Annotated in this window: 154 protein-coding genes, 1 tRNA gene and 1 pseudogene; 89 read left to right on the top strand and 67 right to left on the bottom strand. The window is 66.4% G+C overall.

Annotated elements, in window-relative coordinates; genetic code table 11:
* The first annotated feature begins 365 nt into the window (after nt 1–365).
* Nucleotides 366–1313 carry a DUF3047 domain-containing protein gene (locus AB4061_RS12235; protein ID WP_441634020.1) on the top strand — a complete coding sequence of 316 codons (948 nt, stop codon included), beginning with the start codon at nt 366–368 and terminating at the stop codon, nt 1311–1313.
* Nucleotides 1314–1320: 7 nt separating this feature from the next.
* Here AB4061_RS12235 and AB4061_RS12230 read toward each other — a convergent pair whose 3' ends face one another.
* Both AB4061_RS12230 and AB4061_RS12225 read right to left on the bottom strand, forming a co-directional pair.
* Nucleotides 1321–2514, bottom strand: coding sequence for a M20 aminoacylase family protein (locus AB4061_RS12230; protein ID WP_441634019.1), 1194 nt, complete (start codon nt 2512–2514; stop codon nt 1321–1323).
* On the bottom strand, nt 2511–2792 hold the full coding sequence (locus AB4061_RS12225; RefSeq protein ID WP_441634017.1) for a hypothetical protein: 282 nt from the start codon (nt 2790–2792) through the stop codon (nt 2511–2513). Before AB4061_RS12225 ends, AB4061_RS12230 begins: the two co-directional genes overlap by 4 nt.
* A 31-nt stretch (nt 2793–2823) precedes the next feature.
* On the opposite strand from AB4061_RS12225, the gene AB4061_RS12220 reads away from it, so the two are divergent.
* The 5 genes from AB4061_RS12220 (at nt 2824) to AB4061_RS12200 (ending at nt 8643) form a co-directional block, all read left to right on the top strand.
* Nucleotides 2824–4410, top strand: coding sequence for an ABC transporter substrate-binding protein (locus tag AB4061_RS12220; RefSeq protein WP_441634015.1), 1587 nt, complete (start codon nt 2824–2826; stop codon nt 4408–4410).
* A gap of 249 nt (nt 4411–4659) precedes the next feature.
* Complete coding sequence (locus AB4061_RS12215) at nt 4660–5637, top strand: ABC transporter permease (RefSeq protein WP_441634013.1); 978 nt, start codon at nt 4660–4662, stop codon at nt 5635–5637.
* 4 nt (nt 5638–5641) lie between these two features.
* Nucleotides 5642–6562 carry an ABC transporter permease gene (locus AB4061_RS12210; protein ID WP_441634011.1) on the top strand — a complete coding sequence of 307 codons (921 nt, stop codon included), beginning with the start codon at nt 5642–5644 and terminating at the stop codon, nt 6560–6562.
* Between the two features lie 21 nt (nt 6563–6583).
* Complete coding sequence (locus tag AB4061_RS12205; RefSeq protein WP_441634009.1) at nt 6584–7582, top strand: ABC transporter ATP-binding protein; 999 nt, start codon at nt 6584–6586, stop codon at nt 7580–7582.
* Nucleotides 7579–8643 (top strand): ABC transporter ATP-binding protein, encoded by a 1065-nt coding sequence (locus AB4061_RS12200; RefSeq protein WP_441634007.1) that lies wholly within the window; start codon nt 7579–7581, stop codon nt 8641–8643. Before AB4061_RS12205 ends, AB4061_RS12200 begins: the two co-directional genes overlap by 4 nt.
* A gap of 54 nt (nt 8644–8697) precedes the next feature.
* Here the strand turns inward: AB4061_RS12200 and AB4061_RS12195 are convergent, their stop codons facing one another.
* Nucleotides 8698–9867 (bottom strand): ABC transporter substrate-binding protein, encoded by a 1170-nt coding sequence (locus AB4061_RS12195; RefSeq protein ID WP_441634005.1) that lies wholly within the window; start codon nt 9865–9867, stop codon nt 8698–8700.
* A gap of 314 nt (nt 9868–10181) precedes the next feature.
* On the opposite strand from AB4061_RS12195, the gene AB4061_RS12190 reads away from it, so the two are divergent.
* Nucleotides 10182–12290, top strand: coding sequence for a molybdopterin-containing oxidoreductase family protein (locus AB4061_RS12190; RefSeq protein WP_441634003.1), 2109 nt, complete (start codon nt 10182–10184; stop codon nt 12288–12290).
* A gap of 5 nt (nt 12291–12295) precedes the next feature.
* A complete protein-coding gene (locus AB4061_RS12185; protein ID WP_441634001.1) occupies nt 12296–13489 on the top strand; it encodes an aminopeptidase in 1194 nt (397 codons plus the stop codon).
* A gap of 8 nt (nt 13490–13497) precedes the next feature.
* On the opposite strand, the gene AB4061_RS12180 is transcribed toward AB4061_RS12185, so the two are convergent.
* From AB4061_RS12180 to AB4061_RS12170, 3 genes are read right to left on the bottom strand one after another with little or no spacing between them, the layout of a single operon-like run.
* Nucleotides 13498–14841, bottom strand: a complete 1344-nt coding sequence (locus AB4061_RS12180; protein ID WP_441633999.1) for a branched-chain amino acid ABC transporter substrate-binding protein — start codon at nt 14839–14841, stop codon at nt 13498–13500.
* A 20-nt stretch (nt 14842–14861) separates the two neighbouring features.
* Nucleotides 14862–18191, bottom strand: coding sequence for a carboxyl transferase domain-containing protein (locus tag AB4061_RS12175; RefSeq protein WP_441633997.1), 3330 nt, complete (start codon nt 18189–18191; stop codon nt 14862–14864).
* 51 nt (nt 18192–18242) lie between these two features.
* Nucleotides 18243–19973, bottom strand: coding sequence for an AMP-binding protein (locus AB4061_RS12170; RefSeq protein WP_441633995.1), 1731 nt, complete (start codon nt 19971–19973; stop codon nt 18243–18245).
* A gap of 217 nt (nt 19974–20190) precedes the next feature.
* Between AB4061_RS12170 and AB4061_RS12165 the strand changes: the two genes are divergently transcribed.
* Nucleotides 20191–20856, top strand: a complete 666-nt coding sequence (locus tag AB4061_RS12165) for a TetR/AcrR family transcriptional regulator (protein ID WP_441633993.1) — start codon at nt 20191–20193, stop codon at nt 20854–20856.
* A gap of 198 nt (nt 20857–21054) precedes the next feature.
* Nucleotides 21055–22737: pseudogene (locus AB4061_RS12160) on the top strand (long-chain fatty acid--CoA ligase).
* An 82-nt stretch (nt 22738–22819) separates the two neighbouring features.
* Here AB4061_RS12160 and AB4061_RS12155 read toward each other — a convergent pair.
* The 4 genes from AB4061_RS12155 to AB4061_RS12140 all read right to left on the bottom strand — a co-directional run bounded on the left by AB4061_RS12155 (nt 22820) and on the right by AB4061_RS12140 (nt 26207).
* Entirely contained in the window at nt 22820–23272 is a 453-nt protein-coding gene (locus AB4061_RS12155) for a hypothetical protein (RefSeq protein WP_441633991.1), read from the bottom strand.
* The gene (locus AB4061_RS12150; protein WP_441633989.1) at nt 23269–23787 is read right to left on the bottom strand and encodes a MarR family winged helix-turn-helix transcriptional regulator; all 519 of its coding nucleotides are present in this window, start codon (nt 23785–23787) and stop codon (nt 23269–23271) included. The genes AB4061_RS12155 and AB4061_RS12150 overlap by 4 nt, the downstream gene beginning before the upstream one ends.
* Nucleotides 23788–23855: 68 nt before the next feature.
* Nucleotides 23856–24872 (bottom strand): Bug family tripartite tricarboxylate transporter substrate binding protein, encoded by a 1017-nt coding sequence (locus AB4061_RS12145; RefSeq protein ID WP_441633987.1) that lies wholly within the window; start codon nt 24870–24872, stop codon nt 23856–23858.
* 207 nt (nt 24873–25079) lie between these two features.
* On the bottom strand, nt 25080–26207 hold the full coding sequence (locus AB4061_RS12140; protein WP_441633985.1) for a porin: 1128 nt from the start codon (nt 26205–26207) through the stop codon (nt 25080–25082).
* Nucleotides 26208–26536: 329 nt separating this feature from the next.
* Between AB4061_RS12140 and coq7 the strand changes: the two genes are divergently transcribed.
* The 18 genes from coq7 to lpxC all read left to right on the top strand — a co-directional run bounded on the left by coq7 (nt 26537) and on the right by lpxC (nt 47464).
* Entirely contained in the window at nt 26537–27160 is a 624-nt protein-coding gene (gene coq7 / locus AB4061_RS12135; protein ID WP_174423057.1) for a 2-polyprenyl-3-methyl-6-methoxy-1,4-benzoquinone monooxygenase, read from the top strand.
* Nucleotides 27161–27609: 449 nt separating this feature from the next.
* The gene (mraZ, locus tag AB4061_RS12130; RefSeq protein ID WP_150986800.1) at nt 27610–28038 is read left to right on the top strand and encodes a division/cell wall cluster transcriptional repressor MraZ; all 429 of its coding nucleotides are present in this window, start codon (nt 27610–27612) and stop codon (nt 28036–28038) included.
* 7 nt (nt 28039–28045) lie between these two features.
* Nucleotides 28046–29059 (top strand): 16S rRNA (cytosine(1402)-N(4))-methyltransferase RsmH, encoded by a 1014-nt coding sequence (rsmH, locus tag AB4061_RS12125; RefSeq protein WP_441633983.1) that lies wholly within the window; start codon nt 28046–28048, stop codon nt 29057–29059.
* The gene (ftsL, locus tag AB4061_RS12120; protein WP_441633981.1) at nt 29056–29379 is read left to right on the top strand and encodes a cell division protein FtsL; all 324 of its coding nucleotides are present in this window, start codon (nt 29056–29058) and stop codon (nt 29377–29379) included. Before rsmH ends, ftsL begins: the two co-directional genes overlap by 4 nt.
* Nucleotides 29376–31175 carry a peptidoglycan D,D-transpeptidase FtsI family protein gene (locus tag AB4061_RS12115; RefSeq protein ID WP_441633979.1) on the top strand — a complete coding sequence of 600 codons (1800 nt, stop codon included), beginning with the start codon at nt 29376–29378 and terminating at the stop codon, nt 31173–31175. The genes ftsL and AB4061_RS12115 overlap by 4 nt, the downstream gene beginning before the upstream one ends.
* Entirely contained in the window at nt 31172–32719 is a 1548-nt protein-coding gene (locus AB4061_RS12110) for a UDP-N-acetylmuramoyl-L-alanyl-D-glutamate--2,6-diaminopimelate ligase (protein WP_441633977.1), read from the top strand. The genes AB4061_RS12115 and AB4061_RS12110 overlap by 4 nt, the downstream gene beginning before the upstream one ends.
* Nucleotides 32716–34131, top strand: coding sequence for a UDP-N-acetylmuramoyl-tripeptide--D-alanyl-D-alanine ligase (locus tag AB4061_RS12105; RefSeq protein ID WP_441633975.1), 1416 nt, complete (start codon nt 32716–32718; stop codon nt 34129–34131). Before AB4061_RS12110 ends, AB4061_RS12105 begins: the two co-directional genes overlap by 4 nt.
* A 79-nt stretch (nt 34132–34210) precedes the next feature.
* The gene (gene mraY, locus AB4061_RS12100) at nt 34211–35380 is read left to right on the top strand and encodes a phospho-N-acetylmuramoyl-pentapeptide-transferase (protein ID WP_017227540.1); all 1170 of its coding nucleotides are present in this window, start codon (nt 34211–34213) and stop codon (nt 35378–35380) included.
* 50 nt (nt 35381–35430) lie between these two features.
* Nucleotides 35431–36957, top strand: coding sequence for a UDP-N-acetylmuramoyl-L-alanine--D-glutamate ligase (gene murD, locus AB4061_RS12095; RefSeq protein ID WP_441633972.1), 1527 nt, complete (start codon nt 35431–35433; stop codon nt 36955–36957).
* The gene (ftsW, locus tag AB4061_RS12090) at nt 36954–38195 is read left to right on the top strand and encodes a putative lipid II flippase FtsW (protein WP_441633971.1); all 1242 of its coding nucleotides are present in this window, start codon (nt 36954–36956) and stop codon (nt 38193–38195) included. Before murD ends, ftsW begins: the two co-directional genes overlap by 4 nt.
* Before the next feature lie 124 nt (nt 38196–38319).
* Nucleotides 38320–39390 carry an undecaprenyldiphospho-muramoylpentapeptide beta-N-acetylglucosaminyltransferase gene (gene murG / locus AB4061_RS12085; RefSeq protein ID WP_441633969.1) on the top strand — a complete coding sequence of 357 codons (1071 nt, stop codon included), beginning with the start codon at nt 38320–38322 and terminating at the stop codon, nt 39388–39390.
* A 12-nt stretch (nt 39391–39402) separates the two neighbouring features.
* Nucleotides 39403–40842, top strand: coding sequence for a UDP-N-acetylmuramate--L-alanine ligase (gene murC, locus AB4061_RS12080; protein WP_441633967.1), 1440 nt, complete (start codon nt 39403–39405; stop codon nt 40840–40842).
* Nucleotides 40839–41822, top strand: a complete 984-nt coding sequence (locus tag AB4061_RS12075; RefSeq protein ID WP_441633965.1) for a D-alanine--D-alanine ligase — start codon at nt 40839–40841, stop codon at nt 41820–41822. The genes murC and AB4061_RS12075 overlap by 4 nt, the downstream gene beginning before the upstream one ends.
* A gap of 57 nt (nt 41823–41879) precedes the next feature.
* A complete protein-coding gene (locus AB4061_RS12070; protein WP_441633963.1) occupies nt 41880–42782 on the top strand; it encodes a cell division protein FtsQ/DivIB in 903 nt (300 codons plus the stop codon).
* Complete coding sequence (gene ftsA / locus AB4061_RS12065; protein ID WP_441633961.1) at nt 42779–44011, top strand: cell division protein FtsA; 1233 nt, start codon at nt 42779–42781, stop codon at nt 44009–44011. Before AB4061_RS12070 ends, ftsA begins: the two co-directional genes overlap by 4 nt.
* A gap of 164 nt (nt 44012–44175) precedes the next feature.
* Complete coding sequence (gene ftsZ / locus AB4061_RS12060; protein ID WP_006162527.1) at nt 44176–45375, top strand: cell division protein FtsZ; 1200 nt, start codon at nt 44176–44178, stop codon at nt 45373–45375.
* Nucleotides 45376–45866: 491 nt separating this feature from the next.
* A complete protein-coding gene (locus AB4061_RS12055) occupies nt 45867–46373 on the top strand; it encodes a peroxiredoxin (protein ID WP_441633959.1) in 507 nt (168 codons plus the stop codon).
* Nucleotides 46374–46546: 173 nt separating this feature from the next.
* Entirely contained in the window at nt 46547–47464 is a 918-nt protein-coding gene (gene lpxC, locus AB4061_RS12050) for a UDP-3-O-acyl-N-acetylglucosamine deacetylase (protein ID WP_441633957.1), read from the top strand.
* Nucleotides 47465–47577: 113 nt separating this feature from the next.
* Here the strand turns inward: lpxC and AB4061_RS12045 are convergent, their stop codons facing one another.
* Nucleotides 47578–48090 (bottom strand): DciA family protein, encoded by a 513-nt coding sequence (locus AB4061_RS12045; RefSeq protein WP_150986814.1) that lies wholly within the window; start codon nt 48088–48090, stop codon nt 47578–47580.
* A 90-nt stretch (nt 48091–48180) separates the two neighbouring features.
* On the opposite strand from AB4061_RS12045, the gene AB4061_RS12040 reads away from it, so the two are divergent.
* The 5 genes from AB4061_RS12040 to AB4061_RS12020 all read left to right on the top strand — a co-directional run bounded on the left by AB4061_RS12040 (nt 48181) and on the right by AB4061_RS12020 (nt 54980).
* Entirely contained in the window at nt 48181–49116 is a 936-nt protein-coding gene (locus AB4061_RS12040; protein WP_441633955.1) for a M23 family metallopeptidase, read from the top strand.
* Nucleotides 49117–49386: 270 nt separating this feature from the next.
* Nucleotides 49387–52170, top strand: coding sequence for a preprotein translocase subunit SecA (gene secA, locus AB4061_RS12035; protein ID WP_441633953.1), 2784 nt, complete (start codon nt 49387–49389; stop codon nt 52168–52170).
* Between the two features lie 131 nt (nt 52171–52301).
* Nucleotides 52302–53531 carry a bifunctional glutamate N-acetyltransferase/amino-acid acetyltransferase ArgJ gene (gene argJ / locus AB4061_RS12030; protein ID WP_441633951.1) on the top strand — a complete coding sequence of 410 codons (1230 nt, stop codon included), beginning with the start codon at nt 52302–52304 and terminating at the stop codon, nt 53529–53531.
* Nucleotides 53532–53637: 106 nt separating this feature from the next.
* Nucleotides 53638–54540, top strand: coding sequence for an ATP-binding protein (locus AB4061_RS12025; RefSeq protein ID WP_441633949.1), 903 nt, complete (start codon nt 53638–53640; stop codon nt 54538–54540).
* The gene (locus AB4061_RS12020) at nt 54537–54980 is read left to right on the top strand and encodes an NUDIX domain-containing protein (RefSeq protein ID WP_441633947.1); all 444 of its coding nucleotides are present in this window, start codon (nt 54537–54539) and stop codon (nt 54978–54980) included. The genes AB4061_RS12025 and AB4061_RS12020 overlap by 4 nt, the downstream gene beginning before the upstream one ends.
* Nucleotides 54981–55031: 51 nt before the next feature.
* Here AB4061_RS12020 and AB4061_RS12015 read toward each other — a convergent pair whose 3' ends face one another.
* The 8 genes from AB4061_RS12015 to ispB form a co-directional block, all read right to left on the bottom strand.
* Nucleotides 55032–55217: a DNA gyrase inhibitor YacG gene (locus AB4061_RS12015; protein WP_441633945.1), complete on the bottom strand. Its 186-nt coding sequence runs from the start codon at nt 55215–55217 to the stop codon at nt 55032–55034.
* Between the two features lie 4 nt (nt 55218–55221).
* The gene (gene zapD, locus AB4061_RS12010) at nt 55222–55980 is read right to left on the bottom strand and encodes a cell division protein ZapD (protein ID WP_441633943.1); all 759 of its coding nucleotides are present in this window, start codon (nt 55978–55980) and stop codon (nt 55222–55224) included.
* Between the two features lie 258 nt (nt 55981–56238).
* Entirely contained in the window at nt 56239–56865 is a 627-nt protein-coding gene (gene coaE, locus AB4061_RS12005) for a dephospho-CoA kinase (RefSeq protein ID WP_441633941.1), read from the bottom strand.
* Nucleotides 56866–56932: 67 nt separating this feature from the next.
* Nucleotides 56933–57850 carry a prepilin peptidase gene (locus AB4061_RS12000; protein ID WP_441633939.1) on the bottom strand — a complete coding sequence of 306 codons (918 nt, stop codon included), beginning with the start codon at nt 57848–57850 and terminating at the stop codon, nt 56933–56935.
* Between the two features lie 3 nt (nt 57851–57853).
* On the bottom strand, nt 57854–59119 hold the full coding sequence (locus AB4061_RS11995) for a type II secretion system F family protein (RefSeq protein ID WP_441633937.1): 1266 nt from the start codon (nt 59117–59119) through the stop codon (nt 57854–57856).
* Between the two features lie 30 nt (nt 59120–59149).
* Entirely contained in the window at nt 59150–60904 is a 1755-nt protein-coding gene (gene pilB / locus AB4061_RS11990) for a type IV-A pilus assembly ATPase PilB (protein ID WP_441633935.1), read from the bottom strand.
* Nucleotides 60905–61147: 243 nt separating this feature from the next.
* Nucleotides 61148–61224 (bottom strand) — tRNA-Pro (locus AB4061_RS11985).
* A gap of 111 nt (nt 61225–61335) precedes the next feature.
* The gene (gene ispB / locus AB4061_RS11980) at nt 61336–62265 is read right to left on the bottom strand and encodes an octaprenyl diphosphate synthase (protein ID WP_441634028.1); all 930 of its coding nucleotides are present in this window, start codon (nt 62263–62265) and stop codon (nt 61336–61338) included.
* 572 nt (nt 62266–62837) lie between these two features.
* On the opposite strand from ispB, the gene rplU reads away from it, so the two are divergent.
* The 5 genes from rplU (at nt 62838) to proB (ending at nt 65888) form a co-directional block, all read left to right on the top strand.
* Entirely contained in the window at nt 62838–63149 is a 312-nt protein-coding gene (rplU, locus tag AB4061_RS11975; RefSeq protein WP_006162510.1) for a 50S ribosomal protein L21, read from the top strand.
* Nucleotides 63150–63219: 70 nt separating this feature from the next.
* Entirely contained in the window at nt 63220–63480 is a 261-nt protein-coding gene (rpmA, locus tag AB4061_RS11970) for a 50S ribosomal protein L27 (protein ID WP_006162509.1), read from the top strand.
* 16 nt (nt 63481–63496) lie between these two features.
* Nucleotides 63497–63658, top strand: coding sequence for a hypothetical protein (locus AB4061_RS11965; RefSeq protein WP_441633933.1), 162 nt, complete (start codon nt 63497–63499; stop codon nt 63656–63658).
* Entirely contained in the window at nt 63630–64730 is a 1101-nt protein-coding gene (obgE, locus tag AB4061_RS11960; protein ID WP_441633931.1) for a GTPase ObgE, read from the top strand. Before AB4061_RS11965 ends, obgE begins: the two co-directional genes overlap by 29 nt.
* Before the next feature lie 39 nt (nt 64731–64769).
* Nucleotides 64770–65888: a glutamate 5-kinase gene (proB, locus tag AB4061_RS11955; protein ID WP_441633929.1), complete on the top strand. Its 1119-nt coding sequence runs from the start codon at nt 64770–64772 to the stop codon at nt 65886–65888.
* 97 nt (nt 65889–65985) lie between these two features.
* Here proB and AB4061_RS11950 read toward each other — a convergent pair whose 3' ends face one another.
* On the bottom strand, nt 65986–66615 hold the full coding sequence (locus AB4061_RS11950) for a CNP1-like family protein (RefSeq protein ID WP_441633927.1): 630 nt from the start codon (nt 66613–66615) through the stop codon (nt 65986–65988).
* A complete protein-coding gene (locus AB4061_RS11945) occupies nt 66608–67270 on the bottom strand; it encodes an RNA pyrophosphohydrolase (protein ID WP_043349734.1) in 663 nt (220 codons plus the stop codon). Before AB4061_RS11945 ends, AB4061_RS11950 begins: the two co-directional genes overlap by 8 nt.
* Nucleotides 67271–67454: 184 nt before the next feature.
* Between AB4061_RS11945 and AB4061_RS11940 the strand changes: the two genes are divergently transcribed.
* From AB4061_RS11940 to AB4061_RS11915, 6 genes are all read left to right on the top strand, one after another.
* Nucleotides 67455–69176 carry a proline--tRNA ligase gene (locus tag AB4061_RS11940; protein WP_441633925.1) on the top strand — a complete coding sequence of 574 codons (1722 nt, stop codon included), beginning with the start codon at nt 67455–67457 and terminating at the stop codon, nt 69174–69176.
* A gap of 5 nt (nt 69177–69181) precedes the next feature.
* Nucleotides 69182–69946 (top strand): transglycosylase SLT domain-containing protein, encoded by a 765-nt coding sequence (locus tag AB4061_RS11935; RefSeq protein WP_441633923.1) that lies wholly within the window; start codon nt 69182–69184, stop codon nt 69944–69946.
* Nucleotides 69943–70914: a 2OG-Fe(II) oxygenase gene (locus tag AB4061_RS11930; protein WP_441633921.1), complete on the top strand. Its 972-nt coding sequence runs from the start codon at nt 69943–69945 to the stop codon at nt 70912–70914. Before AB4061_RS11935 ends, AB4061_RS11930 begins: the two co-directional genes overlap by 4 nt.
* Nucleotides 70914–71753, top strand: a complete 840-nt coding sequence (locus AB4061_RS11925) for a helix-turn-helix domain-containing protein (RefSeq protein WP_441633919.1) — start codon at nt 70914–70916, stop codon at nt 71751–71753. Before AB4061_RS11930 ends, AB4061_RS11925 begins: the two co-directional genes overlap by 1 nt.
* A 100-nt stretch (nt 71754–71853) precedes the next feature.
* Nucleotides 71854–72540: a LysE family translocator gene (locus AB4061_RS11920; RefSeq protein ID WP_441633917.1), complete on the top strand. Its 687-nt coding sequence runs from the start codon at nt 71854–71856 to the stop codon at nt 72538–72540.
* Nucleotides 72541–72665: 125 nt separating this feature from the next.
* Complete coding sequence (locus AB4061_RS11915) at nt 72666–73286, top strand: LysE family translocator (RefSeq protein ID WP_441633915.1); 621 nt, start codon at nt 72666–72668, stop codon at nt 73284–73286.
* Nucleotides 73287–73306: 20 nt separating this feature from the next.
* On the opposite strand, the gene AB4061_RS11910 is transcribed toward AB4061_RS11915, so the two are convergent.
* Complete coding sequence (locus tag AB4061_RS11910; protein ID WP_017224402.1) at nt 73307–73849, bottom strand: hypoxanthine-guanine phosphoribosyltransferase; 543 nt, start codon at nt 73847–73849, stop codon at nt 73307–73309.
* A gap of 78 nt (nt 73850–73927) precedes the next feature.
* Nucleotides 73928–75322 (bottom strand): signal recognition particle protein, encoded by a 1395-nt coding sequence (gene ffh, locus AB4061_RS11905; RefSeq protein WP_441633913.1) that lies wholly within the window; start codon nt 75320–75322, stop codon nt 73928–73930.
* 103 nt (nt 75323–75425) lie between these two features.
* Here ffh and AB4061_RS11900 point away from each other — a divergent pair, with 103 nt between their 5' ends.
* The 8 genes from AB4061_RS11900 (at nt 75426) to AB4061_RS11865 (ending at nt 86537) form a co-directional block, all read left to right on the top strand.
* On the top strand, nt 75426–76361 hold the full coding sequence (locus AB4061_RS11900; RefSeq protein WP_441633911.1) for a cytochrome C assembly family protein: 936 nt from the start codon (nt 75426–75428) through the stop codon (nt 76359–76361).
* 7 nt (nt 76362–76368) lie between these two features.
* Entirely contained in the window at nt 76369–76650 is a 282-nt protein-coding gene (locus tag AB4061_RS11895) for a PP0621 family protein (protein WP_441633909.1), read from the top strand.
* Entirely contained in the window at nt 76647–78740 is a 2094-nt protein-coding gene (locus AB4061_RS11890; protein WP_441633907.1) for a sensor histidine kinase, read from the top strand. Before AB4061_RS11895 ends, AB4061_RS11890 begins: the two co-directional genes overlap by 4 nt.
* 119 nt (nt 78741–78859) lie before the next feature.
* Nucleotides 78860–80515: a sigma-54-dependent transcriptional regulator gene (locus tag AB4061_RS11885; RefSeq protein ID WP_441633905.1), complete on the top strand. Its 1656-nt coding sequence runs from the start codon at nt 78860–78862 to the stop codon at nt 80513–80515.
* The gene (gene ampD / locus AB4061_RS11880; protein ID WP_441633903.1) at nt 80508–81128 is read left to right on the top strand and encodes a 1,6-anhydro-N-acetylmuramyl-L-alanine amidase AmpD; all 621 of its coding nucleotides are present in this window, start codon (nt 80508–80510) and stop codon (nt 81126–81128) included. The genes AB4061_RS11885 and ampD overlap by 8 nt, the downstream gene beginning before the upstream one ends.
* Before the next feature lie 502 nt (nt 81129–81630).
* A complete protein-coding gene (locus AB4061_RS11875) occupies nt 81631–84573 on the top strand; it encodes a ribonucleoside-diphosphate reductase subunit alpha (RefSeq protein ID WP_441633901.1) in 2943 nt (980 codons plus the stop codon).
* Nucleotides 84574–84671: 98 nt separating this feature from the next.
* Entirely contained in the window at nt 84672–85874 is a 1203-nt protein-coding gene (locus tag AB4061_RS11870; protein WP_150986839.1) for a ribonucleotide-diphosphate reductase subunit beta, read from the top strand.
* 150 nt (nt 85875–86024) lie between these two features.
* The gene (locus AB4061_RS11865; protein ID WP_441633899.1) at nt 86025–86537 is read left to right on the top strand and encodes a hypothetical protein; all 513 of its coding nucleotides are present in this window, start codon (nt 86025–86027) and stop codon (nt 86535–86537) included.
* 33 nt (nt 86538–86570) lie between these two features.
* On the opposite strand, the gene AB4061_RS11860 is transcribed toward AB4061_RS11865, so the two are convergent.
* Together AB4061_RS11860 and AB4061_RS11855 are read right to left on the bottom strand one after the other, a co-directional pair.
* The gene (locus tag AB4061_RS11860) at nt 86571–86897 is read right to left on the bottom strand and encodes a thioredoxin family protein (RefSeq protein ID WP_441633897.1); all 327 of its coding nucleotides are present in this window, start codon (nt 86895–86897) and stop codon (nt 86571–86573) included.
* A 74-nt stretch (nt 86898–86971) separates the two neighbouring features.
* A complete protein-coding gene (locus AB4061_RS11855) occupies nt 86972–87895 on the bottom strand; it encodes a DMT family transporter (RefSeq protein WP_441633895.1) in 924 nt (307 codons plus the stop codon).
* Nucleotides 87896–88019: 124 nt separating this feature from the next.
* Between AB4061_RS11855 and AB4061_RS11850 the strand changes: the two genes are divergently transcribed.
* Entirely contained in the window at nt 88020–88940 is a 921-nt protein-coding gene (locus tag AB4061_RS11850; RefSeq protein ID WP_441633893.1) for a LysR family transcriptional regulator, read from the top strand.
* Between the two features lie 8 nt (nt 88941–88948).
* Here AB4061_RS11850 and AB4061_RS11845 read toward each other — a convergent pair whose 3' ends face one another.
* Nucleotides 88949–89794, bottom strand: a complete 846-nt coding sequence (locus AB4061_RS11845; protein ID WP_441633891.1) for a DUF6597 domain-containing transcriptional factor — start codon at nt 89792–89794, stop codon at nt 88949–88951.
* A 106-nt stretch (nt 89795–89900) separates the two neighbouring features.
* Between AB4061_RS11845 and AB4061_RS11840 the strand changes: the two genes are divergently transcribed.
* Nucleotides 89901–90257, top strand: coding sequence for a GFA family protein (locus AB4061_RS11840; protein WP_441633889.1), 357 nt, complete (start codon nt 89901–89903; stop codon nt 90255–90257).
* Nucleotides 90258–90325: 68 nt separating this feature from the next.
* On the top strand, nt 90326–90952 hold the full coding sequence (locus tag AB4061_RS11835) for a glutathione S-transferase family protein (protein ID WP_441633887.1): 627 nt from the start codon (nt 90326–90328) through the stop codon (nt 90950–90952).
* A gap of 13 nt (nt 90953–90965) precedes the next feature.
* Here AB4061_RS11835 and AB4061_RS11830 read toward each other — a convergent pair whose 3' ends face one another.
* Both AB4061_RS11830 and AB4061_RS11825 read right to left on the bottom strand, forming a co-directional pair.
* Complete coding sequence (locus AB4061_RS11830; protein WP_441633885.1) at nt 90966–93314, bottom strand: cytochrome P450/oxidoreductase; 2349 nt, start codon at nt 93312–93314, stop codon at nt 90966–90968.
* A gap of 51 nt (nt 93315–93365) precedes the next feature.
* Nucleotides 93366–94349 (bottom strand): Bug family tripartite tricarboxylate transporter substrate binding protein, encoded by a 984-nt coding sequence (locus AB4061_RS11825; RefSeq protein ID WP_441633883.1) that lies wholly within the window; start codon nt 94347–94349, stop codon nt 93366–93368.
* A gap of 238 nt (nt 94350–94587) precedes the next feature.
* On the opposite strand from AB4061_RS11825, the gene AB4061_RS11820 reads away from it, so the two are divergent.
* On the top strand, nt 94588–95403 hold the full coding sequence (locus tag AB4061_RS11820; protein WP_441633881.1) for an IclR family transcriptional regulator: 816 nt from the start codon (nt 94588–94590) through the stop codon (nt 95401–95403).
* 42 nt (nt 95404–95445) lie between these two features.
* Here AB4061_RS11820 and AB4061_RS11815 read toward each other — a convergent pair whose 3' ends face one another.
* The gene (locus tag AB4061_RS11815) at nt 95446–96345 is read right to left on the bottom strand and encodes a recombination-associated protein RdgC (protein ID WP_043349676.1); all 900 of its coding nucleotides are present in this window, start codon (nt 96343–96345) and stop codon (nt 95446–95448) included.
* Between the two features lie 183 nt (nt 96346–96528).
* Nucleotides 96529–97107, bottom strand: coding sequence for a BPSL1445 family SYLF domain-containing lipoprotein (locus AB4061_RS11810; RefSeq protein WP_441633879.1), 579 nt, complete (start codon nt 97105–97107; stop codon nt 96529–96531).
* Nucleotides 97108–97416: 309 nt separating this feature from the next.
* Between AB4061_RS11810 and AB4061_RS11805 the strand changes: the two genes are divergently transcribed.
* Both AB4061_RS11805 and AB4061_RS11800 read left to right on the top strand, forming a co-directional pair.
* A complete protein-coding gene (locus tag AB4061_RS11805) occupies nt 97417–97815 on the top strand; it encodes a hypothetical protein (RefSeq protein ID WP_441633877.1) in 399 nt (132 codons plus the stop codon).
* A gap of 162 nt (nt 97816–97977) precedes the next feature.
* Nucleotides 97978–98226: a DUF6388 family protein gene (locus AB4061_RS11800; protein WP_441633875.1), complete on the top strand. Its 249-nt coding sequence runs from the start codon at nt 97978–97980 to the stop codon at nt 98224–98226.
* A 5-nt stretch (nt 98227–98231) separates the two neighbouring features.
* Here AB4061_RS11800 and AB4061_RS11795 read toward each other — a convergent pair whose 3' ends face one another.
* From AB4061_RS11795 to AB4061_RS11775, 5 genes are all read right to left on the bottom strand, one after another.
* Nucleotides 98232–99860: a DHA2 family efflux MFS transporter permease subunit gene (locus AB4061_RS11795; protein ID WP_441633873.1), complete on the bottom strand. Its 1629-nt coding sequence runs from the start codon at nt 99858–99860 to the stop codon at nt 98232–98234.
* Between the two features lie 25 nt (nt 99861–99885).
* Nucleotides 99886–101307 carry an FAD-containing oxidoreductase gene (locus AB4061_RS11790; RefSeq protein WP_441633871.1) on the bottom strand — a complete coding sequence of 474 codons (1422 nt, stop codon included), beginning with the start codon at nt 101305–101307 and terminating at the stop codon, nt 99886–99888.
* A 26-nt stretch (nt 101308–101333) separates the two neighbouring features.
* The gene (locus AB4061_RS11785; protein WP_441633869.1) at nt 101334–102167 is read right to left on the bottom strand and encodes an aldo/keto reductase; all 834 of its coding nucleotides are present in this window, start codon (nt 102165–102167) and stop codon (nt 101334–101336) included.
* 132 nt (nt 102168–102299) lie between these two features.
* Nucleotides 102300–103691 (bottom strand): GntP family permease, encoded by a 1392-nt coding sequence (locus tag AB4061_RS11780; RefSeq protein WP_441633867.1) that lies wholly within the window; start codon nt 103689–103691, stop codon nt 102300–102302.
* Between the two features lie 145 nt (nt 103692–103836).
* Nucleotides 103837–104229, bottom strand: coding sequence for a tautomerase family protein (locus tag AB4061_RS11775; RefSeq protein WP_441633865.1), 393 nt, complete (start codon nt 104227–104229; stop codon nt 103837–103839).
* 168 nt (nt 104230–104397) lie between these two features.
* Between AB4061_RS11775 and AB4061_RS11770 the strand changes: the two genes are divergently transcribed.
* Nucleotides 104398–105288 (top strand): LysR family transcriptional regulator, encoded by an 891-nt coding sequence (locus tag AB4061_RS11770; RefSeq protein ID WP_441633863.1) that lies wholly within the window; start codon nt 104398–104400, stop codon nt 105286–105288.
* A 36-nt stretch (nt 105289–105324) separates the two neighbouring features.
* Here AB4061_RS11770 and AB4061_RS11765 read toward each other — a convergent pair whose 3' ends face one another.
* From AB4061_RS11765 to AB4061_RS11735, 7 genes are all read right to left on the bottom strand, one after another.
* Nucleotides 105325–106011, bottom strand: a complete 687-nt coding sequence (locus AB4061_RS11765) for a Fe2+-dependent dioxygenase (protein ID WP_150986891.1) — start codon at nt 106009–106011, stop codon at nt 105325–105327.
* A 90-nt stretch (nt 106012–106101) separates the two neighbouring features.
* A complete protein-coding gene (locus tag AB4061_RS11760; protein ID WP_441633861.1) occupies nt 106102–108339 on the bottom strand; it encodes a TonB-dependent receptor in 2238 nt (745 codons plus the stop codon).
* A gap of 352 nt (nt 108340–108691) precedes the next feature.
* Nucleotides 108692–109675, bottom strand: coding sequence for a Bug family tripartite tricarboxylate transporter substrate binding protein (locus AB4061_RS11755; protein WP_441633859.1), 984 nt, complete (start codon nt 109673–109675; stop codon nt 108692–108694).
* A 115-nt stretch (nt 109676–109790) separates the two neighbouring features.
* Nucleotides 109791–110693 (bottom strand): LysR substrate-binding domain-containing protein, encoded by a 903-nt coding sequence (locus AB4061_RS11750; RefSeq protein ID WP_441633857.1) that lies wholly within the window; start codon nt 110691–110693, stop codon nt 109791–109793.
* A 98-nt stretch (nt 110694–110791) separates the two neighbouring features.
* Nucleotides 110792–112024 (bottom strand): amidohydrolase family protein, encoded by a 1233-nt coding sequence (locus AB4061_RS11745; RefSeq protein ID WP_441633855.1) that lies wholly within the window; start codon nt 112022–112024, stop codon nt 110792–110794.
* Nucleotides 112025–112038: 14 nt separating this feature from the next.
* A complete protein-coding gene (locus AB4061_RS11740) occupies nt 112039–113373 on the bottom strand; it encodes an MFS transporter (RefSeq protein ID WP_441633853.1) in 1335 nt (444 codons plus the stop codon).
* A gap of 345 nt (nt 113374–113718) precedes the next feature.
* Entirely contained in the window at nt 113719–114201 is a 483-nt protein-coding gene (locus tag AB4061_RS11735) for a DUF2147 domain-containing protein (protein WP_441633851.1), read from the bottom strand.
* A 1745-nt stretch (nt 114202–115946) separates the two neighbouring features.
* Here AB4061_RS11735 and AB4061_RS11730 point away from each other — a divergent pair.
* Complete coding sequence (locus AB4061_RS11730; RefSeq protein ID WP_183032596.1) at nt 115947–116546, top strand: histone H1-like DNA-binding protein; 600 nt, start codon at nt 115947–115949, stop codon at nt 116544–116546.
* A gap of 409 nt (nt 116547–116955) precedes the next feature.
* Here the strand turns inward: AB4061_RS11730 and AB4061_RS11725 are convergent, their stop codons facing one another.
* The 10 genes from AB4061_RS11725 to AB4061_RS11680 all read right to left on the bottom strand — a co-directional run bounded on the left by AB4061_RS11725 (nt 116956) and on the right by AB4061_RS11680 (nt 125850).
* Nucleotides 116956–117423 carry a hypothetical protein gene (locus tag AB4061_RS11725; protein WP_441633849.1) on the bottom strand — a complete coding sequence of 156 codons (468 nt, stop codon included), beginning with the start codon at nt 117421–117423 and terminating at the stop codon, nt 116956–116958.
* 22 nt (nt 117424–117445) lie between these two features.
* Complete coding sequence (locus AB4061_RS11720) at nt 117446–118393, bottom strand: carbohydrate kinase family protein (RefSeq protein ID WP_441633847.1); 948 nt, start codon at nt 118391–118393, stop codon at nt 117446–117448.
* A 115-nt stretch (nt 118394–118508) separates the two neighbouring features.
* Nucleotides 118509–119009: a thiol peroxidase gene (gene tpx / locus AB4061_RS11715; protein ID WP_043349617.1), complete on the bottom strand. Its 501-nt coding sequence runs from the start codon at nt 119007–119009 to the stop codon at nt 118509–118511.
* A gap of 71 nt (nt 119010–119080) precedes the next feature.
* Nucleotides 119081–120637, bottom strand: coding sequence for a DUF3426 domain-containing protein (locus AB4061_RS11710; protein ID WP_441633845.1), 1557 nt, complete (start codon nt 120635–120637; stop codon nt 119081–119083).
* A gap of 9 nt (nt 120638–120646) precedes the next feature.
* Nucleotides 120647–121561 (bottom strand): 50S ribosomal protein L11 methyltransferase, encoded by a 915-nt coding sequence (prmA, locus tag AB4061_RS11705; RefSeq protein ID WP_441633843.1) that lies wholly within the window; start codon nt 121559–121561, stop codon nt 120647–120649.
* A gap of 43 nt (nt 121562–121604) precedes the next feature.
* A complete protein-coding gene (accC, locus tag AB4061_RS11700) occupies nt 121605–122972 on the bottom strand; it encodes an acetyl-CoA carboxylase biotin carboxylase subunit (protein ID WP_043349611.1) in 1368 nt (455 codons plus the stop codon).
* Nucleotides 122973–123155: 183 nt separating this feature from the next.
* Complete coding sequence (gene accB, locus AB4061_RS11695; RefSeq protein ID WP_441633840.1) at nt 123156–123614, bottom strand: acetyl-CoA carboxylase biotin carboxyl carrier protein; 459 nt, start codon at nt 123612–123614, stop codon at nt 123156–123158.
* Between the two features lie 159 nt (nt 123615–123773).
* On the bottom strand, nt 123774–124268 hold the full coding sequence (aroQ, locus tag AB4061_RS11690; RefSeq protein WP_441633838.1) for a type II 3-dehydroquinate dehydratase: 495 nt from the start codon (nt 124266–124268) through the stop codon (nt 123774–123776).
* Between the two features lie 206 nt (nt 124269–124474).
* On the bottom strand, nt 124475–125023 hold the full coding sequence (locus AB4061_RS11685) for a TlpA family protein disulfide reductase (protein ID WP_441634026.1): 549 nt from the start codon (nt 125021–125023) through the stop codon (nt 124475–124477).
* A gap of 113 nt (nt 125024–125136) precedes the next feature.
* Nucleotides 125137–125850 carry a UDP-N-acetylmuramate--alanine ligase gene (locus AB4061_RS11680; protein WP_441633836.1) on the bottom strand — a complete coding sequence of 238 codons (714 nt, stop codon included), beginning with the start codon at nt 125848–125850 and terminating at the stop codon, nt 125137–125139.
* A gap of 229 nt (nt 125851–126079) precedes the next feature.
* On the opposite strand from AB4061_RS11680, the gene mpl reads away from it, so the two are divergent.
* The 8 genes from mpl (at nt 126080) to mtgA (ending at nt 134617) form a co-directional block, all read left to right on the top strand.
* Nucleotides 126080–127477, top strand: a complete 1398-nt coding sequence (gene mpl, locus AB4061_RS11675; RefSeq protein WP_441633834.1) for a UDP-N-acetylmuramate:L-alanyl-gamma-D-glutamyl-meso-diaminopimelate ligase — start codon at nt 126080–126082, stop codon at nt 127475–127477.
* Between the two features lie 12 nt (nt 127478–127489).
* Nucleotides 127490–128128: a YqiA/YcfP family alpha/beta fold hydrolase gene (locus tag AB4061_RS11670; RefSeq protein WP_441633832.1), complete on the top strand. Its 639-nt coding sequence runs from the start codon at nt 127490–127492 to the stop codon at nt 128126–128128.
* A 7-nt stretch (nt 128129–128135) separates the two neighbouring features.
* On the top strand, nt 128136–128777 hold the full coding sequence (locus tag AB4061_RS11665) for a chorismate--pyruvate lyase family protein (protein WP_441633830.1): 642 nt from the start codon (nt 128136–128138) through the stop codon (nt 128775–128777).
* A gap of 28 nt (nt 128778–128805) precedes the next feature.
* On the top strand, nt 128806–129546 hold the full coding sequence (gene fabG, locus AB4061_RS11660) for a 3-oxoacyl-ACP reductase FabG (protein WP_441633828.1): 741 nt from the start codon (nt 128806–128808) through the stop codon (nt 129544–129546).
* A 183-nt stretch (nt 129547–129729) separates the two neighbouring features.
* Nucleotides 129730–131898 carry a ribonuclease catalytic domain-containing protein gene (locus AB4061_RS11655; RefSeq protein ID WP_441633826.1) on the top strand — a complete coding sequence of 723 codons (2169 nt, stop codon included), beginning with the start codon at nt 129730–129732 and terminating at the stop codon, nt 131896–131898.
* Between the two features lie 162 nt (nt 131899–132060).
* Nucleotides 132061–132930, top strand: coding sequence for an energy transducer TonB (locus AB4061_RS11650; protein ID WP_441633824.1), 870 nt, complete (start codon nt 132061–132063; stop codon nt 132928–132930).
* 17 nt (nt 132931–132947) lie between these two features.
* Nucleotides 132948–133823 carry a shikimate dehydrogenase gene (gene aroE, locus AB4061_RS11645; protein WP_441633822.1) on the top strand — a complete coding sequence of 292 codons (876 nt, stop codon included), beginning with the start codon at nt 132948–132950 and terminating at the stop codon, nt 133821–133823.
* A gap of 92 nt (nt 133824–133915) precedes the next feature.
* On the top strand, nt 133916–134617 hold the full coding sequence (gene mtgA, locus AB4061_RS11640) for a monofunctional biosynthetic peptidoglycan transglycosylase (RefSeq protein WP_441634024.1): 702 nt from the start codon (nt 133916–133918) through the stop codon (nt 134615–134617).
* Between the two features lie 38 nt (nt 134618–134655).
* Here mtgA and corA read toward each other — a convergent pair whose 3' ends face one another.
* A complete protein-coding gene (corA, locus tag AB4061_RS11635; protein WP_043349592.1) occupies nt 134656–135618 on the bottom strand; it encodes a magnesium/cobalt transporter CorA in 963 nt (320 codons plus the stop codon).
* Nucleotides 135619–136118: 500 nt separating this feature from the next.
* Nucleotides 136119–136256, bottom strand: coding sequence for a hypothetical protein (locus AB4061_RS11630; RefSeq protein ID WP_441633820.1), 138 nt, complete (start codon nt 136254–136256; stop codon nt 136119–136121).
* Between the two features lie 187 nt (nt 136257–136443).
* On the opposite strand from AB4061_RS11630, the gene pyrF reads away from it, so the two are divergent.
* A complete protein-coding gene (pyrF, locus tag AB4061_RS11625; RefSeq protein WP_441633818.1) occupies nt 136444–137262 on the top strand; it encodes an orotidine-5'-phosphate decarboxylase in 819 nt (272 codons plus the stop codon).
* Nucleotides 137263–137310: 48 nt separating this feature from the next.
* Here the strand turns inward: pyrF and AB4061_RS11620 are convergent, their stop codons facing one another.
* From AB4061_RS11620 to thiL, 3 genes are all read right to left on the bottom strand, one after another.
* Nucleotides 137311–137808, bottom strand: coding sequence for a CinA family protein (locus tag AB4061_RS11620; RefSeq protein WP_441633816.1), 498 nt, complete (start codon nt 137806–137808; stop codon nt 137311–137313).
* Between the two features lie 39 nt (nt 137809–137847).
* The gene (locus AB4061_RS11615; protein WP_441633814.1) at nt 137848–138414 is read right to left on the bottom strand and encodes a phosphatidylglycerophosphatase A family protein; all 567 of its coding nucleotides are present in this window, start codon (nt 138412–138414) and stop codon (nt 137848–137850) included.
* 105 nt (nt 138415–138519) lie between these two features.
* A complete protein-coding gene (gene thiL, locus AB4061_RS11610) occupies nt 138520–139500 on the bottom strand; it encodes a thiamine-phosphate kinase (RefSeq protein ID WP_441633812.1) in 981 nt (326 codons plus the stop codon).
* A 274-nt stretch (nt 139501–139774) separates the two neighbouring features.
* Here thiL and AB4061_RS11605 point away from each other — a divergent pair, with 274 nt between their 5' ends.
* From AB4061_RS11605 to AB4061_RS11595, 3 genes are all read left to right on the top strand, one after another.
* Nucleotides 139775–142099 carry an NADP-dependent malic enzyme gene (locus AB4061_RS11605; protein WP_441633810.1) on the top strand — a complete coding sequence of 775 codons (2325 nt, stop codon included), beginning with the start codon at nt 139775–139777 and terminating at the stop codon, nt 142097–142099.
* Nucleotides 142100–142506: 407 nt separating this feature from the next.
* Nucleotides 142507–142863, top strand: a complete 357-nt coding sequence (locus tag AB4061_RS11600) for a ribonuclease (protein ID WP_318230911.1) — start codon at nt 142507–142509, stop codon at nt 142861–142863.
* Complete coding sequence (locus AB4061_RS11595; RefSeq protein WP_441633808.1) at nt 142860–143459, top strand: barstar family protein; 600 nt, start codon at nt 142860–142862, stop codon at nt 143457–143459. Before AB4061_RS11600 ends, AB4061_RS11595 begins: the two co-directional genes overlap by 4 nt.
* A gap of 82 nt (nt 143460–143541) precedes the next feature.
* On the opposite strand, the gene AB4061_RS11590 is transcribed toward AB4061_RS11595, so the two are convergent.
* The 4 genes from AB4061_RS11590 to AB4061_RS11575 all read right to left on the bottom strand — a co-directional run bounded on the left by AB4061_RS11590 (nt 143542) and on the right by AB4061_RS11575 (nt 146292).
* Complete coding sequence (locus AB4061_RS11590; protein WP_441633806.1) at nt 143542–144132, bottom strand: YidB family protein; 591 nt, start codon at nt 144130–144132, stop codon at nt 143542–143544.
* A 52-nt stretch (nt 144133–144184) separates the two neighbouring features.
* Nucleotides 144185–144943 carry a 16S rRNA (uracil(1498)-N(3))-methyltransferase gene (locus AB4061_RS11585; RefSeq protein WP_441633804.1) on the bottom strand — a complete coding sequence of 253 codons (759 nt, stop codon included), beginning with the start codon at nt 144941–144943 and terminating at the stop codon, nt 144185–144187.
* Nucleotides 144943–145383: a VOC family protein gene (locus AB4061_RS11580; protein ID WP_441633802.1), complete on the bottom strand. Its 441-nt coding sequence runs from the start codon at nt 145381–145383 to the stop codon at nt 144943–144945. The genes AB4061_RS11585 and AB4061_RS11580 overlap by 1 nt, the downstream gene beginning before the upstream one ends.
* 72 nt (nt 145384–145455) lie before the next feature.
* Nucleotides 145456–146292, bottom strand: coding sequence for a spermidine synthase (locus AB4061_RS11575; protein WP_441633800.1), 837 nt, complete (start codon nt 146290–146292; stop codon nt 145456–145458).
* 130 nt (nt 146293–146422) lie between these two features.
* On the opposite strand from AB4061_RS11575, the gene tkt reads away from it, so the two are divergent.
* The 3 genes from tkt to AB4061_RS11560 all read left to right on the top strand — a co-directional run bounded on the left by tkt (nt 146423) and on the right by AB4061_RS11560 (nt 150828).
* Nucleotides 146423–148459, top strand: coding sequence for a transketolase (gene tkt / locus AB4061_RS11570; protein WP_441633798.1), 2037 nt, complete (start codon nt 146423–146425; stop codon nt 148457–148459).
* Nucleotides 148460–148556: 97 nt separating this feature from the next.
* Complete coding sequence (gap, locus tag AB4061_RS11565) at nt 148557–149555, top strand: type I glyceraldehyde-3-phosphate dehydrogenase (RefSeq protein ID WP_043349563.1); 999 nt, start codon at nt 148557–148559, stop codon at nt 149553–149555.
* A 283-nt stretch (nt 149556–149838) separates the two neighbouring features.
* Entirely contained in the window at nt 149839–150828 is a 990-nt protein-coding gene (locus AB4061_RS11560; RefSeq protein WP_441633796.1) for a LysR family transcriptional regulator, read from the top strand.
* 71 nt (nt 150829–150899) lie between these two features.
* On the opposite strand, the gene fur is transcribed toward AB4061_RS11560, so the two are convergent.
* Nucleotides 150900–151331 (bottom strand): ferric iron uptake transcriptional regulator, encoded by a 432-nt coding sequence (gene fur, locus AB4061_RS11555; RefSeq protein WP_441633794.1) that lies wholly within the window; start codon nt 151329–151331, stop codon nt 150900–150902.
* 199 nt (nt 151332–151530) lie between these two features.
* Between fur and AB4061_RS11550 the strand changes: the two genes are divergently transcribed.
* From AB4061_RS11550 to AB4061_RS11510, 9 genes are all read left to right on the top strand, one after another.
* On the top strand, nt 151531–152136 hold the full coding sequence (locus AB4061_RS11550) for an outer membrane protein assembly factor BamE (RefSeq protein ID WP_441633792.1): 606 nt from the start codon (nt 151531–151533) through the stop codon (nt 152134–152136).
* Between the two features lie 63 nt (nt 152137–152199).
* Entirely contained in the window at nt 152200–152997 is a 798-nt protein-coding gene (gene dapB, locus AB4061_RS11545) for a 4-hydroxy-tetrahydrodipicolinate reductase (protein ID WP_441633790.1), read from the top strand.
* 147 nt (nt 152998–153144) lie between these two features.
* Entirely contained in the window at nt 153145–155781 is a 2637-nt protein-coding gene (leuS, locus tag AB4061_RS11540; protein WP_441633788.1) for a leucine--tRNA ligase, read from the top strand.
* A 48-nt stretch (nt 155782–155829) separates the two neighbouring features.
* Entirely contained in the window at nt 155830–156351 is a 522-nt protein-coding gene (locus tag AB4061_RS11535) for an LPS-assembly lipoprotein LptE (RefSeq protein ID WP_052494686.1), read from the top strand.
* Between the two features lie 65 nt (nt 156352–156416).
* Nucleotides 156417–157457 (top strand): DNA polymerase III subunit delta, encoded by a 1041-nt coding sequence (gene holA / locus AB4061_RS11530; RefSeq protein WP_441633785.1) that lies wholly within the window; start codon nt 156417–156419, stop codon nt 157455–157457.
* A 109-nt stretch (nt 157458–157566) separates the two neighbouring features.
* The gene (locus AB4061_RS11525; RefSeq protein WP_416049671.1) at nt 157567–158847 is read left to right on the top strand and encodes a glutamate-5-semialdehyde dehydrogenase; all 1281 of its coding nucleotides are present in this window, start codon (nt 157567–157569) and stop codon (nt 158845–158847) included.
* A gap of 101 nt (nt 158848–158948) precedes the next feature.
* Nucleotides 158949–159371, top strand: a complete 423-nt coding sequence (locus AB4061_RS11520; RefSeq protein WP_150985938.1) for a CopD family protein — start codon at nt 158949–158951, stop codon at nt 159369–159371.
* 142 nt (nt 159372–159513) lie between these two features.
* Entirely contained in the window at nt 159514–160119 is a 606-nt protein-coding gene (locus AB4061_RS11515; protein WP_441634022.1) for a 2-hydroxychromene-2-carboxylate isomerase, read from the top strand.
* A gap of 81 nt (nt 160120–160200) precedes the next feature.
* A complete protein-coding gene (locus AB4061_RS11510; protein ID WP_150985939.1) occupies nt 160201–161475 on the top strand; it encodes a THUMP domain-containing class I SAM-dependent RNA methyltransferase in 1275 nt (424 codons plus the stop codon).
* Between the two features lie 43 nt (nt 161476–161518).
* On the opposite strand, the gene AB4061_RS11505 is transcribed toward AB4061_RS11510, so the two are convergent.
* The 5 genes from AB4061_RS11505 to AB4061_RS11485 all read right to left on the bottom strand — a co-directional run bounded on the left by AB4061_RS11505 (nt 161519) and on the right by AB4061_RS11485 (nt 166577).
* Nucleotides 161519–162565, bottom strand: a complete 1047-nt coding sequence (locus tag AB4061_RS11505; RefSeq protein ID WP_043349537.1) for a response regulator — start codon at nt 162563–162565, stop codon at nt 161519–161521.
* A 294-nt stretch (nt 162566–162859) separates the two neighbouring features.
* Nucleotides 162860–164314, bottom strand: a complete 1455-nt coding sequence (locus AB4061_RS11500) for an NAD(P)(+) transhydrogenase (Re/Si-specific) subunit beta (protein ID WP_441633782.1) — start codon at nt 164312–164314, stop codon at nt 162860–162862.
* A 2-nt stretch (nt 164315–164316) separates the two neighbouring features.
* On the bottom strand, nt 164317–164649 hold the full coding sequence (locus AB4061_RS11495) for an NAD(P) transhydrogenase subunit alpha (RefSeq protein WP_045240719.1): 333 nt from the start codon (nt 164647–164649) through the stop codon (nt 164317–164319).
* 230 nt (nt 164650–164879) lie between these two features.
* Nucleotides 164880–165242 (bottom strand): aspartate 1-decarboxylase, encoded by a 363-nt coding sequence (gene panD / locus AB4061_RS11490; RefSeq protein ID WP_006157598.1) that lies wholly within the window; start codon nt 165240–165242, stop codon nt 164880–164882.
* 213 nt (nt 165243–165455) lie between these two features.
* Entirely contained in the window at nt 165456–166577 is a 1122-nt protein-coding gene (locus tag AB4061_RS11485) for a Re/Si-specific NAD(P)(+) transhydrogenase subunit alpha (protein ID WP_150985941.1), read from the bottom strand.
* Between the two features lie 540 nt (nt 166578–167117).
* Between AB4061_RS11485 and AB4061_RS11480 the strand changes: the two genes are divergently transcribed.
* The 5 genes from AB4061_RS11480 (at nt 167118) to mnmA (ending at nt 171068) form a co-directional block, all read left to right on the top strand.
* Nucleotides 167118–167921 carry a TorF family putative porin gene (locus AB4061_RS11480; protein WP_441633779.1) on the top strand — a complete coding sequence of 268 codons (804 nt, stop codon included), beginning with the start codon at nt 167118–167120 and terminating at the stop codon, nt 167919–167921.
* Nucleotides 167922–168047: 126 nt separating this feature from the next.
* Nucleotides 168048–168446 carry a hypothetical protein gene (locus AB4061_RS11475; RefSeq protein ID WP_441633777.1) on the top strand — a complete coding sequence of 133 codons (399 nt, stop codon included), beginning with the start codon at nt 168048–168050 and terminating at the stop codon, nt 168444–168446.
* Nucleotides 168433–169362, top strand: a complete 930-nt coding sequence (gene dapA, locus AB4061_RS11470; protein ID WP_441633775.1) for a 4-hydroxy-tetrahydrodipicolinate synthase — start codon at nt 168433–168435, stop codon at nt 169360–169362. Before AB4061_RS11475 ends, dapA begins: the two co-directional genes overlap by 14 nt.
* 105 nt (nt 169363–169467) lie before the next feature.
* Entirely contained in the window at nt 169468–169971 is a 504-nt protein-coding gene (locus tag AB4061_RS11465) for an NUDIX hydrolase (RefSeq protein WP_441633773.1), read from the top strand.
* Nucleotides 169968–171068: a tRNA 2-thiouridine(34) synthase MnmA gene (gene mnmA / locus AB4061_RS11460; protein WP_441633771.1), complete on the top strand. Its 1101-nt coding sequence runs from the start codon at nt 169968–169970 to the stop codon at nt 171066–171068. The genes AB4061_RS11465 and mnmA overlap by 4 nt, the downstream gene beginning before the upstream one ends.
* Nucleotides 171069–171267: the final 199 nt, after the last annotated feature.

The following is a 171267-nucleotide window of genomic DNA, read 5'->3' as shown; positions in this document are numbered from 1 at the left end:
TTCCCATCCCGAACAGGACCGTGAAACGACTCCACGCCGATGATAGTGCGGATACCCGTGTGAAAGTAGGTAATCGCCAGGCTCTCCCTTGAAACCCCCCAGTACGAAAGTACTGGGGGGTTTTGCTTTTGTGGCTGCGGTTTGTGGCTGCGGTTTTGCGCTGCCGCCACACCCGGCATCCCCGCGTCAGGGTACCGGAGCCTTCCTTCCCCCATATCCTTCTGTTACCGTTTGCCTCAAGCCCCGGCTTGGCCCGGCGTGACGCAATTCGATGCATTGACGCAGTTCGAAAGATTGAAAAAAAGTCCGGGCCGGTGCGTGCCAGCAGGCGCGACCAGGTGGTGGCATCCAGGTTTGGGGGATGAATGGCGGCCAGATTTTGCCTGTTGGCGCTGACCAGCGTGGTAGGTGCGCTTGTTTTGACGGGTTGCAGCACACTCGGAACGGCGTCCACGCCCCCGCTGTCGGGGCCGGGCGCCATGGCTGCGCTCTCGTCGAACGACTGCAGCAGCTTTGCCGCGCACATTGAGCAGTTCAGGTTAGCCGAACCGGCGCAGATGCCGGTGTCCACCGAGAGCGTGACAGCGGGCCTGATCGCAACGAGCCAGGATTCAGCGGAAGCCGATCATGCCAGTGGGCCCAGCGAGCCGGAAGAGCACCCCACGCTGAAGCACCTGCCCTTGTTCTCCGCGACGCCAAGCGGGCTTAGCAAGCCGGCAGGCTGGCAGCCCTGGACCGTCAATCGCAACAAAATTCCCACGCGATATACCCTGACAGAAGTCGAGCAACGCATGGTGTTGCATGCCGAAGCTGACAGTTCGGCATCCGGCCTGTACGTACCACTGGTCGGGCGCGAGCCGGGCATGCTGAACTGGACATGGAAGACGCGCGACGTTATCCGTAGCGCTGACAACTCACTGGCCCCGCGCGAAGACTCGCCGCTGCGCATCTTCGTCGCCTTCGATGGCGACAAAGGCAGCCTCTCCCTAAAGGATCAGTTGATGTACGAAATGGCGCGGCTGACAACCGGGCGCGACATGCCCTATGCCACGCTGATGTACATCTGGGGCGGGCGCAAGCCTGAAGGATCCGTGGTGTCGAATCCGCACACCGAACGTGTGCGGATGATCGTGGTCGACTCCGGTACCCGGCATACCGGCGAATGGCGTTGCCACCGGCGCGACCTGCGCGCCGACTATCGCAAGGCCTTCGGGGCCGATCCCGGCAAGGTGGTGGCGATCGGCCTCATGACCGATACCGACAACACCAGGAGCCGCGCCGAAAGCTGGTACGGCGACATCGCGCTGGACTGACGCGCACTCAAGCCGGCGCGAGCCACTTCTCCGCCAGCTTCACGAAGAAGGTCGAGCCGACCGGTAGGATTTCGTCGTTGAAGTCGTAGCTGGGGTTGTGCAGCATGCAGGGACCAAGGCCGTGGCCGGCTTCGCGGTGCACCCCTTCGCCATTGCCGATGAACAGGTAGCAACCGGGCTTTTCCAGCAACATGAAGGAGAAGTCCTCGGCGCCCATGGTCGGCTCGATCTTGCCGTCGACATTGCCCGCGCCCACCAGCTCGCTCGCCACTTCGACGGCGAACGCGGTTTCTGCTGCGCTGTTGACGGTGGGCGGATAGTTGCGGTGAAACTCGAATTCCACGGTGCAATCGAAGGCGCTCGCAACCGCCTTGGAGACTTCTTCCATGCGGCGCTCGATCAGGTCCAGCACCGGCAGCGTGAAGGTGCGCACGGTGCCACCGATCCAGACCTGGTCCGGCACGATATTGGTGGCATCGCCACCATGGAACTGCGTGACCGAGATCACGGCAGCATCGATCGGGCGCTTGTTGCGGGTAATGATGCCCTGCAGCGCGGACACGATCTGCGCCCCTGTGAAAACCGGGTCGTTGCCGTTGTGCGGCAACGCAGCATGCGCGCCCTTGCCGCGCACGACAATGCGGAATTCATTGCTCGACGCCATCAGCGGGCCGGCGGTGGTGCCGAAGCTGCCGGCCGGCATGCCGGGCCAGTTGTGCATGCCAAACACGGCATCGCACGGGAAGCGCTCGAACAGGCCATCCTTGATCATCTCGCGCGCGCCGCCTCCGCCTTCCTCGGCCGGCTGGAAGATCAGGTTGATGGTGCCATCGAAATTCCGGTGCTCGGCCAGATAGCGTGCCGCACCCAGCAGCATCGCGGTGTGGCCGTCATGGCCGCAGGCATGCATGCGCCCGTCATGCTGAGAGCGGTGGCCGAAGGTGTTGGCCTCCTGCAGCGGCAGGGCATCCATGTCGGCGCGAAGGCCGATGCTGCGCTTGCCGCTGCCATTGCGAATCACGCCGACCAGGCCAGTGGTGCCAAGGCCGCGATGGACCTCGATGCCCCAGGCAGCGAGGTTCTGCGCCACCACGTCGGAAGTTCGTTCCTCCTTGAAGCAAAGCTCCGGATGGGCATGGATGTCGCGTCGGATGCTGCGGATTTCAGGCTGCGCCTGAAGAATTTCGGGGATGAGTGTCATGATGCCAGTTGAGGGCGATGGATACCCCGATCATACGACGCCTTGGTCCAAAGCGCCAAAACAGGCGCCCGGCACGACACTTCCGCCACTTTCACCAGCGCTCCCGCGCGCATCACCGCCAACCAGCGCGGGGGTTTCCCCGCATTGCCCCGCATGGTGCAGTGCTGGAACAGTTCATGCTTGATGTGCTTGCCTGGCAACGTTGTCGCTTGTTGCGTACGTAGCCGCACCAAAATGCGGCGCTTGGCCCGTTTGCCTGCGCTGCCCTTAGTAGTCATTTGCTACATTTCTTCCCTGGAGAATTGCGCGATGTCCCTTCGCACATGCAAGAAGGCATTCGGTGCCATGGTGGTAACCGCGGCCATGAGCTTCGGTTTTGCCAGCCAGGCCCACGCGGTTGATTTCAAGCTGGCCATGAGCTCGCCTCCGACCTCGATGGATCCGCACTTTTACAACCTGTTCTCCAACATCAACGTCTCCGAGCACATGTTCGAGTGCCTGGTGAAGATGGATGCGGACAGCAAGATCATTCCTGGCCTTGCCGAGTCCTGGAAGCTGGTGAACAACCTGACCTGGGAGTTCAAGATCCGCAAGGGCGTGAAGTTCCACGACGGCTCGGAGCTCACCACCGACGATATCGTCTGGTCACTTGAGCGTCCGTCCACCATCCAGAACAGCCCGGGCAAGTTCGACGTCTACACCAAGGCGATCATCAACAAGAAGGTGATCGACAAGTACACCATCCAGCTCACCACCAACACGCCGTACCCGCTGATGCTGAACGACCTGACGTCGATCTTCATCGTGCAGAAGAAGGCCACGCAGGGCCTGACCTCGGACGACTTCGCGCAAGGCAAGGGCATGATCGGCACCGGCCCCTTCAAGTTCGTCAGCTACGCGCGCGACGACCGGGTCGAACTGATGAAGAACCCCGACTACTGGGGCCCCAAGCCCGCCTGGGACAAGGTGACGCTGCGCTTCATCCCGAACCCGGCCACCCGCATGGCGGCGTTGCTGTCCGGGGACGTGCAGGCCATCGAGAACGTGCCGACGCCGGACCTGCCGCAGGTGCGCAAGGATCCGAAGCTGTCCTTCTTCTCCAAGATCTCGCACCGCGTGATCTACCTGTACACCGATGACAAGAAAGACAAGTCGCCTTTTGTCACCACCAAGGAAGGCGCGCCGATGGACAAGAATCCGCTGAAGGATGCGCGCGTGCGCAATGCCATCAGCATGGCCATCAACCGCCAGGGCATCGAGGACCGCCTGATGGAAGGCCTCGCCGAGCCGACCAACAACCTGGTGCCGCCCACGCTGTTCGGCTACAACCCGAACCTGAAGACGGTCAAGTACGACCCGGAAGGCGCCAAGAAGCTGCTGGCCGAGGCGGGCTATCCGAACGGTTTCGGCATTACGCTGCACACGCCGAACAACCGCTACGTCAACGACGAGAAGATCGCCCAGACCATCGCGCAGAACCTGACCCGCATCGGCATTGCGACCAAGGTAGAGGGGATGCCGATGGCAACCTATTCTTCCAAGGGTATCAAGCACGAATTCTCGTTCGGCTTGCTGGGCTGGGGCGCGCAAACCGGCGAAGTGAGCTCGCCGCTGCGCGCGCTGCTGGCGTGCGAGGATCCGAAGAAGGGCTTTGGCACGACCAATTGGGGCGAGTACTGCAATCCCAAGATGGACGTAGTGCTGGAAAAGGCGCTGGCCACCGTGGATGACGGCGAGCGTTCCAAGCTGCTGCAGGAAGCTACCGCGATTGCCATCAACGATGGCGGTATCATCCCGATCCACCAGCAGGTGACCACCTGGGCCACCCAGAAGGGCATCACATATGTGCCGCGTACCGACGAACGGACGTACGCGCACAATTTCAAGCCGCAGTGAAGCGAAGGCCTAAGCAGTCTAAGCAGTAGAGGTTAGAGGTGAGGCCGGGGAGCGCGACCACAACGCCGCGCCCCCCGGGCACTAGATCATCTGCAGGTAAAAGCGGGAAGCGTCCGCGGTCTGGGTGGCCGCTTCCCGGCGAATCATCCCCGGACGGTAGCCGGGCCTAGCCACGAGCCGACTGCCGGTGCAGCCAGGCGGCGCCCACAGGCGCCGTGGCCTGTCATCGGCGAAGGAAAGCTTCCGAACATGCTGGTTTTCATTATTCGGCGCCTGATGCAGAGCGTAGTCGTGCTCTTCGTCATGTCGCTATTGGTTTTCCTGGGCGTCTTTGCCATCGGCAACCCGGTCGATATCCTGATCAATCCTCAGGCCGACCAGGAGGACATCAAGCGCACCATCGCGGCGCTCGGGCTCGACAAGCCCCTCTGGGAACAATACTGGATCTTCCTGCGCAACGCGCTGCACGGGGACCTCGGCACCTCGTTCGCGCACGGCACGCCCGCGCTCAAGCTGATCTTCGAGCGCATGCCGGCCACCATGGAGCTGGCCGTGTGCGCCATCCTGCTGGCCGTGCTGCTCGGCATCCCGCTCGGGCTATGGGCGGGCCTGCGTCCCGGCGGCGTGGCCGGCAAGACCATCATGGGCGTTTCCATCCTCGGCTTCTCGCTGCCCACCTTCTGGGTCGGGCTGATGCTGATCATGGTGTTCGCGGTGCAACTGGGCTGGCTGCCGTCCAACGGGCGCGGTGAAACCACCTCGTTGCTCGGCATCCCCGTCAGCTTCATGACGGCGGATGGCCTGCGCCACCTGCTGCTGCCGGCGGTGACGCTGTCGCTGCTCAATATCGCCATGGTGATCCGTCTCACGCGGGCGGGCACGCAGGAAGCGATGCTGATGGACTACGTCAAGTTCGCGCGGGCCAAGGGCCTGTCCAATACCCGCATCGTCGGCGTGCACGTGCTCAAGAACATCATGATTCCGATCGTCACGGTGATCGCGCTGCAGTTCGGCTCGATCATCGCCTTCGCCATCGTGACCGAATCGATCTTCGCCTGGCCCGGCATGGGCAAGCTGATCATCGATTCCATCCAGTTGCTCGACCGGCCGGTTATCGTGGCCTACCTGATGGTGATCGTGACGCTGTTCATCCTGATCAACCTGCTGGTGGACATCATCTACAGCGTGCTCGATCCGCGCGTGCGTATCGCCGACAACAAGGGCTGAGCTCATGACAACCGCAACCGAAACCACCGCGGCCCCGCCGCCGCTAGCCGAGCAGACCCCGCTGCGGCGCTTCGCCAGCCAGTTTTTCTCGAGCAAGATCGCCGTGACCGGCCTGACCTTGCTGATCATCATCCTGCTGATCGCGCTGTTGGCGCCCTGGCTGTCGCCGCAGAACCCGTATGACCTCGCTACGCTCGATGTGCTCGATGCGCGCATGGCCCCGGGCGAGCAGTCCGGCAGTGGCATGACCTTCCTGCTTGGCTCGGACGAGCAGGGCCGCGACATTCTGTCGGCCGTGATGTACGGCCTGCGCATCAGCATCGGCGTGGGCGTGGTCAGCACCGTGATCGCGCTGCTGCTGGGCGCCACGCTCGGCCTGATCGCCGGTTTCCTCGGCGGCCGCGTCGAGGCCATCATCATGCGCGTGGCCGACCTGCAGCTGTCGTTCCCGCCCATCCTGCTGGCGCTGATCCTGCTGGCATTCCTGCGGCCCGGCATCGGCAATATCGTGATCGCGCTGGTGGCGGTGCAGTGGGCTTACTACGCCCGCACCACCCGCAGCGCGGCGCTGGTGGAGCGGCGCAAGGAATATATCGAGGCCGCCACCTGCCTGGGCCTGCCGCCGGGGCGGATCATGTTCCGCCACCTGCTGCCCAACTGCCTGCCGCCGCTGATCGTGATCGCGGCGCTGCAGGTGGCATCCGCCATCACGTTGGAGGCAACGTTGTCCTTCCTCGGCCTGGGCGTGCCCATTACCGAGCCATCGCTGGGCTCGCTGATCGCCAACGGACAGCAATACATGTTGTCCGGCAAGTACTGGATCAGCTTCTTTCCGGGCATTGCGCTGGTGGTCACCATCGTGGCCATGAACCTGGTCGCCGACCAGCTTCGCGATGTACTCAATCCGCGCCTGCAAACGCAGTAACGCAGCACGACAGGAGCGAATATGAGCAAACCGACCCTAGTGGTGGAAGGCCTCAAAACCCAGTTTTCCACGCGCGGCGGTGTCGCGCGCGCAGTCGACGATGTCTCGTTCTCGGTTGGCCGCGGCGAGATCATGGGCCTGGTGGGTGAGTCCGGATCGGGCAAGTCGATGACCGGCTACTCGATCATGGGCCTGATCGATCCGCCCGGCAAAGTGGTGGATGGCCGCATCGAGCTGACCAGCCGCGACGGCGTCACGCGCGACCTGCGCAACCTCACGCCAGCGCAGATGCGCGATGTGCGCGGCAACCGCATCGCGATGATCTTCCAGGATCCGATGATGACGCTGAACCCGGTCCTGCGCATCGACACGCAGATGATCGAGGCCGTGCTGGCGCATGAGAAGGTCGACAAGGCGGTGGCGCGCGAGCGCTCCCGCAATGCGCTGGCACGCGTCGGGATTCCTTCGCCGGACGAGCGCCTGCGCGCCTATCCCCATCAGTTCTCGGGCGGCATGCGCCAGCGCGTGGCGATTGCCATCGCGCTGCTGAACAAGCCCGACCTGATCATCGCCGACGAGCCCACCACCGCGCTGGACGTAACCATCCAGGGCCAGATCCTGTACGAGATGCAGAAGCTGTGCCGCGAGTCCGGCACCGCGCTGATCTGGATCACCCACGACCTGTCCGTGGTGGCCGGCCTGGCCGATACCGTGTGCGTGATGTACGCAGGCAAGATCGTCGAAGCCGGCGATGTGCGCCAGGTGCTGGAGCGACCCGAGCATCCCTATACGCACGGCCTGATCAGCTCCGCGCCGTCGCGCAACCCGCGTGGCGCGCCGCTGCGGCAGATTCCCGGCATGACGCCGTCGTTGCTGAACCTGCCGGCCGGCTGCGCTTTCCGCGAGCGCTGCGCCTACGCCACCGATGTGTGCAAGACCACGCCGCCACTCGACACCGCGGCAGACGGGCGCCGCCTGCGCTGCTTTCATCCGGTTCTCTCCCAGCAGGAGGCCGCATGAGCGCCGCCGTTGTTGATCCCGCCCTCGCCGCCATGACGACTGATCCCAGCGCCGAACCCACGCCCAACGCGCCCATCCTCGAGTTGCAAGGCGTGTCCAAGCGCTTCGTCAAATCGCTCGACGCCGCAGCCAGGATCGCCAACCTCTTCGGCGCAGGGGCGAAGGAAGAGGTGGTGCATGCGGTCGACCGGGTCGACCTGTCCATTCGCGCGGGCGAGGTGGTGGGCCTCGTCGGCGAGTCTGGCTGTGGCAAGTCCACGCTGGGCCGCATGGCGGTGGGCCTGCATTCGCTGACCGAAGGCTCCCGCCTGTGGCGGGGCGTTGACCTGGACCGCCTGCCGCCGGAAAAGAAGCGCGAGAAGCAGCTGGCGATCCAGATGATCTTCCAGGATCCCTATGCATCGCTGAATCCGCGCCTGCGCGTGATGGATATCGTTGGCGAGGCGCCGGTCGTGCACGGCATGGTGCTGGCCAGCGAGCAGAAGCGCTACGTGGAAGACATGCTGGTGCGCGTGGGGATGGATCCCACCGTGCTGCGCCGCTTTCCGCACCAGTTCTCGGGCGGGCAGCGCGCGCGCATCGGCATTGCGCGGGCGCTGGCGGTCAAGCCGGAATTCCTTGTGTGCGATGAGTCGGTGGCGGCGCTGGATGTCTCGATCCAGGCGCAGGTGCTGAATCTCTTCATGCGCCTGCGACAGGACTTGAACCTGACCTACCTGTTCATCAGCCATGACCTGGGCGTGGTCAAGCACATCAGCGACCGGGTGGTGATCATGTACCTGGGGCGGGTGGTGGAGTCGGCGCCGGCGGAAGATGTCTTCGCCAGCCCCAACCATCCCTACACGCAGGCGCTGCTGGCCGAGGCCCCGAAGCTGGAGGTGGGCAAGAAGACCTTCGTGGCGATCAAAGGCGAGATTCCCTCGCCGCTGAACCCGCCACCGGGTTGCCATTTTCATCCGCGCTGCCCGCATGCGATGCCGCGTTGCCGGGAGGAGCAGCCGCTGTTGAAGGAAATCGCGCCGATGCGGTTTTCGGCTTGCCACCTGAACGACATGGCGTAGGTGCGCTCAGCATCTGGCCCGTCTCATGCGTGCGCGAGACGGGCCATGTGCCCATCAGCGGATGACCTGCCCCCGCGAGTTGATGATGGTCATCTCGACAAATTTCGAGCCAACGTGGCTGTCCGGGCTGAAGTTGATGATGTAGCCGCCGAGGTCGACGTTTCTCATGCTTTCCAGCGCGGTGATCAGCTTTTCGCGGGTGAGGTCCTTGCCGGCGCGGCGCGTGCCTTCGACAAAGGCCTTGGCGGCGATGAAGCCTTCGATGCTGGCGTAGTCGAACTCGTTGGGCTTGCCGGCCGCCTGCAGCAGGCGCAGGTATTCGCGCACCACCGGCAGGGTGGCGTTGCCAGGGTGGGGCATGACTTGCGAGATGATCACGCCGCTGCCCTTGGCGCCGACTTCCTTGGCGAGTGCCTGGGTGCCGACGAACGAGACGTTATAGAACTGGCCATTGAAGCCGCGGCGCAGCGCTTCCTTCACGAAGGCGCCAGTGGTTCGGTACGCGTTGATCATCACCACCGCGTCGGGCTTGGACTTCATGGAGCCCTGCATGGCATCGCCGATCTCCACCGTATTGCGCACCACGCCCTCGCGGGCGACGATCTGCACGCCGCTGTCGGGCGCGGCCTTGAGGGCGCGTTCGAGCGCTTCCAGGCCGGCCTTGCCGTAGGCGTCCTCGTTGTAGACCACGGCGACCCGCTTGAGGCCAGTGACACGGACCTGGCGCAGGATGGCCGCGGCTTCCTCGTTGAAGCCGGCGCGCACGTGGAAGGCATAGCGGTTGAACGGCTCGCGCAGCGACTGGGCGCCGCTGTAGGGGGCGAAGAACGGCACCCTGGCCTGGGTGGCCAGCGGCAGCGAGGCCTCGCCGGTCTCCGTGCCGACGTAGCCGAACAGCGCGAAGGCGTGGTCCTCGTCGATCAGCGCGCGGGTGTTCTTGGCGGCGGATTCCGGCTCGTTGAAGTCGTCCAGCACCTTGAGCTCGATCTTGCGGCCGTAGATGCCGCCGTGCTGGTTGATGTAGTCGAAGTAGAGCTGCGCGCCAGAATTGAGCTGCTTGCCTAGCATGGCGGTAGGCCCGGTGAGCGCAGCCGACTGGCCCAGCAGGATGGTGTCCGCGCTGACGCCGTTCTCGGCGCTGGCATTGGCAACGAATGAGCCGATGGCGCATGCCACCAGCAGGCCGGCAATGCGCCAGCCCCTGACCCCAGAATGCACTTGCATGGTTTCCCCGTGAAAAACGGTGTGTTCTTTACCCGTGAATGCCTTGCCGGTCTGTGCCGGCGCTGCCCTGGCGCCATCCCCCGGCGCAGCGTCGGGCTATCATAATCGAATACAATCGGAGCCTAACAATTTCCCCCGGCGGCGCCCGTCGGGGCGACGCCGGCATACAACACGCGGCGCCGCCAGGCTAGTCCGGCAACGGCCTTTCCTGCACGGTGACCAGGTCCCGCCGCGTGTGGCCGCTCAGCCGCCCCAATGCATGTTGCCCCATGGCAGTCGCGCCGCCCGCTCCCAATTGCTTGCCAGGAGAATCCATGGCTTCCCGCATCGTCCGTGCCGCTTGCCCGCACGATTGTCCCGATACCTGTGCCTTGCTCGTCACCGTCGAGGACGGCCGCGCGACCAAGGTGGCGGGAGATCCCGACCATCCTGGCACCCAGGGCGTGCTGTGCACCAAGGTCTCGCGCTACACGGACCGCACTTACCACCCCGACCGCCTGCTGACGCCGATGAAGCGGGTCGGCCGCAAGGGCGAAGGCAAGTTCGAGCCGATTTCCTGGGACGAGGCGCTGGACACCGTGGCCACCCGCTTGTCCGCCATCGCCGCGCGCGACCCGCAGGCCATCCTGCCGTACAGCTATGCCGGCACCATGGGACTGGTGCAGGGCGAGAGCATGGCGGCGCGCTTCTTTCACAAGCTGGGCGCCTCGCTGCTTGACCGCACGATCTGCGCCAGCGCCGGTGCCACCGCGCTGCGCTACACCTACGGCGCCAGCATCGGCATGGATATCGAGCATGTGCCCGATGCCAAGCTCATCATCATCTGGGGCGGCAACCCCATCGCCTCCAACCTGCATTTCTGGACGCGGGTGCAGCAAGCCAAGCGGCGCGGCGCCACCCTGGTGGCGATCGACCCGTACCGCTCGCTGACCGCCGAGAAATGCCATCGCCACATCGCCTTGATGCCCGGCACCGACGGCGCGCTGGCGCTGGCGATGATGCACGTGCTGATGCGCGACGGCCTGCTCGACTTCGAGTACATCGCGAACCACACGGTGGGCTTCGAGGCGCTGCGCGAGCGTGCCCAGGCTTACACGCCGCAGCGCGCGGCCGAGATTTGCGGCGTCAGCGTGGACGACATCGAATGGCTGGCCGGCCTCTACGGGCAACTCGCGGTGCGCGAGCGCCAGCCGGTGGCGATCCGCCTGAACTATGGCATGCAGCGTTCGCACGGCGGCGGCCAGGCGGTGCGCGCGGTGGCCTGCCTGCCGTCGCTTGTGGGTGCCTGGCGCCACGCGGCCGGGGGCCTGCAGCTGTCCACATCGGGCTTCTTCCCGGTGGACAACCTGGCGCTGCAACGCCCGGACCTGCTGCCGGGCCTGCCGGCGCTGCCGCGCACGGTCAACATGAGCACCATCGGCGACGCGCTGCTGGATGCCGGCGACGGCGCGGGCAACCCGAAGATCGAGGCGCTGGTGGTCTACAACAGCAACCCGGTGGCGGTGGCGCCGCAGTCGGCCAAGGTGGCCGAAGGCTTCGCGCGTGAGGACCTCTTCACCGTGGTGCTGGAGCAGTTCCGCACCGATACGGCTGACTACGCTGACATCCTGCTGCCGGCCACCACCCAGCTCGAGCACGTGGATGTGCACAAGGCCTACGGCCATACGTACTTCCTGGCCAACAACCAGGCCATCGCGCCGCTGGGCGAGGCCGTGCCCAACACCGAGATCTTCCGCCGCCTGGCCCAGCGCATGGGCTTTGCCGAGCCGTGCTTTGCCGATAGCGACGAAGATATCGCCGCCCAGGCCATCGTGGCCACGGACCCGCGCGCGGCAGGCATCAGTTGGGAGTCCCTCAAGGCACAGGGCTGGCAAAAGCTCAACCTGCCGGCGGCGCCGCTCGCCGAAGGCGGCTTTGCCACGGCGTCCGGCAAGTGCGAGTTCTACTCGGAGATCATGCGCCGCGACGGTCTCGATCCCTTGCCTGACTACGTGCCCCCGTACGAGACCCCCGCGATCGCACCGGAACTGGCTGCGCGCTATCCGCTGGCGATGATCTCGCCGCCGGCGCGCAATTTCCTCAACAGCTCGTTCGTCAACGTCGACAGCCTGCGCGCCACCGAAGGCGAGCCGCACCTGGACATTCATCCTGAGGACGCCGCCCCGCGCGGCATCGCCAGCGGCAGCATGGTGCGGGCCTTTAACGACCGCGGCAGCATGCTGGCGCGGGCCCGCGTGACCGACCGGGCCCGGCGCGGGCTGGTGGTGGGGCTGTCGATCTGGTGGAAAAAGCTGGCGCCGGATGGCAAGAACGCCAACGAGCTCACCAGCCAGCGGCTGACCGACCTGGGCCGTGCGCCGGTGTTCTACGATTGCCTGGTGCAAGTGGAAGCTGCGCCGGCTACGGCCACCGCCACCGCCTAGCCACCATGAACCTGCGCCCGGCACGCACGCTTCAAGCCCTGGCTGCACTGGGGCTTGCCGCGCTGCTGTCCGGCTGCGACACGGTCGGCTACTACGCGCAGTCGATCGGTGGCCACCTTGGGGTGATGGCGGACGCTCGGCCATTGCCCGACGCCATTGCCGCGGCGCAGCAAGCCAAGGACACGCGGCTGGCTCAGCGCCTGGCTCTTGCCGGCACCATCCGCGACTTTGCCTCGCATGAGCTGAAGCTGCCGGACAACGGCAGCTACCGGCGCTACGCCAACCTGCACCGGTCGTATGTGGTGTGGAGCGTGTTCGCCACCCCCGAGCTGTCGATGGAACTGCACAAGTGGTGCTTCCTGGTGGTGGGCTGCATCAGCTACCGCGGCTATTACGCGCAGGCGGATGCCGACGGCTATGCGCAGGGCCTGCGCAAGGTGGGCCTGGAGCCCTATGTCGCCGGCATCCCGGCGTATTCCACGCTGGGCTATTTTGACGACCCGCTGCTCAATACCTTCGTCTACCAGCCCGAAGGCGAACTGGCACGGCTGATTTTCCACGAACTGGCGCACCAGGTGGTCTATGTGCGCAATGACACCACCTTCAACGAGTCTTTCGCCACCGCGGTGGAAACGGCCGGGGTGGAGCGCTGGCTGGCGCTGGCGGCGTCGCCCGATGCCCGCGCCAGCTACCGCCAGTACGACCTGCGCCGCCAGCAATTTCGCGCGATGCTGCTGGACGCGCGCGATCGGCTCGATGCGCTCTATCACTCGCCCCTGTCAGACGATGCCAAGCGTGCGGGCAAGGCGGAAGTTTTCGCCGGCCTGCGTGCGCGCTATGCGAAGCTCAAGCAAGAGTGGGGCGGCTACAGCGGCTACGATCGCTGGTTCGAGCGGCCGCTGACCAATGCGCAGCTTGCCGCGGTGGCGACCTACCAGCAATGGGTGCCGGCTTTTATGGTGCTCCTGGCGCAAAACGGTGGCGACTGGACGGCGTTCTATGCCGAGGTCCGGCGCATCGGCGATCTGCCGCGCGCCGAACGCGATGCCCGCCTGCGCCAGCTGGCGCCGCCGGCCAGTGGCGGCAACGCGCTGACCGCCGGCGAAAGCGGGACCGCGGTAGGGGCCGCGATCGGCGCGGCACGCGCCAGCGGCGCGCCCGACACGCCATCCGCGCCCGCGGCGGGTGCCAGGCCTTGATGCACTGACTAGGTGCCCGCTGGGCGCTTCATCCGGCAGACCGACGGCAGGTTCAGGTCCCCCCCTGGCGTCGTGCTGTCGAGGCGGAAGCCGTACTGCGTGCCTTCCACGCCAACCTTGACGGTCTTGCCGTCCACCGGCGCGATGGTCGAGACCACCTGCGGCAGCAGCAACTGGTGATCGCTCTTGCGCATCAGCACGTCGCCGACGGGCGAGCGGTACTGCATGCCCTCGAGCGCGAACGCGATGCTGGTCGGGTCGTCGGATCTGGCGCGGCGAATCGCCTCGCTGAGCATTTGCACGGCGATCAGCACGCGCGGGGCGAAGTACTCGCCCGCCGGGGTTTGCCTGACCCGCGCCGCCAGCGCAGCCAGCACCGGATCGTCGCCGTTGGGCAGGTACTCGGCCACCCAGGTCAGGTGCGCGTTCTTTGCCTGCGACACGGCCAGCACGGTGCCGGGCGCGCCGCCGCCGCTATGGTTCAGGTAGTTCAGTTCGTAGCCGGCCTCGCCGCCGGCCTTGATCAGCAGGCTGAGGTCCTGGCCCCAGTTGCCCGTGACCACGGTATCGGCGCCGCTTTCCTTGATCCGGCTCATGTACGGCGCGAAGTCCTTGACTCGCGCCAGCGGGTGCAGCGCCTCGCCGACGAACTGCACGTCGGGCCGCGCTCCCGCGATCATCTGCCGGCCCAGTGCTGCCCAGATGCGGCCCTGGGTGTAATCCTGGTTAAGCAGGTAGACCTTGTGCATGCCCTTTTGCTCGCGCGCGAAATTGGCCAGCGCGCGCATTTTCATCGCCGTGTTCGCCTCGGTGGCGAAGTGCCAGAAGCTGCAGCGCGCGCCCGTCAGGTCGGGGTCGAGCGAGGCGTAGTTCATGATCAGCACGCGCTGCCCGGGGTTGCGCTCGTTGTGCCGGTTGACGGCCTCCACCAGCGCCGTGACCACCGGCGAGCCAGATGCGCCGGTGAACACCACGCGCACGCCGGCGTCGATTGCGCTTTGCAGCGCGATGAGGCTTTCCTGCGCAGAGAGCTTGTTGTCAAAGCTCACCAGCGCGTAGTTGCGCCCGAGCACGCCGCCCTGTGCGTTGGCGTCATCGAGCGCGAACTTCAGGTTGGCCTGGAAGATCTGGCCCACGTTGGCCAGCGGCCCGGACAACTGGTCGATGAACGCTACCTTGATGGGCGCGGCGGCGTTGTCTTGCGTTTTTTCCTGCGCGTTCTCCCGGGCCTGTAGCGGCAGCGCGCCGACCAGCGCGAGTGCGGCAACGGCGACGCAGCGCGTGAACACGCCACGCGCCAGCGCGGCGGCCCTGGCGGTGGCGCGTGGCGCGCGCCTCAAGTCATGGGACATCGATGCTCTCCTTCTGCTTGTCACCACGTGTCGATGAAACGGCGCGATCCGGCCGCCGGCGTATCGGGCGCGGCCGATGCCGGGAGCGCCGAAGCCAGGCCGCGCAGCAGCCAGTGGCGTGTGTCGGCCGGGTCGATGACGGCGTCGATTTCCAGGTGGCTAGCCATATTAAGCGCTCGGCCGCGCTGGTAGGCGCCCTCGATCATGCGCGCAAACAAGGCTTCGCGCTCGTCCGGGTCGGCCACCGCTTCCAGTTCCTTGCGAAAGCCCAGCCGGATCGAGCCCTCGATGCCCATCGCGCCGAACTCGCCGCTGGGCCAGGCTACGGTAAAGAACGGCGCGCCGAAGCTGCCGCCGGCCATGGCTTGCGCGCCCAGGCCATAGCCCTTGCGCAGCACCACCGTGAAGAAGGGCACGCGCAGTGCGCCGGCGGTGACGAACAGGCGCGAGACGTGGCGCACCGTGGCGGTCTTCTCCGCCTCCGGTCCCACCATGAAGCCGGGCGTGTCGCACAGCGAGACGATGGGCAAGCCGTGCGCATCGCATAGCTGCATGAAGCGCGCGGCCTTGTCGGCGGCCGCGGCATCGATGGCGCCGCCCAGGTGCCGCGGGTTGTTGGCGATGCAGCCGAAGGCGCGCCCTTCGATGCGGATCAGCGCGGTGATGATGCCCGCGCCAAAGGCGGCGCGCAGCTCCAGCACGGAGTCGTGATCGGCCAGCGCCGCGAGCACGCCGCGCATGTCGTAGCTGCGCAGYCGGTTCTCAGGGATCAGGTGGCGCAGCGCGCGCGCATYGCCGGCCTCCCAGCCGGTGAGGTCGCCCTGGAAATAGGACAGGTAGCGGCGCGCCGTCTCCACCGCCGCTATCTCGTCGTCGACCAGCACATCGATCACGCCGTTGGGTGCTTGCACRCTCACCGGGCCGACTTCCTCGGGAGCGAACACGCCGAGCCCGCCGCCTTCGATCATGGCCGGGCCGCCCATGCCGATGGTGGCGTTGCGCGTGGCGATGATCACGTCGGCGCAGCCTAGCAGCGCGGCATTGCCGGCAAAGCAGCGCCCGGAGACGATGCCCACCAGCGGCACCTGGCCGGACAGCCGCGCGAACTGGATGAAGGACGTGCAATCCAGCCCGGCCACCACCGGGGTGTCGGTGTCTCCGGGCCGCCCGCCGCCGCCTTCGGCGAACAGCACCACCGGCAGGCGCCACTGGCGCGCCAGCGCCAGCATGCGGTCCAGCTTCTTGTGGCCGTAGAAGCCCTGGGTGCCGGCCAGCACTGTGTAGTCGTACGCCAGCACCATGCAGCGCGCATCCGTTGCCGGGAAGTGCTCGGCATTGACGGTGCCAATGCCGGTGACGATGCCGTCGGCCGGCGTCGCGCGCTCCAGGTCCTCCACGCTGCGGCGCTGGCGTTGCGCGGCGATGGCGAGCGCGCCGTACTCGATGAATGAGCTGGCATCGCACAGCTGGGCGATGTTCTCGCGCGCGGTGCGCCCGCCCCTGGCATGGTGCTTGTCCACCGCTTGCGGGCGGGCCGCGTCCTGCGTGAGCGCGTGGCGGGCCAGGGCGTCGCGCAGGTCCGCCCGGATATGGGCGGGATCCACGGCGGCGCCGGCCTGCGCCCCATGATGGCCGCCTTCGTCCAGCGACAGCACGATCACCGGCGCGCCCGCGCGCAGCACGTCGCCGAGCGCGGCCAGCACGCGTAGCACTTCGCCCGCCCCCGGCGCTTCCAGCGGGTGCTCCATCTTCATGGCTTCGATGATGGCCAGAGATTGCCCGCGCCGCACGCGCTCGCCGGGGCGCACCTGCACCGCTGCCAGCGCGCCGTCCATGGGTGCGCAGAGCAGCGCCGCATCGTCGGGCAGGTCGTCCGGCAGCGTGGATGCGAGCGCTTGCGCGCTGCTGGCCGCAGTCACCGCATGCAGCGCCGGATGGCCGGGATCGCTGTCCAGCGACTGCGTCGCGAGGGCCGGTAGCGCCGCGTCCAGGTACTGCGTGTGGACTGCGTTGCGCCGCACATCGTCGCGCAGCAGCAGGTCCTGCAGCAGCCTGCGGTTGGTGTCGATGCCCTCGATGCGGAACTCGCACAGCGCCCGATAGGCCTGGGCCAGCGCGCGCGCGTAGTTGCCGCCGGGTTCATGCACGATCAGCTTGGCCAGCAGCGAGTCGAAGCGCGGGTTGACCGTCATGCCGGCATGGCCCGCGCCATCGACGCGCACGCCGGGGCCGCTGGGCGGCTCGTAGGCATCGATGCGGCCGCTGGCGGGGCGCAACTGGCCTTGCGCGTCGAGGTGCTCGGCGTTGATGCGCAACTGCACTGCAATGCCGCGCGGCGCGGGCGCTTGCGCCAGCCCGAGGTGGCCGAGATCCTGCCCGGCGGCAATGGCCAGCTGCACCTGGAGCAGGTCCACGCCGGTCACCATTTCCGTGACGGTGTGCTCCACCTGCAGGCGCGGGTTGGCCTCCATGAACCAGAACTCACCATCCGCGCCATCCGCACCCAGCAGGAACTCGAAGGTGCCAATGCCGCGATAGGCGCTGGCGCGCGCCAGCGTGATCGCGGCCTGGGCCAGGCGCGCACGCATGCCTGCATCGAGCGAAGGGCTGGGCGCCACTTCAACCAGCTTCTGGTGCCTGCGCTGCAGGCTGCATTCGCGCTCGCCCAGGGCGATCACGCCGCCGGCCGCGTCTGCCACCACCTGGATCTCGATATGGCGAGGCGCATGCACGATGCGCTCCACGTAGACGGCGCCGTTGCCAAACGCGGCCGTGGCTTCGGAGACGCAGCGGGCATAGGCCTCGTCGATGTCCGCTGCCGCGTGCACCGCGCGCATGCCGCGCCCGCCGCCACCGGCCAGCGCCTTGATCATCATGCCGGCCGCCTTGCCTGGCGCTTGCAGCGAGGCAAAGAACGCGTGCGTAGCCTGCAGCGTCGTCGGCCCGGTGGAGCCCGGCACCACCGGCACGTCGCACTCGCGCGCCAGCGCGCGCGCGCGCGCCTTGTCGCCGAACAGGCGCAGCACATCGGGTGCGGGGCCGGCAAAGGCCAGGCCGGCGTCCAGGCAGGCCTGGGCAAACTCGGCGTTCTCGGACAGCAGGCCGTAACCCGGGTGGACCACGTCGCAGCCACTGCGGCGCGCAGCGTCCACTACCTGCGCGATATCGAGGTAGGCGCGCGGGCCGGTGCCGGGCAGCGCTACCGCGCCATCAGCCTTGCGCACGTGGAGGGCGTCGCGATCGTCCTCGCTGTACAGCGCCACGCTTTCCAGGCCCATTGCCGCTGCGGCGCGGGCGATGCGGATGGCGATTTCACCGCGATTGGCGATCAGTAGCTTGCGGAACGTCATGATGCGAAGAAGGTGAATGTGGCGGATTTCATAGGGAAGGGCATCACGGGATCAGCCAAGCTGCTCGGCCAGCGGCGCCAGGTCCTGCTTGCGCACCTTGCCCGTGGCGGTTAGCGGCAGGGCGTCGACAATATGCACCAGCGGCACCTTGTAGACGGCCATGTTGGCACGGCACCATTGCACCAGCGCGGCGTTGTCCACCGTGCCGATGGCCTCGGGCTTGAGCATGACAAACGCCACGGGCAACTGGCCGCGGTCCTCATCCGCGCGGCCCAGCACCGCCGAGCCGAGAATGGCCGGATGCTGACCCAGCAGCGCCTCGATCTCGGCCGGGAACACGCTCATGCCGTTGACCTTGAGCATCTCCTTGCGCCGGCCCAGGTAGTGCAGGTAGCCGTGCTCGTCGATCAGGCCGATGTCGCCGGTGTGGAACCAGCCGTTGCGCAGCGATTCGCGCGTCGCGTCGGGTTTGTTCCAGTAGCCTTTGAGCAGGGTCGGCGTGCGCACGCACAGCTCGCCCTCGGCGCCCGGCGGCAGCAGCTCGCCGCTGGCGAAGTCGCAGATCTTGAACTCGGTGCCGGGCACGGGCAGGCCGACAAAGATGGGCTGGGCGCGCAGGTCCAGGTCATCGTCCTGCATGCCGTAGGCAAAGGTGTTGCAAGTTTGCGTCTCGGTCATGCCCCAGGCGGTCTCGGCGATGACCGAGCCGGTCAGCGCCTGCCACGCGCGGCGATACGGCAGGTTGAGCTTCTTGACGAAGGACGATACGCCCACGTAGCGCAGCGAGCGCAATGCGTACTGCGCCGCGCGCGGGTGCTCCATCACCTCCACCGCGTTGTCCACCAGCATCGACGCGTTGGTGACTTGGTAGCGCTGCACCGCCGCCATGAAGGTCTCGGGATCCCAGCGCGCCAGCAGTACCAGCGGGATGCCGAAGAAGGCGGGGAAGATCAGGCAGAGGTTTTCGCCCGCGATCCAGAACTCGGGGAAGAAGCCCAGCATGACGCTGTCGTCGGCGATGTCGAGCGAGACCGCGCCGAACGCGGCCGCCATGTCCACCATATCGCCCTGGGTGTGGATGCAGCCCTTGGGCAGGCCCGTGGTGCCGCCGGTGTAATTGAGCGCGGCCACGGCATCGAGCGAGGCCGGTGTGGCAGGGGCTGCGAGCGTGCACGCCGCCATCGCGGATAGCAGGTCGATGGCGTGGCCGTCGGCTTCGCAGTCATGGCGCGGCGCCTGCACCATGGGCGGCAGCGGCAGTGTGGGCTCGGCGGGAATCACATCGGCAAAGCTGGTCGAAAACAGCAGGGCGAGCGGATCCTGCGCGCCCAGCGCGGCGCGCGTTTCGCGCACCAGCGGCACCAGCTGGTCGAGCGCGATCAGCGCGCGCGGCGTGCTGTCGGCGAGTGCGTGCTGCAACTCGGCGCGCTGCGAGAGCGGGCTGATCGGCACGTACACGGCACCTAGCTTGAGGATGCCGAAGAACACGATGTGGAACTGCGGGCAATTCGGCATCAGCACCGCCACGCGGTCGCCGGCGCCGATGCCGTGTGCTGCCAGCAGCGCGGCGCAGCGGTCGCTCTGCGCGTCCAGCTCCGCGTAGGTGGTTTCGTGGCCGTAGAAAATCACCGCGGGGCGATCCGGCCGGGTGCGGCCCCAGTGGCGCAGCATGTCCGTGAGCGGCATGCGCCCCAGCGGATATTGCGGCGTGCGCGGGGTGCGCTCGGGCCATGCGCGCTGCCAACGCGCATGCATGTCGGCCAGGTAGGTGGTCTCGTCCATTGGCGGTGTCTCCTTGCTGGTGGGCCGCCAAGCCGGCTTGGGTTGGCGAAATTTACTCTTTGGTATATTTGTTTACCCTTCGGTATGATCGTATTGGCATTGCCGTCATGCGTCAAGCCAGGTGCCGCCCGCGTGAATCCATGGTTCACGGGGAGCGGGTCAACGCCAAAACGGACTGCCGGGCCTTCCAGCCGCGGCGCCATGCGAGAATCGCGTCATGCCGACTGCACAGAAAACCGCTCCCGCCGCCGAGGCCGCTCCGGAGATCGCTCCGGACGCCGTACCCGCCCGCTCGCATATCGCCGAGCGGCAGGAAGCGCGCCGCCGCCAGATCCTCGATGCCGCTGCCCAGCTGTTCTATACCAAGGGCTATCCTGGCATGACGATGAACGACCTGTGCCGCGCGCTGGGCGTGACCAAGCCGGCGGTGTACTACTACTTCACCGACAAGTACGAGATGTTCGACATCCTGTGCCGCGAGTCCGCGCAGACCTGCCTGCCGGTCATCCGCGAGACCGCCGACCCGGCCTTGCCGGTGCGCGAGCGCCTGCATGCCTGCCTGCTGGAAATGGCGCGGCGTTGCATTGCCTGCTACGTGCCCGCCACGCTCAGCTTTCGCGACAACCAGTACCTGCGGCCGGAAACGGTGACGTGGCTGGGCAATATGGCGCGCGCCTTCTACCGCGACCTCTATGCGCTGCTGGAGGAAGGCAAGCGCGCGGGGGTGTTCAGCTATGGCGACGCGCGCGTGACCGCCCATGCGATCGGCAGCGTGGTTGGCTTCATGTACACCTGGCACCAGCCCGAGCGCATGGAGGCGCAGGCGCTGGCGGAAGAGCTGGCCACGAGCATGATGAAGATGGTGTTGCCGGTGAACGGCTGACTTCGGCAGGGCTTTTCGTCGCGGCCTGGCGCAAGCCGCTAGGGGAATTCCCCAGTCCGGATTGAACTGTGCGCTAAACTTCACGTCAGACGGTGGATCGGGTCCAGAGGACTTCATCTAACGTGTTGTCTTAACCGGGTCGCGCGTTTAGCATCTGTCGAAAATCGAACGACCATTCAGAAAATCAGGAGACGGTGCATGGAAAGACTGTGGCTGAAGCATTACCCGGCCGGCGTGCCTGCCGAGATCGATAGCAGTCAGTTCCGCTTGCTGGCCGAATTGCTCGAGGCGTCCTTCCGCACCTATGCTGATCGCCGTGCCTTTGTGTGCATGGACAAGTCGATCACCTACGGCGAGCTCGACCGCATGTCGCGGCAGTTCGCGGCGTGGCTGCAGTCGCGCGGGCTCAAGCCGGGCGCGCGCGTGGCTATCATGATGCCCAACGTGCTGCAGTATCCGGTGGTGCTGGCCGCCGTGCTGCGTGCCGGCTTTGTCGTGGTCAACGTCAATCCGCTCTACACCCCGCGCGAACTCGAGCATCAACTCAAGGACAGCGGCGCCGAGGCCATTGTCATCCTCGAGAACTTCGCTACCACGCTGCAGCAAGTGCTGCCCGCCACGCCGGTCAAGCATGTGGTGGTGGCCAGCATGGGCGACCTGCTGGGCGGCCTCAAGGGCGCGATCGTCAATTTCGTGGTGCGTAACGTCAAGAAGATGGTGCCGGCCTGGGAACTGCCCAACTGCGTGCGCTTCAACGCGGTGCTGGCAGAGGGGCGCGGCATGCAGCTGCAGCCCGCCACCACGGGCCCGGACGACATTGCCTTCCTGCAATACACCGGCGGCACCACTGGCGTGTCCAAGGGCGCCGTGCTGCTGCACCGGAACATCGTCTCCAACGTGCTGCAGTCCGAAGCCTGGATGCAGCCGGCGCTGGCCAAGGGCGCACCGATCGACCAGGTGATCACCATCACGGCGCTGCCGCTGTACCACATCTTCGCGCTGACGGTCTGCTGCCTGCTGGGCATGCGCAGCGGCGGCCTGAGCGTGCTGATCCCCAATCCGCGCGATATCCCCGGCTTCATCAAGGAGCTGCAGAAGTACAAGTTCAACATGTTCCCGGCGGTCAATACGCTGTACAACGCGCTGATCAACAGCCCGGATATCGACAAGGTCGACTTCTCGGGCTTGCGCGTGGCCAACGGCGGGGGCATGGCGGTGCAGGAAGCGGTGGCCAAGAAGTGGCTGGCCAGGACGGGCTGCCCGGTCATCGAGGGCTACGGCCTGTCGGAGACCTCGCCTTCGGCTACCTGCAACCCGACTGATTCCGACGCGTTCTCCGGCACCATCGGCCTGCCGCTGCCGTCGACCGACATCGCCATTCGTGACGACGACGGCGCGGACGTGCCGCTCGGCCAGGCTGGCGAGATCTGCATCCGTGGCCCGCAGGTGATGGCCGGCTACTGGAACCGCCCGGACGAGACCGCCAAGGTCATGACGGCTGACGGCTTCTTCAAGTCTGGCGACATCGGCGTGATGGACGCGCGCGGCTACACCAAGATCGTCGACCGCAAGAAGGACATGATCCTGGTGTCCGGCTTCAACGTGTACCCGAACGAGGTCGAAGGCGTGGCCGCAGAGTGCCCGGGCGTGCTGGAGGTGGCAGCGGTGGGCGTGCCCGACGAGCATTCGGGCGAAGTGGTCAAGCTGTACGTGGTCCGCAAGGATCCCGCGCTGACAGAAGCCGAGCTGATCGCCTTCTGCTAGGAGCGCCTGACCGGCTACAAGCGGCCCAAGTTCGTGGAGTTCCGCAGCGAGTTGCCCAAGACCAATGTGGGCAAGATACTGCGCCGCGAGCTGCGCGACAGCCGCACGGCGGCCTGAGCGAAGGGCGCAAGCCAGCCACGCACGCCGCGGCAAGAACGGCCTCCCGCAAGGGAGGCCGTTCTTCATTCAGCGGGGCGCGTCAGCATTCCCGGGAGGGCACGAGCAGCGGCTCGGGGGCGCCGTCGGGATAGACCATCCGCACGCAGGCGCCGGGTTCCAGGCCAGGCGCCGCGGGGCCATTGACGATGACGTTGCCGCCGCTGCCATCCAGTGGCGCCACCGTGTACTGAAACAGGTCCATGCGCGGCCGCGGGCGTAGCAACGTATTCAGGTCGATGGAAAAGCCAACGCCTGCGCCGCTCGAGCCACCGCCGTTCCATGCACCGCCGCCAACGCCCACGGCGGTGCTCGCCGCACCGTTGTCCGGCATGTCGACCTGGCCCACCAGCGTCTTCGCGCCGATGCGCCCAAGCTTGATGCTGACGTTGAGCGGTGACACCTTGGGCCCCGGCGGCGTGCTCTGGCAAGCCACGAGGAGTAGCGTCAGCAGCGAGGCGCAAAGCGCGCCCGCTGCCGAACGGGTCGCGTTCATGCGCTCACCAGCCCGGTCTTGAGCCGGCCCAGCAAGCGGAACAGGGCGCGCCGATCGGTCTGGGGCAGGCCGCCGAACAATTGCTCGATCCAGTCTTCGTGCGCGCGCGCCATCTTGGAGAATGCGGTGCGCCCGGCCGGCGTGAGCCGGATCAGGTAAGCGCGGCGATCGCTTGGCAATGCCTCGCGCGAGACCAGGCCTTCCTGCTGGAGCTGGTCCGTGATGCCGGTGACGTTGCCGCCGGTGACCATCATGCGGCGCGATAGCTCGCCCATCTTCAGGCCCTCCGGATGGCGGTCAAGCTGGGACATCAGGTCGAAGCGCGGCAGGGTGCAGGCGAAATCCTGACGCAGCCGGGAGCGGATGTCGGCCTCGACCAGATTGGTGCAGGTCAGCAGACGCAGCCACAGGCGCAGGGCGTCGTGGGCGTTATCGTCGGCACTGGTTTCGAGATCGACCGGCGCTTCTTCGGCGCCGGCCTTGGGCGGGGCCTCGGCGGCAGGTGGGATGGGCATCGCGGCACGCTGGTTGTTTGATGCCTCAAGTATATGCGCTCGCACGCCGCCACGGGCCGGCCCGCGCCTCAATCGACCTTGGCGCCCGAGTCCCTGACCACCTTGGCCCATTTGGCGAGCTCGGCGCGGATAACGGCGGCGAACTGCTCCGGCGTGTTGCCGACCGGGTCGGCACCCTGGGCCAGCATCTTTTCGCGCATGGCCGGCGTGGCCAGCGCGCGCGCGACTTCCTGCTGGACGCGCGCGACGATCTCGTGCGGCGTGCCGGCGGGCGCCAGCAAGCCAAACCAGGAGCTGGCCTCGAAGCCCGGCAGGCGGGCCGCCTCTGCCACCGTTGGCACGCCCGGCAGCGCCGGCGAGGGTTTGGCGCTGGTGACGGCCAGTGCCTTGAGCTTGCCGCTCTTGATCAGCGCCATCGATGAGGGCAGGTTGTCGAACATCAGCTGCATGGTGCCGCCGGCCAGGTCGGTCAGGGCCGGGCCGCTGCCCTTGTAGGGGAAGTGCACCATGAAGGTACGGGTCTGGGTCTTGAACAGCTCGCCTGCCAGGTGGATCGAGGTACCGTTGCCGCTCGACGCCATATTGAGCTTGCCGGGGTTGGCGCGCGCATAGGCGATCAGGTCCGTGACGCTGTTGATGCGGTTTTGCTGCGCGAAGGCGGGGTTGACCACCAGCACATTGGGCACCGAGGCCACCTCGGTGATGGGGGCGAAGTCCTTGACCGGGTCGAACGGCAGCTTGCCGTACAGAGACTGGTTGATGCCATGCGTGCCCACCGTGCCCATCAGCAGCGTGTAGCCGTCCGGCGCGGCCTTGGCGACCATGTCGGTGCCGATGTTGCCGCCCGCGCCCGGCCGGTTGTCGACGACTACGTTCCAGCCCTGGAGCTTCGACAGCTCGGCGGCCACGGCGCGCGCCAGGATGTCCGTCGTGCCGCCGGCAGGGAACGGCACCACCAGGCGGATCGGCTTGTTCGGGTAGGGGTCCGCGGCTTGCGCGGGCGCTTGCCAGGCAAGGGGGGCAAGGCAGGCACCAGCGATGGTGGCAAGCAGCCTGTGGGTCGCGCGGCGGCGGGTGCGGTGCATGGGAGTCTCCTTATGGGTGCCTGCGTTTTGCCGGATGGCGCGATGGCGCAATGACGCGGTACGCATCGCCGATGCATCCGGAAGGCTGCTGCATTGTAGTGTCGGCATAACAATGTGCCGATGAGGTGATGCCCTAGGACCGAGAGGCGAGGCCGCGCCATGAAAAAAGGCACCCGAAGGTGCCTTTGCCGTGCCGCGCGGATGCGCTTAGAACTTGTGGCGGATACCCACGGCGGCGCCCAGCATGTTGTTGTTGTTGCTGCCGAGGAAGTAGGTATTGGCGAAGCTGATCGCCGACGTGTCGAGGTTCAGGCCGGCGTTCTTCGCGTACGCGGCGGTCAGATAAACGTCGGTGCGCTTGGACAGGTTGTAGTCGGCGATGAACGAAATCTGCCACGGGTTCTTGACGTTGACGCCGCCGAGGTTCTTGACGTCGTCATAGTTGTACTGCAGCGTCAGGCCCAGTGGTGCGGTGACCTGGTAGTTGGCGCCGATCCAGTAGTAGTTGTCGCGCAGCACGGTGGCACCGGTCTGTGCCTTGGTTTGGCCCCAGCGATAGCCGCCCATGATCTTGGCCGGGCCAAAGGCATAGCTGCCCGCGACGGCAGCCTTCTTGGCCGTGCCAGTGCCGAGGAAGGCGGCAGTAGCCGGATTCGAGATGCTCGGGTTGTATTGGTCGTAGGCGATAGTCGCGCCGAACGGACCGGCAGCGTAGGCCACGCCGGCGCCATAGCCGGTGTCGCGGCGGAACTGGCCCGGGACTTCGCCGTTGCCTGCCACGCCGTTGCCGAAGGACCAGTGTGCGATCGCGGTCACCGGACCGAATACGCCCGTGTACTTGGCCGTGTTGTCGGAGCGGAAGTTCAGGCCGAGCTGGGCGACCACCGGCTCATACTGGGTGGCGTAGCCGCTGGGCGAAAAGTTGGCGAGCAGGTCGAACAGCGTGGTGTACTGGCGACCAAAGGTGAAGCGGCCAACTTGGGCGCTTTCGATACCTACGTACGCTTGACGACCGAACAGGCGGCCGCCTTGCTGCAGCGAGCCGGTGTCGAGGGCGAAGCCGTTTTCGAGCACGAACAGCGCCTTCAAGCCGCCGCCCAGGTCTTCCACGCCGCGCAGGCCCCAACGCGAGCCGGACAGGCCACCGGAGGACATGCGAAAGACGGAGTCGCCGCGACCGGTACTGAGGCCGTTGGCGGCCGACGGTGCAACGCCGAGGTGATTGACGTATTCGAGGTTCATATCCGCAACGCCGTACAGCGTCACGCTGGACTGGGCCTGTGCGGCACCCGCGAATGCACCCAACGCAGCCAGCGCGAGAAGCGATTTTTTCATGCTCGATGATCTCCGTGTAAGAATTATTGGTGGCCAGCGGAGAAACCTCCTGAGTCTCCATTTTCCGCTTACCCAACTTCGTCAGAAGCTGCCAACTACTGTAACAAACCGCCCTCGATTCACAATCGGGATCACTGCCCTTGTCAGCTTTTCACAACTCAGGGTTTTGGAGTATCTGGCCCTTGCCAGCGCAGGCCGGGCGGGAGAGGCCAGGCAAGTCGGCCACGGTACAATGCGGGAAATCCCGAGAGCGTATTCATCGGCCCATCCCCCCTTCGCCAGGGCGTGGGACGCGGAACCGCTCCGAGCAACCACCAGCGCATGCATCCATGGATACCTTGATTCGCGAATTCGATGTGGCCTTGCGCGCGATCGCAGGCGTCACCCGCGCCAGTCGTGCCAATCCCGCCGAGGCGCTTGCGCCCGATGCGCAGAGCCTTGACGAGACGCAACGCCGCCACGTGGCCGGGCTCATGCGCATCAACCACGTGGGTGAGGTCTGCGCGCAGGCCCTTTACCAGGCGCAGAAGCTGACCGCGCGCACGCCGCAGGTTCGCGCACAGATGGATGAGGCCGCGCGCGAGGAAGAAGACCACCTCGGCTGGTGCGCCGAACGCCTGCGCGAGCTCGGCTCGCGTCCCAGCCTGCTCAACCCGCTCTGGTACGCAGGCGCGTTTGCCATTGGCTGGGCGGCGGGGCGAGCGGGCGACCGGGTCAGCCTGGGATTCGTCTCCGAGACCGAGTACCAGGTCGAGCAGCACCTGAATGGCCATCTCGAGCAGATTCCCGTTGCCGACGACCGGTCGCGCGCGATCCTGGAGCAGATGCGCGATGACGAGGTGAGGCACGGCGCCGCCGCGCGCGAGGCGGGCGGCATGCCGCTGCCCTCGCCGGTGCGCGCGATGATGCGGGCGGCCTCCAAGGTGATGACCACCGCCGCGTATCGGATCTGAGTGACGGCGCCGGAGCGGGAAGCCCCGCCCCATCGCCTCGCGCGCCGGCAAGTCAGGTGCCCCCCCGCACGCGGGGTAGACGCGAAAACGTTGTATCCTTCCATCGGTCCGGCTCGGCCGTATTTCCTGCTGCAGGCAGTTCCTTCCTCAGTTGTTCTCAGGTGGTTTCTCTGCTTTCTTCCATAAGATCTTCATTTCATTGGGAATTCACTTTTTCGGTGCGCGAGGTGTGCGCGCTAAGTCATTGTTCTAATTAAAAAAACCCGGATTGTTGCCCCATAACGAGCCTTGACCCGTGAAATCGCTTCCTCTAAAGTGGGAAATAGTGTGAGGAAGTGTGTTTTTGTGTGAAAACGCAGTCTGGCTATGGGATCATCGCCCAACGTCGGATTTAAAGGATTCACGCGCCAGCCGGTGGCAAGCATGCCGGCGCGGACCGGGGAGCTAGCTTGTTTCAGGGCGCATCGGCGCTGTCACTGGATGCCAAGGGCCGGATGTCGATTCCGGCGCGGCACCGTGAAGCGCTACAACAGCAGGCCGAGGGCCGGGTAACGCTGACCAAGCACCCGGACGGCTGCCTGCTGCTGTTTCCGCGCCCTGAATGGGAAAACTTCCGTGGTCGCATTGCGGCTTTGCCGATGGACGCGCACTGGTGGAAGCGCATCTTCCTGGGCAATGCCGCTGATGTCGACATGGACGGCGCGGGCCGGGTGCTGATCGCGCCCGAGCTGCGTAGCGCCGCCTTGCTCGACAAGGAAGTCATGCTGCTCGGTATGGGCAGCCATTTCGAAGTCTGGGATGCCGCAACCTACGCCGCCAAGGAACAGCAGGCGATGGCGCAGGGCATGCCGGAAGCATTAAAGAATTTCTCTTTTTGACGAGGTCATGAGCTCAACCCAAACGCCGGGGACCACCGCCCTGCGCCATCGCACCGTGTTGCTGGACGAGGCTGTCGAAGCCCTGGTCTGGCGGCCCGATGGCGTCTATGTGGACGGCACCTTCGGCAGAGGGGGGCACAGCCGGGCAATTCTGGCCCGGCTGGGCCCGGCCGGGGCACTGGTGGCCTTCGACAAGGATCCGGCAGCAATCGCAGAGGCGGGCACCATCAAGGATGCCCGCTTCTCCATTGAGCACACCAGCTTCGCCGAGATGCCGGCGGCGCTGGCGGGCCGGGGAAAGGTCGCCGGGATATTGCTCGACCTGGGCATCAGCTCACCCCAGATCGACGACGCGGAGCGGGGGTTTTCCTTTCGCTTCGAGGGACCGCTGGACATGCGCATGGACACCACGCGCGGCATGACCGCCGCGCAGTGGCTGGCGCAAGCGGATGAGCAAGACATCGCAAGGGTGATACGGGACTATGGGGAAGAACGGTTTGCTGTACAGATTGCAAAGGCGGTTGTTGCTCGCCGGAGCGAACCCGGCCATGGCGGACCGCTTACCACTACTGCCGAGCTTGCCGCGCTCGTGGCGAAAGCCGTCAAAACACGCGAGAAGGGTCAGGACCCTGCGACCCGCACCTTTCAGGCTCTACGGATTCACGTCAATCAAGAGCTTGCGGACCTCGAAAGCGGCCTGAGCGCCGCTTACGACCTGTTGCAGGAAGGCGGGCGGCTGGTGGTCATCAGTTTTCATTCGCTTGAGGACCGCATCGTCAAGCGGTTCATGCAGGCGCACGCCCGTCCGCAGCAGAATGCCGATCCCGCCATGCGCCGCGCGCCCCTGCGCGCGGACCAGCTGCCGCAGCCCACGCTGAAGCTGCTCGGCCGGGTCAAGCCGGGCGCCGAAGAGGTTGCCGCCAATCCGCGTGCCCGCTCCGCAGTGATGCGCGTGGCCGAGAAGCTGCCGTCCCCGGCGTCCCCTTCGTCCGCCTCCACCCAGAAGGCGGGCCGCCCATGAACCGCCTGACTTTCTTCCTGCTGGCTGCCCTGATGCTGTGCGCGCTCTCGCTGGTGAGCGCGCAGCACCAGGCCCGCACCCTGTTCGTCGCCCACGAGCGCGCGCAGGCGGAAGAAAAGCAGCTCGACATGGACTGGTCCCGCTTGCAGTACCAGCAGAGCTCGCTCGGCAAGAGCGCGCGCATCGCGGACGCGGCGCGGACACAGCTGAAGATGACGCCGGTGCTTCCCGGCAGGACCCAATACCTGGCCGGCGTGGTGCTGGACGCGCCGCCCGCCAGCGCGCCCGCGGCTGCAGCACCCGAGGGGAGTAAGCCATGACCATCGCCCGGCCCTCGCAAAACGCCCAGCGCGGCAACCCTTCGCGCCCGCGCACCGGCCAGTTCGCCGCTAGCCCCGTGCTTGGCCTGCGCTTGCCGATGTGGCGCTCGAAGCTGGTGGTGTTCATGATGTTCGCCGCCTTCGTCGCCCTGGCCGGGCGCGCGCTCTGGATCCAGGGCCCGGGCAACCAGTTCTACGAGGCCGAAGGCAAGAAGCGCTTCCAGCGCACGCTCGAGCTGCCCGCAACGCGCGGCAAGATCCTCGACCGCAATGGGCTGGTGCTGGCGACCAGCTTGCCCGTGAAGGCCATCTGGGCGGTCCCGGAGGATGTGCCCGATGAGATCGACGCTGACAAGATCCGCCAGTTGAGCAAGCTGCTCGACATGAGCGACAAGGAGCTGCGCCGCAAATTCACGGAAGACAAGAGCTTCGTCTACCTGAAGCGCCAGGTGCTGCCGGATGTCGCGGACAAGATCGCCGCGCTCAAGATCGAAGGTATTCACCAGACCCGCGAATACAAGCGCTTCTATCCGGAAGGCGAGGCGATGGCGCACATCGTCGGCTTTACCAATGTCGAAGACCGCGGCCAGGAAGGCGTGGAGCTGGCGCGCGAGGGCGTGCTGGCCGGCAAGTCCGGCGCGCGCCAGGTGATCAAGGACCGCCTTGGCCGCGTGGTGGAGGATGTGGGCATCCTCAAGACGCCGCGCGACGGCGAGGACCAGCAGCTCTCCATCGACGCCAAGATCCAGTACCTGGCCTACAACGAGGTTAAGGCCATCGTCGAGCGCAGCAAGGCCAAGGCGGCCAGCGCCGTGGTGCTCGACGCGCAGACCGGCGAGGTGCTGGCGCTGGCCAACTGGCCGACCTACAACCCCAACGACCGCACCCGCCTGTCGGGCGAGCAGCTGCGCAACCGGGTCCTGACCGACACCTTCGAGCCGGGCTCGATGATGAAGCCGATCACGATCGGGCTGGCGCTGCAGCTCAAGCGGGTCACGCCGTCGACGGTATTTGCCACGACCGGCAAGTTCACCTACGAAGGCGCCACCATCAGCGACACCCATAACTACGGTGCGCTGACCGTGGCCGGCATCATTCAGAAGTCCAGCAACATCGGCACGACCAAGATTTCGATGCTGCTCAAGCCGCAGGAAATGTGGGATATGTATAWGAGCGTGGGCCTGGGCCRGGCGCCCAAGATCGGCTTCCCCGGCGCCGTGGCCGGACGGGTGCGCCCATACAAGAGCTGGCGGCCCATCGAGCAGGCGACCATGTCCTATGGCTACGGCCTGTCGGTGTCGCTGTTCCAGATCGCCCACGCTTACACCATCTTCGCCCATGATGGCGAGCTGATCCCGGTCACCATGTTCCGGAACCAGGGCCCGGTCACTGGCGAGCGCGTGCTGTCGCCCGAGGTGGCGCGCCAGGTGCGGGCCATGCTGGAGACGGTGACGGCGCCAGGCGGCACTGCGCCCGAAGCCCAAGTGATGGGCTACCGGGTCGGCGGCAAGACGGGCACGGCGTACAAGCACGTGGGCCGCGGCTACGACCGCAGCAAGTACCGGGCTTCCTTCATCGGCCTGGCGCCGATGTCCAACCCGCGCGTGATCGTGGCCGTGAGCGTGGATGAGCCTACCTCGGGCAGCCACTATGGTGGCGCCGCGGCGGGCCCGGCCTTCTCCGCGATTACCGGCGGCGCGCTGCGCGCGCTCAATGTGCAACCGGATTCGCCGATCCGCCAGTTGGTCGTGAGCGACAAGGTGCAGGAAAGCGAACCGTGGAGCGCGACGCAATGACCCGGACGCTGCTTCCCCTCGAGATCTCCGCCCAGGCCGCCGACGCGCTGGCCTGGCTGCGCCAGCACGCCCCCGCCGGCGCCAAGCTGACCGGCGACACGCGCCGGCTGGCCCAGGGCGACGTGTTCTTTGCCTATGTGCTGGGCAATGCGCGCCTGTCGACCGATGGGCGCCCGCATATCGCCCAGGCGATCGCCCGTGGCGCCAGCGCCGTGGTCTTTGAGGCCGATGGCTTCGCCTGGCCGCATGGCGAAGGCGTGCCGCACCTTGGCGTGTCGAGCCTGCACCAGCTCGCCGGCCCGATTGCTGCCGGCTGGTATGACAACGCCGCGCGCGATCTCGCCGTGACCGGCATCACCGGCACCAATGGCAAGACGTCGTGCTGCCAGTGGCTGGCGCGCGTGCTGCAGGCCGCGGGCAAGCGCTGCGCCACCATCGGCACGCTTGGCACCGGTTTTCCTGACGCGCTCACGGCGACCGGCTTCACCACGCCCGACGCCGTTCAGCTGCAGGACAGCCTGGCCGCGCTGCATGGCGCCGGCGCGCGCGCGGTCGCCATGGAAGTGTCCTCGCACGGCCTGGAGCAAGGCCGCGTGGCCGGCACCCACTTTGCGGTTGCAGTGCTGACCAACCTGACCCAGGACCATCTCGACTACCACGGCACCATGGCCGAGTACGAGGCGGCCAAGGCCCTGCTGTTTCAATGGCCCGGCCTGCGTGCCGCCGTGATCAACCGCGACGATGCCATGGGTGGCCGCCTGCTGGCAAACTCCGCGCTCGCCGCGCAGGTGATCGAATACGGCATCGATGGCGCAGCCGCCCCGAGCCGCAAGACCGGCCAGTGGCTGCGCGCGACCAACGTGCGCGCCACCGCGGCCGGCACCGCCTTCCATGTGGATGGCAGCTTCGGCAGCGCCGATGTCAGCACGCCGATGATCGGCGCCTTCAATGTCAGCAACCTGCTCGCCGTGCTGGGCGCCACGCTGGCCAACGGCATTGCCTGGGACGCTGCCCTCGACGCGCTGCGCACGCTCAAGCCGGTCGACGGCCGCATGGAGTTGTTCGGCGGCAGCCATGGCGGCCAGGACGGGCCGCTGGCGGTGGTCGATTACGCCCATACCCCGGATGCACTGGAAAAGACGCTGGACGCGCTGCGCCCAGTGGCCCAGGCCCGCAAGGGCCGGCTGTGGTGCGTGTTCGGCTGTGGCGGCGACCGCGACCCGATCAAGCGCCCGCTGATGGGCGAAGTGGCCGAGCGGCTTGCCGACGAGGTGGTGCTGACCAGCGACAACCCGCGCAGCGAAGACCCGCAAGACATCCTGAACGCCATTGCCGACGGCATGGCCGACCGCAGCCGCGCGCACCTGATCGAGGACCGCGCAGCCGCCATCCTGTATGCCATCAAGCACGCCACCGCAGCCGACGTGGTGCTGGTGGCCGGCAAGGGGCATGAAGCCACCCAGGAGGTGCAGGGCCGCAAGCGGCCTTTCTCCGACCGCGAGCATGTCCGCCTGACGCTGGGCACGCGTGGGGTGTCAGCATGACGCAATACACCATGACCGATTTGCAGCAAGCCGCCGGCTGGATCGCCGGCGCGCGTCTTTCCGGGCCCGATGGCGCAGCCAGCCGGGCGTTCTCCCGCGTGCTGACCGACAGCCGCACGGTTCAGCCGGGCGACCTGTTCGTCGCGCTCAAGGGCGAGCGCTTCGACGCGCACGATTTCCTGGCCGACGTGGTGGCGCGTGGCGCCGCCGCGGTGCTGGTGGACCGTGAGCCCGACGCCGCGCTTGGCATGCCCGCCATCGTGGTGCCCGATACCCGCCTGGCACTGGGCCAGCTGGCCGCCGGCTGGCGCCGCCGTTTCAGCCTGCCCGCGGTCGCGGTGACGGGCAGCAATGGCAAGACCACCGTCAAGGAGATGATCGCCGCGATCTTCGCGGCGGCGGTAGGGGAGGGCGCCCGCCTGGCAACGGGCGGCAACCTGAACAACGATATCGGCTTGCCGCTGACCGTGCTGCGGCTGTCCGCCGCGCACCGGCTCGCCGTGCTCGAGCTCGGCATGAACCACCCGGGTGAGACCGTCTACCTGGCCAGCATCGCCCAGCCTACCGTGGCGGTGGTGACCAACGCGCAGCGCGAGCACCAGGAGTTCATGGTGAACGTCGAGGCCGTGGCGCATGAACACGCCGCGGCGATCGCTGCGTTGCCCGCAGACGGCGTGGCGGTGTTCCCGCTCGACGCCGAAGGCGGCGGCGCGCATGCGGGCATCTGGCGCCAGGCAGCCGGTGCGCGCCGCGTGCTGTCGTTTGGCCTGGATGCCAGCGCCGATGTCCGCGCCGATGTGGCTCTGGACGACGGCGTGCAAGTGATGCAGGTCAGCGCGCCCGGTGCCGCGTTCGAGGTCCGCCTGTCGGTGCTTGGCACCCACAACGTGTGCAACGCGCTGGCGGCGATCGCCTGCGCGCTGGGCGCGGGCGTCGGCATCGAGGCGATCCAGGCAGGGCTGGCCGGGTTTGCCGCGGTCAAGGGCCGGCTGCAGGTCAAGCATGCCACCGGCGGCACGCTGGTGATCGATGACAGCTACAACGCCAATCCCGATTCGGTACGAGCGGCCATCGACGTGCTGGCGGGGTTTGCCGCGCCGCGCCTGCTGGTGCTGGGTGACATGGCGGAAGTGGGCGACCAGGGGCCGGCCTTCCATACGGAGATCGGCGCCTACGCGAACGCGCGCGGCATCGAGACGCTGTGGGCAACCGGCGAGGCCATGGTGCACGCCGTGCAGGCATTTGGCGCCACAGCCCGGTATTTTGAACGGGCCGAGGACCTCGCCCAGGCGTTGGCGCAAGACAAGGACGGTACCGTGGCGGCGGCAAGCGCGGTACTGGTGAAGGGATCTCGGTTCATGCGGATGGAACGGATGGTCGATGCGCTGGTCGCAAACACTCCCACGCATTAATCGTCATCAACAGTAATTAACGAATCAATCTGATAGCCCGGCCCGACCGGGCGGTTGTCGAAAGGAATACGGACACACGATGTTATTGGCTCTGGCCCAGTGGCTGCAAAACGACTACAGCTTCCTGCGGGTCTTCAACTACCTGACCTTCCGCGCGGTGATGGCTAACCTCACCGCGCTTTTGATCGGGCTCGGCCTTGGGCCGTGGGTGATCCGCAAGCTGACCGAACTCAAGATCGGCCAGGCGGTGCGCACCATCGGCCCGCAGTCGCACCTGGTCAAGGCCGGCACGCCCACCATGGGCGGCGTGCTGGTGCTGGTGTCGATCGCCATCTCCACGTTGCTGTGGTGCGACTGGGGCAACCGCTTTATCTGGGTCGTGATGCTGGTGACCCTGGGCTACGGCGCGATCGGCTGGGTGGATGACTACCGCAAGGTGGTCTATCGCGATCCGCGCGGCATGTCGAGCCGCGAGAAGTTTTTCTGGCAGACCCTGATCGGCCTGGTGGCCGCGGTCTACCTGGCGTTCTCGGTATCGGAAAGCAGCAATGTGCGGGTGTGGGACCTGTTCCTGGGCTGGGTCGAAGGCGGTTTGTCGCTCGACATGCCTTACAAGTCCAACCTGATCGTGCCCTTCTTCAAGGAAGTGAGCTATCCGCTGGGCGTGGCCGGCTTCATCGTGCTGACCTATCTGGTGATTGTGGGTTCGAGCAATGCGGTGAACCTGACCGATGGCCTGGACGGCCTGGTGATCATGCCGGTGGTGCTGGTTGGCAGCGGGCTGGGCGTGTTTGCCTACGTGATGGGCAGTTCGGTCTACAGCAAGTACCTGCTGTTCCCGCATATTCCCGGGGCTGGCGAGTTGCTGATCTTTTGTTCGGCGCTGGCGGGGGCGGGCCTGGCCTTCCTCTGGTTCAACGCGCACCCGGCCCAAGTCTTCATGGGCGACGTTGGCGCGCTGGCGCTGGGCGGCGCGCTGGGCACCGTGGCGGTGATCGTGCGCCAGGAGATTGTGCTGTTCGTGATGGGCGGCATCTTCGTGGTGGAAACGCTGTCGGTGATGCTGCAGGTGGGCTGGTTCAAGATCACCAAGCGGCGCTACGGCGAAGGCAGGCGGTTGTTCAAGATGGCGCCGCTGCACCACCACTTCGAATTGTCTGGCTGGAAGGAAACGCAGGTGACGGTGCGCTTCTGGATCATCACCATGTTGCTGGTGCTGATTGGGCTGTCGTCGCTCAAGCTGCGCTGAAACCAGCGCGTATCTACTAACGCAGTAACGCAAAAAAGGCGGGAATCGAAGTGTTTGGCGAGTTGCAAAAACCTCATGTGCTGGTGCTGGGCCTCGGCGAATCGGGGCTGGCGATGGCGCGCTGGTGCGGCCTGTATGGTGCCCCCGTGCGCGTTGCCGACACGCGCGAGGCTCCCGCCAACCTGGTCTTCCTGCAGGCCGAGCTGCCCTCGGCCGAGTTTCATGGCGGCGCCCTGGCCGAAACGCTGCTGGACGGCATCGAACTGGTAACGATCAGCCCTGGCCTGTCGCCGCTGGAGAGCGATACCGCCGCGCTGCTGGCAGTGGCGCGCGAGCGTGGCATTCCAGTCTGGGGCGAAATCGAGCTGTTCGCGCGTGCACTCGCGCATCTGCGGGCAGAGTCCGGCTACGCGCCGAAGCTGCTGGCCATCACCGGCACCAACGGCAAGACCACCACTACCGCGCTGACCGGGCGCCTGGTGGAGCGCGCCGGCAAGAGCGTGGCGGTGGCGGGAAATATCAGTCCGTCGGCGCTGGACAAGCTGGCCGCCTGCATCGCCTCGGCCACGCTGCCCGAGGTCTGGGTGCTGGAACTGTCGAGCTTCCAGCTGGAGACCACGCACACGCTGGCGCCGCACGCGGCCACGGTGCTCAACATCACCCAGGACCATCTGGACTGGCACGGCAGCATGGAAGCCTATGCCGCCGCCAAGGCTCGGATCTTCGGCCCGGCGCCGGCGCCCGGCGAAGCCGGCTGCCTGCAGATCCTGAACCGCAACGACCGTCTCAGCCTGGATATGGCCCGCCCGGCCGGCGCACTGGTGACCTTCGGCACCGATCTGCCCGAGTTCCCGGGCTGCTTCGGCGTCCAGCGCGAGGGCGGCATGCCCTGGCTGGTGATGGCCGAGCCCGATAGCGAAGCCGAAGGCGAGAACAAGCCGCGCCGCCGCAAGGCCGCTGCCGCCGAGAGCGTGGAAGCCGTGCCGGTGCGCCACAAGCGCCTGATGCCTGCCGACGCGCTGCATATCCGTGGCATGCACAACGCCACCAACGCCATGGCCGCGCTGGCGCTGTGCCGCGCCATCGACCTGCCGATGAACGCGTTGCTGCATGGCCTGCGCGAGTACCGCGGCGAGCCGCACCGCGTGGAGTGGGTCGCCACGGTGGATGATGTCGAGTTCTTCGATGACAGCAAGGGCACCAATGTGGGCGCCACCGTCGCCGCGTTGTCCGGCCTGGACAAGCGGGTGGTGCTGATTGCCGGCGGGGAAGGCAAGGGGCAGGATTTCTCGCCGCTGGCCGCGCCGGTGGCGCAGTACGCGCGCGCCGTCGTGCTGATCGGCAAGGATGCCGGCGAGCTGCGCCGCGCGCTCCAGGACACCGGCGTCACGCTGGCCGATGCCGCCACGCTGGAGCAGGCGGTCACGCTGGCAGCCGGTGCGGCGCAGGGCGGCGACGCCGTGCTGCTGTCGCCGGCGTGCGCCAGCCTCGACATGTTCCGTAATTATGTGCACCGTGCCGAAGTCTTTCGCGCCGCGGTGGAAGAACTGGCGATGTCCAGGGGGATCGTGCCATGAGCGACGCACAGGTCAAGCGTAGCGGCTTTATCGGGGCCACCATCGGCAACGCCTGGGGCGGCCTGCGCGATGCGGTGTCCGGCGTCAAGCCGACGCGCTCGCGCATGATGGAGTACGACCAGCCACTGCTGTGGGTGGCGATCGTGCTGCTCGCGCTTGGCCTGGTGATGGTCTATTCGGCTTCGATCGCGCTGCCTGACTCGCCGCGCTATGCCAACTACCGCGAGAGCCACTTCCTCGCGCGCCACGCGTTTGCGCTGTTCATCGGGCTGTCCATGGGCCTGCTGGCCTTCCAGATCCCGGTCAAGTTCTGGGATAAGTACGCGCCCAAGCTGTTCGTGATCGCGCTGGTGATGCTGATCGTCGTGCTGGTGCCGTTCGTGGGCAAGGGCGTGAATGGCGCACGGCGCTGGATTCCGCTGGGCATCATGAACTTCCAGCCCTCCGAGTTCATGAAGCTGGCGGTGGTGCTGTACACCGCCAACTACACCGTGCGCAAGCAGGAGTGGATGCAGAACGTGGGCAAGGGCTTCCTGCCGATGGGCGTGGCCGTGGTGGTGGTCGGCATGCTGCTGCTGCTGGAGCCCGACATGGGCGCCTTCCTGGTGGTGGCCACCGTCGCCATGGGCATCCTTTTCCTCGGCGGCATCAACGGCAAGCTGTTCGCCGGCCTGGTTGGCGTGGCGGTGGGCGCCTTCGCGCTGCTGATCACGGCGTCGCCCTGGCGGCGCGAGCGGATCTTCGCATATCTCAACCCGTGGGAAGAAGCCAACGCGCTGGGCAAGGCTTACCAGCTCACCCATTCGCTGATCGCCTTCGGCCGCGGCGAGTGGACCGGGGTGGGGCTGGGCGGCAGCATCGAGAAGCTGCACTACCTGCCCGAAGCGCATACCGACTTCATCCTCGCCGTGATTGGCGAGGAGTTCGGCTTCGTGGGTGTGCTGGTGGTGATCGTCTTGTTCTACTGGATGGTGCGCCGCGCCTTTGGCATCGGCCGCACCGCGCTGCAGCTCGACCGCACCTTTGCCGGCCTCGTGGCCAAGGGCATCGGCATCTGGGTTGGCTGGCAGACCTTTATCAATATGGGCGTGAACCTTGGCCTGCTGCCGACCAAGGGGCTGACCTTGCCGCTGGTGAGCTACGGCGGCTCGGGCATTTTGATGAATTGCGTAGCGCTGGCGATCCTGCTACGCATCGACTATGAGAACCGGGTGATGATGCGCGGAGGGAAGGTATGAGCGTAGCGCAGCAGACCGTGGCGCAGCATCACTTGGTTCCGGCGGAGGCTAACTTCCTGCGTAAGCAGGAAGTTAAGCGCAGCGGCCGTAGCCAGAATCACTCAATGATGCGCGGAGGGAAGGTATGAGCGCACCGCGCACCTTGCTCGTGATGGCTGGCGGCACCGGGGGGCACGTTTTCCCCGGGCTGGCGGTCGCGCGCGCGCTGCGTGAGCAGGGCTGGCGGGTGGTATGGCTGGGCAACCGCACCGGCATGGAAGCCACGCTGGTACCCAAGTACGACATCCCGATGGAGTTCATCCAGTTTGGCGGCCTGCGCGGCAAGGGCCCGCTGACCAAGCTGATGCTGCCGCTGAACCTGTTGCGCGCCTTCTGGCAGAGCCTGCAGGCGCTGCGCCGGGTGCGGCCCAATGTGGTGCTGGGCATGGGCGGCTATATCACGTTCCCCGCCGGCATGATGGCCTCGCTGCTGGGGCGCCCGCTGGTGCTGCACGAGCAGAACTCGATTGCCGGGCTGGCCAACAAGGTGCTGGCCAAGGTCGCGGACCGGGTCCTGTGCGCCTTCCCGAATGCCCTGCCGGACAGCGAGTGGACCGGCAACCCGGTGCGAGACGAAGTGGCGCACATGCCGGCGCCCGAAGCGCGCTACGACGGCCGCACCGGCCCGTTGCGGCTGCTGGTGGTGGGCGGCAGCCTGGGCGCGGCGGCACTCAACGAGGTCGTCCCAAAGGCGCTGGCGCTGCTGCCGCAAGGCGAGCGCCCGCTGGTCAAGCACCAGGCCGGCGCGAAGCAGATCGACACGCTGCGCGCCAACTACCAGGCTGCCGGCGTGGCGGCGGAAGCCTTGCCCTTTATCGACGACATGGCGGCGGCATACGCAGAGGCGGATCTGGTGATCTGCCGCGCGGGCGCAATGACCGTGTCGGAGGTGGCGGCGGCAGGCGTGGCGGCACTGTTCGTGCCGTTCCCGCATGCGGTCGATGACCACCAGACCACCAATGCGGAATTCCTCTCGACCCAGGATGCCGCCTTGCTGGTCCAACAGAACGAACTGACCGCGAGCGGGCTGGCGCAGACGCTGGCCTCGCTGTCGCGGCCCCGACTCAGAGAGATGGCGCATCAGGCGCGCGGTCTTGCCAAGCCCGAAGCGACCCGGCGCGTGGCGGAGATCTGCAGCCAGATGGCCAGGGATTGAACCAACGGATTCATGAAGCACATCGTCAAGAATATCCATTTCGTAGGCATCGGCGGCGCCGGCATGAGCGGCATCGCCGAGGTCCTATTGAACCTGGGCTACAGGGTCTCAGGGTCCGACGTGGGCAGCAATGCCGCCACGCGGCGCCTCGCGTCGCTCGGCGCGGCCGTGATGCACGGGCATGATGCCGCCAACGTCAACGGCGCCAATGCCGTGGTGGTATCCACCGCCGTGACCAACGACAACCCCGAGGTGCTGGCCGCGCGCGCCAAGCGTATCCCGGTGGTGCCGCGCGCGGTGATGCTGGCCGAGCTGATGCGCCTGAAGCAGGGCGTGGCCATCGCCGGCACGCATGGCAAGACCACTACCACCAGCCTGGTGGCGTCGGTGCTGGCTGAAGGCGGGCTCGATCCCACCTTCGTGATCGGCGGCCGGCTTAACTCGGCGGGCGCCAACGCGCGCCTGGGCACGGGCGACTTCATCGTGGCCGAGGCCGACGAGTCGGATGCCTCGTTCCTGAACCTGTTCCCGGTGATCGAGGTCATCACCAACATCGACGCCGACCACATGGACACCTACGGGCATGATTTTGCCCGGCTCAAGCAGGCGTTCGTGGAGTTCACCCAGCGCCTGCCGTTCTATGGCATCGCCGTGCTGTGCGTGGACGACCCCAACGTGCGCGAGATCATGCCGTTCGTGTCCAAGCCAATCGTGCGCTACGGCTTTGCCGAAGATGCGCAGGTGCGCGCGGTTAATGCCCGCGCCGTCGACGGCCAGATGCATTTCACCGTGCTGCGCCAGTTGAACGGACACGCAGAGGCGCCGCTGGAGGTGGTGCTGAACCTGCCGGGCATGCACAACATCCAGAACGCGCTGGCGGCGATTGCCATCGCGACCGAGCTGGAGGTGCCGGACGCCGCCATCGTCAAGGCACTGCGCGAGTTCCACGGGGTGGGACGCCGCTTCCAGCGCTATGGCGAAGTGGCCTGCGCCGGCACCAACGAGCAGGGCGAGGCCAAGGGCGCAGGCACCTTCACGCTGGTCGACGACTACGGCCACCATCCGGTCGAGATGGCCGCGACGCTGGCCGCCGCGCGCGGTGCGTTCCCGGGGCGCCGGCTGGTGCTGGCGTTCCAGCCGCACCGCTATACCCGCACGCGCGACTGCTTCGAGGACTTCGTCAAGGTGCTGGGCACCGTGGATGCGCTGCTGCTGGCGGAGGTCTATGCCGCCGGCGAAGCCCCGATTGTGGCCGCCGATGGCCGCGCGCTGACGCGCGCGCTGCGCGTGGCAGGCAAGGTTGAACCCGTTTTTGTGGAGCAGATCGACGAAATGCCGCAGGCTATCCTGAACGCCGTGCGTCCCGGCGATGTGGTGGTGACGATGGGCGCGGGCACGATTGGTACCGTGCCCGGACAACTGGTTTCGCAGCAAGCCGGGGGGCRGGCATGAGCTTCGTCGCCCATCCCAATATCGATCCCAAAGCGCTGGGCAAGGTTGGCGTGCTGCTCGGCGGCCGCTCGGCCGAACGCGAGATCTCGCTGCTGTCGGGCAACGGCGTGCTGGCAGCGCTGCGCTCGCGCGGCGTCGATGCCCATGCCTTCGATCCCGGCCTGCAGTCGGTGGCCGAGCTGGCCACGGCTGGCTTTGACCGCGTCTTTATTGCCCTGCATGGCCGCTACGGCGAGGACGGCACCATCCAGGGCCTGCTCGAGCAGCTCGGCGTGCCCTATACCGGCAGCGGCGTGCTGGCCTCGGCGCTGGCCATGGACAAGCAGGCCACCAAGCGCCTGTGGACCACGCACGGCCTGCCGACGCCGCGCTTCGCCATGCTGCACGCCGATACCGATTTCGACGCCGTGGTGGCCGACCTGGGCCTGCCCCTGATCGTCAAGCCGGCGCGCGAGGGCTCGTCCATCGGCCTGTCCAAGGTGACCGAAGCCGGCCAGATGCGTGCCGCCTTCGAGAAGGCCGCGGCGCTGGACAACGACGTGATCGCCGAAACCTTTATCGACGGCGCGGAGCTGACCTGCCCGATCGTGGGGGAGGGCGCTACCGCCGAAGCGCTGCCGGTGATCCGCATCGTCGCCCCCGGCGCGAACTACGACTATCAAAACAAGTACTTTACTGACGATACCCAGTATCTGTGCCCATCGGGCCTGCCGGCCGATGTGGAAGCCGAAGTCCGGCGCCTGGCGGTGCAATCCTTCCGCGTGCTGGGTTGCCGCGGCTGGGCGCGTGCCGACGTGATGCTCAGCGCCGACAACAAGCCTTACCTGCTCGAGATGAATACCTCGCCCGGCATGACCGGCCATTCGCTGGTGCCGATGGCGGCGCGCGCGGTGGGCATCAGCTACGAGGATTTCGTCATGCAGGTGATTGCCGCGGCCACGCTGGACCTGCATCCCAGCGCGGCCTGGAAGCCCGATTGAGCATGGACCGAGCCAACACTGAACCCTGACTGACCGGAACCGGGACAACCCAACGCCATGTGGCACAACACTCGCCTGCTTAACCTGATCGCCTCCACGCTCTATGCGCTGGTGGCGATGATGGCGTTCGCGGCCGGCTTGCTATGGCTGGCGCAGCGGCCGGTGTTTGCCATTACCCACGTCGAGCTGGTGTCGATGGAAGGCGGCACCCTGCGCCATGTCAATGCGCCGAGCGTGCGCGCCAACGCGCTGGGCAAGCTGTCGGGGAGCTTTTTCACGCTCGACCTGAATGAGGCGCGCCAGATCTTCGAGTCGGTGCCCTGGGTGCGCCGTGCCAGCGTGCGGCGCGAATGGCCCAACGGGCTGGCGGTCGAGGTCGAGGAGCACGAAGCCCTCGGTACGTGGGGCAATGCCGACAGTGGCCGCCTGATCAACACTTATGGCGAAGTTTTCGTCGCCAATCCGGCCGAAGCCGAGGAAGATGCCCAGTTGCTCGCACTCGATGGCCCGCCGGACAGCGAGGGCGACGTGGTGGACAAGCTCGAAGTCATGCGCGAGTGGTTCAAGCCGCTGAAGGTGGAGCCGCTGGCGGTCACGCTGTCGTCCCGCTACGCCTGGCGCGCCAAGCTCTCCAACGGCATGGTGGTGGAGCTTGGCCGTGAACAGAACGACGAGGAGCGCGACGCCATGGGCCAGCGCGTCAAGCGCTTCGTGGTGGCCTGGCCCCAGGTCACGGAGCAGTGGGGCAAGCAGATCGAGTATGCGGACCTGCGATACCCCAATGGGTTCGCGATTCGCGCGGCTAACGTGCGCTTCCTGACCGATGCCCAGGCAGCGGCGGCGGCCAAGGCGAGAGCGGCCGGTTCCAGCACGAGCACCAGCGCGAACACGAACGCCAGCACCAATCCGAACAACAATCCGACGCGACTCAAGAGTAAGAACGCGGAGAAAAACCGATGAGCAAGGAATACAAGGACCTACTGGTCGGTCTCGATATCGGCACTTCCAAAGTGGCCGCGGTGGTGGCGGAGTTGCGCCCCGACGGCAGCTACGAAGTGATCGGGATGGGCCAGTCAGAGTCCAAGGGTCTGAAGAAAGGGGTTGTGGTCAATATCGAGGCCACGGTGCAGTCCATCCAGCGTGCGCTGGAGGAGGCTGAGCTGATGGCCGACTGCAAGATCTCCGAGGTGTTTACCGGCATTGCCGGCAGCCATATCCGCAGCTTCAACTCCAGCGGCATGGTGGCGATCAAGGACAAGGAGGTCACCCAGACCGATGTGGCCCGGGTGATCGAGACCGCCAAGGCGGTCAATATCCCGACCGACCAGCAGATCCTGCACATCCTCACGCAGGAATTCATCATCGACGGCCAGGAGGACGTGCGCGAGCCGATCGGCATGAGCGGCATCCGCCTGGAAGTGAAGGTGCATATCGTCACCGGCGCGGTCAGCGCGGCGCAGAACATCGTCAAGTGCGTGCGCCRCTGCGGCCTGGAGGTGCACGACCTGATCCTGCAGCCGCTGGCTTCCAGCCTGGCGGTGCTGACCGAGGACGAGAAGGAACTCGGCGTGGTGCTGGTCGACATCGGTGGCGGCACCACCGATATCGCCATCTTCAGCGAAGGCGCGATCCGGCATACGGCCGTGATCCCCATCGCCGGCGACCAGATCACCAACGACATCGCCATGGCGCTGCGCACGCCCACGCCCGACGCCGAGGACGTCAAGATCCAGTACGGCATCGCCAAGCAGGCCATCGCCGATCCGGAAGACATGATCGAGGTCCCTGGCGTGGGCGACCGCGGCACGCGCTCGCTTTCGCGCCAGGCGCTGGCGGCCGTGATCGAGCCACGTATCGAGGAGCTGTACTCGCTGGTGCACCAGGTGGTGCGCGAGTCGGGCTATGAAGAATTGCTGTCGTCGGGGGTCGTGATCACCGGCGGCACCGCGATGATGCCGGGCATGGTGGAACTGGGCGAGGACATCTTCCTCAAGCCGGTTCGGGTCGGCGTGCCGGAATATCGCGGAAATTTGCACGAAGTAGTAAAGAGTCCGCGCTATTCGACCGTAATGGGACTACTGCTCGAAGGCCGCGTGCAGCGCATGCGCGGGCGCAAGGTAGCGGTGCAGAGCGGCTCGGTCAAGCAGGTGTGGACCCGCATGAAGGAATGGTTCGTCGGCAACTTCTGAACGTTGCAGGCGACTGGATGGCACTGGTTTGAATGGCTGGCCTGTCCACCGAATGGCGGGCAGGCCGTTGAACACGCAGTTTTTTGATGGTTTCTTGTTCAGTAACCAAGGGTTGCGGCGGGGAGGCTGCAGCGTTTGGCGGCTGATTCTTCTTGGAGGCAGTGATGGACTTTGACATGATCGAAACGGAATTGCAGGACGGCACCATCATCAAGGTGATCGGCGTGGGCGGCGCGGGCGGTAACGCTGTGCAGCACATGATCAGCCGTGGCGTGCAAGGCGTCGAATTTATCTGCATGAACACGGATGCGCAGGCGCTCAAGCGCTCCAGCGCTTCGCGCGTGCTGCAGCTCGGCAACACCGGCCTGGGGGCCGGTGCCAAGCCGGAGGTCGGCCGCAATTGCGCAGACCAGGCGCGCGAGCAGATCGCTGACTCGCTGCGTGGTGCGCACATGGTCTTCATCACTGCCGGCATGGGCGGCGGCACCGGTACCGGCGCTGCSCCGGTCGTGGCCCAGGTKGCCAAGGAAATGGGCATCCTGACCGTGGGCGTGGTCAGCAAGCCCTTCGAGTTCGAAGGCGCGCGCCGCGCCAAGGTGGCGGAAGCTGGCTCGGGCGAGCTGGAGTCCTGCGTCGATTCGCTGATCGTTGTGCTCAACGAAAAGCTGTTCGAAGTGATGGGCGATGACGCCGAGATGGACAAGTGCTTCCAGTGCGCCGACGACGTGCTGCACAACGCGGTTGCCGGCATTGCCGAGATCATCAATGTCGATGGCCTGGTGAACGTCGACTTCGAAGACGTGAAGACGGTCATGGGCGAGCAGGGCAAGGCCATGATGGGCACGGCCACCGTGTCGGGCGTTGACCGCGCCCGCCTGGCTGCCGAGCAGGCTGTCGCCAGCCCGCTGCTGGAAGGCGTGGACCTGTCGGGCGCACGCGGCGTGCTGGTCAACATCACGGCCAGCCGCTCGCTCAAGCTGTCGGAAACCAAGGAAGTCATGAACACCATCCGCAGCTACGCCGCGGAAGATGCCACCGTGATCTTCGGCACGGTGTACGACGACGCCATGGGCGATGCACTGCGCGTGACGGTGGTGGCGACGGGCCTGGGCCGTTCGGCCAAGAAGCAACAGCCGATGACCCTGCTCAAGACCGGTACCGACAACATGCCGGTGCAGATGATGGGCAACATGACCAGCAACGTGGGCGTAAGCCACAGCAGCGCGCCGGACTATAGCAATCTGGACACGCCGGCGGTATGGCGCAGCTCGCGCGAGTCTGCGTCCGCCCACGTGGCTGCGCTGCAGGAAAAGGGCGTGGATACGTACGACATCCCGGCCTTCCTGCGCAAGCAGGCGGACTGAGTTGGCTCGGCAAGGTGCCGGCAGGGCCGGTTGCCAGCAGGCCGCGACCCCGGACCAGCGAAACACGCAAGCGCTCCCTACGCTCGTGTTCCGCCCGGTGGTTTCGAACTGAGCGGCAACCCGCCAGGCTGCCCTTTCGCTGACCCTCAGGCTGCATCCCGTCGCCGGGACAGGCGTGCCTCCGGCCGCCTCCCCGGACTGGTCTCCCGCCCCTCCCGGCCGGGATGTGCCGTCGTCCGCGCGCCGATCGCAAGATCGGCGCGCGGATTTATTTCGAGAACAGTGCGGCCCGCAGCATGAAGAGCCGCCTTGAAGTGATGTAGTCGTCGCGCGTCACACAGCGCGAGCGCCCGATGTTCCCTGCGCGAGAGCCTGGGCACCGCTTTGTCGGAGGATGCCGACGACGCAGCGGGCGGTGAACCGCCTTGGGCACCCGCGGTGGGCGCACTATGATGCTAAACAGGGTTTTTACCGAGACAGGAAGACACAGCATGATCCCTATTGGAGCGCGTGTGCCGGACGCCACGCTGAATGAATTCTTTGAGGTCGAAACCGGCGGCTGCGCCCTTGGGCCCAATGCCTTCTCAGTGGCGGAACTTGCGCGTGGCCGCAAGATCGTGGTGTTCGGCCTGCCTGGCGCCTTTACGCCGACCTGTTCCGCCAAGCATGTGCCGGGCTTTGTCGCGCAGGCAGACGCGCTGCGCGCAGCCGGCGTGGACGAGATCTGGTGTGTATCGGTCAACGACGCCTTTGTCATGGGCGCCTGGGGCCGCGAGCAGAAGACCGGCGACCGTGTGCGCATGATGGCCGACGGCAGTGCCGAATGGACCCGCCGGCTGGGCCTGGAGCAAGACCTGACCGCGCGCGGCATGGGTGTGCGCTCCAAGCGCTATGCCATGGTGCTTGACGATGGCGTGGTGTCCCATCTGTGGCTTGAAGCGCCCGGCGAGTTCAAGGTCAGCAGCGCCGAAGCCGTGCTGGCCGCGTTGCGCGCGTAATACGAGAGTGTGTCAGGACACGTCAAAGAAATGACGTTTTGCGCACTTACGGCGATTTATTTCTTCTTGATAACACACCGAAACAAAGTGATGCAGCGCAGCAAACGAAGCAGTGGTAAAATCGCTATATTGGAAAGTGTACTTGATAGATTTTAATAATAGCTGAGACTGTCATGCTAAAACAGCGCACCATCAAATCCCTGGTCAAGACCGTTGGCATTGGTTTGCACTCGGGCCGTAAAGTGACGCTGACGCTGCGCCCGGCCCCGGTGGATACCGGCATCGTATTCACTCGCGTCGACCTGCCCGAAACGGTCGAAATCGTCGCGAGCGCGTCGGCCATTGGTGACACGCGCCTGGCGTCGGTCCTGCAGAAGGACGGCGCACGCGTCTCGACCGTGGAGCATTTGATGTCCGCCTGCGCGGGCCTTGGCATCGACAACCTGTATGTGGATGTCGACGCCGAAGAAATCCCCATCATGGATGGCAGCGCCGCGTCGTTCGTTTTCCTGCTGCAGTCGGCCGAGATCGAGCAGCAATCGGCGCCCAAGCGTTTCATCCGCGTGAAGAAAGCCGTGGAAGTGCGTGAAGGCGACAAGCTGGCGCGGCTGGAGCCCTTCTTTGGCTTCAAGCTGGCGTTCACCATCGATTTCCGCCATCCTGCGGTGGACAAGACGGGCCAGACCTTCGCCATTGACTTCGCCGACACCAGCTATGTGCGCGAAATCGCCCGCGCCCGCACCTTCGGCTTCGCCCATGAAGTGGAAGCCCTGCGCGAGATGGGCCTGGCGCGCGGCGGCAGCCTGGACAATGCGATCGTGCTCGACGAGCACCGCATGCTGAACAACGAAGAACTGCGCTACGGCGACGAGTTCGTGCGCCACAAGATCCTGGATGCGATTGGCGACCTGTACGTGGTCGGGCATCCGCTGATTGGCGCGTATATCGCCAACAAGTCCGGGCACGGGCTCAACAACCAGCTGTTGCGCGCATTGCTGGCCGATCAGGAAGCCTACGAGATGGTGACGTTCGAGCGCGTCGAGGATGCGCCGCCAGCCTTCCTGCCGCAGTTGGCGCCGGCGTTCGCGTAGCGCGGGAAGGGAAGGGAAGGGAAGCCAGGGCCGCTGCACGGTCCCATGAAAAAGCCGGCCGCCAGGCCGGCTTTTTCACGTTTGGGCGTCGAATCGGCTCCCGCCGACGCTTTTCAGCGATGGTGGGACAACAGCGTATTCAGCGCATCGCGCAGCGGCGATTCGGGTAGTTCCTGGGCCAGCTGGGTCAGGCTGGACAAGCCGGTCGCCGACATCCGCGCCACCTTGGGCTTCACCACTGGCCCGGTGTCCCAATCGCTCTGCCGCCCGACCTCCGGTTGTACCCTCACCCGGATTGCGGTAATCTGCGATCCCCGCTGTTGCAGTCTCGAAAGTAGCGTCGGGACCACTTGCCGGACTCGTGCCGCTGCGGCCCCATGGGCTGCAAGCAACAGTAAAGTTCGCTCCGACTGGCCTTGCCCGATGCCGCGGGCGTCTTGCTTGACGCCGGCTACAGCGATGCCATCCTGCAGTCCGCGTGGCAGGAGCGATAGCACCTCAGCCTCCAGTACCGCCAGTTCCCGTGCCGTCTGCATCAGGGCCGAGACCGGGCCAGCCTTGTCCAGCCAGTCGTTAAGCGGCTTGGCGGCGGGCGTCTGGAGGGCGTAATGGGTAAACATGCGCATGCGCGCATTCTAGCGTGCCGTTCGCGCCAGTGCGGCGGCTTATGCGCCGCGGCTGCCCGGCGCCGGCCGGGCATGAGAAGGAGTTGCGCCATGCAGATCATCGTGCTTCACCCACGCCTACCGCGTGTTCGCCATTTCACCCTGTCGCGGGGCAAGGTCCTTGCCGGCATCGCGTTGCTGTGCCTCGTCGTTGCGCTGGTGTCGTCTGCCCTGACCTGGATCGTGGCGCGCTCGGGCATGACAGCGCCGGCCCGCGCGCCGGGCGACGATGCTTACCTGCGGGCCAACCTCAATGTGCTCGCGATCCGCGTCGGTGAGATCCAGGCCCGGATGGTGCGGCTGGACGCGCTTGGCGAGCGGGTCTCAGGGCTTGCCGGCATCGCGCCCAAGGAATTCAACTTCCAGCAGCCACCCGGGCGCGGCGGCCTGGCTGCATCCGCGCAGTCGCGCACCTCGAGCCTGCCGGAGCTGCAGCTCGCGCTGGCACGCCTGTCGGACCAGGCCGAGCAGCACGCGGACTATTTTGACGTGGTGGCGAGCACCTTGCTGGACCGCCGGAGCGAGAGCCGCCGTGTCCCGCGCGTGCTGCCGGTGGCGAGCGGATACGATGCATCCGGCTTCGGCTGGCGTTTCGACCCGTTCAGCGGGCGCCGCACCCCGCATGATGGTGTGGATTTTTCGGCACCCACGGGTACCCCGATCGTGGCGGCGGCCGGCGGCGTGGTGGTGGCGGCGGAATGGCATCCAGAATATGGCAACCTGATCGACATCGACCACGGCAACGGCCTCAAGACCCGCTATGCGCACGCGTCCAAGCTGCAGGTGAAGGCCGGCGACCTCGTCAAGCCTGGCCAGCAGATCGCCCTGGTGGGCTCCACCGGGCGCTCCACCGGCGCGCACCTGCATTTCGAGGTGCATGTGGACGGTGTGCCGCAAAACCCGAATCGCTTCCTGGCCATCGCCAAGCCTGCGCCGGCCCAGGTCGCGCAGGCGCCGGACCCCACCGATCGCAATCTCATCCGTTGAAGAACCGGGGCGCCGCCCCGATGTCGGAAGGATTGGATGTGCGGGTTGTGTCCGGGCCGTCAAGTGGCGGGGGACGCGTGGTGTGGTTTGCACAGCGTTTCACCTGCCGCTTGGTTCCGGTCGTGACCCGCGCGCATGATAAACTCGGCGTTTTGCGCCAATCTTCCTATTTCCTCGCGCGGTCCGCCCTGGGCAGCCGGCCAAGCCGGCGGCTAGGCCGCCCTAGTGCGTACCACGGCGGCGTACCACTCGCGTAGGTGAAAGCAATCGATGATCACGGGCCTTCTCAAGAAAGTCTTCGGCAGCCGTAATGAACGGCTGATCAAACAATATGGCAGGACCGTCGCGCAGATCAATGCGCTGGAACCGAAGTTCGAGGCACTTTCGGATGACGACCTGCGTGGCATGACCGAGATTTTCCGGCAGCGCCATGCCGCCGGGGAGTCGCTCGAGGCRTTGCTGCCCGAGGCTTTCGCGGTGTGCCGCGAGGCCAGCAAGCGGATCATGAAGATGCGCCACTTTGACGTCCAGCTGATTGGCGGCATGGTGCTCAACGACAACAAGATCGCTGAAATGCGCACCGGCGAGGGCAAGACCCTTACCGCGACGCTGCCGGTGTACCTCAATGCCATTACCGGCCGCGGCGTGCACGTTGTCACGGTCAACGACTACCTGGCTCAGCGTGACGCCGAGTGGATGGGGCGCCTGTACAACTTCCTCGGCCTGTCGGTCGGCGTGAACCTGTCGCAGATGCCGCACGACCAGAAGGCCGCTGCCTATGCGTCCGACATCACGTACGGCACCAACAACGAGTTCGGCTTCGACTACCTGCGCGACAACATGGTCTATGACCCTGGCCAGCGCGTGCAACGTCCGCTGAACTACGCCATCGTCGACGAGGTGGACTCGATCCTGATCGACGAAGCGCGCACGCCGCTGATCATCTCGGGCCAGGCGGAGAACCAGACCGACCTGTACCAGCGCATGAACGGCGTGCCCAAGCTGCTGGTGCGCCAGATCGGCGAGGAAAAGGCCGACGGCACCGGCGTCGAGAAGCCGGGCGACTACTTCGTCGACGAAAAGGGCCACCAGGTCTACCTGACCGAGGCGGGCCACGAGAAGGCCGAAGAGATCCTGATGCAGCAAGGTCTGATCGGCGAGGGCGAATCGCTCTACGCGCCGCAGAACATCACGCTGATGCATCACCTCTACGCCGCGCTGCGCGCGCAGAGCCTGTTCCATCGCGACCAGCACTATGTGGTGCAGAACGACGAGGTCGTCATCGTCGACGAGTTCACCGGCCGCCTGATGACCGGACGGCGCTGGTCCGACGGCCTGCACCAGGCCGTGGAAGCCAAGGAAGGCGTGACGATCCAGCAGGAAAACCAGACGCTGGCGACGATCACCTTCCAGAACTACTTCCGCATGTACGAGAAGCTGTCCGGCATGACCGGCACGGCCGATACGGAAGCCTACGAATTCCAGGAGATCTACGGCCTGGAAGTGGTGGTCATCCCCACCAACCGTGGCGCCCAGCGCAAGGACTTCCAGGACCAGATCTACAAGACCTCGAACGAGCGCTACGACGCCGTGGTGCGCGATATCCGCGACTGCTACGAGCGCGGCCAGCCCGTGCTGGTGGGCACCACCTCGATCGAGACCTCGGAATACCTGTCCGGCCTGCTCGACAAGGCCAAGCTGCCGCACCAGGTGCTTAACGCCAAGCAGCACGAGCGCGAAGCCGAGATCGTGGCGCAGGCGGGCCGCCCCAAGATGATCACCATCGCCACCAACATGGCGGGCCGTGGCACCGACATCGTGCTGGGCGGCAACGTGGAGAAGCAGGCTGGCTTCATCGAAGCCGACGAAAGCCTCGCCGACGCCGACAAGGCCGCGCGCATTGCCCATCTGGAAGGCGAGTGGCAGTCGCTGCACGAGCAGGTCAAGGCCGCTGGCGGCCTGCATATCGTGGGCACCGAGCGCCATGAGTCGCGCCGTATCGACAACCAGCTGCGCGGCCGTGCCGGCCGCCAGGGCGATCCGGGCTCGTCCCGCTTCTACCTGTCGCTGGACGACCAGTTGCTGCGCATCTTCGCCGGCGACCGCGTGCGCGCCATCATGGAACGCCTGAAGATGCCGGAAGGCGAGCCGATCGAAGCGGGCATCGTCACGCGCTCGATCGAATCCGCCCAGCGCAAGGTGGAGGGCCGCAACTTCGATATCCGCAAGCAACTGCTGCAGTACGACGACGTGGCCAACGACCAGCGCAAGGAAATCTACAAGCTGCGCAACGAAGTGCTCGAGTCGCAAGACGTGGGCGAGATGGTGAAGAACCTGCGCCAGAGCGTGCTGGTCGAGATGTTCCGCGACCACGTGCCGGCCGACACCATGGAAGAGCAGTGGGACATCAAGGGCCTGGAGACCAAGCTGCGCGAGGAATGGTCCCTGGACGTGCCGCTGGCCGCGACCATCGAGGCCGCCCAGAGCATCGAGGACGAAGTGCTGCTGGACAAGATCATGCACGCGGCCGACGAGCGTTACGACGCCAAGGTCAACCAGGTTGGCCGCGAATCGTTTGCTGGCTTCGAGCGCTCGGTGATGCTGCAAAGCATCGACACGCACTGGCGTGAGCACCTGGCCGCGCTGGATCACCTGCGCCAGGGCATCCACCTGCGCGGCTATGCGCAGAAGGATCCCAAGCAGGAGTACAAGCGCGAGTCGTTCGAGCTGTTCGCCCGCCTGCTGGACGTGATCAAGGTGGAAGTCACCCGCGTGATCTTCAACGTGCAGATCCAGTCGCCGGAAGAGCTCGAGCAAGCTTCGGAGCAGATCGAGGAAGGCCTGTCGCACCTCGCCAACGTGCAGTACAAGCACGAGGAGTTCGACGAGGCCACGCAGGGCGCGGAGAGCGTGGGCAGCAGCGCGCCCGAGCGCGCCGGCATTGCCTACGCCGCCGCGGCGGAAGCTGCGGGCATGGCCAAGGTGGGGCGCAACGATCCCTGCCCATGCGGCTCCGGCAAGAAGTTCAAGCAGTGCCACGGCAAGCTCAGCTAAGCCGCGCACCGTGAAGTCAGCAAACATGCCCGCGCAAGCGGGCATGTTCGTCAGGGGCTGTGCATTCAGTAGAAAGCGCCGCCGTCTGGCACGAGCAAAACCAGCAACGTCGAACGCATAGAGGAACGCACATGGCCGTCAACCTGCCCCTGCCGCTGGCAGAAAACCTGAAACCTGTCGCCGGCGTCGAGCTCGGCTGGGCCGAAGCGGGTGTCCGCAAGGCCAACCGCAAGGACGTGCTGGTGGTGCGCGTTGCCCAAGGCAGCACCGTGGCGGGCGTGTTCACCCGCAACCGCTTCTGCGCCGCGCCGGTGCAGGTCTGCCGCGAGCACCTGGCCGCCGGCAAGGGCATCCGTGCGATCGTGGTCAACACCGGCAACGCCAATGCCGGCACGGGCGAGCCGGGCCTGGCCAATGCGCGCGCCACCTGTGATGCGCTGGCCGCGCAGCTCGGCATTGCACCCGAGCAAGTTCTGCCGTTCTCGACCGGTGTGATTCTCGAGCCGCTGCCGGTGGACCGCATCACCGCCGCGCTGCCCGCTGCCATCGCCAATGCCAAGCCCGACAACTGGCTGGCCGCGGCGGAGTCGATCATGACCACCGACACCCAGCCCAAGGCCGCCTCGCGCACCGTGCAGATCGGCGGCAAGACCGTGACGCTGTCCGGCATCAGCAAGGGCGCGGGCATGATCCGCCCCAATATGGCCACCATGCTCGGCTTCGTCGCCACCGATGCCACCGTGTCGCAGGATGTGCTGCAGGCGCTGGTGTCGTACGCGGCGGATCACTCCTTTAACAGCATCACCATCGACGGCGACACGTCGACCAATGACTCCTTCGTGCTGATCGCCAGCGGCAAGGCCGGCGCGCCGGCCATCGAGCGTGCCGAGGGGGCGGACTTCGAGACGCTGCGAGCCGCGCTGACCGACCTGTCGCAGGAACTGGCGCAGATGATCGTGCGCGATGGCGAAGGCGCCACCAAGCTGATGACCATCCAGGTCGAGGGCGGCAAGGACGTGGCCGAATGCCGCCTGATCGCCTACGCGGTGGCGCATTCGCCGCTGGTCAAGACCGCCTTCTACGCCTCGGACCCCAACCTGGGCCGCATCCTGGCCGCGGTGGGCTATGCCGGCGTGGACGATCTCGAAGTGGAGCGCGTCAATCTGTGGCTGGACGATGTCCTGGTCGCGCGCGACGGTGGCCGCAACCCCGAGTATCGTGAGGAAGACGGCCAGCGTGTGATGAAGCAGGCCGAAATCACCGTGCGCATCGCGCTGGGCCGCGGCGACGCCACCGCCACGGTCTGGACCTGCGACCTGTCGCACGACTACGTTTCGATCAACGCGGACTATCGTTCGTAGGCACCAGCCAGGCACGCATTGCGTGCGTGCCGCTCCCGCCAGCGCGGGCTCGGCACGCCAGCCGCCCGCCCTCCTGCCAACGATCCGCTTTTCCCCCCAAGCCGCCATGTCAGACCTTGCTGCCCGCCTCGATAGTTTCCTCGCCCGCCTTGAACAATGGCTGCCGCCCCAGCTGACCGAAGCTGACTGGGAGCAGGCCGTCGCCTTCCGCTGGCGCAAGCGGCAGAGCCTGTTCGGCAACATAGGCTACCTGCAGGCGATCCGCCAGCTGCCGCCGATCCATCTCGACGACCTGAAGAACATCGTGCGGCAGAAGGATGCCATCGTGGCCAATACGCGCCAGTTCGTGCAGCACCTGCCGGCCAACAACGTGTTGCTGACGGGCGCGCGCGGCACCGGCAAGTCCTCGCTGATCAAAGCCTGCCTCAATGCCTTCGTCAAGGATGGCCTGCGCCTGGTGGAAGTGGACAAGGATGACCTGGGCGACCTCGGCGATATCGTCGAGCAGTTGTCGGCGCGTCCCGAGCGTTTTGCCATCTTTTGCGACGACCTGTCGTTCGAAGAAGGCGAATCGGGCTACAAGTCGCTGAAGTCGGCGCTGGACGGCTCCGTGGCCGCGCAGTCGGACAATGTGCTGATCTATGCCACCTCCAACCGCCGCCATCTGCTGCCCGAGTACATGAAGGACAACGAGACCTACCGGCACACCGACGATGGCGAGATCCATCCCGGCGAAGTGGTGGAGGAAAAGATCTCGCTGTCCGAGCGTTTCGGGCTGTGGCTGTCGTTCTATCCGCCCAAGCAGGACGAGTACCTGGCCATCGTCGGCCACTGGCTCGGGCACTTTGGCTGCAGCGCCGAAGACATCGCCGCAGCACGTGGCGATGCGCTGGTGTGGGCGCTGGAGCGCGGCTCGCGCTCGGGGCGGGTGGCCTGGCAGTTCGCCCGCGACTGGGGCGGCAAGCATGGCAAGCCCTATATGGCCTCGGCGCAGGACGGCCAGGCATGAGCGAGGCATCGCAGGTAACCGATGCAGCGGCGCCGGCGGCGCGTAAGGTGACCGAGGTTGCCGTTGGCGTGCTGGTGCAGCCCGACGGGCGCTTCCTGCTGGCCCAGCGGCCGGCGGGCAAGCCCTATGAAGGCTACTGGGAGTTCCCGGGCGGCAAGCTGGAACCGGGCGAATCAGTCGAAGAGGCGCTGGCGCGCGAGCTGCATGAGGAGCTCGGCATCGAGGTGGGCGCCAGCGTGCGCTGGCACGTGCTGGAGCATGACTACCCGCATGCCTATGTGCGCCTGCATTTCTGCAAGGTCACCGCGTGGACGGGCGAGCTGGTCGGCCGCGAGGGCCAGGCCTTCTCGTGGCAATCGGCGCCGGTGGACGTGGGCCCCTTGCTGCCGGCTACGATCCCCGTGGTCGACTGGCTGGCTGCCGAGAGCGGCACCGCCTGAACTGTCGGGGCCGTCGTCGGGGTCACCGGGGCCGCAACGGTCGTGCGGTGCTTAGTCCTCGTCTTGATCGTCCGGCGAGGGCTCTTCGCCGGGTTTGCCGCCAATCACGTATTTCTCGGACGCCCACGCGCCCAGGTCGATCTGCTTGCAGCGGTTCGAGCAGAAGGGACGGAATTTACTCTCGGGTACCCAGGCCACGTCCGTGCCGCAGGTGGGGCATTTGACTACGGTTGTCATTGCTTCAGAAATTACAGAGCTTGAGCAGGAAAGGGATGTCGGCGTCGACCGAACGGGGACGCAAGTCGCCATCCTGCTGCGTGAAACGGACCCACAGCATGTACTTGTTGGCGCTCATCTCGGGGATGAAGGCCAGCAGCGATTCATCCAGCAGCACCTGCATCAGCTGGTAGCTGCGACCGGACAGCATCTGCTGGTAGCTGCCGCCGGTGGCGATGACCTTGCCGCTCTGGCCGGACTCGCGCAGCAGGCGCAACACGGTGTTGGTGCCAAGGCGCAGGGGCACCAGCGGGCGCGCCCACTTGAGGATGTCCGCGCGGCGGTCTTCGACGGGACGGTGCTGCCAGGCGTAGTAGGCCGGCAGGTCGAACTCGCAGGTGCCGCCAGGGATGATGGCGCGGCTGCGGATGCTGGTCAGCCACTCGTTGTCGGTCAGCAACTGCCCGGCCTTGCCAACCGACTGGTTAAGCTGGGTGACCGCCTGCTCGATCTCGCTGATGACGCTATCCAGCGCACCCTGGTCGATCTGCGGATTGGCGCGCAGCGCGGCAAGCGCCTGGCGCTGGCGTTCCAGTTCCTTGAGCAGGTCGGTCTTCAGGTCTGCGCGGCCGGCGACGTCGATGATCTCGAACAGCGTCGTCAACGCCACGTGATGCTGCAGGGCGTGATCCTGGCCGAGAAAATAATCCAGCCGATCGAACAGGTCTTCCAGGCGCAGGAGAGTCCTGATGCGTTCGTTAAAAGGATATTCGTACAGAATCAATGGGTGTATTCGTGCAACAGGGCGGGTTGGCGGGTGGGCACTCTGACCCGGGCGGCGTTGCCGGAGCGGCGAGGCTTCCGGTGTATCCGGGCCTGCGCGATGCGAATCGGCCCGGGCCCGCAATATCGGCAGTATGCGGCCATTTCCCGCGTGATTCCAGCGCATTCTATGCGAGACCGCCAAACAGGACAATGAAACGTCCGACTTAGGGTGCCGCATGCAGCACCGCACAAAGTTGGTGCGGATGCGGCCAGTCACTCAGCCCGTGGCTGCCCGGGCGCTAGCCAGGGTGCGGTACAACTGGTCCAGGCGATCCACCTGCGCTGGCAGGGCCTCCGGCAGGCCCTCGTTGTCGACCACATCGTCGGCAGCGGCCAGGCGTTCGCTGCGCCTGGCCTGCCTGGCCATGATGGCCTCGACCTGGCCCTGGGAAAAGCCGTTACGTGCCATGACCCGTGCAATCTGCGTGGCCTCGCTGCAATCCACCACCAGCACCCGGTCCACCCGCGCGCGCCATGAGCCCGATTCGACCAGCAGCGGGACCACGTAGATCAGGTAGGGATGCAGCCCGGAGGCGCGGATCGCGGCGGCGCGCGCCTCGGTCAACTGGCGGATCAGGGGGTGGGTGATGCCCTCCAGCCGGGCCTTGGCCGCCGGGTCCGAGAACACCAGCTCGCGCATGGCATTGCGGTCCATGGCGCCGTCCGCGCGCAGGCAGGCGGGGCCAAAGGCTTCCAGCAGGGCAGGAATGGCCAGCCCGCCCGGCGCGGTGATCTCGTGCGCGAGCAGGTCGGTGTCGATCAGGGCGGCGCCGCGCGCGGCGAACAGGTCCGCCACGCGGGTCTTGCCAGAGCCGATGCCCCCGGTCAGTCCGATTTGCAGCATGTAGGTCTCGAAGCTTGCTGTGGGTGTGATAAGGGCGGCCCTAGGTCGGCCGGCGGCCGGCGCCCGTTCAGCCCGCAATGCCCAGCGGCAGCACGTTGGGCCCAAAGAACAGCACAAGCAGCCCGGCTCCGGCGATATAGGGGCCGAAGGCGAAGTGCGTATCGCGATCCTGACGGCGCAGCGCGATATTGGCAAGCGCGAAAACCAGCCCCACCACGGAGGAGAGCAGCACCAGCGCCGGCAGGGCCTGCCAGCCGAACCAGGCGCCCAGCGCGCCCATCAGCTTGAAGTCGCCATAGCCCATGCCTTCCTTGCCCCGCACCAGCTTGAAGATCCAGTACACCGTCCACAGCAGGAGGTAGCCGGCGGCCGCGCCGATCACGGCATCCGCCAGCGGTGCGAACAGCCCGCCGAGATTGAGCAGCAGGCCCAGCCATACCAGCGGCAGCGTGATCTGGTCGGGCAGTAGCTGTGTGTCGGCGTCGATCAGGGTGAGGGCGATCAGGGCCCAGATCAGGGCGATGGCCGCGAGAGCCTGCCAGGTTGGGCCGAAGTGCGCGGCGGCCAGCGCGGTGAGCAGTGCGGTGCCCGCTTCCACCAGTGGATAGCGCGCGCCGATGGGCGCGGCGCACGATGAACAGCGCCCGCGCAGGAACATGTAGCTCAGTACCGGGATGTTCTCCAGCACGCCGATGGCGTGTCCGCAGTGCGGGCACGCCGAGCGCGGCACCATCAGGTTGTAGGGCTCGGGGTGGGGGATCGGGTCGTCGCGCAGCGACGCGATGTAGTTGGCTTCGTCGTGCTCCATCATGCGCGGCAGGCGGTGCACCACCACGTTGAGGAAGCTGCCGACCAGCAAGCCGATCAGCGCAGCGGCGGCGACCAGGAACCAGGGCGGCAGCGCCGCCAGCTCGGCAATGGTCTGCGCGGGGGCAGCCAGTGAAGAAATCGCGCCACTGGCGCCATCCGCGGAAAACAGCCACATGCCTTACACCACCTGTCCCAGTTTGAAGATCGGAAGATACATTGCCACCACCATGCCGCCAATCAGCACGCCCAGGATCACGATGATCAGCGGCTCGATCAGGCTGGAGATGGCGGCGACAGCGTCATCGACCTCGCGCTCGTAGAACTCCGCCACCTTCAGCAGCATATTGTCCAGCGCGCCGGACTCCTCGCCGATCTGCGTCATCTGCAACACCATGCTGTCGAAGACATGGGTGGCCTGCATGGCGTTGGTCAGGCTGGTACCGATGCGTACCGATTGCTCGATTTCCTTGGTGGCGTCGTAGTAGACCCAGTTGCCGGCGGCGCCGGCGACCGATTCCATCGACTCCACCAGCGGCGTGCCGGCGGCGAACATGGTGGCAAGCGTGCGGGTCCAGCGGGCAATCACCGCTTTGCGGAACAGCGAGCCGAAGATCGGCAGCTTGAGCAGCAGGCGGTCGCTGGCGCGCTGGACCTTTTCCGAGCGTTTTAGCCCGCGCAAATACATCGTGATGCCGATGATCGGCGCGCCGATGATCAGGTACCAATTGTCGACGAAGAAGTCCGACATGGCGATCACAACCAGGGTCGGCGCCGGCAGGTTGGCGCCGAAGCTGGAGAACACGCCCTTGAACGCGGGGATCACGAAGATCATCAGGATGACCGTTACCGCGAAGGCCACGGTCAGCACGGCGATCGGGTAGATCATGGCCGACTTGATCTGGCTCTTCAGCGCGATGGTCTTTTCCATATAGAGCGACAAGCGCTCCAGCAGGGAGTCCAGGATACCGCCCTGCTCGCCGGCATCGATCAGGTTGCAGTAGAGCGTGTCGAAGTAGCGCGGATGGCGGCGGAAGGCCTGCGCCATGCTGCTGCCGGATTCGATGTCAAAGCGGATCTCGGACAGCAGCTGGGTGAAGTTGGGGTTGGCATGCCCGCGCGCGATGATGTCGATCGATTGCAGCAGCGGGATGCCCGCCTTGAGCATGGTGGAGAGCTGGCGCGTGAAGTACGCGATGTCCTTCTGGGTAATCTTCCGCCCGCGCGCGGCCCGCCGCTTTTTCAGCTTGACGACCGTCAGCCCCTGCTTTCGCAGCGTGGCATTGACCTCGGCCTGGCTCTGCGCGCGCAGCTCGCCCGAGAACGCCTTGCCCTTGCGGTCCTTGCCTTCCCACTCGAACAGGTACTGCGTGGGCGCTTTACGCCCTGGTTTCCCCTTGGGCGCGGCCGCCTTGCGAGCGGCTGCGGCTGGTGCGCGTGTCGCCATGATTGACCCCTAATGACATCTTTTGTTGTTTTACATATTTGTTGTGGCCAGCACTTCTTCGAGCGAGGTGAGACCCTGCTTCACCTTGGCCAGGCCAGCTTCGCGCAACGATAGCACGCCATCTTTACGCGCTTGTTCGGCGATTTCCAGTGCCGTGCCATGCGCGAGGATGATCTGTTGCATCGGCTCGGTGATCGGCATCACCTGGTAGATGCCGCAGCGGCCCTTGTAGCCGCTGCCGTTGCAGCGCTCGCACCCGACCGGATGGTAAGGCTGCCAGCTGCCGTCGAGGTCCTCGTCCTGGAAGCCGGCGTCGGCCAGCACCTCGCGGGCCAGCTCTCCGGGGCGCTTGCAGGTGCACAGCCGACGCGCAAGCCGCTGGGCGGTGATCAGCAGCACGCTCGACGCGATATTGAAGGGCGCGACACCCATGTTCATCAGGCGCGTGAGCGTGGTCGGCGCGTCGTTGGTATGCAGCGTCGAGAACACCAGGTGGCCAGTCTGCGCCGCCTTGATCGAGATGTCGGCGGTTTCCAGGTCGCGGATTTCGCCGACCATGATGATGTCGGGATCCTGGCGCAGGAAGGAGCGCAGCGCGGCGGAGAAAGTCAGGCCGGCCTTTTCGTTGACGTTGACCTGGTTGATGCCGGGCAATTGGATTTCCGCGGGATCCTCGGCGGTCGAGATATTGATGTCGCCCTGGTTCAGCCGGTTCAGGAAGGTGTACAGCGACACCGTCTTGCCGCTGCCGGTGGGGCCGGTAACCAGCACCATGCCGTAGGGGCGCTTGATCACGTCCAGCAACAGCGCCTTTTGCGCCGGCTCGTAGCCGAGCTGGTCGATGTCGAGCTTGTCGGACGACGACTCCAGGATCCGGATCACGATCTTCTCGCCGAACAGCGTCGGCAGCGTGGAGACGCGGAAATCGATCGCCTTCTCCACGGTTTCCTTGGGCTCCTTGCTGTCTTTGCCGTCCTTGTCGCCGCCCTTTTCCTTGGGCAGCGCGATCAGCAGCTTCATGCGGCCGTCTTGCGGCACGCGCTTTTCCGAGATGTCCAGGCGCGACAGCACCTTGATCCGGGTGGAGATCTTGTCGCGGATGTCCACCGGCGGCCGTGCCACTTCCTGCAGCACGCCATCCACCCGGAAGCGGATGCGGTAGAAGGTCTCGAACGGCTCGAAGTGAAGATCGGAGGCGCCGCGATGGAAGGCTTCGGTCAACAGCTTGTGCAGGAATCGAACCACGGGCGCGTCGTCGATGTCGGCCGCGGTCTTGTTGCGCAGCGCCCCGGCGGATGCCACCGGGTCGTAGTCGATCATCTTGCGCTCGACATGGCCCGGGCCGATCGACTTGATCGTGCCGCCGCTGTCGTCGGAAGCCGAGCGCACGTATTGCATCAGCTTGTCGTGCTCGACCACGACGGGTTCCACCGGCAGGTTGTATTTCTGCTTGATGGCGTCCAGCCCGGCCTGGTTGCCCGGGTCGGACAACGCCAGCACCAGGCGGTTCTCGCGCCGGCCCAGCGGCAGCAGGCGGTGCGCGTGGAACTCGCGATTGCCCGCCAGTGCCGGCGGCACCTTGTTGAGGTTGTACTGATTCAGATCGACCAGCGGCAGCTGATACTTATCAGCCGCGAAGATCGCCACATCATGTGCAGTCATGGTGCCGCTGGCGATGATCTCGTCGATCAGCTGCGACTTTTTTTCTCGTGCCGACTGTTCAAGCTGGGCGAGCAGGGCCGGCGCGATACGCCGGCTCTGTGCAAGAGCTAGACCAAGTGTCATGGCAAAAAACGATTGGCCGCAAGCGGCCGAGGACCCCGAATCGGGGCAGTTTGCCGCCGGGGTCACTTTTTGTAAAGGCGCACCGGACAGGGTGTTGGCGTTTGCACGACACGGGCGCAACCCTACTTGCGCGGGGGGATGGGGAAGGGGTGGAAATCAGGATTGGCGAGCCGGACACGCCAATGAAAAAAGGCCGCACATTGCTGTGCGGCCTTTCTTGTACGGTCTCGGGGACCGTGAAACTGGTCGGGGTGAGAGGATTCGAACCTCCGGCCTCTACGTCCCGAACGTAGCGCTCTACCAGGCTAAGCTACACCCCGTTTATTTTTCTCTGCGTTGCCTGCCTAATTACTGCTGCAGCGCGAAAGCACACAAGTGTAGCAGCCTTTTTTCCGGAATGGAAGAGGGCGCCGGCACGGCGCGCCTTGGCATCAGGACTGCCGTTGCAGCGAGAACGCGCACAGGTCGATCAGCGTTTGCTTCAGTGGGGAGTCGGGGAACTGCTGGGCGGCTTTCTCCGCAGCTTCGGCTTCGCGCTGGGCTGCCTGGAAGGTGACCTCGAGCGCGCCGCTGGCGTGGATCGCGGTGAACACCGCATCGAAATGCTCGGTGCCGCCTTGCACGATGGCTTCGCGAGCCAGTGTGCGTTGTTCCGCAGTGCCGTGCTCGAGCAGGTGCAGCAGCGGCAGGGTGGGCTTGCCTTCACGCAGGTCGTCGCCGGCATTCTTGCCCATCTGCTCGGCGCTGGCGGTGTAGTCCAGCATGTCGTCAATCAGCTGGAATGCGGTGCCGATGCGCCGCCCGTACTCCGCGGCAGCTTCTTCGGTGGCCGCGTCCGCACCGGCCAGCACAGCGCCGAGCTGGGCCGAGGCTTCGAAGAGCTTGGCGGTCTTGTAGCGGATCACCTGCAGGTAGCGCTCCACCGTGACCTCGGGATCGTGCATGTTCAGCAACTGCAGCACTTCGCCTTCGGCGATGACATTGGTGGCATTGGAGAGGATCTCCATAATGCGCATGCTGCCGGCGTCCACCATCATCTGGAAGGCGCGGGAATAGAGGAAGTCGCCTACCAGCACGCTCGCGGCGTTGCCGAAGACCGCGTTGGCGGTCTGGCGGCCGCGGCGCAGCTCCGACTCGTCGACGACGTCGTCGTGCAGCAGCGTGGCCGTATGGATGAACTCGACCACCGCGGCCAGTTCGTGGTGCCGGTTGCCGTCGTAACCGAAGGCCCGTGCGGACAGCAGCAGGATCACCGGGCGCAGGCGCTTGCCGCCCGCACTGATGATGTACTCGCCGATCTGCTCGATCAGGGGCACTTCCGAAGCGAGGCGCTGGCGGATAACCGAATCAACGGCGCGCATGTCGGCAGCGACCGGGGCAAGCAAGGCAGTGGCGGAAGACTGGGACAAGATGTTCACCGTTACGCAAAACCCGTCGATTATAAGCGATGCGGGTGTATGTATGTCCCCTGAACGGGGGGTGCGGCAAGGCGAGCGGGCGTTGCGCGCGCAAAGCGGGTGTGGCGGTCCCGTGCACCTATAATGCCGCCATGACCCAGCCACCTTCCTCCTCGCGCCGCCAGCTCCGGCGCACCGCACTGTGGGCAGCTTTCGCCGCCCTGGCGGGTTTCCTGCTCGCGGATCTGATCTGACCCGGGTGGGCGGAGAAGTGCTTCAGGCGGCGCCGCGCGGCGCCGGGCAGGCTATGTGTCTGTTTTCTTTGTACTTTTCCCGGCTTTGGTATAGAATCGTGGGTTTCCTCCGGCCGCTTTGTATTGTCTGCAGATGCGCTGGTGGGAGATAACCGGGCCAATTGGGCCGTCCGGCTTGTCTGTTTTCCCTGTCCTGGTCGTTGCCTGGATCGGGATGAAACGGACGCAAGGGCGCGCCGGCGTTGGCTTTCGGCGTTTTATTTCACATCGAGAGGTTCGACAATGTACGCGGTCGTAAAAACCGGCGGCAAGCAATATAAGGTTGCTGCTGGCGAAAAACTTAAAGTAGAACAGATACCGGCAGACATTGGCGCAGAAATCACGCTCGACCAGGTGCTCGCAGTGGGCGCAGGCGACCAACTCAAGTTTGGTACGCCGCTGGTTAGCGGGGCTTCCGTCAAGGCTACCGTTATCTCCCAAGGTCGTCACGATAAGGTGAAGATCTTCAAGATGCGCCGTCGCAAGCACTATCAAAAGCGTCAAGGCCATCGTCAAAATTACACCGAGCTGCGCATCGAAGAGATCATTGGCTGAGCCAGCGCTCAGTCATCGTCGAAATCGAATYCAAGCGTAACTAGGTAAAGTAAAGCGACAGGAGTTAGTCATGGCACAGAAAAAGGGCGGCGGTTCCACACGGAACGGCCGCGATTCCGAATCGAAGCGTCTGGGCGTCAAGGTGTTTGGTGGTCAAGCCATCAACGCCGGCAGCATCATCGTGCGTCAGCGCGGTACCCGCGTGCACCCGGGCGATAACGTTGGCATTGGCAAGGATCACACCCTCTTTGCTCTCGTCGACGGCCACGTGCAGTTCGCCGTCAAGGGCGCTGCCAAGAAGCAGCAGGTCAGCGTCGTTCCGGCAGTCTGATCACAGCCTTTGCAGCATGAAGGCCCCGCAGTACTTGCGGGGCTTTTTCTTTTCTGGCGACAATGTCATTGTTGCCATTCGCCGCGCCAGCGGCCTTGCCATCCCGGCCGGGCGCGCGCTTTGCGGCCGCTACACCACGGAAGGTCATCATGAAGTTCATCGACGAAGCCAGAATTGAAGTCATCGCCGGCAACGGCGGCAATGGCAGCGCATCGATGCGGCGCGAGAAATTTGTGCCCTTCGGTGGCCCCGACGGTGGCGACGGCGGCAGCGGCGGCAGCGTCTACGCGGTGGCCGACCGCAACATCAACACGCTCATCGACTTCCGCTACGCCAAGAAGCACGTGGCGCGCAACGGCGAGAATGGCCGGGGCGCCGATTGCTATGGCGCGGGCGGCGAAGATGTGAACCTGCGCATGCCGGTCGGCACGCAGATCCTCGACATGGATTCCGGCGAGCTGATCGCCGACCTGACCGAACACGGCCAGACCGTTTGCCTGGCCGAGGGTGGCCTGGGCGGCTGGGGTAACCTGCACTTCAAGTCCAGTACCAACCGCGCGCCCCGCCAGCAGGTGGACGGCAAGCCGGGCGAGCGCCGCATGATCAAGCTGGAGCTGAAGGTGCTGGCCGACGTGGGCCTGCTGGGCATGCCGAACGCCGGCAAGTCGACCTTTATCTCGCACATTTCCAATGCGCGCCCGAAGGTGGCCGATTATCCCTTCACCACCCTGCATCCCAACCTGGGCGTGGTGCGGGTCGATCACGAGCAGTCCTTCGTGGTGGCCGACATCCCCGGCCTGATCGAAGGCGCTGCGGAAGGCGCCGGGCTGGGCCATCAGTTCCTGCGCCATTTGCAGCGCACGGGGCTGTTGCTGCATATCGTCGACCTGGCGCCGTTCGATGAAGCCGTGGACCCGGTGGCCGAAGCCCGCGCCATCGTCAACGAGCTGAAGAAGTATGACGAAAGCCTGTACGAAAAGCCGCGTTGGCTGGTATTGAACAAGTTGGACGTGGTGCCCGAGGAAGAGCGCGATGCGCGCGTCAAGGACTTCGTCAAGCGCTACAAGTGGAAGGGCCCGGTGTTCCGCATCTCCGCCCTGACCGGCGAAGGCTGCCGCGAACTGATCTACGCGATCAAGGATCACCTGGCCGCGATCAAGGCCGAGGAAGTCGCCGCGCTGGCGGAGCCGGACATCCGCCTGGATGACCGCCTGCACAACGTCGACCAGTCCGGCGGCGAGCAGAATTAACGACAAGAACAGCAGCACCCAGCAGACAGGATTCCCGCCATGCAATCGGTCATCGCCCAGGCAAAACGTATCGTCGTGAAGGTTGGGTCCAGCCTGGTGACCAACGACGGCAAGGGCCTCGATCACGAGGCCATCGCCCGTTGGGCGGCACAGATCGCCAAGCTGCGCATGGCCGGCAAGGAAGTCGTGCTGGTCAGCTCCGGCGCCATCGCCGAGGGCATGCAGCGCCTCGGCTGGGTGCGCCGCCCCAAGGAAATCCACGAACTGCAGGCCGCCGCGGCGGTGGGCCAGATGGGCCTGGCCCAGGTCTACGAAAGCCAGTTCGGCCGCTACGGCATCCGCACCGCCCAGGTGCTGCTGACCCATGCCGACCTGGCTGACCGCGAGCGCTACCTCAATGCGCGCTCGACCCTGCTGACCCTGCTGTCGCTGGGTGTCGTGCCCATCATCAACGAGAACGACACCGTGGTCACCGACGAAATCAAGTTTGGCGACAACGACACCCTGGGTGCGCTCGTCACCAACCTGATTGAAGGCGACGCGCTGGTGATCCTGACCGACCAGCGGGGCCTCTATACCGCCGACCCCCGCAGCAACCCGCAGGCCCAGTTCGTGGACGAGGCGCTGGCTGGCGCGGTGGAGCTCGAGGCCATGGCCGGCGGCGCCGGCACGTCGATTGGCCGCGGCGGCATGCTGACCAAGATTCTGGCCGCCAAGCGCGCCGCCAAGTCGGGCGCGCATACCGTGATCGCATCCGGGCGCGAAGCCAATGTGCTGGAGCGGCTGGCCGGGGGTGAGGGCATCGGTACGCAACTGCTGGCCCCCACTGGCCGCCTGACCGCGCGCAAGCAATGGATGGCCGACCACCTGCAGTTGCGCGGGCGGGTGGTGATCGATGCCGGCGCGGTGGACAAGCTCACCAGCGGCGGCAAGTCGCTGCTGCCGATCGGCGTGGTGGAAGTGCAGGGCGAGTTCGCGCGCGGCGAGGTCATTGCCTGCATCGACGCGGCGGGCCATGAGGTGGCGCGCGGCATCACCAACTACGCCAGCTCGGAAGCCAAGCTGATCGCACGCAAGCCCTCGTCCGAGATCGAGCGGGTGCTTGGCCACCAGAACGAGCACGAGCTGATCCATCGGGACAACCTGGTACTGGTTTGAGCGGACAGATTGTTCCGAGGCACGATGCAAAAAAGCCCGCGATCGCTCGCGGGCTTTTTGCATCGTCCGGCGCCGTACTACCGCGCCGTTGCCGCCATCAACGCGTGATCGCGCTCTTGCGCGGCGCTTCGCCACGCAATTCCTTGACGATGTCCTGCGCCTTGCCTGCCGCAGAGCGGCCCTCGCACAGGAAATCCTTGGCCAGCGCCGCGCCATAGTTATTGCGCGCGATGCCTGTCAGCTGGACCCAGCCAGCGCGGTCGTCGGTGCGGTTGCGGACCCACTCGGTCGCGCCCCTGGGCAAGGTGGCGTACATCTTGCGCTCGAAGGTGTCGCAGCGTATGGCCTCGAAGCTCACATTGCGCATGCCGCCGGCACCGGTGATGACCACCGTATAACGCACCGCGCCGTCCGCGCCCACGGCCACAGACTTGCCGTCGACGGCGAAGGTAAAGTTGCCGGCGGGGCTGACTTCGAACGGGATCAGGTCCGCATCCCGCGGCAGCGCAGGCAGCGCTGTCTCCACTTCCTTGAATTCCTTCGCGGCGAACGGATCGAGGATGCTGAACTCTTTCTTCGGCGTGTAATCCTCGGATTCGTCCGGCATGGGCACATGCTGCGGCTTGGACGTGCTGCCGCAGCCGGCCAGGCCAAGGCAAAGGGTTGCAGCCAGCAAGCAGGCGGCGGGCAGGCTCGGGCGCAAGCCGCGGCCGGCAAAATCAATCATCGGTACTCCGTTCTGTGGACGCCGGCTGGGCCGGCGAAATTGGGCCCGGATCGTGGGCCAGGTCCTGATGCACCAGGTCCGGAACGCTGTCGGGATGCTCGTCCAGCCCCGCGCGAGCATAACCTGCACGCACCGAACCGTGCCGGCCATGGGTGCCGTAGGGGCTCAGCGGCGCACGGGTATTGCGCTGCAGGAAGCGGGACAACTCGGTCAGCGCGAGTTGGTAGACATCGCGCTTGAACTCGATGACAGCGTCTAGCGGGACCCAGTAATGGCTCCAGCGCCAGGCATCGAACTCCGGGTGGTCGGTGGCGCGCAGGCGGATGTCGCAATCGCGGCCCGCCATGCGCAACAGGAACCAAATCTGCTTCTGTCCCCTGTAATGGCCGCGGATTTCGCGGCGGATGAACTTGTCCGGCACCTCATAACGCAGCCAGTCGCGTGTGCGACCGACAATCCTGACATGCTCGGGCAGCAGACCGACTTCTTCATGTAGCTCGCGGTACATCGCCTGTTCCGGCGTTTCGCCGTATTTGATGCCGCCTTGAGGAAACTGCCACGAATGTTCGCCGATGCGCTTGCCCCAGAACACCTCGTTCCGTGCGTTGATGAGGATGATGCCGACGTTCGGGCGAAAGCCTTCACGATCGAGCATGACTGCACCTCGAATCCTTTAGAATTAGGTTGATTATAAAGGAAGCGCGTAATGGGGCTTTGTGCAACGGGGTGCTGGTTTTCCCTGGGCAAAAAGCGCCGCATAATGCACGCGCGCCACGGATTCGCGCCATCTCGCCCCCGGCACCTGCCAGGGCGTGCATGGCCTCACGAGAAAGCAACGGATGAAAGCCTCGCAATTCTTCATTTCCACCCAAAAGGAAGCCCCTTCCGACGCGGAAATCGTGTCGCACAAGTTGATGATGCGAGCCGGCATGATCAAGAAGCTTGGCGCCGGCATCTATAACTACATGCCGGTCGGCCTGCGGGTGATCCGCAAGGTGGAAGCCATCGTGCGCGAGGAAATGAACCGCGCCGGCGCGGTCGAGCTGTCGATGCCGGTGATTCAGCCTGCCGAGCTGTGGCAGGAAACCGGCCGCTGGGACAAGATGGGCCCCGAGCTGCTGCGCCTGAAGGACCGCCACGAGCGCGACTTTGCCGTGCAGCCCACCTCCGAAGAGGTGGTGACGGACATCGCCCGCAGCGAAATCCGCAGCTACAAGCAACTGCCGATCAATTTCTACCAGATCCAGACCAAGTTCCGCGACGAGCGCCGGCCGCGCTTTGGCATCATGCGCGGGCGCGAGTTCACCATGAAGGACGCTTACTCCTTCGATCGTGACGCCGCTGGCCTGAAGGTGTCCTACGACAAGATGTTCGACGCCTACGTGCGCATCTTCCAGCGTTTCGGCCTGGAATTCCGTGCCGTCGCGGCCGACAACGGCGCTATCGGCGGCTCCGGCTCGCACGAGTTCCACGTGATCGCCGAGACCGGCGAAGACGCCATCGTCTACTGCCCCGACTCGGACTACGCCGCCAACATGGAAGCGGCCGAGGCCCTGCCGCTGCTGGCCCAGCGCGCCGCGCCGGCTGAAGCCATGGTCAACACGCCCACCCCGGGCAAGGCCAAGTGCGAGCACGTGGCCGAGCTGCTTGGCATCCCGCTGGCGCGCACGGTCAAGTCGATCGTGCTGGCCACCGAAGGCGAGGCCGGCGTGCAGATCTGGCTGCTGCTGCTGCGTGGCGACCATGAGCTCAACGAGATCAAGGCGTCCAAGGTGGCCGGCCTGGCCGAGTTCCGCTTCGCGACCGAGTCCGAGATCGTCGAGACTTTCGGCACGCCCCCGGGCTACCTGGGCCCCATCGGCGCCAAGAAGCCCGTCAACGTGGTGGCGGACCGCACGGTCGCCAACATGAGCGACTTCGTCTGCGGCGCCAACGAACGCGACTACCACCTGACCGGCGTGAACTGGGGCCGCGACCTGCCCGAGCCTGTGGTGGCTGACCTGCGCAACGTGGTGGAAGGCGACGTTTCGCCGGACGGCAAGGGCACGCTCGCCATCTGCCGCGGCATTGAAGTCGGCCACGTGTTCATGCTCGGCACGCGCTATTCGGAATCGATGGGCGCCACCTTCCTGGACGAGAACGGCAAGACCCAGCCCATGCAGATGGGCTGCTACGGCATCGGCGTGACCCGTATCCTGGGCGCCGCCATCGAGCAGAACTTCGACGAGCGCGGCATCATCTGGCCCGCTTCGATCGCCCCGTTCGCGGTGGTGGTCTGCCCGGTTGGCTACGATCGCTCCGAGGCCGTCAAGGCCGAGGCCGACCGTATCCATGCTGAGCTGCTGGCGGCCGGCGTCGATGTGATCCTGGACAACCGCGGCGAGCGGCCCGGCGCCATGTTTGCCGACTGGGAGCTGATTGGCGTGCCGCACCGCGTGGTGGTGGGCGACCGTGGCCTGAAGGAAGGCCGCGTGGAGTACCAGGGTCGGCGCGATGCCGAAGCCACCCAGCTGGCGGTCGCGGACGTGGTTGCCCACGTGCGCGGGCTGTTGTCCGCCTGAGCGCCATGCGTCTCCTGGACCCGCTGCGTCTGCCGGGCCTGTTCCCGGGCCGCCTTGGCGTGGCGCGGGCCAGTGCCGGCTTGCTGCTGGTGCTCAGCGCCGCCGCCCACGCCGGGGCCCAGAAGGAAGAGGACCTGGCCGACTCGGTGCGCGGCGCGCTGGCCGCGGCCATTGCCGACARCCGCCCGCTGCGCCCGGCCTTTGCCACTGGCGGAGAGCAGCTGGCCTACCTCAAGTGGCTGGAAGAAATGTCGCACCGGCTCGCCGGGCGCATCCCCGAGCCGCAGGTGCGCATCGAACTGATCGAGACCGCTTACTACGAGGCCAAGCGCGCCGGGCTGGAACCGGCGCTGGTGCTAGGCCTGGTGCAGGTCGAGAGCAATTTCCGCAAATACGCAATCAGCTCGGCCGGTGCCCGCGGGCTGATGCAGGTGATGCCCTTCTGGGTGCGCAGCATCGGCGACAGCGACAGCCGCAAGCTGTTCCACTTGCAGAGCAACCTGCGCTACGGCTGCACCATCCTGCGCTACTACCTGGACCGCGAGCAGGGCGACCTGTTCCTGGCGCTGGGCCGGTATAACGGCAGCCGCGGCCGCCCCGACTATCCCAATGCGGTGCTGGCAGCGTGGAAGCGCTGGCAGTATTCCGAAGCCACGGTCACCGTCGCCGGCGACCCCGAAGCCGGCACGGGCACCCGCAGCCGCGTGGTGCCGCCCGAAGCGCCGGCGCGCAACCCGTTTTCGCCGCAGCGGCTGGCCAATCCATCATGAGCAACACCCGCGCCACCAGCGCCACTGGCGACACCGCCGGCAAGGCGGGCTACACCAGTTCCTCGGCGGACCTGGAACGCTGGCTGCGGCGCCATATCGGGCAGGGCTTTGGCGCCGAGGCGCTGGTGCAGTCGATGTGCCAGTCCGGCTACGAGCAGGCCTTCGCGCAAGCCACCGTGGCCGCGGCGTTGTCCGCCGCGGCACGGGCTGAGGTACGGGGGGCGCCGCCGGACAACGCCGCGGAGATGGCCGCGGAGCTGGGCATCGGCAAGCCGGCCGGGCGCGCAGGGGACCAGGCTGGCGGCCGTGACCAATCCGGCGCGCAAGGCAGGCGCAACGCGGCGCATTTCGCCGGCCGCGAGATTCCCATCTTGTTCACGCTCGCGGCACCGCACGTGACCCTGTACCAGCAACTCCTGACCGATGCCGAGTGCGACGCCCTGGTGGAGCTGGCGCGCGGCCGCCTGGTGCGCTCACCCGTGATCAACCCCGACACCGGCGACGAGAACCTGATCGAGGCGCGCACCAGCCTGGGCGCGATGTTCCAGGTCGGCGAGCATGCGCTGATCGAGCGCATCGAGGACTGCATCGCCGCCGTGACCGGGATCGCCGCGGACCGCGGTGAAGGCCTGCAGATCCTCAACTACAAGCCTGGCGGCGAGTACCAGCCGCACTACGATTTCTTTAACCCGCAGCGCCCAGGCGAGGCGCGCCAGCTCAAGGTCGGCGGGCAACGCGTCGCCACCGTGGTGATCTACCTGAACAGCCCGCCGGCGGGTGGCGCCACGGCCTTCCCCAAGCTTGGCCTGGAGGTGGCGCCGGTCAAGGGCAATGCGGTCTATTTCAGCTATCGCAAGTCCGACGGCGCGCTGGACGAGCGTACCCTGCATGCCGGCCTGCCCGTTGCAGCGGGCGAGAAATGGATCGCCACCAAGTGGCTGCGCGAACGCCCGTACCGGACCGACTGATGCGCGCCGGCAACACCGCAGGGCAGGCGCGCTACTGGTTCGATCCCGCCATGCCGTACGTCGAGAGCCGCTGCGCCAGCGACAGCGGCGCGGCCTACCTGCCACATACCCATCCCACCTTGTCGATTGGCGCTGTCGATGGTGGCCACAGCCTGTTTGGCACCGAGACCGAGTCGGTACGGCTGGCGCCCGGCGACGTGGTGGTGATCCCGGCCGGGCAGGTGCACGCCTGCAATCCGGAGCCCGACGCGCGCTGGAGCTACCAGATGCTGCACCTGGACCCGGCATGGGTGGGCGCGGTGCTGGAGGCGCGTGGCGTGGCGGTGTTGCCCGCGGCGCTGGCGCGGGTGCGCGTCACCAGCGCGCCAGATACCTATGCCAGCCTGTGCCGGCTGAACGATGTGCTGTTCTCCGCAGCCCCGCAGGCCACCAAGGAAGCGGCGCTAGGCGGCTTCGTGGCCGCGCTGCTCGGCGGTGCCGACCAGCGCCAGGCGGTGCGCGCGCCACGCCAGCCAGTCACGCCGGAGGCCCGGCTAGCGGGCCTGGTCGCGCTCCTGCATGCGCATCACGCGGAGCCGCTGCCGCTGGCGGAACTGGCGCGCGGCGCCGGCATGAGCCGCTACCAGTTGATCCGCGCCTTCCGGGCCGACCTCGGCATGACCCCGCATGCCTACCAGCTGGATCTGCGCATCAACCACGCGCGCCAGCTGCTGCGCGCGGGCGGGGCGCCGGCGGAGATCGCCCAGGTGCTGGGCTTTTCCGACCAGAGCCACTTCCAGCGCGCCTTCAAGCAGCGCGTGGCGCTGACGCCGCGCAGCTATCAGCGCCGCAGCGGCTGAGCCGCCACGCGCGGCTTGAAGGCGCGCAATTTTCTCCAATACTAGCCACCCCCTCGCGGCCCAGACTTCGTGCTTCATCCGAAGACACGAAAGGACTGGCGTGGATTTCCCTGTTGATTCCGGCCTCGGCCAATTTGCCATGGTGGCGGGCGCGCATTTTCTTGCACTGCTCAGCCCGGGCCCTGACTTTTTCCTGGTAGTGCGCAGCGCGCTGGTGCATGGCGTGGGCCGCGCCAGCGCCGTCTGCCTGGGCATCGCGCTGGGAAACGGCGTGTTCATCGGGCTGGCCATCACCGGGCTGGCTGCTACCCGCGCCAGCCAAGGCGTGTTCATGCTGCTGCAGTGGGCAGGTTGCCTGTACCTGGCGTGGCTGGGCTGGCGGCTGCTGCGTGCCAGCGGCGAGACGACGCTGCCCGGCGCAGATGGCGCAGATGGCGCAAACGGCACAGGTAGCCAGCAAGTGCAGGGCACCGGCCACGCGGCGTACGCGGCGCAACTTGTGACGGGCTTCCTGTCCGCCGTGCTCAATCCCAAGAATGCACTGTTCTACGCCAGCCTGTTCTCGGTGCTGGCCGGCACCCGCACGCCGCTGGCAGCACAGCTGGGCTACGGCGCCTGGATGTTTGCCATGGTCTTCGGTTGGGACATGCTGGTGGCCTGGGGCGTGCGCCATCCGCTGGTGCGCACGCGTTTTACCCGCTCGGTCCGCGGCGTGGAGCGGGCTACCGGCGTGGTGCTGTGGGGGATCGCGCTAGTGGTGGCGGCGAACGCGCTCAATGCGACATAAGGCGGCATGATGCGGCTGCTACTCGCCAAGCCGTATCGCCAGTTTTCTGGTCAACTGTACCGGTACTGTACAGTTTTGCATGGCTAGACTAGCTCCATTCCTTTTCGTATTCGATGGAGCCAGTCATGGCAGTGCCCCAGCTTGTTGCCGGATCCGGCGTGTTTGCCGCGTTCTGCGCGTTTGCCCTCGTGTCGTCGATCACCCCGGGGCCCAACAACACCATGGTGCTGGCTTCGGGCGTGAATTTCGGCTTTGCCCGCACAGTGCCCCATGTGCTGGGCATCAGCATCGGCTTTGGCCTGATGGTGGCGGTGGTCGGCCTCGGGCTGGGCTCGCTGTTCGCGGTGTTTCCGTGGACCTGGCAGGCGCTGCGCGTTGTGGCGGTGGTCTATCTCACCTGGCTGGCGTGGAAGCTGGCGACCGCGGGCGGCGTCCAGGACCAGGAGGTGGGCAAGCCCATGGGCTTCCTGGCGGCCGCCGCGTTCCAGTGGGTCAATCCCAAGGCTTGGGTGATGGCGGTGGGCGCTTGCAGTACCTACGTGCTGCACGGCAATGTCTGGCTCAATGTGTTGCTGCTGTCCGGCCTGTTCGCCGTGATCAACCTGCCCAGCGTGGCGATGTGGGCCGTGTTCGGCTCGGCCATGCGGCGCTGGCTGGCGCAGCCCCGGGTGCTGCGCCTGTTCAACGTGGCGATGGCGCTGTTGCTGCTGGCCTCGCTGTGGCCGATCGTCAGCGCCAGGCCGTAACGCGCAGACCGGGCAAGGCCTTAGCGCAAGGCCCGGATGGCGGGCAGGTTGCGCCAGTAGCCATGGGCGTCCATGCCGCAGCCGAAGACATAGCGCTCGGGCACGGTGAAGCCGCAGAAGTCCGGGTGCATGGGTTTTGCCTTTTGCAGCACTTTTTCGCACAGCACGGCGGCATAGACATTGGTCGCGCCCATATCCATGATGCGCTGGCGGATGGCCGCCATGGTCTCGCCTTCGTCCAGGATGTCGTCCAGCACCAGCACCGTGCGGCCCTTGACCGATTCGCGCGGCGCCACGCGCCATTGCATCTCGCCGCCAACGGTCTTGTTGTTGTAGCGCGAGAGGTGGATGTAGTCGAACTCCAGCGGGAACGCCAGCTTGGGCAGCAGCATGCCGGTGAAGACGACTGCGCCGCCCATTACCGACAGCACCAGCGGGAAGGTATCGCCCATCTTTTCCGTGATCTCGCCCGCCATGCGGTCCAGCGACGCCTGGACGGCCTCGGCGCTGACGATTTCCTCGGAGTTGGCCCACAGTTCGCGGGCCTGTTCGGCGGTCATCATGATGTGGATCCTGTCTCAGTCTTTGTCTTTTGCGGGTGACGCGGCGCCCGGGGAGCGGGCACCGCCGTGCCAGACGGCCTAGCGGTTGAAGAGTCCCTTCATGCCGCCCTTCATCGCGCCCATCGAGCGCATCATCTTCATCATGCCGCCGCCCTTGAGCTTCTTCATCATGCTCTGCATCTGGTCGAACTGGTTGAGCAGGCGGTTGACTTCCTGCACCGGCACGCCGGCGCCGGTGGCGATGCGGCGCTTGCGGCTGGCCTTGATCAGGTCGGGCTTGGCGCGCTCTGCGGCCGTCATGCTGTTGATGATGCCTTCCATGCGGCGCACCTGCTTCTCGGCCACGTCCATATTGGCGCCCTGCGCCTGCTGGGCGAACTGCGCCGGCAGCTTGTCGACCAGGCTGCCCAGGCCGCCCATCTTCTTCATCTGGCCGATCTGCGCCTTGAAGTCTTCCAGGTCGAAGTCGCCCGTCTTCTTGATCTTCTTGGCCAGCTTCTCGGCCGCTTCCATGTCCACGCCGCGCTGGGCTTCCTCGACCAGCGCGAGGATGTCGCCCATGCCCAGGATCCGCTGGGCCATGCGATCGGGGTAGAAGGGCTCGAGGCCGTCCAGCTTTTCGCCAACACCGACGAACTTGATCGGGCGGCCGGTGATGTGGCGCACCGACAGCGCGGCACCGCCGCGCGCATCGCCGTCCAGCTTGGTCAGCACCACGCCGGTCAGGGGCAGGGCGTCATTGAAGGCGCGCGCGGTGTTGACCGCGTCCTGGCCCAGCATGGCGTCGACCACGAACAGGGTTTCGACCGGCTTGATCTCGGCGTGCAGCGCTTTGATTTCCTGCATCATGGCTTCGTCGATACCCAGGCGGCCTGCCGTGTCGACAATCAGCACATCGTGATAATGCTTGCGGGCCCAGTCCACCGCAGCGCGCGCGATGTCCACCGGTTTCTGGTCGGGCTCGGAGGGGAAGAAATCGGCGCCGACCTGCTCGGATACGGTCTTGAGCTGGGCGATAGCGGCGGGGCGGTAGACGTCGCACGAGACCGTCAGCACCTTTTTCTTCTTGTTTTCTTTCAGCCACTTGGCCAGCTTGCCGACGGTGGTGGTCTTGCCGGCGCCCTGCAGGCCGGCCATCAGGATGATCGCGGGCGGCTGCACCGCCAGGTTCAGCTCGCCGCTCTTGTTGTCGGCGGACAGGCTTTCCTCGCCGCCGATGACGGCGGTCAGCTCGCGCTGCACCACGCCCACCAGCGCCTGGCCCGGCGTCAGGCTGGACACCACGTCCTCGCCCAGTGCCTTTGCCTTCACGCGGGCAATGAATTCCCGCACCACCGGCAAGGCGACGTCGGCCTCCAGCATGGCCAGGCGCACTTCGCGCAGCATTTCGGCGGTATTGGCTTCGGTCAGGCGAGCCTCGCCGCGCATGGTCTTGACGACCCGCGCCAGGCGTTGAGTGAGATTGTCCAGCATGGCAGAAGTCCGGGGGATAGAGCTTGATCGAGGCTTGAGGCTGGCTCTTGGCCCGGCTCAAGCGGGGCGCCACCGGGACGGGGCGCTAAGGTAAACTGTGCAAATGGCCATTGTACTGTATGCCTTGACGGCACTTCTCTATTGCGGCCTGGCCTATCACGGCTGGGCGACGCGCAACCCGCAGCTATCGGCTGCCGGCACCGGCGGTGCCATTGGGGGCGCGGCGACCACCGCGTTGCTGCACGGCGGCGGCGGTGGGGCCGGCGGGCGCGGCGAGGGCCGCCCGGCCTGGTGGCACGCGCTGATGCTGGCCGCGGTGGCCAGCCACGGCCTGCTGCTGCACGAGACCATCTTCCCGGCCGACCGCATGGTGTTCGGCTTTGCCTTTGCGCTGTCGGCCATGCTTTGGCTGGGCGTGGGCATCTACTGGATCGAGAGCTTCTTCTTCTCGCTGGCCGGCCTCGGGCTGATCGTGGTCCCGGTGGCGATGCTCGCGAGCCTGATGCCGCTGGCGTTTCCCGGCGCGCAGATCCTGGGCTACGCGGCGCGGCCGCTGTTCAAGCTGCACTTCATCATTGCCAACGTGGCCTATGGCCTGTTCACGCTGGCGGCCTTCCATGCCTTCCTGATGCTGCTGGCCGAGCGCCGCCTGCATGGCTTCAACCGTTCGCCCCAGGTGGGCAAGACCAGCGAGCCGGCCCAGTGGGTGGGCCGCTGGCTCGACCTGCTGCCGCCACTGCTGACTCTGGAGAAGCTGCTGTTCCGTTTGATTGGCGCCGGCTTCGTGCTGCTGACGCTGACGATCCTGTCGGGCCTGCTGTTCTCCGAGCAACTGTTCGGCCGGGCCTTCCGGCTCGACCACAAGACCGTGTTCGCGCTGCTGTCGTGGGCGATGTTCGCGGGCATCCTGGCCGGGCGCACCTTCTACGGCTGGCGCGGGCGCACCGCGCTGCGCTGGGTGATCGCATCCTTCGGCATCCTGCTGCTGGCTTATGTTGGCAGCCGCTTCGTCATCGAAGTCATACTGCACCGAATCTGAGGCCGGCATGGCACGCATCTTCCTTGTCCTGGCTGTCGTGCTGGGCTGTTTCTGGTGGCTTCGCCAGCGCGCCGAGGCGCGCCTGCGGGAGGACCGCGCCGCCCGGCACGGTCCCGCGCAAGGCTCGCCGGTGCGCAACCAGCCTGCCCCCCCGCAGGAAGCCATGGTGCAGTGCGCGCGCTGCGGGGTGCACCTGCCGCAGGGCGAAGCGATCGCCTTCCGCGGCTTGCATTACTGCCGGCGCGCCCACCTGCCGGCCGATAGCGATCCGGATAGCCCTGCCGCATGAACGGGCCTGCCTCGTTCTGGTCCCGCCTGAATGCCTGGCGCGCCCTCGCGGCGATGTGGCGCCAGCCCGAGCCTCCTGAATTCCACTGGCGCTTGCTGCGCTATTTCTGCTGGACCCGGCTGGCGGTAGCCGCGCTGCTGCTGGGCTACGCCTGGCTGCCGGCGCAGCGCGCCGAGGCCGAGCGGGCCGCGCAGGCGCTGGCCAGCGGAATGGGCGGCGGGTTCGGCAGCGGCCTGGCCGCGCTGCCGCTGGCCGTGCCCTATGCCGTGGTGGCGCTGGTGATGGTGGTCGCCACGCTCTGGTGGCGCCGCGGCTTTCACCTGCGGGTGCGCTTCCAGGTACTGGCCGACCTCGCCCTGCTGGGCCTGATTTTTCACGCGCAGGGCCATCGCGGCGAGGGGCTCGCCATGATCTTCCTGCTGCCCGCGCTGCAGGCCGGCGCGCTTACCAGCCTGCTGTTCGCGCTGTTTACCGCGGCAGCTTCAGCGCTGCTGGTGATGAGCGCGCCCTTTGCGCAGACCTTGCTTTTGCGCCAGGCCGACGCGGGTTTGCTGGGCTCGGGGCTGTACGGGCTGGTCTTCATGATCGCGGCCTCGCTGATGTACCTGCTGGCCAACCGCCAGCTTGCGCAGGAGCGGCTGGCGCTGGCGCGCGAGCAGGAGCTGCGCCTGCAGCAACTGGTCAACCGCCTGATGGTCAACGACATGCAGGACGGGGTGATGCTGCTGCGTGCCAACGGCGCGGTGGTGGCGGCCAACCCGGCCGCGGTGGTGCTGCTGGGCGTGCAGCCGGCCGAGCGGGGCAAGCCCACGGACACGCCCGCCAATGGGCGCGATGCGCTGTTCGACCTGCGCCAGATCCCCCGCCTGCAGCCGTTGATGGAGATGCTGCGCGACTGGGTGCGCAGCAAGGACGATGCGCCCCGCATCCTGCAATTGCTGCCGCTGCCGTCGCGGCCATCCTCTGGGCGTGGCCCTATCCTGCATACGCGGCTGCGGCTGCGCTTCTTGCTGCCGGGGCTGGCCAGCCTGCGCTCTACCTTCGCGTCCTCGATGTCGGTCTCGCTCAGTGCGCAGAACGCCATGAACACCGGCGCCTGGAACGATCTGTCGCCCGAGGCGGCGGCTCGGCTGCGCCTGGCCATCRCCCAGAGCGAGGCCATGGCGTGGCGCCCGGAGGACGAGGCCTTGCTGCGCAGCGAGATGCGCGATACGGTGCTGGTCCATATCGAAAGCTGGGAGCGCATCGCCGAGCAGGTCCAACAGGAGAAGTTGGCCGCCATGGGGCGCCTGGTGGCCAGCGTGGCACACCAGATCCGCAATCCGCTGGCGGCCATCAGCCAGGCCAGCGAGCTGCTGGCCGAAACCAGCCGCCGGGCCGCGCGCCCGGGCGAGGCGGGGCGCGCGGAGGGCGATGTGGATGCGCGGCTGCTGCGCATCATTCACGACAATGTGCGCCGGCTCGACCAGGTGGTGTCGGATGTGCTGCAGATGTCGCGCCGCCCGCGCACCGAGCGCACCACGGTGGACCTGAACCAGGCGCTGCCGGAGATCGTCGGCCGCTGGCGGCTGGAGATGCGCGCCCGCTCCGCCAGCCACGACCCGGTCGGCGCGCGGCGCGTGCCGCGTCCGGCCGAGATCAACGCCAATGCCATCCGGCTCACGGTGGACGTGGCACGCCCGGTCATCTTCGATGCCTCCCAGTTGCAGCAGGTGCTTGGCAACCTGCTCGACAACGCCTGGCGCTATTGCAGCCGCCTGCCCGGCGCGATCCGCCTGCTGGCCCATGCATTGGACCAGCACCATGCCGAGCTGATCGTCTGGAACGATGGCGTCGAGGTGTCGCGCGAGCACCAGCGCACCTTGTTCGAGCCCTTCTTTACCAGCAACGCCCAGGGCACCGGCCTCGGGCTGTTCATGGCGCGCGAGCTATGCGGCGCCAACGACGCCCAGGTGCGCTACGGCACCATTTCGATCGACGCGCTGCTGGCGCAGACCGGCATGCTGGCGCCCGCCGCACGCGATACACTGCCGGCCAAGGCCTTTGTCCTGACCTTGCGCATCGAAGCGCCGGACAGCGCGGGTGGCTGAGCCGCGCCGGCGTGCCCGGCCACCCGATCAGCACCGCGTTCAGTCGCCGCCCCGGCCCCATTTCGCCACTTCGCCATTTCGCCATTTCGTCACTTCGCCAGATCGCCAGACGCAGACCCATGCCCCTCAAGACGCCAGGCCCCGATCCGATTCTCGTCATCGACGACGAGGCCGACCTGCGAGAACTGCTCGATATCTCGATCCGCCGCATGGGCCACGATGTGGTGCTGGCCGGCTCGCTGGCCGAGGCGCGCCAGCAGCTCGCCGCGCGCCGCTATAGCCTGGTACTGACCGACATGCGGCTGGGCGACGGGCTTGGCATCGATATCGTGCGCCAGCTCTCGAGCGCGCCGGAGCGGGTGCCGGTGGCAGTGATCACCGCCTACGGCAGCGCCGACAATGCCGTGGAGGCGCTCAAGGCGGGCGCCTTCGACTACATCGCCAAGCCGGTCTCGCTGGACCAGCTGCGCAGCCTGATCCTGAATGCGCTGGGGCGCCAGCAGCGTGACGGCGCCGAGGGTGCCGAGGGCGGTGATGGCGGCAGCGGGGCGCACGAAACCGTGGACCGCGCCGTCAACCTGCTGCCCGGCCATTCTCCGGCCATGCATGAGGTGCGCCGCTCGCTCTCGCGGCTGGCGCGCAGCATGGCGCCGATCGTCATCAGCGGCGAGTCCGGCAGTGGCAAGGAGCGCGCGGCGCGCGCCATCCACGCGGTCAGCGCGCGCGCAGCGCATCCCTTTATCGCGGTCAATTGCGGCGCCATCCCAGAGACCCTGATGGAGTCGGAGTTCTTTGGCCATGTGAAAGGCGCCTTCACCGGGGCCGACGCCGAGCGCGGCGGCTTCTTCCAGGCTGCCAATGGCGGCACGCTGCTGCTCGACGAGGTGGCGGACCTGCCGCTGGCGATGCAGGTCAAGCTGCTGCGCGTGCTGCAGGAGCGGCGCGTGCGCAAGATCGGCGCGAGCCGCGAGGAGAGCGTGGACGTGCGGGTGCTGTGTGCCAGCCACAAGGATCTTTCCGCGATGGTCGCCTCCGGCCAGTTCCGCCAGGACCTGTTCTACCGCCTCAACGTGCTGGCGCTGCGCATGCCCACGCTGCGCGAGCGGCGCGAGGATATCCCGGTGCTGGCCAGCGCCATCCTGGAGCACCTGGCGGTGCGCTATGGCGATCCCCATCCCAAGCGGCTGGCGGCGGCCGCGCTGCAGCGGCTGTCCGACTATCCGTTCCCGGGCAATGTGCGCGAGCTGGAGAACCTGCTCGAGCGCGCCTATGCCTTCGCCGAGGGCAATACCATCGAGGTGGACGACCTGGGCCAGATGGACGCCGGCATGGGCCATACGGCCATGCCACGCCCGCCCGCGCCGCACGCCTACCCGGCTACGACGGCTGCGCCGGCCGCCGCGCCGGCATCGCCCGGCTTGCGGCCCGACACCATGCAGGAGCTTGCGTCCGATGCGCGGGCCGAATCCCGGGGCGGCGCGCAGCCCGATCTGTTTGCGCCGCCCGCGCACGCTTGCCGTGCCATCTTCCCGATCGACCTGCCAGGCCGGCTCGAAGCGCTCGAGCGCGACCTGATCCTGCAGGCGCTGCAGCAGACCGGCTTCAACCGGACAGCCGCCGCGCCGCTGCTGGGCTTGAGCTTTCGCCAGCTGCGCTACCGTATCCAGCAGCTTGGCATCCGCGAGGGCCGAGACGACCCGGCCGACGGTGCCGCCGAAACCAGCGAAGCGCTGCGCGACGGGCTGCTGGCGGCAGATGGAGATCGCGATGCCTGACCACGACCCGGCCGCCAGGTTGGCGCCAAACTCGTCATTCGTCCCCGACCCGGCAGGCTGGGTGCCCGCGGCGCGGCGCGTGCCGTCGCCCAATTTCGACGCCCGGCCCGCGCACACGCCGGTGGACCTGGTGGTGATCCACAACATCAGCCTGCCGCCCGGACAGTTCGGCAGCGGCGATATCGAAGCCTTTTTCCTGAACCGTCTCGACCCGTCCCGCCATCCGTTTTTCGAGACAATCTATCAAGTGCAGGTGTCGGCGCATTTCTTGGTGACGCGAGAGGGCGAGCTGGTCCAGTTCGTGTCTTGCCTGGACCGAGCCTGGCACGCAGGCCAGTCCGAGTTCTTCGGCCGGCCCCGGTGCAACGACTTCTCCATCGGCATCGAGGTCGAAGGCAGCGACGACCAGCCGTTCACGTTGGCCCAATACCACACCACCGCCGCGCTGGTGCATGCCCTGCTAGGCACCTATCCGGTGCGGGCCGTGGCGGGGCACAGCGATATCGCGCCAGGGCGCAAGACGGATCCGGGGCCACATTTCGACTGGGCGGGCTTTGCCGCCGCGGCCGGCGTGGCGCCCGCACAACTGCCTTACCGCAAAGCACAGCCCTGAGGCAAGGGCAACAAGCCAGGTCTAGGGGATAGCCGTGATCTGGGGAAAACCCTGATAAAGTCCGCGCCTATCGAAGAGGTCAGGTCAATCAAAAAAATTTCGCGTCATGGTGCGGTAACGAACCGCCGGGCGGATTCCCTTGCGTCTCTTGGGCTAGCGGGTATGGCGCAGCGCCGCATGCTGCGCCAGCACTGGAATTCGCGCCAAAAAAGCGCTTGTCAAGACTGGTGAATCCGCCCCGTTTCACTATACTTAGTCCAGTTTTTCGCATCGACCACTAGATCTAGTGGTGCTTTCGGGGAGCCGGCCTAGGTGTGCAGTTACCGCCGCAGCAATGGCTGCGGTCCGCCGAAGGGCCGGCGCATCACAAGAGTCCCAGCAGAATCCAGCAATAGCAGCGCGCCCTCCCGGGTAAGACCGGCCGGCGTGTCTGAGCCTTTTTGCGCATTTTGCCCGGGACTCTTTGTCACTCATAAAACACGGGTCAGAACAGGAGTTCCTCATGCAGACAGCCCAGAACGAAATCTCCACCGGCGCAAGCGCCGCCGGTGCAGCAGCGAACACGCAGTCGAGCCCCGCTACTGCCGCCGCTGGCAGCTACCAGGACTACAAGATCATCCGACGTAACGGCGCCGTCGTGGCGTTCGAGCCGAGCAAGATCTCGGTGGCGGTGACCAAGGCCTTCCTCGCCGTCAACGGCGGGCAGGGCGCCGCTTCGGCGCGTGTGCGCGAAGTGGTCGAGCAAGTGACCCAGAATGTGGTCCGCGCGCTGCTGCGCAGCCGCCCTAACGGCGGCACCTTCCATATCGAAGACGTGCAGGATCACGTTGAGCTTGCGCTGATGCGCTCGGGCGAGCATGAAGTGGCCCGTGCCTACGTGCTGTACCGCGAGAAGCGCACCCAGGAACGCGCCCAGGCAAACGCCCAGGCGGTGGCCCGCGTGCAGGAAGGCGGCGCCACGTTCAACGTGACCGATGCGGGCGTGGCCCGCGTGCTGGACCTGGGCGCGCTGCATGGCCTGATCGACAACGCCTGCTCGGGCCTTGGCGACGCCGTCAGCGCCGAGCCGATCCTCAAGGAAACGCTGAAGAACCTGTACGACGGCGTGCCGATGACCCAGGTCTACGACTCCGCCATCCTGGCCGCGCGTACCCTGATCGAAAAGGACCCGGCCTACAGCCAGGTCACCGCGCGTATCCTGCTGCACACCATCCGCAAGGAAATCCTGGGCGCCGAAGTGACCCAGACCGAGATGGTGTCGCGCTACGCCGACTACTTCCCCAAGTTCATCGCGCGCGGCATCGAAGCCGAGTTGCTGGACGAGAAGCTGGCCACCTATGACCTGGTCCGCCTGGGTGCGGCACTGGACGCCCAGCGCGACTTCCAGTTCAACTATCTGGGCCTGCAGACCCTGTACGACCGTTACTTCCTGCACATCGACGAGACCCGCATCGAAATGCCGCAGGCATTCTTCATGCGCGTGGCGATGGGCCTGGCGCTGGGCGAGAAGGACCGCGAAGCCCGTGCCATCGAGTTCTACCAGCTGCTGTCGTCGTTCGACTTCATGTCGTCCACGCCGACCCTGTTCAACTCGGGCACCCGCCGCTCGCAGTTGTCGTCGTGCTACCTGACCACCGTGTCGGACGACCTGGAAGGCATCTACGAGGCGCTGAAGGAAAACGCGCTGCTGTCGAAGTTCGCCGGCGGCCTGGGCAACGACTGGACCAATGTGCGCGCCCTCGGCTCGCACATCAAGGGCACCAACGGCAAGTCGCAAGGCGTGGTGCCGTTCCTGAAGGTGGTGAACGACACCGCCGTGGCGGTCAACCAGGGCGGCAAGCGCAAGGGCGCGGTCTGCGCCTACCTGGAAACCTGGCACCTGGACATCGAGGAATTCCTCGAGCTGCGCAAGAACACCGGCGACGATCGCCGCCGCACCCACGACATGAACACGGCGAACTGGATTCCCGACCTGTTCATGAAGCGTGTGATGGAAGCCGGCGAATGGACCCTGTTCTCGCCCGCGACCTGCCCGGATCTGCATGACCTGGTCGGCAAGGCATTCGAACAAGCCTACCTGGGCTACGAAGCCAAGGCCGCCCGCGGCGAGCTCAAGCTGTTCAAGAAGATCCCCGCCATGCAGCTGTGGCGCAAGATGCTGGGCATGCTGTTCGAGACCGGCCATCCCTGGATCACCTTCAAGGATCCGTGCAACATCCGCAGCCCGCAGCAGCACGTGGGCGTGGTGCACAGCTCCAACCTGTGCACGGAAATCACGCTCAACACCAACGACAGCGAGATCGCCGTTTGCAACCTGGGTTCGGTGAACCTGGTCGCCCACCTGAAGCAACAGGCCGACGGCACCCAGGTGCTCGATCACGCCAAGCTCGAGAAGACCATCCGCACCGCGATGCGCATGCTCGACAACGTGATCGACATCAACTACTACGCGGTCGAGAAGGCACGCAACTCCAACCTGCGCCATCGCCCGGTCGGCATGGGCATCATGGGCTTCCAGGACTGCCTGCACATGCTGCGCCTGCCGTACGCCAGCGACGCCGCGGTGCAGTTCGCCGACACCTCGATGGAAGCGGTGTGCTACTACGCCTACCGTGCCTCCAGCGAGCTGGCGGAAGAACGCGGCCGCTACAGCACCTATGAAGGCTCGCTGTGGGATCGTGGCATCCTGCCGCAGGACTCGCTCAAGCTGCTGGCCGAAGAACGCGGCGGCTACCTGGAAGTGGATCATTCCTCGACCATGGACTGGGACAGCCTGCGCGCGCGCATCAAGCAGCACGGCATGCGCAACTCGAACTGCATCGCGATCGCGCCGACGGCAACGATCTCGAACATCATCGGCGTGTCGGCCTGCATCGAACCGACCTTCCAGAACCTGTACGTCAAGTCCAACCTGTCGGGCGAGTTCACGGTGGTCAACGACTACCTGGTGCGCGACCTGAAGGCGCGCGGCCTGTGGGACGAAGTGATGGTCGCCGACCTGAAGTATTTCGACGGCAAGCTGGCCCGCATCGACCGTATTCCGCAAGACCTGCGCGACATCTACGCGACGGCCTTCGAAGTCGAGCCGAGCTGGCTGGTGGAAGCCGCCAGCCGCCGCCAGAAGTGGATCGACCAGGCCCAGTCGCTGAACATCTACATGGCCGGCGCCTCGGGCAAGAAGCTGGACGACACCTACAAGCTGGCCTGGCTGCGCGGCCTGAAGACCACGTACTACCTGCGCACGATGGCAGCCACCCACGTGGAGAAGTCCACCGTGTCGCGCGGCTCGCTCAACGCCGTGTCGTCGGGTAGCGACGGCGGCATCAGCGCCGCCGGCATCGACCAGGCCGCCGCCTCCGCACCGGCCATGCCGGAAGCCGAAGGCGCGGTCTGCACGATGCGCCCGGGCGACGCCGGTTTCGACGAGTGCGAAGCCTGCCAGTAAGCCGCCTGCCAGTCAGTCATTACCTGCCCTGATCCTCGCCGCGCCGCTCGCGCGGCGAGGACGGCGGCAAACCAAAGCATTCCACGGAGAACCACACCATGCTGAGCTGGGACGACGACGTTCAAGCCACCCCGCAGGCTGCCCCGCAGCCCGCGCCGAATCCCACCGCCACGCCTGCTGCCGCACGCTCTGTCGACCAGCACGGCGTGCTGCCGCCGGCCGCCACGCAGCCGGCAGGCACGGGTATCCTCGGCAACCTGCCGGCGTCCGACGCACCGACGGACCGCCGCGTGAACGCCGCCGACAAGCGCGTCATCAATGGCTCGACCGACGTCAACCAGCTGGTGCCGTTCAAGTACAAGTGGGCCTGGGAAAAATACCTGGCCGGCTGCGCCAACCACTGGATGCCGCAGGAAATCAACATGTCGCGCGACATCGCGCTGTGGAAGGACCCGAACGGCCTGACCGAAGACGAGCGCCGCGTGATCAAGCGCAACCTCGGCTTCTTCGTGACCGCCGACTCGCTGGCCGCCAACAACATCGTGCTGGGCACCTACCGCCAGATCACCGCGCCGGAATGCCGCCAGTACCTGCTGCGCCAGGCCTTCGAAGAAGCGATCCACACGCACGCCTACCAGTACATCGTGGAGTCGCTCGGCCTCAATGAAGCCGAGATCTTCAATGCGTACCACGAAGTGCAGTCGATCCGCGACAAGGATGAGTTCCTGATCCCGTTCATCGACACGCTGACCGACCCGGCCTTCAAGACCGGCACGCCGGAGAACGACCAGAAGCTGCTCAAGTCGCTGATCGTGTTCGCCTGCATCATGGAAGGCCTGTTCTTCTACGTGGGCTTCACGCAGATCCTGGCCATGGGCCGCCAGAACAAGATGACCGGCGCCGCCGAGCAGTACCAGTACATCTTGCGCGACGAGTCCCTGCACTGCAATTTCGGCATCGACCTGATCAACCAGATCAAGCTCGAGAACCCGCACCTGTGGACCGCCGAGTTCAAGGAAGAGATCACCGCGCTGTTCAAGAAGGCCGTGGACCTCGAATACCGCTACGCCGAGGACACCATGCCGCGCGGCGTGCTGGGCCTGAACGCACCGATGTTCAAGGGCTACCTGCGCTTCATCTGCAACCGCCGCTGCCAGCAGATCGGCCTGGAGCAGCTGTTCCCGAACGAGGAAAACCCGTTCCCGTGGATGAGCGAGATGATCGACCTGAAGAAGGAACGTAACTTCTTCGAGACGCGCGTCATCGAGTATCAGACCGGCGGGGCGTTGTCCTGGGATTGAGCGGGGTTGGTAACCGCAAGAATCGTTGTCGTGGGCGACATTAGATCTGCCCTTTTGGTGACACAAGTCCGCCCCTCGGCACATCGGCCAGGGGCGGTTTTTTTTATGTCCATTTCCGTAATCCGTCGAAAGTCCGAGCGTGGTTGCTAAGTGAGCCATGTTGAGACACCTTGGACGCGCCTGCCAAAGCAAGACTACCGGGCCGGTACTTGGGTCACCAGCATTTGCCGGCGGCCGGAGTTGTTTCATTGGGAGGTTAAGGTGTCTTTCTCTCTTGATCTTGAGATTGATGATCGAATCAGCAAGGACGAAGTACTCGACCTACTTCGCGAGATGCGGTTCGAAATCTCTCAGGAAGACACGGATGGTGTTCGTGGAAATTTTCCGCGCTCGAATATTTTTGCGGTTGCGAAATGGGTGTCTGATCCCAACGAGATGGCTCCAAGAACGGAGGGAGCTGATTTTGCCGCGAAATGGAAGATTGGAGTTAGGGCGAACTTCTATTACGTCATGAGCAACTATGACGAGTGTAGCGCTGACATGCATGAATTCTTGGCTAGGTTGAACGAGAAATATGATGCCTATTTCATATTCTCATTCGAGAAAGAGAAGATTTATGCCGTGAAAGATGAGCGTGGCATGCGCATTGTTGGTCAGTTTTAGCGGTGGAGCTTCATCTTCAATCGTGGGCCGGCATCAGCCCGCAATCCGCCTCAACGCCTCCTCGATCGCCCGCGTCTCGCTCGGCCGCACCAGCCGCGTCACCTCCACGCCGTCGCGCATGAACACCAGCGTGGGCCATAGCTTGACCCGGAACGAGCGGCCGAGCGGCTTGCCGCTGCCGTCCTCGACCTTGATGTGGGCGACCTGCGGATGGCTGGCCATGGCGCTGGCCAGGTGGGGCTGCGCCCGCATGCAGTAGCCGCACCAGGGCGCGCCGAACTCGATCACGGCCGGGCCGTTGATGGCGTCGATTTCGGCCCGGGCCGGCTCGCGCAGGCCGTACACGTCGGTCATCGTCATAGGGAATCCTCTCGCCTGTCCAAATGGGCATGCACGGATTGTATGACCGCGGCTGGTTGCAACGGATCCTGTTATCAGGCCTGCGAGCCCTGCGGTATCTCGGGGGCTGCGGGCTTGCCCCAGCGCACCGTGGCCAGCAACGACGCCGCCACGATCAGCCCCCCGCCGATCCACGCCGTGGCGGAGATGCTCTCTGCCAGCCACAGGCTGGCGAACAACGCGCCGAAGGCGGGCTCGCTGCCCATCAGCAGCGCCACCCGCGTGGGGCTGCTGCGCCGGATGGCGTAGTTCTGGGCGAAGAAGGCGAACAGCGTGCAGGCGGCCACCAGCCACAGCACGCAGCCCCAGAACGCAGCGTGGCCGGAGAACGGCGGCAGGGGCTGCCACTGCGCGGGCACCAGCGCCAGTGCCACGGCCGCGCTGCCGACGGCGACCACGCCGGATTGCACCGCCGTCATCGTCAGCGCCGGCATGGACCGGCCCCGCACCAGCCGTTTGGTCGCGCAGACCATCAGCGCGCGCAGTACGGCGGCGGCGAGGATCAGCCCGTCGCCAAGGTTCAAGCCCAGTTCGCCGTGGCCCGCCAGCAGCCACGCGCCTAGCAGGGAGAGCGCCACCGCCGCCCATTCGATGCGGCTTGGACGGCGCTTGAGCAGCAGCCACTCTGCCAGCGGTGTCAGCACCACGCACAGGCTGATCAGGAACGCTGCGTTGGAGGCGCGCGTTAGCAGCACGCCGAAGGTTTCGCACAGGAAGATGCCGAGCAGCAGCACGCCGGTGCCCAGCACCCCGCGCAGGGTGGCGGCGTCGGTGCGGCGCAGCCCGGCCAGCGTGGGCGAGAGCACCACGAAGGTGATGCCAAAGCGTAGCGTCAGCAGGCCGAGTACCGGGTAGAAGACCAGCGCGCTCTTGACGATGCCGTAGCTGCTGCCCCAGACCACGGCGACCGCGAGCAGCATCAGGTCGGACAGCAGTAACAGGTTTTTTGGCGCGGGCATGGCGGACCTTGTGCATTCGGTCCTGCATTGTGCCGCTTTGCATCAGCGGCGATAATCGGGTCGAAACGCAAAGCCTTTATGCCGCAAATGCATTAATCCGCCTCTGCTTGCCGCTAGCCGCCTCATGAACCAAGCTGATCTCTTTGCCTTGCTGCCCGATATGGCGGTGTTCGCGCGCGTGGTCGACGCGGGCAATTTTTCTGTTGCCGCGCGCCAGCTTGGCAGCACGCCGTCCACTGTCAGCCGCCAGATCAAGCGTCTGGAGGAGGCACTGGCCACGCGCTTGCTGGAGCGCTCGACCCGCAAGGTGCGCATGACGGAATCGGGCGCCGAGGTGTACCGCTATTGCCGCGACGTGGTGAGCGCCGCGGCGGGGGCGATGGACGCCGCCGGCCATGTGGTGGGCCGGCCGCAGGGCAGGGTCAGCGTCAGCGCGCCGACCGCGTTTGCCAAGACGGTGATCCATCCGCTGGTACCGGCTTTCCTGCAGGCGTATCCGGAAGTGGACCTGCAGCTGCTGTTTACCGATCACGAGACCGATCCTCTTGCCGATGACCTCGACCTGGTGATCAGGCTGACCGAGCACCCGCCGCCCGGCCTGGCCGGGCGCCGCCTGGGCGCGGTGCGCTGGGTGCTGTGCGCCTCGCCCGCTTACCTGCGCGCGCGCGGTACGCCCGCACAGCCGCGCGATCTCGCGCAGCACGATTGCCTGTACCTGGGGGAAACCGCCGACGACAACCGCTGGCGCTTGCGTCGCGACACCGAGACGCAGACCGTGACGGTGAGCGGGCGCTATGTCGCCAACCACGCCGGCGCGCGGCTGGAGGCGGCGCAGCAGGATCTTGGCATCGCCAGCCTGCCGGAGTTCACCGCGGCCCTTGCCTTGCAGGCCGGCGAACTGGTGCAGGTGCTGCCAGACTGGGAATTGCAGGCACGCGCCTACGTGGGGACGGTGTGGCTGCTCTACCCGCCCAACCGCTTCCTGCCGCCCAAGGTGCGGGCATTGATCGATTACCTGGCCGCGCATATCGGCAGCGCGGGCTGACTTGCCGCTCAACGCGCGCTGGCCGGCCCTTGCTGCGAGCGCTGGTAGTCGCCCGGGGATACGCCCACCAGCCTGGTGAAATCCCGCGTCAGGTGGGCCTGGTCGAAGTAGCCGAGCTCGGCGGCGAGCTGCGCCAGCCCGACCGGCTCGCCGCGCGCGAGCCGCCATGCGGCCTCTTGCAGGCGGTAGCGGCGCAGCACCCACTTGGGCGATACGCCCACGTAGTCCTGGAACAGCCGTTGCAAGGCGCGCACGCCCATGCCGGCATGCTGCGCCAGCGACTCCACGCTGGCGGGGCCTTCGGCGCTGGCGGCATGCGCGACGATGGCCTGCAGTTGATCCACGACGGGGTCGGGCGGCGGCAGGGCGCCGCCCAACAGGGCTTCGGCGGCGCGCACCATGGCTTCGTCGCCGCCGGCATCCAGCACCAGCAATTCGGCCCGGCCAGCGTCGCATGACAGCAGCGCGCGCGCCGGACGCGTGGTGTCGGTCAGCGCGCAGACTGGCTCGTCCAGCAAGGGGCGCAGGCCGCCTACGCGAAAGCGCACGCCGAGCACGTGGCCGGCGCCTTCCAGCGTGCGGTCGAACACGCCGCGCACCACGCCGAAGAGCGCTGTCTGGCCGCGGTCGAATACCAGGTTGGCGTTCGGATAGGGCAGCACGCGCTGCACCTGCGGCGGGTGTCCCGCCAGGTCCCATTCGACGATCCAGTAATGTTCGACAAAGGGCGCCAGCGCCGCCGACGGCAGGTAACGGCCGAGGCGGATGCGATGCTGCGTGCCGAGCGGGTCGACAATGCCTTTTGGCGCAGCGGTGACGCGCGCGTGCGTGTCGCGTTTTTCCAATCGGGGCATGGGGGTATCGGTGTAAAACTACGGACTGCGGCAGACATGCAAGACGCGCAAGACGCGCAAGATGTGCAGGATGCGCAAGATGAACGAAATTCTATCGGAGACCACCATGACCATAACCCACTACACCGGCGGCTGCCATTGCGGCGCCGTGCGCTACGCCGTGGATGTCGACCTGGCCGGCGCCATCGAGTGCAATTGCTCGTTGTGCAGCAAGCGCGGCTTCATCTGGTCGTTCACACCGGCAGATAGATTCACGCTGACCGAAGGCGCGCAGGCCACGCGCACGTACAAGTTCAACAAGCACGTGATCGACCACCGCTTTTGCGAAACCTGCGGCGTGGAGGCCTACGCGCTGGGCAGCATGCCGGACGGCTCGGCTGTGGCCGCGATCAACGTGCGGTGCCTCGATGGCGTCGACCTGGCGCAGCTCCAGCCTAAGAAAGTCGACGGCGCCAGCGCTTGATCCGCGATGGCGCGCTTTGCCGCCACCCTCGCCCTGAGTTGCACGATGTTTCCCCCGGAGCCAATGCCATGTCCCAGCCCGAACTGACCCTGTTCCATTCGCCCAATACGCGTTCCACCGGCGCGCTGACCCTGCTTGAGGAACTCGGCGTGCCGTATCGTCTGCACGCGCTCAATATGAAGGCCGGCGAGCAGCGCGAGCCGGCTTACCTGGCCATCAATCCGATGGGCAAGGTGCCGGCCATCCGCTATGGCGATGCGCTGGTGACGGAGCAGGCGGCCGTGTTCATCTTCCTGGCCGACCTGTTCCCGCAGGCCAGGCTGGCGCCTGCGCTGACCGATCCGCTGCGCGGGCCTTACCTGCGCTGGATGGCGTTCTACGGTTCCTGCTTCGAGCCGGCGCTGGTGGACCGCTCGCAGCATCGGGAGACGCCGCGCGCGATGTGCCCTTACGGCGATTACGACACCACCATCCGCACGCTGCTGGGCCAGCTGGAAAAAGGCCCCTACCTGCTGGGCGACACCTTCACCGCGGCCGATGTGCTGTGGGGCACCGCGCTGACCTGGACCACCATGTTCAAGCTGGTCGAAGCGACGCCGGTGGTGCAGGCCTATATCGACCGCGTCAACGCGCGCCCGGCGGTGGCGCGGGCGCGTGCCATCGATGCGAAGCTGGCAGCAGAGCAGGGCGGCTGAGCGCCCGCCGCGCTTATAGCTCCAGCACGATCCGCTGGCATTTCGCGCGCGAGCAGCAGGCCATCATCTTGGTGTTGGCCTCGCGCTCCGCGCGCGTGAGCACCACGTCGCGGTGGTCGATTTCGCCGGCCAGCACGCGCACCTCGCAGGAGCCGCACAGGCCTTCCTCGCAATCGCTCTGCATGTCGATGTTGGCGGCGCGCAGCGCGGCCAGCAGCGTCTGGCCCGGGGCGACCGCGACGACGATGCCGGAGTCCTTCAGCTCGGCTTCGAACGCTTGCTCCTGGCCGGGATCGAGCGTGGCCAGCGCCGACTCGAAATGCTCGATGCGCAGCGCATCGCCGGGCCAGCCGGCGCACTGTTCCTGCAATGCTGCGAGCATGCGCGCCGGGCCGCAGGCGTAGATCTGCGTATCCGCCTGGGGCTGCCCGAGCAGGCTGGCGAGATCGTTGCGCTGGCCTTCATCCTTGGCGTAGACATGCAGGCGGTCGCCGTGCAGCGCGATGAGCTCGTCGAGCAGCGCCATGGACGCACGCGAGCGCCCGCTGTAGTGCAAGGCGTAGTCCATGCCGAGCGCCTTCGCGCGCCGGGCCATGGCGCTGACGGGCGTGATGCCGATGCCCCCGGCGATCAGGATCAGCTTGCCCGCGGCCTCATCCAGCCGGAAGTGGTTGCGCGGGCCGCGGATCTTCAGCCGGTCGCCGGCTTTGACGCTGTCATGCACCCAAGCAGATCCGCCACGGCCTTGCGCTTCGCGCAGCACGGCGATCTCCAGCGCACCACTGTCGTCCGGGTCGCCGCACAGCGAGTATTGCCGCGACAGACCGGTGCCACCGCATTCCACGTCGATGTGCGAGCCGGGCGCCCAGCGCGGCATCGGCTTGCCATCGGGCGACACCAGCCGCAGCCGCACGATGCCCTCGGCCGCTTGCGTCGCGCTGGCCACCACCACCGGCCGGCTGATTGCATGCCCCAAAGGCTCGCCAATGCGCACCGGCACTTGTACTTCCAGCAACGCGGGGTTGGCGCGCTCGGGGTTTTGCGTCGGGTCCCATTCCACCCACACGTGCTCGGGCCCGCGGAACGAGGTGTTCGGCACGTAGCTGAATCGCTGCTCTGCCAGGCGCATATGGGGCAGGCGCCGCGTGAGTTCCTCCAGGAACACCTGCATCTCCATGCGCGCCAGGTTCTTGCCCATGCACTGGTGCGAGCCGTAGCCGAAGGTGAGCTGGTCGCTGGCGTTCTCGCGGCGGATGTCGAAGAGATCCGCATCGGCAAAGTGCCGCTCGTCGTGGTTGGCCGAGGACGTCACGATCAGCAGCTTGGCGCCGGCGGGAATGTCGACGCCGCCTACCTGCACGTCGCGCGTGGCCAGGCGCCGCCAGGCCGCCACCGAGCCGTTGTGCCGCAGGCATTCCTCTACCGCGTTCGGGATCAGGCCCGGGTCTTCGCAGATCTCCTGCCAGGCGCGCGGATGCTGCAGCAGCAGCTTCATGGCATTGGCCGTGGCGTTGGCCGTGGTTTCATGCGCGGCGACAATGCCGGCCATCATCATCGAGTGCAGGTAGGAGTCGGTGACGATCTCCGGATACTCCACCTGCTTGCGGATGCCATAGCGCATCCATCCCGGGCCGGACGGGTCCTGCCGCATCTTGTCGAGGATCTTGCCGGCCAGCTGCCAGAAGTTGCCCACGGCATGCGCGACTTCGACCTGTTCCTCCGGCCTGGGCCGGCCCCAGGTATTGACGGTATGCGCGATGGAGTATTTGCGCAGCAGGTCCATGTCTTCCTCGGGCACGCCGAGAAAATGCAGCGCCACGGTCAGCGGCACTTCCCACAGCATCTGGTCGACCAGGTCGGCACGGCCGTCGTCGACGAAGCGGTCGACATACTCGCGCGCGAGCTTGCGCACCATGGGTTCGTGATGCTTGAGTTCCTCGGGCGTAAACGGCGCCATCAGCACGCGGCGGCGCGGCATGTGCGCTGGCTCGTCTTCGTTGACGAGCGTGCGGTTCATGGCGTAGCCGTAGGACGCCAGCACGGCGTTGGCTTCCGGCCCCGTCGGCGTGATCTTCTCCAGCGCGATGGAGGGGCTGAAGGTCAGGTTGTCGCGGAAGATCGCCTTGATGTCGTCGTAGCGCGTCACCACCCAGTAGCCCAGCCTGGGGCTGTAGAAGACCGGCTCCTGCTCGCGCGCCCAGCGCACGTACTCGGGCGGGTCCTGCTGGTAGCCATCCTCGAAGGGATCGAAGCTGGCTGCGCCTGGGCTGACCGGGCAGCCGGTGGGCGAGCGCTGCGCTGTCAGCAAGCGATGGTCAACGGGACATCCCGAGGCGTGTGGATTGGGGGTAGCGTTGGCCATGCTTGTTGCTCCGTGTTCTCGTTTGCGGGGGGCGGGTGCGGTGCGCCGCGGCTACTCCAGCGTGATCTTCAGGTCGCGGATCAGCTTGTGCCAGCGCGTGGTCTCGCTGCGCAGCAGTTCGGCGTACTGCGCCGGCGTGTTGCCGACCGGCTCCACGCCGAAGTCCACCAGCCGCTTGTTGACGGCCGGGTCCTTGATCGCGGCCACCACCTGCTTGTTCAGCGTGGCGACGATCTCCGGCGGCGTGGCGGCGGGCACCACCATGCCCACCAGCGCGGCAGCCTCCACGTTCTTGTAGCCTGCCTCGGCAAAGGTCGGCACGTCGGGCAACTGGGGCAGGCGGGTCGGGTTGGCCACGGCCAGCGCCTTGACCTTGCCGCCCTTGATGAAACCCGCGCCCGCGGCCAGGTCGACCATCATGGCCGGGACCTGGCCGCCGGCCACGTCGGCCAGCGCGGGTGCCGCGCCGCGATAGGGCGCGTGGACCATGTTCAGCCCGGCCTCCACCTTGAGCAGTTCCATGGCGAGATGGTGCGGGCTGCCGGCGCCGGCCGAGGCGTAGTCGATGCCGCCCGGCTTGGATTTGGCGCGGGCGACGAACTCCTGCACGGTGTTGACGTTCATGCCCGGGCCCACCACCAGGATCATCGGAAAGCGGCCCAGCAAGGTGACCGGCGCCAGGTCCTTGACCGGGTTGTAGGACAGCGTTTTGTACAGCGCCGGGTTGAACACCAGCGTGCCGTTGTCCGCCGACAGCACCGTGGAGCCGTCCGCCGGCGCGCGTGCGGTTTCCGCCGCGCCGATGGCGGTATTGCCACCTGGCTTGTTGTCCACCAGCACGGGCTGGCCAAGCCGGGTCGAGAGGGCCTGGCCGATGGAGCGCGCCAGGAAGTCAGAGCCGCCGCCGGCGGCGTACGGCACGATCCAGCGCACCGGCTTGGCGGGGTAGGCCGGCTCGGCGGCAGCGGTGGCCGCCAGCATGGGGATGGCGGCCAGGCCAAGGCCTGCGGCGATGCATTTGCGGATGGTGATCATCTTGTCTCCTGTTCCCGTTTGGGTGCCGGTCGAGGCGGGGCGCGGTCCGGCGTTGTTATGCGTAAATGATATACGCATTGCGTAATATGGCGATGCGGGTTAACGTGGGTTTGATGCCGCATCCCCTTGCACGGCACTAGAATCTCCGCCCATGAAGACAAGAATCGACCCAGGCGCCTCACACGCCTCACGCGCCTCACGTACATCAGGAGATCCCGCTGATCCCGCCGAAGCGGCCATGCCCGCTGGGCCGCCGGCGCGCGAGCGCCGCCAGCGCGTGCAATCGGCGCAGACCGGCATGACGGTGCTCAAGGGCCTGGCCAGCCTCGGCGGGCGCGCCAGCCTGACCGCGCTGGCCGCGCATATCGGCGAGAGCCCGGCCAAGGTGCACCGCTACCTGGCCAGCCTGATCGACGAGGGGCTGGTGGCGCAGGCGTCGGCATCGCAGCAGTACTTCCTGGGCGTGGAGGCCATGCTGATCGGCCTGGCAGCGATGCGGCAGGTCGATCCGATCCGCATCGCCGAGCCGTCGCTGGTCCGCCTGCGCGAGAGCCTGGACGTGACCTGCTTTGTGGCGGTGATGGGCAACAAGGGCCCGACCATCGTGCGCTTCGAGGAGCCGGGGCTGCCCGTGACGGTCAATGTGCGGGTGGGCTCGGTGATGCCGATGCTGTGGTCGGCCACGGGCCGCGCGCTGCTGGGCTTGCTGGACGAACCGCGTGTGCGGGCGATGGCGGAAGAAGAGCTCGCGGCGGCGCCGGCGGACCTGCGCGCGCAACTGGATCGCGACGACCCCATTGGCGCGCTGCGGCGCGAAGTGCAGGCCGCCGGGTGCGCGGTGGTGCGCGATACCAACCTGAAGGGCATCAGCGCCGTGGCGGCGCCGCTGTACGACTACACGGGCCGCATCTGCGCGGTGCTTACCGCGCTGGGCGCCACCGGCGGCTTCGATGCGTCGATGGACGGACCCATCGCCGTGGCCGTGCGCCATGAGGCGCGGGTCGCCAGCGGGTTGCTGGGCTACGGCGCGGCGCCGCCGGGCGGCGGCGCCTGAATCCAGGCTGAACCGGCCTGGCCGGTCCGCTGACGTGCTGGCTTACAGCTTGCGTTCGCCGCCGAGCGCGGCGGTCAGGTCCGACAGCAGGTTGGCCAGTTCGCCGGCCATCATGGTGAAGTCGCCGTCGAAGCGTTCTTCGTCGTCGCGGGCGCTCGGGTCGGCCTGCTCCTTGATCACGTCCAGCGGGGCCACGCGCTTGATGGTCAGCGACTCGGTGAGCACGAAGGACACGCGGTCATTCCAGGTCATTGCCAGGCGCGTGCAGCGCTTGCCGGCGGCAATGTGGCGGCGCAGGTCCTCGGCATCCAGCGGATGGCGCACATAGCGCACCGTGGCCTTGCTCTCGGCGCTGGATTGCAGCTCCATTTCCTGGTCGAGGGTGAAGCCGGCCGGGGCCGTGTCGGTGGCCAGCCAGTCGGTCATGGCGGTGACCGGTGACTGGTTCACATGCAGGTTGTCCAGCGGCAGCGGGTCGATGGCCTTGAACAGCAGGCCGCGCACTTCATCGGCCTTGGCCGGGGCGGCGGCGTCGATGGCGAGCCAGCCGTTGACCGGGTCGATCCACACGCGGGTGTCGCGCCGGATGCTGAACGCGCGCGGCAGCAGCTCTTCGGTGACCTGCTCCTTGAGCTCGCGCATCTGCTTGCGGCCGGGCTTGAAGCCTTGCTGCTCTTCCAGCTCCACGGCGCGGGCCTTGGTGACCTGGTTGACCACGGTGGACGGCAGCAGCTTCTTTTCGGTGCGCATGGTCAGCAGCAACTGCTTGCCGACCTGGTGGACGAGCGCGCCGTTGTCACGCGGCGAGGCCCAGCCCTGGGTTTGCATCTCCAGGCTGGTGCCAGGGAAAAATGCGTGGCGCGCCAGGCATTCCTCGACCTCTTCGGCGGCGAGGGACCACGGTGCGGACAGACGGTGCAGCTGGAGATTCTTGAACCACATGTGAATTCGGCCAAAGGGACGGATTCTAGCCGGTTAGCGTGGCGCATGCGGTAACAATGCGTGAGGGAGTCTGGCCGGTGTGGCGGCGCCGCGGCAGCAGGGCCGGAAAAAGCCGGGGGCCGGGCTGCCCGCAACCCGGCCCCCCGCATACAGGCCGGCCCCAGGCCGGCACGCTGCGTGCTCTCAGATGTCGAGCTTGCTGATCTTCGAGCCTTCCAGGCTCACGCCGGCCATCAGGCCCGCGTTGGTGACCACGAAGCCAACGACGGGCTGCTGGGCGGTATTGGTGTCCAGGGTGCCATTGGCGCCAATCTTGGCCAGCGCCACGGTAGCGTCTACGCCGGCGGTCCAGCCGCTGCTGGCGACGAACTTGTCGAGCGCTTCCTGGGTCATGAACATCAGGATGATGGCCTTGGATTGCGCACCGATCTGCCAGCCGACCGAGCCCGAGATGATGCGGTAATAGCCACGGTTGGCGCCGCCCGCGCGCAGCGCGCCATCGCCATATTCGCCACCCACGACGAAGCCGGCCGAGAGCACGTTGGGGAAGACCAGGATGCCGCGCGCGCGGTTGGCGAGTTCGCGCGAACCCTTCGCCGTTTCATACAGCTTGTTGAGCGTACCATCCACGCCGCCATCGATCTCGCGGCGCTTGGCGGCCTTGTCGGTGGGTGCATCGGGCGTGGTCGTACACGCGCCCAGCAGGCCTGAACTTGCCACTACCAGCCCAGCCCCTACCGTCAGAAACGATCTGCGTTCCATGCTCACTCTCCTGATTGTTTTACCTCTTACGGCACCGGATACCCCGGAGCCACTCTGCGCATCCCAATAAAGGATAGGCGTAATCAGCACTTGTAGAAACTTGAAATCTCGCCGCAAGCCTGATTCTCGGGTTCTCCCGAAGAACCGGGGTATTCGCACCGTTTCTGTAGAAATATACAAAACAATCTTGCCAATGGCTGTAGGACTGAGGCTGCATTCTGGCGCGCGGCGTCCTACAAGCACGGGCGCCTCGCAACAACCTGTTTCATCTGGACAGGAACCCGGCCGGGCTGGATAAGTCCATGACACATGAAATCCGTTCTCGCCCTCATCCCCGTCACCTTGCTGGCAGCGGCTTGCGCTTCGCAAGTGCCCGCCAATCCGCAAGCCTCCGCCGAAGCCAACGACCAATGGCAATCGCTGCGTGCCGCTTACACCACGTGCGCCAAGGACCAGGCCGATGCCGGCATGGCCGGCGGCGCCTCCGCGCAGGATCTCGCCAGTGCTGCGCTCAAGGCCTGCCGGCCTCGGCTCGACGCCATGCACGCGGCATTTCGCGATTACCTGGATGCACAGATGGTGTCCTCGCATGGCCGCGACGGCGCGCGCCAGGCCGCCGACCGTGTGAGCCGGGATACCGAAGCCAAGACTCGCAACTACCTGGTCCGCTATGTCGAGCGGGAGCGCTACACTGCCAAGGCGCAATGACACGCGCAATAACGCGGCGAGGCCTGCGCTTGCGTTCCGATAGCGCTGCGGCACGGCTGTGGTGTAATGCGCGGGCGCCGGCGCGCATTCCTGCCTCGTACCTGCTCACCAGGCCGTCGCGCCCCACCGACCTTGCCCACACCTTATTGCGGTCCCTTCCCGATGACTCTCTCCCCCGAACGCTTGCAACTTGCTCATGAGCGTTTTCTCGCCGACAACCCCGAAGTGGTGGCGCTGCTCAAGGTCATCACCCCGCGCCACGCGCACGCCGTCGGCATGAGCGTGGAAGCCTTCCAGCTCTCGGAACTGGAGCGCGCCATCGGCCGCGAAGCCAGGCTCCGGCGCCTCACCGTCGAGGAGCTGCTGCTGGTGTACCTGGGCGAGCGCGCAGCGCCGGCGCCGCGGCGCTAGATGCGCTAGCCGCCGCCATTCCCGGTGCCGGTCTTGCCGCGCGCCGGGCTCAGGAACGCCCAGGCGCATGCTGCCCCGCCGGCAGCCAGCAGCGCCGACAGCAGCATGACCCAGCGAAAGCCGGCCACGAAGGCGCCGTCCACCGCTTGCCGGACGGCCGCTTTTACCTGCGGGTCCGTGGCCGCCGGCAGCGCGATGGCGGCGAGCTTCGCGCGTTGCGCCTGCACGGACCGCGCCACCTGCGCCGACACCGCGCCGCTGGCCACCGACTGGCCAAGCGAGCGGTCCAGCCGGTAGTCGAACACGCGCACCATCACGATCCCCAGCAAGGCAATCGCCAGCAGCGTGGCCACGCGTGCCGCCGCATTGTTGATGCCGGACGCTGTGCCGGCCGTGCCCGGCGGCACCGCGTTCATGACGGTGGTGGTCAGCGGCGCCACGCTGATCGTCATGCCCGCGCCGAGCACCAGCACCGCGGGAAAGTAGGTCAGCCAGTAGCTGCCGCCGCTGGCGGCGGCATCGGGCAATGCAAACAGCGCGAAACCCGCTGCCGCTACCAGCGGGCCCACGATCAGTGGCTTGCGCGCGCCATGCCGGTCCACCAGCCCGCCGGCCCAGCCGGACAGCAGGAACATCAGCAGGATGAACGGCAGCAAGGCGGCACCGGCCTGCGTCGACGAATAGCCCTGCACCTGGATCAGGTTAAGCGGGAAGAAGAACAGGCCACCGCCCAGCGCCGCGTAAAGCAGCAAGGTGAGCAGGTTCGCACCCAGGAAAGCGCGCGAGCGGAACAGCGCGGGTGGCATCACCGGGTTGGCCACGCGGGCCTCCGCCAGCACGAACAGCCCGAGCGCAACCAAGCCGGCGGCAAACGGCATCCACACGGCCGGGTGGCCCCAGCCCCGCGCCGGCGACTCGATCAGGCCGTAGACCACGCCCCCCAGTCCCAACGCTGCGAGCAGGCTGCCGGGCCAGTCGAGTCCACCGGGATGCTGCGGCGCGCGGCTTTCCGGCACGCGCCAGAACACGATGGCCAGCACCGCCGCCGCCAGCGGCAGGTTGACCAGGAAGGCCGCGCGCCACGACAGATGCGCGATCAGCCAGCCGCCCACCACGGGCCCGAGCGCGGTGGTCATGGCGGTGGCGCCGGACCAGGTGCCGATGGCCTTGCCGCGCCGGCTCGCATCGAACGAGGCCGACAGCAACGCCAGGCTGCCCGGCACCAGCAGCGCCGCGCCCACGCCCTGCGCGGCCCGCGCGGCGACCAGGTGGCCGATATTGCCGGCCAGGCCGCACCAACCCGAGCTGGCCGCGAAAATCGCCACGCCCAGCGCAAACACGCGACGGCGCCCAAAGCGGTCACCGGAGGCGCCGCCCACCAGCAGCAAGGCTGCCAGCAGCAACGCATAGGCCTCCACCGCCCACTGCATGCCGCTCAGGCTCGCATCGAAATCCTTTTGCAGCGCGGGCAACGCCACGTTGACCACGGTGCCGTCGATAAAGGCCATGCTGGACGCCAGGATGGTGGCGGCCAGCACCCACGGTTCGTCGGCCCTGGCACAGGGCGGCCCGCCAGGGGCCGCCCGCAGTGCTGCGTCGTCGCACGGGCTCTGGGCCAGCGGTGTAGTGGGCATGTTCAGCGCTGGCTGTGCGGGCCCTTCACGCTGCCGCCGGGCCTGCCGGCTCCAGCGGCCCCAGCGGATGCAGCTCGCCCAGCATGGTCGGGATCAGCTCGGATACCGTTGGGTGGATATGCATGGCGCGCTGGACCACCGTGTACGGCGCGCGCGCATACATCGCGTCGAGGATGCAATGGATCACCTCGTCGCCGCCCACGCCCAGCACCGCCGCGCCAAGGATCTCGCGGCTGTCGGCATCCACCAGGATCTTCATGAAGCCTTGCGTTTCGCCTTTTTCCACCGCGCGGCCAACCCGCGTCATCGGCCGCATGCCAACCAGCACCTTGCGCCCGGACTGGCGCGCCTCGGCCTCGTTCATGCCGACGCGCCCCAGTGGCGGGTCGGTGTAGAGCGCATAGGCGGTGATGCGGTCGCCGAGCGTGCGGGGCGGCTCGCCGGATGCCGCGTCCAGCAGGTTGGCGGCGACGATCTCGAAGTCGTTGTAGGCGGTATGGGTAAAGGCGCCGCGCCCGTTGCAGTCGCCCATGGCCCAGATCCCGGGCACATTGGTGCGCAACTGTTCGTCCACCTGGATGTAGCCGCGCGCATCCACGGCGACGCCGGCGCGGTCCAGGCCAAGGTCGTCGGTATTGGGCCGCCGTCCCACCGCCAGCAGCACGTGCGAGCCGACAATCTCGGGCGCGCCTTGCGCGCAATCCATCTTCACCACGACCTCGGCGCCGCGCTGCTCCAGCGCGATGCACTCGGCGTCGAGGCGCAGCCCGATGCCCTCGGCGGCGAGGATGCCGCGCACGGCGTCGGACACGTCGGGATCCTCCCGCTCGATCAGGCGCGGGCCGCGCTGCACGATGGTGACCTCGCTGCCGAAGCGGCGAAACATCTGGCCGAACTCCAGCCCGATATAGCTGCCACCCACCACCAGCAGGTGCCGCGGCAAGGTGTCCACGCGCATCATCCCGGCGTTGGTCAGGTAGTCCACCTGTTCCAGCCCGGGCATCGGTGGCGCGGCGGCGCGCCCACCAACGTTGATGAAGATCTTGCCGGCCCGCAGCAGGGTGTCGTTCACGCGCACTGTGTCCGTGCCCTCGAAGCGCGCGTGCCCGAGATGGACGGTGCCGTGTTCCAGCGTGCGCACCCACGTTTCCACGCCGTGCGTGGACTTGCCGACGACGCCGTCCTTGCGTGCCTTGACGCGCGCCATATCCACCGTCACAGGCCCGGTGGGCACCACGCCGTACTCAGCGCCGCGCCGGGCCAGGTTCGCCGCGTAGGCGCTCGCCACCATGGTCTTGGTGGGGATGCAGCCGGTGTTCACGCAGGTCCCGCCGAACGACTGGCGCTCGATGACGGCCACCTTCTGGCCGGCCGCGCTCAGGCGCGCCGCCAGTGGGGGGCCGGCCTGGCCGGTGCCGATGATGATGGCGTCGTAGTCGATTGTCATGGCCGGGGCTCCTGGGCATCACAGCATCACAGCATCGCCAGCGGGTGCGGGCCGTCCGGTGGCGGGAAGGCCGCGTCCAGCTCGGCCAGTTGCTGCGTGGAGAGTGCCAGCGCGAGCGCGCCGTGGTTCTCGCGCAGGCGCTCGCGGTGGCTGGTCTTGGGAATCGCGATGACGCCCTGCTGCGCCAGCAGCCAGCCCAGCGCTGCCTGCACCGGGCTGATGCCATGCTTCTGGGCAAAGTGGGCAAGCCGGGGATTGCGCAGCAGCGTGGCTTGCTCGATCGGCGAGTAGGCCATCAGGGCGACGCCATGCTCGCGCAGCCAGGGCAGCAAGTCCCACTCGATGCCGCGCCGCGTGAGGTTGTAGAGCAACTGGTTGGCTGCCACCTCCTTGCCGCCGGGCACGCGCCACAGCGCGCGCATATCGTCCAGGTCGAGGTTGCTGACGCCGAAGTGCCGGATCTTGCCCGCCTTGCGCAGCGCCATGAAGGCCTCCATGGTCTCCGCCAGCGGCACGCCGCCACGCCAGTGCAGCAGGTACAGGTCGAGGCGGTCGGTGCCCAGGCGGCGCAGGCTGCGCTCGCAGGCGGCCACCGCGCTGGTGCGCCCCGCGTTGTGCGGGTACACCTTGCTGACCAGGAAGACCTCGTCGCGCCGGCCGGCGATGGCTTCGCCGACCAGTTCCTCGGAGCGGCCATCGCCGTACATCTCGGCGGTGTCGATCAGGGTCAGGCCCAGGTCCAGCCCGAGACGCAGCGTGGCAAGCTCTTCCGCGCGCGCGGCCGGCAGGTCGCCCATGTTCCAGGTGCCCATGCCGAGCGCGGCAACGCTTTCGCCGCCGGGCAGACTCACGGTTTTCATGCGGTGTTCCGGTGGGAAGTGCAGTGTGGCGCAGCCGGCATGTAGCGCGCAAAGCACGCGCACACGGCCGGCTACCCACTCACACTAGGTAAGGACGGCGCGATCCACAAGGTGCGGCGCGCGCCGCCGCGTTCAGAGCAGGCCGGTCGCGTAGTAGACCGTGATCACGAAGAACACGGCCAGCGTCTTGATGACGGTCACCGCGAAAATGTCGCGGTAGGACTCCCGGTGCGTCAGGCCCGTCACCGCCAGCAGGGTGATCACGGCGCCGTTGTGCGGCAGCGTATCCATGCCGCCGCTGGCCATGGACACCACGCGGTGCAGCACCTCGAGCGGAATGCCGGCGGCCTGCGCGCCGTGGATGAAGGTGTCCGACATGGCGGCCAGCGCGATGCTCATGCCGCCCGAGGCCGAGCCGGTGATGCCCGCCAGCGTGCTGACAGACACGGCGGCATTGACCAGCGGGTTGGGGATGCTCTTGAGCGCATCGCTGACGACCAGGAAGCCGGGCAGCGCGGCGATCACGCCGCCGAAGCCATACTCCGAGGCCGTATTCATGGCGGCCAGCAGCGCGCCGCCGATGGCGCTCTTGCTGCCCTCGGCAAAGCGCTCGCGCACCGCGCCGAACGCCGTCGCCAGCACCACCACGATGCCCAGCAGCAGCGCCGCCTCCACCGCCCAGATCGCGGTCACGGTGGCGATCTGGGTCTCCACGGGCTTGGCCAGCCCGGGCAGCGACACGCTGTAGCTGCTGCCGTACCACTGCGGAATCATGCGCGTGAAGACGAAGTTGGCCACGCCCACCACCACCAGCGGCAGCAGCGCCAGTGCTGGATGCGGCAGGTGGCCGGTCTGGCTGCGCTCCGGCTCATTGCGCAACGCCGTGCCGTAGCCCTCGCCACGCGCCATGGCTGCGCGGCGGCGCCACTCCAGGTAGGAGAGGCCAACCCCGATGATGAACAGCGAGCCCAGCAGGCCCAGCACCGGCGCCGCCCAGGTCGTGGTCTTGAAGAAGGTGGTGGGGATGATGTTCTGGATCTGCGGCGTGCCCGGCAGCGAATCCATGGTGAACGAGAACGCGCCCAGTGCGATGGCGCCCGGCATCAGCCGCTTGGGGATATTGCTCTGCCGGTAAAGCTCCGCCGCGAACGGATAGACGGCAAACACCACCACGAACAGCGAGACGCCGCCATAGGTCAGCAGCGCGCAAACCGTGACGATCACCGCATTGGCGCGCGAGCGGCCGATATAGCGGATGGCGGCGGCCACGATGGACTCCGAGAAGCCCGACAGTTCGATCACCTTGCCAAACACGGCGCCGAGCAGGAAGACCGGGAAATACAGTTTGACGAAGCCGACCATCTTCTCCATGAAGATGCCGGAGAAGACCGGCGCCACCGCGGCAGGCTCGGTCAGCAGAACGGCGCCGAGCGCGGCCACCGGGGCGAACAGGATGACGCTGTAGCCACGGTAGGCCGCAAACATCAGGAAGGCCAGGGCGGCCAGGACTATCAGGAAGGACATCGGTTCTCCTTGTGGTTCTTCCGCGCGCGCGGCGCTCGTGGCGCCGCGCGCGGCAGATCAGGTGCCGACTTTGCCACAGCTTGCTGCGCTGCGACAATGTCCTGTCTCAAAGGCGCGCTTTTTTGCCGTCGTCCGTGGCCCGGGCTCAGCCGTGGTGGTAGCGGTATTCCTGCGACAGGCCGCCGTAGCCGTAGGTGGCGGCGCGCGCATCCACTACGTGGATGTATGAGACCGGATGCACGTTGCCGATCAGCTCCGAGAGGGCCTCGAACACGGCCTTCAGGTACTGCGCTTTCTCAGCCTTGGTGTTGGTTTCGTCCGTGACGCTGATGTCGAGGTGAAAGGCGTTGCGGCCAAGCTCCGAGAGCGGCTCGCCGCCAATGATCCAGGCGTCGTGGTCGATGTACTGCACGGCAACGACGGTGACCTCCGGCTTCTTGCCGAGCACGCGCTGGGTCAGTTCGGCGACGGCGGCGGCGCTGCGGCGGGTCAGCGATGCGTTGGGCTTGCCGGAGATCTGCAGGTTGATGTGGGGCATGACGGACTCCTTTTGTTGTTGCGGTTTCACTGGGTTGGCCGGGTTTGGCCCAGCGGGTAAGTGATGCCAGTTTAGGTCTTTGCCTTCCATCGGAAAAACGGGAATTTGCGATACTATCCATCGTTAATGCCGAAATAAACCCATGCCGAAACAAGACGGGAGCCCGCCATGCGCGCACTTGAACTCGACCAGCTACGCACGTTCGTGACCGTGGCGGACGCCGGCAGCCTGTCCGCCGCGGCGCCTCGGCTGTTCCTGTCGCAGTCCTCGGTCAGCGAGCAACTGCGTAAGCTGGAGGAGCGCGCCGGCGTGCCGCTGCTCACGCGCGGCAAGCAGGGCGCGGCGCCGACACCCGCCGGCACGCGCTTGCTCGAGCATGCGCGGCGCATCCTCGCGCTGTCCGAACTGGCGCTGCAAGACCTGCGCGGCCACACGCTGGATGGCGAGTTGCGGCTCGCGGTGACGGACTACTTCCGGCCGGGCGAGATCGCCGGCATGCTGCGCGCGCTGCGCGAGCGCTATCCCTACCTGCGGCTGCACGTACAGGTGACGAAAAGCAGCGTCATCGATGCGGGAATGCACTCCGATGACTTCGATATCGGCTTGTCGATGCGGTTGCCGCGCAAGGGGGGAGGCCAGCAGGCTGGCGCCAAGGGCGCGCGCGGCACCGTGCTGCGCCGCGAGGCGCTGGCCTGGGTCGCGGCGCAAGGCGAGGCGGAGCGCGTGAGCGGCGCGCTGCCGCTGGTGCTGCTGCCCGATACCTGCTCGCTGCATCAGTACGTGGTGCTGACGCTGCGCAGACGGCGCCTGGACCACGTGATTGCCCATTCCGCCTCGGGCGTGGCTGGCCTGCATCTGGCGTTGGCTGCCGGGCTTGGCATCTCGTGCCTGAACGAGTCGGCGATCGGGCCGGGCGTGGCGCGGATCGATGCGGCTACGCTGGTCAGGCTCAAGCTGCCGGCCTTGCCCACGGCGGAGTTTTTCCTGCTGCCGGCACGGGCCGGGGAGGCGGAGCTGGTCGGGCAGGTCAGGTCGGCGCTGGCGGAGCAGTTTGCATAGCGCATGGCGCCGGTGCGCGCTGCCGCCCGCCGGCGCTCAGGTTTCAGTCCACTGCCGCAGCAGGTTGTGGTAGCAACCCACCAGCGAGCGCCGCGCACCATCGTCGGCGCCGGTCTGGTTGAGTTTCTGGATGGCGTTGTCGAGGTCGAACAGCAGCGCGCGCTGCGCGTCGTCGCGCACCAGGCTCTGGATCCAGAAGAAGCTCGCCACGCGCGTGCCGCGCGTGATCGGCGTGACCTGGTGCAGGCTGGTGGCGGGATAGATCACCATGTCGCCGGCTTCCAGCTTGACGCTGTGGGTGCCATAGGTGTCTTCCACCTGCAGCTCGCCGCCGTCATAGCTGGCGGGGTCGCTGAGGAACAGCGTGGCCGAGATGTCGGTGCGCAGCTTGCGGCCATTGTGCGGATGAATGCGCACGCCGCCGTCCACGTGGGCGCCGAAGGTCATGCCCTCGCTGTAGCGGTTGAACATCGGCGGGTAGACGATGTTGGGCAGCGCCGCGCTGATGAATAGCGGATTGCGCTCGAGCATGCCAAGGATCAGGTGCTGGCACTGCTGTGCCACTTCGGCGCGCTCGTCGATCTGCTGGTTGAACTTGACCGGTGCGCCGGAGTAGCCGGCCGATACGCGGCCATCCACCCAGGCCGTGCCGGCCTGGTCGAGATGCTGGCGCAGCACGGCAAGCTGCTCCGCGTTGAGGACCTTGGGAATGCAGACAAGCATGACGATCTCGACAGGGTTCGGCGGCAGCGCGCGGGAGGTTTCCGGCCCTGCCGCGTGGCGTGACATGGCGTCACGCCACTTTACCTCAGCTTACATGCGGTAGATGAAGGACAGCATCGCGGTGCGGCCGGTGCCGGGCACCGAGCGTCCGCCGTCCGACTGGATCAGCGCATCGTAGTACTTCTTGTCGAACACGTTGAACAGGTTCAGGCGCACGTCGTACTTCGGCTGATGGTAGGCAATCATGCCGTCCCAGCGCACGTAGCCACCGACCTGCACGGTGTTGGTGTTGTTGGCGTAGCGCTGCGACATATAGAAGGCGCCGCCGCCCACTTCCCAGTCCTGCAGCACGCGGTAGCTGGTCCATGCCGTCGCGGTGTGCTTGGGCGTATTGGTCGGGACCATGCCCTGGGTGCCGGCGGCGATGCCGTTGACGATCTCGCCGTCCAGATAGGTGTAGCCCGCAAAGACCTGCCACTTGCTGGTGATGCGGCCGGTCGCGCCGGCGCGCAAGCCGCGCACGCGGATCTTGCCGGCCAGCGAGTACGTGGTGGCGTCGATCTGGCTGCGGGCGTTGTCCTTGGTGATCTGGAACAGCGCCGAATTCAGCGACAGGTCGCCGCCCAGCAGATCCCACTTGCCGCCCACTTCATAGGACTTGTTCTTTTCCGGGTCCAGGTTCTGCTGGCCCACGGTGCCCACCAGCTGCTCCAGCGACGGGTTGAACGACGTGCCGTACGACAGGTAGTAGGACTGCGCCTCGGTCGGCTGCCAGATGCCGCCCACGCGCACGCTGGTGAAGTTGACGGTCTGGTTGGCGCTGGGCAGCACGGTGCTGCCCAGCGTGTTGGACGAGTTGATCGAATTGGTGATGCTGGCAATGTACTTGTCGTAGCGCAGCCCGCCCACCAGCTTCCATTGCTTGCTGAATTCCACCGAGTCGTTGATGTAGGCCGCCAGCGTGTTGGCCGCTGCGCCCTGCCGGTTGCCGGCCACGCTCGGCGCGGTGGCCGGCGAGTTGCTGTAGGTCGGGTTGACGACCGGCTCGCATGCCGCGTAGCCGCTGGTGCCGGCGGCCGCGCTGGCGGTGGCGGCGGGGTTCAGCGCCACGCCGTTGCAGCTGCCGTTGCGGTAGTAGTTCTGGTTGTCATAGCCATCGTGGCCGATCTCGGCACCCACCAGCACGGTGTGCTTGACCGGGCCGGTGTCGAACTTGGCGGTCAGCTCGGTCTGGTTGAAGATCGAGTAGTCGCGGATATGGCGGTCATGGCTCTGCTGGCGCACGAACAGCGCATCGAGTGGCAGCGTGGTAGTGGTCAGCGGGGTGAAGCCCTTGGCGCTGACCGTGCCGACGGCGTTCGGCGCGGTTTCGCGCGCGTTGGTGTTGACGTAGTTGAACTGGGTTTGGTTGCGCAGGCGCAGGTTGGGCGAGAACTTGTGATCAACGGTGGCGCCCAGCGAGGCCACATCCTGGATGGTGCGGTCGTCGTTGAAGCCATAGGCCGTCTTCCGGTCGACGTTGACCGGGTGCCCGTTGATGGCCGGCAGGCCGTAGTCGGGCTGGTCCTCGTTATGCTGCAGYAGCGCCGACAGCGTGATCTCGGTGGGGGTGCCGATGCCCAGGCGCCACGACGGCGCCAGGCCGAAGTCCTTCACCTTGGTCTGGTCGCGCGTGCTAGCCGAGCCGTCCTGGGCCATCGCCGCGATGCGAAAGGCCGAGGTCTCGCCGGTGGGCGTGTTGTAGTCCGCGGTGGCGCGCACCAGGCCGTTGGTGGTGACCGAGCCGGTGACTTCGGTGGCGGCCTTCAGCGACGGTTTCTTGGTGACCTGGTTGATCACGCCCCCGGTGGATCCACGCCCGAACAGCATCGACGAGGGACCCATCAGCACTTCCACCGAATCCAGCGCGAAGACGTCGCGATAGTACTGGCCGCGATCACGGAAGCCATCCAGGTAGATGTCGGTGCGCGCGGAGAAACCGTTGAGGTTGATGTTGTTGCCGATCTGGCCACCCTCGGCGCCACCGATGGTGATCCCCGGGACATTGCGCAGCGCATCCGCCAGCGAGGTGCCGCCCTGCGCGTCGATCAGCGCCTTGTTGACCACCGTGACGGATTGCGGAATGTCGCGCAGTTCCGCGGGCAGCTTGCTGATCGAGCTCTTCACCGCGCTGTAGTCGTCGTTGGCGCTGCTGCCTTGCACCACCACTTCATGCAACGTCGTCGTAGGCTGCGCCGCGGAGACGGTGGCGGCCGTCTGGGCCAGGGTGGCAACGGGCGTGGCGAACAGCGCGAGCAGGGCAGTCGCGATCGGCGTGCGGCGATTCATGTCGTTTCTCGGTTCCGGTGCGGCCGCGGGTACGAGCCGGCCGGCAGCGGCGAGAAGGTGCGCGCCTGGATCGGTTCGGCCAACGGCGGAAGGCAATGATGGTTGGGCGAGCCGGAATATAAATGCGAATGATTTGCGTTGCAATTCACGTTGTCTTTTGATCACAGACAATATGTTGCCGCGTCTAATGTTCTAACCTAGAAACATGAATTGGCGTCCGTGGATTCAATTGCGCACATAACCTATGTAAAGATGCGTATAAAACACATTTATAAAATGAAACGGGCCCGTACGAAACGGGCCCGATACAGACATTTACCGTCCTTGTCGTAAGGACTGCTGAAAATATTTCTTATTCCGCCGTCATGTTGGCGTTTTTTGCGAGACGGCCAAGGCGCTCGCGCTCCGACTTGATGAAGGCAATGAAGCTCTCCTGCGTGCCGCCGGCGGGTTCGATGCCGTTGGGAATCAGCCGGTCGCGCGTTTCCTGCGTCTGCATGGCGGCGCTCATTTCGGCGTTCATCTTCTTGAGGATGGCGGGGTCGGTGCCCTTGGGTGCGAACACGCCGGCCCAGTGGCCGATGCGCACGTCCGGCATGCCTTGCTCGGCAGTGGTCGCGATGTTCGGCGCCGCGCTCATGCGCTTGTCCCAGGTCGCGCCCAGCGCCTTGAGCTTGCCGGCCTTGATGTTGGGCAGCACCACCACGCTGGCCTCGGAGGTAGCCGTGACCTGGTTGCCGATCACCGCGGTGATGCTCTCCGAGCCGCTCTTATAAGGCACCACGGTCAGCACCGCGCCTTTCTCCTTGAGCATTTCTTCGACAAAGTGCGGCGTGCTGCCACTGCCGGCGGTGGCGAAGTTGGCGCCCGAAGGCTGCTTCTTGGAGTACTCGACCAGTTCCTTCAGGTTGTTTACCGGCAGGGACGGCGAGACCACGATCACGGACGGGCTCACCGCGACCAGGGAGACCGGCACCAGGTCATCGGCCGCGTAGGGCATCTTGGCGCGGATCAGGCTGTTGGTGACCGTGCCTACGGCGCCGATCAGGAAGGTGTAGCCATCCGGCTTGGCCTTGGCCACGTAGTCAGCACCCACCACGCCGCCGGCACCCGGACGGTTCTCGATCATCACGGTCTGGCCCAGGCGCTTGCCAACCGCATCGGCGGCGGCGCGCGCCACCAGGTCGTTGGCGCCGCCGGCGGTAAACGGCACGACGAACTTGATTACGTGGGTCGGCCAGGTATCGGCGGCCTGCGCGGGCATGGCGAAGCCGGCGGCGGCGAACAGGGCGGGAACGGCGAGTGCCAGCGCGCGGCTGGTGGCGGGAATACGCATGGTTGTCTCCATTGGCTGTTTTGGGTGCACGGGTGTTAGGTGCTAGGTCCTCAGGTGCTGCGACGGATCATAACCAGCGAACCTGTCAATTCGCTGAATCCGCATGCGCCCCCCGTTACTGGCTTTCCGCGCTCTGCTGCGTCAGCCAGTTGCGGAACGTCCGCGCTGCCGCGGCCTCCGCGCGGTCTTGCGGCCACACTGCGTAGTAGCCACCGCCCAGGCTCGCGCTCGCCTCGCAGGCGCGCACCAGCAGCCCTTCCTGCAGGCAGCGGTCGATCATGTGGCGCCACCCCAGGGCGATACCCTGGCCTTCGATGGCGAGCTGCAGCAGGATCGGATACTGGTTGGCCACCAGCTTGTGCGGTGGCCGCGCTTCCGCCAGCCCGTTGTGCGTCAGCCAGGTCTGCCACGACATCCATTGGCGCTGCCCGTCTTCCAGCATCAGCAAGGTCTCGCCAGGGAGGTCTGCCGGCGCCAGCCGGCGGCCGGCCAGGTAGCGCGGCGCGCAGACGGGAAACACGTCTTCGTCGTAAAGCCGGCGCGATGCCAGTCCCGCCGGCGGCCCCTCGCGCAGGTAATACATGCCCACGTCGAACTCGGCGGGCGAGAGCGAGGCCAGGCTGTCGTTGACCAGCAGGCGCAGGTGGATGTCGGGGTGCGCGGTGCGAAAGGCTGCCAGCCTGGGCGTGAGCCAGAGCACCGCGACGCCGCTGGAGCAGGCCACCGTCAGCTCGGCATGGCCCTTGCGCTTCATCACATCTTCGGTGGCTTCGGCGCAGGCCGACAGCAGGCGCTGCACCTCTTCGGCATAAGCCTGGCCGCTCACGGTCAGGCGCAGTGCGCGCGGCTCGCGGATGAAGAGCTTCTTGCCAAGGAAGTGTTCGAGCTGCGCCACCTGGCGGCTGATGGCGCTTTGCGTCAGGTGAAGTTCGCTGGCGGCGCGGGTGAAGCTGCCATGCCGCATGGCCGACTCGAAGGCGACCAGGCAAGGCAGGGGCGGAAGGGGGGAGATACGCATGGCGGCGAGTGGAACGGTATAGCCGCCATGATAGTCCGCGGTGATGGCGAGAGGCTGGTCGCTGTAGCGCGGGGCTTTGGCCCTGCCGCTGGCTTCGCTCAGGCGGGCTGGCGATGCAGCCGTCCTGCCTGCATCACCAACGCCAGGTGTTCGCCCTGGCCGCACAGCACACTGATGTCCGCTAGCGGGTTGCCATCGACCGCGATCAGGTCGGCCAGCGCGCCGGCACGCACGGTGCCGAGCTCGCCTTCGCGCTGCAGGATCGCGGCGGCGATCGAGGTGGCGCTGCGGATCGCCTCCAGGTTGCCGAGCAGCTCCGCGCGGATGCGGAATTCATCCGACTGGTCCTGGTGCATCTCGCCCAGCAGGTCGGAGCCAAAGCCCATCGGCACGCCGGCCTCCGCATAGATGGCGAGGGAGTCGCGGCCGGCCTGGCGCACGGTTTCGATCTTGGCCACCGATTCCGACGGCAAGCCCAGGCGCGCGCCGTCGCGCGCGAGCGCTTCGTAGGTGACCAGGGTAGGCACCACGAACGCGCCATGCTCGCGCATCACGCGCGCGGCCGCGCGGTCGACCAGGTTGCCGTGCTCGATGGTGCGCACGCCACAGCGCACCGCGCGCGCGATGGCACGGCCGGTATAGGCGTGCGCCATCACATACGTCTGGGCCGCTTCTGCCTCGGCCACGATGGCGCGGATCTCGTCTTCACTGTATTGCGTGTTGCCGATCGGGTCGGTGGGCGACGCCACGCCGCCGGATGCCATGATCTTGATCTGCGTGGCGCCCTTCTGGATCTCTTCGCGCACCGCCAGGCGCACCGCATCCACGCCATCGGCCACACGGGCGATGGCGCCCGCACGGAAGGCGCACGAGCATGGCTCCAGCACGTCGGCGCGCGGCCGGAAGTCGCCGTGCCCGCCGGTTTGCGACAGCGCCTTGCCGGACGGGAAGATGCGCGGGCCGGGCACCAGGCCGGTCTCGATGGCCTGCGACAGGCCCCAGTCGGCGCCGCCCGCATCGCGCACGGTGGTGAAGCCGCGCTCGAGCATGGCTTTCATGATCGGCACGGCGCGCAACGCCACCAGTACATTAGGCTGCACCGCATTCAGGCCGAGGTTGGCCAGAGACGCCAGCACGTGCACGTGGCAGTCGATCAGCCCGGGCATCACAGTCTTGCCGGCGAGGTCGATCACGTGCGCGGCGGGCGCGTGGATTGGCGTGGCCGAAACGCCGGCGATGCGCTCGCCCTCGATCAGCACATCGTGGCGCTGCAGGAGGCTGCCGTGGGCAGGGTCGAGGACGTTGCCGCCTTTGAGTAGGATCTGTTTCATGCGCGGGACGGTGATTAGACGGGTTGAGCGGCTCGGATAGCCTGCGCCGGGCGCAGGTAGGCTGGCTCGCGCACCAGGCGCGTGCCGGCCAGGCTGATGGCGGCGGCGAACATCACGTAGAACGCAGGCGCCATGGTGCTGCCCGTGCTGGCGATCAGCCAGGTGATGATGAACGACGCGAAGCCGCCGAAGATGGTGACCGCCAGATTGTAGGCGACCGACAATCCGGTCGACAGCACCTTGGCCGGGAAGAGCTCGGAGAACGCCGCCAGGATCGGGCCGGTGTAGGTGGCGATCAGGACACCGAACACCAGCTGGAAGACCACCAGCGAAGCCAGCCCCGGGGCCTGGTTGATGTAGGCGAACATCGGGTAAGCCAGCAGCAGGATCAGCAGCGCCGAACTCGATAGCAGCACGCGGCGCCCGATGCGATCGGCCAGCAGCCCGACCAGCGGCGAACACACCATGATCGCCACGCCACCCACCATGCCGGCGATGAAGCCAGTCGACTGCGGCACATGGAGCACTTTGACCGAGTACGTCGGCATGTAGAACAGCAGCACGTAGGTGCAGACCGTCCACAGGATCACCATCGAGAAGCTGGCCGCGGTCTGGCGCGGGTAGTCGCGCAGCACTTCGGTCAGCGGCGAGTCCGACTTGTCGGTGGCATCGCGGAAGGCCGGCGTCTCGTCGAGATGATGGCGGATGTAGTAGCCCACTGGCCCGATCACGATGCCGAGCAGGAATGGCAGGCGCCAGCCCCAGCTATTGAGCGCCTCGGTGCTCAGCGCGGAGGTGACGAAGGTACCGGCCGCGGCGCCCAGCAGCACAGCCACGCCGATGCTCGCCTGGATCCAGCTGGAGTAGTAGGCGCGGCGCTCCACCGGTGCGTACTCGGTCAGGAAGGCGGTGGCGCCGCCCATCTCGCCGCCGGCGGAGAAGCCCTGCAGCAGCCGTGCCACCACGATCAGCAGCGGTGCGAAGACGCCGATCTGATCATAGGTGGGCGCCAGGCCGATCATGGTGGTGCCCAGCGCCATCAGCAGGATGGTCAGCGACAGCGCCGCCTTGCGGCCCACGCGGTCGGCGTATACCCCGAGGATGATGCCACCGACCGGCCGCATGAAGAATCCCACGCCAAACGTGGCAACCGCAAGCAGCAACGACGACAGGTCATTGCCGGTGGGAAAGAAGAGCTTCGCGATGATGACGGCAAAGAAGCTGTAGACGGTGAAGTCGAACCACTCGAGACCGTTGCCGATCACGGTGGCGACGATGGCGCGGCGGCGTTGCGCGCCGCTGACGCCTGGTGGCTTCGATGGCGCTTCTGGGTGGGCGCTTGCGTGCATGACATCCTCCTGGGTTGGCGGGCCCGGTGCGCGCACCGCGTCGATGCCGGGTCGGCGTGGCAGCGCCGCCCGGTGCGGTCGGGGATCAATCGGCGCACGGCAGGTAGTCCGATGGTAGGAGCAGCGCCGCCGGGCCGAAAACGAATTCTGCGCATGTCGTCATGCGGGCAGCGCATGGCAGGCAACGGGCCGCATGCCGCGCAAGGGAGCGCGGGCGGCATCGGTGGGGCGGGCGGGGGCGGGTGGGGATGGGTGCGGCGGAGGTGGCGCGGCGGCAATGCGCGCGGCCAAGCTGGCAGCGATGCCGGTGCCGTCGGTGGCACCGGCATCGCCGGTCGTGGCAGGCTAGCGTTCGCGCTCCCAGGTCTGGGTGCGGCCCAGCAGGCTGATGCCGATGAAGCCGCGCACGTTGAGCTTCTTGCCGTCATCCGCCAGCGACATCTTGGTTTTGTAGAGCTTGCCGCTTTCGGGGTCGAGGATCTCGCCGCCGCTCCACTCGTTGTCGCCGGTCTTGCGCAGGCCGGTGATGATAGTCATCCCCATGATGGGCTGGTCGCGGCGTGCGTCGGTGCACTTGTCGCACACCTTGGTCTTGCCGTCGTTCTCGGTGAAGCTCTTGACCAGCTTGCCGCTGTAGACGCCGTTCTGTTCGCTGATCTCCACCAGGCCGCGCGGCTTGCCGGTGGCGTCGTCGATGGTCTTCCATGAGCCGGCGGGGGTGGCCTGGGCCAGCGCGGCGGCGCTACCCAGCAGCGCGCCGGCGAGCACGGCGGTGCGTGCCGCGACGGCGGCGGCGCGTGCGACGGTGCGGGGGGCAGTAAAGTGCATCGGGATCTCCTCTTCGAGTTGGTGCGCGCCATGATGCCAGGACAGGGCCAGCCCTGCGGCGCGCGTACGCCAATCTACTGGCGATGGGCTCGCGCTGCAATCGCCAGCCCGCCTTTGCGTACGCACCAAAGCCTTCGCGGCAACCGCCGCAGACCGGCCTGGCGTCTGGAAGCTGGCGGATTCTGTCATGCAGCAAATTGTCCGCTGCCCGGCACTCGAAGCAATCCTCTAGCGGTGCGTTTCAGGTGGGGGCGCCATGCCGCGCTTGCTGCCGCAGGGGCGCCGGCGCGTGCGGCCATCCACGCTCTCGTTTCTTGCGCGCACTCGCGCGCCTGCTGCCGTTGGCAGTCGTCCATTCGGATGGTGCGCGAGCCGATGCCTCGCCACGCGATCTGCCGTCCTGGCCGACGCGCGAAGTCATCCGCTGGCGCACGCATGCCGACACCACCGTGAGACCACCGGCGAGATCACCAGCGACAGCACCAGCGATGCGAGACTCGGAAGGGCATCTCACGCGTCGACGACGCCYGCGAGATGCAAGCGCGAGATGCGAGTGCGAGAGGCCGATCGACATCGTTCGAGCATCGTTGGAGAGCGCGTGTCGCGGTGACGATTCTCAAACCGTTGCGTCGGCGCATCACTGCGCGCGCTGCGCGTGAGCGTATGTGCCGAGTCGAGGCGACGCGCACGGTCCGCGCCGCGTGCCGCGTTGCGGATGCGCGTCTTCACGATAGCGCTGCCGATGTCATCGCAGCGCTCGCTTGCATCCGGGCAACACGCGTCCCAGCACTCGCGTAACGCGTGCCGACGGTTGTCGCGCGGATCTTTTCTGCTTCCCCAAAAGCCTTTGTGCATGCGGGTTTCCGGCGTTACACAATGATCGGGAATTGGCATCGCCGAAGGGCATGGAAGAGGCGCCGAGAGCGATGCGCGCGCTGAAAATCCGGAGCACGCCAGCGACGTCTTCACGCTCGCGCGACGCTGTGTCGAAGCAGCATCGAGCATGGTCGCGAGCAGCGTCGCGAGGGTGCGAGAGACGCGATGAGAGCGCAGCGCGCGCAAGCAAAGACGAGGTCAGCGCAGCGCAACGACGAAGACGATGAAGTTGTCATGCTCGCACGCAAGTTTTTTTGCACTTTTTTCTTAACATCGCCCAACAAACGAATTATGATTCGCCTTGACAAGAGTCTCACTTCATTGCATGGCCTGCGTGGCAGGCAAGACAGCAAGATGCAACGATGAGGTTGGACGTGATGCGCAACGATGAGCGCCGCCCACTTCGATGCAATGAAACAGGTAGCTCAGGAGCACTAGAACTTTGACGCAGACCAAGCCGTACTGGTTTTCTAAAACGCGTGCAGTCTCCTTTGGCCCAGTAACGGGATGGGCGAACTACCCCCGAAAAAATGCCGTACGTGGTGTGCGTGGCCTAGCCCGCATCACGGAAATGCCGGCCGATATCTCTCTTTTCATGTCGCGCGCCGATCCGGCGGATGGCGCGGGCAGATCGAAAATTCCAGGGCGCGGCAAGCGTCAGAAGCCCGGCTGCGGGCTCCGCTTGGCCACATTCGCACCGCGCGCCGCGGTGCCCCTGCCACCGAATTCATTAGCGTGCGGCCACAACGCGCGCCGTGCGCCGATGAATCGCTCGCTCGATTGGGGTCGCACCGCAGTATCGCGCCTCGGGTCGGTCGGGTCGCCAACTTAGGTCATTCGATATTCACTCTCTAGTGAAGGAGTTATCCATGGCAACGACTGCAAAGAAGAAACCGGCGGCTAAGAAGGTCGCCGCCAAGCCGGCCGCCAAGAAGGCAGCCGCCCCGGCCAAGAAAGCCGCTGTGAAGAAGGTCGCCGCCAAGAAGGCAGCACCGGCCAAGAAAGCTGCACCGGCCAAGAAGGCCGCAGTGAAGAAGGTCGCCGCCAAGAAGGTCGTAGCGAAGAAGGCAGCGCCGGCCAAGAAGGCAGCCGCACCGGCAAAGAAGGCCGCCGCCAAGAAGGTTGTAGCCAAGAAGGCCGCACCGGCCAAGAAAGCTGCCGCCAAGAAGGTCGTAGCGAAGAAGGCCGCACCGGCCAAGAAGGTCGCCGCCAAGAAGGCCGCACCGGCCAAGAAGGCTGCACCGGCTGCCAAGAAGGCCGCGCCCGCCAAGAAGGCTGCTGCTGCCAAGAAGGCTGCTCCGGCTAAGAAGGCGCCTGCTGCCAAGAAGGCACCGGCCAAGAAGGCTGCTGCCAAGAAGGCCGCGCCTGCCAAGCCTGCCGCTGCACCTGCTGTTGCACCCGCTGCAGCTGCCAAGACCGCGCTGAACCCGGCTGCGGCATGGCCTTTCCCCACGGGCACCCGTCCGTAAGCGTGCCGGCAACGGCTACCGCTGGGAATTGCCAAGGCACGCAGGGCGTGCCGCACTGACCGGATACCGCGTATCCGGTCCGCAGGACGCTAGTCTTGCCAACCCGTCGATGGTGCAAGCCCGGCGGGTTTTTTCATGGGCGCTCGAAAGACGGCAAGCGAAGCACGGAACGCGGGACAGAGGACATGGCAGCCCGGCCCGGGAACGCCGCAAAGAAAAAGCGCTGCTCCGGTGAAGGAGGCAGCGCTTTGCCAGGGTCGTATTGCGGCGTGTGCGGCGCGGTCCCTGAGACCGCTCCAGAACGTGCCAGGAGCTATCGGGCAGCGGGGGTGGCAACCTAGGCTGCCACCCCCGCTGCGCGGCCACCCGGGGCCGCCCAGGGCCACCCCATGCCGTCCCGCGTACCCTCTTAGTGCGTGACGCGGGTCGTGCCGCCCGACGACAGCAAGCGCACGCGCTCGCCCGGACGGAAGGCTTCGTCGGCGTCCTGGACGATGGCGCGCATATCGCCGTTGTCCAGGCGCACGGTGATTTCCAGGCCACGGCGCTGGCTGATCTTGTTCTCGGCCATGCTGCCGGCGATGCCGCCGAGCACGGCGCCCAGCACGCCGGCTGCCACCGAGCCGCCGCCGTTGCCGATGGTGCTGCCCGCGGCGATGCCGCCGATGGCGCCACCGGCGATCGTGCCGGCGCCGGTCTGGTCGCCCTGGATCAGCACCTCGCGAACCGTCTCGACCACGCCGTAGCGCAAGGTCTGCTCGCGCTGCGCCTGGCCCGGCTTATAGATGCTGGCGGAATTCGACTGCGCAGCGCAGCCAGCCACCAGGGTGGCTGCGGCGGCGAGCGCGATGGCGCTGGTGCGAATCAGGGTGTGCATAGGATCAATCCCGGAAAAGGTGTTACTCGTAGCGGTAGCCAAAAGCGGACTGGAAGCGCTCACCGATTTCGTCGCGCGACGGCTTGTGGTTCTGCGGACCCTGGTGCGCGATCTTGATGGAGCCCATCAGGCTGGCAAGCCGGCCCGTTGTTTCCCAGTCGAAGCCCTGTTCGATGCCGTAAAGCAGGCCGCCGCGGAAGGCATCGCCGCAGCCCGTCGGATCGACCACGCGATCCGCTTTCACGGAGGCGATATTGTACTTCTGGTTGTCGGCAAAGACGGTGGCGCCCTTTTCGCCGTGGGTCACGATGAACGCCTTGACCTGCGCGGCGACTTCATCGCTGGTCCAGCCGGTACGCGACAGCAGAACCTGGGCTTCGTAGTCATTGACCGTCACGTAGCTGGCGAGTTCAACGAACTGGCGCAGATCGTCGCCGTTGAACAGCGGCATGGCCTGGCCCAGGTCGAAGATGAACGGAACGCCGGCGTCGGCGAACTGGCGCGCGTGGTGCAGCATGCCTTCGCGGCTGTCGGGGGCGACGATGCCCAGGCCGGGCGCGTTGCTGCCGCCGAGCGCGTCCTGCACCTGCGAGAGCTGCGACTGGTTCATCGCGCCGGGGTGGAATGCCGTGATCTGGTTGTTCTCCAGGTCGGTCGTGATCATCGCTTGCGCCGTGAAGGTGTCAGGCAGGGTGCGGATGTGCTCGGTGCCGATATCGAGCGCGCGCAGGTGTTGCAGGTAGGGCTCGGCGTCGACGCCGACGGTAGCCATGATCACCGGGTTGCCGCCAAGCAGCTTCAGCGTGTAGGCGATATTGCCGGCGCAGCCGCCGAACTCGCGGCGCATGGACGGGACCAGGAAGGACACGTTCAGCATGTGGATCTGGTCGGGCAGGATATGTTCGCGGAAATGTCCCTCGAACGTCATGATGGTGTCGTAGGCAACGGAGCCACAGATCAGGCTGGACATGCTCTCTCCAATTCTCGTAATGCGGGCTGACGGGGCCACCGGGTCGTGCAGGTGCCCCTGAATGCAAAAACGGCCACCCGTTTTGCCGGGTGGCCGCGCCTGGCAGGTGGCGCGCTTACTTCAGTGCGGCCAGTGCGGCGTCGTAGTTCGGCTCGTTCTTGATTTCCGAGACCAGTTCGCTGTACTTCACGGTGTCGTTCTCATCGAGCACCACCACGGCGCGCGCGGTCACGCCGGCCAGCGGGCCGGTCTTGATGTCCACGCCGTAGTTGCCCTTGAAGTCGGCGCCGCGCATCAGCGACAGCGGCACCACGTTGGCCAGGCCTTCAGCGGTGCAGAAGCGGCCCATGGCGAACGGCAGGTCGGCCGAGACGGTCAGCACAACGGTGTTGGCCAGGCCGCTGGCGGCTTCGTTGAACTTGCGCGCCGAAGCCTGGCACACCGGGGTGTCCAGGCTGGGGACGATATTGAGCACCTTGCGCTTGCCGGCGAAGTCAGCCAGCGTGACATCCTTCAGGTCCTTGCCGACCAGCGAGAATGCGGGGGCCTTGTCGCCGGCTTGCGGAAACTTGCCGCCGACTTCGATGGCGTTGCCGCCGAGGGTGACGTTGCTCATATGTGCTCCTGTGTGAAATGTGGGCTCGCAAATCGGGGGCGCTCGGGATTGGCGGCGAGCCCAGATGGAATTCAGGGATAGAAGATCAGCACGCGGTAGTTTGCCGCCGCTTGCTGCGACCGGAATCGTACCCGAACCGGCAGCTCCGTGCCTGCCCGCAGGCCATGTGTGGCAAAGGCCTGCTGCTCGGCTTCAAGGTAGTCGGCGGGTTGGAGCACCTTGCGCAGCAGGAGCTGGTCCTGGAGGTCCGTCATGACCAGCTCGATGGCGGGCAGCGCCACGGTGGCGCGGCCCTGGTTGCGCAGCGTCACGGCGAGCAGGTAGGCGTCGGATTCGTCATCCTGCTTTTGCAGCAGCGAGCTCTCGATGCGCAAGGCGTCGATGTCGCGCCACGGTGCCACCGCGCAACCCAGCGCAGCGCAGGCCGCCTCGAGGGCGGGGCGCAATACGGGGAAGCGGCCGGACAACTGGCTGCGCGCCAGGTAGGTGCCTTGCACCAGGCCCGCAATCACGAGGAACCCGATCGCCAGCCTTTGCAGCATGCGCTTGCGCTTGGCCGGGCCAGGATCGCGCTCGCGCGCATGGCGCAGGAAGTCGGGCGCGAAGGACGGGGTGGCAGGCGTGTCGCTGCGCATCCACGGCCGCTCGGCCTGTTCGCGTGAGATCGCTTCGGGAATCTCGGGGAGGTCGTCCTGCGCTTCGGCGCGCAGGTAGCCGCTTGCGCTCGGGATGGCCGCGGCGTCGGCGTCGGTGTTGGCGGCGGCACTCGTGGTGGCTTGGCTGGTGGCGGATGCTTCGTTCGCCGCTTTCGCTATGTTGGCTGCGCTTTCCGTATCGGCGATGTCCGCGGTGTGCGTGGCATCGTCGTCGCTCAGCGTGCTGGGGTCGAGCCGCGGCCAGGGTGCAGCTTCCGGCGCGCGTGCTTCGCTTGCCCGCGATGCCTCTGGCTCTGCCTCGGCCTCGGCGGGAAGGCCGACTTCCTCGCTCTCGACGATGCCGGGTACGAACACCGCGGAAGGCTCGTCCTCGTCCTTGTCCTCGTCAGCGTTGCCGGCTTCCGGCTCCATCCGATGGTTGCCGGCCTGCACGGCCTCGTCCGCTTCCGCCTGCGTTTGGTACAGCATGACGGTGGGCGCATCGAGCGCCGGCACGTCGTAGCCAGGGTCGTAGCCGGGGTCGAAGGGCGCGGCGGCGGGGCGGCTGTCGTCGGGGTCGTGCTGGGGGGGCGTGTCGACGTGCGCTGCTTCGTGTGGCACGGCGGTGGCTTCGGCCGGGTGCGCTTGCGCGTCCGGGTGCGCCACGGCATGCGCCCGCTTGCGCGGGGCGCGCGGTGCGCGGGCAGCCTTGTGTGCTTCTTCGTGTGTTTCTTCGTGCGCGTGCTCGGCGGGCGCCTCCTGTGCCGGGGGCGCGGCGGGGGCAGGGGCGGCAATGCCTTCCCCCGCCTGCGCGACGGTCTCAGGGCCGGCTGCCGGCTCGGGCGCCGGCAACTCGATCAGGTGCTCGCGTGCATCGAAGACGGTGTCGCACTGGCCGCAGCGGACCAGTCCCTGGCGCAGCCGCAGCTGGTCCGCCACCAGCCGAAAGGCAGTGCGACAGGCCGGGCAACGCGTGACGAGCTTGGCGGCCATGGGCTGGGCTCAGCGCTGGGTGCCGGTGCCTTCACCGCGGGTGCCATGCAGGCAGACCCAGCCTTCCTCGCTGCGCCAGACTGACATGGGCAGCCAGGGCGCGTAGGCCGCGGCGACTTCGTCGGCCTGCCGCTCCAGCACGCCCGACAGCACCAGCCGGCCGCCGGGGCGAACCCGCGCGCTCAGCATGGCCGCCATCAGCTTCAGCGGGTTGGACAGGATATTGGCGACGACGAGGTCGTAGCTGGCCTCGGAGACGGTTTCCGGCAGCGCGAAGGTGGCCTCCACGCGATTGCGCTCGGCGTTATAGCGCGAGGCTTCCACCGCGTTGGGGTCGATATCGATGCCGAGCGTGTCGCCGGCGCCCAGCTTGCGCGCCACGATGGCGAGGATGCCCGAGCCACAGCCGTAGTCGAGCACCGTTTCGCCGGCCTTGATGTTCTGTTCCAGCCACTGCATGCACAGCCGCGTGGTGGGATGGCTGCCAGTACCGAAGGCTAGGCCCGGGTCCAGCTCCAGCACCACCGCGTCGGGGTCCGGCGCGTCGTGCCAGGACGGCACCACCCAGATGCGCTCGCCGATGCGGATCGGCGCGAACTGGGATTGCGTCAGGCGCACCCAGTCCTGGTCTTCGACGGGGCGCAGCTGGTAAGCCGGCACCGGGTCGATGCCCAGCGCATTGGCGGCAGCGGCCACCACCAGCACGGGGTCGGCGCTGTCGTCAAACAGCGCCACCACGCGTGAGCGGTTCCATGCCAGGCGGGTCGGCTCCATGCCGGGCTCGCCGAACAGYGGCTGCTCGTCGGGCGTATCGGCATCGGCGTCTTCCACCGAGACCGACAGCGCGCCGAGGTCGAACAGCGCGTCAGACCAGGCTTCGGCCTGATCTTGTGCGATTTCGATCACACATTCCTGAAATGCCACAGGCGATCCTTGTCGATCAGTTATGACTGGCCGCGCCGGGGCTTCAGATCTTGCCGCCCTTGGCCACGTTCTTCTGGGCCAGGCGGTGCTCGAGATAGTGAATGCTGGTGCCGCCTTCGACGAAGTTGGCATCGAGCATCAGCTCACGGTGCAGCGGTACGTTGGTCTGGATGCCGTCCACCACCATTTCCGACAGCGCGATCCGCATGCGGGCGATGGCCTGCTCGCGGGTGGCGCCGTAGGTGATGATCTTGCCGATCATCGAATCGTAGTTGGGCGGCACGAAGTAGCCATCATACGCGTGCGAGTCGACCCGCACGCCGGGACCGCCGGGCATGTGCCACGCGGTGATGCGCCCGGGCGACGGCGTGAACTTGAACGGGTCCTCGGCGTTGATGCGGCATTCGATCGAGTGGCCGCGCAGCTGCACGTCCTTCTGGCGCCAGCGCAGCTTCTCGCCAAAGGCGATGCGGATCTGCTCCTGCACGATGTCGATGCCGGTGATCATCTCGGTGACCGGGTGCTCAACCTGCACGCGCGTGTTCATCTCGATGAAGTAGAACTCGTTRTTCTCATACAGGAATTCGAAGGTGCCGGCGCCACGGTAGCCGATCTTCTTGCAGGCCTCGGCGCAGCGGTCGCCGATGCGCTCGATCAGGCGGCGCGGGATGTGCGGCGCAGGTGCTTCTTCGATGACCTTCTGGTGGCGGCGCTGCATCGAGCAGTCGCGCTCGCCCAGCCAGATGGCCTGGCGATGCTGGTCGGCCAGGATCTGGATCTCGACGTGCCGGGGGTTCTCCAGGAATTTCTCCATGTAGACCTCCGGGTTGCCGAAGGCACGGCCGGCTTCCTCGCGCGTCATGTTGACCGCATTGACCAGGGCGGCCTCGGTGTGCACCACGCGCATGCCGCGGCCACCGCCGCCGCCCGCTGCCTTGATGATGACCGGATAGCCCACGGCACGCGCCGTGGCCAGGATTTCCTTGGGGTCGTCGGGCAGGGCGCCTTCGGAACCCGGCACGCACGGCACGCCCGACTTGATCATGGCCTGTTTGGCCGAGACCTTGTCGCCCATCAGGCGGATGCTCTCGGAGGTCGGGCCGATGAAGACGAAACCGGACTTTTCCACGCGTTCGGCGAAGTCGGCGTTTTCCGACAAGAAGCCGTAGCCCGGGTGGATGGCTTGCGCATCGGTCACCTCGGCGGCCGAGATGATGGCCGGCATGTTGAGGTACGACAGCGGCGAGGGTGCCGGGCCGATACAGACGGCTTCGTCGGCCAGCTTGACGTACTTGGCTTCCTTGTCGGCTTCCGAATACACCACCACAGTCTTGATGCCGAGCTCGCGGCAGGCGCGCTGGATGCGAAGGGCGATTTCACCGCGATTCGCGATCAGAATTTTTTCAAACATAGTCACTCTCTGCGAGGAGAAAGGCGGTCCCACCGCGGCGGATCGTGGCGTCTCCGGCGAGGGCAGCCGGAGTGCGGGCGGGGGTGCTGGCACCGGGACGAGGAACGCCCGGTGGCCGTCGCCGCCGTGGCTGGCCGGAGAATTCCGGCGCAGGCTGCGGGCGGCGCGGCATGCCGGTCAGTTTCAGCCGATGATGAACAGCGGCTGGCCGTATTCCACCGCCTGGCCATTCTCGACCAGGATTTCCTTGATCACGCCAGCCTTGTCCGACTCGATCTCGTTGAGCAGCTTCATCGCTTCGATGATGCAGACCGTCTGGCCTTCCTTGACGGTATCGCCCACATTGACGAACGACGCCGCGCCCGGCGACGGTGCGCGATAGAAGGTACCGACCATCGGCGAGGTCACGACATGGCCCACCGGCAGTTGCGGCGCGGCCGGCTCGCTACCGGCGACGGGCATCGCGACCGGCGCGGCGGCCGGAGGCAGTGCCTGCATCGGCTGCATGGCCATCGGCGCGGCGATGACCTGCGGCGGCGCCTTGACGATCCGCACCTTGCCTTCGCCTTCGGTGACTTCCAGCTCGGAGATGCCGGACTCGGCCACCAGGTCGATCAGCGTCTTCAGCTTGCGCAGGTCCATCTTCTATCCTCCTGAATCGGGTTGTCCGGCGGCCACCGCTCTGGTGGCTGCGTCCGGGAAAAACTGACGCCTCCGGCGGGCTGCCTTGGTCCGCCGCGAACATGGCGGCGGGGCAGGCGCCGGGGGGCGCTGTAACGGTTTAAGAAATCAATGGGCGGATCAGGCCTTGGGCAGCGCCTGTTCCAGCTCCTGCCCGAGGGCATAGTCCAGCGCCAGCAGATACCCCTGCCAGCCAAGTCCGCAGATCACTCCGATCGCCACATCGGAGAAATAAGAGTGATGACGGAAGCTCTCGCGCCGATGCACGTTCGACAAGTGGACTTCCACAAACGGAATCGCCACCCCGGCCAGCGCATCGCGCAGCGCTACGCTGGTATGCGTATAGGCGGCCGGGTTGATGATGATGAAATCCACGCCCTCGCCGCGCGCGGCATGGATACGATCCACCAGCGCGCCCTCATGGTTGGACTGAAACGTAGCCAGGGTGATGCCGGTCTGGCGGGCTCGCTGCGCGAGGGCCAGGTCGATATCGGCTAGTTTCGTGTACCCATAAGTCTCCGGCTCCCGCGTGCCCAGCAAATTCAGGTTCGGTCCGTGCAGGACCAGCACCTTGCGGTAGCGGGGGGAGCGGCGTTCGGGAGGCGTATCGATCACGGCGGCTCGACCATTTCAACGAAATTGCGCGGAGATTACCGTAGCTTAGAGTGATTTGTCTAGCAGCGTAGACATAGGCAGCTTCGAAGCAGGCGAGTTTTCAGGCCCGATTCCGCACTTTGGGGTCGCGAAATCGTGTTTCGATCAAATTGCGCGATGATCGAACAAGGTTAGGAGAAAATCGCCCCAAATCAAGAATCTTATGGCTAGCTGCGAGGCAGCGCGGCGCGCAGCTCGTCAGGGGAAACCCTGCCCATTTTGCGGTAGCTGACCGTGCCATCGGGCGCAATGATCACTGTATAGGGCAGGCCGCCGGCCGCGTTGCCAAAGTTGCGCGAAAGCTCCGTACCGGCAAATCCGGCCACGGCCAGTGGGTAGGAGACGGGGATCTTCTTGATGAACTGCTGGATATTGTTAGCGGAATCGATGCCGATGCCGACAAATTCCACTTTTCGTCCCGTGTATTCCTTGTGCAATGCGTTCAGGTCGGGCATTTCTTCCACGCAGGGACCGCACCAGGGTGCCCAGAAGTTCACAACCACCGTTTTTCCGCGAAGTTGCGCGAAGTTGATCTGGGCGCCGTCCGGATCTGGCAGTTGCGTGCGCAGGAACGTCTCGACGGCCTCGTCGGATGCCGGCTTGGGCGAAAACACATAGTGCCCGGCCAGCGCGCCCGCGGCGGCGGCCACGACGGCAACGGCAAGCCAGGCCCAGAGGCGGCTGCGGCGGACAGGAGTGCTGGTGGAAGAGGTCATGGCAGCAAGAAAGATAGCGGCTGATGGAAGAGGTAAGAACCCGGAGGGCTCCATGGGGACGGGGTGCAGGGCCTGTGGCCGGCCTCGCCCGCGCTCCCGGTCAAAGGTGGCGCTCAGGCCGCTGCGGGCGCGTCGGGCATCTGGGGGGCTGCCACGTCGGCGGCCGCCAGCAGCGCCTGCACGGCGTCCACATCGGCACGGGCAACCCGGCCGCTGGCCGCGGCCCGGACTGCGCCGCGTTCGTCATCTGCATCATACAGCGCTATATGGATGCCGACGGGCTGGCCAAGTTCCGTGCGGATCTCTCCCGCCAGCAGGCGCGCATCGCGCACGGCCGGCCACTGTCCCTTCCAGAGGAAACTCAGGGTCTCGACCTCGCCGCGGCCGGCGAAGTGCCGGGTCTCGCTGGTGTCGAAGTCCACGCCAGCGTTGAGCAGGTGCAGGGTGAGATCCTTGGGGCTATCGCAAAAGCACTGCAGATAGACGTCGGAATGCTCGGTGGCGGTGCCATTGAGCACGGCCCCGGCCAGGTATGGGCGGAATGCGGCGAGGTCGCGCATGGCAAGCACGGCCAGCCGGCGCAGCAGCGCCAGCACGCGAGGCTGGCTCTCCGAGTGGAACAGTGCCTGATAGAGACGGACCTCCGCTTCCACGGCCTCGTTGTCGGGGAGCCACTCGCCCGCCACGCGCACGTCGCCCAGCAGCTGCCGCGCGGCCTTGCGCTTGGCCGTGGCGTAGTCGGTGCCATCTTCCGCGATCATGCGGGCGGCGGCCTGGGCGATTTCCTCGCGCAGGCGGATGGGGTCGAGGGTGGGGCGGCGGGGCATGGGGGGATGATACCGGAGGGATCGCGGCCTGCGCGCTAGGGTCGGGTTTTGCTTTTTAGAGTGGCCGGTGACGGGGAGATTCCTTGGGGCGAAGGCGCCGGCCTGGAAATCTGCCGTGCCCGGCCGCCGGCCTTTCCCGCACGGCGTCGCCGTCACCCCCTCAGGTACAATTCTCTCCATCCAGAAGCAACCCGGCCCGGCCGCCCTGGCCCGCCCAATCCTAAATCCCATGCATATTCACATCCTCGGTATCTGCGGCACATTCATGGGCGGCCTCGCCGTGCTTGCCAAGCAGGCTGGCCACCGCGTCACCGGATGCGATGCCAATGTCTATCCGCCGATGAGCACGCAGCTCGAGGCGCAGGGCATTGAGCTGATCGAGGGCTTCGATCCTGGCCAGCTGGCGCTGGAGCCGGACCTGTTCGTCATCGGCAATGTGGTGTCGCGCGGCAATCCGCTGATGGAGGCCATCCTCAACCGCAACCTGCCTTACGTCTCCGGCCCGCAGTGGCTCGGGGAGCATGTGCTGCGCGGCAAATGGACGCTGGCGGTGGCGGGCACCCATGGCAAGACCACCACCACCTCCATGCTGGCCTGGATCCTGGAAGATGCCGGCTACCAGCCGGGCTTCCTGGTGGGCGGCGTGCCGCAGAATTTTGGCGTGTCGGCGCGGGTGACCGACTCTGACTTCTTCGTGATCGAGGCTGATGAGTACGACACGGCGTTCTTCGACAAGCGCAGCAAGTTTGTCCATTACCGTCCGCGCACGGCCATCCTGAACAACCTGGAATACGACCACGCCGACATCTTCCCTGATCTTGCTGCCATCGAGACCCAGTTCCATCATTTGGTGCGCACCGTGCCGGAGCAGGGCCGGCTGATCGTCAACGGCTTTGAGGAAAGCCTGGCGCGCGTGCTGGAGCGGGGCTGCTGGAGCGAGACCGAGCAATTCGGCATCGGCGACTGGCGCGCGGGCGAGCCCGCCGAGGGTGATGCCGCCAGCGATAGCGTGACCCAGGACAGCTTCGATGTCTGGTTCGGCGACGCGCTGCAAGGCCGGCTCAACTGGGCCTTGCAAGGCACGCACAACCGGATGAATGCGCTGGCTGCGATTGCGGCTGCCCGCCATGTGGGCGTGCCAGCGCCGCAGGCGATCGATTCCTTGTCGCGCTTCGCTAATGTGAAGCGCCGCATGGAAGTGCGTGGCGTGGTCAATGGCATCACGGTCTATGACGACTTTGCCCACCATCCCACGGCGATCCAGACCACGCTGGACGGCCTGCGCAAGCGGGTTGGCGCGGCGCGCATCCTGGCGGTGCTGGAGCCGCGCTCCAACACCATGAAGCTGGGCGTGATGAAGGCGCAGCTCCCGGCCAGCCTCGAGGCGGCTGACCTGGTGTTCGGGTATGGCGCGGCCAGCGGCAAGGATGCGCTGGGCTGGGACCTGGCCGAATCGCTGGCGCCGCTGGGCGAGCGCGCGGCGGCGTTCAGCGACCTTCCCGAGCTGGTCCGCGCGGTGCGAGCCGCCGCGCGCCCGGGCGACCATGTGCTGGTCATGAGCAACGGCGGCTTCGGCGGCGTCCACCAGAAGCTGCTGGACGCGTTTGCCGCAGGTGTTTCCGCCTGAGCGGGGCCTGGCATGCTGCTATACCTGCACGGTTTCCGCTCATCTCCACAGTCCTTCAAGGCGCGCCTGGTCCAGGAGCGCATGCGTGAATGGGGCGTGGGACGCTATTACGCCTGTCCGGTGCTGAATGTGTCGCCGGTCCAGGCTATCGCCCAGGCCGAAGCGGCCATCGCGGCCTCGCAGGCCGGTGGCGCACAGCCGCTTACCATCATCGGCTCCTCGCTGGGCGGCTTCTATGCGCGCTGGCTGGCCGAGCGCCACGGCTGCCGCGCAGTGCTTCTTAACCCGGCGGTGCATCCCTGGACCGACCTGGAGCGCCACCTGGGCGACCAGCCGCTCTGGCACGGCGGTGGCTCGGTGCGGGTGGAACGCCACCACCTGGATGAACTTGTGGCGTTGCGGGTCGAGCCCATCACCCGGCCGGAGCGCTATTTCCTGCTGGCCGCGACCGGTGACGAGGTGCTGGACTACCGCGAGATGCTGGCGGCCTTCCCCGGCGCGCACACGCGCGTCATCGAGGGCAGCGACCACGGCATCAGCGAATTTGCCGGCTACGTCGACGAAGTCCTCGCTTTCTGCGGCTATGGACCCGATGGCCAGATCGGCCAGGGCGACGCCATCGACCCCATCGGCCCGGAGCCACGGGCATGAACGCGGCATGAACGGGGCGCATCTGCGCCGCAGTGGTTGGCACGCCCGTCTACCCGAAGATCCCGCCATCAGCGCTAACCTGCGCCGCTGGGTGACCGGTGATGGCTCGCTCACTGCCCGGCTGGTGGCGGCGTCGGACGCTTTTCGGGTGCGCCGCCTGGCGCAGCGCATGGAACTCGCCCTTGCCGATGAATGGCAGGCGCTGGGGCTGCCTGCCCGTCGCCGCGCGCTGGCGCGCGAGGTGCTGCTGATCTGTGATGGGGTGCCGGCCATCTTTGCCCATACCGTGGTGAAGCCTGACCATGCCCGGCGCGACTGGCCGTTCCTGCGCGGCCTGGGCGAGCGCCCGCTGGGCAGCGCGCTGTTCGTCGATCCCCGCGTGCGGCGCGAGCCGTTTGCCTTTGCGCGCCTGCTTGCGCATCACCCGCTGCGGCGCCGGCTGGAACTAGCCGTGCCGGCCATGCGGGAACTCGCTGCGTCATCGGCGTTGCCCGCGCGGCGCTCGGCCTTCCGGCGTGGCGACGGCGTCATGCTGGTGACCGAGGTATTCCTGCCCGACCTGCTGGCGCGGCCCGCGCCGGAACTGAGCGGTTCCAGCCAGAAGCCGCCAGGTAGCCATCCAGGACAAGAACTTTCCCCAGATCGATAATCGCGACGAAGAAGAAGAGACGACCATCATGAAATTGCAGGGACGTGTTGCCATCATCACTGGCGCTGCCGCCGGGATCGGTTTTGCCACCGCGCAGCGCTTTGCCGCGGAAGGTGCGCTCTTGGTGCTTTGCGACGTGCAGGAGGAGCGCGTGCGCGCCGCCGCCGGGACGCTCGCCGCTTCAGGCGCCACCGTGAGCGCCCACAAGGTCGACGTGACGCGCCGCGACGAGGTCGACGCCATGGTGGCGGCCACGCTGGCCAGGCACGGCCGCATCGACATCCTTGTCAATAACGCTGGCATCACCAAGGATGCACGCCTGACCAAGATGACCGAAGCCCAGTTCGACGCGGTGATCGACGTCAATCTCAAGGGCGTCTTCAACTGCGCCCAGGCCGTGGCCGACATCATGGCAGAGCAGGGCAAGGGTGTGATTCTCAATGCCTCCAGCGTGGTTGGCCTGTACGGCAACTTCGGCCAGACCAACTATGCGGCGAGCAAGTTCGGTGTGATCGGCTTCACCAAGACGTGGGCGCGCGAGCTGGGCCCCAAGGGCGTGCGCGTCAACGCGGTGTGCCCGGGTTTCGTCGCCACCGAGATCCTGCAGACCGTGCCGGAGAAGGTGCTGGACGGTATGAAATCGTCTTGCTGGCTGCGCCGTCTGGCGGAGCCGGCCGAAATCGCCAGCATCTACACCTTCCTCGCCAGCGACGATGCCAGCTACGTCAATGGCGTGGCGATCGAGGCCAGCGGCGGCATGTCGCTGTAACAGCCCGCCCTGCGCCGGGCTTGCAGCCGGCGCGGTGCGGTATCATCTCAGGTCCGGTTGCCGTCTTGCCTGAAGGCGGCCTTGCACCATTTCTCTCACCGGGCCGTTCCCGCAGGCGTGACAAAGCGCCAGGGTGCTTGGTTTGCCAAGTGCGGTTCCCGGCATTTCTGAAAGTACCGATCCATGCAGTTGCTGTTCGAAGAAGGCGGCGAGATTCGCGCCGGCACCGTGCTGACCCAGCAGGGCGAGTCGTACCAGGTGGAGCTGCCCGCGGGCAAGCGCACCAAGGTCAAGTCGCGCGACGTATTGCTGCAGTTCGCGCAGCCGTCGGCGATCGAGCTGTTGCGCCAGACCGCCGACTTGGTCGGCGAGGTTGACCTGGAATTCCTGTGGGAATGCGCATCGGAGGACGAGTTCGGCTTTGTCGACCTGGCTGCCGAGTACTACGGCGCGGGTGCGAGCGTGGTGCAGCAAGCCGCGCTGGCGCAGACGCTGCACGGCAATCCGGTCTATTTCCGCCGCAAGGGCCGCGGGCGCTACCAGCGCGCGCCGGAAGACCAGTTGAAGGCTGCGCTTGCCGCGCTCGAGCGCAAGAAGCAGCAAGCCCTGGTGCAGGCCGAGTACGAGAACCAGCTCAAGGCCCTGACCCTGCCCGATGCGTTCCGCGGCAAGGCACTGCAACTGCTGTTCAAGCCCGACAAGAACAGCCTCGAATACAAGGCGATGGACGCCGCTTGCACCGCGCTGGGCATGTCGCCGATGCGGCTGATGGTGGCGGTGGGCGGCATTGCCAGCCCGCGCGCGCTGCATGAGGCCAAGTTCCTCTCCGAGTGCTTCCCCAAGGGCACCGGCTTTCCCGACGTGGCCGTGCCGGAACCCGCCGGCGACCTGCCGCGTGCAGATGTAGAGGCGTTCTCCATCGATGACGTCACCACCACCGAGATCGACGATGCGCTGTCGGTCACGCCGCTGGATGGCGGCAAGATCCGCGTGGGCATCCATATCGCGGCGCCCGGCCTGGGCATCCGCCGTGGCGAGCCGCTCGATGCCGTGGCGCGCCATCGCCTGTCGACGGTCTATTTCCCCGGCGACAAGATCACCATGCTGCCGGATTCGGTGGTGGAGCGCTACACGCTGCAGGAAGGGCGCGAGTGCCCGGCCCTGTCGCTGTACGTGGTCTACGACCCGGCCCTGCAGATGATCGTCAGCAGCGAAACCCGCGCCGAGCTGGTCAAGATCGCGGCCAACCTGCGCCACAACCTGCTTGAGGATGTGGTGACCGAGGCCGCGCTGGCCGCCGGCACCGGCGACTACCCGTTCCGCGACGCGCTGACCCAGCTGTTCCATTTCTCCGGCTGGCTGCACGACGAACGCCAGAAGGCGCGTCTTGCCAGCGGGTTGCGCCCCGAGTCGCACAACCGCGCCGACTACAGCTTCTACATCGACCTGCTGGAAGACGGCGGCGAACGCGTGCGCATCGAGCAGCGCCGCCGCGGCTCCCCGCTCGACAAGATCGTCGCCGAGCTGATGATCCTGGCCAACAGCACCTGGGGCAAGCTGCTTGCCGACAACGGTGTGCCGGGCATCTACCGCACGCAGAAGGCCTGGGGCATGAACCGCACCCGCATGCAGACCTACCCGGCGCCCCACGAGGGGCTGGGCGTGGCGCAATATGCGTGGAGCACCTCGCCGCTGCGCCGCTACGTCGACCTGGTCAACCAATGGCAGATCCTGGCAGTCGCCCAGCATGGCATCACGGCCAAGCTGGTGGCGCCGTTCAAGCCCAAGGATTCGGACCTGCTGGCCGCGGTGGCGGATTTCGAAGGCACCTACGCCGCTTATGCCGACCACCAGTCGACCATGGAGCGCTACTGGTGCCTGCGCTGGCTGCAGCAGGAAAAGCGCGAGCGCCTGATGGGCTCGGTGCTCAAGGAAGGCGCGGTGCGCTTTGCCGAGATCCCGCTGGTCACGCGCGTGCCGGAGCTGATGCAGGCTTCGCGCGGCACCCAGGTGCTGCTGGAGATCGGCGCGATAGACGAGATCTCGCTGGAAGTGTCATGCCGGGTCCTGGAAGTGTTTGCCGGCGAAGGCGAGCTGCCGCAGGAAGAGATGGAGCGGGACGACGAAGCCGGCGAAGTGTCGGCGCAAGCCGCCGCTGAAGCCGCGGCCGAGGAGGCCGCCGAAGCCGCTGCCGAGGGCGCGGCCGAAGGGGCAACCGAAGCGGCAGCTGAAGGTGAGGTTGACGTTGCCACTGGGGAAACCGGCGACGACGAAGCCGCGAGTGCTGCAGCTGCCACAAGCGAAGGCGCTGCGTCGGACACACGCGACACCGGCACCGGCGGCGCGGTCTGAGTTCCTCGGAAAAAACGAGGCGCTCCCTTACAATCGCAGTCTGACCCCGGGGTCCCACGGACCCCGGCCCCAGTCTCGCCCGATCGACGCTTCCCAGCCAACGTCCCGCCCATCGTGAAAGCCGCTTTTTCTCCCCGCCAGTGGTGGAACGCCAGCAGCACGATGGCCAAGGCTCTGGTCGTCTCGTTGCTGGCGCATGCGTTGCTGCTGACCGTGCGCGTGGTGGCGCCGGAGGCGTTCGAGATCAAGCGCACCGATGCCGCGCTCGATGTGGTGCTGGTCAATTCCAAATCGGCACAGCGTCCGCAGAACCCCACCGTGCTGGCCCAGGCCAACCTCGACGGCGGTGGCGAGCACGACCAGCAGCGCGCCACCACGCCGCTGCCGGCCCAGACCGTCACCAAGGACGGCGACCTGGTGCGCCAGATGCAGCGCCGCGTGGAGCAGATGGAGCAGGAGCAGCAGCGCCTGATGACGCAGTCGCGCGAAGCCGCGCCGTCCGTGCACAGCCAGCCGCTCAAGCCCGGCCAGCAGCGCCTGGAAAACCCGCTGCGCGGCCAGGACGAACGCACCTCGCTCGACGAGATGGCCAAGCTCGAAGCCGAGATTGGCCGCAACCTCGAGCAATACGCCAAGCGGCCCAAGCGCTACCAGCTCACCGCCACCAGCGCGCAGGAAGTGGAATACGCGCAGTACTACGACCGCCTGCGCCAGAAGATCGAAGCGCGCGGCACCATCGATTTCCCCCAGCGCAATGGCAAGCCGATCTACGGGCAACTGATCCTGGTGATCAACGTCAACCGGCAAGGCCGGCTTGGCTATAACCGCGATGGCTACAACATCGACGCCATCGACGTGGTCAAGAGCTCGGGCGATCCCGTGCTGGACCGCCAGGCGGTTGCCATCGTGCGGGCGGCGGCGCCGTTCGGCGGGTTCACGGCGCAGATGCAGGCGCGCCAGGATATTCTCGAAGTGATCTCTACATTCAAGTTCTCGCGCAGTGGGCTGGAAACTCGCCTGCAGTCCCGATGACGCCATCACCTGACACTATGCAATCCCAGACTCCCGCCGACCGTTACGTCGTGATCGGCAACCCCATCGCGCACAGCCGCTCGCCCGCCATCCATGCCGCGTTCGCGCAGCAGACCGGCGAGGCCATCGAGTACGAGCGCCTGCTGGCGCCGCTCGATGGGTTCGTTGCCACCGTGCGCGCCTTCTTCGACGGCGGCGGCCACGGCCTGAACGTGACGGTGCCGTTCAAGCTCGAAGCCTACGACCTCGCCGAGCGCCTGACGCCGCGCGCGGAGAGCGCGGGCGCGGTCAACACCATGTGGATCGAGGACGGCGTGATCCACGGCGACAACACCGACGGCGTCGGCCTCACGCGCGACATCGAGGTCAATCTCGATACCTTGCTCGAAGGCAAGCGCATCCTGCTGCTGGGCGCGGGCGGCGCCGCCATGGGCGCCATGCTGCCGCTGATCGCCTGCCGGCCGGATCGCATCGTGGTGGCCAACCGCACGCCCCAGCGCGCCAGCGATATCCTGGAAAACGTGGCACAGCAAGCGGACGAGTACGGCGTGGAGCTGTGGGGCGGTGGTTTTGACGCGCTGGCGGGTTTGACCGATGAAGACGCCTGCGACGTGGTCATCAACGCCACCAGCAGCAGCCTGCAGGGCGAGTTGCCGCCGGTGCCGGCGGAACTGCTGGGCAAGGACGTGCTCGCCTACGACATGATGTACGGCGCGGAGCCCACCATATTTCTGAAGTTCGCTGCCCAATGTGGCGCGCGCACCAGCGACGGGCTGGGCATGCTGGTCGAGCAGGCCGCCGAGGCCTTCTACAACTGGCGGGGCGTGCGGCCCGCCACAGCGCCCGTGCTGGCAACGCTGCGCGCGGCGCTGCAGGCCGAAGCCGCGCGCTGAAGCGCCGGCCGGCTGGCTCGAACATGGCTGAGCGCAAGCGCACCGCCCGTCCCGGGGCGGCTCAAGACGGCAGGGGCGGTGGCCTCAGCCCGCTGCGCTGGCTCGCCTACCTGCTTGGCACGCTGATCGCCGGCGTGCTGGCCATGCAGGTGTATTTCTTCCTGCAGATCGCTGCCTGGCAAACCGTGAACCCGTCATCCACGACGTTCATGCGGGCCGAGCAGTGGCGTCTGTGCGGCTTCAAGTTCTGGAGCTGCCAGGTGGACCGCCGCTGGGTCGGCTATGACGATGTCTCCCGCAACCTCAAGCGCGCGGTGATCGCCAGCGAGGACGCCGACTTCGTCAACCATCCCGGCTACGAACTCGATGCCATGCTCGATGCCTGGGAGCGCAACAAGAAGCGCGGGCATATCGTGCGTGGCGGCTCCACCATCACGCAGCAACTGGCCAAGAACCTCTTCCTTTCGTCCGAGCAGCACTACCTGCGCAAGGGCCAGGAGCTGGCCATTACCTGGATGCTCGAGTTCTGGCTCGACAAGCAGCGCATCTACGAGATCTATTTGAATTCGGTGGAGTGGGGCGAGGGCGTGTTCGGCGTGGAGGCCGCCGCCCAGCATTACTTCAGGACCAGCGCCGCCAAGCTGAGCGTGGGCCAGGCAGCGCGCCTGGCCGCGGCGCTGCCGGCGCCGAAGTGCTTCGACAAGAAGGCGTACTGCGCCAATGTGCGCGTGAACTTCAAGGTCAAGGCCAACATCATCGCGCGCCGCATGGGCGCGGCCACGCTGCCCGACTGAGTCCGGGCCAGCGCATTCAGGTGCCGATCAGGCGCCGTTCAGCTTAGCCAGCCCTTGCGCTTGAAGTACACCAGCGGGATCGCCGCCGACACGGCCATCAGCCCGATGGCCCAAGGATAACCCGCGGCCCAGTCCAGCTCCGGCATGAACTTGAAGTTCATGCCGTAGATGCTGGCGATCAGCGTGGGTGGCATCAGCGCGACCGAGACCACCGAGAACAGCTTGATGATCTTGTTCTGGTTGATGTTGATGAAACCGACCGTGGCGTCCATCAGGAAGTTGATCTTGTCGAACAGGAACGCGGTGTGGTTCTCGATGGAGTCGATGTCGCGCAGGATCTGGCGGGCTTCGTCCTGCTGCTCGGCCGACAGCAGCTGGCTGCGCATCAGGAAGGAGACCGCGCGGCGCGTGTCCATCACGTTGCGGCGGATGCGGCCGTTCAAGTCTTCTTCGCGGGCGATGGTTTCCAGCACGTCGGCCGCCGCGGCATCGGTCACGTTCTCCGCCAGCACGCGCTTGCTGGCTTCCTCCAGCCGCTCGTAGACTTCCTCGATGGAGTCCGCCGAATATTCCGCGTCGGTGGCGTACAAGTCCATCAGCACGTCCTTGGCGTTGCGCACCGAGCCCGGGCGCATGCGCGCGCGCAGCCGCACCAGCCGGAACACCGGCAGGTCTTCGTCGTGAATGGAGAACAGCACGTCGCGCGTGAGCACGAACGCCACGCGCACGTTGCGCGAGATGTCTTCCTCGTCGAGCAGGAAGTCGGTGCGGATATGGATGTTCTCGTCCTCGCCCTCGAAGTAGCGGGCCGAGGCTTCCAGGTCGCCCAGGTCTTCCAGCTCCGGCAAGGCTACGCCGTAGGCTTCCTTGATCCAGGCGAGTTCCTCGTCATCGGGGCTGATGACATCGATCCAGATCGGCTTGTGCTGCAGAAGTTCATTGCGATCGTCGACCTGCTCCTGTGCGAGCCGGCCTTTCTGCAGGACGAACAGGTTGATCATCCCAGGGCTTCCTTGTTGCGTTTGGCGAAGAAACGCGCAGGCTTGGCTCGCCGGCCATGGGGCGAGCCCATGCTTCGCGCGAAAACGGCGAAGCACAGGGCCGCTGGCAAGCGTGATCGCGCTGTGCGCTTGAAGGGCGCGCAAGGCGATGGCGTTTGCCGTTCATGGCTGGCAAGCCGGGGGAGGGATTAGTCCGGAACGAAGCGGCGCGCGGCGGCGGCCGTCAGGGACACGGAAGAACACTCACCCGCAGTATGTGCTGCGGGCGAGTCCGACGAGGCGGTGGAGCGGGATAAAGCCGGCTCCGGCGGTCGTCGTTACGCAGCCCGCAGTGACATGGCATTCGGTGCGATCGCAAACTGGCTGCGGCAACACGAACACCCGATGCTACTGCCCACGTAGTTTCTCCGGGATTATGATGGCCGCGAGTGTAGCCCAACGAGGGGGGGATTGTTAAGTGAAATGTGGGTGAATGGGAGGCGCCGGCGCGCAGTGCGTTGTTATGCCGCCCGCGCGCCTTGGCGCCAGCGCCACAATAGCGGTTCGAGCAGCAGGAAGGGCAGCAGGAAGGGCGGCGTGGCCACCAGCATCCGGAAGGTCGGCACGCCGATCGGCATCTCGATCTGGCTGCATTTCATCAATTGCGTGCGCAGGCCCCGGCCGGCCTGTGTGTGCGACGCCGCTCTTTGTATCGAGGAAGAACGGCAGAACAGAGCACACAGCGGGTAAAATCGCAGGAACGACTGTTGCCGCGGGGGAGCGCCGACCCGGCTTGACAAGCCCGGCGCGCAGCCGACGCGGCCGACCCAGATTAGCGAGCATCCCATGACCTTCACCGAGCAGCTGGCTGCAGCCTGGCAGCGCAACGATTCCCTCCTCTGCGTCGGGCTAGACCCCGACCCGGGCAAGCTGCCCCTGTCCATGACGGGCACGGGCGGCGCGATCTTCTCCTTTTGCCGCGAGATCGTCGACGCCACCGCCGACCTGGTCTGCGCCTTCAAGCCGCAGATCGCCTATTTCGCGGCGCAGCGCGCCGAAGACCAGCTCGAGCAGTTGATCGCCTATATCCATGACGCCCACCCCGGGATTCCCGTGATCCTGGACGCCAAGCGCGGCGACATCGGTTCGACCGCGCAGCAATACGCCATCGAAGCCTTCGAGCGTTACCGGGCGGACGCGGTCACGGTCAATCCCTATATGGGCCTGGATTCGCTGGAGCCGTACCTGGCCTATCCGGATCGCGGTGTGATCGTGCTTTGCCGCACCTCCAACCCGGGCGGCTCCGACGTGCAGTTCCTGCCGGTGAATGGCAAGCCGGTGTACCAGGTGGTGGCCGAGGCGGCCGCCACGCGCTGGAATACCAATGGACAGATGGCGCTGGTGGTGGGGGCGACCTTCCCCGCGGAGATTGCCAAGGTGCGCGAGATCGTGGGCGACATGCCGCTGCTGATTCCTGGCATCGGCGCCCAGGGCGGCGACATCGAGGCCACCGTGCGGGCCGGGCGCACCGTCGCTGGCACCGGCATGATGATCAATTCGTCGCGCGCCATTCTTTATGCCAGCCGCGAGAAGGATTTCGCTGCCGCGGCGCGCAACGTCGCGCTGCAAACGCGCGAAACCATCAATCGCTTCCGCCAGGGCTGAACCGCCGCATTGCCGGCGGCTTGCCGGCCGCCGCGCGTGCCTGAGTCCTCAGGCCTCGTTGCGGACCAGCTCGATCAGGCCGCGAATCGCGTATTCCGCAGCCTGGCGGCGGATTTGCTGCCGGTCGCCGCGAAAGCGCTGCGTTTCCACCGTGGTGGTAATGCGGTTGCTCCAGCCGAAGCACACCATGCCCACGGGCTTATCCGGCGTGCCGCCGGTCGGCCCGGCCACGCCGGTGATCGACAACGCCACCTGGGCGCGGCTGTTGAGCAGGGCCCCTTCGGCCATGGCGCGCGCCACTTCCTCGCTGACCGCGCCATGATCGCGAATCAGCTTGGCGGGCACGCCCAGCATGGTCGACTTGGCCTCGTTCGAGTACGTGACGAAGCCCCGCTCGAACCACCCTGACGAACCCGATACATCGGTAACGGCCGCGGCCACCAGGCCGCCCGTGCAGGATTCCGCGGTGGCGAGCAACAGCGACTTCTCGTTCAGGGAGATTCCGACCTGGACGGCGAGTTGGTCGAGCAAGCGGCTGACGGACATGATGGCGGATTCAGTAGATAGGTTGGGGGGAGTGGCCAATCACAGCGAACGCCACAGGGCGAACACCAGCAGCGTGTAGAAGGCGGCCATGATGTCGTCGAACATCACGCCGAAGCCGCCGCGCAGGCCGTGCCCCTTGAGCGTACGGTCGAGATGCCCGATGGGCGCCGGCTTGACGATATCGAACAGGCGGAACCACAGGAACGCCGCGAGCTGGCCCCAGAACCCGGTCGGCATGACAAAGGCCATGACCAGCCAGAATGCCACGATCTCGTCCCAGACCATGCTGCCGTGGTCAAACACGCCCATGTCGCGTGCCGTGCGCGCGCACGCCCAGAGCCCCAGCACAAAGCCGCCGACGATCAGCCACAGCCAGGTTTCCGGCTGCACCCACATCGAGATCACCAGGTAGGACAGCCATGCGTACAGCGTGCCGACCGTGCCGGGCCCGACCGGCGATAGCCCCGAGCCGAAGCCCAGCGCGATCAGGTGAGCAGGGTGCGAGAGCATGAAACGCGCCGTGGGGCGCGTGACCTTGGCGGCCTGGCCGGCTTCCAGGGTCAGGGCGGGATCGTGCGCGGTAGGCCCGGGTGGGTAGGCGGACATCAGGGGTTGGCTCGTCTGGTTCGGATGGGATGATTCCGGACGGCGTGTCCGGGCAGGGTCTGGTGCCCCGCATGGCTGCATGATGACATGGCGGACGCCGGCTTGTCAGGGGGACGCGAAGTGGTCGAAGCTGGTGCCGTTGTAAGCGCTCGGATTGCCGTCGCGGTCAACCAGGCGCAGGCCAGCCTCGGGCGTGATGGCGCCGACGCGCGTCAGCGCTAGCCCGAGCCGCGCGCCGATGGCGGCAATGTGGTCGCGCTCCCCCACGGGTGCGGTAAAGCACAGTTCGTAGTCGTCGCCGCCGGCCAGGGTGCATTCCAGCTGGCGCGCCTCCGGCTGGCTGGCCAGCACCGTCGAGCGGGGCAGGGCGTCGACATCGAGCAGGGCACCGACCTGGGAGCGCTCCAGGATATGGCCGAGGTCGCCGACCAGGCCATCGGAAATATCGAGTGCCGCATGCGCCACACCGCGAAGTGCCATGCCCAGCGCGATGCGCGGCGTTGGCGTGTCCATGCGCGGGCGCACCTGGCTGAAGTCCGGCTCGGGCAGCAGCCATTCGCCCCGGAAGTCGCCAAGCGCCAGGCGGGCATCGCCAAGCGTGCCGGAGACCCAGATATCGTCGCCAGGGCGTGCGGCATCGCGTCGCAGCGCCTTATGCACAGGTACGTCGCCGAACACCGTCAGGCTCAGCGTCAGCGGGCCGCGCGTGGTATCGCCGCCGATCAGCTCACAGCCGTGGGCGTCTGCCAGTTCCAGCATGCCGGCGGCCAGTTCGGACAGCCATGCGGCTTGCGCATCGGGCAGCGCCAGCGCTAGTGTGAAGGCGCGGGGCTCGGCACCCATGGCCGCCAGGTCGGACAGGTTGACCGCCAGCGCCTTGTGCCCAAGTGAGCGCGGCGCCACGTCCGGAAAGAAGTGCCGTCCGCTGACCAGCATGTCGGTGCTGATGGCAAGGTGGTGGCCGGGGCGCCCTTCGATCAGTGCGCAATCGTCGCCCACGCCCAGTACCGCCTTTTGTGCGGGCCGGGTAAAGAAGCGGCGGATCAGGTCGAACTCGGAGAGCTGGGCGCTGGAGGAATCGGGCATGGAGGGGGTCGGGGCGGCGGAGATTCTGCGAAGGGCCAGGGAAACCTCGCCGGGACGCGGCCGCTGCGGGTTTCGCCCTGCTGTTCAGCGCTGGCGGCATGCGGCATATTGTACCGAAACGCAAAGGTGCCTCGCGCAAAACGCTTATTGTGAAATAATATTTCACAATATAAAATGCCAGGTTCCAAAGGAAGAGACTGCGGGTACGTGGAGCCGACCCGCCATTTCGTGTCCCATACGTGATTAACGGCTCCACCGACCGGAAGATGCGCCGATGACCAGTCCCCAGCAGCCCACGCCCCAAGACGACCTGAAGCAGCAGCAGCGTGAGGCGCTGCGCAAAGCTGCCCTGGAATATCACGAGTTTCCGACCCCGGGCAAGATCTCCGTTACGCCGACCAAGCCGCTGTCCAACCAGCGTGACCTGGCCCTGGCGTACTCGCCGGGCGTGGCCTACGCGTGCGAGGAAATCGTCGCCGATCCGCTCAATGCATTCCGCTACACCGCGCGCGGCAACCTGGTCGGCGTGATCACCAACGGCACCGCGGTGCTGGGCCTGGGCGATATCGGCCCGGCGGCTTCCAAGCCGGTGATGGAAGGCAAGGCGGGCCTGTTCAAGAAGTTCGCCGGCATCGATGTGTTCGACATCGAGCTCGACGAGAAGGACCCCGAGAAGTTGGTGCAGATCATCGCCGCGCTCGAGCCCACCTTCGGCGGCATCAACCTGGAAGACATCAAGGCGCCCGAGTGCTTCTACGTCGAGCGCAAGCTGCGCGAGCGCATGAAGATTCCCGTCTTCCACGATGACCAGCATGGCACCGCCATCGTGGTCGGCGCGGCCGTGGTCAATGGCCTGACCGTGGTCGGCAAAGATATCAGCAAGGTCAAGCTGGTGGCCTCCGGCGCGGGTGCCGCGGCGCTGGCCTGCCTGGACCTGCTGCTCGACCTCGGCATGAAGCTCGAGAACATCTGGGTGACCGACCTGGCTGGCGTGGTCTATGAAGGCCGCGCCGAGCTGATGGATCCGGAAAAAGCCCGCTTCGCGCAAAAGACCGACAAGCGCAAGCTGGCTGAAGTGATCGATGGCGCCGATATTTTCCTGGGTCTGTCCGCCGCCGGCGTGCTCAAGCAGGACATGGTCCAGCGCATGGCCGACAAGCCGCTGGTGCTGGCCCTGGCCAACCCCAACCCGGAAATCCTGCCGGAGCTGGTCAAGGAAGTGCGTCCGGACGCGGTGATCGCCACCGGCCGTACCGACTACCCGAACCAGGTCAACAACGTCCTGTGCTTCCCCTTCATCTTCCGCGGCGCGCTGGACTGCGGCGCGACCACCATCACGCGTGAGATGGAAGTCGCCGCGGCGCATGCCATCGCAGAGCTCGCGCGCCAGGAGCAGAGCGACATCGTCGCCACCGCCTATGGCATCCAGGACCTGTCCTTTGGCCCTGAGTACCTGATTCCGAAGCCGTTCGATCCGCGCCTGATCGTCAAGATCGCGCCGGCGGTGGCCGAGGCCGCCATGAAGTCCGGCGTGGCCGCGCGCCCCATCAAGGACATGGACGCCTACCGCCTGCAACTGCAGCAGTTCGTGTACCACTCCGGCACCCTGATGAAGCCGATCTACGCGGCTGCCCGCCAGGTCGACATGGAGAAGAAGCGCATCGTCTTCGCCGAGGGCGAGGAAGAGCGTGTGCTGCGCGCGGTGCAGGTGATCGTCGACGAAAAGCTGGCCAACCCGATCCTGGTCGGCCGCCCTGCCGTCATCGCCCACCGCATCGAGCGCTTCGGCCTGCGCCTGCGCGGCGGCATCGACTTTACCGTGGTCAACCCGGAGCACGACGCACGTTTCCGCGACTACTCCGAGGCGTACTTCAAGATGATGGCTCGCCAGGGCGTCACGCAACAGTACGCCAAGCTGGAAATGCGCCGCCGCACCACCTTGATCGGCGCCATGCTGGTCAAGCAGGGCGAGGCCGACGGCATGGTCTGCGGCACGGTCAGCACCACCGCCGCGCACCTGCGCTACATCGACCAGGTGCTGGGTGGCACCAACGAGGTGTACGCCGCGATGAACGGGCTGGTCCTGCCGGGCCGCCAGATCTTCCTGGTCGACACCCACGTCAACATCGACCCGACTGCTGGCCAGCTGGCCGAGATCACCCTGATGGCCGCCGAAGAGCTCAAGCGCTTCGGCATCATCCCCAAGGTGGCGCTGATGTCGCATTCGAACTTCGGCACATCCGAAGCGCCGTCGGCGCAGAAGATGCGCGAAACCCTGGCGATCCTGCGCGAGCGCGCCCCGGATCTCGAGGTGGATGGCGAGATGCATGGCGATTGCGCGCTGGACCCGAAGCTGCGCGATACATTGGTGCCGGACGGCACCCTCAAGGGCGAGGCCAACCTGCTGGTGTGCCCGAACATCGACGCCGCCAACATCGCCTACAACCTGCTCAAGGTCGCGGCGGGCAACAATGTGGCGATCGGGCCGATCCTGCTCGGCGTCAAGGCGCCTGTCCACATCCTGACGCCTTCGGCTACGGTGCGGCGTATCGTCAATATGACGTCGCTGGTGGTGGTGGACGCGGCAGCCAAGCGCTAAACCGCTGTTAGTCTTGAAAAGCCGGGCTTGCCCGGCTTTTTTATTGTCTTTTTACTGCCGCCGGCACCCCGTCAGTGTGCACACACATTTGCTTAACATATTGAAACAATTGAGGTTTTCCACTCTGCCCGGGGGCGGGGATTGATTATTTATTAGCATGGGCGTAACCTTATGCCTTTGAAGTACGCACTCGTTACACGCGCGACGAAGCTGTCGATTTACGCGCAGGCAGTCCGGGGCGCAGGCAAAATGGGCAGTTTAGGTGGCGCGGCAACCGCGCAGCGGCGCCGGGATCGTTTGGTTGGTGTCCTCAAATCAAGACAAGCAACGTGGGTTCCCAGATTCCTTTGACGCAGCGCGCATCACAATGGATTTCAGTCGCCGGTCTGGCGCGAGTGGCAAGCCGGGTGCTGGCAGGCGTGGCGTTGTCGTGTGCGCTGGCGCAGCCGGTGCTGGCACGCCAGGCGGCCGATGACGGCACGGGAACCATCGCAGTACAACAGTTGCCCAACGAGGCACAGTCCACGTTGGAGCGGATCGAAGCGGGTGGCCCGTTTCCCTACGCCAAGGATGGCTCGAGGTTCGGCAACTACGAGCGCGCCTTGCCGCAAAGGTCGCGCAATTACTACCGCGAATACACGGTGAAGACAAACAGCCGAAATCGAGGAGCACGACGGATCGTATGTGGCGGTGATCAACGCGCCACCAACGACTGTTACTACACGGACGACCACTACAACAGTTTCAAACGGATAGCCAAATGATGACTGACATTTTCGGACTGGGCGACGCCCTTGCCGCCCGCGAAGAGCGCGGCGCCGGAGATGGCTGGCAGCGGGCCCAGACCCAGGCCCAGAATCTTTACGACAACGTGTTGACGATGCCCCGCAACGAGCTCTCGCAACAAACGCCGCTCGCACCCGTTCCCGCACCCGGCACTGACGGCAGCCAAGAGGGAGCCATGACCCTGTTCAAGACGGTGCGTCCAAACATCGTCCAGTCGATCCGCGCGTTCCGCGTGCCCGAACTCGCGCAGGCCGCGGTGGAGCTGGGCCAGCATTTCCTGTATGCGAACTGCGCACACTGCCAGAGCAAGGCGGAAGTGCTGGAAACCATCGCCACCAACTTCCTCTTTCCCAAGCATTTCGGCAAGAATTTCGATGCGCTGGCCGATTGCCTGACCGACCTGATTTACAAGGCGGGCCCGCAGCCCGGCTTCGTGATCGTGCTCGAAGGCCTGCCGATTGCCCAGAAGTTCGACAAGGAAGGGCGCGAGGTCTTGCTCGATGTGTTCCGCGACGCGGCCGAGTTCTGGGCCGAGCGCAAGGTGCAGTTCCGCGTGTTCTACTCTTTCGCGTGAGCGCCAGCCGCCTGTAGCGAAGACAGCAAGCAAAAAAGGCCCGCTAGCAGCGGGCCTTTTGCTTTGCCGGCAGGGCGCGGGGTTACGCCGCCGGCGGTACCTGGCCTTGCGGCGTCAGCTTGTCGATCAGCTCCGGCAGTCCTTCGCTGAGATGGGCCGCGACATCGTCCTGGGACAGGCCCGTCTTTTCGGCCAGGCTCTCCAGCGCGCCGGTACCACCCAGTGCGCTGGCCAGCGCCGACGGCGAGACCGCCTGGTTGGCGCCGGTGCCGATCCACGAATTGACCTGTTCGCCCAGGCCGGCCTGGGCCAGGACCTGCTGCAAGGCACCTATGCCGCCGGCCGCCGCGCCCAGCTCGGGCGCGCCACCGGCCTGGCCGCCCAGCAGGCCGCCGAGCAATCCGCCCAGATCGAGGCCGCCTGGTGCGCCACCGGCCGCGCCGCCACCCATCAGCCCGCCGAGCAGTCCGCCAAGGCCGCCGAGGCCCCCCGCACCTGCCGAGGCCGGATCCTGCGCGGCGCCGCCGCTGCTGTCCCCGCCCTTATGGCGCATGGCCAGCATGGCCAGCAGCCCCAGCGCCATCATCATCTTCGGGTTCAGGCCGCCAGCTCCCGCTTCGCCGCTGCCGCGCTGCCCGAGCACTCCGCCCAGCACGCTATCGAGTAGTCCCATGATCGACTCCTTCCGGTGAGTGTGGCGCCGGGCCGGGATGGCCCGGGTGCCGTCAAAATCCGCCCAGTACCGCGTTGAGCGTGGCCAGGCAAGCAAGCCCGGCTGTTTCTGTGCGCAAGATGCGCGGCCCGAGTGACACGCTGGTGAAACCGGCGCGCAGCGCCGCCGCTTCCTCGTCCGGCGCCAGCCCGCCTTCGGGCCCGATCAGCAGTGTCACGCCGTGGTCCAGCAATGCATTGCGCTGCTCGGTGGCAAACGCTACCAGCGACTGCGAGGCCCGCGGCGATACCAGCAGCCGTGCCCCTCCTTGGACCGCTGCAGGCTTCGCCTGCAGGCCCAGCCAGGATTCCACATTAGCGACCGGTGCGACCTCCGGCAAGCGATTGCGCCCACATTGCTCGCATGCGGCCTCGACCAGCGCCTGCCAGTGCGCCTGGCGTTTCTGCGCCCGCTCCCCCGAGAGCCGGACCACTGAGCGGGCCGCCTGCAGCGGCTGGATGGCGGCAACGCCAAGCTCGACGGATTTCTCGATCAGCCAGTCCATCTTGTCGCCGCCCGCCAGCCCCTGCGCCAGGGTGACGCGGAACGGCGGCTCGGCCTCGAACGGATCGTGGCTGCCGATCCGCGCCAGCGCATGGCGCTTGCCGATTTCGACCAGGGTAGCCGCATGGCTGCCGCCGCGCCCGTCGAACAGGGTGATGTCGTCGCCCGGGTTGAGCCGCAGCACCTGGACATGGCGTACCACGGCTTCGGGCAGCGGCATGTCGGTCTCGGCAGCCAGCGCGGCATCGATGAAAAAGCGAGGTGGCATCAGGCGGATCCGTCCTCGTTCTTGCCGGCGGCTTTGTCCACCGGCTTGCCGAAGCCCCAGCGGTAGCCATCGGGGTCCTCGACCATGCAGTAGCGGTCGCCCCAGAACTGGTCGGCGGGCGCCATCAGGCTGACCGCGCCGGCGGCGACGGCACGCGCGTGCATGGCGTCGACATCGTCGCAGTAGACGTAGAACGTCTGCGGGCATTCGACGCCGAGCGAGCGGGGCGAGCGCGCGGTGCTGCCCCAGGCGCCTTCGGGCGCGAACATCACGATGAGCTCGCCCTGGTAGTGCATCTCGGCGTGGGTCGGTACACCGTTCTCGTCGACCACGTTCCCCGCGCTGAAACCGAAGGCGCGGTGGTAGAAGTCGAGCGCGCTGCGCCCGTTGCCGACCGTCAGGTAGGGGGTGAGCCAGGGGGTGTTGGCCGGTCTTGTCATGATCGTCTCCTGGTTACGGGAAGCCGCGCGGGGCTTGCCTGGGCGGCAAGACTCGCGGTGCGAGTGAGCATCTTACGCGGGAGCGCAGGCGCTGTCGAAAAGCGCCTGCAGGTGCAGAGGCAGGGCGAACAAGGCTGGATGGAGCGCGGCGTGGTAGCAGCGCAGCTTGCGATCGAGCTTCCACGCGCGCAGCCGCTCGTCGAGTTGCGCGGCATCGGCGCCGCGCACATCGAGGGTGTCGCTGACCAGCGCGACGGCCCATTGCGCGCCGTAGACGGGGATAAAGGTGGTGATGGGATGGACTTGCGCAAAGCACTGCCGCAAGCGCGCGGCGAGCACGCGGACCGAACCGGGCCGGTGTTCCGGCGGGCCAAGGTGCAGGGACAGCGCGCCGCCGGGCGCCAGGCAGCGCCGCGCGGTCTGCAGGCCGTGGGCGGAGAACAGCGCCGCCGCCGGGCTGCCGTCGTCGGCCTCGGTTAAATCAAACACGATCAGGTCGAACTGCCGCCCCGCGCGGCCAAAGGCTTCCATCAGGCCCAGTGCGTCACCGATGGCGAGGTGCACGCGTGGATCGTCGAAGGCGCCCTGGTGGATGCCGTCCAGCCAGGCCCGCGCCAGTGTCACGACATCGGGGTCGAGTTCGGCCACCACCACCTCGCGCATGAAGGGCAGGCGCAGCAATTCATGCGCCGAGCCGCCGTCGCCGCCACCCACCACCAGCGCGGAGCGCGCCGCGCCATGGGCCACCGCCATGGGGTGCACCATCAGTTCATGCTGGATGAAGGCGTCCCCTTCCGCGCTCATGATGCGGCCATCGAGGCGGAAGATCCGGCCAAAGCGGGGATGCTCGCCAATCTCGATTTGCTGGTACGGCGAGCGCATCGCCGCGAGCAGCCGAATCTGGCCCAAGGTGGTGCCAACGCCAGGGGAAAGCCATTCGGTCCATTGCAGATGGCCGCCAGGCGGGGCCGCCGGGTGGCCTAACTCCCCCCTTTGATCTGGTAAAATTGCGCTTTTCCCGCCGCCAGGTTCCCGCCGCATGTCTCACCTCGCTCATCCCGCCGCCAGTCCGCACGCTTCGCAGCCCGTCCAACTCATGGCCAACGCCATCCGCGTCCTGGCCATGGACGCCGTCCAGCAGGCCAATTCAGGCCACCCCGGCATGCCGATGGGCATGGCGGATATCGCGGTTGCGCTGTGGGGCCGTCATCTGAAGCATAACCCGAGCAACCCCAAGTGGGCTGACCGTGACCGCTTCGTGCTGTCCAACGGCCACGGCTCGATGCTGCTTTACGCGCTGCTGCACCTGACCGGCTATGACCTGCCCTTGGGCGAGCTGAAGAACTTCCGCCAGATGCACAGCAAGACGGCAGGCCACCCGGAATATGGCATCACCCCGGGCGTGGAAACCACCACCGGCCCGCTGGGCCAGGGCCTGACCAACGCGGTCGGCATGGCGCTGGCTGAACGCCTGCTGGGCGAGGAATTCAACCGCCCGGGCTTCGACATCGTCAACCACCACACCTATGTGTTCCTGGGCGACGGCTGCCTGATGGAAGGCATCAGCCACGAGGCCTGCTCGCTGGCCGGCACGCTCAAGCTGAACAAGCTGGTCGCGCTCTGGGACGACAACGGCATCTCGATCGACGGTGACGTGGTGCACTGGTTCGCCGACGACACCCCGAAGCGTTTTGAAGCCTACGGCTGGAACGTGATCCGCGCGGTGGACGGCCATGACGCCGCCGCCGTCGATGCCGCCATCGCCGAAGCCAAGCACAGCGACCGTCCGACCCTGATCTGCTGCCGTACCCTGATCGGCAAGGGCGCGCCCAACAAGGAGGGTGGCCACGATGTGCACGGCGCGCCGCTTGGTGGCGCTGAAATCCTGGCCACGCGCGAAGCGCTGGGCTGGGCCCACGCCCCGTTCGAGCTGCCGGCCGAAGTCTACACGGCATGGGATGCCAAGGCCCGCGGCGGTTCGCTGGAAAAGGCCTGGAACGCGCTGTTCGAGGCTTATGCAGAGCGCTTCCCGTATGAAGCCGGTGAATTCCAGCGCCGCATGCGCGGCGAGCTGCCCGGCGCGTTCGATGCCGCCGTGGACGCGTTCCTGGCCAAGTGCGAGGAAAAGGCAGAAACCATCGCCACCCGCAAGGCCAGCCAGAACACCATCGAGGCGCTCGCGCCGGTGCTGCCGGAATTCCTGGGTGGCTCGGCCGACCTGACCGGCTCCAACCTGACCAACTGGTCCGGCAGCAAGGCCGTGCGCGGCGATGCCTGGGGCAACCACATCAACTACGGCGTGCGCGAGTTCGGCATGAGCGCCATCATGAACGGCATCACGCTGCATGGTGGCTACATCCCCTACGGCGGCACCTTCCTGACCTTCTCCGACTACAGCCGCAATGCCCTGCGCATGGCGGCGCTGATGAAGATCCGCACGCTGTTCGTGTTCACCCACGACTCCATCGGCCTGGGCGAAGACGGCCCGACCCACCAGTCGATCGAACACGTTGCCAGCCTGCGCCTGATCCCCAACATGGACGTGTGGCGTACCGCGGACACCACCGAAACCGCGGTGGCCTGGGCCCAGGCCGTGCGCCGCGAGAACGGCCCGAGCTGCTTGATTTTCAGCCGCCAGAACCTGCCGTTCCAGACGCGTGACGACGCCACCCGTGCCAACATCGCGCGGGGCGGCTACGTACTGCGCGCCGGCAACAATCCCAAGACCGGCCGTCCGGATGCCGTGATCATCGCCACCGGCTCGGAAGTCGGCCTGGCCGTGGGCGCCGCCGAGCAACTGGCTGCCGACGGCGTGCACGTGCGCGTGGTCTCGGTGCCGGCAACCACGGTATTCGACAAGCAGGACGCTGCCTACAAGGCATCCGTGCTGCCGGCCGGCGTGCCGCGCGTGGCGGTCGAGGCCGGCGTGACGGATTTCTGGTGGAAGTACCAGGTCCAGGCCGTGGTGGGCATCGACACCTTCGGCGAATCGGCCCCCGCTGGCGTATTGTTCAAGCACTTCGGCTTCACGGTCGAGAACGTCGTGCGCACCGTGCGCGACACGCTCGGTCAGTAACAGGTATTCCCGGGCCCGCGCAGCGGTCGACTCGGCTGCGCGGGCCGGCAGACGCTTTCCCGCATCCATCGATCGTTAGCCTACTCAGGAGATAAACATGACCATCAAGATCGGCATCAACGGCTTCGGCCGCATCGGGCGCATGGTGTTCCGCGCAGCCGCCGCCAACTTCAAGGAAATCGAAGTCGTCGGCATCAACGACCTGCTCGAACCCGACTACCTGGCTTACATGCTTAAGTACGACTCGGTGCACGGCCGCTTTGACGGCGAAGTGTCGGTCGACGGCAACACCCTGATCGTCAATGGCAAGAAAATCCGCCTGACCGCCGTCAAGGATCCGTCCGAGCTGAAGTGGGGCGAGATCGGCGCCGACGTGGTGATCGAATCCACCGGCATCTTCCTGACCAAGGAAGGCGCGCAGAAGCACATCGACGCGGGCGCCAAGAAGGTGATCATGTCGGCACCGTCCAAGGACGACACCCCGATGTTCGTGTACGGTGTGAACCACGGCACGTACAAGGGCGAGGCGATCATCTCCAACGCCAGCTGCACCACCAACTGCCTGGCGCCGGTCGCCAAGGTGCTGAACGACAAGTGGGGCATCAAGCGCGGCCTGATGACCACCGTGCACGCCACCACCGCCACGCAAAAGACTGTCGACGGCCCGTCCAACAAGGACTGGCGCGGTGGCCGCGGCATCCTGGAAAACATCATCCCGTCGAGCACTGGCGCTGCCAAGGCTGTGGGCGTGGTGATTCCCGAGCTGAACAAGAAGCTGACCGGCATGTCGTTCCGCGTGCCGACCTCCGACGTGTCGGTGGTCGACCTGACCGTCGAGCTGGAAAAGGGTGCCACCTACGCCGAGATCTGCGCCGAAATGAAGGCACAGAGCCAGGGCGCGCTCAAGGGCGTGCTGGGCTACACCGAAGACAAGGTGGTTGCCACGGATTTCCGCGGCGATGCACGCACCTCGATCTTCGACGCTGAAGCCGGCATCGCGCTGGACTCGACCTTCGTCAAGATCGTGAGCTGGTACGACAACGAGTGGGGCTATTCCAACAAGGTGCTGGAAATGGCTCGCGTGGTCGCCAAGTAAGTTTGCCGGGATAGGTTGGTTTGCGCACGGAACAAGGCGGCATTCCCTGGGATGCCGTCTTGTCGTCTGCTTGCAACTCCAGCTATCGGAAGCCTGGGCGGGTCCTTTTGCCAGGATCTTGGCAAAAGGACGAAGGCCGGCACGGCGCAAGGGGCTGGCGCGGAATTCCTGTTCCGTTCCCCGCTTTGCTCTTACACTGTGAAAGTGCTGGAAACACCGATGTGCAGCCAATGCAAGTGACGATACGGTCATTCCCAATTCCCAATCCAACCTGGGTGAGATCATGGTGAATGTGGATACCAAGCTGCTCGTGATTTTTACCGAGCTGCTCAGCAAGCGAAACGCGACCTATGTCGCGGAGAAAATGCATATGACCGCGCCTGCGGTTTCGCATTCGCTGGGCCGCCTTCGCGAGATTTTCGACGATCCCCTCTTCATCCGCGTGCCGCACGGCCTGACGCCGACGCCGCGAGCCTTGGAACTGGGGCCGAAGATTCGCGACATGCTGGACCTGTGGTCCTCGATCAACGAGGGCGACGCCGATAATTTCGACCCCGCCACCGCCACCGGCACCCTCAACATCGGCTTTGCCGCCGAGCTGGGCGATACGGTCTTCAACCGCTTTATCCTGCGCATCAAGCAACTGGCGCCGGAGTTGCATATCAAGCTGGTCGAATCCCATTCCTGGGAGTCGGACGTGGCCGCCATGCGCGGCAACGAGCTGGACCTGGCGTTCTCGCCATTCCCGACCCGGCATCCCGAAATCGTGGAAGAGATGGTGACGTCGCTCAACCTCTGGGTTTGCGCGCGTAAAAACCATCCGGTGCTCAAGGGTACCTGCACGCTCGAGCAGTATCTCGACTGCGGCCACATCTTCATGGCGCATTCGGGCGGCAATGGCCGTCCGGCACCGTCGCTGATCCCGCTGGACTACGCGTTGCAGCAGCGCGGGCTAAAGCGCAATGCCACGCTGACGGTGCACTCCTGGCGCGCGCAGTCGGAGCTGGCCGCGCAGACCGACATGATCTTCACGGTCAATGCGCTGACCAAGGACATGGCTTGCGAGACCTACGGCCTCAAGGCCTTCCCCTTGCCGGCAGAACTCAACACCACGCTGGGCCTGAACATGTTCTGGCACCGCAGCCGCAACACCCACCCGATGCTGGTGTGGGCACGCGGGCTGTTCCGCCAGGTCGTGGGCGAATTCGTCGGCGTGCCGACGGTTGCGCGCGGCCTGCACATCGTTGCCGAGCAGGATCATTCGGAATTGTGAAGCAGGCTTGAAATAAAAAAACCGGCGCTGGCGCCGGTTTTTTTATGTTTGCGGGGCAAGCCGCGGCTGGCTTAGCGCTTGGGCCGGTGGGGGCACTCGTGCTTGGTGCAGCTGCCATAGAGCGACAATGCGTGTTCTTGCAGCGCGAAGCCGCGCTCGTTTGCGATGCTTTGCTGGCGACGCTCGATCTCGGAGTCGTAGAATTCCTCCACGCGGCCGCAATCGATGCAGACCAGGTGGTCGTGATGCTTGCCTTCATTCAGCTCGAAAATGGCTTTGCCGGATTCGAAGTTGTTGCGCGACAGCAGTCCAGCCTGCTCGAACTGGGTCAGCACGCGATAGACCGTTGCAAGGCCGATATCCATCTGTTCGTTGAGCAGGATGCGGTAAACGTCTTCCGCACTGAGATGGCGCTGCTCGCTGGTCTGGAAGATCTCGAGGATCTTCAGACGGGGTACGGTCGCTTTAAGRCCGATATTTTTGAGGTCCGCCGGACTCGGCATGGGCGTGACTCCCTAGAGTACAATGTCTGGATAATTGAATCATAAGGGTTTTGGCGGCAAAAGTCGCCCCGGCGGTTGCCCGGAGCTCGGTCACCTGCCCTAGGCTGCGCTAGCGATGATCCATCGCCGCTGCCGCCTCATGGCACGCGCCGTGAGGGCCTGAATCGGCACTTTTCTCTCCCTTCTAGAAGCGAGATACATGCGTTCATTTCGTTCGTCCGCCATGCGTCCGACGCTGGTTACTACTGTGCTGGCTGCAGCTACCCTGCTAACGGCTGCGTGTTCCACCTATGACAATACGTCGCGCAAGGTCGCCAACGCGATCACGCCGTACCGTATCAATATTGTGCAAGGCAACTTTGTCTCGCGTGAAGCCGCCGCCCAGTTGCGTGAAGGCATGACGCGCGAGCAGGTCAAGTTCCTGCTCGGCACGCCGCTGCTGGCCGATGTGTTCCACGGCAATCGCTGGGACTACGTGTTCTCGTTCCGCCGCGGCAATACGCCGGTGGTGCAGCAGCGCCGCTATACCGTGTTCTTCGATGGCGACAAGCTGGCCAAGTTCGGTGGCGACGAGTTGCCGTCCGAATACGAGCTGATTGCCGAAATCGACGGCATGAAGGCCATGCAGTTGGGCAAGGCACCGACGCCTAAGGCACCGGCGGAAACCGTTGCCGCGGCTTCGGAAGCGGCTGCAGCCCCGGCCGTAGCCCCGGATGCGGCTCCCGCCGCAGCGCCTGCGCCGGCCGCGCCGGCTGCCGCCACCTCGTCCGGCGCGGCCGGTGGCCCCGCCAGCCCGACCAACTGAGCCTTCAGGCCCGAATGCCGGCCGCGTCACGCGGCCGGCTTGTATTTTGACTGCTGACACGCCATGAATATCGCCATCGCAGGTGCCTCCGGCCGCATGGGCCGTATGCTGATCGAACACGTACTCGCCACCGAAGGCGTCACCCTGTCGGGCGCGCTGGATGTGCCGGGCGCCCCGGCGCTGGGCCAGGATGCCGGGCTGCTGCTGGGCCGCGCCACGGGCGTGGCGATCACCTCGGACATCGAGGCCGCCCTCGCTGGCGCCGACTGCCTGATCGACTTCACCCGGCCCGAGGGCACGCTCGTGCACCTGGCAGCGGCCAGGCGCCTGGGCGTCAAGGTGGTCACCGGTACCACCGGGTTTGACGACGCCGGCCGTGCCGCCATCGCCGAGGCTGCCAAGCACATTGGCGTGGTGTTCTCCGCCAATATGAGCGTGGGCGTCAATGCCACGTTCAAGCTGCTGGAAGTCGCCGCCAAGCTGCTGTCTTCCGGCTACGACATCGAAGTCATTGAGGCGCACCACCGCCATAAGGTGGATGCCCCGTCGGGCACCGCGCTGGCGATGGGCGAGGTGGTGGCCAAGGCACTGGGCCGCGATCTGAAGACCTGCGGCGTGTTTGCCCGCGAAGGCCACACCGGCCCGCGCGACCCCAATTCCATTGGTTTTGCTACCGTGCGCGGCGGCGATATCGTGGGCGACCACACCGTGATGTTCGCCGGCACCGGCGAGCGCATCGAGATCACGCACAAGTCGTCCAGCCGCCAGTCATATGCCGAGGGCGCGCTACGCGCAGCGCGCTTCCTCGCCGACAAGCCCACCGGGCTGTTCGACATGCAGGACGTGCTTGGCCTGACGTAAGGCCCCCGGCACGCCCTGCGCCGCAAGTGCCGACGGTTATAATCGGCACTTTCGCCGTTCCAGCGCAGGCGGGCGCCGCAAGGCTTGCCCGCCGCTTATCTTTTCCACGCTTTTCGCACGCCGACGCACCGCGCCGTTGTCCTGAACATGCAAGACAAATACCTTCCCTCAGCCGTTGAACAAGCCGCCCAGCAACACTGGCAAGCCATCGATGCGTACCGCGTATCGGAAGAGGCGAAGCTGGCCGACGGCAGCGAGAAGCCGAAGTTCTATGCCTGCTCGATGCTGCCTTACCCGTCGGGCAAGCTGCATATGGGCCACGTGCGCAACTACACCATCAACGACATGATGGCGCGCCATCTGCGCATGAACGGGCACAACGTGCTGATGCCGATGGGCTGGGACGCGTTCGGCATGCCGGCGGAAAACGCCGCGCTCAACAATGGCGTGGCGCCGGCGGCCTGGACCTACAACAACATCGCGGAAATGAAGCGGCAGATGCAGTCGATGGGCCTGGCCATCGACTGGTCGCGCGAAGTCGCCACCTGCAGCCCGGACTACTACCGCTGGAACCAGTGGCTGTTCCTCAAGATGCTGGAAAAGGGCATCGCCTACCGCAAGACTGGCACAGTGAACTGGGATCCGGTCGACCAGACCGTGCTGGCCAACGAGCAGGTCATCGACGGGCGCGGCTGGCGCTCGGGCGCGCTGGTTGAAAAGCGCGAGATCCCGATGTACTACCTGCGCATCACCGACTACGCCGAGGAACTGCTCGGCGATCTGGACGGCCTGGGCTGGCCCGAGCGCGTCAAGATCATGCAGCAGAACTGGATCGGCAAGAGCGTGGGCGTGCGCTTCGGGTTTCCGCATGCCATCGCCGGTGACGACGGCAAGCTGATCGGCGACGGCAAGCTCTATGTGTTTACCACGCGCGCCGACACCATCATGGGCGTGACTTTCTGCGCGGTCGCCGCCGAGCACCCGCTGGCCACCCATGCCGCCGCGACCAATCCTGAGCTGGCCGCCTTCATCAACGAGTGCAAGCACGGCTCGGTGATGGAAGCCGATATGGCGACGATGGAAAAGAAAGGCATGCCCACCGGCCTGAAGGTGCTGCACCCCCTTACCGGCGAGCAGGTCGAGGTGTGGGTTGGCAACTACGTGCTGATGAGCTATGGCGACGGCGCCGTGATGGGCGTGCCCGCACACGACGAGCGCGACTTTGCCTTTGCCAACAAGTACGGCTTGCCGATCAAGCAAGTGATCGACATGGCTGACGCGAAAAAGGGCCAGCCGTTCTCCACCGAAGCCTGGCAGGAGTGGTATGGCGACAAGGAGCACGGCACCTGCATCCATAGCGGCAAATACGACGGACTGGACTACAAGGCTGCGGTGGAAGCCATCGCAGCCGATCTCGGTGCCAAGGGCCTGGGCGAGAAGAAGATCACCTGGCGCCTGCGCGACTGGGGCATCTCGCGCCAGCGCTACTGGGGCACGCCGATCCCGCTGATCCATTGCGACGACTGCGGCGTGGTGCCGGTGCCGGAGCAGGACCTGCCGGTGGTGCTGCCGGAAGACCTGGTGCCGGACGGCACCGGCAACCCGCTGGCCAAGGATCCGCGTTTCCTCGCGTGCACCTGCCCGTCGTGCGGCAAGCCGGCGCGCCGCGAGACCGACACCATGGATACCTTCATCGATTCGTGCTGGTATTACATGCGCTATACCAGCCCGGACGCGGCCACCATGGTCGATGCGCGCAACGACTACTGGATGCCGATGGACCAGTACATCGGCGGCATCGAGCACGCGATCCTTCACCTGCTGTACGCCCGCTTCTGGACCAAGGTCATGCGCGACATGGGCCTGGTCACGTTCAACGAGCCGTTCTCCAACCTGCTCACGCAGGGCATGGTGCTCAACGATACCTACTACCGCGAGGACGCGGCCGGCAAGAAGACCTGGTTCAACCCGGCCGAAGTCGACGTCAGCACCGACGAGCGCGGCCGCCCGCTGGGCGCCGTGCTCAAGGCGGATGGCCAGCCGGTGGTGATCGGCGGCGTGGAGAAGATGTCGAAGTCCAAGAACAACGGCATTGACCCGCAGGCCCTGATCGACCAGTACGGCGCCGACACCGCGCGCCTGTTCGTCATGTTCGCCGCGCCGCCCGAGCAGCAGCTCGAGTGGAGCGGCTCGGGCGTGGAGGGCGCTTCGCGCTTCCTGCGCCGGGTGTGGAACTACGGCTATGCCAACGCCGAGGCGATTGCCGCGGCGGGCAATGCCGCGGCGTCCGGCGACGCCGACGCAGCGCTGCGCCGCGAGATCCACGGCGTGCTCAAGCAGGCCAACTACGACTATCAGCGCATCCAGTACAACACCGTGGTGTCCGCCACCATGAAGATGCTCAACGCGCTGGAAGACGCCAAGCAGGCCACGCCCGCCGCGCGCCGCGAGGGCCTGGGCATCCTGCTGCGCGTGCTGTACCCGGTGGTGCCGCACGTCACCCACGGGCTGTGGCAAGCGCTCGGCTACGCCACGCAGTACGGCGACTTGCTCGACGCAGCCTGGCCGCAGGTGGACGAATCCGCGCTGGTGCAAAGCGAGCTGGACCTCGTGCTGCAGATCAACGGCAAGGTGCGTGGCAGCCTGAAGGTGCCGGCCGATGCCGACCGCGCCGCCATCGAGGCCATGGCTGCCGCCAGCGAGATCGTTGCCAAGTTCGCTGACGGCGCCGCGCCGAAGAAGATCGTGGTGGTCCCGGGCCGCCTCGTTAATGTGGTTCTTTAACGTGACGCTGTAACTAGCGCCAGACAAGCCAACAAGGGAGCTGCCCAAATGGATGGACAGAAGCTGGATCGACCGCTGCAGGGCCGCCGCAAGGTCCTGGCCACGCTGCTGCTGGCCGGCCTGCTGGGCGGCTGCGGGTTTCACATGCGCGGCAACGCGGACTTCGCATTCAAGCGGCTGTATGTGAGCATTCCGCCTAATACGCTGATGGGCTCCGATTTGCGCCGCGCCATCCGCAACGGGTCGGACACGCAGATCGTGACCGACCCGAAAGAAGCGGATGCCTTGCTCGATGTGCTGCAGGACACGCGTACCAAGACGGTGCTGTCGATCACCACCACCGGCGTGGTGCGCGAGTATCGCCTGACGCAGCGCTTCACCTTCCGCCTGCGTGACGCCGGCGGCCAGGAGCTGATCGCGCCGTCGCAACTGGTGCTCACGCGCGACCTGACCTACAACGAAGCCAACACGCTGGCCAAGGACTACGAAGAGCAGCAGCTCTATCGCGACATGCAGCGTGACATCGTGCAGCAGCTGATTCGCCGGCTGAGCGCGGTCAAGGCCATCTGAGCGGCGCGGAAAGCGCCTGCCAGACAAGCCCAATACGGCAAGGACAGAGGAACGAAGCGCACGGCATGCAGCTCAAGCTCGATGGACTCGAAGCGCACCTGCGCCAGGCCAAGGGACGCGGCCTGGCACCGCTCTACGTGGTGCATGGCGACGAGCACCTGCTGGTGCTCGAGGCGGTCGACCGCCTGCGCCAGGCCGCGCGCGAGGCCGGCTTCACGGAGCGCGAGGTGCTGTCCTCCGAGCGCGGCTTCAACTGGGGCCACGTGGTCCAGGCGCAGCAATCGATGTCGCTGTTCGGCGACCGCAAGATCGTCGAGCTGCGGATTCCCTCCGGCAAGCCCGGCAAGGATGGCGGCGAGGCGCTGCGCGCGGTGGCTGCCCAGCCCTCGCCGGACGTGGTCATGTTCATCACGCTGCCGCGGCTGGACTTCGCCACGGCCAAGTCGGCCTGGTTCCAGGCGCTGGACGCCGCCGGCGTGTCGATCAAGGTGGATTCCGTCGACCGCACCCGGCTGCCGGCCTGGGTCGGCGAGCGGCTGGCGCTGCAGCAGCAGCGGGTCGAGCCCGGTGAACCGGGGCGGCGCGCGCTGCAGTTCATCGCCGACAAGGTCGAAGGCAACCTGCTGGCCGCGCACCAGGAAATCCAGAAGCTCGGGCTGCTGTATCCCGCTGGTCCGCTGACCTTCGAGCAGGTGCACGATGCGGTGCTCAACGTGGCTCGCTACGACGTCTTCAAGCTTTCCGAAGCCATGCTCAGCGGCGACGTGCCGCGCCTGGTGCGCATGCTCGAAGGGCTGCGCGGGGAGGGTGAGGCCACGGTGCTGGTGCTGTGGGCGCTGACCGAGGAAATTCGCGTATTATCCAAGGTCCGGCAAGGGTTGGCGGCAGGCAAGCAGATCGGTGTCCTGACGCGTGAACTGCGTATCTGGGGCCCGCGCGAAAAGCTGGTGCCGCAGGCCGCGCAGCGCCTCTCGCTGGCGCAGCTGGAAGCCGCGCTGGGCATGGCCGCCAAGCTGGACCGGCAGGTCAAGGGCCTGCGCGCCGAAGGCATGCCGGCGGAGCCCTGGGATGGCCTGCTGCAGCTGGCGCTGTCCATCGCCCGGTAAGCCCGCGTAGCCTGAGCGCGGTCATTGGCGATCACTGCCAGCGACCCGCATAGCCAGCCGTAGCCGACAAAAAACCAAGCATTGAGGGCCGGGTCCCCTGGCCAGGAATATGAACGAGCTCGATCTCAAGCAGTACATGGACCGCGTCGGCCAGCAGGCCCGCGCCGCCTCCCGCGCCATGGCGCGCGCCTCCACCGCGGACAAGAACCGCGCCCTGCTGACCATCGCCGCCGCCATCCGCCGCGACGCCGCGCACCTCAAGGCCGTGAACGCCGGCGATGTGGAGCGTGCCCGCGCCAACGGCCAGGACGCCGCTTTCATCGACCGCCTGACGCTCTCGGACAAGGCGATCGACACCATGGCCGCCGGCCTGGAACAGATCGCCGCGCTGGCAGACCCGATCGGCGAGATCAGCAACATGAAATTCCGTCCCACCGGCATCCAGGTGGGCCAGATGCGGGTGCCGCTGGGCGTCATCGGCATCATCTACGAGTCGCGTCCCAACGTGACCATCGACGCAGCCGCGCTGTGCTTGAAGTCGGGCAACGCCACCATCCTGCGCGGCGGCTCCGAGGCGATCGATTCCAATACCGCGCTTGCCGCCCTGGTGGCCGAGGGCCTGGCCGCCGCCGGCCTGCCGCCCGAAGCGGTGCAGGTGATCTCGACCACCGACCGCGCCGCGGTTGGCCGCCTCGTCACCATGACCGAATACGTCGACGTGATCGTGCCGCGCGGCGGCAAGAGCTTGATCGCGCGCCTGATGGCAGAAGCGCGGGTGCCCATGATCAAGCACCTGGACGGCATCTGCCACGTCTATATCGATGTCGACGCGGACCTGGACAAGGCCGTGCGCGTTGCCGACAACGCCAAGACCCAGCGCTACGCGCCCTGCAACACCATGGAAACGCTGCTGGTCGCGCGCGATGTCGCCGCCGCGGCGCTGCCGCCGCTGTGCCGCATCTACCAGGAAAAGGGCGTGGAGCTGCGCGTGTGCGCCGCCACCCGCGCCACGCTGGAAGCCGCCGGTTTCACCGGCCTGGTCGACGCCACCGAAGAAGACTGGCGGCTCGAGTACCTGGCGCCGGTGCTGGCGATCCGCACCGTGGCCGGGCTGGACGAGGCCATCGAGCACATCAACACCTACGGCTCGGCGCATACCGATTCCATCATCACCGAGAACTACACCACTGGCATGCGCTTCCTGCGCGAGGTGGACTCGGCCAGCGTGATGATCAATGCGTCGACGCGCTTTGCCGATGGCTTCGAGTACGGCCTGGGTGCCGAGATCGGCATCTCCAACGACAAGCTGCACGCGCGCGGCCCGGTCGGTCTGGAAGGCCTGACCTCGCTGAAGTACGTGGTGTTCGGCCACGGCGAGATCCGTACCTGAGCGGGAGGCGGCACGCGTCCCGTGCCACCTCCCGTTGCGCATCCCCACCGTTTCACCGTTCCCATGCATTCCCATGGGAACCCAACCAGAAAAAAGGCCAGATGCTCTGGGTTAAAGCGCTGCACATCGTTTTCGTTGTCTCCTGGTTCGCTGGCCTGTTCTACCTGCCTCGCATCTTCGTCAACCTCGCCATGGAGCGCGAGCCGGCCAGCGTGCAGCGCCTGCTGCTGATGGCGCGCAAGCTCTACCGCTTCATGACCATGCTGGCGGTGCCGGCGCTGGTGTTCGGGCTGTGGCTGTATATCGGCTACGGGATCGGGCGCGGTCCGGGGCAGGGCTGGATGCATGCAAAGCTGGCGCTGGTGCTGGTGCTGATCGGCTATCACCATGGCTGCGGCGTGCTGCTCAAGAAGTTCGAGGGCGGGCGCAATACGCGGTCGCACACCTTCTATCGCTGGTTCAACGAGTTGCCGGTGCTGGTGCTGCTGGCGGTGGTGATCCTGGTGGTGGTCAAGCCGTTCTGACGCGCGTTGGCCGGCGGCCGCGCGCATCGCCTACGCGGGCCGCCGGGTTTGGGTTTTTTCTCGTATCGTATTGAATTCGTTTCACGCAGCATTGCCGCATTCACCGCGCGGTTGTCTCGCCCCACTCCGTCCAGAGGACATGATGAGCAAGCAGGTCGACTACTACCTCACCCCGCAATCGCCTTTCGTCTACCTTGGCCACGAACGCTTCACCGCGATTGCGGCAAAGCATGGCGTGCAAGTCAATCTCAAGCCCTGCGACCTGGGCCGCGTGTTCTCTGTTTCGGGGGGCTTGCCGCTGGCGCAGCGTCCGCCGCAGCGCCAGGCCTACCGCCTGGTCGAGCTGGCCCGCTGGAGCGAGTATCTTGGCCTGCCGCTGAACCCGCAGCCGACCTTTTTCCCGGTCTCCGGCGATGCCGCCAGCAAGCTGGTCATCGCCGTGCAGCTGGCCCATGGCACCGCCCGCGCGATGGCGCTGATCGGCGTCATTGGCCGCGCCCTGTGGGCCGAGCAGCGCAATATCGCTGACGCCGCCACGCTGGCGCAGCTGGCCGACAGCATCGGCCTGGAAGGCGCGGCGCTGCTCAAGGCGAGTGACGCGCAGGCTGTCCAGGCCGCCTATACGCAGCACACCCAGGACGCGGTTTCCGTCGGCGTGTTCGGCGCGCCGTGGTACGTCTATGACGGCCAGCCTTTCTGGGGCCAGGACCGCCTGGACTTCCTCGATCGCGCCCTCGCGGCGGGCTGAAGCCCCGGAGCGCGGTACACTGCGCGCTATCCGACCCCGTCCGCTACGGCGGACGTTTTTGTTTGCAGGAATTCCCAAGCCATGTCCCAAGCCTTTTTTGCCTCCTGCCCGCGCGGCCTCGAGAGCGCACTTGCCGAAGAGTTGCACGAGATCGCAGCCCGGCCCGGCCTGGCCAGGCTCGCCCCCATCCAGGTCCATCGCGAAATGCCCGGTGGCGTCACTTTCTCGGGCGAGATGGCCGCGGCCTACGCTGTCAACCTGCACTCGCGCATTGCCAGCCGGGTGCTGATGCGGGTCGCCAACCGCGGTTACCGGCGCGAAGACGATATCTATGACCTGGTGCGCGCTCAGCGCTGGGATCATTGGTTCACGCCGGATGAGACGCTCCGGGTGGACGTTACGTCGCATCGCTCGCCGCTGCAGAGCCTGAATTTCATCGCCCTGCGTATCAAGGACGGCGTTTGCGACGCCATGCGCGAGCGCTCGGGCGAGCGGCCCAGCGTCGATACCGTAAATCCGGATGTGCGGATCTATGCCCACCTGACCGAGCACGATTGCACGCTCTACCTCGACACTTCGGGCGATCCGCTGTTCAAGCGGGGCTGGCGCCTGGAGAAGGGCGAAGCGCCGCTGAAGGAAAACCTGGCCGCCGGCATCCTGCGCCTGGCCGGCTGGGTGCCAGGCCAGACCGAGCGCCCGTTCTACGACCCGATGTGCGGCAGCGGCACCTTCCTGGTGGAAGCGGCCCAGGTGGCCCTTGGCCTTGCGCCTGGCGCGAACCGCAGCTTTGGCTTCGAGCGCCTGAAGGGCGCCGACAACAAGACGTGGAACGCGCTGAAGGCGGCGGCCCGGGATGACGAGGAGGCCGCGCGCAAGCGCGTTGCGTCCGAGCCCCTGGAACTCGCCGGCAGCGATATTTCCACTGACCTGCTGTCGATGTCGCAAGCCAACTGGGAACGCGCGGGCTTGCCCGGCGAAGTGCGGTTGAAGCAGGTGGATGCGCGCTTTGCGCAGCCGCCGTTCGCGGCACCCGGCCTGATGCTGATGAATCCGCCGTATGGCGAGCGGATTGCCGTGCGGGGAGAACGCCGGCGGCCGATGGACGAAGCACCGGTCGACGAGATCGACGACGAAGCCGCCAATCAGTTCGCCAGCGCCTTTGCCACCACGCTCAAACAGCATTTCGCCGGCTGGCAGGCATGGGTGTTTACTGGCGACCTGACGCTGCCGCGCCGCCTGCGGCTCAAGGAGTCGCGCCGCACGCCGCTGTACAACGGCAATATCGAGTGCCGGCTGTTCCGTTTCGACATGGTGCGAGGCGGCAACCGCAACGCCCCGGCGCAGCCTTCCGCCTGATGCGGCAAGCGCAGGAGAGCGAGCCTCTCCTGCGCTGTATGGCTCAGCGCGCTGCGCGCCCGGTGACCCGCTCGGGGTGACGGGCAAAATCGTCCAGGAAGCCCTGGAAGCTGACCACCGGCTCCTGCAGCAGATGGCGCGGCAGGTCGAACAGCGCGTAGAAATAATCCTCACGCCCTTCGCAGCGCTCGGCCGGCAGGCAATATTGCTCCCAGTCGATGCAGGCCGGCGTGTACATGCCGTTGCCTGGCCAGAAGAAAGGCACGATGCGGCCCTCGCGCAGTCCCTCGATCAGGGCCGCCGGCGCATCGTAAGCCTCTGCGGATTCGACCTGGTTGATCAGGCCGGCGCGTGTCTCGATCACCATCAGCGTGGCCTGGCCCTGCGCCGTCAGCATCAGGATGCCAGCCGGGTTGGGGTAGAGGTAGTACTCGACAAAGCCGTAGCGCGCGGTGACCTGGCGTACCCGCTCGCAGATCGCGGGGTCCGACAGGAAGGAAAACGAGTGGCGCGTCAGCAGGTCGCGCAGCGTGCGCGACAGGGTGGCGAAATACTGCTGCTGGAGTGCGTCGATCTCCTGGTCCAGCCGCTCGACCATGTTGCTGTCATGCTTCTTCACGTAGCGGTCGATCAGCCCATGGTTGAAGCCCTGCACGGCAATGCCTTCGTCGGCGGTGCCGGTCAGCAGGATGGTCTTGCACGGCAGATCCTGCAGGGCCTGGCAGAACTCCAGCCCGTTCATCTGCGGCATAGAATAATCGACCACGATCACGCCTGGCTGCACAAAACGGTTGTAGTCGTGGATTTGCCGGTAGATGCGGTCGATATCGAGCTGCACGGTGCGCCGTTCGGTCAGGAAGGTCAGGTCGTCGTGCGTGACCCGCACGGGCAGGAAGCCGGTCGAGCGCGTGGTGTAGGTCTCGCGGATCCATTGCAGGGCTTCGCGGGGATCGGTGAAGGTCACCACCGGCCGCGACGGATCCATCTGGAACGCCAGGCTGTCGATGAACGATTTACTGTCGTCGACGAGCACCGTGAGGATCGGGTGATGGAAGACCGACAGATTCCTGTCCTGGGGGTTGAATGTCATGTTGCGTTCGGCTCCGGTGTCGGCAGACACTTCGGGCGGGTGGTTTGGCGCGGCTAGGGATCCGGCGTGGCAAGGCCAGCGGACGGATCGGTTCGGAGCGGCCCACCGCGCTGGACTACACCTGGCCCTTTTTGGATGACCGGCGTGTGCCATGGCCGGTGACCGGAAACCAGTATAGCGCGCTCGCGCTCCCGCGCAACCGGACCTCGACGGGATGGAAAAAAGCGCGACAGCGTCGCGCTCTTCGCGGCACCGGAAACGGGCGGGTGCCCGTTTCCGGTGCTTCCGGCGTGCTTACTCGACCGCCTTGCCCATGTCTTCCACCACCTTCTTGGCGTCGCCGAACACCATCATGGTCTTGTCCATGTAGAACAGCTCGTTGTCCAGGCCCGCGTAGCCGGCGGCCATCGAACGCTTGTTCACGATGATGGTCTTGGCCTTGTAGGCTTCCAGGATCGGCATACCGGCAATCGGCGAGTTGGGATCGGTCTTGGCGGCCGGGTTCACCACGTCGTTGGCGCCAAGCACCAGCACCACATCCGCCTGGCCGAACTCGCTGTTGATGTCCTCCATCTCGAACACCTGGTCGTAGGGCACCTCGGCCTCGGCCAGCAGCACGTTCATGTGGCCCGGCATGCGGCCCGCCACCGGGTGGATGGCGTACTTCACCGTCACGCCTTTCTCGACCAGCTTCTCGGTCAGTTCCTTGAGCGCATGCTGCGCGCGCGCCACCGCCAGGCCATAGCCCGGGACGATGATCACGGTCTCGGCATTGCCCATCAGGAAGGCCGCGTCGTCGGCCGAGCCGGACTTCACGTTGCGCTGCGCCTGGCCGCCGGCAGCGGCCGCCGCGGGCGCGCCGCCAAAGCCGCCAAGCAGCACATTGAAGAACGAGCGGTTCATCGCGCGGCACATGATGTACGAGAGGATGGCGCCGCTTGACCCCACCAGCGAGCCGGCGATGATCAGCATCGGATTGTTCAGCGAGAAGCCGATGCCCGCCGCCGCCCAGCCCGAGTACGAGTTGAGCATCGACACCACCACCGGCATGTCGGCGCCGCCGATCGGGATGATGATCAGTACGCCCAGTACAAAGGCGATCGCCAGCATCAGCAGGAAGGGCAGCCAGTCCTGCGACAGGCAGAAGATGATGCCGAAGCCGATCATGGCCACCGCCAGCAGCAGGTTCAGCAGGTGCTGCCCGGCGAAGGACACCGGCGCGCCCTGGAACAGGCGGAACTTGTACTTGCCCGACAGCTTGCCGAAGGCGATCACCGAACCGGAGAAGGTGATGGCCCCCACGAAGCAGCCGATGAACAGCTCGATGCGGTTGCCAAACGGGATATCGTGCGAGCCCGGCGGCGTGATGCTGAACGCCGACGGCTCGGCCACCACGGCCACCGCGATGCAGACCGCGGCCATACCGATCAGCGAGTGCATGGCGGCTACCAGTTCGGGCATCTTGGTCATCTCGACCCGTCGCGCCACGAAGGCACCGATGCCGCCGCCGACCACCAGCGCGCCAAAGATCAGGGCCATGCCTTCGGCGACCGACGACTGGCCCGCGCCGATGGTCAGGAACTCATTCTTGAGCTTGACGATCAGCACCAGCGTGGTCACCGCGGCGATGGCCATGCCGATCATGCCGAAGGCGTTGCCGCGCCGCGCGGAACTGGGATGGGACAGGCCCTTCAGCGCCTGGATGAAGCAGACCGAGGCGAGCAGGTAGAGCAGGGTGACGAGGTTCATGCTCACTTGGCGCCCTCCTCATGACCCTTGCCGGCCTTGGCCTTGGGTTCCTTTTTCTTGAACATCTCCAGCATGCGCTGCGTCACCAGGAAGCCACCGAACACATTGACCGCGGCGAGCGCGACTGCCAGCGTGCCCATGGTGCGGCCCACGGGGCCCTCGGTCAGGCCGGCAGCCAGCATGGCGCCGACGATGATGATGGCCGAGATCGCATTGGTCACGGCCATCAGCGGGGTGTGCAGGGCGGGCGTCACCGTCCAGACCACGTGGTAGCCCACGTAGATCGCCAGCACGAAGATGATCAGGTTGATCACCGTGTGGTTCACCATTTCCATCGACTTCTCCTCCGTTGCTTGAATGCCTTGCTGCGCGGTTGTCCCGTGTTCTTTTGCCTGGCCAGGCGCCTGTGAGCGCCTACTGCATCGATGCCCCGCCTGGTGCCGCGTTGTCGTCTGTCGCGTCGGTACCCTCGCCCCAGGGGCGACGGTACGGCTGAATCCGAAAATGGCATGCCGGATGCGGGCATCGCACCGGCGTTGGCTCCCGGCGCGATGTCCTCATCCGCTTACACCTTCTTGATTTCCTTGATGGCGTTGTTGTCGTCCACCAGGATGATCTTCGGCTTGTAGGTGGCGATCTCTTCATCGCTCATCGGCGCGTAGGTGCAGATGATGAGATGGTCGCCCAGGTGCGCGCGCCGCGCGGCAGCACCGTTGAGCGAGATCTCGCCGCTGCCGCGGACGCCCTTGATGATGTAGGTGGAGAAGCGCTCGCCATTGTTGACGTTGTATAGCTCGATTTTCTCGAACTCCTTCATGTCGGCCGCTTCGAGCAGATTCTCGTCGATGCCGCATGACCCCTCATAGTTGAGGTCCGCCTGTGTCACGGTGACACGATGGAGCTTGGCGCGGAGCATGATGCGTTGCATGGGTGATACGTCCTTGGTTGATGCTGGATGAGCTTGTAGGGAGGCCCCTGGGGTTGAGTCCTGGCGGGCCATTTGGCATGGTTCCGGGGCCTGGGTATCGGCCAGCCGTACCGGCTGTTCAGCCCGGTAGCAGCAGGCGCGCTACCGTGCACCTGGCCGGAACCGCCTGGCCCCATTCTAAAGCGACCGGGTCGCGGCGGGCCCGCTGCCGCTTCAGGACGCGCCGCGGACCACCTGGCCATCCTTGCACATCAGGCAGGCGGCGACGATATCGTCCTCCAGGTTCAGCGTGAACTGGCCTTCCTTGTCGATGACGAGCTTGAGGAAGTCGAGCACGTTGCGCGCATATAGCGCCGACGCGTCGGCCGCCACCATGCTGGCCAGGTTGGTGTGCCCGATCAGCGTGACGCCGTGGCGTTCCACCACTTCGTCAGCCACCGTCAGCGGGCAGTTGCCGCCCTGCGCCGCGGCGAGGTCGACCACCACCGAGCCCGGCTTCATCGCCTGCACCGTTTCTTCCTTGAGCAGCACCGGCGCCTGGCGGCCCGGGATCAGCGCGGTAGTGATGACGATGTCGGCGGCCTTGGCGCGCTCGTGCACCAGTTCGGCCTGGCGCCGCATCCAGTCGGGTGGCATGGGGCGGGCATAGCCGCCCACGCCCTGCGCGATCTCGCGCTCTTCGTCGGTGACGAAGGGCACATCGAGGAATTTCGCGCCCAGCGATTCGATCTGTTCCTTGACGGCGGGGCGCACGTCGGAGGCTTCGATGACCGCGCCCAGCCGCTTGGCGGTGGCGATGGCCTGCAGGCCCGCCACGCCGGCGCCGAGGATCAGCACGCGAGCCGCCTTGACGGTGCCTGCGGCGGTCATCAGCATGGGCATGAAACGCTGGTAATGATGCGCGGCGACCAGCACGGCCTTGTAGCCGGCGATATTGGCCTGGGAGGAGAGCACGTCCATGCTCTGCGCGCGCGTGGTGCGCGGCGCGGCTTCCAGCGCGAAGGCCGTCAGCGTGGCGCCCGCCATGCGCGCGTTGTTCTCTGCGTCGAAGGGATTGAGCATGCCGACCAGCACGGCGCCCGGCTTCATCAGCGCGAGCTCGGCATCGACGGGGGCGCGGACCTTGAGCACCAACTGCGCGCCGAAGGCTTGCGCCGCGGTGCCAATGGTGGCGCCGACGGCCTCATACGCCGAGTCCGGCACGCTGGCGCGTACGCCGGCTCCCGACTGGACGATGACCTGATGGCCCTGGGTCACGTACTTCTTGACCGTCTCCGGGGTGGCGGCGACACGAGTCTCACCTGCCCGCGTCTCCTGCGGGATGCCGATGTGCATCGTCAATTTCTCCTTTTGCTGGCGTCTTTGAGGCGCTGTCAAAATGATTCTGGCGTTGGCGCGCGAGCTTGTCGTACGACCGCTACGACATGGCAACGCGCCTGACCAGAACCGCTTCGGCTCATTCTGACAATGCCACTGATCTGCTAGGCGGGCGGACGTCTTTGGCTCTTTTGTGCCTGCCCTTTGTGTCTGCCATGCGCCCGGCCAGGCCGAACGCAGCGCACAATTTTTTCGCAGCTTACAGGAATCTGACGATATGTGGTGACCGGCCGGTCGGCTTTTGCGCAACCGCATCCCCCTCGCATCCCCCCTCTCGCAGGGCCTGCCGGTTCATGCCAGGGCGTGCCGGGACGTTCCCTTTACGATTTTTACGCCATCCCTTGGCGGGCCGCTGTTTTCTTGACACCGATTTTAGGCGCGTGCCCGTACTGTTCCAGTCGCGCCACGGCCACTGTCGTCCTGACGCTCGCCGTGGCTTCGGCCATCGCCTCACGCGTGGCCGTCCACCGATCGATTATTCCAATTGCCAAGTTATCCATGACCGCACTTCGTTTCAATGTTTCGCACGCCTGCCTCGCTACCCTGTCTTGCGTCACGCTTCTCGTCGCGCCGGCCGCCTTCGCGCAGGGCGCACCCGATGCAGCCGCAGCCGCCGACGCGTCGCCGCACACGTTCACGGCCAACGTCACGCTGGCCAGCGAATATCGCTACCGGGGCCTGATGCAGTCCAATCGCCGCCCGGCGATCCAGGGCGGGTTCGACTACACGCATGCAAGCGGCCTCTACGTGGGCAACTGGAACTCCAGCATCAGCTGGCTTGGCGACAGCAATGCCAAGGTGTCGGCGCCAATCGAGATGGATTTCTATGGTGGCTTCAAGAACACCTTCACGCTGGGCGGGCTCGAATGGAATTACGACGTGGGCGTGCTGGAGTACTACTATCCCGGCGATTATCCGGCTGGCTACACACGCCCGTACACGACGGAGCTGTACGGCGGCATCGGCTACGGCCCGGTGTTCCTGAAATACTCGCATGCAGTGACCAACCTGTTCGGCTTCAGCGACAGCAAGAACAGCTACTACGTAGATCTGTCGGCCAATGTGCCGCTGAACGTCTGGGACCTGACGCTCAATGCGCACGTCGGCTACCAGAAGGTGAGGAACGTCACGGACGCCTCGTACACGGACTGGAAGCTGGGGTTGACCAAGGACCTGGGCAAAGGCTTTGCGCTGGCGATCGCTTATATCGACACCAATGCCAACAAGTCGGTCTACACCAATGTGCCCGGCCGCTATATCGGCAAGGCAGCTGCCTTCGCGTCGCTCACCAAGACGTTCTGAGCATGCCGCGCCATCTTGATGACATTTTGATGGCGGCGGCGGCGATTACTGCATCAACTTGAGGCGGCCTTGCATAGCATGGTGGTATCTCCAACAGACGACCCGCCCAACGCGGGTCCCGCTCAAATGCGACAGTCGAGCCTTGCCTTGGCCTTTGCTTGCGTGCCACGCCGCCGTCTTTCCCGCACCGAACCCCGCACCGCGCGCCTTGATGCGTCCGGCATCGACGCCGCGCTGGCCCCCGTGCCCGCGCTTGGCGCGGATACCGCGCACAGCTGGATTCGCCTGCGCCTGGCGGTGGCGTCAAGCCAGGTCTTCGCGCTGCGCCAGTCGCTGCACCGCGCGATCGGGCAGCTGGCGCGCATCTATGTGGTGGAAGTGGACCACCGCCATGACGAGACCACGCTGCATGTGGAAGTCGAGCGCGGCGGCCGCGACGCTGCCATGCACGCCATCATGATGGCCCTGCCGGCCGCCGAGTTCGGCGTCACCACGGTGCTGGGACAAGACCATGCCGCGCACTGACACGATGGCGGGCTTGCGCGAAGGCAGCCGCGCGACGCTGTGGCTGCCGCTGGTGACGCCGATGCAGGGCGGCGAGCTGGACCTGGCCTGCGCGCAGCGGCTGGCCGCGCACTATGTGGCCAGCGGCGTGGATGGGCTGGTCATCCTGGGCACGACCGGGGAGGGCGGCTTGCTCACGCGGGATGAGCGGCTGATGTTTACCGCCGCGGTGCTGGAGGCGGTGGACGGTGCGCTGCCGGTGCTGGCCGGCGTAGGCGGCGTGGATACCCGCGTGGTTTGCGAGCAGGTGCGCCAGCTCGACCGCTTCGACCTGGCGGGCTACCTGGTGCCGCCGCCGTACTACCTGCGGCCCGGCGACGAGGGCATTGCCTGGCATGTCGAGCGCGTGGCGGATGCCACCTGGCGCCCGCTGATGCTCTACAACGTGCCCAAGCGGGCCGGCTGCAATATGTCACCGGCATTGGTGCAGCGGCTGGCCGCGCATCCGCGCGTTGTCGCGGTCAAAGAGTGCGACGCGGCCGGGCTTCGCGCCCTGGCCGGCAACGATCGGCTCGCGGTCTTCTGCGGCGAGGACGCGGCCATGCTGGACCACCTGCTAGCGGGTGGCGACGGCGTGGTTCCGGCTTGCGCGCACATCCGCCCGGATTTGTTCGTGCGGCTGTTGCAACTGGTGGCGCAAGGCCATGTTGCCGCAGCGCGTGCGTTGTTTGCGAGCCTGGCGCCGTTGATCTCGCTGCTGTTCTCCGAGCCCAATCCGGCCCCGGTCAAGACCGCGCTGGCATTGTGCGGGCTGGCAGGATCCGAGGTCAGGCGGCCACTGGCGCCGGCCAGCCGCGCGCTGCGCGAACGGCTGGACCAGGTGATCGCTTCGCTGCCGGCGGTGGAGGACGTGGAGCGCACTTTGCTGCCAGCTTAGGGTCGGCGCGGGCGCGGCGCCGGCTGCGCCGGTTGCGCCGGTTGCGCCGGATGCGCGAATTGGCGGCAACCGGTAGAATGCCGGATTGCCTAAAATTTGTGCATCATGTCACACGACTGGAAGGCCAGCGTCACTGTCGCCGCGGTTATCGAACGCGGCGGCCGCTTCCTGCTGGTGGAAGAAGAAACCCCCGACGGCCTGCGGCTGAACCAGCCTGCCGGCCATCTTGACCCGGGCGAGAGCCTGATTCACGCCGTCATCCGCGAAACGCTGGAAGAAACCGCCCACACGTTCGAGCCGCGCGCGCTGCTGGGCTGCTATATGGCCCGCCCGCACTCGGCCGGCACGGCGGCGCGGCCGGGCGGCGACATCACCTATGTGCGCTTCGCCTTTACCGGCGAGCTGGGCGCGCTCGATGCCGGGCGCCAGCTCGACGTGGGCATCGTGCGCACCGTGTGGATGAGCGCCGACGAAATCCGCGCTTGTCCCGAGCGCCATCGCACGCCGCTGCTGCTGGCTTGCATCGAGGATTACCTGGCCGGCAAGCGCTTCGCGCTCGACGCGCTCTACACCCATCCTTCCGTGGTGGGCGGCGGAGTGCCGTCATGAGCCAGGGCAAGCGCGTGGTGGTGGGCATGTCGGGTGGCGTGGATTCGTCGGTGACAGCCTGGCTGCTCAAGCAGCAAGGCTACGAGGTGATCGGCCTGTTCATGAAGAACTGGGAAGACGACGACGACAGCGAGTACTGCTCGACCCGGCAGGACTGGCTGGACGTGGTCTCGGTGGCCGACCTCATCGGCGTCGACGTGGAAGCGGTCAATTTCGCCGCCGAGTACAAGGATCGCGTCTTTGCGGACTTCCTGCGCGAATACTCGGCCGGCCGCACGCCCAATCCCGACGTGCTGTGCAATGCCGAGATCAAGTTCAAGGCCTTCCTGGACCACGCCATGTCGCTGGGCGCGGACACGATCGCCACCGGCCATTACGCGCGCGTGCGCGAAGCGGGGGCGGATGTGGGTGCCGGCACGGGCCGCTTCGAGCTGCTCAAGGCCTTTGACCACACCAAGGACCAGAGCTACTTCCTGCACCGGCTGAACCAGGCGCAGTTGTCGCGCACGCTGTTCCCGCTGGGCGAGATGCCCAAGACGCGCGTGCGCGAGATCGCTGCGGAGATTGGCCTGCCCAATGCCAAGAAGAAGGATTCCACCGGCATCTGTTTTATCGGCGAGCGGCCGTTCCGCGATTTTCTCAACCGCTACCTGCCGACCAAGCCGGGACCGATGAAGACGCCGGACGGCAAGGAAGTCGGCCAGCACATCGGCCTGGCGTTCTACACGCTGGGGCAGCGCAAGGGCATCGGCCTGGGCGGCAGCCGCGCGGGCAATGGCGACGCCTGGTACGTGGCGCGCAAGGACATGGCCAGCAACACGCTGTATGTGGTGCAGGGCCATGACCATCCGTGGCTGCTGACGCCCACGCTCGACGCTGCCGACCTGTCGTGGGTGGCGGGCACCGGCCCGGCGGTGGGCACCACGCTGTCGGCCAAGACGCGGTATCGGCAGAGCGATGCGCCGTGCACGGTGACGGGGGCGGGCGACGATACCCTGCAACTGACGTTTGCGCAGGCGCAGTGGGCGGTTACGCCGGGCCAGTCGGCGGTGCTGTACGACGGCGATGTCTGCCTGGGCGGCGGCATCATCCGCTAGTTCGCCGGCTGTGCGCTGCGCGAGAAGATAAAAACCGGCTCTATGGCCTAATGCCGTTCAGTTAAGGTCCCTATTGAGGAAGCGAACGGCATAGCGTGAAGGGCGGGACTTGACGACCCGGTCGCATGAGCGACCGGGTCGTTTCACATTGGGCAGCGACTTTAGGCGCTCGCGTAGGCGCTGCAGGCAGGGGCAGGCG

The sequence above is a fragment of the Cupriavidus sp. YAF13 genome (genome assembly GCF_052113425.1).
Taxonomy (GTDB): domain Bacteria; phylum Pseudomonadota; class Gammaproteobacteria; order Burkholderiales; family Burkholderiaceae; genus Cupriavidus.
Note: the sequence above shows the minus strand (reverse complement) of the source record. Positions and strands in the feature narration are given on the sequence as shown.

Coding starts and splice junctions, on each gene's coding strand:
- AB4061_RS11810 (WP_441633879.1), bottom strand. CDS start 97,107: ATGGAACGCAGATCGTTTCTGACGGTAGGGGCTGGGCTGGTAGTGGCA.
- AB4061_RS11820 (WP_441633881.1), top strand. CDS start 94,588: ATGCCCGCTGGGCCGCCGGCGCGCGAGCGCCGCCAGCGCGTGCAATCG.
- AB4061_RS11650 (WP_441633824.1), top strand. CDS start 132,061: ATGGCCAAGGCTCTGGTCGTCTCGTTGCTGGCGCATGCGTTGCTGCTG.
- AB4061_RS11480 (WP_441633779.1), top strand. CDS start 167,118: ATGACCGCACTTCGTTTCAATGTTTCGCACGCCTGCCTCGCTACCCTG.
- mpl (WP_441633834.1), top strand. CDS start 126,080: ATGCATATTCACATCCTCGGTATCTGCGGCACATTCATGGGCGGCCTC.
- thiL (WP_441633812.1), bottom strand. CDS start 139,500: ATGCCCGATTCCTCCAGCGCCCAGCTCTCCGAGTTCGACCTGATCCGC.
- AB4061_RS11505 (WP_043349537.1), bottom strand. CDS start 162,565: ATGACATTCAACCCCCAGGACAGGAATCTGTCGGTCTTCCATCACCCG.
- AB4061_RS12145 (WP_441633987.1), bottom strand. CDS start 24,872: ATGCACCGCACCCGCCGCCGCGCGACCCACAGGCTGCTTGCCACCATC.
- AB4061_RS12225 (WP_441634017.1), bottom strand. CDS start 2,792: ATGACTACTAAGGGCAGCGCAGGCAAACGGGCCAAGCGCCGCATTTTG.
- AB4061_RS11745 (WP_441633855.1), bottom strand. CDS start 112,024: ATGAAACAGATCCTACTCAAAGGCGGCAACGTCCTCGACCCTGCCCAC.
- AB4061_RS11900 (WP_441633911.1), top strand. CDS start 75,426: ATGGCCATTGTACTGTATGCCTTGACGGCACTTCTCTATTGCGGCCTG.
- AB4061_RS12185 (WP_441634001.1), top strand. CDS start 12,296: ATGAACCTGCGCCCGGCACGCACGCTTCAAGCCCTGGCTGCACTGGGG.
- AB4061_RS12210 (WP_441634011.1), top strand. CDS start 5,642: ATGACAACCGCAACCGAAACCACCGCGGCCCCGCCGCCGCTAGCCGAG.
- AB4061_RS12105 (WP_441633975.1), top strand. CDS start 32,716: ATGACGCAATACACCATGACCGATTTGCAGCAAGCCGCCGGCTGGATC.
- AB4061_RS11790 (WP_441633871.1), bottom strand. CDS start 101,307: ATGACAATCGACTACGACGCCATCATCATCGGCACCGGCCAGGCCGGC.
- AB4061_RS12195 (WP_441634005.1), bottom strand. CDS start 9,867: ATGCAAGTGCATTCTGGGGTCAGGGGCTGGCGCATTGCCGGCCTGCTG.
- argJ (WP_441633951.1), top strand. CDS start 52,302: ATGGCCGTCAACCTGCCCCTGCCGCTGGCAGAAAACCTGAAACCTGTC.
- AB4061_RS11755 (WP_441633859.1), bottom strand. CDS start 109,675: ATGCGTATTCCCGCCACCAGCCGCGCGCTGGCACTCGCCGTTCCCGCC.
- AB4061_RS11945 (WP_043349734.1), bottom strand. CDS start 67,270: ATGCTCGATCGTGAAGGCTTTCGCCCGAACGTCGGCATCATCCTCATC.
- panD (WP_006157598.1), bottom strand. CDS start 165,242: ATGCAACGCATCATGCTCCGCGCCAAGCTCCATCGTGTCACCGTGACA.
- pilB (WP_441633935.1), bottom strand. CDS start 60,904: ATGACACTTGGTCTAGCTCTTGCACAGAGCCGGCGTATCGCGCCGGCC.
- AB4061_RS11775 (WP_441633865.1), bottom strand. CDS start 104,229: ATGCCCCACATCAACCTGCAGATCTCCGGCAAGCCCAACGCATCGCTG.
- rpmA (WP_006162509.1), top strand. CDS start 63,220: ATGGCACAGAAAAAGGGCGGCGGTTCCACACGGAACGGCCGCGATTCC.
- AB4061_RS11910 (WP_017224402.1), bottom strand. CDS start 73,849: ATGATGACCGCCGAACAGGCCCGCGAACTGTGGGCCAACTCCGAGGAA.
- AB4061_RS11680 (WP_441633836.1), bottom strand. CDS start 125,850: ATGCCCCGCCGCCCCACCCTCGACCCCATCCGCCTGCGCGAGGAAATC.
- AB4061_RS12170 (WP_441633995.1), bottom strand. CDS start 19,973: ATGGACGAGACCACCTACCTGGCCGACATGCATGCGCGTTGGCAGCGC.
- AB4061_RS11475 (WP_441633777.1), top strand. CDS start 168,048: ATGCGACAGTCGAGCCTTGCCTTGGCCTTTGCTTGCGTGCCACGCCGC.
- AB4061_RS11830 (WP_441633885.1), bottom strand. CDS start 93,314: ATGGCCAACGCTACCCCCAATCCACACGCCTCGGGATGTCCCGTTGAC.
- AB4061_RS11770 (WP_441633863.1), top strand. CDS start 104,398: ATGCGCGCACTTGAACTCGACCAGCTACGCACGTTCGTGACCGTGGCG.
- rplU (WP_006162510.1), top strand. CDS start 62,838: ATGTACGCGGTCGTAAAAACCGGCGGCAAGCAATATAAGGTTGCTGCT.
- AB4061_RS11520 (WP_150985938.1), top strand. CDS start 158,949: ATGCTCTGGGTTAAAGCGCTGCACATCGTTTTCGTTGTCTCCTGGTTC.
- AB4061_RS11875 (WP_441633901.1), top strand. CDS start 81,631: ATGCAGACAGCCCAGAACGAAATCTCCACCGGCGCAAGCGCCGCCGGT.
- AB4061_RS12150 (WP_441633989.1), bottom strand. CDS start 23,787: ATGCCCATCCCACCTGCCGCCGAGGCCCCGCCCAAGGCCGGCGCCGAA.
- AB4061_RS11590 (WP_441633806.1), bottom strand. CDS start 144,132: ATGGGACTACTCGATAGCGTGCTGGGCGGAGTGCTCGGGCAGCGCGGC.
- AB4061_RS12200 (WP_441634007.1), top strand. CDS start 7,579: ATGAGCGCCGCCGTTGTTGATCCCGCCCTCGCCGCCATGACGACTGAT.
- lpxC (WP_441633957.1), top strand. CDS start 46,547: ATGCTAAAACAGCGCACCATCAAATCCCTGGTCAAGACCGTTGGCATT.
- holA (WP_441633785.1), top strand. CDS start 156,417: ATGCAGCTCAAGCTCGATGGACTCGAAGCGCACCTGCGCCAGGCCAAG.
- AB4061_RS11655 (WP_441633826.1), top strand. CDS start 129,730: ATGCAGTTGCTGTTCGAAGAAGGCGGCGAGATTCGCGCCGGCACCGTG.
- AB4061_RS11465 (WP_441633773.1), top strand. CDS start 169,468: ATGTCACACGACTGGAAGGCCAGCGTCACTGTCGCCGCGGTTATCGAA.
- AB4061_RS11525 (WP_416049671.1), top strand. CDS start 157,567: ATGAACGAGCTCGATCTCAAGCAGTACATGGACCGCGTCGGCCAGCAG.
- tpx (WP_043349617.1), bottom strand. CDS start 119,009: ATGAGCAACGTCACCCTCGGCGGCAACGCCATCGAAGTCGGCGGCAAG.
- AB4061_RS11720 (WP_441633847.1), bottom strand. CDS start 118,393: ATGTCCAGCCTGATCTGTGGCTCCGTTGCCTACGACACCATCATGACG.
- AB4061_RS11950 (WP_441633927.1), bottom strand. CDS start 66,615: ATGATTGATTTTGCCGGCCGCGGCTTGCGCCCGAGCCTGCCCGCCGCC.
- AB4061_RS11485 (WP_150985941.1), bottom strand. CDS start 166,577: ATGCACATCGGCATCCCGCAGGAGACGCGGGCAGGTGAGACTCGTGTC.
- AB4061_RS11495 (WP_045240719.1), bottom strand. CDS start 164,649: ATGGAAATGGTGAACCACACGGTGATCAACCTGATCATCTTCGTGCTG.
- AB4061_RS11685 (WP_441634026.1), bottom strand. CDS start 125,023: ATGACCTCTTCCACCAGCACTCCTGTCCGCCGCAGCCGCCTCTGGGCC.
- ffh (WP_441633913.1), bottom strand. CDS start 75,322: ATGCTGGACAATCTCACTCAACGCCTGGCGCGGGTCGTCAAGACCATG.
- obgE (WP_441633931.1), top strand. CDS start 63,630: ATGAAGTTCATCGACGAAGCCAGAATTGAAGTCATCGCCGGCAACGGC.
- AB4061_RS11515 (WP_441634022.1), top strand. CDS start 159,514: ATGAGCAAGCAGGTCGACTACTACCTCACCCCGCAATCGCCTTTCGTC.
- mnmA (WP_441633771.1), top strand. CDS start 169,968: ATGAGCCAGGGCAAGCGCGTGGTGGTGGGCATGTCGGGTGGCGTGGAT.
- AB4061_RS11500 (WP_441633782.1), bottom strand. CDS start 164,314: ATGAACCTCGTCACCCTGCTCTACCTGCTCGCCTCGGTCTGCTTCATC.
- AB4061_RS11605 (WP_441633810.1), top strand. CDS start 139,775: ATGACCAGTCCCCAGCAGCCCACGCCCCAAGACGACCTGAAGCAGCAG.
- accB (WP_441633840.1), bottom strand. CDS start 123,614: ATGGACCTGCGCAAGCTGAAGACGCTGATCGACCTGGTGGCCGAGTCC.
- AB4061_RS12015 (WP_441633945.1), bottom strand. CDS start 55,217: ATGACAACCGTAGTCAAATGCCCCACCTGCGGCACGGACGTGGCCTGG.
- AB4061_RS12235 (WP_441634020.1), top strand. CDS start 366: ATGGCGGCCAGATTTTGCCTGTTGGCGCTGACCAGCGTGGTAGGTGCG.
- AB4061_RS12055 (WP_441633959.1), top strand. CDS start 45,867: ATGATCCCTATTGGAGCGCGTGTGCCGGACGCCACGCTGAATGAATTC.
- ftsW (WP_441633971.1), top strand. CDS start 36,954: ATGAGCGACGCACAGGTCAAGCGTAGCGGCTTTATCGGGGCCACCATC.
- AB4061_RS11815 (WP_043349676.1), bottom strand. CDS start 96,345: ATGTGGTTCAAGAATCTCCAGCTGCACCGTCTGTCCGCACCGTGGTCC.
- AB4061_RS11860 (WP_441633897.1), bottom strand. CDS start 86,897: ATGACGATGACCGACGTGTACGGCCTGCGCGAGCCGGCCCGGGCCGAA.
- pyrF (WP_441633818.1), top strand. CDS start 136,444: ATGACCTTCACCGAGCAGCTGGCTGCAGCCTGGCAGCGCAACGATTCC.
- AB4061_RS12045 (WP_150986814.1), bottom strand. CDS start 48,090: ATGCGCATGTTTACCCATTACGCCCTCCAGACGCCCGCCGCCAAGCCG.
- AB4061_RS11800 (WP_441633875.1), top strand. CDS start 97,978: ATGACTCTCTCCCCCGAACGCTTGCAACTTGCTCATGAGCGTTTTCTC.
- AB4061_RS11850 (WP_441633893.1), top strand. CDS start 88,020: ATGAACCAAGCTGATCTCTTTGCCTTGCTGCCCGATATGGCGGTGTTC.
- AB4061_RS12075 (WP_441633965.1), top strand. CDS start 40,839: ATGAGCTTCGTCGCCCATCCCAATATCGATCCCAAAGCGCTGGGCAAG.
- proB (WP_441633929.1), top strand. CDS start 64,770: ATGCAATCGGTCATCGCCCAGGCAAAACGTATCGTCGTGAAGGTTGGG.
- AB4061_RS12190 (WP_441634003.1), top strand. CDS start 10,182: ATGGCTTCCCGCATCGTCCGTGCCGCTTGCCCGCACGATTGTCCCGAT.
- gap (WP_043349563.1), top strand. CDS start 148,557: ATGACCATCAAGATCGGCATCAACGGCTTCGGCCGCATCGGGCGCATG.
- AB4061_RS11750 (WP_441633857.1), bottom strand. CDS start 110,693: ATGCGTATCTCCCCCCTTCCGCCCCTGCCTTGCCTGGTCGCCTTCGAG.
- AB4061_RS11735 (WP_441633851.1), bottom strand. CDS start 114,201: ATGCACTTTACTGCCCCCCGCACCGTCGCACGCGCCGCCGCCGTCGCG.
- AB4061_RS11915 (WP_441633915.1), top strand. CDS start 72,666: ATGGCAGTGCCCCAGCTTGTTGCCGGATCCGGCGTGTTTGCCGCGTTC.
- AB4061_RS12155 (WP_441633991.1), bottom strand. CDS start 23,272: ATGAACGCGACCCGTTCGGCAGCGGGCGCGCTTTGCGCCTCGCTGCTG.
- AB4061_RS11535 (WP_052494686.1), top strand. CDS start 155,830: ATGGATGGACAGAAGCTGGATCGACCGCTGCAGGGCCGCCGCAAGGTC.
- mraY (WP_017227540.1), top strand. CDS start 34,211: ATGTTATTGGCTCTGGCCCAGTGGCTGCAAAACGACTACAGCTTCCTG.
- AB4061_RS12215 (WP_441634013.1), top strand. CDS start 4,660: ATGCTGGTTTTCATTATTCGGCGCCTGATGCAGAGCGTAGTCGTGCTC.
- ispB (WP_441634028.1), bottom strand. CDS start 62,265: ATGCGCGCCGTTGATTCGGTTATCCGCCAGCGCCTCGCTTCGGAAGTG.
- AB4061_RS11925 (WP_441633919.1), top strand. CDS start 70,914: ATGCGCGCCGGCAACACCGCAGGGCAGGCGCGCTACTGGTTCGATCCC.
- AB4061_RS11585 (WP_441633804.1), bottom strand. CDS start 144,943: ATGCCACCTCGCTTTTTCATCGATGCCGCGCTGGCTGCCGAGACCGAC.
- AB4061_RS11740 (WP_441633853.1), bottom strand. CDS start 113,373: ATGCACGCAAGCGCCCACCCAGAAGCGCCATCGAAGCCACCAGGCGTC.
- AB4061_RS11780 (WP_441633867.1), bottom strand. CDS start 103,691: ATGTCCTTCCTGATAGTCCTGGCCGCCCTGGCCTTCCTGATGTTTGCG.
- AB4061_RS11595 (WP_441633808.1), top strand. CDS start 142,860: ATGATGACTGACATTTTCGGACTGGGCGACGCCCTTGCCGCCCGCGAA.
- AB4061_RS11840 (WP_441633889.1), top strand. CDS start 89,901: ATGACCATAACCCACTACACCGGCGGCTGCCATTGCGGCGCCGTGCGC.
- AB4061_RS12230 (WP_441634019.1), bottom strand. CDS start 2,514: ATGACACTCATCCCCGAAATTCTTCAGGCGCAGCCTGAAATCCGCAGC.
- fabG (WP_441633828.1), top strand. CDS start 128,806: ATGAAATTGCAGGGACGTGTTGCCATCATCACTGGCGCTGCCGCCGGG.
- AB4061_RS11620 (WP_441633816.1), bottom strand. CDS start 137,808: ATGTCCGTCAGCCGCTTGCTCGACCAACTCGCCGTCCAGGTCGGAATC.
- ampD (WP_441633903.1), top strand. CDS start 80,508: ATGCCTGACCACGACCCGGCCGCCAGGTTGGCGCCAAACTCGTCATTC.
- dapA (WP_441633775.1), top strand. CDS start 168,433: ATGCCGCGCACTGACACGATGGCGGGCTTGCGCGAAGGCAGCCGCGCG.
- murG (WP_441633969.1), top strand. CDS start 38,320: ATGAGCGCACCGCGCACCTTGCTCGTGATGGCTGGCGGCACCGGGGGG.
- AB4061_RS11885 (WP_441633905.1), top strand. CDS start 78,860: ATGCCCCTCAAGACGCCAGGCCCCGATCCGATTCTCGTCATCGACGAC.
- AB4061_RS12020 (WP_441633947.1), top strand. CDS start 54,537: ATGAGCGAGGCATCGCAGGTAACCGATGCAGCGGCGCCGGCGGCGCGT.
- AB4061_RS11560 (WP_441633796.1), top strand. CDS start 149,839: ATGGTGAATGTGGATACCAAGCTGCTCGTGATTTTTACCGAGCTGCTC.
- AB4061_RS11510 (WP_150985939.1), top strand. CDS start 160,201: ATGTCCCAAGCCTTTTTTGCCTCCTGCCCGCGCGGCCTCGAGAGCGCA.
- AB4061_RS12180 (WP_441633999.1), bottom strand. CDS start 14,841: ATGTCCCATGACTTGAGGCGCGCGCCACGCGCCACCGCCAGGGCCGCC.
- AB4061_RS11940 (WP_441633925.1), top strand. CDS start 67,455: ATGAAAGCCTCGCAATTCTTCATTTCCACCCAAAAGGAAGCCCCTTCC.
- rsmH (WP_441633983.1), top strand. CDS start 28,046: ATGAGCTCAACCCAAACGCCGGGGACCACCGCCCTGCGCCATCGCACC.
- corA (WP_043349592.1), bottom strand. CDS start 135,618: ATGATCAACCTGTTCGTCCTGCAGAAAGGCCGGCTCGCACAGGAGCAG.
- AB4061_RS12110 (WP_441633977.1), top strand. CDS start 31,172: ATGACCCGGACGCTGCTTCCCCTCGAGATCTCCGCCCAGGCCGCCGAC.
- AB4061_RS11805 (WP_441633877.1), top strand. CDS start 97,417: ATGAAATCCGTTCTCGCCCTCATCCCCGTCACCTTGCTGGCAGCGGCT.
- AB4061_RS11765 (WP_150986891.1), bottom strand. CDS start 106,011: ATGCTTGTCTGCATTCCCAAGGTCCTCAACGCGGAGCAGCTTGCCGTG.
- AB4061_RS11930 (WP_441633921.1), top strand. CDS start 69,943: ATGAGCAACACCCGCGCCACCAGCGCCACTGGCGACACCGCCGGCAAG.
- AB4061_RS11670 (WP_441633832.1), top strand. CDS start 127,490: ATGCTGCTATACCTGCACGGTTTCCGCTCATCTCCACAGTCCTTCAAG.
- aroE (WP_441633822.1), top strand. CDS start 132,948: ATGCAATCCCAGACTCCCGCCGACCGTTACGTCGTGATCGGCAACCCC.
- AB4061_RS12205 (WP_441634009.1), top strand. CDS start 6,584: ATGAGCAAACCGACCCTAGTGGTGGAAGGCCTCAAAACCCAGTTTTCC.
- AB4061_RS11870 (WP_150986839.1), top strand. CDS start 84,672: ATGCTGAGCTGGGACGACGACGTTCAAGCCACCCCGCAGGCTGCCCCG.
- AB4061_RS11995 (WP_441633937.1), bottom strand. CDS start 59,119: ATGGCGACACGCGCACCAGCCGCAGCCGCTCGCAAGGCGGCCGCGCCC.
- AB4061_RS11730 (WP_183032596.1), top strand. CDS start 115,947: ATGGCAACGACTGCAAAGAAGAAACCGGCGGCTAAGAAGGTCGCCGCC.
- AB4061_RS12000 (WP_441633939.1), bottom strand. CDS start 57,850: ATGTGGCTGTTTTCCGCGGATGGCGCCAGTGGCGCGATTTCTTCACTG.
- AB4061_RS11615 (WP_441633814.1), bottom strand. CDS start 138,414: ATGTCCGCCTACCCACCCGGGCCTACCGCGCACGATCCCGCCCTGACC.
- AB4061_RS11665 (WP_441633830.1), top strand. CDS start 128,136: ATGAACGGGGCGCATCTGCGCCGCAGTGGTTGGCACGCCCGTCTACCC.
- leuS (WP_441633788.1), top strand. CDS start 153,145: ATGCAAGACAAATACCTTCCCTCAGCCGTTGAACAAGCCGCCCAGCAA.
- coq7 (WP_174423057.1), top strand. CDS start 26,537: ATGGATACCTTGATTCGCGAATTCGATGTGGCCTTGCGCGCGATCGCA.
- AB4061_RS12165 (WP_441633993.1), top strand. CDS start 20,191: ATGCCGACTGCACAGAAAACCGCTCCCGCCGCCGAGGCCGCTCCGGAG.
- AB4061_RS11795 (WP_441633873.1), bottom strand. CDS start 99,860: ATGCCCACTACACCGCTGGCCCAGAGCCCGTGCGACGACGCAGCACTG.
- AB4061_RS11895 (WP_441633909.1), top strand. CDS start 76,369: ATGGCACGCATCTTCCTTGTCCTGGCTGTCGTGCTGGGCTGTTTCTGG.
- ftsL (WP_441633981.1), top strand. CDS start 29,056: ATGAACCGCCTGACTTTCTTCCTGCTGGCTGCCCTGATGCTGTGCGCG.
- AB4061_RS11580 (WP_441633802.1), bottom strand. CDS start 145,383: ATGACAAGACCGGCCAACACCCCCTGGCTCACCCCCTACCTGACGGTC.
- AB4061_RS12025 (WP_441633949.1), top strand. CDS start 53,638: ATGTCAGACCTTGCTGCCCGCCTCGATAGTTTCCTCGCCCGCCTTGAA.
- AB4061_RS11845 (WP_441633891.1), bottom strand. CDS start 89,794: ATGCCCCGATTGGAAAAACGCGACACGCACGCGCGCGTCACCGCTGCG.
- AB4061_RS11855 (WP_441633895.1), bottom strand. CDS start 87,895: ATGCCCGCGCCAAAAAACCTGTTACTGCTGTCCGACCTGATGCTGCTC.
- AB4061_RS11725 (WP_441633849.1), bottom strand. CDS start 117,423: ATGCACACCCTGATTCGCACCAGCGCCATCGCGCTCGCCGCCGCAGCC.
- AB4061_RS12220 (WP_441634015.1), top strand. CDS start 2,824: ATGTCCCTTCGCACATGCAAGAAGGCATTCGGTGCCATGGTGGTAACC.
- AB4061_RS11785 (WP_441633869.1), bottom strand. CDS start 102,167: ATGAAAACCGTGAGTCTGCCCGGCGGCGAAAGCGTTGCCGCGCTCGGC.
- AB4061_RS11710 (WP_441633845.1), bottom strand. CDS start 120,637: ATGGCCGCCAAGCTCGTCACGCGTTGCCCGGCCTGTCGCACTGCCTTT.
- AB4061_RS11550 (WP_441633792.1), top strand. CDS start 151,531: ATGCGTTCATTTCGTTCGTCCGCCATGCGTCCGACGCTGGTTACTACT.
- AB4061_RS11835 (WP_441633887.1), top strand. CDS start 90,326: ATGTCCCAGCCCGAACTGACCCTGTTCCATTCGCCCAATACGCGTTCC.
- coaE (WP_441633941.1), bottom strand. CDS start 56,865: ATGCTGCAAATCGGACTGACCGGGGGCATCGGCTCTGGCAAGACCCGC.
- AB4061_RS12140 (WP_441633985.1), bottom strand. CDS start 26,207: ATGAAAAAATCGCTTCTCGCGCTGGCTGCGTTGGGTGCATTCGCGGGT.
- AB4061_RS12070 (WP_441633963.1), top strand. CDS start 41,880: ATGTGGCACAACACTCGCCTGCTTAACCTGATCGCCTCCACGCTCTAT.
- dapB (WP_441633790.1), top strand. CDS start 152,200: ATGAATATCGCCATCGCAGGTGCCTCCGGCCGCATGGGCCGTATGCTG.
- AB4061_RS11965 (WP_441633933.1), top strand. CDS start 63,497: ATGAAGGCCCCGCAGTACTTGCGGGGCTTTTTCTTTTCTGGCGACAAT.
- AB4061_RS11825 (WP_441633883.1), bottom strand. CDS start 94,349: ATGATCACCATCCGCAAATGCATCGCCGCAGGCCTTGGCCTGGCCGCC.
- AB4061_RS12040 (WP_441633955.1), top strand. CDS start 48,181: ATGCAGATCATCGTGCTTCACCCACGCCTACCGCGTGTTCGCCATTTC.
- tkt (WP_441633798.1), top strand. CDS start 146,423: ATGTCTCACCTCGCTCATCCCGCCGCCAGTCCGCACGCTTCGCAGCCC.
- AB4061_RS11630 (WP_441633820.1), bottom strand. CDS start 136,256: ATGAAATGCAGCCAGATCGAGATGCCGATCGGCGTGCCGACCTTCCGG.